Origin of the sequence: Micromonospora sp. NPDC005203 (assembly GCF_042872705.1) — a bacterium.
Lineage (GTDB): Bacteria > Actinomycetota > Actinomycetes > Mycobacteriales > Micromonosporaceae > Micromonospora.
Window position 1 is genome coordinate 776978 of record NZ_JBIAKV010000002.1, and the last position, 229822, is coordinate 1006799.

Genomic DNA, 229822 nt, shown 5'->3' on the forward strand with positions numbered 1-229822 from the left:
CCGGGGCTGGCCGCGCTCACCACGATCCGTACCGAGCCGGTGCAGTGAGCGAGCGTGGTGAGCGAACCCTGAGGCTCAGCAGCGAGCCGTCTCGCGCCGGCGCGGCGCGTAGCGGAGCGCGCGCGTGAGCGGGGAGGCCGCGCCGCCGTTGGCCCGGTCCACCCTGGATCGGGCGGCACACCGGCGGGGCGACTCGCAGTGGTTGACCGAGGCGTGGCTGCGCGCCCGGGTGTTGGTGCTCGACTCGTCCGCCGAGGGCCGCACGCTGGCCCGCGCCGACACGTCGCCGCCGGCGCTCGTGCTGCTCGCCGCGGCCGACATACCGGCCGGGTCGGAGTCGACGGCGATGTTCCTCGGTGTCGAGCCGGACGGGGTGCCGGTCTTCGCGGTCGACGCACCGCTGCCGGAGCTGCCGGGGACCCGGGCGGTCAACCTGCGCGACGTGGGTCACCTGCTCGCCGACCGGGAGGCCGGTATCTTCACGACCGCGCTGGCCCTGATCAACTGGCACAGCCGGCACGGCTACGCGTCGAGCACCGGGGCACCGACCGCCATGGACGAGGCGGGCTGGTCCCGGGTGGACCGCAACGGTGGGCGGATCTGGCCGCGGACCGACCCGGCGATGATCGTGCTGGTGCACGACGGCGTGGACGGCCCGGACGGGCGCTGCCTGCTCGGCAACAACGCCGGCTGGGCGGGCACCCCGGACGGGCGGCGCTACTCGTGTCTGGCCGGCTACGTCGAGCCGGGCGAGTCGGCGGAGGCCGCCGTGCTGCGCGAGGTCCGCGAGGAGGTGGGCATCGGGATCGAGCGCATCGGGTACGTGGGCAGTCAGGCCTGGCCGTTCCCCGGCTCGCTGATGTTGGGCTTCCTGGCCACCGCCGACCCGACCGATCCGGTGCGGGTCGATCCGTCCGAGATCGCGTATGCGAGGTGGTTCACGCGCCGGGAGATCGGGGCGGCGCTGGCCGGGCAGACCGTCGACGTGGGTGACGGGGCTCGGCTGATCCTGCCCCCACCGTCGTCGATCGCGCTGTTCCTCATCCACCGTTGGCTGGACGGTTGGGTGGACGCCGACCGGTGAGCACGGTCCCGGCCCGTGGCCGCCGTTGCCGCGGCGGTCACAGGCCGGGAACACGGGCCGTCGTGGTCGGCGGTGCGTAGAACGCGGCGGGGGAGCCGGTCCGACCACGACGGACGTCTGAGTCAGGTGCTGGTGCGGTGGGATCTGTTGCGGAAGGCGGGTCGGGGCTCGCTCAGCGGCAGGACCTTGACCCGTTGCCGGCCGGCGCGGACCGCGCCGACCGCGGCCAGGGCGCGAGCCAGCAGCAGCGCGGCGTCCCGGTCCTCGGCGTGCACAATCTGCCGTCGCGGCTCGGGCGCGGTCGTCTCGTCGCGGAGTCGGTGGCCGTCCGCCCAGGCGGCGGCGATGTCCCCGTCGGCGACGGTGCGGATGTCGGTGCGAACGATCAGGAACCGCATGAGGGTCTCCGGATGAACCGCGACGGATGAGCCAGTGTGGAAGTTCCACGAACTCGATGGCCATGTTACGCCGCGTGAACATCCCGGCAACGCAAACTCGCCTATTGATTCTGAGCCTCGTCCGATCATCCGATGCCTGCTCAGCGGGCTTGCGCCCGGAACGAGACGGGGCCGCCGGCAGTGTGCCGACGGCCCCGTCCCGGTCACCGGGTCAGTTCAGATCAAACTGGCCGCCCTTGGCTCCGGCGATGAAACCGAGCCATCCGGCCCGATTGAACTGCAGCACCGGGCCGCCTCGGTCCTTGCTGTCGCGCAGCGCGACAGCGGACGGGCCGGTGCCCAGGGGGGCGACCTCGACGCAGTTGGAGGTCTGGCTTCGTGTGCTGGTACGCCACGGGGCGTCCGCCAACGAGCGGGCGGAGGCGGACGGCGTGTTGCGGATGTCGTTCATGGTTCTGCTCCTGGTGTGAACCGATCCGATGGGACGAGTGGTGTCGCACGTCCGACGGATGGACCCCCGTGGATCACCGTTCCGTCAGCCGCCCCGAGTCCCTGCGGCGTTGGGTCGGCGCCGTTGCCGGCCCGAACGCCACTGTGGATGGGGGCACCGCCTCGGTCAGCCGTCCCGTCGACTCGATCAGCCAGGAGAGGGTTTCCGAGGCGGTTAGTGCCGCCGTGCATAGCCACTCGAACACCACTTTATAGCTATTTAGTGGGATTACCTCGGTCGACATGACGTCGGTGAACCCCCCTTCGATGGCCAATGTCTCCGGATCGAGCGGATCGGCGAACCGGTAGACGGAGAACGCGGTCGGCGGAAGGTACCAATTGCCGACCGGGGTGTCCCGCAACAGGACGTGCAGCGTCACGTTGGGCAGCAGGGCCAGCTCGCAGAGCTGGACCAGTTGCTCGTGCAGCACCTCGGGTGGTCCGGCCCGGTTACCGAGGGCCGCCTCCTCCAGGACCGCGGTGTAACGCGGCGCGTGCGGCTCCCGGGTCAGCAGCGACTGGCGGGCCATCCGCGCCTGCACCTCGGTGTCGAGGTCGTCGCCCGGCTTCGGTTCACCGGCGCCCGCGCTCACCTCGCGGGCCGAGACGATCCGCACCTTGGCGTACCCGGGGGTCTGCAACAGGCCCGGCACCAACACCGGGTTGTACTCGGAGATCTCCGCGCAGCCCGCCTCAAGCTCGGCCCAGCTACGCTGCTGCTGCGTCATCACCGGAAAGTTCTTCAACCAGCCCCGCATGTCGCCGGCCTCGCCGGCGATGCCGAGCAGTTCCGCGTGCGTTGCCTCGTCGGCCCCGTAGAGGGCCAGCAGTACGCCGACGTCCTGTGGGTCCGGTCGGCTGCGGCCGTTCTCCAGACGGGACAGTTTGGACGCCGACGCCCAACCGATCCTCTCGATGACCTGATCGCCGGTGAGCCCCGCGGTCTCGCGCAGGCGGCGCAGTTCCAGGCCCAACCGTCGGCGACGCATTATCGGGCTGGGTGCGGCAGGAGGCACAGTGTCCTCTTTCCCGTCGACCGCCGCAGACGCGACGGTAACTGTATGAAATTCGCCCCCCACGGCCAGTATGGACGGCGCGACCGGCGTCGGAGGTTCCGACGGGGGCGTGTCTGACAAAAATGGAACACAGGAATGCCGGATGACGACGGACCTGCGGTCGCAGCCCCGTCGACCACGCCCACCCGGGCACGCCATCCCGCCGGAGGGACCCATGCGCACCGTCCTGCGCCGCCCCGACTTCCGTCTGCTCTTCGGCGGTCTGCTGGCCAGCATGACCGCCGAGTCGATCCTGCTGCTCGCGCTCGCGATCTGGGTCAAGGACCTGACCGGCTCCAACGGGCTCGCCGGCGGCACCATCTTCGCCGTCGTCGCCCCGATGACGCTGGCACCGGTGATCGGCTGGTTCGTCGACCGCTACCCACGCCGGCCGTTCTTCGTCGCCGCCAACGTGGTCACCGCCGTAGTGCTCACCCCCCTGTTCACCGTCGCGGACGCTGGTGACGTCTGGGTCGTCTACCTGGTGGCGGCCCTGTACGGGTTGTCGTCGATCACGCTCGGCGCGGCGCTCAGCGGGCTCATCCGGGAGTTGGTGCCGGTCGAGTTGCTCGCGGAGGCGAACGGCGTGCTGCAGACCGTACGGCAGGGCATGCGGTTGATCGGTCCGCTGGCCGGCGCGGCGCTCTACGCGGCGCTCGGCGGGTGGGCGTTGGCCGGGATCGGCATGGTCGGATTTCTGACCGCGGCGGCGGTGGTGACCGCGCTACCCACCCCGCAACAGGCGCCCTCGCCCACGCGACTGCGCTGGCCGGCCGAGTTGGGCGCCGGTCTGCGGCATTTGGCCGGCGAGCCGGCCCTGCGTCGGGCGCTGCTCGGCTACGGGCTCGGGTCACTGGTGATGGGCTTCAGCGAGTCGCTCATCTTCGCCTACGTCGACCAGGGGCTCAACCGCGACGCCGCGTTCGTGGGTGTGCTGGTCACCGTGCAGGGCGTCGGCGGGCTGCTCGGTGGACTCTGCTCACCGGCGCTGGTCCGCCGGTTCGGAGAGGTCGGCACCCTGGCCGCCGGGGTGGCCTTCTTCTCGCCAGCCGCGTTCGTGCTCGCGTACCCCGATCTCCGGCTCGCCTTCGCGGCCGTGCTGCTGGCCGGCGTCTCCCTGCCCCTGACGATGGTGGGTCTGCACACGCTGATCCAGCGCCGGACCCCGCCGGCGCTTGTCGGCCGGGTCGCCGCGGCCACCCAGGCGGTGGTCAGCGGACCGCAGGCGTTCTCCATCGGGGCGGGCGCGTTGCTCGTCGGTTTCCTGGACTACCGGATGCTGTTCGCGCTGGTGGGGGTGGCCGCCCTGGCGGCCGGCAGTTACCTCTGGCGGGGTCGGCACCTGAGCGCCCCGCCCGGCACCCGCCCACCCACGCCGCCGACCCGTCCGACCGGCCCGACGGTCCCGGCGCCCCGGCGAGCGGTCGAGGAGGCCGAGCGGCCGGTGTCGACGGGCACGCCCCGGCGGCCCCCCGGGTGACGGATACCGGACACGAACGAGCGGTCGCCCCGACTGGGGCGACCGCTCGTTCGGAAAGCGACCCGGCCGATCAGGCGTCGAGGGTCTCCAGGTGTTGCTTGACCTGGGTGATCGAGGGGTTCGTCAGGGCGCTGCCGTCGGCGAAGCGCAGCGTCGGCACCGTCTGGTTGCCGCCGTTGACGCTCATCACGAACTCCGCGGCCTTCGGGTCCTGCTCGATGTCGACCACCTCGTACCCGATGCCCTCCCGGTCGAGCTGCGACTTCAGGCGGTGGCAGTAGCCGCACCAGGGGGTGGAATACATCGTCAGCATCCTCGGATCCTCCAACTCCTCCGGCCGCGGCTTGCGGGTCAAGCCGAGGCTGTTCGCTGCAACGCTGGGAGGAGCTGAGATGATTCCTGGTTGTGGTGGTTGACTCAGCGTCGGAACGGGTGCTCGCCGGGCTGGACCCGGAGCAACGCTCCGCCGTGACCGCACCCGCCGGCCCGGTCTGCATCCTGGCCGGCGCCGGCACCGGTAAGACCCGGGCGATCACCTCCCGGATCGCCCATCGGGTGCTCTCCGGCGAGATCTCCCCCCGGCACGTGCTCGCGGTCACCTTCACCGCCCGGGCCGCCGCCGAGATGCGGAGTCGGCTCACCGTGCTCGGGGTGGGCGGTGTGCAGGCGCGCACGTTCCACGCCGCCGCGCTGCGCCAGGTGCGGTACTTCGCGCCCCGGCTGCTGTCCGGCCGGGCGATGCCCGAACTGCTGGACAGCAAGGTGCGGCTGGTCACCCTCGCCGCCGCCCGGGTCGGCCTGCGCACCGACCGGGCCGCGGCGCGGGACCTGGCCGGTGAGATCGAGTGGGCGAAGTCGTCGTTGGTCGAGCCGACGGACTACGTGGTGTCCGCGGCCCGGGCGCTGCGCGACACACCGCACGAACCGGCGAAGGTCGCCGATGTGTTCACCGCGTACGAACAGCTCAAACGCTCGAACGGGGTGATCGACTTCGAGGACATGCTGCGGGCCGCGGTGTGGGGGATCGAGGAGCACTCGGACGTCGGCGAGCAGGTCCGCACCCAGTACCGGCACTTCGTGGTCGACGAGTACCAGGACGTCAACCCCCTCCAGCAGCGCCTGCTCGACGCCTGGCTGGCCGGCCGCAACGACCTCACCGTGGTCGGCGACGCCAGCCAGACGATCTACTCGTTCACCGGGGCGACCTCGGCGTACCTGGTCGACTTCCCCCGCCGGCACCGGGGCGCCACGGTGGTCCGGCTGGTCCGCGACTACCGGTCCACCCCGCAGGTGGTCGGGCTGGCCAACGCGGTGATCGCCCAGGCCCGGGGCACCGAGGCGCGGCTGCGGCTGGAGTTGAGCGGGCAACGCCCACCCGGCCCGGAACCGGACCTGCGGATCTTCACCGACGAGCCGGCCGAGGCCAACGCGGTGGCCGCGCGCTGCCGGTCCCTCATCGACTCGGGTACGCCGGCGAAGGAGATCGCCGTGCTGTTCCGGGTCAACGCGCAGTCCGAGGCGTACGAGAAGGCGCTCACCGAGGCCGAGGTGCCGTACGTCGTGCAGGGCGCGGAGCGGTTCTTCGAACGGACCGAGGTGCGCCAGGCGATGGTCGCGCTGCGTGCCGCCACCCGCTCCATCCCGGGGGAGACACCGCTGCCGGCCGCCGTCGTGGCGGCACTCAGCGCGGTCGGCTGGGCCCCGGACGCGCCCCCGGCCGGCGGTGCGGCCCGCGAGCGGTGGGAGGCGCTGTCCGCGCTGGTCCAGCTCTCCGAGGAGTACGCGGCCACCCCCGAGGTGGTGCCGATCGGCGAGGCCGCGTCGGTGGAACGCCCCGTCACCCTCACCGACTTCACCGAGGAGTTGGCCCGGCGGGCCACCCAGCAGCACGTACCGACGGTGGACGGGGTGACCCTCGCCTCGCTGCACTCGGCCAAGGGTCTGGAGTGGGACGCGGTCTTCCTGGTCGGCCTCGCCGAGGGCACCCTGCCGACCACGTACGCCAAGACCGTCGAGCAGGTCGAGGAGGAACGCCGGCTGCTCTACGTCGGCATCACCCGCGCTCGGCAGTGGCTCTGGCTGTCGTACGCCGCCGCGCGCTCGCCGGGCGGACGAGCCCGGCGGCCGTCGCGGTTCCTGCCCCAACTGGACCGCTCGGGCGGCACCGAACGGGCGAGCGCCGGCACCGGTCCGGTGGCCAAACGTCCCGAGCGGCGGCGCACCCAGATCGTCTCCTGCCGGATCTGCGGTGCCACCCTGCTCGCCGGCCCGGACCGCAAGCTCGGCCGCTGCCCCACCTGCCCGTCCGACATCGACGAGGAGCTGCACGAGCGGCTGCGCGAGTGGCGGCAGCGGGTGGCCGGGGCGCAGAAGGTCCCGGCCTACGTGGTCTTCACCGACGCGACGCTTGTCGCGTTGGCCGAGCGGCGACCCGGCCGGCCCGAGGAGTTGATCGCCATCGCCGGTATCGGCCCCCGCAAGCTGGGCCTCTATGGGGAGTCGGTGCTGGCCCTCGTGGACGGCGCGGGGGTGGATGACGTCTGCCCGGAGAAAACTTTCGAAATCCAGTCGTAAATTCGTTTGCCCTCGCCCCGGCGCGAGGAATAGCCTCAGGACACACCACGCGAGCGGCGCTATTCCGGCTGCTCACGGGGGTTGGTTCAGTCGATTCGAGGAACGTGAGGGAGGTGGCACCCGTGAAGATCTTCACCTATGAGCGTCTGGCGGCGATGCCGTCTGTCCACGCTCCGCTGTCGGCTGTCCGGGTGGCCCTTGCGGCTGCACGGCCGTCGGTTCCGCAGGTGCACCAGGTTAAGGCCGAGCTGATCCTGACCGTCGCACCAGTCGGAGTCGAGGGGACCAGTGGGTCCACTGGCAATGGCATCCAGGTCGCCAACAAGCGCACGGATGTCCGCGGCGTTCCGCCTCGAGGTAAACCGGTCTGACCATCAGACACCGGCTCACCTCGAGGCCGCGGAACCCGCTTACCGGGATCCGCGGCCTCAGTTTTTTGCCCGTCCTCAGTACGTCGGAATGCGATCCACGAGATCGAAGTGAGAGAGAGGTGAGCGGGAGATGAGTCTGGCGTTGGCCCCCCTCGACGTGAGCGTCGAGATGGAGGCGAACCTGCCCTGCCGGAAGTTCGACCCCGACCTGTGGTTCTCCGACTCGCCTGCCGAGCTCGAGCTGGCCAAGTCGCTCTGCGGGGACTGCCCGCTGCGCGTCGAGTGCCTGGCCGGGGCGGTGGAGCGTGCGGAACCGTGGGGCGTCTGGGGCGGCGAGATCTTCGAGCGTGGCGCGGTGGTTCCGCGTAAGCGGCCCCGTGGCCGTCCGCGCAAGGAGGACGTCGCGCGTGACGCCGAGCTTCGGGTCGAGGCCGAGGCGCGCCTGGCGGCCAGTGGGCTGTCCGAGGTGCGTGGCGCGGTCCGGCTGGCAGCCTGACATGTTCCCGACCCGTACCAACTACGCCGGTGGCACACCGGCAGTGAGCGAGATGACGATGTTCAACCTTTCGACCGGATCCTTCGAGATGCAACTACTCCACCAAGCGTTGTCCAGGGCTCGAACGCGTCGGCCTCAGGCCGGTCGTACCACCACGCGCACTGAGGCAACCCGATCCGCCCGTACCGTCGCTATGAACAGCCGCAACCAGACGGCTCGCGACCTGGGCGTTCTCTAGTACCACCCCGATGCGAGGAAGGGCGGGTGCCGACCGGCACCCGCCCTTTCCGACGCGCGTGGTCAGGCGGCCGGGGCGAAACCGGGCAGCCAGCGTTCCAGGATGCTGCGGTACGGAGCCTTCGCCTCCAACTGGCAGAGCACCCCGATCGAGCCGAGCGTCACCCGGTGGATCAGCAGGTACGACGGCGGCAGGTTGAGCTGCCTGCTCAGCTGGTAGGTGGGGGAGCGGGGGCTGGCGAGTCGGCCCGCCTCGCCCCGCAGCCAGGCCCGGGTGAACCGGAACCCGTCTGCCGCGATGGGCTCCAGCATCGGACGGACGAAGTCGAGCACCCCCTCGGCGTCGATCTCTTCGGTGGCGCCGATGAACCCCTCTGACCGCAGCCCGGCCACCACCTCGTCGGCGTCGCCGCGCAGGGCCAACGCGGCGATGCGACCGATCGGCTCCGGTGTGCCCTCCGGCATCCGGGCCACCGCGCCGAAGTCGATCACCCCGAGTCGGCCGTCGGGCAGCATCCGGAAGTTTCCCGGGTGCGGGTCGGCGTGCAGCAGCCCGGCCCGCTGCGGGGCGGAGAGGTGCAGGGTGGCCATCAACCGGCCCGCCTCGTCCCGCTCCTCCTCGGTGCCCTCCCGGATGATGTCGGCCAGCGGAGTGCCCGTCACCCACTCGGTGACCAGCACCCGGGGCGCCGCGTTGATCACCTGAGGGATGTAGATCTCCGGGTCGCCGGCGTACGCCTCCGCGAAGGCGCGCTGCGACTCAGCCTCCAACTCGTAGTCCAGTTCCTCGGTGATCCGCTCCCGCAACTCGACAAGGAGTGGCTTGACGTCCAGGCCGGGCTGGATGGCCCGGAACATCCCGCCCAGGCGGGAGAGCTGCTTCAGGTCGGAGAGCAGCGCCTCACCGGCCCCCGGATACTGGATCTTGACAGCCACGTCGCGGCTGTTCGGCGCGCCCGACTCGTCGAACCCCGGCTCACGCCACCGTGCCCGGTGCACCTGGCCGATGCTGGCCGCGGCCGCCGGGACGTCGTTGAACTCGACGAACCGGTCCCGCCAGTCCGGGCCGAGCTGCTCGGCCAGCACCTTGTGCACGCTCGCGACCGGCAGCGGGGGCGCCGCCTCCTGGAGCTTGGTCAGCGCCTGGCGGTAGGGCGCGGCGATCTCCTCCGGCAACGCGGCCTCGAAGACCGACAACGCCTGGCCGAACTTCATCGCCCCGCCCTTGAGCTGGCCCAACACGCTAAACAGCTGCTCGGCGGTGCGCTGCTGGATCTCCGCGGAGATCACGTCGGAGGCGAGCCCGGTGACGCGCTTTCCCATGCCGAGAACGGTCCGGCCGGCGAAGCCGAGCGGCAGGGCGGCGAGCTTGGCGGTGCGGGACACGGCGCGGCGCGGGATGTCGGTCACTCGGCCATTGTTACCGACCGGAGGGCTCCGCTGCTGCTCTGCGGCCGGGCTGGTGCGGACACTCGCCCCCGCGAGCACTCACACGCCGGGTGCGGCGGCCAACCTCGGCGTCGGAAACGACCCGCGCCAGCGATCTCCACGGCCGCGCCCAGCGTCTCCGGCTGCCCGCCGTCGAGCTGTATCAGTGCCTCGGCCAGCGCGTACCCGATGGCCGCGAGCAGCGTGCCGGTCGCGCCGGCGGCCACTGGCTCCGCTGCGGCGAGTTGGGCGGCGAGCCGCGGCCAGTCCGGGTCGCGGTCGGCCCGGTGTAGCTCAACGCAGTGCAGGCACGGGCCGGCGGGCGGGCAGACCAGCGGCCCGATTACCGGTACGCCCTCGCGCAGGGTGACCAGCAGGTGTGGCTGCCGACGCTGGGCGAGACCGGCGGCGAGCAGCGCGGGCGGCCGGTCCGTGCCGAGTTGGATCACCAGGTCCACCCGGCCGGCTCGGACCGGCTGGGTGTTGGTGCCGGGCGCGGAGCGGTCGACCGCGGCCCGTACCGCCGGCGACAGCGGATGACCCAGCTCGCTGGCGGGAATGCCGGTGCCGACCAGGTCCACGGGGCGCACCGGGCCGGTGAGGAGAGGGACCACCTGCCCGACGCCGGCCTGCGCCAACGCCACCGTCAGCGGCCCGCCGAGCGCCCCGGTGCCGGTGAGCACGACTCGGGCGACCCGTCGTCGACGCAGGACCTGGGCGGGGGTGCCGGGTAGTCGAGCGGCGGCGAGGGCCAGCGCGCCGGCCTCCGCGGTGAGCCGGGCGCGGGCGGGGCCGGCCAGGTCACGGGGGAGCAGGCTGTGGGCGGGCACCAGGAGGCCGGCCGCACGCAGGGCGTCGAGCAGGGTACGCGCGTCGTCGTTGGTGACCTGCGCGGCGGCCGCCCGGGCCAGCACGGCGCGCTCGCTGTGGGTGCCGTCGAGCAGGTCGAGCAGGTGGGCAGCACGCGGGTTGGCCAGCTCCAGCAGCACCGCCGGCCCGGGGCCGACGCCGAGCTAGAGGGTGTGGCGGTCTCGCCACAGCCGGTTGAGGCCGGGCAGCAAGGTGGGGCGGGGCAGAACGATGCGGCTCATGGTCACCAATCGTGAGCGCTTCTTCGCGCTCGGTCGATCGTTGTCCACAGGTTCTCAGGCCGCTGTCCAGCGTTGTCCACAGGCTTTGCCGGGTTATCCACAGCCCGCCGGCGAGGCTGTCGGCCACCCGACAGGGCACCGGCGACCCACCGACCGCGGAGACGGCAACGGGGCGGGGTGACCGGTGGCCACCCCGCCCCCGCCACTCGTACGGGTCAGACCTTGGCCTTGCCCAGGATGCGGTTCACTGTTGTGCCGCATACCGGACACTTGCCCTTTGCCATGTTCATTCCGGTCTTCGAGACCTCGACGTGCCCCTCGAAGTCCCGCTTCTCCTTGCACTTCACGCAGTAACCGTTGTAGGTCGTCTGGGCCTGGTCGGCCACGGTGCCCTCCTCGTCTCGTCCGCCGGTCGATGCCGTCCCGGCGGGGTGCCCGGCGGCGGGCCACACGGGGCGCCGGCGCTGGGTCTCACTCCACGGCCACCTACGTGACCGCTGGTCCGCGGACCCTACCCAGGTCTGGGCGGTTCCATGTCAGCTGTGCATCGACACTGTGAGCTAGTCGACGTCGAGAGTGTGCATGGCGAAATAGGTCGGATAAGTCAGTTTGGCGGGGACACGCCGACCAAACCCCCACAGATACCCGTGCGAGTGCCCCCGAGGGGGCAATCGGCACCGTGATCACTTACGGTGGGGAGGTGCCACGTAGGGGCACCATCGGTGTTCACCAAGGGTGACGAGGTGGTGCGGTGCCGTTGCGGTCAAGAAATTTTCGGGACGCCTGTCGACTAATTACCACTTTCCGGGCGCGTGCCGAGTGGTTGACTCTTGCGGACCCCTGGTCAGTGGGCATTAGCTTTCCTTCGTGACACGTAGCCGAGGCTGCGCGGGCCAGTGATGGCGGGGACGCGCAAGCCGGTCGTCGAGGTGCGGCGCAGCCAGCGTCGGCGACGTACGGTGTCCGCGTACCGTGACGGTGAGCGAGTCGTCGTTCTCATCCCGGATCAGTTCTCCCGGGCCGAGGAGAGCGAGTGGGTCGACCGGATGCTCGCCCGGCTCGCCGCCCGCGAGGGCCGCCTGGCCCGATCCGACACGGAGCTGCTGGCCCGTGCCACCCGGCTCATCGATCTCTACCTCGCCGGGTACGCCACGAAGGCGGTGCCCGCCAGCGTCCGATGGGTCACCAACCAGAACGGCCGATGGGGCTCGTGCACCCCTGCCGACCGCAGCATCCGGATCTCACACCGCGTTCGGGAAATGCCGGACTGGGTGATCGACTACGTGTTGCTGCACGAGCTGGCACACCTGATCGTGCCCAGCCACAACGCCCGGTTCTGGGCGTTGGTCGGCCGCTACCCCAAAGCCGAACGCGCCCGCGGCTACCTCGAAGGTGTTGCTGCCGCCTCCGGCGCTCCGCTGCCCGCCTGATCGGCCTAGATCCACTCGGCTTCCTGAAAGGGGCGCTGTCGACGCCCCTCGGACACCCCTTCTTCCCGGGCCTCAACCTGATTGGCCTAGATCGACTCGGTCTCCTGAAAACCGCGCTGTCGACGCCATACGGAGGCCGCGCTTTCAATGAAATCGAGTCGATCATGCCGGCGGGCGCGGCGCGGTGTCGGCCGTGCGGGGCGGCCGTGCGGGGCGGCCGTGCGGGGCGGCCGTGCGGGGCGGCCGTGCGGGGCGGCCGTGCGGGGCGGCCGTGCGGGGCGGCCGTACGGGGCGGCCGTACGGGGCGGCCGTGCGGGGCGGCCGTACGGGGCGGCCGTACGGGGCGGCCGTGCGGAGTGGCCGTGCGGGGCGGCCGTGCGGGGCGTGTCCTGCGGCAGGGCGGGCGGGTGGGTCGGGGCGGGTGGGGTGGGGCGCTAGGGTCGGGGGATGGCGCGACGGGTGGTAGTGGCGTTGCTCGGGTCGGTCTCCTGGTCGCCTCCGGGCGTCGACCTGGCCGAATGGCGAGCGGCTCTCGCGGAAGACGTCATCGACCTGTTCGCCACGCTCAACGAGGTGGAGGTCGCGGTCGCGGTGACCCCGGCCGACCGGGCGCTGGCCGATGCGCTGGTGTGGCCCGGCACGACGGTGTACGAGGTGGCCGAGGCCACGCCGAACGCCGTGTTCGCCGCGCTGGAGGGCTACGACCAGGCGGCGGTGCTGGTCGCGGATGTGCCTGACCTGCCCGCGTTGACCGTCGGTAAGCTGCTGCGTCCACTCACCACCCGACCGGTCGCGGTGGCTCCGGTCGAGGGTGGCGGGCCGGGCCTGCTCGGGGTGGCGGTACGACTGCCCGCGCCGGACTGGCTACCGACGCTGCACCTGGACACGGCGAGGCCGGCCGAGGCGCGCGCCAACGCACCGCGCCCCGCTGACGTGGCGGTCACCGCGGGCTGGCGTCGACTGCGCGGCCCGGCTGACCTGGCCACGCTGGACCCGGCCTTCGAGGGTTGGGAAGCGACCCGCGCCCTGCTCTCCGGCTCGGGCCGCCCCGCCTGACCGGAACGGTTACCGACCTGCCCAGCCACGGCCACCCGCACGTCGGGTGCCCGCCGTCGAGCAGCACGGGCACCCGGTTGCACGCGCCCCGGACCCAGGGGCCACGGGCTCCGGCGGCACGACCCAGGTTTCAGGGCTTGACGTCGCCCTCGTCGTCGGTCTCGTCGGGCTGACCGGGGGCCTTCTCCTCCACCCCGCCGGGCGCGGTGAAGTCGAAGCTGTCCAGCTCGCTCAGGTCCGTGTCGTTCATCGCGAAGGCGACCGGGTCGGCGAAGTCGTCGTCCGAGGGGAGCAGGTCCGGGTGACCCCAGACGGCGTCGCGACCCTCGATGCCGCGGTGCTCGGTGAGCGCGGCCCAGAGTGCCGCGGCCTCGCGGAGGCGGCGCGGGCGCAGTTCCAGGCCGACCAGTGCGGCGAAGGTCTGCTCGGCGGGGCCACCGGCGGCCCGGCGGCGGCGGAACGCCTCGCCCAGCCGGACGACGTTGGGCAGCCGGTCGCTGGCGGCGCTGTCCACGACGTGGCAGACCCAGCCCTCGACCAGGGCTAGTGCGGTCTCCAGTCGGGCCAGGGAGGCCTTCTGCGCCGGAGTGTCCTCCGGGGTGAAGATGCCCTCCAGGGCGATCGCCTGCATCGACTCCGGGTCGGTCGGGTCGACCCGACCCATCGCCTCCTCGATCGCCTCCCGGTTGACGCGGATGCCCGAGGCGTACATCTCGACCGCGCTGAGCACATGCCCGCGCAGCCACGGGACGTGCTGGAACAGCCGCTGGTGAGCCGCCTCGCGCAGCGCCACGTAGAGGCGGACCTCGTCCTCGGGAAGTTCCAGGCCCTCGCCGTACGCCCGGATGTTGGCCGGGATGAGGGCGGCCGTGCCGGCCGGGCCGAGTGGCAGCCCGATGTCGCCGGCGGAGAGCACCTCCGCGGCGAGCGAGCCGAGCGCCTGGCCGAGTTGGCCGCCGAAGAGCGCGCCGCCGAGGGAGGCCACCATCGACTGCATCGGGCCGAGCTGGGCGCGCGCCTCCGGTGGCACCAGGTCGCCCATCGCGCCGACCATCCGGCTGGCGACCGGGTCGCAGAGCTTGCGCCACACGTCGAGCGTCTTGAAGATCCACTCGTTGCGGTTCCAGGCCACCGGTGACTGGATGCCCGACGGCCAGGACGAGGCCGGCTCCAACCACAGGTCGGCCAGGCGCAGCGCTTCCTCGACCGCGTTGCGCTCAAACGGTGACACCGCCGGGTCGCCGGCGGCCGCGAGCTGGCTGGCCGCTACCTGCCGGGCCAGGTCCCAGTTGACCGGACCGCTGCCCGGCGCGGAGAGCAGGTGCTGCAACTGCGACATGAACTGCTGCATCTGCGCGGGATCGTTGGGGTCTGGTGGTTGCCCACCCGGGAGCGCGAAGCCGAACGGAATATCAGGCACGACGTCTACGGTACGCGGACCGCGCCCCAGGTCGCCGCCGCTGGTGTTGCGCTGAGGGCGAAGTCGCGTGGCGCATCCGACGGGAGGCGCCCGGCCGGTCGGTACGCTCTGCGGCATGAGACGTCGTGGCCTGACGGTCCTGCTCGGTGCCCTGTTCACCGCCCTGCTGAGCATCGGGGTGCTGCGGGTGCCGATCCCGTACGTGGTGCTCGGCCCCGGCCCGACGGTCAACACCCTCGGCACGGAGGATGGCAAGGAGGTCATCCAGGTCTCCGGGCGGGAGACCTCGACCTCCGCCGGCCAGTTGCGGCTGACCACGGTGGGTGTGCAGCCCACGGTGCGGTTGCGGGGGGCGATTGCGGGCTGGTTCTCCGACGACGAGGCCGTCGTGCCGCGTGAGTTGGTCTACCCGCCGGGGGAGTCGACCGAGCAGGTCGAGCAGCGCAACGCGGAGGACTTCAAGGCGTCGCAGACCAGCGCGGAGACGGCCGCGCTGCGCGAGTTGGGTTTTCCCGTGCAGGTGGTGATCAAGACGGTGGCCGGGGACGGGCCGGCGGCCGGGGCGTTGAAGGCCGGTGACGTGATCACCTCCGTCGACGGTCAGCCGGTGCCGGTGGCCGCGAAGGTCACCGAACTGATCCGGGCCAAGCCGGCGGGTACGGCGTTGTCCATCTCCTACACCCGCGACGGCGCGCCGGCCACGGCGACGATCACCAGTCGTGAGCAGGATGGCCGGCCGCGGATCGGTGTGGAGATCGATCAGCAGCAGCCGCACCCGTTCACCCTCGGCATCGACCTGGGGGACATCGGCGGGCCGAGCGCCGGTCTCATGTTCGCCCTGGGGATCGTCGACAAGTTGACCCCGGCCGACCTCACCGGCGGCCAGATCATCGCCGGTACCGGCACCATCGACGACGAGGGCGCCGTCGGCCCGATCGGCGGCATCGCCCAGAAGTTGGTCGGGGCGAAGCGCGCTGGCGCGAAGGTCTTTCTGGTGCCGGCGGACAACTGCGCCGAGGCGGTCCGCAATCCACAGCCCGGTCTGCCGCTGTTGCGGGTGGGTTCGTTGGACGAGGCGATGACCGCCCTGGAGACGTTGCGCGCAGGGGGTCAGCCGACTCGTTGCTGACCGGTGTGACCGTGCCCCGACACGCTCAGGAACACCCCGTACTCTGGGTGCCTGGTCGGAGCCGATCACATCGAGCGTGCGGAGCCAACAGTGGTCATGCGTAGCAGCAGCCCCCTTCCGAGGATGAGTCGGCGCGGGCGCGTCACCATCGCGGTCCTGGTCGGGGTGTTCGTGCTCTTCACCCTGCTCGGCTGGGGTGTCCAGGCGTGGACGGACTGGCTGTGGTTCGACGAGGTCCGCTACACCGAGGTCTTCACCGGCGTGCTGGTGACCCGACTGTTGCTCTTCCTCGCCGTCGGTCTCGGCATGGCGGTGGTCGTCGGTGGCAACCTGTGGCTGGCGCACCGGTTGCGTCCGCGGCTGCGTCCGCACTCGGTGGAGCAGGCGACGCTCGAGCGTTATCGGATGGCGCTCAGCCCGCGACTGGGCACCTGGATCGCGCTGACCGCCGTGGTGGTCGGGCTCTTCGCCGGTCTCTCCGCGCAGAACCGGTGGAGCCAGTGGCTGCTCTTCCGCAACGGCGGTGACTTCGGGGTGAAGGACCCGGAGTTCGGGGTGGACATCGGCTTCTACGTCTTCCAGTTGCCGTTCTGGCGTTACCTGCTCGGGGTCGCCTTCACCGCTGTGGTGCTAGCCGTGATCGGCGCGCTGGCGGTGCACTACCTCTTCGGTGGGGTCCGCCTGCAGGGCGTCGGGGACCGGATGAGCAACGCGGCCCGCGCGCACCTGAGCAGCCTGGTCGCGGTCTTCGTGCTGTTGAAGGCCGTCGCGTACGTGCTGGACCGGCGGGCGATGTTGCTGGAGTACAACGAGGGCGCCAAGTTGTACGGCGCCGGCTACGCCGACGTCAACGCGCTGCTGCCGGCGAAGGAGATCCTGGCGTACATCTCGATCGTGGTGGCGATCGCGATCGTCGTGTTCTCCAACGCCTGGATGCGGAACCTGGTCTGGCCGGGGATCTCGCTGGCGCTGCTCGGTGTGTCCGCGGTGGCCATCGGCGGCATCTACCCCTGGGCGGTGCAGACCTTCGAGGTCAAGCCGAGCGCCAAGGACAAGGAAGCGCCGTACATCCAGCGCAGCATCGACGCGACGCGAGCGGCGTTCGGGCTGGGGGCCACCGAGACGACCGCGTTCGCGGCGAACAACTCCACCCCACCGGCGAACCTGGCCACCGACACCTCGGTGGTGTCGAACGTGCGGCTGCTCGACCCGCAGTTGGTCAGCGAGACGTACACCCAGCTCCAGCAGGTGCGTGGCTTCTACGACTTCGGCCCCAAGCTGGACATCGATCGCTATGGGGTGAACGGGAAGGTCTCCGACTACGTGGTCGGCGTCCGGGAGATCAACTACGGCGAGTTGACCGACCAGCAGAACACCTGGATCAACCGGCACACCGTCTACACCCACGGGTACGGGCTGGTCGCCGCCCCGGCCAACCAGGTGGTCTGCGGCGGGCAGCCGTTCTTCGTGTCCGGCTTCCTCGGCGAGAAGACCCAGGAGGCGTGCTCCTCGCAGACCGAGCAGATCCCGGCCACGCAGCCGCGGATCTACTACGGCGAGCGGATGGCGGCCGACGACTACGCGATCGTCGGTCAGGCCGACCCGAACAAGAAGGCCGAGTTCGACAGGCCGGTCGGTGAGGGTGGCGGCGAGTCCTACACCTACACCGGCGAGGGCGGCGTCGAGATCGGCTCCTTCACGCGGCGGTTGCTGTACGCCATCAAGGAACAGGAGTCGAACTTCCTGCTCTCCGAGGCGGTCAACAAGGACTCCAAGCTCCTCTACGTGCGCAACCCGCGGGACCGGGTGGAGAAGGTCGCGCCGTTCCTGACCCTGGACGGCGACCCGTACCCGGCGGTGGTCGACGGTCGGGTGCAGTGGATCGTCGACGGCTACACCACGGCGGCCACCTACCCGTACGCCGAGCGGGTCAACCTGCAGACCGAGACCACCGACGAGCTGACCAACCGGGGCACCTTCCAGCTGGCCCGGGAGAACGTCAACTACATGCGCAACTCGGTGAAGGCCACCGTCGACGCGTACGACGGCACCGTGAAGCTCTACGAGTACGACGACACCGACCCCGTGCTCAAGGCCTGGAACAAGGCGTTCGGCGGTGACCTGATCCAGCCGAAGGCGGACATCCCGGCCGCGCTGACCGAGCACCTGCGCTACCCCGCGGACATGTTCAAGGTGCAGCGCAACCTGCTCACCAAGTTCCACGTGACGAACCCCGGCGACTTCTACTCCGCACAGGACTTCTGGCAGGTGCCCAACGTGCCGGACTCCCCGGACAGCGGCCAGAAGCAGCCTCCGTACTACCTGTTCACCCAGTTCCCGGGGCAGAACAGCCCGCGGTTCCAGCTCACCGCCGCGGTCACCCCGAACGGCCGGCAGAACCTGGCCGCGCTGATCTCCGGGTCCTACGTCAACGGGCAGCCCCGGCTGGAGGTGCTGGAGCTGCCGGATCAGACCCGGATCTCCGGCCCGGTGCAGGTGCACCAACAGATGACCAACAACGCCAACATTCGCCAGCAGCTCACCCTGCTCTCCAGCAACCAGGCGCAGGTGCAGTTCGGCAACCTGCTCTCGTTGCCCTTCGCCGACGGCATGCTCTACGTCGAGCCGGTCTACGTGAAGAGCAACCAGCAGGACGCGTACCCGCTGTTGCAGAAGGTGTTGGTCTCCTACGGTGACGGTGGCTCCTTCGTGGCGCTCGCCGACAACATCAACGACGGCATCAAGCAGCTGGTCGAGCAGGGTAAGAAGGCCGGGGGCGGCACGTCACCGCCCCCGACCACCGGGGGCAATCCGACGACGCCCACGCCCACGCCGACGCCGAGCGGGACCGCCACGCCGACGCCGACGCCGAGCGCCAGCATCACGCCGCCGACCGGTGACCTGGCCGTCGCCGCGGACCGGGTGCAGACCGCGATCACGGAGGTGCGGTCCGCACAGACCTCGGGTGACTTCGAGCGGTACGGTCGTGCGCTCAAGACGCTGGACGAGGCGCTTACCGCGTTCCAGCAGGCGCAGCGGGCCGCCGGAGCACCCAGCGGCAGCGCCACACCGTCGGCGGGTGGCAGCCCGAGCGCGGGCGGCTGACCGCACTCACCGGGTGTAACTCGCGGAGCCCTCGTCGTCGGACCACCCGGTCCTGGCGACGGGGGCTCCGCTGTCGTTGCGCATCCGGGCCTGGCTTGACTGATAGGTGCCGGACCGCGATCCGGCGGATTCGGATGTCGTTTTGCGGCGGCCGGGGGTGGTGCGCTACGGTTAGCGAGTCGACGCGGGGTGGAGCAGCTCGGTAGCTCGCTGGGCTCATAACCCAGAGGTCGCAGGTTCAAATCCTGTCCCCGCTACGAGAAACATCGAAAGCCCGTTTCCGGTTCGCCGGAGGCGGGCTTTCGACTTTCCCGACGTGTGCGGCTGCTCGGAAGCTCGAGCGTTCGCCCGCTCGCTGGCGTCAGCGGTGACCCCGCTGATCATCGCCGAACGGGATGGGTTAAGGTTAAGCAGTCGACGCGGGGTGGAGCAGCTCGGTAGCTCGCTGGGCTCATAACCCAGAGGTCGCAGGTTCAAATCCTGTCCCCGCTACCAACGGCAGTGCAACAGGTCCGGCCCCCATCCGTGGGGGCCGGACCTGTTTTTGTGGCCGCCGACCTGAGTAAGGTCGCCGGGTGCTGGAGGTTGCGGGGATGTTGCGTCCGGTCGGGATGCTCTCCGAACGGCTTCGGTACCAGGCTCGGCGCGGACCGACGTGCCGAGTTTGCGTCGGTCGGCGAGGATGGGCACATGTCTTCATTCGGTAAGTGGTGGGGCCGGCTCAGCGCGGTCCTCGGTGCGGCCGTACTGGCGGTCTTCGTGCCCGTCGCGGCCTGGGCGTCCACGGGCGCCGGCGAGGTGGTGGTCGAGGCCGCCCGGCGGCGGTCCCGCGGCGGCGGCGGCTTCGGAATTCTCGGCCTGCTCTGCTGCCTGGTGGTGGTCGGGATCATCGTGTTCCTGGTCCTGCGTCTGACCCGCAACCGTCGGAACGGCCCGCCGCGCTGACCGCTGGCGGCCCGTCCCGATCGGTTGGTCGACGGCGGCGGGCCGTGGGCCGGCCGCCGGTGGTCACGCCGCCAGTGCGGCGTTGGCCTGGGCGATGAAACGGGAGGCGGCCGCCCGGGTGCCGGCCCGCTTGACGCGGATGCTCTCCGCGGTGGTGACCAGCAGGGTCCGCACCCTGGCGTGCCCCTTCGGGGGTGGCGCCGGGGCCGGGCCGAGCTGGTCGGCGATGGCCGCGCCGAACGCGGCGGCCCGCTGCTGGGCCGGCTCGGTGATGCTGCCCTCGGCGTAGCGGCGGACGGCGAGACTGGCGTTCAGGCCACGTTCGTGGCCGAGGACGGTGCCGGCCTCGCCGTTCGTGGTCAGGAAGTTGATCACGTCGGTGACGGTGTCCGGGTGGCGGGTGCCCCGGAACGCTGCCCAGAACATCGACGCGCGCGCCCACTGCGCGCCGGTCGGCCCCGGCAAGCCGACAATGCCCAGCTCGGCCTCGGTGAGCCGCTGCAACTCGGGCAGTTGGTGGGACCACGCGAACGACGCGGCGGTCAACCCGGTCACCACCAGTTGCCGGGACGGCTCGCCGCTGTCGGCCTGCTCGACAAGCGCCGCACCCGGGGTGGCCCGCCCCTTGCGGGCCCGCTGCCACAGCTCGAACCAGGCGATCAGTTGTTCCACGCCGAAACCGAGCTGCTTGCCCCGGTAGAGTTCGCCGCCCTGCGACCGCAGCCAGAGCCAGAGCGCCCGGTAGTCACCGGACCCGTCCATGGCGCCGGCCACCTGGCCGTCGCTGGCTTCGGTGACCTGTTCCGCCCAGGAGATGTACTCGGCCCAGCTCATTGCGGCGCGCGGCTCCGGCACCCGCAGTTCCCGCAGCAGGTCCCGGTTGAAGACCACACCCGGGTGGGTCTGCCCGGCGGCCACCGCCATCGTCCGCCCCTCCACCGTGCCGTAGCGGATCAGGCCCTCCGGCAGGCCCCGCAGATCGAGGCGATGGTCGCTGACCCGGTCGGTGAGGTCGAGAATGATCTGGCGTTGCGCGTAATCGGTCAGCACCGTGTCGTCGACCTGGATCAGGTCCGGTACGTTGCCGCCGGCCGCCTGGGTGGCCAGTCGCTCGTAGTAGCCATCGGCGCCCTGCCAGGTCACCCGGAACGTCACCCGGGGGTTGCGCTCCGAGTAGAGCCGCAGCACCTTCTCGGTGAGTTCGGCACGCCTGGTGCCACCCCACCAGAAGACCGACAGCTCGACCGGCCCGTCGTCGGTCGAGGTGGCGGCGCCGTCGCTGCATCCGGCCAGCCCGCCGGACGCGAGCAGGGGAGCACCGAGCAGCGCGGCGAGCAGTCGGCGCCGGCCCGGGTCGGCGCCGAGGCGGTCGATCGGCTGTGGAACAACGGGCACGGGGGTCTCCTGGACCTGCGAGGGCGGCGGTCGGACCATTCACGCAGGGAGCGCACGAAGGTGTCAACGTCCGTCCGGTCACCCCCCGGCACGGGTGGTCGAATCAGGCCTCCCGATGCCGCGTGGTGTACTAGGGCGTGTGGAACTTCTGCACTCGGGCAAGGTTCGGGACGTGTACGCCGACGGCGACGACCTGATCCTGGTCGCCTCGGACCGCATCTCGATCTACGACGTGGCGCTGCCGACGCCGATCCCGGACAAGGGTCGCCTGCTCACCGCGCTCTCGCTGTGGTGGTTCGAGCAGCTCGCCGACCTGGTGCCGAACCACGTCATCTCGGCCACCGACGTGCCCGCCGAGTTCGCCGGGCGGGCGATCCGCTGCCAGCGGCTGGACATGCTCCCGGTCGAGTGCGTGGCGCGCGGCTATCTCACCGGCGGCGGCCTGCGGGAGTACGAGCAGACCGGCACCGTCTCCGGCGTGGCGCTGCCCCGAGGGCTGGGTGAGGCGTCGATCCTCCCCGAGCCGATCTTCACGCCGTCGAGCAAGGCCCCGATGGGCGAACACGACGAACCCATCACGTACGCCGACGTGGTGGACAAGGTAGGCCAGGCCACCGCCGAGCGACTGCGGCAGATCACCATCGACGTCTACCGGCGCGGCGCGGAGCTGGCCGCCGACCGGGGCATCCTGATCGCCGACACCAAGATCGAGTTGGGCTGGGCGCCGGACGGCACCCTGGTCCTGGGCGACGAGCTGCTCACCTCCGACTCGTCGCGGTTCTGGCCGGCTGAGTCGTACCAGCCGGGCCGCGTGCAGTTCTCCTACGACAAGCAGTACGTGCGGGACTGGGCCACCGGCGGCGGCTGGAACAAGCAGCCCCCGGCACCGGACGTGCCCGACGAGGTGGTCGAGGCGACGCGTGCCCGCTACGTCGAGGTGTACGAGAAGCTCACCGGCAACCGCTGGAGCTGAGCGCGTTACCGCCGTCCGCCGCCCCCTGCGTCACTGTTGGACGCCCTCTGCTCTGCTTCAACCAAGGCAACACTGACGGCATGTTTTCGGTGCGCCCGTTGAAGCAGAGCAAAGGGCGCACGCCTGGCCCGCCCCTGGCCCGGTCCTCACGACGGCCGGCGACAGTCAGGACGTCGACACGGGACCTACTCCACCCAGTCCAGGGTGCGCTGCACGGCCTTGCGCCACTGGCCCAGCTCCTGCTCGCGCAGCTCCGGGGCCATCGCCGGCTCCCACTGCGCGTCGGAGCGCCACTGCGCCCGCAGGGTGGCCAGATCCGGCCAGAAGCCGACCGCCAGACCGGCCGCGTACGCGGCGCCCAGGCAGTGGTCTCGGTGATCCGGGACCGGACCACCGGCACGTCGAGCACGTCCGCGAGGAACTGCATGAGCAGGCCGTTGGCGGTCATCCCACCGTCCACCCGGAGTCGGCGCAGCGCCACGTCGGAGTCGGCGTCCATCGCGTCGACCACCTCGCGGGTCTGCCACGCCGACGCCTCCAGCACCGCCCGCGCCAGGTGCCCCTTGGTGATGTAGCCGGTCAGGCCGGCGATGACGCCCCGCGCGTCGCTGCGCCAGTGCGGGGCGAACAGCCCGGAGAACGCCGGCACCACGTAGCAGCCACCGTTGTCGTCCACGGTACGGGCCAGGTCCTCCACCTCGGCAGCCGTGGAGATCAGCCCGAGGTTGTCCCGTAGCCACTGCACCAGCGAGCCGGTGACGGCGATCGCGCCCTCCAGGGCGTACGCCGGGGGTTGGTCCTTGATCCGGTAGGCGACGGTGGTGAGCAGGCCGTGTGTCGACGGGACCGGGGTGGCCCCGGTGTTGAGCAGCAGGAAGCTACCGGTGCCGTAGGTGCACTTCGCCTCGCCCGGCTGGAAGCAGGTCTGCCCGAACAGGGCGGCCTGCTGGTCGCCGAGCGCGCTGGCCACCGGCACCCCGGCGAGCACGCCGCGGGCGGTGCCGTACACCTCGGCGGAGCAGCGGATCTCCGGCAGCATCGCCGCCGGCACACCCATCGCGTCCAGCAGGTCCGGCGCCCAGTCCAGGGTGGTGAGATCCATCAGCATGGTCCGGCTGGCGTTTGTCACGTCGGTGACGTGCGCGCCGGTCAACTTCCAGATCAGCCAGCTGTCCATGGTGCCGAAGAGCACCTCGCCGCGCTCCGCGCGCTCGCGCAGGCCGTCGACCTCGTCGAGCAGCCAGCGCAGCTTCGGCCCGGCGAAGTAGGTGGCCAGCGGCAGGCCCGTACGAATCCGGAACCGCTCCTCGCCGTAGGTCGAAGCCAGCTCGCGCAGCAGCGGCCCGGTCCGGGTGTCCTGCCAGACGATGGCATTGGCCACCGGGCGGCCGGTGGCCCGGTCCCAGACGACAGTGGTCTCCCGCTGGTTGGTGATGCCGACGGCGGCCAGTCCGGCCGCGTCGGTGCCGGCGACCCGCAGTGCCTCTGCGACGACCTGCTGGACGTTGTCCCAGATCTCCTCGGCGTCGTGTTCCACCCAGCCGGGTCGGGGGAAGATCTGCCGGTGTTCCCGCTGGGCGACGCCGACGATGTCCCCGGCGGAGTCGAAGACGATGCACCGCGAGGAGGTGGTGCCCTGGTCGATGGCGGCGATGTACTGGGGGGTCACCGCAGCACCGTACCCAAAGCGGCGTGGTGCGGCAGGCGTCACGAGCGGTTACGGCCCACCGCCGGTCGCCGGCCGCCGCTTCGCCTACGATGTGCGAACGTGCGCGACATCGCCGTTTTCAGTGGAACCGCCCATCCCGACCTGGCCGCCGAGATCTGTGCCCACCTCGGGGTGCCGCTGCACCCGGTGCGGGTGTCCCGATTCGCGAACGACTGTCTCGAAGTGCAGTTGCAGGCCAACTGCCGGGAGCGGGACGTCTTCCTGATCCAGCCGCTGGTGCCGCCCGTGCAGGAGAACCTGGTCGAGCTGCTGTTGATGATCGACGCCGCCCGGGGCGCCTCGGCCGGCCGGATCACCGTGGTGCTGCCGCACTACGCGTACGCCCGTTCGGACAAGAAGGACGCGCCGCGCATCTCGATCGGCGCCCGGCTCGTCGCGGACCTGCTCGTGTCGGCCGGTGCGGACCGGGTGCTCGCGATGACGCTGCACTCGCCGCAGGTGCACGGCTTCTTCAGCGTTCCAGTGGATCACCTGCACGCGTTGCGGGAGCTGGCCAACCACTTCCGGCGCTACGACCTGAGCAACACCGTGGTGGTCTCACCCGACCTGGGCAACGCCAAGGAGGCGGCGGCCTTCGCCCGGCTGCTCGGCACGCCGGTCGCGGCCGGGGCGAAGCAGCGGTTCAGCGACGACCTGGTCACGATCAGCGCGGTGATCGGCGAGGTGACCGATCGGGACGTCATCGTGCTGGATGACGAGATCGCCAAGGGCAGCACGGTGATCGAGTTGATGGAGCATCTGCGCGGCCTGAGGGTCCGTTCGATCCGGCTCGCCTGCACGCACGGGCTCTTCTCCGGTGACGCGTTGCAGCGGCTCAGCGACCAGGAGGGCGTCCTGGAGATCGTCTGCACCAACACGGTGCCCATCCCGGCCGCGAAGCGGATCCCCGAGTTGCAGGTGCTGTCGGTGGCCCCGGCCCTGGCCGAAGCGATGCGCCGCATCCACAACGGGGAGTCCGTCTCCGCGCTGTTCGCCTGACCCGGCGGGGGCGGGATCAGCTCGGGGTGTGGTCGTGCTGGACGAGGCTCGTGGTGACGCGGACGGTGGTGCCGGCGGTGCTGGTGACGACCTCCATGGCGTCGGTCAGCTCGCGGGCCAGCCAGAGGCCCCAGCCGCCGGCGGTGTCCGTGGCTGGCCGGCTGCGGTCGCCCAGCCGCTGCTGGCTGATGCCGTGCCCGTGATCGGAGACCTCGCAGACCAGCAGCTCCGATTCGTGCCAGAGTCGGAGCCAGCCGCGTCCGCCGCCGTGCCGCACCGCGTTGGTGATCAACTCGTTGATCGCGAGCACGAAGTCGTCGAGCCGTTGGCCGGTGAGCCCGGAGGCGTGCGCGCAGGAGGTGGCCGAGTGTCGAATCTCGGTCACCTGGGCCTGGTCGAAGGCGTCGGCGATCAGGAGGGCAGGTTCGATGGGCACAACCGTACGGGGTGCGTGCGGATCTGCGTTCGTCATGGGCCCGTCCCGGCGGCGCATCTCGGAGTATTTCGCGGCTTTTCCACCGTACGTCAGGGTTTCCCGAACCGCACTCGCTGCTCGCCGTGCTACCTGTCGGATGTGGCATCGTGACGGCCATGCCGTCGCCGCCAGGTGGATTCGAGGTGCCGCTGTGGCGTGCGCTCGCGGTGTTCAGGCTGGCGTCCCTGGCGTACGTCTGCGCGCTCGCGGTACGCGACGCCGACCGCTACGCCCAGCCGTACGCCGTCGGTGCCCTGGTCCTCGTGATGATGACCTGGACCGGGGCGACCGCGCTCGCGTACGCCCGACCGGCCTGGCGGCGCTGGCCGCTGCTGCTGGCCGATCTCGGCGTGGTGCTGGCCGTCGTGCTGGCCACCCCGTGGGTGGTCGGGCGAACGGCGCTCACCCACGGCGTACCCACCATGGGGGTCGCCTGGATGGCCGGCCCGGTGCTGGCCTGGGCCGTCTCCGGCGGCCGACGGCGGGGCACGATCGCGGCACTGCTGGTTGCCGGCGCGGATTTGGCCACCCGGGAGCGGATCGGCCAATCCTCGTTCACCGGGGTGATCCTCATGCTGCTCGCCGGGGTGGTGGTCGGGCACGTGGCCCGTCTCGCGGCAGGCGCCGAGCAACGACTGCAACGGGCGGTGGAACTGGAGGCCGCCACCCGGGAGCGGGAACGACTGGCCCGGGGGATCCACGACTCGGTGCTCCAGGTGCTGGCGCTGGTCCAGCGCAGGGGCGCTGACCTGCCCGGCGAGGCCGGCGAGCTGGCCCGGCTGGCCGGCGAGCAGGAGGCCGCGTTGCGGGCGCTGATCGCCGGCGCCGGTCCGACCCCCGGGGTGGCCCTGGACGGACCCGACGCCGCCGCAGTGGACCTGCGGACCCTGCTCGGCCGGTACGCCTCGTCGGCGGTGGCGCTCTCCGCCCCGGCCACCCCGGTGCCGCTGCCACGCCGGGTGGCCGGAGAGTTGGCCGCCGCGACCGGCGCGGCGCTGGACAACGTGGGGCGGCACGCCGGCGGACGGGCCTGGGTGCTGATCGAGGACGAGGGGGAGACGGTGACGGTGTCGATCCGCGACGAAGGGCCGGGCATCCCGGACGGCCGACTGGCCGAGGCCGCCGCTCAGGGCCGGCTCGGCGTGACCCAGTCGATCCGGGGTCGGGTAATCGAGTTGGGCGGGACCGTGCGAATCGCATCCGGCCCCGAGGCGGGCACCGAGATCGAGCTGACCGTGCCGAGGGCGCAGCGGTGAACGCGACCCGGGTGATGGTGGTCGACGACCATCCGATGTGGCGGGAGGGTGTGGCCCGCGACCTGACCGAGGCCGGATTCCTGGTGGTGGCGACGAGCGGCGAGGGGCGACAGGCCATCCGGGTGGCCGCCGCCGCCCGGCCCGACGTCGTCGTCCTCGACCTGCAACTGCCGGACATCTCCGGCGTCGAGGTGATCCTGGGGCTGCGTGCGGCACTGCCCGACGTGCGGGTGCTGATGCTCAGCGCCAGTGGCGAACAGCAGAGCGTGCTGGACGCGGTCAAGGCGGGGGCCACCGGCTACCTGGTGAAGTCGACAGCCCCCGCGGAGTTCCTCGACGCGGTTCGCCGGACCGCGGCCGGCAACGCGGTCTTCACCCCCGGCCTCGCCGGGCTCGTCCTCGGCGAGTACCGCCGGCTGGCCGCCGGGCCGGGGCAGGGCACCGACGCGGCCGGCGGCGCGGAACCGGCAACGCCTCGGCTCACCGACCGGGAGACCGAGGTGCTGCGGCTGGTGGCGAAGGGGATGTCGTACAAGCAGATCGCGCAGCGACTCGGACTGTCGCACCGCACGGTGCAGAACCACGTGCAGAACACCCTGGGCAAGCTGCAACTGCACAACCGGGTCGAGCTGACCCGGTACGCCATCGAACGGGGCCTGGACGACTGACCACGATCAGACCGAGCGCGGCGGCTCCGTCTCGTGGATGGCCAACTCCTCGGCGGTCGCCCCGCCGCCGGCGGAACCGGCGTCGTACGCCACCGAGTCGGTCTCCTGGTCGGTGTGCGACCCCTCGTCCGGCTCGACCAGCCGACCCACCGTGGCGTCGGCCACCGTGCCGAGCTGACCGTGGTCGTAGAGAGAGACCGGCGAGTTCGGATCCGAGGTGGGTCCCGGGTTTATCACGTCGGCGTCCAACTGTGCCTCCGCGGCGGCTTCCAGGTTGTCCGCCTCGAAGGCGATCTTCGGGTCGATCGTTCCGGCCAGCGGGTCGTCCGCCGGGCGCTCGTAGACCTCGCGGTCGAGCTTGTAGTCCAACGACTCGCCGTCGAGCTGCTCCTCGGCGGTCGTCCCGAACCGGTCCACCGCCACCGGCGTCCGGTCGCCGGGGAGTTGGGCCGGGTCCGGGCCGTCCGCCTCGCGGCCGGTGAGGACGTCGTCGTTGGCGGTCGAGTCGTCATCGGCGGTGTCGGGCAGACCTTGCGCCTCGGTGTCGGACACGGGGGTCGGGTACTCGTTGTCGCGCATGTCTGATCACTACCCGCTGCCCTCCCGCCGTAACCGGAGCACCCGAGGCTGTGCCGTGGTCGAAAGCGGCACCGGAGGCGATAGGCCGCATCAGCTGAGGTGTGCGACCTCGTCCTCCGGGTGCAGCACGCACCACACGACCTTGCCATCCGGTAGGGCGCTGCTGCCCCAGCGTCGCGCCACCGTGTCGATCAGCAGCAGCCCCCGGCCGCCGACCCGGTTCGGCGGGGACAACCCGGCGAACATCGGCCGACGCGCCGAGTAGTCGCGCACCGCCAGGTGCAGGGTGTCGTCCTGGGGGGCCAGCCGGACCGTCATCGGGGTCCGTGCGTGCGCCACCACGTTGTTCACCATTTCGGTGATCGCGATGCTGGCCGGGTCGATCAGCATCTCCATGCCCCAGCGTCGGCAGCCGGTGGTGACCACTTCGCGGGCCTCCCGGGCGGCTCCCACCGCCGGGGCCAGTTCGGCGGTGAGCACCGCCGCCATCGGCGCCACCGCGACCGAGGCCAACGCCCCGTCCACCGTCGGCCAGGCCGGCACGCCGGCCACCATCGTCGGCCGGGTCGGTGCCCCGGCCTCCACCTGCTCGGGACGGTCGACCGCCGGGTCGCACAGCAGGAGATCCACGGCGGGCCAGTCGGCGACCTCGCGGCGAACCTCGGCGAAGACGGCCCGCCCGACCGGGTCCGCGACCCGTAGCCCGGTCACGTCCGCCACCACCGGGCCCGGTCGGTCCCAGAGACAGGCGAGCAGCGCGCCGCGTACCGCCTCGGCTCCGGCGGCGTCAAGCGTCCCGCTCAGCCGGACCACCGGTGACGAATCGTCGATCTCCACCAGACAGCTGGACATGATCGCCCCATTGTGCGCGTCGTTGACCGTTCGCGCATTCGGGCGCTCGATGCCGGTCATCAGGGCGCCAACCGGGATCGACGATTGATCGCCGCCATCGTGCCGACGGCGGTGCCAGCGGCGGCGAGACCGAACGCGGCGGTCATCCGCACCAACTGACGTCGGCGACCGTGCCAGCCGCCGTCGGCGTGGGCCTGCCCGTCGGTGTCGAAGACGTTGCCGCTGCTGTCCACCCGCGCGCCCGGGCCGAACTGCGCGCGGTGGGCGTACCAGCCGAGGGCGCGCTCCACGAGCGCGGGCGCCAGCCGCCACTGCAGGCCGAGCAGGCGGCCCGCGCCGCCGGCGTACGCCTCGCGCCGGGGCCGACGCAGCACCCGGACGATGGTCTCCGCGACCACCTCCGGTGGGTAGATCGGGGGCGGCGGCATCAGTTCCCGACCGCTGTGGTTGGCCGCGTGCCGGAAGAACGGGGTGTCGATGGTGGCCGGTAGCACCGTGCAGACGGAGATCTGACCGCGACCGGTGACCCGCAACTCCTGTCGGACCGTGTCGGCCAGCCCGCGGATGCCGTGCTTGGTGGCGTTGTACGCCGACTGGTACGGCATGGCCACCTCGGCCAGCACCGAGGCGTTGTTGACCAGGACGCCGCCGCCGGCCGCGCCGAGGTACGGAAGGGCGGCCTTGATGCCGTGCACGGCGCCGAGCAGGTTGACCTCCACCACCCGACGGAACTCGGCGATCGGAATCTCGTCGAACAGGCCCACCACGCCCACTCCGGCGTTGTTGACCCAGGCGTCGATGCGACCGAACTCGGCCGCCGCCCGATCGGCCAGCCGCTGCACCGAATCCAGATCGGTCACGTCGGTCGGCACGACAAGCGCCCGGCCGCCCAACTCCTGGCAGCGCCGCGCGACCTGGCGGAGAGCCGCCTCGCTGCGGGCGGCCAGCACGACTGCCGCACCCCGGCGGGCCAACGCGTACGCGGTCGCCGTGCCGATCCCGCTGGACGCGCCAGTGATCACCACGGTCGAATCGTCGAGGCTGCGGGTCAGCGGCATTCCTGGGCGGTACCCCCGCCCGGGTCTGGTCATGCCAGGCATCGATTGTCGATCTTCGGGGGGCGGCGTGCGGCGTGGTCAATGTGATTGTCGTGGCGCAAGTGTCGGTGGCACTCGCGGGCACTCTTCCCGATCTGCCAGGTTTCGACTCCCGCTCCTGAGGTTAATGGGACGCTCTGAACGGGAGGACCACTGCCGAGGAAAGATCGCAGGGAGGTGACCCATGCGCGTCGGCCTCGTCTGCGCGCACGCCAGCTCATACCGCCACGCCGACGGCCCACCGGTCGGCACCCGGCAACACATCGCACGGGTCGCCGCCGAGTTGGCGGAGCGGGGCCACGACGTACGACTGTACGAGCGCCGGGACGACCCCGGCCTCCCGGCGACCGTCGGTGTCGACGGCTACCAGGTGCTCCAGGTGCCGGCCGGCCCGCCCACCCCGCTACCCACCGCGAAACTCATCCCGCACGTGACGGAGTTCGGCCGCTGGTTGGCCGACTCGTGGTCCGGCGCCTGGCGGCCCGAGGTGGTGCACGGGCACTACTGGGTCGGTGGCCTGGCCGCCGCACACGCCGTTCGGGAGACCGACATCCCGGTGGTGCAGACGTTCCACTCGCTCGGCGTCGAGCAGGCACGCCACCTGGGCGGCCACTACGGCGGGCCGGGAGAGCGGATCACGCTGGAACGCGCCCTGACCCGGGCCGTCGACATCGCCGTCGCCCAGTCGAACGACGAGGTCGACGAGCTGACCCGGATGGGTCTGCAACGCAGCTCGGTCGCGTTGGTGCCGGCCGGGGTGGACATCGAGCAGTTCCAGCCCGACGGCGAGGCGGCGCCGCGCGAACAGCGGGCCCGCATCCTCTCGGTCGGCTCGCTGTCCCCCGGACACGGCCAGGAGGACCTGATCCGGGCGATGCGACTGGTCGGTGACGCCGAGCTGGTGATCGCCGGTGGGCCGCCGGCCGACCAACTGGCCAACCATGCCGAGGCGCGGCGACTGCGTGAGCTTGCCGAACAGATCGGGGTCGTCGACCAGGTACGGCTCGTCGGCGCGGTTCCGCACGACCAGATGGCCACCTGGTACCGCTCGGCGGACGTGGTCGCCTGCACGCCGCACTACTCCTCCGCCGGGCGGGTCTCGCTGGAGGCGATGGCCTGCGGGGTGCCGGTGATCGGCTACGCGATGGGCGGCCTGGCGGACGCCGTCGTCGACGAGGTCACCGGCCGCCTGGTGCCCCCCGGCGACGTGCGGGCGCTCGGCGTCTCGATGCGCCGGCTGCTCGCCGACAACGCCGGCCGATTCGCCTACGGGCACGCCGCGGTGGACCGGGTGCGCAGCAGCTACACCTGGGAGCGCACCGCGGGCGCGTTGGAGCGCCTCTACGAACGGGTGGTTAGTCGCCGCAAGCCGGTCGAGGCCTGAAGAGGGCAGGTCGGGCGGCCCGCTGAATCAGCCGGACCGCCCGACGACGACCATGGCCTGGTCGCGACGCCGTGCCACCGCGCGTTGCTGCTGCGGCTCGGCGTACCGGGTCAGCCCGATCACCGCGGCCAGGGTGACCAGGAAACCGGCCGCGGCCAGCCACTCCCGGCCCGGCCAGATCTTGTCGTTGAGCAGCAGCAGGCCGACGATCGCGGCCGGCACCGCACCGGCGGCATCCATCGCGGCGACCGCGGCGGTCGTCGAACCGCGCTGCATGGCCAACCCCAGCAGCAACTGGCCGACGATCGAGTGGGCGATCAGCAGATAGAACAGCGGGTGGGAGAGGAACGCCTCGGCGGACGACGCGGACGCCAGGGGCCGGGCGGCGACCGCCGCCGAGCTGAACGCCAACCCGGCCAGCGAGCCGAGGGCCACCGAGCCGGGTGCGCCGCGCAGCCGGACCGCGAAGACGCCGAGTACCGCGATGACGCCGAGCGCCACCAGCAGGGCAATCGAGCCGGCGGTGCCGAGCTGCTTCGACGGGGCCGGCCGGGCGGACAGCACCAGCGCGGTGATCCCGGCGAAGAGCAGGACCAGCAGCACCACCTCCGCCACCGGCAGCCGCCACTTCAACACCAGCACGCCGAGGATGGCGGTCACCCCGAGCCCGGCCGCGACGCTCGCCTGCACCAGGAACAGCGGCAGGTCCCGGCGGGCCAGGAAGGCGAGCACGAACCCGCCGATCTGACAGCCCAGGCCGATCAGGTACGTCCGGTGCCCGGCGAGACGCAGCAGCAGGCCCGGATCGAAGGTGTGGTGGACCGTGGTGCGGGCCGCGGCCACCGACTGGAGGAGGTTGGCGAAGCCGTACGCGACGATCATCGCCGCGAGAAAACACCAACCGGAGGAGACCACCTGGCGAGGATAGAGGTTGGCGGGGGTCAGCGCTCGGCTGGCCGATCGAGCCGGCTGAGGATGTCGGCGTGCAGCACCCCGTTGGTGGCCACCACGCTGCTGTCGGTGCCCGGCGCGCCGGCCGGAGCCGGTCGACCGAACAGATCCGTGACCGTGCCACCCGCCTCGGTGATGATCGGCACCAGCGCCGCCACGTCCCACAGCGACAGCTCCGGTTCGACCATCACGTCCAAAGCGCCCTCGGCCAGCAGCATGTAGCCGTAGAAGTCGCCGTACGCCCGACTGCGCCACGTCGCCCGCATCAGGTCCAACATCGCGTCGAGCCGCCCGGCGCGCTCCCACCCGTCGAGCGACGAGTAGCAGAAGCTGGCGTCCGCGATCCCGTGCACCGCGGACACCCCGATCCGCTCGCCGGCGGCGGCACCGGGACCGGCGTACGCGCCCGCGCCCGCGCTCGCCCACCAGCGCCGGCCCAGCGCCGGTGCGGACACCACGCCGACCGCCGGCCGGTCACCGTCATAGAGCGCGATCAGGGAGGCCCAGACCGGCACCCCCCGGACGAAGTTCTTGGTGCCGTCGATCGGGTCGATGATCCACCGGCGGCCGTTCGGGTCGGCGGACGGCTGCGCGCCGTACTCCTCGCCGAGCAGCCCGTCGGTCGGCCGGTGCTCGGCCAGCAGGGCGCGGATCTCCCGCTCCACGGCGGTGTCCGCGTCTGAGACCGGCGTCAGGTCGGGCTTCGCCTCCACCCGCAGGTCGAGCGCGCGGAACCGGGCCATGGCGATGGCGTCGGCCCGGTCGGCGAGCAGGTGGGCAAGGGCGAGGTCGTCGGCGTACCCGGTCATGCCGGCAACCTAGCCGACGCCCCCCGGCTCACTCGTCGGGCCCGCGCCGGTCACCCTCGCCGGGCCCGCGCTGGTCGCTCTCGCCGCGCGAGTCACCCTCGCCGGCCCGGGAGGCGAGCAACCGGCGGTACGAGGCCAACCGGCGCGGGTCGGCCTTGCCGGCGGTCACCCAGGCGTCCAGCCCGCAGGCGGCCTCGTCAGCCGTGTGCTGGCAGTTGGGCGGACAGTCGACGGTGCCCTCGACCAGGTCCGGGAAGCCGTGCAGCAGGCTGTCGGCCGAGACGTGCGCCAGCCCGAAACTGCGGATCCCGGGGGTGTCGATGATCCAGCCGGGGTCGGTGTCGACGCCGGGCACCGGTGGCAACCGCAGCGCCACCGCGCTGGTGGAGGTATGCCGGCCCCGGCCGATCGCGCTGACCACGCCGACCGCGCGCAGCGCGTCCGGGACGAGGCGGTTGACGAGTGTCGACTTACCCACCCCGGAGTGCCCGACCAGCACCGACACCTTGCCGCTGAGTAGCGCGCGGAGCGCGCCCAGGTCGGAGTCGGGACGGTTGAGCACGTACGGCAGCTCCAACTCGGTGTAGTAGCCGAGCACCTCCTCCGGCCCGGCCAGGTCGGCCTTGGTGAGGCAGAGCAGCGGCTCGACGTCCGCGTCGTACGCGGCCACCAGGCAGCGGTCGATGAACCCGGTGCGCGGCGGCGGGTCGGCAAGCGCGCTGACGATCACGAGCTGGTCGGCGTTGGCCACCACCACCCGTTCCAGCCGGCCCTCGGCGGTGGTCTCGTCGTCGTCGGCGGTGCGGCGCAGCACCGAGCGGCGCACGGCGATCCGGACGATCCGGGCGAGAGCGCCCTCCGCGCCGGAGGTGTCCCCGACCAGGCTGACCCGGTCGCCCACCACCACCGACTTGCGGCCCAGCTCACGGGCGCGCATCGCGGTCACCGTGGGCAGCTCGGCCCCCACCACGCCGCGCTCGGCCCCGGCCAGCACGCACTGGTAGCGCCCTCGGTCGACGGCGATGACGAAGCCGTCCACCGCATCGTTGTGCTGGGGGCGGGTGCGCGTACGCGGGCGCGACGACTTTCCGGGCCGGACCCGTACGTCGTCCTCGTCGTACTCCCGCCGTTTGGTCGCCAGGACCTGTCCTCTTCTCGCGTCAGCTCTTGCCGGTCACCATCGCTGACCATAGTGCCGGGAACTCGGGCATGGTCTTGGAGGTACACCCCACGTCGTCCACCTCGATGCCGGGAACGGCCAGCCCGGCCACCGCGGCGGCGTGCGCCATGCGGTGGTCGTGGTAGGTGCGGAAGGTCCCCCCGCGCAGTGGACGGGGTCGGATCTCCAGCCCGTCCGGCGCTTCGGTGATGTCCGCCCCGAGGGCGGTGAACTCGGCCGCGAGCGCGCTCAGGCGGTCGGTCTCGTGGCCCCGGATGTGCCCGACGCCGGTGAGTACCGACGGCGAGTCGGCGAGCATGGCCAGCGCGGTCAGCACCGGGGTCAGCTCGCTGACGTCGGAGAGGTCGGCGGTCAGCCCGTGCACCACGCCGGTGCCCCGCACGGTCAGCCCGGCGGTGGAGAGGGTGACCTCGGCGCCCATCCGGTGCAACAACGAGCGGAGTTGCTCGACCGGTTGGGCGCTGCTGTGCGGCCAGCCCTGCAGGGTCACCTCGCCGCCGGTGACCAGGGCGGCGGCGAAGAACGGCACCGCGCCGGAGAGGTCCGGTTCGATCTCCCAACCGCGCCCGGTGAGCGGGCCGGGCTCGACGGTCCACACGTCGGGGGTGCTGTCGTCGACGGCCGCGCCGGCGGCCCGCAGCATCCGCACCGTCATCCGCAGGTGTGGCGCGGAGGGCACCGGCGGGCCGACGTGGCGCACCACCACACCCCGGTCGAAGCGAGGGGCGGCCAGCAACAGTGCGGAGACGAACTGGCTGGAGACGGACGCGTCGATCACCACCTCGCCGCCGGTGACCCCACCGGTGCCGAAGACGGTCAGCGGCAGGCTGCCCGTGCCGGTGACGTCGATCCGGACACCCAGCGAGCGCAGTGCGCCGACCAGCGGGCCGAGCGGCCGGGTGCGAACGTAGGGGTCGCCGTCGAAGGTGACCGGCCCGTCGGCCAGCCCGGCCACCGGCGGCACGAACCGCATCACGGTGCCGGCCAGGCCCACGTCGACGTGGGCGGGGCCGCTCAGCGGGTGCGGCCGGACCAGCCAGCGCTCGTCGTCGCTGATCGACACGTGCGCGCCCATCGCGCGCAGGCCGGCGGCCATCAACTCGGTGTCGCGGGCTCGCAGCGGCTCGGCAAGCGTCGACGGTCCGGCGGCCAACGTGCTGAGCACCAGGGCGCGCGCGGTCATCGATTTGGACCCGGGCAGGCGCAGCGTCGCCGCCACCGGGTTGGACGCGGTCGGTGCGCTCCACGGCTGTGGCGGCCGGGTCGCGGTCAGATTCCCCACGGTGACATTCTGCCGCGTCGACCGCCCGGTGGCGGGAGGCGGTGGTCGCACTCCCGGTTGGCGGGACAGCCGTCGGGGCGCCGACGCGTTAGCGTGTGGTCCATGTGCGGCAGGTACGCGACGACCAGGAGTTCCGGGGAGCTGAGCGCGCTGTTCGAGTCGTCCGACGACACCGACGGCCTGCTCCGACCGGATCACAACGTCGCGCCGACCGACCCGGTGCCGCTGGTCCGGGTCAGCCCCGAGGGGCACCGCAGCCTCTGCGTCGGTCGCTGGGGTCTGCTGCCGCACTGGTCCCGCTCTCCCGCCGGGGCGGCCCGCATGATCAACGCGCGGGCCGAGACGGTGGCCACCAGTCGGGCGTACGCCGGGTCGTTCGCCCGTCGCCGCTGCCTGATCCCGGCGGACGGCTGGTACGAGTGGGTCCGTCGGCCCGACGGTGGGCGACAGGCCTACTACCTGACGCCCGCCGACGGCTCCGTGCTCGCCCTGGCCGGCATCTGGTCGGTCTGGCAGTCCGAGGCCGAGACCCGGCTCACCTTCAGCGTGCTGACCACCGCGGCGCTTGGCGAGCTGACCGAGGTGCACGACCGGATGCCGGTGCTGCTGTCGTCCGAGCACTGGTCGTCGTGGTTGGCGCCGACCGACGAGCCGGAGCGGTTGCTGACCCCGGCGTCGGCGGAGTGGCTCGCCGGGTTGGAAATCCGGCCGGTCGGGGCGGCGGTGGGCGACGTCCGCAACGACGGGCCGCAACTGACCGCCCGGGTGCCGGTGGAGCCATCGGTGCGACCGCAGGAGCTGACCCTGTTCTGAGACCGACCGCCGCACATCGTCGAGCGCCGATTTGCCAGGGTTGCGCGCGATTCGTCTCCCGGCCGTTCAGTCATGTTCCCGGCAGGCCCTTGTCTCGGTGTCGTCAAGTGCGATAGAACACAGCGCCGGTAGTGGCTGTCGATTCGCACGGGGCGGACGACGTCCACCGATCTTGCCGGTCCCACGGGGGAGGTGGGTGGATGACACGGGCGCGTATGCCTCGCCCGCACGAGGTGGCTGCGGCGCGGCGAGATCCGCGACTGCTGAAGGCCGTGCGGGAACGGCGACAGGACGACGCGTGGCGCACCAGAGGCACATGCCAGAGCGTCGATCCGGAGACATTCTTTCCGGCACCGAACGAACCGGCGGACGCCGCCGTCGCACTGTGCCGCAGTTGCGACGTGCAGGGGTCCTGCCTGGCCTGGGCTCTGGACGTCGGTGACTGCCACGGCGTGTGGGGTGCCACGACACCTCGCGAGCGGCGGGCGATGCTTGTCGCCTGGCGTGGCGAGGTCGAGCCGGACCCGGACGCCGTCGATGACGCCGGCCCGCCGGTACGGGATCGGCTACTCACTCTGGTCCCGTTGAGCTGATCGGCTCACCCGGCCCGCACCCGTCGCCGGTCCGGCGGCGCAGAATGGGTCGGTGCTGCCCAGCGACGAGATCGACACACCCCGCGGTTCGGCGCGGATCGACACCGACCTGCCGTCCCGTCCGGCCACCGCCCTGCTCGTGCTCGGGCACGGCGCGGGCGGCAGCGTCGATGCCCCCGACCTGCTCGCGGTCCGGGACGCGGCGGTCGCGGCCGGCCTGGTGGTGGCGCGGGTGACCCAGCCCTACCGGGTCGCCGGTCGACGTGCGCCGGCGCCGGCAGGTCATCTCGACGAGGCCTGGACGGCGGTGCTCGCCGTGCTGCGGGAGCGGCACGCCGACGTGCCGACGACTGTGGTCGGCGGCCGTTCCAGTGGCGCTCGGGTGGCCTGCCGCACGGCCCGTGCGGTGGGTGCGGCCGGTGTGGTCGCGTTGGCCTTTCCGCTGCACCCACCCGGGCGGCCGGAGCGCTCGCGGGCCGCTGAACTGGACACCGGCCTGCCGACGCTTGTCGTCAACGGTGACCGGGACCCGTTCGGGACACCGGAGCCGGGACCGACCGTGCAGGTGGTGAGTCGTCCCGGGGAGACGCACGACCTGCGGCGGGATCCGGCCGGCACCGCTGACCTCGTCCGGTTCTGGTTGCACGCCCAGGGCTGGGCGCCCACCTGATCCGGCTCGCCCGCGCGACCGTTTCCGGTGCCGGGCGCGGGTCGTTGCATCCGATGGTGCCGCCGGCCCGATCCGGACCGGTGACACCAGTCCTCCCAGGCCCTTCCTGGTCCCAGCGCCGGCCGCCGTCGGGGCCGGGACCAGGAACGGGAGGCCAGCCGGAATGCCCCAGTGGTCATCTCGCGTTACTAACCCCGGAAGACTTTTCTGCGAGGGGGGTGACCGGTGCCGACCGAGACACGAAGCCTGGAACGGGACGAGCGGGACGCCCGGCAGCTGAAGCGGCTGCTGGATGGCCCGGAGTGGCCCGCGACGGCGGGACCGGGCGGGGCGGGTGCGGTGAGCACGGGCACACCGGCGGGAAGTGGATCTGCGGGTAGGTCCGTGCGCGTATCCTCGGCGGGAAAGCATCCGACGCGAGGGGATGTGCGGTTGACCACCGAGAAGACGGACGAGCGCAGGGCCCGATTCGAGCGGGACGCGATGCCATTCGTCGATCAGCTCTACGCTGCTGGGCTGCGGATGACACGCAACCCGGCGGATGCCGAAGACCTGGTCCAGGAGACGTACCTGAAGGCGTACGCGGCCTTCCACCAGTTCGAGCAGGGCACGAACCTGAAGGCCTGGCTCTACCGGATCCTGACCAACACCTACATCAACTCCTACCGCAAGCGGCAGCGCCAGCCGATCCAGGCGCCCACCGAGGAGATCACCGACTGGCAGCTCGCCGAGGCCGAGTCGCACACCTCCAGTGGGTTGCGCTCCGCCGAGACCGAGGCACTGGACCGGCTGCCGGACAGCGACGTCAAGGAGGCCCTCCAGCAGTTGCCGGAGGAGTTCCGCCTGGCTGTCTACCTCACCGATGTCGAGGGCTTCTCCTACAAGGAGGTCGCCGACATCATGGGTACGCCGATCGGCACGGTGATGTCGCGTCTGCACCGGGGCCGTCGTAATCTGCGCAAGCTGCTTGAGCGCTACGCCGGGGAGCGGGGCTTCAGTGCGGCCCGCTCGTCCAAGGGCTCGACCGCTGCCGCCGGCCGGGAGGTGTGACGTGAGCTGTGGGGAGCCGCACGAGACGGATTGCCGCGAGGTGCTCGCGGAGGTCTACCTCTACCTGGATCTGGAGTGCGCCGACGAGCGGCGCTCGCTGATCCGGCACCACCTGGACGAGTGTGGGCCGTGCCTGCGTGAGTACGGGCTCGAGCAGGAGGTACGGGCGTTGGTGGCTCGGTGCTGCGGCAACGAGACCGCCCCGGACGAGCTGCGCGAGCGGCTGCGGGTCAAGCTCACCGAGCTGGTGGTCTTCGAGACCAGTGATTCCCGCGAGTTGGCCGACTGAGCGTCGGCAGAGCACAGCGTCAGACCGGTGGCCCGGGTCGTTGTCGACCCGGGCCACCGGTGTACCCGGCGTCGGCCGGGTCGAGCTGATCGGTGACGGGCCGCCGGCCCGTCGACCCGTTCAGGAGTTGGGACGCTTGCCGTGGTTCGCGGCGCTCTTCTTACGAGCCTTCTTCTTGCGGGACTTCTTCGCCATGCTGACCTCCTCGTGATGGGGGCGGATCCGTGCTGCCCACGACCTCGGCGTCGGTGCACCCACCGACGGCCCGGCATCGGGTCCGACCCGCTGATGGTAGTGCGGTCGACACCTGCCGCCTTTCCCCGGGGCGGGTGCGTCATCCCGGCCGTGCCGCTGCGCGCCCACCGGCGGACGTCGCATGATTGGATACGTCGGCAGGCACATCGCGAAAAGGGAGGGCCCGGACATGGCCGAGGAGATCCGCGCCGAGATGGTGGCGAACGTCTGGAAGGTCGTCGCCTCGGCAGGTGACACCGTGGCCGAGGGCGACACCCTGGTGATCCTCGAGTCGATGAAGATGGAGATCCCCGTCCTCGCCGAGTCCGACGGTGTGCTCGAGCAGCTCGCGGTGCACGAGGGTGACGTCGTGCAGGACGGTGACCTGATCGCGGTGATTGCTTGAGCGGGGTGCGGGTCCGTTCGGCCGAGCCGGCCGACTTTCCGGCGGTCGCGCGGTTGACCGTGGCCGCGTACGAGGCGGACGGCCAGCTCAAGGGCGAACACGGGTACGGCGAGGTGCTGGCCGACGTGTCGACCCGGGCCGTCAGCGGTGAGGTGCTGGTCGCGGTCGACGAGGTGACCGAGGCGGTGCTCGGGTCGGTGACCTTCGTGCTGCCGGGTACTCCGTTCGCCGAGCTGTCCGGGCCGGGCGAGGCGGAGTTCCGGATGCTCGCGGTCGACCCGGGCGCTCAGGGTCGGGGTGTCGGCGCGGCACTCGCGCAGGCGTGCGTGGCACGCGCCGTCGAGTTGGGTTGCACGGCGGTGGTGATCTGCGTCCGGGCCGGGATGGCCGATTCGGCGCACCGGCTCTACTCGCGGCTCGGGTTCGTCCGGGCACCGGAGAAGGACTGGGCTCCGGCGGTGGGCGTTGACCTGCTCGGTCTGCGGCTGGTCCTGACGCGCGGCTGAGTCGCCCGAGCGGTCAGGCCTGGCCGGCGGCGGGTCCGTCGTGGTCGCTCGCGTCGGGGTCGGTGCCGATGGCGGCGAGCAACTCGTCGGCCACCTCCAGGGCGAGCTTGCGGCGTTCGTCGTCGCTGATGTGCGGTGCGCGGACCGCGAACCAGCTCGTGTGCACCGCGAAGATCGACAGTGCGGCGCGCAGTTGGGCGGCGGGGGACTCGTCGCCCCGGCACAGCGCGTCGGCCAGGTCCAACATCCGACCGCGCATCTGTTGGCCGGCGGAGAGACTCTTCAGCGCCGTCTGGTTCTGCTCGAAGAAACGCATCACCGACGGCTGCGCGCCGTCGAACATCGTGTCCGCGTACCGGGAGATCAGCTCGCGGCGGGTGGCCAGCGTGGCGGGCTGCGTCGCGGCCCAGGCGTTCAGCTCGTCCATCCGGTCCAGCCGGTCCTCGACGAAGCTGGCGACGATGTCGTCCTTGCTCTTGAAGTGGTAGTAGAGCGCGGCCTTGGTGACGTTGAGGCGCTCGGCGATCTCCCGCAGCGAGGTCTTCTCGTACCCCTGCTCGGTGAAGAGTTCGAGCGCGACGGCCTTGATCCGCTCTCGCGTTCCGCCTGTGCTCTCCCTCACTCACGCACTCCTCATCGCTTGACCGTGGCTTCCTACCCAACTTACCGTGCGGCTAGTAAGGTGACTAGCCGGGCGGCAAGTAAGTACGGCATTCCTCGGGGGGAGCTTACCTATGACTCAAGCAACACAGACCGGCGTACGACCCAACAACATCCGGGTCGTGTTGTTCGGGCTGATGATCGCGATGATGCTCGCGATGCTCGACAACATGATCGTCAGCACCGCGTTACCGCGGATCGTCGGCGAGTTCGGCGGCCTCAACCACTTCACCTGGGTGGTTACCGCGTACGTCCTGGGCACCACCGTGTCCACCCCGATCTGGGGCAAGCTCGGTGACCTCTACGGCCGCAAGTCGGTCTTCCTGACCTCGGTCATCATCTTCCTCGTCGGCTCCGCCCTCTGCGGCATGGCCGGCTCCGGGATGCTCGGCGGCCCGCAGGACGGCATGGTCCAGCTCATCGCCTTCCGTGCCGTGCAGGGCCTCGGCGCCGGTGGGCTCATGGTCGGCGTGATGGCGATCATCGGTGACCTGGTCCCGCCCCGCGAGCGTGGGCGCTACCAGGGCATGATCGCCGGCATCATGGCCATCGCCATGGTCGCCGGTCCGCTGGCCGGTGGCTTCATCACCGACCACCTCTCCTGGCGGTGGGCGTTCTACGTGAACCTGCCGCTGGGCGGGATCGCGCTGCTCGTGTTGATCACCACGATGCACCTGCCGAAGTACCGCACCGAGCACCGGATCGACTGGCTCGGGGCCGGACTGCTCTCCGTCGGCATCACCGCGATCGTGCTCATCACCACGTGGGGCGGCAACGAGTACGACTGGACGTCGCCGCAGATCCTCGGCCTGGCCGTGCTGAGCGTGCTCGCGTTGGCGGCGTTCGGCCTGGTGGAGCGCCGGGTCCAGGAGCCCATCCTGCCGTTGGCGCTCTTCGCGAACCGCAACTTCGCGCTGATCTCGGTGATCGGCTTCCTGCTCGGCTTCGCGATGTTCGGCGCGATGAACTTCCTGCCGCTCTACCAGCAGACCGTGCAGGGGGCGTCGGCGACCAACAGCGGTCTGCTGCTGCTGCCCCTGATGTTCGGCATGCTGGTCGTCTCGCTTGTCATCGGCCGGGCGATCACCAAGAACGGCAGGTACCGGGCGTACCCGATCATCGGTGGCGTCGGAATGACCGCGGGGATGGCGCTGCTGTCGATGCTCGACACCAACACCAGCAAACTGATGTCCTCGCTGTACATGGTCGTCCTCGGCGTCGGCATGGGCTTCCTCATGCAGACGACCATGCTGATCGCGCAGAACAGCGTGGAGCAGAAGGACCTCGGCGCGGCCAGTGGCGCGGCGACCTTCTTCCGGTCGATCGGCGGCTCGTTCGGCATCTCGCTGTTCGGCGCGATCTTCGCCAACCGGCTGGCCAGCTCCGAGGGCGGTCGAGCCTTCGGTGGCGAGTCCGGTGGTGCCGGGATGGACCTGGAGAAGCTCAAGGACCTGCCCGCCCAGGCGCGTGAGCTGGTGCTCAGTGGCCTCTCCGACGCGATCTCGCACGTGTTCCTCTGGGCGGTGGTGTTCACCGTCGCGATCCCGGTGCTCGCCTGGTTCATCAAGGAGATCCCGCTGCGCACCGCCAACGAGGCGCCGCCGCAGGCCACTCCGGAGGAGGAGGCCGAGATCGCCCTCGGCAAGGCAGCCCCGGTCGCCTGACCCGCACCCTTCCCCCCGCGCCGCGCCGCGTCAGCCCATCCGGGCCGGCGCGGCGCGCTGGGGTCAGGACTGGCGGGTCAGGCGTCGCCAGAGGCGACGGAGGGGGTTGCGGGGGCGGGGGAGTGTGGCGGACCGGCTGTCGAGCATTTCGGTGGCGAGCGCCGCGGCGGCCTTGTCCAGCTCCGGGACGGCGAGCGCCAGGTGGGCCAGCGAGACGGCGATCGGGACCGGTCGGACCCGAGCGACGGCGGCTGCGTCGGCGAGCCGTTCCGCCACCACCCGCGCCACGTCCGACCGTACCGAGGGATCCACCCAGGCGGCTGTGACCAGGGCGAACAGCGCCGCCTCGGTGACCCAGTCCTCGACGTCCCAGATCAGGTCGAGCAGCACCCGGCGCCGGGTCGAGCCCTCCCACGGCTCGTCGGTGCGGTGGTGCAGCAGCCCCAGGCACGCCCATACCTGCACCCCACGGACCCAGATCGACGGGTCGTGGGCGGCCAACAGGCGACCCACCGCGTTGGCCGGTGCCGCCGGTGGGTGCACCAGCAGGCCGAGCAGATCCGCCAGGTCGAGGCCGGCGAGGCCCACCGCCGCGTCGTACGCCGCCGGTGGGTGCGGCCACGCCGGGTGGGCGAGCTGACCGATCCGTTCGACAGCCGTCGCCGAGGGCGCCGGCAGGGCGGGCATGGGGATGTTGTCCGCGTAGTGCCACAACCGTTGGGCCGACGCCCGCCGGGGCTCGCGCGGGTCCGGCTCCAGGGAGCCGACGACGTCGATCCGCAGCCCGGGGGCGGTGGACGTCGCCGTCCGGACGGCGCTCGGCGGGGCTGCGGCGGGCAGGCGTACGGCGCTGCCGGAACCGTTGTCGTCATCGGCCACCGCCTGGCGCAGCGCGTCGACAAGTGGGCCGCCGGCCGGGGTCAGCTGGCCGAGCCAGGGTCGGCCCCGGCAGCACTGGGCCAGGTCACCATGCTCGTGGCTGTCGTTGGGGTGGTCGCGGACGAAGTCGGCGAGCGCGACCAGGTGGGCCAGGTCGCCGTCGCGCAGGTGCCGCAGCCGGTGGGCGGTGTGCACCGCGCAGTCGAAGGACGGGTCGCGCGCCAGCGCCCGCTCGGTCCACTCCAGCGCCTCGTCCAGCCGGCCGATCTCGGCCAGGGTGCCGGCGATGTCCGCGTAGATCGCCAGGTCGTCGGGGTCCAGCTCGACGGCCCGACCGAGGGCTGCGAGGCCCTCGCGGGTCCGGCCCGCGCTGCGGTACGCGTACCCGAGCCAGACCTCGCCCATCTTCGAGGGCTGTGTGCGTACCCCTCGGGTGGCCCAGCGCACCGCGAGCGCGGCCTCGCCGAGACGCCGGGCCAGCGCGGACGCCGCGCCCAGCAGCAGACCGTGGTCGGGGTGGACGGTGGCGGCGTTGCGGGCCAGCGTGAGGTACGGCGCGAGGGCACCCCGGTCGACCCGCGGCACCGGGTCCGGCAGCGCGGCGCAGACCTGCATGAGGATCCGGGCGATGTGCTCCGGGTCCAGCCGTTCGGCCAGTTCGGGCGCGGTGACCCAGGGAACGCCGGCCCACTCGGTGCCGGGCGCGTACGCGGTCGCCGCGGCCAGCAGTTCCAGTCCCTCGGCGGGACGGCCGGCGGTGGCGAGCAGGTGGGCGCGGGCGACGACCGCGCCCACGAAGGTGTGGTGGTTGATCGGAAAGAGGCCGAGGCCACCGCCGCTGGCCGCGGCGAGCCGGGCCAGCGTCTCGTGCACCTCCGGGAGCGTGGGGGCCTGCGCCAGCGCGCCGGCGAGGTGGCCGGCGGCGTGGTGCAGGTCACCCTCGTCGAGTGCCAGCCGGGCCAGAGCCAGCTCCTCCGTCGGGGAGAGCGCGGGGTCGTCCGTTCCCTCGGGCACGTCGTCCTCTCGTCGCTGGGGCTGGGCCGGGTGCACCGCAAGCTTAGTTGATATTGAGATCAACTGGTGATCACCTGCGCAGTCCTGCTCGTTCGATTGCTGAGCTACGGTTAAAAGTGCAAGACTGAGCAAGAATTGCGCGGCAATCGCGCAGGGGAGGGGTTTCCGTGACACGTGCAGGCTCCGGCATGGCCGCCGACATCGACGAGCAGCCGGCTGGCTACGCCCGCCTGCTCTCGGCCGCCAACGCCGCCGAGATCGCGCGGGTGGCGGCGGTCGTCGCCGAACGTCGCCCACGGCACGTGGTCTTCACCGCCCGGGGCACCTCCGACCACGCGGCCCTCTACGGGGCGTACCTGACCGAGATCCGGCTCGGCCTGCCCGCCGGGCTCGCCTCGCCAAGCGTCGTCACCCTGTACGGGGCACGCCCCGACCTGTCCGACGCGCTTGTCGTCGGGGTCAGCCAGAGCGGCGGCTCGCCCGACCTGGCCGAGGTGCTGCGCGCCGCCCGAGCCTCCGGGGCGCTGACCCTCGCGGTGACCAACGCCCCCGACTCGCCGCTCGTCGACGTGGCCGAGCTGAGCGTCGACATCGCCGCCGGGCACGAGCGGGCGGTCGCCGCCACCAAGACGTATACCGCCGAGCTGCTCGCCCTGCTGATGCTCGTGGAGGGGATCCGGGCCGGCGACGGCGTGCTCCCGGCGGCCGAACGGGAGGCGCTGGACGCGCTGCCCGAGCTGGCCGCCCGCACCCTGGCCGACGGCACCCCGGCCCAGCTCGCCCCGCGCTACCGGTTCGCCCGCCAGTTGGTCACCACCGGCCGGGGGTACGCCTACCCGACCGCCCGGGAGGCCGCGCTGAAGCTGATGGAGACCTCGTACCTGCCGGCCCTCGCCTTCTCCGGCGCCGATTTGCTGCACGGCCCACTCGCGATGACCGACCCGGAGGTCCCGGTGCTCGCCGTGGTCGGCTCCGGCCCCGGTGGCCGCTCGATGGGCGAGGTGCTGCCCCGCCTCGGCGAACGCCGCGCCGACGTGGTGGTGGTCGGCTCCGCCGACGTGCCGGGCGCCACCCGGCTGGCCGTCCCCGAGGTCGACGAGCGGTACGCCCCGCTGTTGGACATCCTGCCGTTGCAGCGGTTGGCGCTGGCCCTGGCGCTCACCCGAGGCGAGGATCCGGACGCGCCGCGCGGGTTGAAGAAGGTCACCGCGACGATGTGAGGCGTGGCGTGGCACCCTGGTCACCGTGTCCACGCTGCGCGACCTCGCCGAGGAGCACACCCATCTCCGTCCGGCCGACATCGACCACCTGCACCGCATCGCCGGCGACTGGCAACTGCTCTCCGATCTCTCCTTCGCTGACCTGCTGCTCTGGGTGCCGGTTGACGCCGACGGCACGTTCCTGTGCGTCGCCCAGGTCCGCCCGACCACCGCACCCACCGCGTACCAGGATGACCAGGTGGGGCGGATCGTCGGCGGGCCGGAGGTGGCCCACCTGGGGGTGGCGTACTCCCAGGGCCGGATCTGGCGCGAGGGCGACCCGGTCTGGTATGGCGACGTGCCGGCCCGGCACGAGGCGATCCCGGTCCGGCTGCGCACCGCCGAGGGGGAGGCCGGCGAGGTGATCGCCGTGGTGGGACGGGACACCAACCTCTCCACCGCGCGCACCCCGAGCCAACTGGAGCTCAATTACCTGACCACGGCCGACGACCTGGCGCAGATGATCGCGGACGGCACCTTCCCGCCACCGCGGCACCCGGGCGAGACCACCTCCGCGCCCCGGGTCGGCGACGGCCTGGTCCGGCTCGACGCCGGCGGCAAGGTCACCTACGCCAGCCCGAACGCGCAGTCCGCGTACCGGCGGCTGGGCTACGCCTCGCACCTGGTGGGCGAGGACCTGGCCGCGCTGCACCGCCGGCTCGCCGGCGACCCGCTGGACGGCACCGAGGCCTCGAACGGCATCCTGGCCGCCCTGCGCGGCGAGGCGCCCCCGCGCCGGGAGATCGACGCCCGCGGCGCCACGATGCTCACCCGGGCGCTGCCGCTGATGCCCGCCGGGGTGCCGATCGGCGCGCTCGTGCTGGTGCGGGACATCACCGAGGTTCGCCGCCGGGATCGGGCACTGATCACCAAGGACGCCACGATTCGGGAGATCCACCACCGGGTCAAGAACAACCTCCAGACCGTCGCCGCGCTGCTGCGGTTGCAAGCCCGCCGGGTGTCCATGCCGGAGGCGCGCGTCGCGCTGGAGGAATCGGTCCGCCGGGTCGCCTCGATCGCCCTGGTGCACGAGACGCTCTCCATGTCCAGCGACGAGGCGGTCGAGTTCGACGGCATCGTCGACCGGGTGGCCAGCGCCGCGACCGAGGTCGCGGCGACCGAGGTGAGCGTCGGCATGCGTCGACGGGGCAGCTTCGGCGTGCTGCCGGCGGAGATTGCCACGTCGCTGGTGATGGTCCTCAACGAGTTGCTGCTCAACGCCGTCGAGCACGGCTTCCCGCCGGCCGACGAGGCGGACGAGCACCGCCCGCCTGCCGCCTCGGGCATGGTGCCGGTCGCCGCTCCCGAGGTCGACCCGTCGCTGCGACCCGAGGTGGTGGTCTCGGCGCACCGGTTCCGCAAGATGCTGCACGTCTCGGTGACCGACAACGGGCGCGGGCTGCCGCCGAACTTCGACGCGGAGCGAGCCAGCCGGCTCGGCCTCCAGATCGTCCGTGCCCTGGTCACCGGGGAGCTGCGCGGCACCATCGAGCTGCGAGCCGGTGCCACCGGCGGCACCGAGGCCGTGCTCGTCGTCCCGCTGGCCCGCAACGCCCCCGAGGGCCGCGCACAGGGCTGAGCCGCTCCTGCCGGGCGGGTCCGTCTTGTGCCGGGCGGGACCGTCTTGTGCCGGGCGGGACCGCTTGAGGGGAGCGGGCACCAGAACGAGCCTGATGCCGGTGAGTCATCAAGATGACTCACCGGCATCACACTGATCGAGGCGAGTGGGCCGGGAGTCGGTCGGCCGGGAGTCGGCCGGCCCGGAGTCGGCCGGCCCGGGGTCGGTCGGGTCAGCGGTCGGGGCGGTCGGTCAGCAGGGCTACGGTCAGGCCGGGGCGCGGCCAGACCTGGGCGACGGTGAAGTCCGCGCGTAGCGCGTCACCCTTGGCGCCGGTCACCGCGGCCAACGGCTCGGCGTGCCGACCGGAGAGCACCAGCCACACCCGTGTCGTACCGGCCAGGCACTGCGCCGGCTGGGGGCACTCGGCCGCCCACAGGTCGCCCCGGCGGACCTCGTCCTCGGTGACCAGGACGTCCCGGGGTGGGTCGTCGAGGTGGTACTCGATGCCGAGGTCGAGGAAGAGCCAGCTCTGCCGGGGCGAGTAGACGATCGCGTCGCCCGGCCGCTGACCGTCGGCGATCACGCGCGCCACGCCCGCGTAGTCCACCGGCGCGCTGCGCGGCCACTCGTGGGTGCGCCGCAACGCCGCCTGGTCGGGAAGGCCGAGCAACCCGGCCAGGACCACCACGGCGAGCGCGGCGGGCACCGCCACCGCGGCCACCGCCGCGCCGGCCAGCAGGCAGGCGAAGGGCACCACGAAGACCAGGTACCGGGGCACCCACAGCGGTACGACCTCGCCGGCGGCGAAGAGCAGCAGCACGGGCAGCAACACCGCGCTCACCGGCAGCAGGGCGCGTCGCCCGAGCCGGGCCGCGCCCAGCGCGGCGACCCCGACCAGCAGTCCACCCACCACGCTGCTCTGCGCCACCCCGCCGGGCAGAGCGGTCAGGTCGTCCAGGCGGACCAGGTGGACCCAGTTGAGCTGCCGGGACCGCTGGGAGCGGGCCTTGAGCAGCAGGGGGGTGACAAGCAGAGCGGCCGGCACCACGGAGACCACCCAGCGCCACACCCGCCGGTCCCGCGCGGCGTCGTGCTTGTCCCGCGCGGCGTCGTGCTTGTCCCGCGCGGCGTCGTGCTGGTCCCCGCTGCCTACGCCGGCCGTGGCTGGGCCGCGCCACCAGGCGAGCAGGACGACCAGGCCGTGCGCGGCGAGCAGGGTGAGCGCGATCAGGTGGATGAGCCCGAGAGCGGCGACGGCGGCGGCGTACCCGGCCCAGCGGGTCCAGCTCGGTCCGCGCAGTGCGGCCACCAGCAGCAGGGTGGCGAGCACCGCGAGCATGGTGGCCAACGCGTACGGGCGGGCCTCCTGCCCGTAGCGGGACGTGCCGGGGAGGACCGCGAACAGCAGCCCGGCGAACAGGCCGGTGCGCCGGTCGACCAGCCGCGCGCCGAGCACGGCGAGCAACCCGGCCGCCACTGTCATCGCCAGCACGGCCGGCACGCGCAGGGCGACCGTGGAGTCGCCGACGATCGCGGTCCAGCCGTGCATCAGCAGGTAGTACGGCCCGGTGGCGGCGTCGATGGTGCCGGCCAACCGGGCCAGGTCCGCGGGCGATCGGTTGGCCGCGCTCCAGGTCGCCAGTTCGTCGCGCCAGAGCTGGGCGGAACCCAGCCCGGTCAGGGTCACCACCAGGGTCAGCAGTGCCGGGGCCAGCCAGACCGGTACGCGGCGCAGGTGGTCCCACACCGCGCCGGTCGACTCGGACAATCTGCCCACGGTCCGAGCCTGCCACGGTCTCGCCGTTCGTGGTGTCAGCCGGCCGCAGGCGGTGGGCGCCAGGCGGGCATCACGTCGTTCGGCCGCACTCGCCCGTGATGTGGGATCCAGCACGTGGACATTGGCCGACCCCCTCGGGGTGTGGCAGCATGGGGCGCATGACCGCCGCAGTCGTCCGCCGCTTCGTGGCACGTCGCCACGTCGATTACGGCCGCGTGCGCAGCGCGATCTGTCCGGCCTACTGACGACGCCCGATCAATCTGTCTCGGGCGCGCTCCGCGCCGGCTGTCTGAAGACACCGTTGTCCCGCCCGCTTCGCCGGGCCGGCCGCCGCGCCCCGCGTACCCCGAGGCACAGCAGACAACGGAGGACGCCGCGATGGCGGTCAGCAGCATCCCGGCCCGTTCCGAGGACCCGCCGGCTCGCCCGACCCGAGCGCCGCGCCGGCCACGGGGTGAGGGTCAGTGGGCGCTCGGCCACCGTGAACCGCTCAACCCCAACGAGCGGATCAAGAAGGACGACGACCCGCTCAACGTCCGGGCCCGCATCGAGACCATCTACGCGCACCGCGGCTTCGCCTCCATCGATCCGCAGGATCTGCGGGGCCGGTTCCGCTGGTGGGGCCTCTACACCCAGCGCAAGGCGGGCATCGACGGCGGGCGCACCGCCGTGCTGGAGCCGCACGAGCTGGAGGACGAGTTCTTCATGCTGCGGGTCCGCATCGACGGTGGCCAGCTCAGCCTGGCCCAGTTGCGGGTGATCGCGGACATCTCCCGGGAGTTCGCCCGGGACACCGCCGACATCACCGACCGGCAGAACATCCAGTACCACTGGATCCGGGTCGAGGACATGCCGGAGATCTGGCGTCGGCTGGAGTCGGTCGGCCTGCAGACCACCGAGGCGTGCGGCGACTGCCCCCGGATCGTGCTGGGCAGCCCGGTCGCCGGCGTGGCCCGTGACGAGGTGCTCGACCCGACCCCGGCGATCGACGAGATCGTCGCCCGGTACGTCGGCGACAAGCAGTTCTCCAACCTGCCCCGCAAGTTCAAGACGTCGATCTCCTGGCTGGTCGACACCCCGTACGAGTCGAACGACATCGCCTTCCTCGGTGTCGACCACCCCGAGTACGGCCCCGGCTTCGACGTCTGGGTCGGCGGCGGTCTCTCCACCAACCCGATGCTCGCCCAGCGGCTCGGCGTCTGGGTGCCGATGGCCGAGATTCCGGACGTGTGGGCCGGGGTGGTCGGGATCTTCCGTGACTACGGCTACCGGCGGCTGCGCAACCGGGCCCGGCTGAAGTTCCTGGTGGCCGACTGGGGTGTGGAGCGTTTCCGCGAGGTCCTGGAGAAGGACTACCTCGGTCGTACGCTGCTCGACGGCCCGGCGCCGACCCTGCCGTCGAAGCCGGTCGACCACGTGGGCGTGCACGAGCAGGCCGACGGGCGGCACTACGTGGGCGCCGCGCCGGTGGTCGGGCGGGTCTCCGGCGGGCAGCTCGCCCAACTGGCCGACGTGGTCGAGGCGCACGGCAGCGACCGGGTGCGGCTCACCCCGTACCAGAAGCTGCTGGTGCTCGACGTGCCGTCGGAGCGGACGGAGTCGCTTGTCGACGCGCTGCGTGGCATTGGCCTGGAGGCCCGGCCGTCGGCCTGGCGGCGCGGCACGATGGCGTGCACCGGCATCGAGTACTGCAAGCTCGCCATCGTCGAGACGAAGGCCCGCGGCGAGGAGTTGGTGGCCCGGCTGGAGCAGCGGCTGCGCGACTTCGACGCGGACATCTCCATCCACATCAACGGCTGCCCGAACGCCTGCGCCCGCACCCAGGTGGCCGACATCGGGCTCAAGGGCCAGCTGGTGGTCGGCCCGGACGGCCGACAGGTCGAGGGCTTCCAGGTGCACCTGGGCGGCGGGCTGGGCATGGCCCAGGGGCAGACGGCCGGTTTCGGCCGCAAGCTGCGTGGCCTGAAGACCACCGCCGAGGAGCTTCCGGAGTACGTGGAACGGCTGGCCCGCCGCTACCTGGCCGGTCGGAGCGAGGGCGAGACGTTCGCCAACTGGGTGATCAGAGTCGACGAGGAGGCACTGCGGTGAGCAGCGAGAACCGAGCGGCACCTCTGTACTGCCCGTACTGCGGTGAGGAGGACCTGCGGCCGCACGAGGCGGGGCACGGTGCCTGGGAGTGCCACGCCTGCACCCGGGTCTTCTCGGTGAAGTTCACCGGCCTGCTCTCCCGGGCGGTGACCCGATGAGCCTCGTCTCCGCAGCGAACCTGCGCCTGGTCGGTCCGGGCGCCTCGACATCGGCCGACCCGGCCCGACGCGACCCCGCCGAGCTGCGCGCCCTCGCCGAGCAGGCGGCCCAGGACCTGGAGGGCGCCCCGGCGCTGGAGATCGCCCGCTGGGCCACGCAGACCTTCGGCGACCGGTTCTGCGTCACCAGCTCGATGGCCGACGCCGTGCTGGCGCACCTGGTGTCCCGGGTGGCCCCGGGCGTGGACGTGGTCTTCCTCGACACCGGCCTGCACTTCCCCGAGACGCTGCGGGTGCGCGACGAGGTGGCCCGCACGCTTCCGGTGAACGTCCGGTCGATCCGGCCCCGACTCACGGTCGGCCAGCAGGATGGCCAGTACGGCCCCCGGCTGTTCAACAAGTCACCGGACGACTGCTGCCAGCTGCGCAAGGTGGAGCCGCTGGAGCGGGCGCTGTCCGGGTACGACGCCTGGGCTGCGGGCCTGCGCCGGGACGAGTCGCCGACCCGGGCCAACACGCCTGTGGTGACGTTCGACGCGCGGCGCGGCAGGGTCAAGGTCAACCCGATCGCGGCCTGGTCGCAGAAGGATGTGGACGCCTACATCGCCCGCTTCAACGTGCCGGTGAACGAGCTGTTCAAGCAGGGTTACGGGTCGATTGGCTGCTGGCCGTGCACCCGCCGGACGAAGGTCGGCGAGGACGCGCGGGCCGGCCGGTGGGCCATGTTCGAGAAGACCGAGTGCGGGCTGCACGTCTGACCTCGCCGGCGACCACCCCGACCGGCCCGGATGTGGCCGGCGGGGTGGCCCCGGTGGTGCTCGTCGCCCACGGCAGCCGGGATCCACGAGCGGCCGATGCCACCCGGGCACTCGCCCGAGCCGTGTCGGCGGCCCGGCCCGGAACACAGGTCTGGGCGAGTTGGCTGGACCACACCGAGCCGGGGCCGACCGAGGTGCTGCGTGGCCTGGCGGCGGCCGGTCACCAACGGGCGGTGCTGGTGCCCCTGCTGCTGACCGCCGCGTACCACCATCGGGTGGACATCCCGGCGGCGGTCAGCGCGGCGGTGCGGGCCGAGCGGCCACTGGCGGTGCGGGTGACCGACGTGCTCGGCCCGGCGGACGGCACCGTCGACCCGGGGCTGCTGGCCGGGCTGCGTCGACGGCTCACCGAGGTGCGGCCGGGCCGCTTCGACGCGCTGGTGTTGGCCGCGGCGGGCACCCGGGACGCGCGCGCCCGCCGGTCCGTGGGTCAGGCCGCGGAGGCGCTCGGTGCCGAGTTCGGGGTGCCCTGTCGGGTGGCGTACGCCTCGGCGGCGCCACCGGCGGCCGGTGTGGCGGTGTCCCGGCTGCGGGAGGCCGGCGCACGGCGGGTCGCGGTGTCCGCGTACTTCCTGGCGCCGGGCCTGTTCCACGACGCGGTGACCGAGGCGGCTCGGGCGGCCGGCGCGGTGGCGGTGTCCGCCCCGTTGAGCGACGCGCCGGAGCTGGTCGAGGTGGTGCTGCGCCGGGTCGATGACCCGTCGTCTGGCCACGTCGTGGCTCCGGCCGGCTGAGGCTGGGGCGGACAGCGGAACGCCCCGGTGGGCGGACCCACCGGGGCGTACAGCGGTGTCGTTGGGATCAGGCGGAGTGAGCGCGCAGCACGCGGAGGCCGCCGCGCCGCTTGACGGCCCGCCGCTCCTCTTCACTCATTCCGCCCCAGACGCCGGCGTCCTGACCCGACTCGAGTGCCCACTGCAGGCACTGGTCGGTCACGGAGCAGCGCCTGCAGACGGCCTTGGCCTGCTCGACCTGTAGCAGAGCCGGTCCAGACGTCCCGATCGGGAAGAACAGCTCTGGGTCCTCGTCGCGGCAGACACTATGGTGACGCCAGTCCATGGCGGCAACACTCCTCATTCTGGATGGGTGGCGAACAATTGCTTTGTCGTGCTTTTCCTATATGCATCCGCAGTGCCGATGGTGACGGTTAGCGTCCGTCCATTCGGCAGTGCGTGAGCAGGCGTTCAGCGCCGGGGACCTGCTGGAACAGCTCAACCTGACGAGCATATCCAGGCAATGTCCCGGTAACTCAAGTTCGCTTGTGAATACTTTCACGAACAGTCGTGATGTCAAGGGTGACGCTCGGAAAAACTCCGGGCGGTGAGCAAGCCCACAGCCCCTTTGTCCGGTTTTCGGAGCTTTCCCGATTACCCGCCGTGCCACAGTCGAGGATCAATATAGTACAGTCCGCGTGACATTGCTGACATTTCCGGCACCTGCCCCTCGGTGTGGCGGCGACCAAGTCGATCGGTTGTGGCCACCGTGTCGACCAGGGGCAGTACCCGAGACCTAGCAGATTACTCTCAGTGCGGCCGGAACGGAGGTGAATCTGACTTTCTCCCGCTCGCCGAGATAGTCGCCGTCGAGCTGAAACGCCTGCGGACGGCTGGAGACCAGCGTGAACTCCGCCGTGTCATGGAGTCGTAACACCTGCCGACCGCGTGGATCCGATTGCCGGGACAGGAACTGAGTCACTGTCCGTGTTGTGCTAGCCACCCGGAGCTGACGTAGCGCCAGCACATCCAGCCCGAGATCGAACGACGCCGCCGGGTTCGGGTTGACCTCCCGGTCGCCCAGGTACGTCCACGGTGCCGTGTTCTGGATGATGACCGTGGCCAGCTCGGCCTCGGACGGCTCGCCCGGACGCTCCAGCACGATCGCCGGATGCCGCCGGTCCGAGGCGAAGAAGTACTGACTCATGATCGAGCGCAGATAGAGCGTCGGCGTGGACACCCGACCCTTGCGCCGGGCCTGCTCCACCCGGTGGATGACCGCGGCGTCCAGGCCGAACCCCGCGCAGAAGGTGAAGTAGCGGTCGTCGGCGAGGCCCAGCCCCACCGTCCGGCTCCGGCCCAGGCGCAACCCTTCGAGGATCATGCTGGTCGCCTCCGGCCACTCCCGGGGCAGGCCCAGCGCGCGGGCGAACACGTTTGTCGACCCACCCGGCACGGTCGCCAGCGCGGGCAACCGCTCGGCCATCGGCGCGTCGTCGGCGCGGGGCGGCGGGTCGGCCGTCATGAGGCCGTTCACCACCTCGTTCACGGTGCCGTCGCCACCCAGAGTGACGACCAGGTCGACACCCTCGGCCGCGGCCTCCCGGGCCAGCGCCATCGCGTGTCCGCGCCGCCGGGTGTAGCGCACACTGAGGTCGACTTCGCTGCGCAGCGCCCGGACGAGCACGTCCCGGCTGCGTTCGCTGGTGGTGGTGGCCTTTGGATTGACCACCAGGACGGCGTGCATGGGCGGCACTGTACCTCTCGGTAGCCCGGGTATCGTGGCGCGCGTGACCATCGACTCGGCTCCCGTCACGCTCCGCTGGGCGGTCCGGCTGCTCTGGGCGGAGGCGGCCGCCGTCGGGCTCATCGCGGCATGGCTGATCTGGGCCGACCTCACGGCCACCACCACCGATCTGGCGTCGGCGTTGCTGGTGACCGCGTTCGCCGTCGGGGCCGCGGTCGCGCTCTGGGCGCTGGGCCGGGCCCTGTCCCGCCGTAAGGCGGGCGCCCGCGCGCCGGCGATCGTGCTTCAGCTGATGCTGCTGCCGATCGGATGGTTCATGATCCAGGGCGGGTTGGGCTGGCTGGGGGTGCCGCTGATGGCGCTCGGCCTGGGCGTGACCTGGCTGCTGGTCAGCCCTCCGACGACCCGGGCACTGGGCGTGGCGTGACGGACCCGGCGCGCCGAGATCAGTAGCCCGCCGGAGCGGCGCCGGTCAGTAGCTGCCGGAGCGGCGCGTGAGCAGCGCGATCGTGGCCCGACCGTCGACGGCCGTGGCGGACGCCGACGTCGTCAACGCGGTGAGCACCTTCCAGGCGAAGGACGACTCGGCCGGCAGCGTGGCACCCCGCACGGTCGGCACGGTCACCTCGACGGTCAACGCGTCCTCGGTGACCGCGAAGCGGCACTCCAACTCGGCGTCGCGGGTGGCGATGGCGAGCAGCATGGCGCACGCCTCGTCGACCGCGATCCGCAGATCCTCGATCTCGTCCAGCGCGAACTGCAACCGGGCCGCGAGGCCGGCGGTGGCGGTGCGGAGCACGCCGAGGTAACCGCCGTCGGCGGGCACCGTGAGGTGCACCACGTCGTCGTCGGTCGCTGGCTGGCCAGTCAGTTGAGTCACGCCTCATCCCCCCGGTCGGGGACTCTACCCGGTCGGTCGCCCGTACGCCTGCCAGCGGTGGCGGGATGGTCGGCCAGCTCGCGCAGCGCGTCGCCACTGAGCCGATAGGGGACCCATTCGCTCATCTGCTCCGCGCCGATCGACGCGTAGAACCCGGCGGCCGGGTTCCAGTCGATCATCCACCACTCCAGTCGCCGGTATCCGCGTCGTACGCAGATCTCGGCCAGGGCGGCGAGCAGCAGTCGACCCGCACCGGACCCCCGGGCGGTCGGCCGAACGTAGAGATCCTCCAGGTAGATGCCGTGCACACCGGCCCAGGTGGAGAAGTTGAGGAACCACAGCGCGAAGCCGATCGGCTCGTCCTGCTCGTCCACCGCGACGTGCCCGAAGAGCGCGGGAGCCGGCGCGGGGCTGGACACGTGCGTGGCCGCGCCGCTGGCTGGAGTCGCCGGAAACAGGGCCGAGGTCAACTGCTCGGCGGTGAGGTGGCACTGCTCGGATGCCCGTTCGTACTCCGCCAGCTCGTGCACCATGGCGACGACGGCCGGCACGTCCTCGGGACGTGCCGGCCGGATCGTCAGGATGACCGGTGCGGTCACGCCTTCTTGGTCTCCCAGAAGATCTTCGAGATCTCGTCGATCTTCGAGAGGAGCTTGTCGGCGGTGGCCGGGTCGAGGCTGCCCTTGACGCCACCGGCGCCGGCGAGCTTGGTGGCCTCGTTGAACAGGCTGTGCAGGTTCGGGTACTTCTCAAAGTGCGGCGGCTTGAAGTAGTCGGTCCACAGCACCCAGAGGTGGTGCTTGACCAGCTCGGCGCGCTGCTCCTTGATGATGATGGCGCGGGTGCGGAACTCCGGGTCGGTGTTCGCCTGGTACTTCTCGCAGATCATTTTGACCGATTCGGCCTCGATCCGAGCCTGAGCCGGATCGTAGACACCACACGGCAGGTCGCAGTGTGCGCTCGCGGTGACGCGGGGCGCGAGGATGCGCGGAAATCGCATCAGGATCCTCCATGGGAAGTTTGCGATGATCAAAGGCGACATTACTCCTGGGGGATGCTTTCCGAACGGACGGAGGTGAAACCAGTGGGCACCGATCACCCGCCTGAGGTGGCCCGGTTGCGCGGGCCGTTGACCGCCGTCCTGGTGGTCGGCCCGTCCATGGCACCGACGCTGCGGCACGGCGACTCGGTGCTGGTCCGCCCCGGCGACCGTCGGATCCGACCCGGGGACGTGGTGGTCGCGGTCTTCCGCACTCGACCCGACCTGCTGGTGGTGAAGCGGGCGGTCCGGCAACAGGACGGCGGCTGGTGGCTGCGCGGCGACAACGAACTGGTCACCGACGACTCCCGGGCGTACGGGGTCGCCGACGTACGAGGGCGGGTGCTGGTCCGCTACTGGCCGCGCCCCGGTCGGGTACATCGCCGGCGGTTATGACCCCGCTCACATCCGGGTGTGGGCGTCGACACTATGCTCGGAAGTGCCCGGGTGACCCCCGTACGCGTGCCACCGCTCGCCGCCCACCTCGCGGCCAGGCCCGGCCGCCTCACATCTGCTCGACAGATCCTGGAGTCACCACCATGTCTTCGTCCACCGTGGACCCCGCTGATCCCGTCTTCCTGCTGCACCGGGGCGGCAAAATGGCCGTCACCTCGACCGTGCCGCTGACCAGCCGGGAGGACCTCTCCCTGGCGTACACCCCGGGGGTGGCCCGGGTGTGTGAGGCGATTGCCGCCGACCCGGCCCTGGTGGACGACTACACCTGGGTGTCGCACACCGTCGCGGTGGTCACCGACGGTTCGGCGGTGCTGGGGCTCGGCAACATCGGCCCACGTGCCGCGCTGCCGGTGATGGAGGGCAAGGCGGTGTTGTTCAAGCAGTTCGGTGGGGTGGACGCCGTCCCGGTCTGCCTGGACACGCAGGACGCCGACGAGATCGTCGCCGTGGTCCGGGCGCTGGCCCCCTCGTTCGGCGGGATCAACCTGGAGGACATCAGCGCCCCGCGCTGCTTCGAGATCGAGCGCCGGCTCGACGAGGCGCTGGACATTCCGGTCTTCCACGACGACCAGCACGGCACCGCGATCGTGGTGCTCGCCGCGCTGCGCAACGCCGCCACCCTGCTCGACCGCAAGCTCGGCGACCTGCGGGTCACGGTGAGCGGTGCGGGTGCGGCCGGGGTGGCCGTGACGAAGATGCTGATCGCCGGGGGCGTCAACCCCGACCAGGTGGTCGTCTGCGACTCCAAGGGCATCATCGGCCGGCACCGCACCGAGCTGACCGGCACCAAGGCCGAGTTGGCGGCGACCACGAACGCGGAGGGCCGACACGGCGACATCACCGAGGCGCTGCGCGACGCCGACGTGCTGATCGGGGTTTCCGGCGGGCAGATCCCCGAGGCCGCGGTGGCGCGGATGGCACCCGGCGGGATCGTGTTCGCGCTGGCCAACCCCACCCCGGAGGTGCATCCCGAGGTCGCCGCCCGGCACGTCGCGGTGGTCGCCACCGGACGCAGTGACTACCCCAACCAGATCAACAACGTGCTGGCCTTCCCCGGGGTGTTCCGCGGGGCGTTGGATGCCGGCGCGACCCGGATCACCGAGGCGATGAAGGTCGCCGCCGCGGACGCCATCGCCGGCGTGGTGGCCGAGTCGCTGACCGCCGACGCGATCGTCCCGTCGCCGCTGGACCCGCGCGTCGCGCCGGCTGTCGCCGAGGCTGTCGCCGAGGCGGCCCGCCGCGACGGCGTCGCCCGCCGCTAGGGTCTGCGCGCCCGCACAGGCGCTGGCGCGCTCCGGCGCAGCATGCGCCGTCGGCCGCGCTGGCCTGTGCGTCGGCCGCGCTGGCCTGCACCGTGACGCTCTGGCCTGTGCGTCGGCCGCGCTGGCTTGCGTCGGCCGCGCTGGCCTGCACCGTGACGCTCTCGGCACAGCATGCGCCGGGCGTCTTCTTGACGGGCGCTCGGCTTGTTACCGTGCCGATCATGCGTGCCGCCTTTGCCTCCCGCTTCAATGACGCCGACCCGCTCGCCGCGCTCACCGTCGGTGAGCGGCCCGAGCCGACCCACCCGGCCGACGACTGGGTGACCGTGCAGGTGCAAGCCACCTCGCTCAACCACCACGACCTCTGGTCGCTGCGCGGCGTGGGGCTCGCCGAGGCACAGCTGCCGATGATCCTCGGCTGCGACGCGGTGGGGCTCGACCCGGAGGGCCGCCCGGTGGTCGTGTACCCGGTGGTGGTCACTCCGGGCGACCCGCGCGGGGTCTCCATCCTCTCCGAGCACTTCGCCGGGACCCTCGCCGAGCGGGTGGCCGTACCCCGATCGAACCTGATCCCCCTGCCCGACGGCATGGCGGCGACCGACGCGGCGTGCCTGCCCACGGCCTGGCTGACCGCGTGGCGGATGCTGACCACCAAGGGCCGCGTCGCGGACGCCGACAGCGTGTTGGTCCAGGGCGCGGGCGGCGGCGTCGCCACCGCGGCCGTCGCGCTCGCCGTCGCGATGGGCAAGCGGGTGTACGCGACCAGCCGCGACGCCGGCAAGCGGGACCGGATCTCGGCTCTCGGCGCCACCGCCGTGGAACCCGGCGCCCGGCTGCCGGAACGCGTCGACGTGGTGATCGAGACAGTGGGCGCGGCCACCTTCGACCACTCGCTGAAGTCGGCCGCGCCGATGGCCCGGATCGTGGTCTCCGGCGCGACCGCCGGGCACGAACCGGCGGTCAACCTGCGCCGGCTCTTCGCGATGCAGTTGGAGATCCTGGGCACCTCCATGGGCACGCCGGGGGAGCTGTACGAGCTGCTGGCGTTCTGCTCGGACAACGAGGTGCGCCCGGTGGTGGACAGCGTGGTGCCGTTCGGCCGGGTCGAGGGCGCCTTCGCCCGCCTGCATTCCGGCGACGCCTTCGGCAAGGTCGTCATCGACCACACCGCCTGACGCGCTGCCCGCGCCCGCGCCCGCCGACCGCGAGATCGCGCAACATCATGGAAATAGTGGCCTCCGCCTGGTGGGAGGCCACTATTTCCTCGTTACTGCGCGATCTTGCGGGTCGGCGCGGGCGGGCGGGGCAGGGCGGGACGCGGCCGGGCGGGGCGGGGCGGGGCCGGGCCGGGTGGGGCGGGTTACAGGTGGTCGTCGAAGGTGGCGACGTCGCCGCGGGTCGCGTCGGTGGGGATGCGCTTCCTGGCGTCGGCGTCGCCGTAGAGCGACCAGCGCAGAAACTCGACGGACGTGTCCGAGACGACACGCAGCGTCGCGCCGTCGCTGAGCAGCGCCCGCCCGTGATCGCCCTTGGGCAGGCTCAACATCGCCTTGGGCCAGGGCACCTTGTCGTACGCGGCCTTGCCCGCCGCGTACTCGACCACCTCGTCCAGCTCACCGTGCACGAACAGCTGCGGCGCGGCCGCGCCGGCGAACGCGGTGCCCACGCCGAGCGCGGTGCCCGCGAACACCACGCCCGCGTCCAGCCGCTCGTCCCGGTTGGCGGTGAACAGCCCGATCGTGGTCACCCCGCCCGCCGAGTGCCCGGCCGCGGCCACCCGTTCACCGTCCAACCGGCCCCGCAACGCGTCGCCGGCCCTGCTGTCCAGCGCGAGCACCTGGTCCAACGCGTACGAGACGTCCGCCGGCTGGTTGAGCACGTCGAGGACGTTCTTGTCGCCGCCGGAGGAGGTGTGCGGGAACGTCGGCGCGGCCACCACGAAACCCGCCGCCGCCCACCGCGTCAGCAGCGTGGCGTAGTCGTCCGGACGCCCACCCAGCCCGTGACTGAACATCACCACCGGAAACCGGCCCTCGGCCGCCGTCGCCGACCGCTTGGCCGCGCCGCCGGACTGCCCGGCCGCCGGGTACCAGAGCGTCGTCGGCAGCGCGCGGCCGTCCCGGTTCAGCTTCAGTTGGCGTACGCCGACCGAGAAGGCGCGCTGCGGGGCCTTCCCGGCGGGGACCTGCGGTGTCGGCGTGGCGGCGGCCTTCGGTTCGACCGGCGGAACCGGACCGCTCTGACTCGGGCGGGTGTCCGTTGAGCAGCCGGCCAGACCGGCCATGAGCACGGCGCTGACCAGCAGCGCGGGAGTGACGCGACGCGACATGAATCCGATTGTGCCCCGACCGGCTGGGGTGCCCGGCGGGCATTGACGCGTTGTGCCCTTCCGGTCACCCGGTGCCGTGCCCCCGGAGGCCGGCCCAGGGGCGGTGCTTCGCGAGCGGCTTCGCTAGGGTCACCGGCATGCCTGAGAACTACACCGACCCCAGTGGCAACACCGAGGCGTTCCGCGCGTTCAGCCAGACACCGGAGGCCGCCGCGCCGGTGGAGTCGCCGTCCCGCCTGCCGCTGATCATCGGCGCGGCGGTCGTGGTGGTCCTGCTCGTCGTCCTCGTCGTCTGGCTCGCGAGCTGACCGGACCGGGCCGGGTCGACCCGCACAGCCCACCGGCGGGCCACCACCACTGATCGCATCGCCTCGAACGGGTCGTCAGTGGCGGGCGACCACGTCCCGGGTCTGCCGGGCGATCTCCCGTTCCTCGTCGGTGCGGATGACACAGACGCTCACCTCGGCGCCGTCGGGTGAGATGACGCGGTCGCCCGCGCCGTCGTTGCGCGCATCGTCGACGGCGATACCGAGCCGGTCCAGGCCGGTCAGCGCGGCTGCCCGGACGGGCGCGGCGTGCTCGCCGACCCCGGCGGTGAAGGCGATCGCATCGACGTGGCCGAGCAGCGCGTAGTACGCCCCGACGTACTCGGTGATCCGCCGGCAGTACACGTCGAACGCCAGCGCCGCCGCCCGGTCCCCGGCCGCCCGGCGCGCAAGCACCTCGCGCATGTCGTTGGCCCCGGTCAGCCCGAGCAGCCCGCTGCGGTGGTTGAGCAGGTCGTCGATCTCGTCGACCGACAGCCCGGCCTCCCGGCGCAGGTGGAAGATCACCGTGGGGTCGAGGTCGCCGCTGCGGGTGCCCATCACCAGCCCCTGCAACGGGGACATGCCCATCGAGGTGGCGACGCTGCGACCGTTGGCCACCGCGCAGGCGCTGGCCCCGTTGCCCAGGTGCAGGGTGATCGTGTTGACCTGGTCGTACGGGCGGCCGAGCAGTTCGGCGGTACGCCGGGACACGTACGCGTGCGAGGTGCCGTGGAAGCCGTACCGGCGGATGTCGTACCGCTCGGCGGTGTCCCGGTCGATCGCGTACGTCGCGGCGGCCTCCGGCAGGGTGTGGTGGAACGCGGTGTCGAAGACGGCGACCTGCGCGACGTCCGGGAGCGCCGCGCGGGCCACCTCGATGCCGGCCAGGTTGGCCGGATTGTGCAGCGGGGCCAGCGGCACCAGGTCCTTGATCGCGGCCAGCACCGCGTCGTCGACGAGCACCGGCGCGCTGAACGTCCGGCCACCGTGCACCACCCGGTGCCCGATCGCCGCCAGCCCGGTGAGGTCCTGCTCGGCCAGGATCTGCCGGACCGCGCTGGCGTGGTTCGCCGGGCCGCCACCGGGCTCACCGATCCGTTCGACGGTGCCGTGGTCGAGCACCCGGTCCCCGTCGTAGTGGCGCCACTTCACCGACGACGACCCGCAGTTGAGCACCAGCACCCGACTCATGAAACCTCCTCGGTGGCCGCCTGGATGGCGGTGATCGCCACCGTGTTGACGATGTCCGGCACGGTCGCGCCGCGGGACAGGTCGTTCACCGGCCGGCGCAGACCCTGCATGACCGGGCCGACGGCGACCGCCCCGGCCGAGCGCTGCACCGCCTTGTACGTGTTGTTGCCCGTGTTCAGGTCCGGAAAGATGAAGACGGTTGCCTGGCCGGCGACCGGGCTGCCCGGCAACTTCGTCGCCGCCACCGCCGGGTCGATCGCCGCGTCGTACTGGATGGGCCCCTCGACCAGCAGGTCGGGCCGGCGCTCGCGGACCAGGGCGGTGGCCGTGGCGACCTTCTCCACGTCCGCGCCCGCGCCGGAGCTGCCGGTGGAGTACGACAGCATGGCCACCCGGGGTTCGATGCCGAACCGGGCGGCGGTGTCGGCCGACGAGATCGCGATGTCGGCGAGCTGCGCGGCGTCCGGGTCGCGGTTGACCGCGCAGTCGCCGTAGACCAGCACCCGGTCGGCGAGCAGCATGAAGAAGACGCTGGAGGCCACCGAGACCTCCGGCACGGTACGGATGATCTCGAACGCGGGTCGGATCGTCGCGGCGGTGGTGTGCGTGGCGCCGGAGATCATGCCGTCGGCCCGTCCGGTCGACACCATCAGCGTGCCGAAGTAGTTCGGCTGGGCCACGATGTCGTGCGCCAGCTCGGCGGTGACGCCCCGGTGGGCGCGCAGCCGCGCGTACTCGGTGGCGAAGTCGTCGCGCCATTCACTGGTGGCCGGGTCGACGACGTTCGCGTCGCCGAGGTCGATGCCCAGTTCGCGGGTCCGCCGGGCGATGTCGTCCGGTCGGCCGAGCAGCGTCAGCTCGGCCACGCCCCGGCGCAGCAGGATCTCTGCCGCACGCAGGATCCGCTCGTCGGTGCCCTCCGGCAGCACGAGGTGCCGGGGCTTCGAACGGGCCCGGTCGATCAGCTCGTTCTCGAACATCAGCGGGGTGACCCGCGTCGACCGGCTGACCCGCAGTCGGCGAGCCAGGTCGTCGGTATCCACACAGCGCTCGAACGCGCCCAGCGCGGCCTCCACCTTGCGCGGGTTGGCCGTGCTGGGTCGACCCTCGATCCGGCTGGACGCGGCGACCGTGTCGTAGCTGTCGCTGCCCACCGACAGCACCGCCAACCCGGTGTTCAGCCCCTGCACCAACCGCATCACCCGGGGGTCCGGCTGCTCACCGAGCGTGAGCACGAGCCCGGCCACCGACGCCTGACCGGCCACGTGCGCGGCACTCGCCGCCACGAGCAGGTCGGCCCGGTCCCCGGGGGTGATCACCAGGGCGCCCTCGGTGAGGTGGTCCAGCAGGGTCGGTACGTGCGCCGCGCCGACCACGAAATCCAGCACGTCGCGGCTGAGCGCGGCGTCGTCCCCGGCCAGCAGGGTGGCGCCGAGCGCCGCCGCCACCTCGGCCACCGTCGGCGCCGACACGCTCGGCACCTCCGGGATGGCGTACGCGGGGACCGGCAGGTCGGGCAGCGTCATCGGCTCGGTCACCCGGTTGGCGATCACCGCGAGCACCGTCGCGCCCAGGTCGGTCAGATCGTGGTACGCCCCGCGCACCGCCGACGCGACCGCCGCCGGCTCCTGCCCGAGGCCGTCCACCACCGGCACCACCACGCTGCCGAACTCGGTGGCCAGCCGGGCGTTGAAGGCCAACTCGCGAGGATGGGCCGGATCGCCCGGGTCGTCGAAGTCGCTGCCCACCACGACCACTGCCGGGCACTGCCGCTCCACCGCCCGGTACCGCTCGACGACCGTGGCGATCAGTTGCTCACGTCGGCCGTCCGCGACCAGCGCCGCCGCCTGGGTGTAGGTCGCCCCGGCCAGCTCCGACAGCGGCAGCTCGACCCGGTAACGCTCACTGAGCAGGGCGAGGATCGGATCCGGAACGGTGTCGGCGACCAACGGCCGGAACACGCCGATCCGCCCCACCTGGCGGGACAGCAACTCCGCCAACCCGAGAGCGATCGTCGACTTGCCCCCGCCCGAGCCAACGCTGGTCAGATACACACTGCGAGCCACACGCCAACCCTAGAAGATCGTGAGTGTGACGAGCCTGGTGGGCTGAGAAGGCGACCCCGGGATTGGGCGTGTCGTCGGCCGGTCGGCGAGGTGTCCAGGTCCTCCTTTGCTCTGCTTCAACCCGCGCAACAGCCGATGTCCGACTATCGGACGCTCGCCGTTGCGTCCGTTGAAGCAGAGCAAGGGAGACGACGCAGAGGTGCCGACCCCGCGCCATCAGCGTCAAGCCCGTCCGGGCCGGAGGGTCACGACGTGCGGGCGGACTGTCAGGCGTCTTCGTCGTCGGGGTCGTCCAGGCGGGCCAGGTACGTTGCCAGGCGCTCGATGGGGGTTTCGAAGTCGGGGTTGAGGTCGACGAAGTCGCGCAGGCGCTCGCCCAGCCACTCCAGGGTCACCTGCTCGGCGCCTCGGCGCTCGACCAGCTCCTCGATGCCGCGGTCCGTGAAGTACATCGGGTACGTCCTCGTGCTCGGCCCGGCGCGGGCCGGGCGGATGGGCGGGTGGGTCGGTGGGTCGGTGGGTCCGTGGACCGACGCGAGCCGGGGCAGGACCGTGGGTAACGGCCCTGCCCCGGCTCGCGTGGTGCGCTCAGGTCACGGGCGGGGGAGAGCCGCCTCGATCAGCGCGTTCTGCTCGACCTCGTGGGTCTTGGCCGAGCCGACCGCCGGGGCTGCCGCGGCCGGGCGGGAGATCCGCCGCAGCCGGACGTCCGTGAGGTGCTCCAGCAGGTTGAGCGCGACGAACGACCAGGCACCCTGGTTGGCCGGCTCCTCCTGCACCCAGGCGAAGTCCCCCGCGTTCGGGAACTGCGCGAGGGCGGCGCGGATCTCCTCCACCGGCAGCGGGTACAGCTGCTCGATCCGGAGGATCGCGGTGTCGGTGACGCCGCGATCCTGCCGGGCCTGGAACAGGTCGTAGTAGACCTTGCCGGAGCAGAGCAGCACCCGCTTCACCGACTCCGGGGCTGGTGCCGCCGTGTCGCGCAGCACCGGCTGGAAGGTGCCGGTGGTGAAGTCCTCGACCGAGGAGACGCAGAGCTTGTGCCGCAGCAGCGACTTCGGCGTGAACACCACGAGTGGCTTGCGCTTGGGCGACAGGGCCTGGCGGCGCAGCAGGTGGAAGTAGTTCGCCGGGGTGGTCGGGATGGACACCCGCATGTTGTCCTCGGCGCACATCTGCAGGAACCGCTCCGGCCGACCGGAGGTGTGGTCCGGCCCCTGGCCCTCGTGCCCGTGGGGGAGCAGCAGGGTGACGGCGGAGCGCTGACCCCACTTCACCTCGCCGGACGAGATGAACTCGTCGATCACCGACTGGGCGCCGTTGACGAAGTCGCCGAACTGGGCCTCCCAGGCGACCAGGGCGTTGATGTTCTCCACCGAGTAGCCGTACTCGAAGCCCATCGCCGCGTACTCGCTGAGCAGCGAGTCGTGCACGAAGAACCGGGAGCGCTCGCCGTCGCCGGTGAGCGACTTCAGCGGCAGGTAGTCGTCGCCGGTGCGGGAGTCGACCACCGAGGCGTGCCGCTGGACGAACGTGCCGCGACGCGAATCCTGGCCGGCGAGCCGGACCGTGACCCCGTCGTGCAGCAGCGCCCCGAGCGCGATGATCTCGCCGAAGCCCCAGTCGATGTTGCCCTCGACGGACATCTTGGCCCGCCGGTCCAGCAGTTGCTGGATCCGCTTGTGCGGGGTGAAGCCCTCGGGGAGGTTGATGTGCGCCTCGCCGATCGCCTTCACGACCGACGCGTCGGTGGCGGTGTCGACCTGCGGCTCCGGTTCCTCCTCGCGGCGCGGCCGGTTGAGCTGGCGGGGCGCCGAGGCGGCGTCCCGGGTGGCCTTGAAGACCTTCTCCAACTGCGCCTGGTAGTCGCGCAGCAGCTCTTCCGCGTCCTCCACGGTGATGTCACCGCGACCGATCAGCTCCTCGGTGTAGAGCTTGCGCACCGAGCGCTTCGAGTCAATGATCTTGTACATCTGGGGGTTGGACATCGACGGGTCGTCGCCCTCGTTGTGCCCGCGCCGGCGGTAGCAGACCATGTCGATCACGACGTCCTTGTTGAACGTCTGCCGGTATTCGAAGGCCAGCCGAGCCACCCGGACCACGGCCTCCGGGTCGTCGCCGTTCACATGGAAGATCGGCGCCTGGATCATGCGGGCCACGTCGGTGCTGTAGAGGCTGGACCGGCTGTATTCCGGGGCGGTGGTGAAGCCGACCTGGTTGTTGACCACCACGTGCACGGTGCCGCCGGTGCGGTAGCCGCGCAGCTGCGACAGGTTGAGCGTCTCGGCGACCACACCCTGCCCGGCGAACGCCGCGTCACCGTGCACCGCCAGCGGCAGCACGGTGTAGCCCTCCAGCTTGAGGTCGATCCGGTCCTGCTTGGCGCGGACGATGCCTTCCAGCACCGGGTCGACGGCCTCCAGGTGCGACGGGTTGGCCACCACCGACACCTTCACCGAGTGCGCGCCGTCCGGGGTGGTGAACTTGCCGTTCTGGCCCAGGTGGTATTTCACGTCGCCGGAGCCCTGCGTCGAGCGCGGGTCCAGGTGACCCTCGAACTCCGAGAAGATCTTCTCGTACGGCTTGCCGACGATGTTGGCCAGCACGTTGAGCCGACCCCGGTGCGCCATGCCGATGACGACCTCGTCCAGCCCGTTCTCGGCGGAGGACTCCAGCACCTCACCGAGCAGCGGGATCAGCGACTCGCCGCCCTCCAGCGAGAAGCGCTTCTGGCCCACGTACTTGGTCTGTAGGAAGGTCTCGAAGGCCTCGGCGGCGTTGAGCCGGTTGAGCACGTGCTTCTGCTCGTCGGCGGCCGGCTTCTCGTACTTGCGCTCGATCCGTTCCTGCACCCAGCGACGCTCCTCCGGGTCCTGGATGTGCATGTACTCGATGCCGACGCGGCGGCAGTACGAGTCGCGCAGCACGCCGAGGATCGAGCGCAGCTTCATCCGCTGCCGACCGGCGAAGCCGTTGACCGGGAACTCGCGGTCCAGGTCCCAGAGGGTGAGCCCGTGCTGGAGGACGTCCAGGTCGGGGTGCTTGCGGATCGTGAATTCCAGCGGGTCGGTGTCGGCCATCAGGTGACCGCGCACCCGGTACGCGTGGATCAGCTCGTGCACCCGGGCGGTCTTGTTGATCTGCCCCTCGGAGTTGACCGCGACGTCGCGCATCCAGCGCACCGGCTCGTACGGGATGCGCAGCGCGGTGAAGATCTGGTCGTAGAAGCCGTGCTCGCCGAGGATCAGCTCGTGCATCACCTTGAGGAACTCGCCGGACTGCGCGCCCTGGATGATCCGGTGGTCGTACGTGCTGGTCAGCGTGATGATCTTGCTGACGGCCAGCTCGGCCAGGGTTGCCTCGGACATGCCCTGGTAGGGGGCCGGGTACTCCATCGCACCGACGCCGATGATCGCGCTCTGCCCCTGCATCAGGCGGGGCATCGAGTGCACGGTGCCGATGCCGCCCGGGTTGGTCAGCGAGATCGTGGTGCCGCTGTAGTCGTCCATGGTCAGCTCGTTGCGCCGCGCCCGCCGGACCACGTCCTCGTACGCCTGCCAGAACTGCCGGAAGTCCATCGTCTCGCAGCCCTTGATGGAGGGAACCACCAGGTTGCGGCTGCCGTCCGGCTTGGCCAGGTCGATCGCGATGCCGAGGTTGACGTGGGCGGGGCGGACCATCGCCGGTTTGCCGTTGGCCTCGGCGAAGGAGTTGTTCATCTCCGGGTGCTGGACCAGCGCCCGGACCAGCGCGTACCCGACCAGGTGGGTGAAACTGACCTTCCCACCGCGCCCCCGGGCGAGGTGGTTGTTGATCACGATGCGGTTGTCGACGAGCAGCTTCGCCGGGACCGCGCGCACGCTGGTCGCGGTGGGCACGCTCAGCGAGGCGTCCATGTTCTGGACGATCTTCGCGGCGACGCCCCGCAAAGGCGTCGTCTGTGGGCCGTCGGCGCTCGGCGCGGCGGCCGGTTTGGCCGGGGCCGCCTTCGCCGGGGTGGCCTTGGTCGTGGCCGGCGCGGCAGCGGGCTTGGCCGGCGCGGCAGCGGGCTTGGCCGGCGACGACTGTGCGGCGGACGGCTTGCTCGCGGTCGCCGGCTTCGCCGTGGCGCTCGGCTGGCTGACCGTGGCGGCTGCCTCCGGCTGGCCGTCCGGCTCCGGCGCGGCGGCCGGCTTCTCCGACGCCTCAGCCCCGCGTGGCGTGGCCGCGCCGGGTGCCGGCCGGTAGTCGGCGAAGAAGTCGTGCCAGGCCGAATCGACGCTCGATGGGTCGGCGAGGTACCGCTGGTACATCTCCTCGACGATCCACTCATTCGGGCCGAAACCCGCCAGTGGGTTCTCCTGCGAAGTCTGCTGGGTCGACACGGCCGGTAATCGCCTCTTTCACGCGGGTTTGTGTGGCACGCGGTGTGTCCCTCGTGCCCGATTAGGAGCACGGACTGGACGGCTCCCAGGCTACGCCGTACGGATCCCTTAGGCATTTCAGCCTCGGCCCCGTGGCCGGTTTCACAGAAGATGCCAGAAGTTCAGCAACCGCTGCGCGGCCAGCCGAGGGCTGGTAGAGCGCGGCAGATCGAGGTTGCTGACGCGCGGCAGATCGCCGGCGACGCGCGGCCAGCTCCCGGCGTGGTGCCGACCCCGGAGCGGCCACTCGCCGCCCCGGGGTCGGAAACGCCGTCAGGCGATGTCGCGACGTCGAGTGATCAGGATTCCGACGATGCCACTGACCAGCGCATAGCCCACCAGCACCAGGGCGCCGACCCACCAGTCGGGGGTCAGGTCGGTGCTGCTCCCGCTGATCATGACCTGGGATGCCACCGCGGGCCAGACCACCTGCCACTTCATCACCGCCTCGTTGTCCAGCCAGCTGGAGAGGAGGAAGAAGAGCAGCTGCGCCACCTGGGTGCCGATCAGGTACAGCACCGAGGCGGTGATCACCGCGCCGAGCTGGTTGGGGATCAGCGTGCCGATGCCCACCCCGAGGACCGTCCAGATCATGTACGCCAGCAGATTCAGCAGCAGTGCCCGGTGCACCGTCCACTCGCCGAGCTGCGCGCCGTGGTCGTTCAGGCTCAGGAAGACCGATCCAGCGGCCAGGTCGATCGCCGTGGTGGCCAGCCAGAAGCCGAAGCCCAGCAGCGAGGCGGCGCCGAGCTTGGCCAGGATCACCGAGGTGCGACGCGGCGTGGTCAGGTACGTCGTGGTCGCGGTCTGGTGGAAGACCTCGTTGGTGACCATCAGGATGCCGATCAGCATCACGAACATCAGCCCCAGGTACTGCCCCGAGGTGTACAGGTTGGCCGCCTGGCCGGCGGGGGTTGCCTGGTCCCCGCTGACGCCGAAGTCCTCCTGGTTGCCGCCGAGCACCTGGCTGGCGAGCCAGGCGTTGACGACGAAGGCCAGCACCAGGGCGAGGAACGCGCCGAGGGCCAGCCACCACCAGGTGCTGGTCGTACGGATCTTGAGCAGTTCGGCTCGGACCAGGTTCATCGGATGCCCGCCTTTCCGGCCGTCAGCTCCAGGAAGACCCGTTCCAGGTCGGGTCGTTCGGTGGTCAGTTCGTGCAGCTCGACGCCGGCGGCCAGGGCGGTCCGGCCGATCGTCGGGGCGTCCACCCCGGCGACCAGCAGCACGCCCTGCTCGTCGGTGTCGACGGTCGCCGACTGCGCCTTCAACGCCGCGACCAGCGCCTCGGCCTGCGGCGTGCGGACCCGTACCCGGGCGGTCTGCGCCATCGAGCCGAGGACCTGGTCGACAGGTCCCTGCCGGACCAGCTGCCCGGCCGCGATGATCACCACGTCGTCGGCGAGGAGCTGCATCTCCGACAGCAGGTGGCTGGAGACCAGCACGGTCCGGCCCTCGTGGGCCAGGTTCTTGAGGAACCCGCGCATCCACCGGATGCCCTCCGGGTCGAGCCCGTTGGCCGGCTCGTCCAGGATCAGCACCCGGGGGTCACCGAGCATCGCCGCGGCGATGCCGAGCCGCTGCTTCATGCCCAGCGAGTAACCCTTGAACTTGCGCTTCGCCGCCGGGCTCAGCCCGACCAGGGCCAACACCTCGTCGGCCCGCTGCTTCGGCAGCCCGGCCGCCGCGCAGATCACCCGCAGGTGGTTGATGCCGGTGCGGCCCTTGTGCGCGCTGGAGGCTTCCAGCACCGCGCCGACGTGCCGGAGCGGGTCGGTGAGATCGGCGTACCGGTGGCCGCTGATGGTGGTCGCGCCCGCGGTCGGCGTGACCAGGTTCAGCAGCATGCGCAGGGTGGTGGTCTTGCCAGCGCCGTTCGGGCCGAGGAAGCCGGTCACCCGCCCCGGTGCCACGGTGAAGGACAGGTTGTTCACCGCCCGCACGTTCTTGTACTGCTTCGTCAGACCGGACACCACGATCTGACCGTCGCTGGTGGGGCTTCGCTGCCCGTCAGTCATCGTTCTCCTCCCGTGTACGGCGTCGAGGTACGCCGTGGCACAGCGTGACGGCCCGGGGCACCAAGGTCAATCAGGCTCGGTTCCTATGTTCGTCTCCGTCGCGGGGCGGAGGCGACTCCGCCCTGCGGACGACAGACCGGGCTCAGCGGGCGATCCAGGTCGCCCGCGCCGCGCCGAGCAACGCGCCGTCCGGGCCGTACAGGCTGGTGTGCACGAGCGCCTTGCGGCCATCGACGTCGAGCAACGCCCCGGTCACCACGCAGTCGTCGCCCGGCCCCGGCAGCGCCCTGACCACTGCGGCGATCCGACCCAGCAGGTACGGGCGGCCCGGCGCGAGGACCGTCCAACCGCCGGAGCAGTCCAACGCTGCCCAGACCGTGGGCGCGCTGACCCGCTCGGGCGCCCGGAACGGCGCGGCGGTCCGCCCATCAGGTAACCGGCCGGGAAAGATCCGCAACCCGTCGGTCCGCTGCGGCCCGCAGCCGAAACAACCGGGGAACGGATGCTCGACCAGGCCGGGGTAGCGCGTCGCCGCGGCCACCGCGGTGTCCAGGTCCACCGGGGGTACGACGACGTCGACCACGCCGGCCGGGCGCACCTCGGCCACCAGTTCGCCGGCCGGGTCACGGACCTCGCCCTCGGTCAGGATCAGCTCGGTGTCCAGTGGTGGCGGTCGGCGCAGCGTCACCTCGACCGGGCCCGTGCCGCCGGTCTCGGCGGCGAACACTCCCGCGCTCCAGCCGCCGTTGCCCGAGCCGGGCGGCCCGTTGTAGCGGGACTCGATCCGCATCGTCGACCTCCGGTGGGGCGTGCCGGCGTCGTCGCCGGTTCGTCGCGCAGCGTCGCACGACCACCGGTGGGACGCAGCTGCCGGCCGGCGTTCATCCTGCCGACACCGGTGGTCTGGGTGAATGGCAACCCGAGCACCTACACAGATCCCATGGCCGTTCTGCATGCCGCTGGCGCACCCCTGACGACCAGCGGATACACCCTGCTGATCGCCGACGACCCCATCCAGGTCGCGGCCGCGCAACGCCTGCGCCACGAGGTGTTCGCCACCGAGCTCGGCGCCACCCTCCTCCCCGATGCCGCCGGGCTGGACGTGGATCCCTTCGACGCGCACTGCGACCACCTGATCGTCCGCGAGGACAGCACCGGCCAGGTGGTCGGCACGTACCGGCTGCTGCCGCCGGGCCGCAGCACCCGGCGGTACGCCGAGGACGAGTTCGACCTCGGCGCGCTCGATCCGCTCCGCGACGACCTGGTCGAGGCGGGCCGGTCGTGTGTGCACCCGGACCACCGCTCCGGTGCGGTGATCAATCTGATGTGGGCGGGCATCGTCCGATACCTGCACCTGAGGGGCTCCCGTTGGCTCGGCGGCTGCGCGTCGGTGCCGGTGGCCGACGGTGGTCGGACGGTCGCCGAGGTGTGGACCCAGGCCCAGACTCGGCACCTGTCGCCGCCGCCGCTGCGAGTCCGCCCGCTGCGGCCCTGGTTCGCCGAGTCGGCCGCCGCACCGGTGGCCGTCGATCCGGCGGGCCGCGTCGCGGTACCGCCGCTGCTGCGCGGCTACCTCCGGCTGGGCGCGTGGATCTGCGGCGAGCCGTCGTACGACCCCGACTTCGGCTGCGCGGACTTCTACGTGCTGTTCTGCCTGGACCGGATGAATCCGCGTTACCTGCGGCACTTCCTGGGCGAGGCGCAGCGATGACCGCCGGGTCGCACGACCTGTGGCGGCCGTCGTCGGGTTGCGACGACGACTGTCTGCCACCGAGCGGCGCGGTGCCCACCGTGTCGGTGGCCCGTCGGGTGCTGCGGTTGGTCGCCGTGTCCGGCATGCTGCTGGCCGGCGTCGGTCTGGTGGTGCTGCTGCCCGTACTGCCGGTCCGGGAGCGGCACGCGGCGGTGCGCGGTTGGGCCCGGTCCACCGCGCGGGCCTTCGGGGTCCGGCTGGTGATCCGGGGTCGACTGCCCCGGCGGCGGGCGCTGCTGGTCGCCAACCATGTCTCGTGGCTGGATATCCTCGCGGTGCTGGCCGTCGCGCCCACCCGGATGGTGGCGAAGCGGGAGATCCGCTCCTGGCCGGTGTTCGGCCTGCTGGCCGCGGTGGCGGGGACCGTCTTCGTGGACCGCGCCCGGCCGCGCGCGCTACCGGCCATGGTCGGCCGGATCGCCGACACGCTGCGCGCCGGCCGGTCGGTGGCGGTCTTTCCGGAGGGGACGACCTGGTGTGCCGGTGCCGGTGCGGCCGACTGCCGCCCCGGCGGCGGCTTCCGGCCCGCGACGTTCCAGGCGGCCATCGACACGGGCAGCCCGGTGGTGCCACTGCGGCTCGCCTACGCCCGCGCGGCCACCGGTACGACCACCACCGCCGCTGCCTTCCTCGGTGCGGACACGTTGCTGCGGTCGGTCGTCCGGGTTGTCACGGCGCGGGATCTGGTGGTGTCGGTGACGGTCGCCGCCGCGTTGCATCCGGCCCGTACCGCCGACCGGCGGTTGCTGGCTCGGGCTGCCGAGTCGGCCGTACACCTGGTGCCTGCGGCGGGTGCGGTGACGCGGGCCCGGCTGCACCCGGTGCCCACGACGACCCCGGCGGTCGCGGTGCCCACGGCGATCCCGGCGGTGCCCGTGCCGACGCCGGCCGTCGGCGGCGGGCTGGATCTGGCGGCCTGAGAACGGCCGCCCCGCCCCCCGCCCCCCGCCCGCGCCCCGCCCCGCCCCGCCCCCCGCCCCGCCCCGCCCCGCCCCGCCCCGCCCCGCCCCGCCCCGCCCCGCCCCGCCCCGCGATCTTGCACTTCCTGCCCCGACATTAAGGTGTATTCCGGCTTAAATCGGCGACAGAAAGTGCAAGATCGGCGCGGTTCTCCTGCTCGACGTGGCTTGATCTACAAGCCCCGACGGTCAGCAGCGCGGTTGAACCGTCGGCCACAGCCGTAAGGCAACGGCGTTGACATCCAGGATTGAGCGCGATCTTGGGTGATGGGGCGGGGTTCGCGGAGCGCGATCTTCGCAACTTCGGTGATGTTGCTGCCTGGGGTCCCGTCTGAGGCAGCAACATCCGGGAAAGTGCGCGGATCTTGGTGCGGATCTTGGCGCACGCGGGATGGCCGCCAACTCGCGACCTGTCTTGTGGTGTCGCGATGTATCGCGTTACTGTGTTCCCTGTCAGGCGCGTTTCCGCGCGCCGTCGAGAGGAGGACGCGCCATGGCCGGATGGACGGTCGAGAGCCCGCGGCGGCTCACCGTGGACGGACCGGTCACCCGGTTGGACGTCCGCCTGGTCAGTGGGCGGCTCAACGTGGTCGCCGCCGAAGGCCCGACCCGGATCGACGTGACCCAGGTCGGCCGTCGGCCGGTCCTGATCGACAATGCCGACGGTCGGCTCACCATCCGTCAGGAGCGCGGCCACGGCTGGTCGGACCTCCTGCGGTGGTTCCGGATGATCCACCGCTACCCCCGGGTGGACGTCTCCATCGCCGTGTCCGCCGACGTCCTCGCCGACCTCGGCCTGGTCGCGGGCTCGCTCGTCGTCTCCGGCCTGCGCCGGCAGACCAGGGTCCACGTCACCGCCGGCCAGATCACCCTGATGGGGCTGCGTGGCAACACCACGGCGCACATCACCTCCGGCCCGGTGGAGGCGCTCGGCGTCCGCGGCGACCTCACCCTGGAGACGGTCTCCGGTGAGGTGATCCTCGCCGACAGCGCCGCCGACCGGGTACGGGCGCAGACCGTCTCCGGGGCCATCACCTGTGACCTGGACAATCCTCGGGGCAGCGAGATCCGGCTGACCACGATCTCGGGCGGCATCACCGTCCGGGTCCGCGCGGACAGCGACCTCGCCGTCCAGCTGAACACCGCCTCCGGGCGCATCACCAGCGGCTTTCCGCAGCTGCGCAGCTCGACGTTCCCGGTGCGCAACAGCGAGGGAGTGATCGGCGCCGGCAACGGTAAGCTCTGGGCTTCCGCGACCTCGGGGAGCATCGCCCTGCTCGCCCGAGCCGTCGACCATGATGGGGAGGAGCTGCCGTGACCGCCGTGTTCAGCCACGGGCGGCTCCGGCTCTACCTGCTCAAGCTGCTCGACGACGGCCCGAAGCACGGTTACGAGCTGATCCGCCTGCTGGAGGACCGTTTCCTCGGGCTCTACGCGCCCAGTGCCGGCACCATCTACCCCCGCCTGCAACGGCTGGAGGTCGAGGGCCTGGTCAGCCACACCGCGGCCGGCGGCCGCAAGACGTACGACATCACCGACGCCGGCCGGGCGGAGCTGCGCCAACGGGCCGGCGAGTTGGAAGCCCTCGAGGCGGACATCGCGGCCTCGGTGGCCGACCTCTCCACCCTGGCCGGTGAGATCCGCAGCGAGGTACGAGGCTCGGTTCGCGACCTCAAGCGGGAGCTGAGCGAGGCCACCCGGCAGACCCGACGCACCCGCTGGGACGCGCCGGCGCCGCCGCCCCGGCCGGCGTCAACCGTCGGGCCGCAGACCGAGCTGCTCGACGAGCTCGACAAGCGGCTGCTCGCGTTCAGCGCCGAGGTGGGCCGGTTGACGCGCGCCCGGCAGTTCAGCGACACCCAGCTGCGCACCGCGATCCGGCTGCTCGACGGCGCCCTGGACGGGCTGCGCCGCCTGCTGCGTTGACCGGAGTCGCCGTACGGCGGTGACTCACAGGTTTTTTGCAGGAAGTGTCCAGCGCTGGCGCAGTGATGTCACCGATGATGGGCGCATGCCCGCTACCCAGACCGAGGCGCGACTTCTCGTCGTCGAGGACGACCCCAACATCCTCGAACTGCTCTCCGCGAGCCTTCGCTTCGCGGGGTTCGACGTGGCCACCGCGACCAGTGGGAGCGCGGCGCTCAACGCCGCCAAGGACCACCGGCCCGACCTGGTGGTGCTCGACGTCATGCTGCCGGACCTGGACGGCTTCGAGGTCATCCGGATGCTGCGCGAGGGCGGCACGCGTACCCCGGTGGTCTTCCTGACCGCTCGGGACGCCACCGACGACAAGATCCGTGGGCTGACCCTGGGTGGTGACGACTACGTCACCAAGCCGTTCAGCCTGGAGGAGTTGACCGCCCGGATCCGGGCCGTGCTGCGCCGCACCACGACCGGCGGGCAGGCGCCCTCCCGGCTCACCTTCGCCGACCTGGAGCTGGACGAGGAGACCCACGAGGTGCACCGGGCCGGCCAGCGCGTGCAGCTGTCGCCGACCGAGTTCAAGCTGTTGCGCTATCTGATGCTCAACGCCAACCGGGTGCTGTCCAAGGCGCAGATCCTCGACCACGTCTGGAACTACGACTTCCGTGGTGACGACAACATCGTCGAGTCCTACATCTCCTACCTGCGCCGCAAGGTCGACACCACCCAACCCCGGTTGATCCACACGCTGCGTGGGGTCGGGTACGTGCTGCGCAAGCCGGCGGCGTGAACGCGGTCCAGCAGGCGAAGGGACGGCTGCGGGGCGTACCGCTGCGGGTCAAGCTGGTGACCGCGGTGCTGCTGCTCGTCGCCGCCGCGCTGCTGGTGATCAGTTCGCTGACCACTGTCTTCCTGCGCAGTTACCTGGTCACCCAGGTCGACAGCGAGTTGAGTGGCTCGGCACGCAGCCTCGACGAGGTCGTCGCCGCCCGGCAGGGCAGTGTGGGTGTGGGCTTTCCGACCGACTACCTGGTGGTGGTCATCAACTCGAGCAACGGCCGGGACCTGGTCTACGACAACAAGCGTTTCGTGCTGGGCGACCTGCCACCGTTTCCGTCGGACGCCGCCGGCTTCGAGAAGCTGGAGGGTAAACCCTTCACCGTCCGGGCCCGGGACAGCAAGGTGCGCTGGCGGATGCTCTACACCCAGTTGCCCAACGGTCAGCCCCTGGCCATCGGTCAGCACCTCACCGACGTCGACCTGGCGGTGAAGCGGCTGGTCTGGATCGACCTGCTGGTCGGTGGTGCGGTGCTGATCATGCTGGCCTCGGTGGGTGCGGCGATCGTCCGGACCAGCCTCAAACCGCTCGTGGAGATCGAACGAACGGCTGCCGCCATCGCCGGCGGCGACCTGACCCGGCGTGTGCCCGACCCGGAGGAGGGGCAGGTCGAGCCCACCTCCGAACTGGGCCGCCTCTCCCGCGCGTTGAACGCGATGCTCACCCAGATCGAGGCGGCGTTCACCGCCAGGGCCGCCTCGGAGATGTCGGCGCGCTCGGCGGAGAGCTCCGCCCGGGACGCCGCCTACGCCGCTCAGGCATCCGAGGCGCGGGCCATCCGCTCCGAGGAGCGGATGCGCCGCTTCGTCGCGGATGCCTCGCACGAACTACGGACCCCGCTGACCACCATCCGCGGTTTCGCCGAGCTGTACCGGCAGGGCGCGGCCCGCGAGCCCGAGCAGACCGCCGGCCTGCTGCGCCGCATCGAGGACGAGGCGGCCCGGATGGGGCTGCTGGTGGAGGACCTGCTGCTACTCGCCCGGCTGGACCGGGAACGGCCACTCGCACTGAGTCCGGTGGAACTGCCGGTGCTCGCCTCCGACGCCGTACAGGCCGCCCGGGTGATCGCTCCGGACCGCCGAATCGAGTTGGAGATCGAGCCCGGATCGGGTCCGCTCGTCGTCTCCGCCGACGACCCGCGGCTGCGTCAGGTGATCGGCAACCTGGTCACCAACGCGCTCACCCACACCCCGCCGGACGCCGAGATCCGGGTGCGGTTGCGGGCCGAACCGGGAGGCCAGGCCGTCATCGAGGTGGCCGACAGCGGTCCGGGCCTGTCGCCGGAGCAGGCAGAACGGGTCTTCGAGCGGTTCTACCGGGCCGACGCGGCACGCACGCGGCGGGCCGACGGCAACACCGGCACCGGCCTCGGCCTGGCGATCGTGGCGGCGCTCGTCGCCGCGCACGGCGGCTCGGTCGAGGCGGTCGAGACACCCGGCGGCGGGGCCACCTTCCGGGTCCGGTTGCCGCTGCTGCCGCAGGTCGACGACGTCGGCGAGTGACTTTCAGCCAACTTCCAGGACGGTTCCAGGTTGATTGCAGTGCCAAGGGAGAAGGTAGTGCCATGACCGAGTACGAGTCCGACCCGCAGCGCCGGCCGGCCCCCACCGACGCCGAGCCGTCGCACCCCACCGCCGAGCTGCCACGCGACGAGCGCGCGCAGTCCGACTCCCCGACCACTCCCGTCCAGGTCGTTTCGACCACGGGTGACGCGCCGGCCGCCGGTGACGCGCCGACCACCGGCGACACCTCGACCACCGCCGTCACCGAGGCCGCACCCGCCGCCTACGGCGCACAGCCGGCCAGCACGCCGCCGGCCGCGCAGCCGACCGGATACGAGCCGCCGGCCACCGCTGGATCCGCGCCGCCGTACCCGGTCTCCGGCTACCCGGCGCCCGGCCAGTCCGGCTATCCCACGCCCGGCCAGTCCGGCTACCCGCAGCCGAACGCCGGCCGGTACCCCGGTGCCCCCTGGTACGCGGGCCAGCAGTCCGGCTGGGCCGGTGGGGGACAGCCGGGCATGGCGTACCCGCCGCACCAGCAGCAGCACGCCCCGCACCAGCAGCAGCACCCCGGGCAGCACGCCCAGCACCCGGGTCAGCCGGTCCCGCCGTGGGGTCCGCAGGTCGCACCGCCCGGTAGCGGTCCCCGGCCCGGCCGGATCGCCAAGTTCGCCGGCGCCGGCGTCGCGGTGTTCGCGCTGATGCTCGGCTCCGGCGTGGCCGGAGGGGCGCTCGCCCTCGCTCTCGACGGCGACGGCGGTGGCGTCACCCGCACCTACACCGCGGCACCGGTGCTCAACAGCGCCGACCTGCCGAAGATCGCCGCGTCCGTGCAGGACAGCGTCGTCTCGATCACCACCGGCAGCGGCGAGGGCTCCGGCGTGGTGCTCACCGCCGACGGTTACGTGCTGACCAACAACCACGTGGTCGCCTCGGCCAGCGGTGACACCGTCCAGGTGGTCTTCGCCGACGGCACGAAGGCACCGGCGAAGATCATTGGCACCGACCCGAAGACCGACCTGGCCGTGGTCAAGGCCGACGGGGTCACCGACCTCAAGCCGGCCAAGTTCGGCGACAGCGACGCCATGCAGGTCGGCGACCAGGTGCTCGCCCTGGGCAGCCCGCTCGGTCTGCAGGGTTCGGTGACCTCGGGCATCCTCAGCGCCCGGGACCGCACCATCCGGGCCGGCGAGGGCCAGCAGCAGGACCCGACCCAGCAGAGCCAGCCCGTCAGCTCGATCTCCGGTCTGCTCCAGACCGACGCGCCGATCAACCCGGGCAACTCGGGCGGTGCGCTTGTCAACACCCGGGGTGAGGTGATCGGCGTCAACACCGCCATCGCGACCTCCGGGCAGAGCACCGGCAACATCGGGGTCGGGTTCGCCATCCCCAGCAACAAGGCGAAGGACGTCGCCGGCAAGCTCCAGCGCGGCGAGAAGGTCAGTCACCCGTCGCTCGGAGTGGGCGTCAACCAGGCCGAGGGCGGCGGCGCGCTGGTCGCGTCGATCGCCCCGGGCAGCCCGGCCGAGAAGGCCGGCCTGCAACGCGGCGACGTCGTCACCCGGTTCGGCGACAAGCCGGTCAACGACTCGGACGACCTGGTCGGCGCGGTCCAGGCCGGCAAGGTCGGCGATCGGGTCGAGGTGCAGTTCAAGCGGAACGGCGCCGAGAAGTCGGTGTCCGTGACGCTCGCCGAGACGAACTGACAGATATCTGAACCTGCTTCCTCCCGCCGGCGGCGGGTGGCGGGGCCGAGGGGGTCGGCTCCGTCACCCGCCGCGCTTTTTCGGCCGGCCAGGACGGCGGTTCACCCGGATCGGGTGAGCCGCCGTCACCCGTGTGCCCGGCAGATTTCGGTGCGCGAGTCTCGGCGACCGAAACCGGGGGTGGGTGCCATGACCGAGGTGGTGGACGTCCGCGACGACCAGCGGATCCAACGCGACGTCCTGGCGGAGCTGGCCTGGGACGCCCAACTGCAACCGAACGAGATCGGTGTGACCGTCGACCAGGGCGTGGTCACCCTGACCGGGTACGTGGACGGTGCCGCCCGCGGTTGGGCCGCGACCCGATGCGCCCAGCGGGTCCGCGGCGTACGGGCGGTGGCCGACGAGATCGAGGTGCGGCTGCCCGGCACGCCGGGACGGACCGACGCCGAGGTCGCCATCGCCGCCTCCCGGGCTCTGGAGTGGGACAGCTTCGTGCCCGCCGAGCGGCTCGACGTGACGGTGGCCAACGGCTGGCTGATGCTGCGCGGCGAGGTCGAGTTCGGGTGGCAGCGGCGGGCCGCCGAGGGGGAGGTGCGCCGGCTCGACGGCGTACGGGGGATCACCAACCTGATCGAGGTACGGCCGCTGGCCCCGCCGGTCGCCGAGCGACTGCGTCGCGACGTCCAGCGGGCGCTGGCCCGCACGATCGGTGGCGATCGGGTGACCGTCGAGGTGGACGGCGACACGCTGGTCCTCGCCGGGGTGGTCCGTTCCTGGTGGGAACGCGACCAGGTCCAGCGGGTCGCCTGGAGCGCGCCGGGAGTGCGGCTGGTGCACGACCAACTCCTGGTCGGCGGGTGAGCGTCCGCCTTGTCCGGTTTACCCGGGACGCCACCGGGAACCCGCCGCCGACCACGCCGGTCGGTGGTCGCGCCGTACCGGGGATCAACGGGGAGGACTCGTGGCCGTGACCCACCCGCCCGCGGGCCGCCCCCCGGAGCGGTCGCTGCGCATCGCGATGGTGGTTCCGCCGTGGTTGTCCGTGCCGCCGCCCGGTTACGGCGGCCTCGAGCAGGTCGTCGCCGCACTGGTGGACGCGTTGAGCAGCCACGGCCACGCGGTCACCCTGTTCGGCGCCGGCAGCCATCACGGCACCGATGCCGACGGCTTCGTCTCGACCGTGCCCGATGTCCAGTACGAGCGGCTCGGCGAGTCACTGCCCGAACTGGCCCACCTGGCCCGGGTGAACCGACTGATCACGGCAGCCGACTTCGACGTGATCCACGACCACACCACGATCGGCCCGTTGATCGCCGGCCGCCGGGCCGTGCCGACGGTCGCGACCGTGCACGGCAACCCCGTGGGTGAGTACGGCGATGTGCTCGACGAGATCGACTCGGGGGTCGCCCTGGTGGCGATCTCGCACGCCCAGCGTCGGCTGAATCCGAGCCTGCCCTGGGCCGGCACGGTGCACAACGCGCTGGACGTCCGCGGCTTCCCGCGTAAGACCGTGCCCGGCCGGGGGCCGGTGCTGTGGTTGGCCCGGTTCAGCCCGGACAAGGGTCCCGACGTCGCCATCCGGGCCTGCCGGGAGGCGGGGTTGCCCCTGCTGCTCGCCGGCAAGTGCAACGAGCCGGCCGAGCGCCGCTACTACGAGCAGGTCGTCGCCCCGCTCGTCGACGAGGACGTGACAGTCGTCCTCAACGCCGATCGCGCGGCGACGCTGCGGATGCTCGTCGACGCCCGTTGCCTGATCATGCCGATCCAGTGGGACGAGCCGTTCGGTATGGTCATGTTGGAGGCGATGGCGACCGGGACACCCGTGGTCGCGCTCAACCGGGGTGCGGTGCCGGAGCTGGTCCGGCCCGGGGTGACCGGGCTGGCCTGCGCGCACGCCGACGAGCTGCCCGCGGCCCTGCGCGCGGCGGAGCAACTCGACCCGGAGGACTGCGTGGCGCACGTCGCGCGGAACTTCTCGGTCGAGCGGATGGCGTACGGGTACGCGGAGATCTACCGGCGCTTCGCCGCCGGCGGCCACGACGTGCGCGAGTCGGCCCACGTGTCGGCCCGCTGACCCGGCCCGCCTGGGCGTCGCCGTGCGGTCAGACCCGGGCCATGCCCAGCTCCGCGACGGCGACGTCGAGTTGCTCCGCGTACGCCGGACTGATGCCACCCTCACCGAGGCGGACCGCGACCTTGTTGCGCAGCCGGGCCACCGGTGGTGCCAGCTCGTCGCGGCCGGAGCCGACCGCGGCGGTCAGGTTGCGCAGCTCGTTGCGCAGGTCGAGGCCGACGTCGCTGCGGATCTCCCCGGCGCTCAGCCCCGCCGTGATCAGCTCGTCGACCCGGTTGGCGGCCTCCACGAGGGTGCCGGGATCGGAGCGGGGCGACGTGGCCCTCGGCCCGGCCGGCGGTGCCGTCGTCGGCCCGGTCGGCGCGGCGGTCGGCGCGGCGGTCGTCGGAGTCGTCACCGGGCCGGCCGAGGGTTGCGCCTGCCGGGTGGGCTGCTGGTCGGGCCGCAGGGCCACGCCGATCAGCACCGCCGCGACCACCAGGACCACGGGCACCAGCAGCAGCGCCAGTCGCCGTCGCGACCACCGCGACCCCGCGTCGGTCTCGCCCGCGTCGGTCCCAACGACGGCCGTTCCGCTGGCGGCGGCTGTTCCGACGGCGGCCGTCCCTCCGGGGGCCGTCTCGCCGTGCGCCGCCGCAACGGTCACCGGCTGCGGCGCAAGGGGCTGAGTGGGCACCGGGACGGTCGTGGGTGGCGGGTCGGCCGGCACGAGTTGGTCGCGAAGCGTGGTGGCGACCTGGCGGGCGGTCGGCCGGTCCGCCGGGTTGCGGGCGAGGCTGCGCAGGCAGATCCGGGCCACCGCCGGGGGCAGGTCCGGCAGCTCGGCGAGGGTCGGCGCCGGACCGTTGGCCAGCGCGGCGCTGAGCTGCTCCCAGGTCTCCGCCGGGTACGGAACCCGGCCGGTGAGTGCCTCGTGCAGCAGGACGCCGAGCGAGTACACGTCGGTGGACGGCTGGGCCGGTGCGCCGTCGAGCCGTTCCGGAGCGACGTACGCCGGAGTGCCGAAGGTGCCGCCGTCCTCGTCCTCGTCGGGCGCGCCGATCCGGGTGGCGATGCCGAAGTCGAGGACCTTGACCCCCGAACCGGTCATCATCACGTTGGCCGGAGTGATGTCCCGATGCACGATGCCGAGTCGGTGCGCGGCGGCCAGCGCGTCCGCGACCTGCGCGCCCACCTGGACCGCCTCGGCCCACGGCAACGGCCCCTCGGTGAGCCGCAGCTCCAACTCCTCGCCGTTGAGCAGCTCCATCACCACGAACGAGGTGATCGAGCCGTCCGGGGCGACCGTCTCCCCGTAGTCGTGCACCGAGGTCACGTGGGGGTGTACCAACTGGGCGGCAGCGCGGGCCTCCTCGCGCACCATGCCCCGGAATCGCGCGTCGGCGGCCAGCGAGGGAGCGAGCACCTTGAGCGCGACGACCCGGTCCAGCACCTCGTCGCGGGCACGCCAGATCACGGACATGCCACCGGCGCCGATCTGGTCCAGAAGTCGGTATCTGCGAGCCAGCAATCGGCCCGGATGCAGCGCTGCCTTCACGGATCGCACCTGCCTCAGGGGTGGGAGCGGTATCAGGTTGCGCGAATGTGTTCGGCCTGTCAACGCTGTCACCGGCTCCGGTCGCCGGGCGGTGTCTGGCGTGCGCCGACCGTCCGGCGACGACGGCTGGCCGGTCGGCTGCGGACCCGTGCCAGGATGAGGGGCATGGCGGCGGGACCTGTGGCGTTCGTGCTCGGCGGCGGGGGAGTGCTCGGCGCGGTCGAGGTGGGCATGCTGCGCGCGCTGTTCCGCGCCGGCATCCAGCCCGACATGGTGCTCGGCACCTCGATCGGCGCGGTGAACGGGGCGCTCGTCGCCGCCGACCCGACGGAGGCGGTGACCGACCGGCTGGTCCGGCTGTGGGCCTCGCCGGAGGCGAGCGAGGTGTACGGCGACTCGGTCGCCCGGCAGTTGCGTCGCTTCGCCGCCCGCACCCACCTGCACTCGCCCCGGCCGCTGCGCCGCCTGCTCGAAACCGAGCTGGGCGTGGACACCACCTTCGCCGACCTGCGGGTGCCGTTCCGCTGCTGCGCCGCGCACATCGAGCGGGCCGCCGAGCACTGGTTCGACACCGGTCCGGTCGTGCCGGCGGTGCTGGCCTCGGCCTCGGTGCCGGGCCTACTTCCGCCCATGGAGATCGACGGCGCGCACTACGTGGACGGCGGCATCGTCAACTCCATCCCGATCGGCGAGGCGGTGGCCGTCGGCGCGCGCCGGATCTACGTCCTCCAGGTGGGTCGGATCGAACGCGAGTTGACGCCGCCCCGACGGCCGTGGGAGATCGCGCAGGTCGCCTTCGAGATCTCCCGCCGGCACCGCTTCTTCCGAGAGATGGCCGCGCTGCCCGAGGGGGTGGAGGTGCACGTCCTGCCCACCGGAGGGCTGAACCCACGAGACGACACCCCGTGGGCGTACCGGGACATGGCGGCGGTGGGGCGGCGGATCAGCCGGGCGTACACCGCCTCCCGGCGTTACCTCGACACCCACCTGGAGCGGTGATGCCGTTGCCCCCCAGGTGGCTACGCCGGTTGCTGTTCGCTCCCGCCGTGGTGGTGCTCGCCTTCGTCGTGGTCACCACGTTGCCGGTCTGGGCGCTCCTCGCCGCAGCCGCGTCGCCGCTGGTCCCGGGTCGCCTGCGCCCGCTGCGGCTGCTCTGGATCGGCTGCGTCTACCTGGTCTGGAACGCCGCCGCGCTGCTCGCGCTCTTCGTGCTCTGGGTGGTCTCCGGCTTCGGCTGGCGGGTCCGGTCCCCGGCCTTCCAGCGTGCGCACTACGTGCTGGCCGGCTGGTTCCTGCGGGTGCTGTTCTGGCAGGCCCGCTGGACCCTGCGGTTGCGCATCGACGTGGTGGGCACCGACCCGGACACCGCGCTGCCCGGCCGGCCCGAGCTGGTGCTCTGCCGGCACGCCGGGCCGGGTGACTCGTTCATCCTGATCCACGGCCTGGTCAACTGGTTCAAGCGGGAGCCACGGATCGTCCTGAAGGACAGCCTCCAGTGGGACCCGGCGATCGATGTACTGCTCAACCGGCTGCCCAACCGCTTCATCGCGCCGACGCCGGAGCGCGGCGAGGAGACGGTACGCCAGGTCGGCAACCTGGCCGCGGGCCTGGACGACAACGACGCGTTCGTCATCTTCCCCGAGGGCGGTAACTTCACCCCCAAGCGGCGGCTGCGCGCCATCGCCCGGCTGCGCTCCCTCGGCCTGGAACGGATGGCCCTGCGCGCCGAGCGGATGCGCCACGTCCTCGCCCCGCAGCCTGGCGGGATGCTCGCCGCGCTGGACGCCGCCCCGGACGCCGGGGTCATCTTCGTCGCCCACACCGGACTGGACCGGATGCTCACCGTCGCCGACGTGTGGCGGGAACTGCCGATGGACAAGCAGATCGTGATGCGGTTCTGGTCGGTGCCGCCGGAGGACGTGCCGGTCGGACGGCAGCAACGCATCGACTGGCTGTTCGACTGGTGGGCACGGATCGACGCCTGGATCGCGGCCAATCGATGAGCGTGCGCCGCGCGGCCTCGCGGTCGGGAGCGAAAAGCCGGCTCGACGGGATGGCGCCGCGTAGGGTGCGGGCGTGGATCAGATCTGCGTGGTGACGACGGTGGTGGATGCGCGTTCGGTCGCCGACGTGCTGGCGGCCGCGGCCGTTGCCGGTCGGCTGGCCGCCTGTGCACAGGTGGGCGGTCAGGTGGACAGCACCTACTGGTGGCGGTCCGGAGTGGAGACCAGCTCCGAGTGGTCGGTGCAGTTCAAGACCGCACCGGACCGGCTGGCCGCGTTGGTGGATCAGATCCGGGTCAGTCATCCGTACGAGGTGCCGGAGATCCTGGTGTCCAGGGTGGACAGCGGCGATCCCGCGTACGCGACCTGGGTCTTCGAACACACCCGACCCTGAGTACGCGGACTCTGGGCCGCGACCCGGTCTGCTCCCGATGATGACCGGGTGGATGACACCCGCTATCCCTGCCCGGCCTGCGCTGCCCCGGCCGGCCTGAGCACCGGCTGCAGCGGCTGCCGGCGCGCACCCGATCCGATCGCCGCCGAGGTGTTCCGGCTGGGCCGGGAGGTCGCCCAGCTCGAGCCGGAGGTGGAGCGCGCCCGCCGTGCGTACACCGAGCTTGCTGGACGCCTCTCGGTCCTGTCGCGGCGGCGGGCCGAGCTGGCGGCGGTCGTCCGCGCGGGGTTGGCTGTTCCGGTGGTGACGAGCCCGACGCCTGCCGTCGGGCCGGTGCCGATCGGCGGCCCCGGCGCTGCGGGGGATGCGGCGCCGGGTGCTGCCGAGACGTCCAGCCGGACGATCCAGGGTCTGCTCTTCGTCCTCGGTGGACTGCTGCTGGGCACCGCGGCGGTGGTGTTCACCGCGGTGGCCTGGGCGTCGGTGGGCGTCGGTGGGCGGGCGTCGATCCTGACCGCGTTCACCGCGCTGCTGCTGGCCGTACCGCTGCTGGCGGTCCGTCGGAGGCTGCGCGGCACGGCGGAGACGTTCGCCGCGGTCGGGTTGCTGCTCGTGGTGCTCGACGGTTACGCGGCCTGGTCGGTAGACCTGGCCGGGGTGGCCGGCTGGCCGGGCAGCCGGTACGCCGCGCTGGTCGGGGGGGCCAGCGCGGCGGTAGCCGTGGCGTACGGCAGGTGGAGCGGGTTGACCGGGCCGTGGTTCGCCGCCCTGCTGGCCGCCCAGCCGGTGCTGCCGCTGCTCGCCGTCGCGGTCGAACCGGGTGCGGCCGGATGGGCGCTGGTCCTGCTCGCCGTGGCGTTGCTGGACCTGGGCGTGCTTGTCGCGCTGCGCGGCCGGAACGGTGTGGCGGTGCTGGTCGGTCGGGTGTCGGCGGCGGTCGGTCACGTGGCCGCGCTCGTCGGCGCCGCGAGTTGCGCCCTGGTGCCGCTGGTCCTCGGACGGGCGGCGGATTCGCCGCTGCTGGCCGGGTTGCCGCTGTTGCTTGTCGCGTTGACCGGGCTCGGTGCGGCCTGGTTGGTCGGCGGACCGGCGCTGCGGGCGGTGGCCGGCGCTGTGCTGGTGCCGGTGCTCGCCGCCGCGCTGCTGCGCCCGGTGGCCGAGCTGCGGCCGGCGCTGTTGCTGATCGCGGCGGGGACGGTGGCCCTCGTGCTGGCCGCTGCGGTGCGGTTGCTGCCGGGTGCGTGGGATTGGCGGACCGGCCCGCGCGCCGGTGCGCTGCTGGTCGCGGCCGGCACGGCCCAGGTGGCCGCGCTGATCACCGCCGTGCTCGCGGTGGCGGCGGTGGGCCGGTCGCTGCCGCCGTGGCGCGGGGCCGGCACGGGGCCGGACCTGGACTGGGGTTGGCAGCTCGCACCCGCCGTCGCGTTGGCGCTCGGCGCGACGGTCCTGCTGCTGCCCGGGAGGGCGCGGGCGGTGCTCGCCCCGGCCGGCGCGGTGGCGGTGCTGCTCGCCCTGCCCACCGGCTGGGCGGCCCCCTGGCCGGCGGTGGTGGCCGTCGACCTGGTCGGCGGGGTCGCGCTGCTGGTGGCCGTGCTGGCCCGCCCGGCGGCACGCGCCGCCTCGCTGCGCACCAGCGCGCTCGGTGCCGCCGTCCTGCTCGGGCACGGGTTGCTCGTCGCGCTGGCCACCCCGACCGGTGCTCTGGTGGCGCTCGGCAGCGTCGTCGTGGTCGGGCTGACACTTGCCGTACGACGGGGCGTCGGGCCGTACCGGCAGGTGGCCGGCGTGGGGCTGCTGGCCGCGCAGCTCGCGCTGCCCGGGGTCGCCGCGGTGGCGCTGTTCGCCGCGGGTGCGCCCCCCTGGTGGCAGGCGCGGCTGGCACTTGTCGCCGCCGGGCTGTCGCTGGTCGCGCTGCTCGCGGCGCGTCGCCACCGGGTGGAGCTGACCGGGTACGCGGTGATCGGCGCCGTGGTCGCGGTGACCGTGCCCGGACTCACGCCGCTGGTCGTGGCGGGCAACGAGCCACTGCCGCCGTACGCCGCGCTGGCGGCGTTCGGCGTCGCGCTAGTCGCCCGGTGGGAGCGGCCGGCGGCCGGCGAGAAGGAACCGGTCCGGCGGGCCGTGCTGCTGGCGGCGGGGGGTCTGCTGGTGGTGGTGACGGTCCTGGCGGCCCTGCCAACGGTGTTGACCGCGCTGGTGTCGCCGTACGGCAGTCGGGAGCGGGTGTGGTCGGGCGTGCCCACGATCGTCGCCGACCCGATGGCGCTCCCTCGCGGGTTGGCGCTGGCCGTGCTGGGGGCGGCCGTCGTGCTGGCCGGTCGGGGGATCCGCCCACGCGTGCTGCTCGCGCTGCCGTTCGTCGCGGCCGCCCTGCCGGTGCTGCTCCTCGCGATCGGCACGCCGTGGCCGGTGCTGCCGGCGGCTGTGCTGCTCGCCGGGTTGGCCGCGCTGCTGTTCGCGGCGCTTGCCGCGCGCCCGGCGCTCGCACCGGTCCTCGTACCGGTGGGGGTGGTGCTGACCGCGTCCGGTGTGGCGGGGCTGCTGGCCACCCGAGCCGGGACGCTCGCCGCGCAGGGAGCGCTGCTGGTGGCGGCGGTGGTCGTCGCCGTCGGGGCGCGTGTGGTCGAGGTACGTGTCACTGGGTGCCTGGCCGCGGTGGGGGCGGCGTCGGCGCTGGCGGTGACCGCCCCGCTCGCCGGAGGGCTGCCGCTGCGGGCGGCGGCGTACCCGCTGCTGGGGGTGGCCGCGCTGGTGCTGGCCGTCGCCGCGGTGGCCTCGCCGCGAGACCGGGTCGGGCGGGTGCTGGACGCTGCCGCGCAGGCGGTCGCGCTGGTGGCGGCGGTGCTCGCCGTCGAGGTGGCGCGGCACCTCGCCACCGTCTGTGTGCTCTGGGGCGTGGCCGTCGCGCTGCGGCTGCTGCGACGGGGTGAGCCGGCCGGTCGGCGGTGGGCGTTCGCCGGCATCGCCGCCGGCAGCGAGTTGCTCGGGGCGTGGGTGCTGCTGGCCGCCGGCGGCGTGACAGTGCTGGAGGCGTACACCCTGCCGGCCGCGGCGCTCGCCCTCGGCGCGGGTCTGCTGGCGCTGCGCACCCGGCCGGGGCTGACCAGCTGGCCGGCCCTCGGCCCGGGGCTGGTCGCGGCGCTGCTCCCGAGCCTCGTGTCGGTGCTGGCCGGGGCGGATCCGCAGCCGTGGCGGCGACTGTTCCTCGGCGCGGCGGCGCTGGGCGCGGTGCTGGCCGGCGCCAGCCGCCGATGGCAGGCACCGGTGCTGCTCGGTGGGGGAGCGCTGGCGCTGTTGGCCCTGCACGAGGTGGCCCGGGGCTGGGACCTGCTGCCCCGGTGGATCTACCTCGGTGTGGGCGGGCTGGCGCTGGTCGGACTGGCCGCCACCTACGAGCGGCGGCGGCGTGACCTGGCTCGGTTGCGGGCCACGGTGGCCCGGCTGGGTTGATTCACGCCATCGGGGGTAGTGCTCGCCCTACCCCCGATTCGGGGGTTGTCTGGGTTATTTAGCGCTACCACGGACGACAGACTTGACGATAAGCCCGAACCGCCCCGGTTCAGGCAGAAGCGGATCGGGAGCAGCAATGGCGCTCGGAGCGGTGGCGGAACCGCCGGTACGACGGCGAGGCAGTGACTACGCACAGTTGTCCCGGCGGATCACCCAGGCGGGATTGCTGGAGCGACGCCCCGGTTGGTACGTCACCCGCATCACGCTCACCCTCGGCGCCTTCGTGGCCGGCTGGATCGCCGTCTTCCTGCTCGGCGACTCGTGGTGGCAACTGCCGCTCGCGGCTCTGCTGGCGGTGGCCACCACCCAGGTCGCGTTCCTCGGGCACGACGCCGGTCACCGGCAGATGTTCCGTCGGCGTGGCCCCAGCGAGCTGATCGGGCTGCTTGCCGGCAACCTGGCGGTGGGGCTCAGCTACGGCTGGTGGGTCGACAAGCACAACCGGCACCACGCCAACCCGAACCACGAGGACGAGGACCCGGACGTCGGCGCGGGCGCCCTGGTGTGGACGCACGAGCAGGCGCTGGAGACCCGCGGGTTTGGCCGTTGGCTGGCGCAGCGGCAGGCGTACTTCTTCTTCCCGATGCTCCTGCTGGAGGGTCTGAGCCTGCACGTGGCGAGCATCCGGGCGATTGTCGGCCGGGAGGACGGCAGGTACACCGTCCCGATGCGCCATCGGGCGGTCGAGGCCGCGCTGCTCGTCGCGCACACCGTCGGCTACGTGGCGCTGCTGTTGGCGGTCATGTCGCCGGTCAAGGCGCTGCTCTTCGCGGTCGTGCACCAGGCGCTGTGGGGCCTCTACATGGGTTGCGCGTTCGCACCGAACCACAAGGGCATGCCGATGCCGACCGCCGAGGACGACCTGGACTTCCTGCGTAAGCAGGTGCTGACCTCCCGCAACGTGCGGGGCAGTCGACTGGTGGACACCACGCTGGGCGGGCTCAATTACCAGATCGAGCACCACCTCTTCCCGAACATGCCCCGCGCCAACCTGCGGCGGGCCCAGCCGATCGTGCGCGCCTACTGCGTCGAGCAGGGCATCCCGTACGCCGAGACCGGGCTGATCGAGTCGTACCGGCAGGCGCTCGGTCACCTGCACGAGGTGGGCCAGCCGCTGCGCGGCTGAACGGCACGGCCGCTGCGCGGCGGGTGCTGAGTACTGACCGATGGGGCGGCATCTGATGATGCCGCCCCATCGGTGTGTTTGTGGCCGGCATATCCGTTCTCGGGCGAACCCATCCGGTAGATCCGGATGTTCCCACTGGTCATATCCCGCCCGCCATTGCCACCACCCGACCAAAAATTGCTACAGGTCAATAGTTGCCATGGTCAATCAAAGCTTGCTAGGTTCACTGCGGCACCCACGGGGGGCGCTGATCTGACTCATTGTCTGAGCCTCGTCGCGGTGTCCGGCGCCATTTCTGTGCGTCCGAATCCTTCTTCGCGGCAGTTCGACCGGCACGTCACGTGCCGTGGGAATTTGTTTTCCGCCGTCGACATCGCGTGAAGGAAACGAATGAAAATTGTCGGTAATGGACGCCGCCTAATTGCGGTCCTGGTCGGCTTCGTGCTGGTGGTCTCGGGCAGCCCCGCGTACGCGCGGCCGGCGGGTGGCGCCGAGTCGGCACCCCGGCCGGGCACGGTGTTGCGCCCGCCGACGCCGCAGGGCCGGGACGTGCCGGAGACCCCGCCGGGTCCGGCGAAGGTCCTGCCCTCGGTGGCCCAGCCGACACCCGCCGAGGCGATACCGCCGGCACGCCGGGTCCGGGAGCTGGTCGACCGCCGCACGGCGAGCACCAAGGTCTACCTGCTGGCCGACGGACGGATGCAGGCGGAGGCCAGCCGCGAGCCGGTCCACTACCGCGACGGCAAGGGCCGCTGGCAGGACATCCAGTCGACCGTGTCCGCCGGGGACAGCTCGGGCTACCCCTTCGCCGCCACCCGCAACACGTTCGCCGGCAGGTTCGGCGACCGCAGTGACCGCGTGCTGTCGTACTCGATGGGGGGTTACGGGTTGACCCTCGGGCTCGCCGGCGGCCCGCAGGCCCTGCGCCCGACCGCCAAGGGTTCCCGGGTCACCTACCCGGGCGCGCTCGGCGGCGCCGACCTGGTCTACGAGGTGACCCCGTCGGCGATCAAGGAGCAGATCGTGCTGGCCGCCGCGCCGAGCGGGCCGGCCACGTACACGTTCACGCTGGACGTGGACTCGGTCCGCGCGGTGCCCGAGGCCGACGGCTCGCTGTCGTTCTTCGCCACCGACCGGCAGGGTCCGGCGCTGTTCACGATGCCTCGGCCGTACATGTACGACAGTGCCGACGACCAGGCGTCGGTGGTCGGCAAGGCGATGAGCTACCAGGTCAGCCAGCGGGTCAGCCAGCAGGACGGACGCACCGTGGTGACGGTCAGCGCGGACGACGCCTGGCTGCGCGACCCCGCCCGTAAGTACCCGGTGGTGATCGACCCGACCATCAAGGTCCAACCCACGTTGAGCCAGGCCCAGGACGTGATGCTCGCCTCCGGTGGCCCGACGGAGAACTTCGACAGCACCTGGAAGCTGTCCGCCGGCGCCTCCACCGGGGGCACGTTCCGCTCGCTCACCAAGTTCGACCTGTCCAAGGTGCCGGCCAACACCGTGCTGGACTCGGCGCAGCTACAGATGTATTTCGACCAGACCCACGGTGGCGCCGACGACACCGCGTTGGCGTTCGAGGCGCGTCGGGTGACCGCGGCGTGGAACGAGACCACCGCGACGTGGAGCACCATGAGCGCCAAGTTCGCCGAGGTCGGGGAGAACCGGGAGCAGGTCGACGAGGCGGAAACCGCCAAGGTGTCCGCGAGCGGTGAGTGGGTGGGTGCCACGGCCACCGACCGCAGCCTGGCGAACAACGGCGCGTACCGGTACAACGCCGACGCGTCCACCGGTCAGACGTTCACCTGGGTGCCGCGCCTGACCGAGGACGGTCAGTACGAGGTGTACGTGCACTACGTGCCGGGCTCGGACCGGGCCACGAACGCGCCCTACACCGTGTTCCACGACGGCGGTTCGGTGGTCAAGACGGTCAACCAGACCACCGGCTCCGGCAGTCAGAACTGGGTGTCGATCGGCACCTACGGCTTCAGGGCGGGCACCACGCACAAGGTGGTGCTCGGCGACGTGGCCAACAAGAAGGTCGTGGCCGACGGGGTGCGGCTGGTCAAGCGGGCCGAGGTGACCAAGCCACTGAACCAGACCAACGCCTGGCACAGCTACAGCGTCCGCTCGATCGTGCAGGGCTGGCTGGACAGTCCCGCGACGAACTACGGCTTCATGCTCAAGGGCAAGGACGAGACCAACAAGAACGGCGGCCCACGGTACGAGTCCGGCGACTTCTCCTACGGCGGCGAGGACGACCACGGCCCGAAGCTGGTGCTGACCTGGGGCAAGCCCGGGGTCGCGCTGAATCCGGTGACCACCGTCCGGGCCACCGGCGCAGACCTGTCCTGGTCGTCCTACACCGACCCCTCGTCGTCGCCGGATGACGACCTGGTCGAGTACCAGGTGCATTCCAGCACGACGCAGAACTTCATGCCGAACGCGTCCACCCTGGTAGCCCCGATCCGACCGGGCCGCACCACGTACTCGGACACCCACGCGACGCCCACCCCGGCGAACTCGTCGACCCAGTTCGGCGAGGCCTACTTCTACATGGTCGCCGTGCGGTTGCGCGACGGCACGGTCATCCCGGCGCAGACCCAGATGGTGCGGCTGCCCAAGGCCGGTCAGGTGATCAGGTTCTTCACCGGCGCGGACGACAACACGTTGACAAGCGACAAGCCAGACAACAACTGGGACAAGTTGGATGCCGGCGGCGAGCTTCAGGTCGGCAACAAGGGCTCGATCTACGGCACCAGTCGAGCGGTGCTGAAGTTCCCCAACGTCACCGGGCTGCCCGCACAGGCGAAGATCGTCAACGCGCAGGTCGGCCTGTGGGGCTGGTACACCGAGGGTGACGGCGCCGGCCAGCAGCAGTTCCAGCTCCGTGGGCTGACCCGCGACTTCAGCGAGACGACGTCGACGTGGAAGAACGCCCTTTCCGGGATCCCCTGGACCACGGCGGGTGGCGACGTCGAGTCGACCGTGCAGTCCACTGTCGGCTCGCTCAACGGCGACCCGGGCTGGGTCAACTGGGAGGCCGGCCCGCTGGTGCAGCGCTGGGTGGACAGCGCGAGCAACAACAAGGGTGTGCAGATCCGGCTTGCCAACGAGGCCGGCGCGGAGCAGCGGGTGCTGTTCCTCTCCGCCGAGGCGGCCGAGCCGTCGCTGCGGCCCCGGCTGCGGGTCATCTACACCGTGCCGAACAGCGCCAGCACCTACCACGCGCCGAACACGCCGAGCCGGATGATCCCCGGCGACCAGTACCTGGTGCCGGTCACCGTCACCAACACGACGTCGTCGTCGGTGTGGTCGCCGTCGGACTGGGTGCTGTCGTACCACTGGACGCGTCCCAACGGCGACCCTGCGCCCAACGCGGGCAACCCGATCGAGACGCCCCTGCCGTCGGCGCAGGCGCCCGGCGGTGTGGTCACCATCAACGCCACAGTGAAGGCCCCCGCCGGCGGTGGTGGTGACGGTGATCGCCGCGAGGATCTCGTCCTGAAGTGGGAACTGCGTAACAAGAACTCCGGGCAGTGGTTGTCGGCAGGCACCCAGATCCAACCCCTCGACCAGGCGGTGGCCGTCGAGGACCCCACCTCCGACCAGCTCGGGCTGGAGAAGTTCTACCAGTACGCCGGCGGCAGCGCGGGCTCCGGCTCGTCGCTGATGGTCAACCAGTTCTCGGGTAACGCCGTCTTCGGCTACAACCCGGTGGCCAACCCGAGCCGGGGCGTGTCGACATTCGTCCGGCTGACCTACAACAGTCAGGACACGTCCACCTCGTCGATGGGGTTGGGCTGGTCGTTGTCCACCTCCAGCGCGGTCCGGCTGGGTTCGCCGTTGCAGTTCCGGGGCGGGGACAGCACGTGGCCGCAGCAGGTCGCGATGACCGACGGTGACGGCACTACCCACCTGTTCAACCTGGACAAGCACAACAGCGCGAACACCGCGGACTGGCGCTACGTGCAGCCCGCCGGGGTGCACCTGTACCTGCAACGCACCGGCAGCGGCGACAGCAGCCAGGCGTGGACGATGACGCGACCGGACCGCAGCCAGTTCGTCTTCGACGAGCAGGGCTACCAGAGTGCCGTGCGGGACCGCAACGGCAACCAGCTTCTGTTCACCTACGAGCGGATGCAGGTCGACTACCGCAACACCGCGGTGCTGCGATACCTGACCGATCCGGACAACCGGCGCACGTTGTCCCTGGACTACTACGCCGCGGGGGACAGCTACACCGCGTTCGTCAACGGCACCAAGCAGAGCCTGACGAACCTGCAGGACCGGCGGATCATCAACCAGCTCAAGTCGATCACCGACGTGAGCGGGCGGGTGATGTCCTTCGTCTACAGCGACGGTGGACTGCTCCGGGAGGTCACCGACGGGTCCGGCACCGCCGACGCCAAGCCCTTCGGCTTCGTCTACGACGAGTCGCAGGGGCCGCAGAACGCCCGCCTGACCCGGGTGGTCGACCCGCGGACGGCCGTGTCGAAGATCGCCTACAACGAGGCAGGTGACCAGTTCCTCCAGGGCAAGGTGAACATGGTCACCGACCGGTTGCTCAAGAACACCCTGGTGGACTACCAGGATCCGGACGGCGACGCCAGCGACGGGGTGCTCACCACGGTGACCGACCCCAAGGGCCGGGCCACCGAGAGCTTGATCGACGGTTTCGGTCGGGCCACGCGCATCACCAACGCCATGAACCAGGCCACCCTCCTGGGCTGGGACGCGGACAACAACGTCAGCCGGTTGGAGGAGGCCGGCGGGGCGATCAGCACCTGGCGGTTCGACCAGGTGACCGGCTACCCGCTGGAGGTCAAGGATCCCGAGGCCAACCGGAACAACACCCCCGGCCTGCGGATGGACTACCGGTACGGGTTGGCCGGGCACACCGCCGAGTTGACCGACAAGTACTCGCCGGAGGGCCGGCACTGGAAGTTCGGGTACGACGCGGTCGGCAACCTCACCTCGGTGACCGACCCCAAGGGCACCGCCACGAGCCTCGAGGGTGACTACACCTCCAGCTACGCGTACGACCCGTTCGGGCGGATGACCAAGGCGACGGACGCCAACAAGCACAGCACCGACTACGCCGACTACGACCCGGTCGGTTACCCGCGCACGATCACCAACCCGTTGACCGAGGGTACGAACTACACGTACTCGTCGATCGGCAGCGTGCTCACCGTGATGGACCCGAAGCAGCGCACCACGACCTACACGTACGACGGCTTCGGTCGTCCCTTGACGCAGAAGGTCCCGAAGGACGTCGCGAACGGCGTGTACATCACCACCCCCGCTCCCGTGTACGACAAGAACGACAACGTCACCCAGCAGACCTCGCCGACCGGTGCGGTGACGACCGCGGTCTACGACGCGCTGGACCGGCCGAGCACGGTCACCACGCCGAAGGACACCTCCAACTCCGGGGCGTCGACCACCAAGTACGACTACGACCAGGTGGGCAACGTCATCAAGGTGACCGAGCCGAAGGGCATGCTGACCGCGGCCGACACGTTGGACTACGCCACCGTGTACGTCTACGACGAGCTGAACCGGCCCAAGGAGGTCACCGACGCGCTCAACGGCCGACTCAGCATCGACTACGACCTGGCCGGCAACGTCCGGCAGCAGATCGACCAGCGGAAGAACGCGACGTCGGACCCCAACGACTGGACGGCGCAGTTCACCTACGACCTGAACCGCCGGGTCAAGACGACGATCGACCCGAAGGGCAACAGCACCGGCGTCGAGTACGACCGGGACGGCAACCCGACCGTCGCGATCGACCAGGACGGCAACCGGTCGCTGATGACCTACGACGAGCGTTCGGCTCTGATCGAGCAGAAGGTGCCGTACCAGTCGTCCGGCGGCACGATCACCTACCGGACCACCAAGTACGAGTACGACGGGGTCGGCAACCTCAGCCGGCAGATCAGCCCGCGCGGGGTGGAGACCACGAACGATCCGGACGACTTCGCGACCGTGACGCTCTACGACGCGGTGAACCGGGTCCGTGAGGTCCAGCAACCGTACGACCGGGACGACTCGCAGTTCACCACGGCACCGGTCACGAAGTACCAGTACGACACGGTCGGCAACCTGGAGATGATCTCCGCGCCGCCGTCGAACAACCAGTCGGCCCGCAACGACACCGTGCAGACGTTCTTCGACAACGGCTGGATCCGCACCTCGAAGGACGTCGGCTGGAACATCACCACCACGTACGGCTACGACAACAACGGCGCGCAGACCTCCCGGACGGTCGCCGGCGCCAGCGGCACGCCACGTCAGATGGACTGGACCTACTACCCGGACGGCAAGAAGAAGAGCCAGTCCGACAACGGCGCCGGTTCGGGCACGCCGGGCAAGAACTTCGCCTACGAGTACGACGTGAACAGCAATCTCGCCAAGATGCTGGACACCAGCACCGGGGCGGCCATCGACACCTACGCCGTGTCGTACGACATGCTCAACCGCGTCGCCAGCGTGGAGGAGAAGAAGAGCACGGCGGTCAAGAACACCACCACGTTCACCTACGAGCCCAACGATCTGCTCAAGAAGCGCACCCACGACACGCAGATCTCCGAGTACACCTACGAGGCCGAGCGGGACCTGGCCAGCGATATCAAGAACTCGACGTCGCCGACGGACCCGAAGCCGAAGTACACGCGCTACACCTACAACAAGCGCGGGCAGACGGCGACCGAGACCAAGGGCAACAGCAACGTCGTCACCACCGACTACTTCCTCAACGGCTCGGTGCAGAGCCAGGTGGAGAAGAAGTCCGGCGGCGCGGTGGTCAACCAGCACACCTACGAGTACGAGGCCAACGGGCAGAAGTCGAAGGACGTCTCGCACAAGCAGAACGCGGACAATCGCAGCGCGTACGTCGACACGACGAGCACCTTCGCCTACGACCCGCAGGACCGGATCCGTACGGTCACCAAGACCGGCAGCGGTGCGGGCACCGAGAGCTACGTGCACGACGCCAACAGCAACGTCGTCAAGCAGACCGTCGGCGGTGTCACCACCGATTACGAGTACGACAAGAACCGCCTGAAGACGGCCAAGATCGACGGTGTCGAGGCGAGCTACGCGTACGACCCGTACGGCCGGCTCAAGACGGTGACCTCGCTCGGAACCACTCTGGAGAGCTACACCTACGACGGCTTCGACCACGTCGTCACCAACGTCAAGAACCCGGGCAACAAGACCACGACCTACACCTACGACCCGCTGGACCGGCAGGCGACCCGCGCCTACGGCGGCAAGACCACCACGTACGCCTATCTCGGGTTGACCGGCGACATCTCCGCCGAGCTGGAGGGCACCAAGGTCGTCAAGTCCTACCAGCGCGGTCCGGGTGGAGACCTGCTGTCGCAGGTGAAGACCAACACCGACGACACCCAGGAGGACGCGTACGTCGGTTACGACGGGTCCTCCGACATCGGGCAGATCACCGACGACAAGGGCGACGGCCGGGCCACCTACGGCTACTCCGCCTACGGCAAGAACGACGCCGGCCAGTTCACCGGTGTGGACAAGCCCGACGCCGGCAACCCCGAGAACCCGGACAAGGCGCCCTACAACGCGTACCGGTTCCAGTCCAAGCGGTTCGACCAGTCGACCGGCGACTACGACATGGGCTTCCGGGACTACGACCCGGGGATCAACCAGTTCCTCTCCCGGGACTCGTACAACGGAGCGCTGGACGACCTGGGCCTGGCCGTCGATCCGTACACCGGCAACCGGTACGCGTTCGCCGGCGGCAACCCGATCAGCAACGTGGAGCTGGACGGTCACAACTGGCTCTCCGACGCCGCCGGCGAGGTCGGTGACTTCGTGAAGGACGCGGCTTCGGCGATCGGCTCCGACGTGAAGGAGGCCGGGCAGGGCATCGCGCAGGCCGCGTACGACACCGCGGTCGCCGACAGCCCCGCGGTCGACAAGGAGACCAGCGACGCGGCCAAGGGCCGCAACAAGCAGCGCGGCGACTCGCTGAAGAAGACGTTGAGCAACCCGGGTCAGGCCGTGAAGGACTGGTCCGACGGGTTGACCAACGACGTCAAGTCCGGTCACCCGGGTAAGGCAGCCGGGCACCTGTTGTTCGACGCGTTCAGCATCGCCGCCGGCGGCGGTGGAGGTGGCGCGGCGAAGGGGGCCGCGGCCACGGGGGCCAAGGGTGGGGCCGGTGCCGGCTCGAAGCTCGGTTCCCGGGCGGGTGCGAACTGCCTGTCCAACAGCTTCGTGCCGGGCACCCTCGTGCTGATGGCCGACGGCAGCACCAAGCCCATCGAGGCGGTCGACCTCGGTGACCTGGTGCTGGCCAGCTCTCCGGAGACGGGTGAGACCGAGGCCAAACCGGTCACCAGGCTGATCCGTGGCGAGGGTGAACGGGACCTGGTGGAGGTCACCGTCGCCGTAGGTGGCGCGGCCGATGCCGAGACCGCCGACATCACCGCGACCGCCGGTCACCCGTTCTGGGTGGACGACGAGCAGCGGTGGATCGAGGCCGGGCAACTGATCGCCGGCGACCAGGTGGTCAGCTCGGACGGCCGCGAGTTGTCGGTGGTGAGCACCCGCCGGTGGACGCAGCACACGACCGTCTACAACCTCACCGTCGAGGACATCCACACATACTATGTTCTCGGTGGCACTACCCCCGTGCTGGTGCACAACTGTGGCCGCGCGACGATGGTGGCGGACGCAAGCGGAACCACAGTGCCCACTAGTGCTTCACGGCTGGAGTCAGGATTGCAGGCGGCGGTCGACGCTGGAGAGGCCGGATTCAGCACCTTCCCCACGCGTTCAGCAGGTAGGGGCTTCCAACTACCGGACGGCAGCAGGGTCCGCATCATGCAGCCGTCTGCCAACGGAAACGCGGGGCTTCGAGCCTCGTTTACCAACAGTGCCGATGCGCCGGTCAGTCCATTCACGGGTAAGCCGGTGCAGCCGCCGAAGGGCGTGAGTCCGAAGCCATACGTCCGATCCCGGACGCACATCGAGTTGGGCCCATAGTGCTCCCATGGATAGCGGAAATCACGTCGTTCCTCCCGCTTACGGTTACTGCCGTCGAGGCGGATGCTGACGGCGTATGTCTGAGCGGACGGCAGTGGCGCCTACGCGTCAACACAAACTGGCGCGTGCTGGCACGCGGAGTTGATGCAACATCTCCGCCGGTGTCAGGAGATGGCGCGCAGGCTCTTGGTCTGGATGACCTGATCGAAGATGAGATCGTTCAAGTAAGCGCGCAATCCCGTAATGTCGGGCTCGATCTAAGTTTGACGACCCGCGCCGGCCACATCTTCGAGATAACTAGTGACTATCCGTACGGAGAGTGGATCCTCTCGGTGTGGCGCCCCGACGATGAACGCCAGGTGCCCGTGTTTGATCTCGAAGGGCCTGTAGCGCCTGATTTGACGTGAGAGCGCCCGGGATCTAGGGGAGGCTAGGCCCCGGCCCTCCGCCGGTGGCGCGTCCGGCTCGTCGGACGCGCCACCGGTAGGGTCTGCTCATGGCAGACCTGCTCAGCGTGGACGCGGTGCGAGAAGAGTTGAGCGGGTTGACCGATTGGTCGAGTGATCCGACCGGGATCGGTCGTACGGTTCAGCTCGGCAGTTTCCCGGACGTCATCGCGGTGGTGGACCGGGTGGCGGCGGTGGCCGAGGAGGTCGGCCACCATCCCGACATCGACATCCGATGGCGGACCCTGACAGGGAGAGCTAGGTCATGGCCGTTCACCGATATGGCGGCGACGCCCTCATCGAGATCACTGTGCTCAGCGACAGGGAATCTGATGGGTGGGTGGCTGAGGTGTGGGACTTGACGCCCCAAACTGGGGGAGAAATGATGCACTATCACCAGCCTCCGGCCGGCGATTTATTGATCGATCTTTTGGGCAATCGGGTTCCGGTGGATTTCGTGACGTGGTCCATGTCGGTAGTGAGACACGAATTGGCTGACTACCGGTAGGGCTTGGTGGCCCATTGCTGAGGGCTTTGCCGACATCAGTCACCTGGTGCAAACCTCCGCATAGGGCGGAGCGGCCCGGCTTCGGCCGGGCCGCTTCACCTTGCACAGACTCCCGGTCTGTGGCTTCGTGCTCCCTGCCCCGCCCTGCCCTGCCGTCTGCCGGTGGCGCGCCCGGCTCGTCCGGCGCGCCACCGGTAGGGTCTGCTCATGGCAGACCTGCTCACCGCGGACGCGGTGCGAGAAGAGCTGGGCCAGTTGCCCGACTGGTCGGGTGACCCGACCGGCATCGGTCGTACGGCCCAGCTCGGCAGTTTCCCGGTGGCCATCGCGGTGGTGGACCGGGTGGCGGCGGTGGCCGAGGAGCTTGACCACCATCCCGACATCGACATCCGATGGCGGACCCTGACCTTCCGCTGTGTCACGCACTCGGCCGGTGGGGTCACCCACCGGGACGTCGAGCTGGCCCGGCGGATCGACGACATCGTCCGGAGTGCGGCATGAGATTCGAGATCAGCAAGGTTCTGGATGCCATCGAGGGCCGGGTCTGCACGGACCCGTCACTGGCCCGGGCAGTCATCGACCTGGCCGAGGTGATCCGCTACCAGGACATCGACGGTGGCCGACCGGCCAGCCTGCTGCGCCTGGGCATGGTCATCGACGCGCTCTCCCGGGAGTTGGAGGAGGACAGCGTCCAGGTCTACGCGGTCGTCCACCGGGCGTTGCTCTCCGACGCCGACCTGACGTCCAACGAGCGGATGGTCGTGCGGCGCTGGGCCGACGACGGGCTCGTCGAGGTGCTCGACAATCCGGGTGACCGGATGTTGGAGGTGGCCGACCTGCTCGGGTTGCCGGTGCTCAGCCGGGTCCGCTTCGACGGGCTTCGTGGCCGGTTCCCGTGGCTGGTCGAGCAGCCCGGTCGGGTGGTCGCCCCGGTGCCGGGCGCCGGCGGACCGGTGTTCATCGCGCACGTCGGCGGCGGGCACGCCCCGGTCGCCGGCAAGCCCTCGCCGACCGGGGTCAAGCTGCTGGCCCGCCAGTGGCGCTGCCCGGAGTCGGGTTGCGCGTTGTTCGGCGGCGCTGGTGGGGGTGGCGCGTTCGCCGACCTGGCCGGGGGTGCCGACCGCAGCCCCGCCGCGCAGCCGCCGCCCGCGCTGCGCAACGGTGTGCCGACCTGCCCCCGACACGGGGCACGCCTCGGTGACGGCGGTCCGCGTCCGCGTTCCGAGGTGCTCGCGGTGCGCGTTGGTGGTCTGGTGCGGCGGCGGTTCGTGCTCACTGAGGAGCAGCCCATCGTGGCCGGCCGGGCTCCCGAGCAGGACGGCGGGATCATGCTCGGTCAGTGGCTCAACGACGAGGCCCGGCGGTGGATCAGCCGTGGTCACGTCCAGTTCGAGCTGCGGGTCGGCGAGGTCATCGTGACCGACATCAGCACCAACGGGTCCGGCATCCGTCCGGCCGGCTCGATGACCGAGTCGGACCGTATTCCGCTGGCCCCGCAGCAGTCCCGGGTCCTCGGCGAGAACGACATGATCGAGCTGTACCCAGGCGTGCAGATCGGCCGCGCCGAGGAACTGCCCACGGGTGCACCGTTCACCCCCACCTCGGTGATGGCCGAGGCCCCCACAATGGCCATGCGCCTACCCCGCCCCTGACGCGGAAGGCGGGCGTCGGTACCCCCGACGCCCGCCTTCCAACACGTTCCCGGGTCAGCCGGCGAGCACCTCGGCCAGCTTGCTTACCGCCAGGTCGATCTCCTCCTCGGTGATGACCAGTGGCGGGGCGAGTCGGATCGTGGAGCCGTGGGTGTCCTTGGCGAGCACGCCACGCTCGGCGAGCCGCTCGCACGCCTCCCGCCCGCTCATCAACGCCGGATCGATGTCCAGGCCGGCCCACAGGCCGCGGACGCGTACCCCGACCAGACCCTTGCCGACCAACCCCTCCAGGCCGGTCCGCAGCCGCTCACCCAGCTCGGCCGAGCGGCGCTGGAACTCGCCGGTGGCCAGCAGCCGGACGACCTCGATGGCGACCGCGCAGGCGAGCGGGTTGCCGCCGAAGGTGGAGCCGTGCTGACCGGGCTTGAGCACGCCGAGCACGTCGGCGTTCGCGGCCACCGCGGAGACCGGGATGATGCCGCCGCCGAGCGCCTTACCGAGCAGGTACATGTCGGGCACGACGCCCTCGTGGTCACAGGCGAAAGTCTTGCCGGTACGCCCCAGACCGGACTGGATCTCGTCGGCGATGAACAGCACGTCGCGGTCGGTGCAGACCTGACGTACGCCCGGCAGGTAGCCCTCCGGCGGCACCACCACGCCCTGCTCGCCCTGGATCGGCTCCAACAGCACGGCCACGGTGTTCTCGTCGATTGCGGCGGTCAGCGCCTCCAGGTCGCCGTACGGCACGACCGTGAACCCCGGGGTGTACGGCCCGAAGTCGGCGCGGGCGTCCTCGTCGGTGGAGAAGCTCACGATGGTGGTGGTCCGGCCGTGGAAGTTGCCCTCGGCGACCACGATGTTGGCCTGACCGGCGGGCACGCCCTTGACCTGGTAGCCCCACTTGCGGGCCACCTTGATCCCGGTCTCCACGGCCTCCGCGCCGGTGTTCATCGGCAGCACCAGGTCCTTGCCGCACAGCTCGGCCAGCTCCCGACAGAAGTCGGCGAACTGGTCGTGGATGAACGCGCGGCTGGTCAGCGTCAGCCGGTCCAGTTGCGCGTGCGCGGCGGCGATGAGCTGCGGGTGCCGGTGGCCGAAGTTCAGCGCGGAGTAGCCGGCCAGGCAGTCCAGGTAGCGCTTGCCGTCCACGTCGGTGAGCCACGCGCCCTCGGCGGACGAGATCACCACCGGCAGCGGGTGGTAGTTGTGCGCCGTCCAACGCTCGGCGTCCCGGACCGCTCCCGGCGTCCGCAGGATGTCATCCACGATCACTTGATTGCCTTTCCCTGGCGGAGTCGCAGTGTGCAGCACTTCGGTCCGCCGCCGGCCTTACGCAGCTCGGACAGGTCGATACCGATGGTTTCGTAGCCCCGGTCGCGCAGCTTGGCGGCCAGGTCGGTGGCCTGCGCGGGCAGCACCACGTGCTGTCCGTCGCTGACCGCGTTCAACCCCAGCACCTCGGCGTCGGCCAGGGTGGCGTGCACCGCGTCGGGGAAGAGTCGGCGCAGCACCGCCTGGCTGCCGGGGGAGAACGCCTCCGGCAGGTACGCCACGGTCCGCTCGTCGAGCACGCTCAGCGCGGTGTCCAGGTGGTAGAAGCGGGGGTCGACCAGCTGCATGGTGATCACCGGGTAGCCGAAGACCTCCTGCAACTGGGCGTGCGAGGCGTGCGCCGTACGGAAGCCGGTGCCGGCCAGCAGGTGGTCGCCGGCCAGCAGGACGTCGCCCTCGCCCTCGTTGACGTGCTTCGGGTCGTACATCTCGAAGCCGGCGTCCTCGAACCAGGCCCGGTAGGCCGGCGCCTCGTCGGCGCGCTGTGGGTCGCGGAACTGCACGGCCATCGCCCTGCCGTCGATGACCGTGCCGCCGTTGGCGGCGAAGACCATGTCGGGCAGGCCGGGCACCGGAGTGATCTCCTCGACGGTGTGGCCCAGATCAAGGTACGTCTGGCGGAGCTGCTCCCACTGCCGGACGGCCAGCGCGGTGTCGACCGGCGCGCTCGGGTCCATCCATGGGTTGATCGCGTAATCGACGGCGAAGTACGTCGGCCGGCACATCAACAGGCGCTGGCTGGTGGCGTCCATCGTCATTGTCCTGCTCCAAGGGGTCGGGCGCGCCCGGCCACCGTGGCCCACGGGCTGGCGCCGTGGCTCAACGCTATGCCGCCCCAGCGGCAGGATCCACCACCGGGAGTTGCGCAGGCCGAACATTCGTTGCGTCTAGTCGGTCGCTAGGTGCGAATCGTTGCGTTACAGGTTGCGCGAGCCGGGAGTCGTGTTCTGGACCACCCCCGCAGCAGGGTGGGCCTTTGGCACCATGACCCGGACCGTTGCGGTGGTCTGCCGGGTATACGACCCGGCCCCGGCCGCCGATCGCGCCGCCGGGTGGCCCCGACCACCCGACACCCCCGACCGAGCCGGACAACCCGCCCACCCGACGATATGGACACGGCGGACGAGGCGGGGTGATCGACTCGGGTTCCTGAAGGTCGCGGTGTCCGGGTGCCGGAAACACCCCGACAACATGAAAGTCGAGTGGATCATGTCGGTCTGGGCCGTTCGCACGCCCCGGAGCGGTCCGACCCCGGGGCGCCGCGTCGTGTGCTCCGGCCTGGTCGGGGGCGGCGGCGCCGGGTGGAACCTCGCGTTCCGCTAGATCGTGCTCGATCCAGGAAACAGGCCCTTCCCCATGCCACGAGGCCACTACATCCAGGATCGAGCCCACCTTTGCTCTGCACCCGTGGGGGCACCAGCTACAGACCGCGAGTGTCGACTCGGCGGGTGCAGAGCGAGGGGCACGCAGGCGGCCGGTCCAGATGCCGGCAGGAGGAGGCGCGTATCGGGCCAGCGAGGGAAACTGCCGGGCCTGGCCCAGGAAACACTTCAGGGGCGGCGAACCGCCGCCCCTGAAAGGGTGTTGCCCGGCCGGTGAACCACCGGATGAGTTCGGGCTGCCGGCGAACCGCCGGCTGTTCGCCGGTGCATCACCGGCGAACGGAACAGTGCCCGCTAGAAACGATCCACAAACTGTGAGTCAAGCCACTCCCGGAAGCGCTGCACCACGTCGCCGTCGGTGGTCGGCCAGTCGAACTGCCCGGTCATCGCGAGCACCCCGATCACCACCGCAGCCAGACCGATCAGCACGCCGAACAGCGCGTCGGTCTTGCCGGCGACGTGCCGGCGGCGGGTGGCCATCAGGCCGAATACCGCGAGCACCGCGCCGAACGCGCCGACCCCGATGCCGTACCCGGCCAGGGTGCCGGTCAGCACGAACAGCGCACCGGCGACCGAGACGATCAGGCCGAGAGTGGCGAGCAGGCTGGCCCGCGGCTTCGGGCCACGGGTCACCGGCGGCTCCGGCGTTGTCTCGCCCGTGGTCGGGTCGACCGGGCGATCGGTGGTGACCCCGTCCGTCGCGTCGGGCCGGCGGGTGGTGGTGTCGAGGTCGGCGTCCCGCTCGGCGGTGCGCGCCAGGCTCGGGCCGGTGCCGGTGCGGGACTCGGTCTCCAGCGGGGCGGCCGTCCGGGACTCGGTCTCCAGCGGGGCGGCCGTCCGGGATTCGGTCTCCAGCGGACGGGCGGTGCCGGGCCGGGCCTCGGTCACCACTGGGCGCGCGGCACCGGTGCGGGGTTCGCCGTCGCTCGGGCGGGCGGTGGCGGCTCGGGCCACCGCGGCTCGCTCGGCGGCCCGCCGCTCGGCCTCGCCGAGCTGGCCGCTGGGCGCTGCCGCGCTGCGGTACGTCGTCTGGTCGGCGTCCCGGTCGGTGACCACCGGACGGCCGGCGACGTCGTCGGCCCGGCCCGCGTCGGTGGCCGCCGTGCTGTCCCGGTCGGCGACCTGGGTGTCGCGGCCGTCAACGCGGCCGTCGAGGTTCTCGTCCCGCGTCGGTGCCGGCTCGGACCGGCGGGACAGCGAAGGAATCCTGACCACTACACACCTCCTGATAAATGCGTGGTGGCCGATGGAAGGGGTGGCACCCACGCGGTTCCGTCCTGAATTACCCACCTGGGCGTTTCCTGACACCAATCCCGGGTACGGGGTCGCCACGCCGCACCCCGGCCTGCTGGACGAACACCTCCCGCCGGTCGACGGCCAGGCCCTTGCCATTCAGTACGTAGCCCGTCAGCCAGACCCAACCGTGGTACGTCGGGCGCGGGTCAACGCTCACCAGGCGGAGGCGCAGCGCCCGCTCGCCGGCGAACTGCACCGAGCACGCCTCGCCGATCAGCAGCAGGTCGCCGGGCTTCCACTCGGTCATGTCGGCCAGTGGCCACGGCTGATCGGGATGCGGTGGCGGGCCCGGCAGGGCAGTTCGCTGCCGCAGTGGCACACGGTGCGCCAGCGCACCCAACTCCACACGGGCCGGTGTCGACGGGCGAGGGTCAGCGCGGTGACCAAGAGGTATTCGTTGTACGACACGCGCATGGCGGTGTCCTTCCATGCAATAGCTGTCTTGTGTCGACGCTATTCCCCAGGCTCTTTTCTGGGAGGTGCCAACGCGTGACAGCATGTTCCATGCTGGCCACCTTGTGCAATCCGCCCAGCCGCTCTAGCGTCAGATCATATTGACGCGCGAGGAATGGAAAAGAATTGCGTGCGGGGCGAAACACTCGGTGTTGCAGGAGGGACGCGGTGATGTTGCATGACGGATGAAACAAGCGGGTCCACGGTCCCCCGGCGGCAGCTCGGACGGCTGCTCACACAGCTCCGCGAGGATGCCTCGGTCTCGCTGGACGCGGCAGCCGAAGCACTGGACTGCTCGCGGCAGAAGGTGTGGCGCATCGAGAAAGGGCTGGTCCCGGTGCGCGTGGTGGACGCCCGAGCAATGTGTGCTCTCTATCGGGTGCCGGACGCCATGGGCGAGATTGTCGCCGGGCTGGCGAAGGAGACTCGCGCCAGTGGTTGGTGGCATTCGTACGGCGATGTCGTCCCGTCGTGGTTCTCGCTGTACGTCGGCCTGGAATCCTCCGCGTCGGCGCTGCGTCAATATGACGCCGAGTTGATTCCCGGCCTCCTGCAAACCCGGGAGTACGCCGGCGAGCTGTTCCGCCGGAAGAGTCCGACCATGCGCGAGGAGGATCGGGAAAAGCTGGTCGAGGTCCGGCTACAACGGCAGAGCATTCTCGTGCGCCGGCTGCCCACCGCCCCCACTTTGCGGGTCGTCCTGAGCGAGGCCGTGCTGCGGCGCACGATCCCCGACCACCGGGCGATGGCACAGCAGTTGCGACACCTGCTCGAGGTGGCCGCACTGCCGACGGTGAGTCTGCGGGTCCTGCCGCTCGCGGCCGGGCCGCCGCTGGCCAGCGAGACGGGCACCTTCGTCCTGCTGGACTTCCCGCAGGCGTTCGGGAGGGCGTCCACCGAGCCGACCACCGTCTACCTGGAGAACATCACCGGGGCGCTCTATCTGGACAAGCCAGCCGAGGTGGCCGCCTACGAACATGTCTGGTCGGATCTGGAAGCCCTCGCCCCGGGTGAGGCAGAATCAGAGAAAATGATCACTTCGATCATCGAGGAGCATCATGACTGACCTTGCCGGTGCGACCTGGCGCAAGAGCACCCGCAGCGGCGGGAGCGGCGGCAACTGCGTCGAGGTGGCCGACAACCTGCCCGGCGTCGTGGGCGTCCGCGACAGCAAGGACCCGACCGGTCCGGCGCTGGCCTTCGCTCCCGCCGCCTGGGCCGCGTTCGTGGGCGACGTCAAGGGGCAGCGCCGGAGCTGACCACGCCGTCCAGGGCGCCCTCCCGCCCTGATCGACTCGCCTTCCTGAAGGTCGGGCTGTCCCGCTCACCAGAACACCCCGACTTCCTAGAAACCGAGTCGATCAGCGCGGGGGTGCCTGGCCCGGGGGTGCCTGGCCCGGGGGTGCCTGGCCCGGGGGTGCCTGGCCCGGGGGCGCCCGGCCCGGCGGTGACCTGGGCTGATCGGCGTCTCGGCGCGGCTGGCTATCCTTGGCACCTGTGCCAGAGGGACATACGATCCACCGCCTGGCGGCCCGGCACGCCGAGCTGTTCACCGGGGACAAGGTGCACGCCGCCAGCCCGCAGGGCCGCTTCGCCGACGGTGCGGCCCGGCTCTCCGGCACGGTGCTGGAGGGCACCGAGGCATACGGCAAGCACCTGCTGCACCACTATGCCGGCGAGCTGACTCTGCACGTACACCTCGGGCTTTATGGGAAGTTCACCGACGGCTCGGGGGAGCCGCCCGAGCCGGTCGGCCAGGTGCGGTTGCGGCTGGCCAGCGATCGACACTGGCTGGATCTGCGCGGGCCGACCGCCTGTGAGCTGATCACCCCATCCGAGGTGGCCGCGCTGCGGGACCGCCTCGGGCCGGATCCGCTGCGTGCCGACGCCGATCCGGAGCGGGCGTACCGCAGGATTTTGCGTAGCCCGACGCCCCTCGCGGCGCTGCTGCTGGACCAGTCGGTGGTGGCCGGCACCGGGCTGATCTTCGTGACCGAGGCGCTGTTTCGGGCCCGGTTGTCGCCGACGATGCCCGGCCGCCGACTGACCCGGAAAGGCTGGGATGCGCTCTGGGCCGACCTGGTCGGGCTGATGCGACTCGCGGTCGAGCACGGCCGGATCGACACCGTGCGCGACGCGCACCTGCCGGAGGCGATGGGCCGGGCGGCCCGGGTGGACCGGCACGGCGGTGAGGTGTACGTCTACCGCCGCCCCGGCGCGCCCTGCCACGTCTGCGGCACCGAGGTCAGCCGTGGCGAGTTGGCCGGGCGCAACCTCTACTGGTGCCGCACCTGCCAGGCCGGTTGATCCACGAAGGGGTCACCGCCCAGGCCTTGATCGTGCTCGAACAAGGTTCGAGTGGCCTCCTCCCTAGGCGGAGACCACTTGAACATGGATCGAGCACGATCAAGGACGGTGTTCACACTCCTGTCCACACTGGCTAGCGTAGGGGCCGTGCAGATCGGCGTGAACGTCCCGAACTTTGGCCCGGGCACCGACCCCGACGTGCTGCGACGGTGGGCGCAGACGGTCGAGGGCCTCGGGTTCGACCTGCTGATGGTGTCCGACCACATCGCGGTGACCCCGGACGTGGCCCAGCAGTACCCGACGCCGTTCTACGAGCCGTTCACCACGTTGTCCTGGCTGGCCGGGGTGACCCGCCGGGTCCGCCTGGGCACCACGGTGCTCATCGTCCCGTACCGGCACCCGCTGCTCACCGCCCGGATGGCGGCGAACCTCAACCGGCTCAGCGGCGGCCGGTTCGTCCTCGGCGTCGGGGTCGGCTGGGCCCGGCAGGAGTTCGAGGCGCTCGGCGTGCCGTTCCAGCGGCGCGGCGCGTTGACCGACGACCATCTGCGCGCGATGCGCGACGCCTGGCAGGACACCGACGACTACGACAGTCCGGCGATCCCGATCTGGGTCGGCGGCAACAGCGACGCCGGCATGCGTCGCGCCGTTCGACTCGGCGACGCGTGGCACCCGCTGCGTCTCACGCCCGGCGACCTCGCGGACGCGGCCGGGCGGCTCGGCACCGTCGCCGACAAACTGGGCCTCCCCGTGCCGGCGCTGGTGCCGCGCATCGCGCTCCAGGAGACCCGCGACCCGGTCACCGCCCCAAACCGGCTCGCCGGTGTCGGCACCATCGAGCAGATCATCGCCGACCTCGACCAGATCCGGCTGCTCGGCGCGGAGGCGGTGGTACTCGACCCGTTCAACGGTGACCTGGCCGAGATCCGCCAACCCGAACGCGCCTGGCGGACCCTCGCGGCCGTGGCCGCGTACGCCAAGACCCAGGAGGTTCGATGACGCCCGACGACGAGAGGTTTCTCCGCCGCGCCGTGGAGATCGCGAGCCAGGCGGGGGCTGCCGGCGAACGGCCGTTCGGGTCGTTGCTTGTCGGCGCGGACGGCACGGTGCTGATCGAGGACCACAACACGGTGGTCTCCGACTCGGACGTCAGCGCCCATCCGGAACTCAAGCTGGCCCGCTGGGCCGCCCGGGAACTCGCGCCCGACGTGGCCGCCGGCACCACCATGTTCACCAGTTGCCAGCCCTGCCCGATGTGCGCGACCGCGATCGACCGCTCCGGGCTCGGGCGGGTGGTGTACGCCCTGTCCAGCGAGCAGTTCGAGGAGGTCAAGCCGGCGACCCCGCCGCTGCCTCCGGTCCGCTACGAGGGGCCGGCGCTGTTCGACGAGGCGCGTCAGCCAATCGACAACTACTACTGACCGGACCGGTAAGGCACCTTAGACCTGCCGTCGTGGCTCAGTCGGGCTTCGGCTGAGGCGCGGTGTGACGCGAGCGGAATTGACAGTCGGCCGACTGCCGGAGCAGGGTTGAGTTGTGACAACGATGTCAACGGGCAAACAGGGTGAAAGCGCTCATGATCCTGCATTGCTTCTGCGGCGTGAGGCCGTACCGTTGACTGTTTTGCGGCGCGGACCCGGTCCGTACGCCGATCCTGGCCGTATGTCCCTTTCCTACCGACGGTGACCAGCTGAGATGAGCGACGTGCCCCGACCCGACGCCACCACGACCCCGGCTTCCGCAGGGTCACCCGACCTACCCGACCTGGACGACTTCCTCGCCGACCAGACCCGCACGCTGCTCGACACGGCCCGCCGCGCAGTCCGGGCCGAGGGTGGCTTCTGGTGGTTGACCGACGACCGCACCCCGGACCGTGGCGAACCGGTGTACACCTGGATCACCTGCCGGATGACCCACGTGGCAGCCCTCGCCCACCTGGGCGGCGACCCGGACGCCGCCGCCGTGGTCGACCACGGAATCGCCGCGCTCAGCACACTGCTGCGCGACGACCGGTACGGCGGTTGGTTCAGCGCCGTGGACCAGCAGGGCGCGCCCGTCGACGACCACAAGACCGGCTACGACCACGCGTTCGTGCTGCTCGCCGCATCCAGCGCCGCGCGCGCCGGACGGCCCGGCGCCCAGGAGTTGCTCGCCGACGTGCTGACCGTGGTGCGGGACCGGTTCTGGGACGACGAGGTGGGCGCGGTCCGCGAGTCGTGGAACCGGGACTGGACGGTGACCGAGGACTACCGCGGCGGGAACAGCAGCATGCACATGGTCGAGGCGTACCTCGCCGCTGCCGCCGCCACCGGCGACCCGAGCTGGGCCGACCGCGCCCTGCGGATCGCCTACCACCTGGTGCACACCGAGGCCGCCCGGCACGACTGGCGGCTGCCCGAGCACTTCACCGCCGACTGGACGCCGCTGCTCGACTACAACCGGGACCAGCCCGCCGACCAGTTCCGGCCGTACGGCTCGACGATGGGCCACTGGCTGGAGTGGGCCCGGCTGCTGCTGGAGCTGGAGGCGGTCCTGCCGAAGCCGCCCCGCTGGCTGCTCACCGACGCCCGTCACCTGTTCGCCGCCGCCGTACGCCGCGGCTGGGCCGTGGACGGCGCCGACGGCTTCGTCTACACGATCGACTGGGACGACCGGCCGGTGGTGCGCTCCCGGATGCACTGGGTGCTCGCCGAGGCCGTCGGAGCGGCGGTGACCCTGTACCGCCGCACCGGCGACGACGTCTACGCCGACTGGTACCGGGTCTTCTGGGCGTACGCGCGCCGCTACCTCATCGACGGCACCGGCTGGCGGCACGAGTTGGACCCGCGGAACCTGCCCGCCGACACGGTCTGGCACGGTCGGCCGGACGTCTACCACGCGTACCAGGCGGTGCTGCTGTCCCGCTCGGCCACCGGGCTCGGTGGCCCCGGCCCGCTCGCGCCGGGCGAGGTGACCGCATGATCGTGGTCGCGGGTGAGGCGCTGATCGACCTGGTGGTCACCGCCGAGGGGGAGCGCGCCGTGCCGGGTGGCTCCCCGGCGAACGTGGCGGTCACGCTGGCCCGGCTCGACCAGCCGGTACGGCTGCTGGCCCGGCTCGGCGCCGACGAGTACGGTCGGCAGCTCGCCGCACACCTCAGCGCCAACCGGGTGGGGCTGGACTGGGCGGTCCACGCCCCGGAACCCACCTCGGTGGCAAAGGCCACGCTGGACGCCAGCGGGCAGGCCAGCTACGAGTTCCGGCTGGCCGGCACGGCGGACTGGCAGTGGACGCCGGAGGAGTTGCCGGACCTGGCCGGGTCACCGGCGACCGCGCTGCACACCGGATCGCTCGCGCTCGCGCTGGCACCCGGTGCGCAGGTGCTGGAGGACCTGCTCGCCCGTGAACGCCGCCGCGACGGACTCACCGTCTCGATCGACCTCAACCTGCGGCCGAGCATCGTCACCGACCGGGCGGCCGAGCAGGCCAGGGTACGACGCCAGGTGCCCCTCGCGAACATGGTGAAGGCCAGCGACGAGGACCTGGCGTGGCTCTACCCGGACCGGTCGGTAGGCGACGTGCTGGCCGAGTGGCGCGACGCCGGGGTGTCCTGCGCGCTGGTGACCCGGGGTGCCCAGGGCGTCTGGCTGCTCGCCCCGAACGGATCGCTGCACGAGCAACCGGCGGTACGCACCACGGTCGTCGACACCGTCGGGGCCGGTGACTCGTTCACCGGCGGTCTGCTGGCCGCGCTGGCCGACCTCGACGCGCTCGGCGACCGGCCGGCCGACCGGCTCGCCGGCGTGACCGAGCAGCAGTGGGACGCGGTACTCCGGCAGGCCGCGACGGTGGCCGCGTTGACCTGCGCCCGCCAGGGCGCGGACCCACCCCACCGCGCCGACGTCGACGCCCTGCTCAACCCCGCAACCTGACCCCCACCCCACCCACCCCACCCACCCGCCCCACCCACCCCGCCCCGCCCGCCCGCCCCGCCCGCCCATCCCTCGCCGCCCGCCCGCCCGCCCCGCCCGCCCGTCCCTCGCCGATCTTGCACTTTGTGTCCCGACAAGATGGTGCAAAAAGGTAAAAACGGCGACCGAAAGTGCAAGATCGCCGGGCCTGGCCTGGCCTGGCCTGGCCTGGCCGGGCCGGGGCGAGCCGGGCCGGGGTGGGCCGGGCAGGGCCGGGGCGGGCCGGGCAGGGCCGGGGCGGGCCTGGCTGGGCTGGGCTGGGCTGGGCTGGGCTGGGCCGGGCCGGGCTGGGCCGGGCAGGGCTGGGCTGGGCCGGGCAGGGCTGGGCTGGGCTGGGCCGGGGCTGGTTGGGTTAGGGGAGGCCGCGGCGGAGGAGTTGGGTGGGGAGGACCGTGGTGGACGGCGCGGACTCGTCGTTTCCGGCGATCCGCTGGAACAGCCGCTCGGTGGCGACCCGTGCCAGCTCCCGGGTGTCGTAGGCGACGACGGTCAGGGGCCGGGGCATCAGGTGGGACAGCTCGAAGTCGTCGAAGCCGACAAGCGCGGCGTCGCTGCCCCGGCGGTGCAGCTCCTGAAGCGCGCCGACGGTGAGCCGGTTGTTGGCGCAGAAGAAGGCCGTCGGCGGGTCCGCCAGGTCCAGCAGCGCGGCGACCGCCCGCCCGGCCTCCTCGGGCGCGATGAGCCTCTCGGAGACCAGCGACTCGTCCGGTGCGACCCCGGCCGCGGCCAGCGCCGCCCGCGCCCCGGCCAACCGTTCGCGCATCGTGGGCACGCTCGGCGCACCGAGGAGCAGGCCCACCCGGCGGTGCCCCTGGTCGAGCAACGCGGCGACAGCGGCGTGGCTGCCGCCCCGGTTGTCCAACAGCACGGCATCGGCGTGCAGCCCCTGCGGCGGCCGGTCCAGGAACACCACAGGCATCCCCAACTCGACCTCGCGCCGCAGGAACGAGTGGTCGAGGCCCGCCGGCACCACCAGCAGCCCGTCGACCCGGCGCTGGGTGAAGTCCTGGAGCAGGGCGCGTTCCCGCTCCGGGTCCTCCTCCGACGAGGCGGTGATCAGCATCGTGCCGTGCGCGGCGGCGATCTCGGCGGCAACGCTGGCGATTGTCGCGTAGAACGGGTTGGCGATCTCCTCGATGAGCAGCCCGACCGTGGCGTTGAGCTGCCGGGACCGCAGGTTGCGGGCGATGTCGTTGCGCCGGAAGCCCAGCTCGGCGATGGCGGCCAGCACCCGGCTGACCAACTCCTGACCCACCGGCTCGTCGTTGACCACCCGGGAGACCGTCTTCAGGCTGACCCCGGCGTGCCGGGCCACGTCGACCATCGTCGGGCGCCGACGGGTCGTCGGCCGGGTCGGAGTCTGGGTCACGGGTCCTCCACGGCGGGCACCGGTCAGCGGTCGAGGGCAGCGAGCGCGTCGACCGCCTTCCGGGCGGCGACGAGCACCGGATCCCACACCGGCGCGTACGGCGGAGCGTAGCCCAGGTCCAGTGACGTCATATCGTCCACCGTCATGCCGTTCCAGAGTGCCACGGCAAGCGTGTCGATCCGTTTGGCCGCCTCGGACCACCCGACGATCTGCGCGCCGAGCAACCGGCCGCTGGGCCGCTCGGCGATCAACTTGACGGTCATCGGCCGCGCGCCGGGGTAGTAGCCGGCCCGGTTTGTCGACTCGGCGACCACCGAGACGAAGTCGAAACCGGCCAGGGTGGCCTCCCGCTCCCGCAGGCCGGTGCGTCCCACCTCCAGGTCGCAGACCTTCGTCACGGCCGTGCCGATCACGCCGGCGAAGGTGGCGTACCCGCCGCCGATGTTGATCCCGGCCGCGCGGCCCTGCTTGTTGGCGTGCGTGCCCAGCGGCACGTGCACCGGCATCCCGCTGACCCGGTGCAGCGTCTCCACGCAGTCGCCCGCCGCCCAGACGTCGGACAGCCCGGCCACCCGCATCCGGCGGTCCACCCGAATTCCGCCGGTCGGCCCGATCGGGAACCCGGAAGCCTCGGCGAGCGCGGTGTTCGGGCGTACTCCCAGGCCCAGGACCACGACGTCGGTCGGGATCGGCCCCTCGGCCGTGACCACCGCGGACACCCGGCCGTCCCGCTGCTCCAGGCCGGTCACCGGCAGGTCCGTGCGGATCGTGACGCCCAGGCCGCGCATTGCGTCGGCGACCAGCTCGGCCATGTCGCCGTCGACGGTCGCCATGGGTTGTGAGCCCGCCTCGACCAGGGTCACCGACAGGCCGCGCTGGATCAGCGCCTCGGCCATCTCGACGCCGATATAGCCGCCGCCGATCACCACAGCCTGGCGCGGCTGTGGCTCGCCTTCCAGCCAGTCGCGCAGCGCCGCCCCGTCGTCGAGGGTCTGCATGCCGAACACGCCGCCCGCGTCGGTGGCCGCCCAGGGCGGCTGCACCGGCACCGCGCCGGTGGCGTACATCAGGTCGTCGAAGCGCTCGCGGACCTCGCCGCCGCCCTCCAGGTCGCGGGCGACCACCTCGCGGCGGTCCAGGTCGATGGCTGTGACCTCGTGGCGCAGCCGGACGTCCATCGCGTACTTCGTGCGGAACGTCTCCGGGTCCCGGGCGATCAACGCGTCCGGGCCGGACACCAGGCCACTGATCCAGTACGGGATGCCGCACGCCGAGTAGGAGGTGAAGTGGCCCCGCTCGAAGACCACGATCTCCAGGTCGTCGCGGTCGCGGCGGCGTCGGGCCTGGGACGCCGCCGACATTCCGGCGGCGTCTCCGCCGATGACGATCAGCCGTTGCGCCACGGCCTTATCCTGTCACGTGCTGATCAGCCACGGGTCTGCCGCGCGACGTCCTGCACCACGTCGGTGAGTCGGCCGGTGCGCTCGTACACCGCGCGCTGCCGGGCCGCACCGCTGCCGTGCCGCCGCAAGCCGCCCAGCAGGTCGGTCACGTCGGCCCAGTCGCCGTGCTGCTCGAGCGCCGGCCGCAGCCGCTCCACGAGCCGGTCCAGCAGCTCCCAGGCCGGGCGTACGTCGCCGGTGGTGACGTCGACCGCGTCGCCCTCCAAGCCGTCGTGCGCGGCCCGCCAGTGCGCGCCGACCAGCAGGTGGTGGTCGGTCTGCAACGCCGGCCGCCCCGCCTCGACATCCGCCATGGCGGTCGCCACCAGGGCCCGGACCAGGGCGGCGACCAGCACCGCGTCGTCCACCGACGGGCAGACGTCGCCGATCCGCAGCTCCACCGTCGGGTACTTCGCCGACAGGCGGGCGTACCAGTAGAGCATCCCCTCGTCGAGCATCACCCCACTGGAGATCAACTGTCGGATCAGCCGCTGGTAGTGCTCGTGCGACTCCAGATAGGGAGTGGGGGCCACCGACGGCCAGCGCTCCCACTCCACCGAGCGCCAACTCGCGTAACCGGTGTCCTCGCCCCCGGAGTACGGGGAGTTGGTGGTCATCGCGTGCAGCATCGGCAGCCAGGGGCGTACGTGGTTGAGCACCTGCACACCGGTCTCCGGATCGGGGACGCCGACGTGCACGTGCATGCCGTTGTTGCCGGGGCCCGGGACGAGCAGCCGGAACCGCTCGATCATCTCATCGAAGCGGGGCTTGTCCACCACCGGCGGCACCGGACCGTCCACCGGACCCGTGCCGATGGCGAGCAGGCGTACGCCGGCCCGCTCGGCGGCGTCGGAGAGTGCCCGACGCAGCACCCCGAGGGAGTGCCGGATCGACGAGAGCTCCAGGCCGGGCGGGCTGCCGATCTCGATCTGACTGGTCTGGAACTCCCGCTCCACCTGCCCGCGAAGTTCGGCCGGCACCTGCTCCATCACCAGGTCGACGGCCGGGACCGCAGCCCCGGTGTGCGGGTCGACGAGCAGGAACTCCTCCTCGACGCCCACGGTGAGCAATCCGGTCGCCGCAGCCGTCTCGCTGGCCGCTTCCGCCACCTGACCGGTCATCGACACCACCGTCCGTTCCTACCGGTCGCGGTCCATCCGCGTCGGTCCGCTGTCTGGTTACCCAACGTGGCGACACCGGGAAACGTGGCGTGGCTTGTCGTGCTCGGGCGTGCCACCGGTTTCGGCGGGACGACGTGACAGTGGGTCCTATGCTGAGCCCGTGCCGGTGCCACTGGGTTTTGTCGGGGTCGCGTGGATGCTCGCGTTCGCCCAGCTCACCCTGCTCGCTGGCCGTCCGACCGACCTGCTCGCGGGTGCCGCGTTGACCGCCCTGGTGCTGCTCGCCGTGGTGCTCGCGGCGCGGGTGCTGGGCAGGTCGGGCACGCCCGGCACCGGGCCGCGGTGGGCCGGGCTGCGGGCCCGGTCCCGTGGCCGCCGAATGCCGCGGCAGATCGACCCGGACGCCGCCGGTCGCCCCCGCCCCCGCCCCCGCGCCCCGGGACACCCCTCGGCCGCGTAGCGCCACGCCGCCGCGCGGCCGATCCCGCCGTCACCGGTCCCCCTGTCGAGCGGCGCTCGGGGGAGGACCCCACCGGAATCGGACCGAGGGGTTTGTCCATGCTTGCCTTCGCACCACTGCACGACGTCGTCGGCGCTGCCGGCACGGCACTGTCCTGGCTCACCGACCTGCTCACACCACTGGCCGGCACGATGGCGACCGCCGCCGCCATCGTGCTGTTCACCATCGCCGTCCGGCTGTTGATCTCGCCGCTCACCGTCGCGCAGGTGCGCGGCGAGCGGCGCCGTGCGGCGCTCGCCCCGCAGGTGCGAGACCTCCAGCGGCGGTACGCAGACGACCCGGCGACGCTTCAGCGCGAGGTGTTCGCGTTGTACCGGTCCGCTGGCGCCAACCCGATCGCCGGCTGCCTGCCGTTGCTGCTCCAGGCGCCGTTCCTGCTGGTGCTCTACCGGCTGTTCGCCACGAACGACGGCGGCACCGGGCTGCTCGACGAGCGGCTGGCCGGGGTGCCGCTGGGCCACCATCTCAGCGACGGTGTGACCGGGGCGGCCGGCCCGCTCTTCGCCGTACTGCTGGCCGTGCTGCTCACGGTGGCCTGGTGGTCGTCGCGGCGGGCGCGGCGGGCCTCCGCGGCCGTCGGCACGATGGCCGGTACGCCCACCGACGGGCCGGGGGCGGCCGTGCTCGGGCGGCTGCTGCCCCTGCTGCCGTTCACGACGGTGCTGGTGGCGCTGGTGCTGCCGCTCGCTGCGGTCATCTACCTGGTGACCACGAGCGTGTGGTCGGCGATCGAGCAGGCGGTGCTCCGCCGGCCGCAGGCGGTTGCGGCGCCGGCCGACCGGTAGCGGATCAGCGACCGGCGGTCACCGACCGCCGGTCGTCGCGCTCCCGACGCTTGCGGACCTTACGGATCACCCACAGGACCACCATGACGACGAAGACCGCGACGATCGCGTAGTTGAACCAGTCGCTGTAGCGCTCCACGTCCTGCCACTGGCTTCCGAGCGCGTAGCCGGCCCCGACGACGAGACCATTCCACACCCCGCTGCCGATGGTGGTGAGCAGGATGAACTCGCCCAGCGGCATCCGGTTGGCTCCGGCCGGAACGGAGACCAGACTGCGGACCACCGGCACCACCCGGCCGATCAGCACCGCCCACCGGCCGTGCCGCTCGAACCAGCGGTCGGCCTTCTCCAGGTCGTCGCGGTCGACAAGCGGGATGCGGTCCAGCCAGCGCTTGAGTCGCTCCTCACCGAGCGCCGCGCCGAGCCAGTAGAGCACCAGCGCACCGACAAGCGAGCCGACCGTCGCGGCCAGCACCACGAGCAGCACGTTGAACTGGCCCTCGTGGGCCAGGAAGCCAGCCATCGCCAGCACGATCTCGCTGGGGATCGGAGGGACGATGCTCTCCAACGCCACCAGCAGCGCCACGCCCACCGGACCCATCGCCTCGATCACCGAGGCCACCCAACCGGTCAACCCGGTGAACTCGGCCGGGTCGCCACTCTGGGCGTACGCCATGGTCGTCCTTCCGGTCGGTTGCGGGTATTCGGAATGTCATACCCGATAGGGCGATTGCTACACCTCGGGGTGCAGCGCGGCGTCCGCCGGCCCCTGCCGCCAGCCGGTGAACACCACCGTCAGGCCGGCGCGCGACGGCGCACAGCAGAACGGCCCGGCCACCGCCTCGGCCGCCGGATCCAGCGGGGAGAGCCGGACCAGTCGCCACGGCTCGTCGTCGGCGCGGGCGCGGACGGTCAGCGCGTCGCCGGCCCGGCTGACTCGGACGGTCACCTCCCGGCCCGCCCACTGCGGCACCGGCGCCACCGACCAGTCGGAGAACTCCCGGGTCACCACCGCGCCGACCTGCGCCTCGCCGTCGCTGATCTCGACGCCGACCTTGGTCCAGGTCCGTTCGTCGACCCGGACGAGCGCGCCGGCCTGGTCGAACTGCGCCGCGAAGTCGAGCCGGAAACTCACCTCCATGGCGGTGTCGACAGGCAGCGGTGCCAGCAGCGCCGGACCGTCGTCGTGGACGAAGCCGTAGCTGGTCCGCCGCCAGAAGTCGCTCTCCGCCGCCGGTTCGACGACGAGCTGGCCGGCGGGACCCTCCTCGACGCGTACCGGCGGGTGCAGCCACCTGCCCGCGGACCAGTCCAACGGTGTGCTCGGCGGTACGAGGTCGTTTCCCATGACAGGCACGATAACCAAGGGTTTGCCGCGGTGATCGAACGGAGATGTTCCTCCGGCATGGGTGACCGTTGGTATTCCGAAGCCGTCGTCTACTGCCTCGACATCGACACGTACGCCGACTCCGACGGCGACGGGGTCGGTGACATCCGTGGGCTCATCGGGAGGCTGGACTACCTGGCCCGGCTCGGGGTGACCTGCCTGTGGCTGCACCCGATCCACCCGTCACCCAACCGCGACGACGGGTACGACGCCACCGACTTCTACAACGTGGACCCGCGCTTCGGCACCCTGGGTGACTTCGCCGAGCTGCTGCACCAGGCCCAGAACCGGGGCATCCGGGTGATCATCGACCTGGTGGTCAACCACACCTCCGACGAGCACCCGTGGTTCCAGTCCGCCCGGTCCTCGCCGGACTCCCCGTACCGCGACTGGTACGTCTGGTCCGACACCGAGCCGGACGACCGGCACCAGGGAATGGTCTTCCCAGGTGAGCAGGACGAGACCTGGAGCTACGACCGGACCGCCAAGGCGTGGTTCTACCACCGGTTCTACAAGTTCCAGCCGGACCTCAACTTCGCCAACCCGCAGGTCCGGGCCGAGGTCAAGAAGATCATGTCGTTCTGGCTCCAGCTCGGCGTCGCCGGCTTCCGGATGGACGCGGTGCCGTTCATCATCGAGCTGACCGAGCCGGGCAACCCGAACTCGCCGAAGGACTTCGAGTTCCTCACCGAGATGCGCCAGCACGTGCAGTGGCGGCGCGGCGACGCCGTCCTGCTGGCCGAGGCGAACGTCGAGCCGGACCAACTGCCGACGTTCTTCGGTGACACCAGCGGGTCCGGCAACCGGATCCACATGCTCTTCGACTTCATGCTCAACGGTCGACTCATGCTCGCCCTGGCCCGGCAGGACCCGGAGTCGCTGATCGAGGCGCTGCGGGACACCCCGAAGCTGCCCGTCGGTGGGCAGTGGGCCACCTTCCTGCGCAACCACGACGAGATCGACCTGTCCCGGCTGACCACCGAACAGCGCAACCAGGTGTACGCGGAGTTCGGCCCGGACGAGACCATGCGCATCTACGACCGGGGCATCCGTCGCCGGCTCGCCCCGATGCTCGGCAACGACCGGCGGCGCATCGAACTGGCGTACGCCCTCCAGTTCTCGATGCGCGGCACGCCGGTGCTGCGCTACGGCGAGGAGATCGGGATGGGCGAGGACCTGTCGCTGCGGGGTCGGGACGCCATCCGTACCCCTATGCAGTGGTCGTACAAGCCGAACGCCGGCTTCTCCACGGCGGAGGAGGAGAAGCTGGTGCGCCCGGTTATCGACAAGGGTGAGTTCGGCTACCAGAACGTCAACGTCACCGCCCAGCGCGGCGACCCGAAGTCGCTGCTCGCCTGGTTCGAGCGCATGATCCGCACCCTGCGGGAGGCCCCGGAGATCGGGTCCGGCTCGACGACGCACATCGACGTGGCGGTGCCCGCCGGTGTGCTCGCGCACCGGGCGGACGGGCCGACCGGGACCATGGTCTTCGTGCACAACCTGGGCACCGACGACGTCGAGGTGGACCTGAGCAGCCTCGAACCGGAGGCCGACATGCCGATCGACGTGCTCACCGACCGCGGTTACGGCGAGCTGGGCAAGCTCGGCGCGGTGAAGGTCTCCGGCTACGGATACCGGTGGATTCGCCTATGCCGGGGGCCGGCCTGTTGACGTTAAGCTCCTCCGATCGACCCCACGTTACCGGGAGGTAATCATGTCGGAGGAGCCCCGCGTCGCCATCGTCACCGGAGCCGCACGCGGCATCGGCGCGGCCACCGCCGGACGGCTGGCCGCCGACGGGATGGCCGTCGCCGTCGTCGACATCGAGGAGTCGGCCACCAAGGACACGGTGGACGCCATCGTCGCCGACGGTGGCCGGGCGCTCGGTGTGGGCGCCGACGTCTCCGACCGGGACCAGGTCGAGGCGGCGGTGGCCCGGATCGCCGCCGACCTGGGCGCGCCCACCGTCCTGGTCAACAACGCCGGCGTGCTGCGCGACAACCTGCTGTTCAAGATGACCAACGCCGACTGGGACACCGTGATGAGGGTGCACCTGCGGGGCGCGTTCCTGTTCAGCCAGGCCGCGCAGAAGCACATGGTGGACCGCAGGTGGGGGCGGATCGTCAACCTCTCCAGCACCTCCGCGCTGGGTAACCGGGGTCAGGCGAACTACGCCGCCGCCAAGGCCGGCCTCCAGGGCTTCACCAAGACGCTCGCCATCGAGCTGGGGCCGTTCGGGGTGACCGTGAACGCGGTCGCGCCCGGCTTCATCGTCACCGACATGACCGCCGCCACCGCCGCCCGGATGAAGGTCGACTTCGACGACTTCAAGAAGCACGCGGCGGCCGAGATCCCGGTGCGTCGCCCGGGGTTCCCGGAGGACGTCGCGCACACCATCTCGTTCCTGGCGAGCGAGGGCGCGGGCTTCGTCTCCGGTCAGGTCATCTACGTCGCGGGCGGCCCCCGGGACTGACCGGCCCGCCGGATGAGGGCGCTCCTTCGCGAAGGAGCGCCCTCATCCGGCGGGTCTGCGGCGGGTCAGGCGGGTGCGCGGCGGGTGCGCCAGAGCCAGATCAGGCCGAGCACCGGCAGCACCAGCGGGATGTAGCCGTACCCGCTGCCGAACTGCGACCAGACCGTCTCGTCCGGGAAGAGCTCCCTGTCGACCAGGCTCAGGATGCCGACCGCGACCACCCCGACCAACTCCACGGAGCAGCACGCCAGCGCGACCCGTCGGCCGGTGTGCCCGGCCCGGGCCAACCCGACCGCCGCCACGATGTAGATGAGCGCGGCCACCCCGGAGAGCAGGTACGCCACCGGCGCCTCGTCGAACTTGGTGGCGAGTTGCAGACCGGCCCGGCTGGTCGCCGCGATGGCGAAGAGCAGGTAGACCGCGATCAGCAGCCGACCCGGGCCGGCGTTCGTGGCGCGTCCGGCCGGTCGTGTCTCAACCACCGAGCACCTCCCAGGTCTGCTGCAACCGGACCACCACCACCGGGGCCACCAGGCAGACCGCGCAGACGATCGCCGAACCCCAACGGGTCGGCTCCATCCGGGCCAGCACCCAGGCCAACGGCGGCAGGCACACGAGCGTGACCAGGTAGCCGAAGAAGGCCCCGGGCTCACCGGGCCGGTCCCCGCCGCCGACCGCGACCAGGGCCAGCACGCTCAACACGAGCAATGCCACTTCGAGTACGCCCAGGCCGATGAACTGCACCCGGTCCGGCGGTCGTTGGCGCACCGCCGCCACCAGCGCCCACACCGCGACGAGCAGCGACAGCACGATCGACACGGTCGCGACGATTCCGTCCACCGGCGAGTCGACGCTCACGCTGGTCACCGGACCTGCCCGGTCGTTGCCTCGGTCACCGGCACAGCCTACTAACCGTCGTAGTAACCGGATGACCCTGCCTCGGTGGGTGGCCGTCGACGGGCGTTCGCGACACTTCGACTGACCGGGGCCGACGTCAGTCGCCGTCCGGCAACCAGTAGACCGAGACGGCGAGGACCGGGTTCGGTCCGTCGTTCCGGAGCTGGTGCGGCACCCCGCTGTCGAACGCCGCGACGTCCCCGGGCCGCAGAACGCGCGTCTGGTCGCCGAAGGTCAAGGTTCCGGCGCCGGACACGATGATCCACACCTCGCGCGACCGATGGACATCGAGGTCGTTCGACGTGTTCGGCGCCACCGACCAGCGAGCGACCTCGAACGGTGCGGGTGCTGTCGACGGAAACGGCAGCAGCGCGCTGTGCACGGGCCCGCCCTCGGCGAAGTCGTACCAGTGTGTGAAGGCGACGGGGCCGCTGGTCAGTGGTGAGTCAGTGCTCGGCATGCCGTCGAGACTGCCTCGCCGCGCGTGAGGTGTCTGGCGGCGATCGGACGTGGCGTTGCCCGGAGCGGGTCCCGTGGAAACGGGGAGGTGGCCGCTTCGATTGGTCGAACCCGCCGCCGTCATGAGCACCGCGGCGACTAGCGTGGGACACGTCCGTGGCGTTGCCGCGGGACGGGGAAAACAGCGGAGGTACACGTGCTGCGGTTCGGCTTGTTCGGCACCGGTCACTGGGCGATCGAGACGCACGGGAAGGCGTTGCACGCACACCCGGACGCGGAGTTGGTCGGGGTGTGGGGGCGTAACCCGGAGCGGGCCTCCGCGCTGGCCGAGCGGTACGGGGTGCCGGCCTACGCCGACGTCGACGCGCTGATCGAGCAGTGTGCGGCGGTCGCCGTCGCGCTGCCGCCGGACGTCCAGGCCGACATCGCGGTCCGGGCCGCGTCCGCCGGGCGGCACCTGCTGCTGGACAAGCCGCTGGCGCTCGGCGTGGCCGACGCCGACCGGGTCGTCGCCGCCGCCGAGGAGTCCGGGGTCGCCTCGGTCGTCTTCTTCACCCAGCGGTTCCAGCCGAACGTGGCAGCTTTCCTCGCCGCCACCGCCGCCGTCGGGGGGTGGCAGCACGGTCGGACCACCGCGTTCGCCTCGATCTTCCAGGACGGCAGCCCGTACGGCGGGTCGTTGTGGCGTCGCGAGCACGGCGCGCTCTGGGACATCGCTCCGCACGCGCTCTCCATCCTCCTGCCGGTGCTGGGCCGGGTGACCCAGGTGGCGGCGATGGACGGGCCGAGCGGGATGGTGCACCTGCTACTCACCCACGAGGGTGGTGCCACGAGCAGCGCCTCGCTCTCCCTGGACGCCCCGACCGAGTCGATGGCCCGGGAGTTCGTGTTCTACGGCGAGAACGGCATCGAGAACGTGCCGTTCGGCGAGAACGACGCCGCCACGGCGTTCGGTGTCGCGATCGACCAACTCGTCGAGCAGGTACGGGCCGGCACCCGGGACCACCGTTGCGACGTCCATTTCGGCCGCGAGGTCGTCGCCATCATCGCCGCCGCCGAAACCGCCCGAGCAGAAGCCCGCACCGTCCTGCTCCCGTAACCCCCGACCCACCCTGCTGGATCGCGGGCTGGATCCCGGTGATCAAGAGGTTTGCGTCACGAAACGACGTGCCAATGACGCAAACCTCTTGATCACCGGGGAAAGCCCGGGGTGGGCCGGGGGAGCCCTGGGAAAGCCAGGGGTGGTTGGGAGCGGTTTTAGGTGAGCGTGGTTAGGGCTGCGGCCAGCTCGTCCGGGGAGGCGAACTGCTCCGGTGGCAACGCCTGCAACATTTGCAGCATCGCCGTGCTGGCCCCGTTCTCCTGGCCCCAGCGGACCAGGTCCTCCCGGGAGACCGAGTAGTCGAGCCCGGCCAGGTACTCCTGCAACTGAACGCCGGTGACGGTCATGCCGGCCGGCTACCCGGTCGCGGTGGGCGTACACCGTGCTGGCCGGCACCGGGGGACGGCCCGGCGGTCGGCGTGTCGGCCCGCGACGCGCCCGCGGTTTGCCCCAGCGGCGGCCGGGTAGCCGCTGGCATGCTGGTTCAGCGGCTCGGCGCGCCGAGCGATTTCGACCCGTTGCTGGAACGCGTACGAGACGCCCGGGTGGTGATGATCGGCGAGTCCACCCACGGCAGCTACGACTACTACCGGTTGCGTGAGCAGCTCACCCGACGGTTGATCGCGGAGTGCGGGTTCTCCTTCGTCGCGGTGGAGGGTGACTGGCCGGACTGTGATCGGGTGCACCGGTCGGTGACCGCCGCGCCCGGCGGCGCGCCCCAGCCGCAGCTCGCGCTCGACCAGTTCGAGCGGTGGCCGACCTGGATGTGGGCCAACGCCGAGGTGGCCCGGTTCGCCACCTGGTTGCGGGCCTGGAACGTGGAGCGGCCGGAGGCCCAACGCGCGGGGTTCCACGGGCTCGACGTGTACAGCCTCTGGGAGTCGATGCAGGCGATCTTCGACTATCTGGGGGAGGAGGACCCGACGTCGCTGGAGGCGGCGCAGGACGCGTACCGGTGTTTCGAGCCGTACGGCAAGAGGGTTGAGGAGTACGGCGCGGCCAGCCGGTTCGTCTCCGCCCGTTGTGAGGAGGAGGTGGTCCGCCTGCTCGCCCGGACCCGTGAACACGCACTCTCCGACGGGCCGGACCGCTTCTCGGCCTGGCAGAACGCGGAGGTGGTGGCGGGCGCGGAGCGGTACTACCGGGCGATGGTGGCCGGCGGGCCGGACTCGTGGAACATCCGCGACACCCACATGCAGGACACCCTGGACCGGTTGCTGGACCGGTACGGCCCGGATGCCCGGGGCGTCGTCTGGGCGCACAACACGCACGTCGGGGACGCGCGGGCCACCGACATGGCCGCGGACGGGATGGTCAACATTGGTCAGTTGGCCCGGGAACGGCACGGCGACGACGCCGTGGCACTGATCGGCTTCGGCAGCTACCGGGGCACGGTGATCGCCGCACCCCGCTGGGGCTCACCTCCCGAGCCGATGGTGGTGCCACCGGCTCGGGAGGGGTCGGTCGAGCGGCGGCTGCACGAGTTGATGCCGGACCGGGCGGTGCTGATCTTCGGGGGTGACGACCAGCCGGGCTGGGTGACCGACACCGTGGACCATCGGGCGATCGGGGTCGTCTACGACCCGTCCTTCGAGTCCTGGGGCAACTACGTGCCGACGCGGCTCGGCGACCGGTACGACGCCTTCATCTGGTGCGACGAGACCACGGCTCTGCACCCGCTGCCGGTGCCGGCCGCCCCCGGCGAGATGGAGACGTACCCGGCCGGGGTGTGACCGGGTACGCCTGCGCAGGTAGGACAGGGTCAGACGTGGGTCGGGGTGCGTTCCTCCAGGTGGGTGCGCAGGCCCTCGCCTTCGATGTCGACGTTCGGGAGAGCGCGGTTGAGCCAGCTCGGCAGCCACCAGGCGCGGTCGCCGAGCAGTGACATCACCGCCGGGACGATAGTCATCCGGACCACGAACGCGTCGATGGCGACGCCGACCGCGAGGGCGAAGCCCATCGACTTGATCACCGGGTCCTCCAGGAAGACGAAGCCCCCGAAGACCGAGATCATGATCAGCGCGGCGGCGGTGACCACCCGGGCGCCGTGCCCCATGCCGCTGATGGTGGCCTGCCGGGCGGTTTTGCCGTGGACGAAGTCCTCCCGCATCCGGGACACCAGGAACACCTCGTAGTCCATGGCGAGCCCGAACAGGATGCCGATGAGCAGGATCGGCAGGAAGCTGATCAGCGGACCGGGCGTGTCCAGGCCGACCAGGTCGGCGAGGTGCCCCTGCTGGAAGACGGCCACCGTGATGCCGAACGTGGCGGCGACGGTGAGCAGGAAGCCCAACGCGGCCTTGACCGGCACCAGCAGCGAGCGGAACACCAGCATCAGCAGCAGCACCGACAGCCCGACCACCAGCAGCAGGTAGGTCGGCAGCGCGTCGGAGAGCTTCTCGGAGACGTCGATGCCGATCGCGGTGGCACCGGTGAGCAGCACGTCCGCGTCGCGGATCCCGCCCACCGCGCCCCGGATGTCGTGCACCAGGGTTTCGGTGGCCTCGTCGGTCGGGCCGGTCTTCGGCACCACGGCGAGCAGCGCGGTCCGGCCGTCCGGGCTGAGCTGGGGTGGCGCCACCGCGAGGACGTTCTCGGTGCGCTGGAGCAGCGCGGTCACCTGCGGCACGGCGGCCGAGGTGGCCTGCGGGTTGTCACCGGCGACCACCACCGCGAGCCGGCCGGTGAAGCCCGCCCCGAAACCCTCGACGGTCAGGTCGTTGGCCACCCGGGCGGGTGAGCCGACGGCGGCCGTCGCGGCGCCCGGCAGAGCCAGCCGCATGTCCGGCGTGGGCAGCGCGAGCAGCCCCAGGCCGAGCAGGCCGACCAGGATGACAGGTACGCGGAACCGCGTGATCAGCCGCGCCCAGCGGAACCCGAACCGGGACTCGTCCTCGGCCGGGGCGGCGGCCGGCCGGTCGAGGTGGTCCGAGTGGTCGGCGGTCGTGCCGTCGGTGACCGCTGCTCGCAGCCGGCGGGGGAGTACCCGGCGACCGGCGAAGCCGAGCAGGGCCGGCTGGAGGGTGATCGCGACGAGCACCGCGACGCTGACCGTGCCGGCGGCGGCGAGACCCATCACGGTGAGGAAGGGGATGTTCACCACGGCCAGTCCGGCCAGCGCGATGACCACAGTCGCGCCCGCGAAGACCACCGCGGAGCCGGCGGTGCCGACCGCTCGGCCGACCGCCTCCTCCGGGGACAGGCCTTCGAGCAGGTTCTGCCGGTGCCGGGAGGTGATGAACAACGAGTAGTCGATGCCGACGGCGAGGCCGAGCATCAGCGCCAGGATCGGCGCGGTGCCGGTCAACTCGATGACGCCGCTGAGCGCGAACAGGCCGGCCATGCCGACGCCCACGCCGATCAGCGCGTTGAGCATTGTCATTCCGGCGGCGACCAGGGAGCCGAACGTGATGATCAGGACGATCGCGGCGACCAGTACGCCGAGCGCCTCGGTGGAGCCGATCTCCGGCTCACCACCCAGCACCTCGCCACCCGGGGCGACCTGCCAGCCCTTCGCCTCGGCGGCGGCGCCGACCTCCTCGTACGCGGTGCGCTGCTCGTCGGTCACCTCGTCGCCGCCGCCGGAGAACTGGACCTGGACCAGGGCGTAGCGGCCGTTGGGCGAGACCGCGCCGACCTGGAGCGGGTTGACCGCGCCGACCACGCCGGGCAGGGTCGAGGCCTCCTGGACCAGTTCCTGCACCACGGCCTGGCCCTCGGGCGTGGCCAGTTGGCCGTCGGCCGGCGCCTTGACCGCGATGGTGCCGGTGGCGCCGCTGGCCGCGGGGAACTGCTGGCCGAGCAGGTCGAGCGCGCGCTGGCTCTCGGTGCCGGGCATCGTGAAGTTGCTCGCCGTCGGGCCGCGCAGGGTCGCCGCGGCCAGGCCGGCGACGACGAGTACGACGAGCCAGAGCGCGACGACGAGCCGTCGCCGGCGCAACGCGCCCCGGCCGAGCCGGTAGAGCAGGGTGGCCATCAGGAGTCCTTGTCCTCGGTCGTGGGTGGTTGGGGCAGGGGTGCGTCGACGGGTTCGACGGCCCGTCGGACGAGAGTGAGCAGGGCGGAGCGCAGTTCGTCGTCGGGGATGTCGGTGAACTCGCCGCACGCCTCGGAGATCCCGGCGAGCAGCACCAGCGCGGCGATCCGGGCGCCCGGCCGGTCGGAGTGGCCGGCCAGCGCGTCGCGCAGCCGGTCGGAGATCTGTTGGATGTGCGCGAAGGCCGGCTGGCACAGCAGTTCCGGGAACTCGCCGCGCAGCACCGCGATCTCCCGCCGGAAACGGACCGCGAGGTCGACGAAGCCCTGCGCGGCGATCTCCTGCGCGGCCGAACCGGTCTGGCCCGTGAGCCGGTCGTCGAGGTCGCGCAGCACGCCGATCGCCGGGGCCATCAGTTCGGCGAGCAGGGCTTCCTTGTTGGCGAAGTGGTAGAGGACGGTGGCCTTGGAGCAGCCGACCTGACGGGCGATGTCCTGTAGGGAGGTGCCCCGGTAGCCGCTCACCGTGAACTGCCGGGCCGCCGCGGCGAGAATCTCACCGTGTGTGTCGGACACCGCTCTGACCATGGTCGGTCCACCTCCCGCGAACCAGCATGCCTGACCGATCGGTCAGACCCTGACCGATCGGTCAGAGGAAAGCGGTGGCGTTCACCACACCTCGGCCTGGTTTATCCGGCGTGCTCGGCGTCGTACCTGGTCCGCGCCTCGGCGATGGCGCGGCGGTGCCGCTCGGCCCAGGCGGTCAGCGCCACCAGCGACTCGTACAGCTCCAGCGCCATCGGGGTGGCGGTGTACTCGACCTTGGGCGGAACGGTCGGGTAGACCCTGCGGTGCAGCAGGCCGTCCCGTTCCAGGTTGCGCAGCGTCAGGGTGAGCATCCGGCGGCTGATCCCCTCGATGTGCCGCTCCAACTCGGTGAAGCGCACCGGCCCGTGTGAGGCGGCCACCAGGACCCCGATGCTCCACTTGCCACCGACCCGGTCGAGCACCTGGCGGACGGTGCACGCCCGAGCCTGACCCGGGGCGAACGGCACGTTCTCGGCCGTGCAGGTCACCTCGGCTTCGACCAGGGCGGACACATCGCTGTTCCTCTGGGACATCACAGTGCCTCCTTCCGCTCTGGTTGATGGTCACAGACGATGACCTCGGTAACAAAGTGTGCACCAAAGGAGGGGGTTTCATGGACCGCGTCGTCCCGTCCCGCTGGCCAGCGCTGCTCGTACTCTGCGCCGGCAGCCTGATGATCATCCTGGATGGCACAGTGGTGGCGGTGGCGCTGCCCGCCGTACAACGTGATCTGGGCTTCACCGCCGTCGGCCTGGCGTGGGTGGTCAACGCGTACCTGGTCGCGTTCGGCGGGCTGCTCCTGCTCGCCGGCCGACTCGGCGACCTGCTCGGCCGGCGGGGGGTCTTCCTGGCCGGCGTCGCGCTGTTCACCCTGGCCTCGTTGGCCTGCGCGGCCGCCACCGGGCCGGCCATGCTGGTGGCCGCCCGCTTCGGCCAGGGCGTCGGTGGGGCGCTGGCCATGGCGGTCAGCCTCGGCATGATCGTCCGGCTCTATCCCGAACCGGCCGAGCGCGCCCGCGCGATCGCCGTCTTCAGCTTCACCGGAGCGGCCGGCGCGTCGGTCGGCACCGTCGCCGGCGGAGTGCTCACCGACGCGGCCGGGTGGCGGGCGATCTTCCTGGTCAACCTGCCGATCGGGGCGGCCATCCTGCTCACGGCCGTCCGCCGGCTGCCCGCCGAACGGGGAATCGGCCTGCGGGCTGGCCTGGACCTGCCTGGCGCACTGCTCGTCACCGCCGGTCTGATGGCCGCCGTGCTGGGCATCGTGGGGACCGGCGAGCACGGCTGGACCAGCCCGCGCACCCTCGGCGCGGTGGCCCTCGCGGCGCTGCTGCTCGGCGGGTTCGTGCTCCGCCAACGGGTGGCGGCGACCCCGCTGCTGCCGGGTCGGGTGCTACGCGTCCCCGGCCTGGTGGCGGCGAACGCCGTGCAGTTGCTCATGGTATCCGCGTACTTCGGCTTCCAGTTCCTGCTCGCCGTGGAGCTGCAACTGGTGCTCGGGCTGGACGCGGCCACGACCGGCTGGGCCTTCCTGCCCACCCCGGTGGTGATCGCGGTAGTGTCACTCGGCCTGGCCGGTCGGCTGATCGCCCGCTGGGGCGCCCGGACCGTGCTGCTGGTCGGGCTGGGCCTGGCCACCGTCGGCTTCCTGCTGATCTCCCGGTTGCCCACCGACGGCGCCTACCTCGCCGACGTACTCCCGGCGATGCTGGTCTTCGGGATGGCCGGCGGTCTGACCCTGCCGGCGGTCACCACCCTGGCCATGGCCGGCGCGACCGACACGGACGCCGGGCTCGCCTCCGGCCTGGTCAACACCACCCAGCAGGTCGGCGGGGCGGTCGGCCTGGCCGCGCTGGCCACCCTGGCCGCCGCCCGCAGCGACAGCCTGCGGGCCGCCGGTTGGGCCGAGACGGCCGCGTTGGCCGGTGGCTACCGGATGGCGTTCACCGTGGCCGCCGCCCTGGTGGCCGCCGCACTGCTGGTGGCTTTGACCGCGCTGCCCGGCACCCGACCGCGGGCCGACCGGCAGGGCAGGTTGACCGACGGCTCCGGGGCCGCGAAGGTGGTCGGGTGAGTAAGGCCGACGAGACCCGGGACGGCGTGGCCCTGACCAACCTGGACCAGCCGCTGTCCGACCGTGATGACGCGACGAAGCGCGACCTGGTCGACTACCTCGACGCCGTCAGTGGGCGGATCCTGCCGCAGTTGCGGGACCGCCCGCTGTCGGTGATCCGGGTCCGCCCCGGTCAGCCGCCCTTCATGCAGAAGAACCTGCCCCGCTACACCCCGGACTGGGTCCGCCGGGTGCCGGTCTGGGCGGAGGCGTCGCACCGGGAGATCTCGTACGCCCTCTGCGACGACAGGCGCACCCTGCTCTGGTTCGCCAACCAGCGGGCGGTGGAGTACCACCCGACGCTGGCCACCACCGCCGATCCGCACCGACCGACCCACCTGGTGCTCGACCTGGACCCGCCGGAGGGTGACGGCTTCCGGGCGGCCGTCGCCGCGGCCCTGCTGGTCCGGCAGGCACTTGCCGACGCCGGCCTGGCCGGTGCGGTCAAGACCAGCGGTGCCAAGGGTGTGCACGTGTTCGTCCCGGTGGACGGCGATCCCACGGCGGAGGAGTTGGCCGCCGCCACCCGGGCGCTCGCCGTCCGTGCCGAGCGGCTCGACCCGGCGCTGGCCACCACCGCGTACCTCAAGGAGGACCGGGGTGGCCGGGTCTTCGTGGATGCCACCCGGGCGGGCGGGGCGACGGTGGTGGCGACGTACAGCCCTCGGCTGCGCCCCGGCCTGCCGGTCTCCTTCCCGGTCGACTGGGCCGACCTGACCGAGGTGGCCCCGGCCGATTTCACCATCCGGACCGCGCCGGCGCTGCTCGGCGACGGCGACCCGTGGGCCGCGCTGATGCCGGCCCCGCAGCCGCTCCCGGACGACCTGGTCGCCGAGGGTCGTACCATCCCGGTGGCCCGGGTGCAGGCCATGCACGAGGGAAAGCGGCGGGCCCGCGCCCGTCGCGCGGCCGGCTGACCGGATCGCCGGTCGCCGCGCACGCCTGGCGAGCGGCCGATTGTCGGTGGGTTGTGGCACGATTTCCCAGGTGAGCAGCAAACCCGACGCGACCCAGCGACTGGGCGACCTCGCGCGGCTGCGCCGGGTCCGCGACCGGATCGACCGGGAGTACGCGTCTCCGCTCGACGTCGAGGCGCTCGCCCGCGGCGCACACCTGTCGGCCGGGCACCTCAGCCGCGAGTTCCGGCTCGCCTACGGCGAATCTCCGTACAGCTATCTCATGACACGGCGCATCGAGCGCGCGATGGCATTGCTGCGCCGGGGTGACCTCAGCGTCACCGACGTCTGTTTCGCGGTCGGTTGTTCGTCCCTGGGCACCTTCAGCACCCGTTTCACCGAGCTGGTCGGCGTGCCGCCGAGCGTCTACCGGCGGCAGGCGGCGCAGGCGGCGGCGGGACTGCCGTCGTGCGTGGCGAAGCAGGTGACCAGACCGATCAGGAATCGAGAAGCGCAGGTCGCGGAGCCACAACTAGCGTGACGGGCATGGACATCACCATTCACTCGAGCTTCCTTCCGCACACCGACCCGGACGCCTCGCTGGCCTTCTACCGCGACGTCCTCGGTTTCGAGGTCCGCCTCGACGTCGGGTACGAGGGGATGCGCTGGATCACCGTCGGGCCGCCCGGCCAGCCCAGCACGGCCATCGTCCTGCACCCGCCGGCCGCCAACCCGGGCATCACCGACGACGAGCGGCAGACCATCCTCGAGTTGGTGGCCAAGGGAAGCTACTTCGGCGTCAACCTGGCCACCACCGACCTCGACGCCACCTTCGCCAAGCTGGAGGCCACCGACGCCGAGGTCGTCCAGGAGCCGACCGAGCAGCCGTACGGCGTCCGGGACTGCGCCTTCCGCGATCCTGCCGGCAATCTGATCCGCATCCAGGAAGTGCGCTGACCGTCCGACCCCGGACAGATGGAGACCTGATGAGCACGGCCACCCCGCCGTCCACCCCGCACGTCGCGGACAGCCACGACCTGATCCGCGTGCAGGGCGCGCGCGTCAACAACCTCCGGGACGTCAGCGTCGAGATCCCGAAGCGCAGGCTGACGGTGTTCACAGGTGTCTCCGGCTCCGGCAAGAGTTCGTTGGTGTTCGGCACCATCGCCGCCGAGTCGCAGCGGATGATCAACGAGACGTACAGCGCGTTCCTGCAGGGCTTCATGCCGACGTTGGCGCGGCCCGAGGTCGACCTGCTGGACGGCCTGACGACGGCGATCATCGTGGACCAGGAGCGGATGGGCGCCAACTCCCGATCCACCGTCGGCACCGCCACCGACGCCAACGCGATGCTGCGCATCCTGTTCAGCCGCCTCGGGCAGCCGCACATCGGCTCGCCCAACGCGTACTCCTTCAACGTCCCCTCGGTGAAGGCCACCGGCGCGATCACCGTCGACCGGGGCGTGGGCAGGACGAAGACCGAGAAGGCGACCTTCACCCGGCTCGGCGGGATGTGCCCGCGCTGCGAGGGCATGGGTTCGATCAACGACATCGACCTGTCGGCGCTGTACGACGACAGCCTCTCGCTCAACGAGGGCGCGATCACGATCCCGGGCTACAGCATGGAGGGCTGGTACGGCCGGATCTTCCGTGGCTGCGGCTACTTCGACCCGGACAAGCCGATCGGCAAGTACACCAAGCGCGAGCAGCACGACCTGCTCCACCGGGAGCCCACGAAGATCAAGATCGACGGGATCAACCTGACGTACGCGGGCCTGATCCCGTCGATCCAGAAGTCCTTCCTGGCCAAGGACATCGACGCGTTGCAACCGCACATCCGCGCCTTCGTGGAGCGGGCGGTGACCTTCACGACCTGTCCCGAGTGCGCCGGCACCCGGCTCAGCAAGGAGGCCCGGTCGTCGAAGATCAAGGGAAAGAACATCGCCGACGCCTGCGCGATGCAGATCAGTGATCTCGCCGCCTGGGTCCGGGGGGTCAAGGAGCCGTCGGTGACCCCGTTGCTGGCGGGGCTGCAACACCTCCTCGACTCGTTCGAGGAGATCGGCCTGGGTTACCTCTCGCTCGACCGGCCGTCGGGCACCCTGTCCGGCGGCGAGGCCCAGCGCACCAAGATGATCCGTCACCTCGGCTCCTCGCTCACGGACGTCACGTACGTCTTCGACGAGCCGACGATCGGGCTGCACCCGCACGACATCCAGCGGATGAACAAGCTGCTGCTCCAACTGCGCGACAAGGGCAACACGGTCCTGGTCGTGGAGCACAAGCCGGAGGCCATCGCCATCGCCGACCACGTCGTCGACCTCGGCCCCGGCGCCGGCACGGACGGCGGCACCATCTGCTACGCGGGCAGCCTGAACGGCCTGCGCGCCAGCGGCACCAGCACCGGCCGCCACCTCGACGACCGGGCCGCCCTCAAGGAGACGGTACGCACGCCCACCGGCAAGCTGGAGATCCGTGGCGCGACGGCCAACAACCTCCAGGACGTGGACGTCGACGTACCGCTCGGGGTGCTCGTCGTCGTCACCGGCGTCGCCGGCTCGGGTAAGAGTTCGCTCGTGCGCTCCTCGATTCCCGCAGGTGCCGGTGTGGTCTCGATCGACCAGGGTGCGATTCGTGGCTCACGGCGGAGCAACCCGGCCACCTACACCGGGTTGCTCGACCCGATCCGCAAGGCGTTCGCGAAGGCCAACGGTGTGAAGCCGGCACTGTTCAGCGCCAACTCCGAGGGCGCCTGCCCGAGCTGCAACGGCGCCGGCGTGATCTACACCGACCTGGGGATGATGGCCGGCGTCGCCGCCGGATGCGAGGACTGCGAGGGCAAGCGGTTCCAGGCCTCGGTGTTGGAATACCGCTTCGGCGGTCGCGACATCAGCGAGGTGCTCGCGATGTCGGTGACCGAGGCCGAGAAGTTCTTCGGCACCGGCGAGGCCCGTACGCCTGCCGCGCACGCCATCCTCGACCGGCTCGCCGACGTCGGGCTCGGCTACCTCAGCCTGGGTCAACCGCTCACCACCCTGTCCGGCGGGGAGCGGCAGCGCCTCAAGCTGGCCACCCACATGGCCGAGAAGGGTGGCGTCTACGTCCTCGACGAGCCGACGACCGGCCTGCACCTGGCCGACGTCGAGCAACTGCTCGGCCTGCTCGACCGCCTCGTCGACGCCGGCAAGTCGGTGATCGTCATCGAGCACCACCAGGCGGTCATGGCGCACGCGGACTGGATCATCGACCTCGGTCCCGGGGCCGGCCACGACGGGGGGCGGATCGTCTTCGAGGGCACCCCGGCCGACCTCGTCGCCGGTCGCGCCACCCTCACCGGGGAGCATCTCGCCGCGTATGTCGCCGGCTGACCGTGGCCCGCCCGCCCGCCGGTCGCTCATCCAGGCGACCGACGGGCGGACCCGCTGGGCCGTGCTCGCCGCCAGGCCTCTGCGCGGCACGGCCAGCAGCGCGGCTCGGCCTCGACTGTGACACCGGCTGCTACGAGCCGAGCATCTGGTTCAGGGCCGGCACGGCGGCGCCTCCTGCCCCGAGAGCCGCGAGCAACGTGGACGGCCAACTGCCCGTCTGCATGAAGGTCAGAATCCCGACCAGCATGGCAAACATCATGGCGATCATGAGGATCACCGCCCAGCGGGTGGGCAGCGGTGCGCCGGATGACGGAGAGGACATGATCCGAGGTCCCTTCGGTAACGACAACGTGCTGCCGGGGCCGGCTCTGGCGTGTGGCTGGTCAGCGCGCTGGCGGCAGTGGCGCCGCCGTGGATCCATGGTTTCCAGTGGCCAGGGCAACGCCAAGGTCCCGGACGCGACGACGGCGGGACAGTCCGGACTGGATCGGCAGCGGTTTGTCCACTCGGCCGATTCCCGCTCCTAAATGCGCGTGTCCCGCCGTCCGATCGGCGGGACAGGGAAGGGACATGCGTCCAACCCGTGTCGCAGAGACGTCCCGCTTTGCTGTCCATCACTGTCTGTTGCGTGGGTGTCACCGTCACTACGCTCGACGGCACCGACGGACGGAGGGCACCCCCGTGAGCACCGAAGTAGCGGAACGGTACATCGACGTGCTTCTGGTGGGCGACGGATCGGCTACCCGGCCGCGGTACCGCCGCATGCCGGCGCCCGTGCAGGTGCTGATTCCGGACCTGCTGTACCGCTGCCGCCTGCTCGACACCGTCGAGGGCAGTACGGTGGCGCTCACCCTCTTCCTGCGGCTGGGTGGCTTGGGCGGGGCGCTCTGGGAGCAGGAGATGCGGATCATGGAGCGTCTGGCCGGGTTGGAGCATCCGTCCCTTCCGGACCTCTGTGATGGCGGCTACCTCGAAAGCCCAGACGGAGGCGGGGGCGCCGCATACATCCGGACCCGGACGAAAGGCGTGCCCGGTGAGATCGATGACCTGCGGCGGATGTTCCGGAACCACCGTGGCGATGCCCTGGCGAAGCTCTGGTTGCTTGCCGACGCGCTGGCGCTGCTGACCGACGCGCGGATCGCGCACCGGATGCTGTGGCCGGCCAACCTGGACGTGACACTGCGCGACGGCGTCGTCGTGGAGGTCCGGCTGTCCCGCTTCGAGATGGGCGCGCTGGTGTCGAACCTCTTCGACTCCGGCCACGCGCTCAGCCTCGACCAGGTTCGCGGCCTCTACCTGTCGCAATCACCCGAAAGCTTGCTGTACAGCCCGCCGGAACGCCTCCGATTCCTGTTCGGGCATCCGGAGGGGCAGCTCGGCGGTCCGCAGGGTGACGTCTTCTCGCTGGGCATGATGGCCACCGAGTGGTTGCTGGGGTCGGCCGGCGACGGGCCACTGCCGGCCGAGTACGACGCCATTCTGCGCCAGCAGGAGGCCATCCGGCGGATGCTCGTACGCCGCGGCCACGAGCTGCCCTCGTCGCTCGCGCAGATCCTCACCGACATGCTCGATCCCCGGGCGGCCGGCAGGCCGACTCCGTACCAGGTGAGCCAGAATGTGAACGCCGCCTACGGCGACGCGCGTTGGATGATGGAGAACGATCTGCCCGACATGCCGTACCTGCTGGCCTACATGCCGGTCGAGTGCGACAAGACCCTGCTGCAGTGGAAGGTCATCGAGGACTCCGCGACCACACCGGAGGGCCGTGACCAGCTGGTCGAGCTGATCGAGCGGGACACCCGCGGCGCTGAAATCCTCTACTCCGCCAAGGGTGCTGAGGGGTTCGCGAGTGGCGACGTGGAGAAGCTGCGCCGCGCGAAGACGGTCATCGTCGGAAACGAGATCACCTGGTTCGGCGAGACGCTCTGGGTGCAGGAGGACGGCCTCTTCGAGTACGACGAGATTTTGGTGATCAAATTTGTCCGGTTCACCGACGACATCAGCACCAAGCTCGACGCGCTGCGGGTGAACGCGCTCGCTCTGCGCGTACCAGCCGCCGAGGCCATCCCCATGCCGACCGAGACCATGGTCGCCGAGGCGTGGCGCACCGGCCGGCCGGTGTGGTCATCGCTGGTGGTCAAGGCCGACGTCGGGCGGGTGTTGACCGAGGACGAATCGAGCTACCTCGAGGCCATGGACTGGTATCTGCGCTACCAGCGGGCGCTGCTGGCCGCACGGACGTACGCGTATGTGCTGGCGCCCAGCAAGAGCCCCGGGCGATCGATGGTGCGCTGGGACGAGTCCGCCGACCGGGGGCGGCGGCTCGACGACCCATTGCAGCGCAAACTGGTCCAGGACACCCGGCGTCTCGACATGGCCGACTTCATCGCCAGCGGCGGGGAGCACTCCGGCATCGAGTCCAACTCCCTGGTCCGGGTCACCCTGGCCAAGTCGCGGAATGACTTCGGCAACGCGCTCGGGCCGTTCACGGTCCTGGAGACGATCGGCTCCGGCGCGGCGGAACTCGACACCGGACGTACGCCGGTGCCCGAGCGTGGCTGGCTGCGGCTCGACTCCGACGCCGGCACGATGCCGCAGATCATCCGGCAGAGCGAGGCGCGGGCCGAGCTGGAGACCCAGCGCACGCTGCTGCGGCAGCTCATCAGACCGCGTAGCCGTCCGATCCTGGACAGCCGCTGGGACAGCGTCGGCGGCGATCTGGAGGGCGAGGGCCGTCACGCCGTCCAGGCGATGCTCAAGCACGGTGCGATGTTCGCGTTGCAGGGACCGCCCGGCACCGGCAAGACCGAGGTGACCGCGCAGGCGGTAGCAGAGTACGTGCACGCCACGCCACGCGCCCGCGTCCTGCTGTCGGCGCAGTCGCACGACGCGCTGGACAACCTCGCCGGCCGGATCCTCGACAAGCTCGGGATGACCAACTCGGGCGGCAAACCGGCCCGACTCGACCGGCTGGCGCTGCGGATCGAGCCCAGCCGCGAACGGCAGAACGTCGACGCTCGGGTCGCCGCGTTCCAGCCCGGGCAGGTCGCCGACGGGTTGATCTCGTACAGTTCGTCCCGGTCGAAGCAGTGGCTGGCCTCGCGCCGGGGGGAGCGGCCGTGGCTCACACCGATGGTGCAGGACTGGCTCACGGTGCTGCCGTCCAGCCGCCTTGAGTTGAGTCGTCGCGTGCGCACCGCCGCCAATCTCGTCTTCGCGACAACCGGGGCGGCCACCCCGCAGAATCTCGCGCAGGGCGTCACCGACGAGCCGTTCCACTGGGTGCTCGTGGAGGAGGCCGCGCGAGCTTGGCCGACCGAGCTGGCCCTGCCGCTGATCCGCGGGAGCCGATGGACGTTGATCGGCGACCACGTGCAGATCGGGGCGTTCTCCAAGGACGACATCGAGCGGTTCCTGCTGGAGTGCAAGGACCACGGCGACCCCGAGATCCGGGCCATGTACGAGGCCCGGCACAGCTACGCCAAACGGTTCAGCACCTTCGCCGAACTGTTCGACCCGGCGGTGTCCGACGCGCCCCGGATGACGCTCGTCGAGGAGCGCCGGATGGACGACGAGCTGACCAGCCTGGTCGGTAGAACGTTCTACGGCAGCACCGGAGGGCTCACCGTCTGCCGGGACCGTTCCCCGCACCCGCTCACCGGCCCCGACCACCTGCTCGGCCGCCGGCTGATCTGGATCGACACCGGCAAGGCCGAACGTGCGGTCGGGTTCTGGTCGAACGACAACGAGGCGGATCTGGTCGCCCGCGTCGTGCGCAGCATGCAGCCGCGACCAGGGTCGCCGGGCGGGCCGGCGCTGGCGGTGTTGACGCCGTACCGCAAGCAGGTGGCGGTGCTGACCCAGCGGCTCAGCGAGCACGCGTCCCGGGTGTTCACGATCGACGGGTTCCAGGGCAGGGAAGCGGACATCGTGGTGGCGTCGCTCGTTCGCGACGGCATCGGGCGTGATGGCACGCCGATGACCAGCGTGGGACACGTCGCGTCGGCGTCGCGGACCAACGTGCTGCTGAGCCGGGCACGGGAACTGCTGGTGCTGGTCGGACGTTGGGACGTCTACGCCCACCATGCGGGCCCCAAGTGGCGGGAGGTCGCTGGGCACTTCCGGACGCACGGATCGGTTGTCCGCGCCGAGCAGGTGCGGCCCGCATGACCGGCGAGATGACCGTCTGGGCGCAGGCCGACGTGCTGTCCGTCCGTACGACGCTGGTGCCCGCGGGACAGTCCGGCAGCCTGGAGACAGTGTTGCTGCGCGCGATCCGGGCTGCGGCCGACGAGCCCGACCAGCCCGGTGACTTCCACGCCGACGACATCTGCGACGTGTTCGGACTTGCGCCGCGTCTGGTCGAGGACATGCTCGGCGACCTCTGGAGGTCCGGGCGAATCAGCATCGACCTGGGCACCGACCGCGAGGTGATCAGGTTGACCTCGGCCGGTCGCGAGTACCTGGACAGCGTGGCCAATGGCGCGGAGGAGGGCAGCACCGCAGCGCGCGCGAGTGCTGAGCAGGTGGCCCACGACCGGTTGACCGGCCGGGTGCTGCCGCTGCACACCACATACCCCTACCCGCAGGACCGGGCGTTGGTGGTGCCCACCATGGTGGACGACCCGCGCTCCGCCACGCTGCGCGAGGCCGAGCTCGCCGAGGCAGTGACCCGTACGCTGGCGCGACGGACCCGCGCCGGCGGGACCGCCGCGGGCGAGATCGTGGACAACATGCGCATAGACGCGGCGTATCTGGCCCCGGCGCTGCTGGAACCAAGCCGGGTGCGGCGCTACGTCCCGCTGCGGGTGCTGGCGGTGGAGGACGTCACCGGTGAGCTGACCGTGCGGGTGGTCGACGACAGTCTCCCGCTGCGCCTCCGCGAAGTGGTCACCCGTCGGCTGGAGGGCCTGATCGCCGAGCGTCCGTCCGCGCGCTTCGTGCACCAGTTACGCCTGCATGCCCAGCGCGCCCCGTTGCAGGACCGCGACCTGGGTCAGCTCCTCACCCAGTTCCGGAAGGCGGTGGACGGTCTGCCCGACTGCCCGCCGGCGAACCGGCAGCGCACGCACGACCGCACCGCCCGCCTGGCGCACGACATCCTCGCCTACGTGCGCGCGGTCGCGCTGACCGAGATGGACGTCGAGGTGATCACTACGGCCACCCAGCACCGCGAGGCGATCGCGGGGATGCTGCGGCGGGCGGAGAAGCAGGTGGTCATCGCCGTGCCGTGGGTGCGTCAGGCCGGCGTGGAATCGGTCCGCGACGACCTGATCCGGGCGGTCGGGCGGGGCATCCAGGTCACCGTGCTGTGGGGAATCGGCGTGGCGGCGGATCCGCTGGACCCGACGGTACTGGCCATGTTCGACGAGATCCAGGAGCACGGACGCCGCTCCGGCCGGGGCGGAACCCTGCGGTTCAACCGGGAACGCGGCGCGCGTACCCATGCCAAAGTGCTGGTCAGGGACGACCGGGAGCTGCTGCTCACCAGTAAGAACTTCCTCAGCGGGAGCGACCGGATCGAGGCCGGCACCGTCCTGCGGGTACCCACGGACCACGGCGAGGACCTGCCGATGGCCGGCCCAGTGATCGAGGATGTGCTCCAGTTCCTCTACAACCACACCCCCGACCCGGCGACGGCCTTCCAACTCATGCGGACCCGTGGCGCGTTCGGACCCCGGCGCGACGAAGCGCTGCTCCCGGAGATTCCGCTGCCCCGACTCACCGCGGCCGTACTCGATCCGGAGGCCGCGCCGGAGCACGCGGCGGCCTGGGCAGCCGCGTGGCAGGACGCGGCGCTGGCGTTGGCCGCACAGGCGACAGTGCGCAGACCGGCGGTCGAGGTCATCACCGACGGGCAGCACGCGTCGCTGGTCCGGGAAGCCCTCGAAGGCGCGGACCGGCGGGTGCTGGTCACCTCGGACCGGGCCACCGCCCAAGCCCTCACCGAGGAGGTCGGAGCGTTGGTGCAGGCCCGCGCGACGGCCGGCCTGGACATCGCCCTGCGCTACGCCGAGCTCAAGGACGAGGCGTCCGGCGAGCGGGCGAAGGCACTGTCGGACCGGGGCGGCGCCGTCCCGCCGGACGTCGGGCTGATGCCACGGATGCACGCGAAGGTGGTGGTCCGCGATGACAGCACGGTGATCGGTTCCTTCAACCACCTCTCGGTCAACGCCGGGGCACGCGGCCGGCGGGCCACCGGAGAGTTGAGCGTACGAATCAAGTCGGCGGACGTGGCCGACGCGGTCTGGCAGCTCCTGCTGAGCCGGCCGACCCGCGCCACGCAACGGCCGGTGATACCCGGCCAGCGCGGCGCTGCCGCCACGACCACGTCGCCGCAGGTGCTGCTCGGCTTGATGCGCTCGACCGGCGAACCGGACGTCGAGGCGCTGGTCGCGCTGGTCGCCGTACACGGACCGGAGGACGTCCTCGGTGTGGCGCGTCGCCTCGACCTCGGTGCCGGTGCCGAGCGGCGTATCCGCGCTGCGGCGATGCTCCAGGACCCGTCCGGTGACCGTCCGGCGGCCCTGCTCACAGCAGTCTGGCAGGCTGGTGCGTGGGCGGCTGCCAACGTCCTGCGTCGGGCCGTCGCGGACCCGGCAGTCCGGCCCAGTGCGGCCCTCACCGCGGCCGTGGCAGACCCTGGCGACCGCCTGACGATTGTTCTCGACGCGGTGACCGGCGATCGGACGAGCACGCCCGAGGAGGCCGAGGCGCTGGCCGTGTCGACTGCCGTCGGTCTGCTACTGGACGAACTGGAGGCGCCCGATTTCGTCAGCCTGCTCAGCGACTGGGACCGTGCGGCGGCGGACACCGACGACTTCGTTGCCGCCGCCGTCGGCTACTGGACGCGCTACGGTCCGTTGCCCGTCGAACTGCCGAGTGAGGCGATGGCGGCGAGCGCCGCGGCGGACCTCGACCGGCTCCGGGCGGCGCTGGCGACGGCCGTGGAGTCGCTGCGCCGCTACGACACCCACTCCGACAGCGGCGACGCCGTCCGCGACCACCTGTTCGAGGCTGGTGCGGAGATGGCCGAACTGCTCGCCGCGCTGACCTCCGGCAACGCGGCGGACCTGCGGGCGTGGGAGGACGCGTACCGGGAAACCAACGATTCCCGGTGGTTGATCAAGGCCACCAAGGCGGCCAAGCAGCCGCCGATCACCGACCACCGGAAGGGCACCTTCATCAACAAGCACCGGACGATCCGGCTCGCGGTGCGCGAGCTGAACGTGGCGGCAGCGGAGGAGGAGCGCGCCCGCGACGGCCACGTGGTGCTCACCGCCGAGCAGGCCACCCGGATCCGGGCTCTCGACGCGCTCGTTGCCGCCGCGCCGGCGGAGAACGGGGTGCCGGAACGGGTCGTGGTTCGCCGGGAGATGGCCCGCGTACGGAGCCGGATCGCCAGGCACATCGGCGGCGATCGGCCGGCGCCAGGGGCGTCGCTGGCGTCCTGGGCGCTGCCCCTGACCAGGGTCGCGGCCCTGACCAGCGATCCGGCGGCCGATCGGGTGACCGTGTTGTGCCGGGACCTCGCCGCGGGGTGGACCGAGGCGCAGGCGGTGCGCCACCTGCTCGACGCCGGGGAGTTCGGGCTGGCGGCGGAGAGCATTGGCCAGATCATCGCCGAGGGACGCCTCTCCGGCGCCGCGGCGGACACGCTCGGCCGGGAACTGACGGTCGCCCGGGCCGCGGCTGCCGACCTGCTCGCCGCCCGGGCGCAGGCGCTCTCGTCCCGCTGCGAGAGGGTGGGCCTGGACGACGCCGACGACCGGTCCGCCCACGCGGTGACGGTCGGTGAGCGTCTGGCCGAGTCGCTGGCCCGGTGGGATCGGATCGACGGTGACCTCGTGGCCGAGATCGAGCAGCTCAGACAATTGCTGCACCAGCAGCTCGACCAGGCCCGCGACCGAATCGGACCGGACTGGGCGCAGCACATCGAGGGCCTGATCCGCGACGAGGAACTGGCCGTGGCGAGGCTGGCGCTGAGCCAGCGCAACAGCAGTCTGCTGCTGCCCCAGCCCGTGCGGCTGACCCCGTGGTCATGGCGGGTGCAGAGCCTCACCACGGTGGCCGGCTGGTTCGGCCCCACCGATGCGGGCGCACCGCCGCAGATGGCCCGCGAGTTCCTCCCGGCCGAAGGCGACGCCGAGGCGGCTGAGGTGATCACGGCGCTGCGGGCGCTGGCCGCCGACCTGCCTGGCGCGGCGGGGACCTGGGTGACGGCGGTCCAGGCGCTGGTGGCAGAGATCGACGACGTGCCCGTGGTCGATGAGTACGGCGCCGGGGCCAGCGCGACCTTCCGGCTGCCGTACGACGTCCGGCTACCTCGGCTGCGCTGGATGGGACGCCCGCCGGCGGTGGCCACTGTCGGCGCCGTGCCGGAGCGCGGGAAGCTGCACTTCTCGGCCGGGCTGGCCGACTACAGCACGGATACCGCGGTGATCAGCGTCGCCGACGTGCTGTCGTTGCTGGGCCGTGACCCGGCCGGCCGGCCGGCGACCAGGACCACCCGGGCGCTGCTCTTCCTTGGTACGGTGTGCGGCCAGCTCCCGCTGTCCGAGGTGATCGCGCCGCGCGACATCCCCGCCGAGCACACGCTGGACAGCCGGAAGATGCTGGCCTGGCTGTTGCACATCCTCGGATTCACCTACACCGCTACCGACCTGGACTCGCTGCGCGTGCTTGGCGGCGGGCACCAGGTGCCGCTGTGGCACCTGATCGACGCGGCCCGCACCGACCCCATCGCCGGAGTCGGCCGTCTGCGGGACCGCCCGGACCGCGACGCCATCCTGCGTGCCGGGCTGGCCACCGATCTGGACGACGAGGTCGACCTGCTGGTGCTGTCCACGATGCTGTCGATGAACGTGACCGACCGGGCCGGGCTGCGATCCGCCCTCGAACTGGTCTGGGAAGCCGGCACCGGGTTGCCCGACGTCCCGTCCGGGGTGGCCGCCGACGCCGCGGTCGACCGGCTGATCGGGAAGGGCTACGTGATCGAGTCGAGCGGCATGCTCTCCAGTTGTGCCTGCGCGGTGGTCCGGGCGCAGCACCGGCAGGCCGACCTGGACGGCGAGCTCAGCCGCCTGGTCCGGCACGTGCACGCCCGGGTGGAGGTCGACGACCTGATGTACCACGAGTTGCTGGCCTTCTACGCGGCGCACGCCGACCAGGCCGAGGCGGCGCTGCGGTCCCCGGAGGAGCAGCGCGAGTCGGCCCGGCGCACGCTGAACGAGCGGATGTCCGACCGGGCGCCGTTCGACCTGCGCCCGGTGTGCGCCGCGGAGGCTCGGCGCGCCGAGATGATTCGCGGGACCGTCGACGTTTACTGGGAAAGCCCGACCGGTGCGCCGGTCTGGGTGGCCGGACCGGAGATGCCGTACGGCTATCTGGTCCGGGAACTGCTCACCAACGCGATCAGCGCGGTCGCCAAGGACGCGGCCGAGGGCAGCGTCTGGCTGTCGCTGGAGCGCGAGGGCGAGGGCGACGCGGCAACAGCGACGCTGATCGTGAGCGACAGCGGGCCCGGTTTCCCGGACGACTTCGTGGCTGCGTTCAGACAGAACCGGCCGCTGGGCCGACCGGACGAGCCGGCCCGCGGCAACGGTTTCCACAAGCTGCGCCGGTACGCCGAGGCGAACGGCGCGAGCTACGAGATCGCCAGCGGCACCGAGGGCGGCGCGGTCGTCAAGGTACGCCTGCCTGTGCTGACCGGTCCCGACCCGAAGAACGCGACATGATCGAGATCGAGGTCCTGGACGGTCGGGTCAGGGCGAGTGACGACGGCCGGCCGATCACGCTCACCCTCGACGACGCGTGGCTCGTCGTCGCGTTGACCCTCGCCGGTGAGCCGGGTCTGCACGCCCGCACGGTGATGTCCGCTCTCGGGGTCAGCTCGGCGACGCTGCGCAAGCGGATGGAGCGGTTCCGCGCCCGGACCGGCTTGGAGTTCACCTCCGAGGGTGTGAAGGCGGACAAGGTCTACCGCCTCGACCGCGCCGGCGTGGACGTCGATGCGCTGCGCTTCCTTGAGATGACCGACGAGATCCGCCGCTCCGGCGACCAGGGCGTCGACGACGCGGTGGAGGCGGCCCGGTCGCTGTGGAAGTCCGGGTTGCCGCAGTTCCCGGGCAGGCCAGGCCCTGCGCCGGACGCGTACGACCGGCTTGGGAAGGCGTACGGGTACCTGGCGGACCGGTGCCGCCGCATTCTGATCGTCGACGACCAGGTCGGCGACAACCTGGCGCAGCGGCTGGGCCGCAGCCGTTGCACGGTCGCCCACACCTTTGACGAATTCGAGAAGCTCCGGGCGGACCTCGGCAACTTCGACCTGGCCGTTGTCGACCTCCACCTGACCAACACCTATGCCGACGCCACGGGCGACACCATCGTCCGCGAGATCAACGCGATGGGCGTCGCCCTGCCCGTCGCAATGATCACCCGGCGCCCCCCGGAGAACCGCTCAGTCCCTGAGTGGATCAAATCGCTCGCCCTGGTTGACGTCATCTTCAAGGCGGGCGATGGTCCCGGGGCGGACATGGCCTACGTCGCGCAGCGGGTCAACGAGTTGCTCCGGGAGGGTACGACTGCGCTGGCCTGCGACCAGTTGATGCAACGGGTGCAGCGGTTGCGGCGCAAGGCCCGGCAACGCCTTCGAGCCGACCGCTCCGAGGCTGACTACCGGGAGGCAGTCGACCAGATGGAACGCGACGCCGATCGCATCGGCCGTTTGGCCTCGGAAACTCGCTTAGGTCCTGCCCGCGCAGAGACGGAACGTTTCGTCACGACCTACGGCGAATAGCGGACGCCGTCGCCGGTCGCGCCACCCTCACCGGGAAGCACCCCGCCGCCCGCAGCTGTTCGTTACTCCTGAACACCGCGTGGAGCCCACGAACGGTGAGGACCGTCGCGGTGGCGGCCCCGCCCAACGCGGGCAGCAGGCCGACAAACAGCACGACGCCACCCTTGATCACCCACGCCCGCAGGGGCGTTGCCGGGTGCGGGTGGCGGCGGCGGTTCTCCGGCGGTGCGTCCGGAAGCTGGCATCCGCAGGCTAATGGTGATAGCTTTTGGCTAACGCGGTTAGCCGACGCGCCAACGGGCCACCTGGAGGAAGTCATGACTGAGTTCTTGAACGTCGACGGCGGGACCATCGCCTACGAGGTGACCGGTGCCACCGGACCGCTGGTGGTGCTCGCCCACGGCATGGGTGACAGCCGCGAGGCCTACCGGTTCCTGGCTCCCGCCCTGGTGCAGGCCGGCTACCGGGTCGCCGCGATGGACCTGCGCGGCCACGGGGAGTCCAGCGTCGGGTGGGACTCCTACACCCGTACCGCTATCGCCGGTGACCTGATCGCCCTGGTCGAGCACCTCGGCGGGCCGGCCGTGCTGGTCGGGCACTCCATCGCCGGCGGCGCGGCCACGATCGCCGCGGCGAAGGCCCCGGAGCTGATCACCGCACTCGTCGAACTCGCGCCCTTCACCCGCAAGCAGCAGGTCAAGCTCGGTGACATGCGTGTGGCCGCCTACCGGCGCGGCGCGACCGCCCTGATGGGCACGACCATCCTCGGCAGCACCAAGCAGTGGGCCAAGTACCTCGACCTCGCCTACCCCGGCACCAAGCCCGCCGACTGGGACGCCCGCCTGCGGCAGATCACCGCGATGCTGCGGGAGCCGGGCCGGATGAAGGTCCTGCAGAAGATGGGCACCATCTCTCCCGTCGACGCCGGTGAGCAGCTCGGCAACGTCACCTGCCCGACGCTGGTCGTGCAGGGCGCCCTCGACCCCGACTGGGCCTCACCGCGGGCCGAGGGTGAGGCGATCGTCGCCGACCTGCCGACCGGACTGGGTCGGCTGGCGATGATCGACGGCGCCGGGCACTACCCGCACGTCCAGTACCCCCAGCAGACCCTCGCCGTGGTCCTGCCTTTCCTGGCTGGTGTCCGTGCCTAGGGCGGGCCTGGACCCGGCTGCGGTCGTCGCGGCCGGCGCCGCCCTGGCCGACGAGGTCGGCTTCGCTGAGCTGACCATGGCCCGGCTGGCCGAGCGGGTCGGGGTGCGCACCCCGTCGCTGTACAAGCACATCGCCAGCCAGGACGACCTCAACCGACGCATCGCCGCCCTCGCCATCGCCGAGGCCGCCGACGCGCTCGGCGCGGCCACCCAGGGCCGCTCCGGGCGGGACGCGCTGGCCGCCGCAGCCCGCGCGCTGCGTGACTTCGTGGTTGCTCACCCCGGCCGGTACGCGGCCAGCATCGGCATCACCCCGACCGGTCCGGACGACCCCATCGTGATCGCGGAGCGGCGGGGACTCGGACCCTTCGAGGCGGTCCTGCGGGGATACGACATCGCCCCGCAGGACCTGACCCACGCCCTGCGCGCGCTGCGCAGCATGTTCCACGGCTTCGCCACCCTCCAGGCCACCAACGGATTCCAGTGGTCCACCGACATCGACGAGAGCTTCGAATGGCTCATCAACTTCGTCGACCGCGCACTGCGCTTGACCTCAGCCGCCAGCCCCACGCCAGTCCCCGGCTCCACCGACCACCGCTGAGGCGTTGTCGGGGCCGTTCGCTGGTCACGCCGCCGTGGTACACAGTCGGCTCACCGTCTGCGTGATCGCCGCCTCCAACTGCTCGGCCGGACCGGGGAACGTGAGCTGGTGGAAGATGAGGCCGTCCAGGTAGTCGAGGATCGCCGCGCAGTCGCTCTCCGGGTCGGTGGAGCCGATCGCGCGCAGCCACTGTGTGCCCCACGTCCGGATCGAGAGGGCCGCCTCCGCAAGTCGCCCCTGCAGTTCCGGGCGCAGTGCGGCCTCGACGAACAGACCGTACCGGGCGATGGTCAGGGCGCGCTCCGGGCCGAGCGCACGGTGCACGTAGGCGGCGAGCGCAGCCGCCAGCTCGACCGCGGTGGTGGGGCGGACGAAGCCCGCGATCGCCTGCCAGGTGGCGCGGTCGCGGTCGGCGAACCGGTCGGCTACGGCGTTGATCAGCATGTCCCGGGTCTTGAAGTAGTTCGCCGTGGAGCCGGTTGGCACGGCGGCGGCCGCGTCGACCGCGCGATGCGTCAACGCCCGTACGCCGTGACTTCCGAGGATGCCGATGGCGGCATCGAGCAGGGTTTCTTCGCGGGAGGGCACGCCTCCACCCTATGCGGTCCACCACATCCGTAGTTTCAAAACAACAGGTGTTGTAGCGTGATGAGAATGGAGAGACGTGCGTTGGTCATTGGCGGGGGCATCGGTGGGCTGACGGCGGCGATCGCGCTGCGACGCGCAGGCTGGAGGGTCACCGTCCGGGAGCGGGACGAGGGGCTGCCGAGCACGGGCACGGCGCTCGGCATGTGGCCCGTTGCGCTGCGGGCGCTGGACGCGATCGGCGTCGGTGACCTGGTTCGCGGGGCCGGGCGCCGACAGCAGGCCGGGGTCTTCCTTCGTCCGGACGGTTCCCGCATCGCGACGATCGACGTCGAACGGCTGCACCGGCGCACCGGCGACCACGTCTACCTGTTGTCCCGGCCGGGACTGCTCGCCATCCTGCACGAGGCGGCGGTGGAGGCCGGGGTGAAGCTGCGGGCCGGCGATCCGGTGGACGACGTGACCGAGGTGGGCGACGTCGATCTGGTCGTGGTGGCCGACGGCGTGTTCAGCAAGGCTCGCGAGAAGGTGTTCGGCCCGGCGTACCGAGCACGATTCTCCGGCAGCACGGCGTGGCGCGGCGTGGTGGAGGACATGCCCACCGACACGTTCGTGGAGATGTGGGGCCGGGGCCTCAAGTTCGGCGTCACACCGCAGGAGGGTGGTCGCACCAACTGGTACGCGTCCGCGGCGGCACCGGAGGGCCGGTTCCGCCCAGGCGAGGAACTCGCCGAGCTGCGGAAGATGTTCGGCTGGTGGAAGCCGCCGGTCCAGACCGTCCTGGACGCGATCAACGAGTCCGCGGTGCTCCGCCACGACGTGTACGTGACGCCGCCGCTGCCGTCCTTCACGTACGGCACGGTGGCCTTCCTTGGCGATGCCGCCCACGCCATGACACCCGACCTGGGGCGCGGCGCATGCGAGGCGATCATCGATGCGGTGGCGCTGGCCTCCCACCTGGGCTCGACCCGCACGGTCGAGCAGGCCCTGCACGAATACGATCGCCGGCGTCGGCCAGCCACCCAGAGGCTGGCCCGCATGGCTGGCCTGGCTGCCCGGATGACCCACCTGCGGCACGCGATACCAGTCCGCGACCAACTCCTGCGCGCGAGCATGGTGGCCGGCCCACCCGGCGCGTGAGCGCCAACAACAACCGGTGCTCGGTGGCCAAGATCCGGGCTCGTTCGGCGCCCGTACATCGACCCAACGCATGAATGCCCCGGCGGAACGGCCGGGGCATTCATGGTCCAAGGTGCCCCCGGCAGGATTCGAACCTGCGCCCCCGCCTCCGGAGGGCGGTGCGAGCCTCGGTCGTGCCCCACGCCTGACCTGGGCGAGCAGGGGCAGTGGAGCGGCAGCGTGGGCAATTTTGGCACGCATGTGGCGTGGAGTGCCGGCCAGCGACTGGGCCACGCTGCACCCGCCCGCACCCACGATCCGACAGATAGTCATGGCTCTTGTGGCCGCAGGTGGCGCGATAGCGGACGGGTCCGTCACTAGCCTTACCGGTTGTCAAGAACATCTCTAGCGAGCCTGTGAGCAGGCAAAATGAACCGTCGCCCGGAAGGCATACCGCCGATTTCTGGACGCTGACAAAAGATCATGGGATATCCCGGGCGTTCGCCGACGCGAATCGGGACAACAACGGCTCCGACGGCCCGTGCGAGACGGCTACACCGTCGCACCCTTGCTCTAGCCTCTAGCAGGTGACCGACACGTTGCTTCGCTCGCTGCGCGAGCACCTGTTAGACGAGTCGGAGCCTCTTGCTGGGTTACTGCGTAAGTGCCTGCTGCTTGGTGCGGAAACCGGCTCGGAGGCCCTCCGAGAGTGGGCGCGTAGGGAGCTGAACGGGTACGGCGACGAGGATGAGGTTCCAAAGTACCGCAAGTTCCAGGATGTGCCGATCTCGATGGATTCCATGAGCGGCCGATTCTGGAGGCGGGGCGACATCATCAGCCGAGTCAACCTGCCGCCTGAAGCTCGGGGGTACGTGCTGGAGGAGCTCACGTTCAGGCAGCCGATCGAGGAGCTACAGCAGCTCGCCGGGCAGAAGCAAGTGTCTTTCACGGCACCCGGTCTGGCCGTCGCCCAGGCTATCTGGAACAGGGAGCTTGGTCCGTTTCAGAACATCGATGGCCTGTCCTACGTCGTACCCGGGTCTGCGGTCATGGGCATCCTCGGGCAAATCCGCACCAAGCTCGTGGACGTAGTCGCGGATCTCACCGCCGACACGCCGATGTCTGAGCTACCTAGGAGGGGCCAGGTCGACGCCGCAGTGAACCATCGCCTCGGGGACATCTACAACACGACGATCCAGACAACTAACGGTCCTCTAGCCATCGGTGCCAAGGCAAAAGCCAGCACCGAAGGCTTGACCGTCGAGGACGCACTTCGGCTGCTCGACAAGGTGCAACACGCGGCAGCCGATGTTCCGAACACTCAGCGTGGCGAGCTGCTCGATGCCCTAATCGAACTTCGTGCCGCTGTCGAGAGTGACGAGCCGGACACCGGCGAGGTGGTCAAGAGGGTTGGCAAACTGCGCGCCATCGCCGACAAGCTCGGCGTCGCCTCGGTAGCCGCCGCCACTGGAGGGGCCGCCCAGGCCCTCACCGAACTGGCCGTCAGCGGCGCGTTCGGCTGATTTCGTATCGCCGTTGCGACTGAAAGCACCACCTGCCCGGTAGGGGGAAGAAGTGTCCGGCTTCAGCAATCAGTTCCAAGCGCATCTAGTTCCGAGCCACCATGAGATCGCGGAGGCGATGAGGGAGGGCCTTGTCGTACTGGATACGAATGTTCTTCTCAACGCCTACCGGTTCGCCCCCAAAGCGCGTGACGAACTCCTGTCCGTGCTTGAAAAAGTCTCGAAGAGGGTATGGATTCCACATCAAGTCGGACTCGAATTTCATAGGAACCGTTTCGCGGTCATCGCAGAACACGATACTGCGTACAAAGAACTGCTGGACACCCTCGACGAGCATCGAAAGAATGTTCAAGCGGACCTTGATGCAAAGGTTCGCAAGCTATCAAACCGCTCGGCCCTGACAGACGACGTGAGAGATCAGCTACTAGATCTTTCTCGTCAAACGCTAGAACCGCTCCGACGCGAAGTCGCGCGACTTCATCAGGCGCACGGGCTTGGTAGTCCGGCCGACTCCGACGAAGTCATTAACCGGCTTCAGTCGATATTTCCGGACAGCGTAGGGCCAGCTTTTTCAGAGGACGAGCGTCGGAACGCCGAAGAGGAGGCGTCCCGTCGGATTGAAGACAAGGTGCCACCTGGGTTCAAGGATTCCCGCAAACTGAACCCGAATGGAGACTATTTTCTCTGGGCTCAGACCCTTGCTGAAGCTGAACGTCGGCGTCCGAAGTTCCTGGTCCTCGTCACGGGCGATGTTAAAGAAGACTGGTACTTGCGTGTCAAGGGACAAACCATAATCGGCCGGCCCGAGCTTGCGGATGAGATAGAGGCTCGAACGGGAGCTCGTCTGATCCTTATGCCGACAGATACATTTCTTCATCATGCCCAGGAATATCTAAATGCTTCTGTTAGTACTGACACTCTGGCGCAAGCAGGCCGAGTAGCCGAAGCCCACCTCCTGCGAGCAGCGGTTGAGGATGCGAGAAGGCTGCAGGATGAACGTGAGAGGTTAGCGGCGGCTCTGGAAGCGGCGGGCGCAGAACATTTACTTTCTCGCAAGGAGGCTTTCCGACTCTCGACGGAGTTGGGGCAGATTTCCGATCGGAGCAGTCCAGATTATCTGCGACTCGAAGCAGATCTAGCGAAGGTGGAAGAGGGCCGAGGTAAACTCCAGCGTGTTCACGAAAGAGCGCAAGCTCGGTGGCAAGAACTGAATAAGCGATTGCACGAACTTGAAACGCTCATATTCAAGGCAGTCGAGTCTACGGATTATGAGTCTCCGATTGAAGAAACTTTTGCGGAATGGCTGGGACGATACGGCGCCTGATCGATCTGACCGCTGCTAAAGTCCGTCGGCGAACCTGATCAATGCATCGGCTCCATGCCCACCCGAACTAACCGCAATCATCAATGTATCGAACTGTTCGGCTACGGACCGGACGGCCGGTTGTTCGTGGGGGAGCGCAACAAGGAGGAATTGCCCAAGGGGACGATCAACCGGGTGTGGCGGTGGGCGCGTGCCGCCGTGTTTACGCCCGAGGTCTATGCCTCCCCGCTGGCGCGCACCCCGTACGACCTGCGGCACGCTGCCGTGTCGACACAGCTCAACGGGGGAGTGCCGCCGACTCAGGTAGCCGACTGGGCCGGGCAGTCGGTGGAGGTGCTGCTCAGGATCTACGCCAAGTGCCTAGACGGCGGTGAGGCTGCTCTCCGGCAGCGCGTCGAACGAGCGTTCGGCCACGACTGATCGAGCGCCCGAACTTTGGCACGGATATGGCACAGACGCCCGCCACGGGCCGCTGACGGCCGGACACAGCCGGACACACGAGTAAGGCCCCTGACCGGGTTTCCCCTGGTCAGGGGCCTTACTGTGCTGGTCAAAGGTTTCTTAGCAAGTGTGCCCCCGGCAGGATTCGAACCTGCGCCCCCGCCTCCGGAGGGCGGTGCTCTATCCCCTGAGCTACGGGGGCTCAGCGACTGGAGAAGACTAGCAAACCTCCTCCGCGTACGCCGAATCGGTATCGGGTGAGCCGATCGTGTCGGCGACCGGCTCACCCGGCGTTCAAGCGGCCGCGACGGCCCGCCCACAACTGGGCAGCGGGTGCAGGACGATTCGCCGGGGGAGCCGGCGTGGCCACTCGTTGCGCGGCCAGGAGCCGTCCACGATCAGGTGCACGGTGCGCTGCTCCTCGCCGCTGAGCCGCAGCACGAAGTCGCGGGGGAGCGGCGGGTCCACCGTCGGCGTGGTGATCATGAAGCGCACCCGGCCGCGGGAGGACACCGCGGAGATCACGTCGGCCGCCGGCATCGTGCCGCGCAACCGGATCCGACCGATCCAGTAGACCTCGGCGAGGTGCTCCTGGGCGGCCCTGGTGATCGCCGGGTACTCGCCGCGGACCCAGCGCTCGACCGCGCTGACGCAGAGCCCACAGGCCCGCTCGCGCGGCTCGCGCGGACCCAACCCCCAGGCCCGCAGGTACGCCCCGACCGCCCCGGTGTCCAACGGCAGGTCGAATCGGCGCTGGATGAGCGTGGTGAGGCTCTGCCTCGTCCACAACTCCTCGTCCAGGCCGAACTCGTCGGGGTGGACGCCCCGCAGTGTGTCGATCAGTTCAAGTTCCTGTTCGCGGCTGAGCATTCCCGGCTCGCTCTGCCGCTGTCCGCGACGGACGGCTGCCACCGCCCCGTCACCGCCGATGGTGTGGCGTCGGCACCAACTGGTGACCGAACGCCGTGCGTCTCTGAGTGCAACCCCCACGTCTTGGGCAACGAGCACGAATCGCAACTGGTCACGATATGTGGGTAGAAAAGTCTCGAAGCTACGTAATCGCCTGTCCCGGTCAAATCACCCACAAGGACCGAAGGTGGGCGTTCAGGGTCGTAGGTGCTGGGTTGCCCGCCGTGATCGACTCGGGTTCCTGCAAGTTGGGGCGTCCCGGTGGCGCGGACAGCCCGACTTGCTGAAGAGCGAGTCGATCAAGGCGGTGCGGAGCGAGTGGCGGGTATGTGGCCTCGGCATGGCGCGGCCCGACGGCCCGTCGATCAACGCGCGCGTCGTGAGGCGGGGCCCGCGTCCGCGCCGGTGTGCGGCGGGGCGCGGGCCCGATGTGCCCGGCGGGTCGGTCAGCCCTTGGCTGCCTGCGCCTGGAGCTGCCGGAGGTTGTTCAGTTCGGTCTGCTGGGTGTTCTTCATGATCTGTGCCACCCGCACGACCTCGTCGTTGTCGGTCTCGTCGAGCGCCGCGTCGATCATGTGGATGCCGCCCAGGTGGTGGGCGTACATCAAGGTCAGGAACTGCCGGTCGACCTCGATGCCCCGGGCGTCCCGCAGGGCGGTCATCTGCTGCGGGGTGGCCATCCCCGGCATCAGGCCGTTCTTGACGGCGGCCCCGTCGGACATCCACGACATCGGCGGTTTCGAGCCGGTCGGGCTGAGGCCCCACTCGCGCAGCCAGGTCTGCATGGCGCCGATCTCGCCCTGCTGCCCGCTGGCGATGTCGACGGCGATCTGCCGCACCTCGGGGATGGTCGCCGACCGGTACGCGATGAGGCTCATCTCCACCGCCTGCGCGTGGTGGGTCGTCATGTCCCGCGCGAAGCCGGCCTCGACCGACGCGTCACCGGGCCGGGTGAACCGCGGGGTGAGCAGGCCACCCGCGTACCCGAGGAGCAGCCCCACCACCACCATGACGGCGAGCGCCAGCACGCCGTAACGCGACGCCGGGGCCCGGCCGTCCTCGTCCGCGACGGCCGGGGTGTCGTCGTACTCGCTGTCGGTGGTGGCGGGGGCGGTCATCGGCGTCCTTACTGCTGGGGTTGCTGCTGCTGCGGAAGCTCACGCGGCGTGGTGCCGGTGGCGGTGATGCCCGTGTTGCAGAGCGCCGTCGGGCCCTCCGCGGAGGCGTTCACCCGCAGGTCCTTGATGAACTCGTCGATCCGCGAGTCGTCGGCGTTGTCGAGCTTGAGCTGGTAGCCCCAGGCCTGCAGCGAGATCGGCTTGTCCAGGCCCTCGTACGGGCTCATCAGCATCTTCTCGACGCCGCGCACCTTGCCGGCGAGCTTGTCGACCTGGTCCTGGGGCAGGTCGGGGCGGTAGGTGACCCACACCGCGCCGTGCTCCAGGCTGTGCACCGCGTGCTCGTTGGCGATCGGGGCGTCGTAGACGTCGCCCATGCAGTTCTGCCAGGCGGCGTTGTGCACGCCACCCACCGGCGGCGAGTACTTCCAGGTCAGGGGACCAGACTTGTGTGACTCGTACTTCAGGCTCTCGCCGTCGGTCTTGCGGATGTTGACGATGCCGTCGATGGCGTTGGCCCGTTTGTCCCACGGCTTGGAGCCCTGGAACGACGCCCAGGCGCCGTACCCGATGATGCCGGCCGCGAGCACGCCGACCGCGACGAAGAGCGCGATCGGCCCCCACGCGCGGCCCTGGCTCACCTTGACCGGGGTGACCGGTTTGCGCGGGCCCTTGCCGCCGGCCCGGGGGGAGCCGGCCGGCTTGCCGGAACCGGCCTTGGCGCCGGGCGCCGGCCGGCCCGCGGCCGGCTTCTTGCCGGTGCTGACCACGGTCGGGCGGCGCTCAGGGCCACCCGGGGTGCTGATGCTCATCGTGCCTCGTCAAGTCGGTCGGTCAGGGGAGTGGCGGGCCGGTAGACGCGCAGGGGAGCCGCCGAGTGCCCGAGTCTACCCCCGATAACATGGCTGGGTGACTCCTGCAGAACTAGCCTCGGTCGTCCTTGCCGCCGCCCACGCCGTCTTCGCGCAGCGTGGGCTCGACCACGCCGCGCTGCCGGCGAGCACGGTGGTGGAGCGACCGCGCAACCCCGAGCACGGCGACTACGCGTCGACGCTCGCGCTGCAGTTGAGCAAGAAGGTGGGCGTCCCGCCCCGGGAACTGGCGACGGCGCTGGCCGACGAACTGGGCCGGACGGCCGGTGTCAAATCGGTGGAAATCGCCGGGCCGGGCTTCCTGAACATCCGGCTCGACGCGGCCGCCGCCGGTCAGCTCGCCCGGGTGATCGTCGAGGCCGGCGCGGAGTACGGCCGCAGCGAGCGACTCGCCGGGGAGAAGATCAACCTGGAGTTCGTCTCGGCCAACCCAACCGGGCCGGTGCACATCGGCGGGGTCCGCTGGGCGGCCGTCGGCGACGCGTTGAGCCGGCTGCTGCGGGCCACCGGCGCCGAGGTCGGCACGGAGTACTACTTCAACGACGCGGGCTCGCAGATCGACAGGTTCGCCCGTTCGCTGCTGGCCGCCGCCAAGGGTGAGCCGGCCCCGGAGGACGGCTACGGCGGGGCGTACATCGCCGAGATCGCCGCCGAGGTGCAGGCCCGTCGGCCGGAGGTGGGGTCGCTGGACGACGACGCCGCCCAGGAGATCTTCCGGGTCGAGGGCGTCGCGCTGATGTTCGACGAGATCCGCACCTCGCTGCGCGACTTCGGGGTGGAGTTCGACACCTACTTCAACGAGAAGGACCTGCACGACCGGGGCGAGTTGGACCTGGCGTTGAACCGGCTGCGCGCGCAGGGACACCTCTACGAGTCCGAGGGCGCCACCTGGCTGCGTACCACCGACTTCGGTGACGACAAGGACCGGGTGTTGCGCAAGTCCAACGGCGAGTGGACGTACTTCGCCGCAGACTGCGCCTACTACCTGGACAAGCGCGAGCGCGGCTTCGAGCGGGTCGTGATCATGCTGGGCGCCGACCACCACGGCTACATCGGCCGGATGAAGGCGATGTCCGCCTGCTTCGGTGACGACCCGGAGCGCAACCTGGAGATCCTCATCGGGCAGCTCGTCAACCTGCTGCGTGACGGCGCGCCGATGCGGATGAGCAAGCGCGCCGGCACGGTGATCACCCTGGAGGACCTGGTCGAGGCCATCGGCGTGGACGCCTCCCGGTACGCGCTGGCCCGCTACTCCAGCGACTCCCCGATCGACATCGACATCGAGCTGTGGACCCGGGCGACCCGCGACAACCCGGTCTACTACGTGCAGTACGTCGCAGCCCGTACCGCCAGCGTGGGCCGTAACGCCGCCGACGCGGGGCTCACCCGGGGCGACGCGGACGCGTTCCGACCCGAGCTGCTCGCCAACGAGAAGGAGAACGAGCTGCTCAAGGCGCTCGCCGGGTTCCCCGCGACGGTCGCCACGGCGGCCGAGCTGCGGGGTCCGCACCGGGTGGCCCGCTACCTGGAGGACGTGGCCGGGGCCTATCACCGCTTCTACGACGAGTGCCGGATCCTGCCGCGCGGTGACGAGGAGGTCACCGACCTGCACCGCGCCCGGCTCTGGCTCAACGACGCCACCCGCACGGTGATCGCCAACGGCCTCTACCTGCTCGGCGTCTCCGCGCCCGAGAGGATGTGACATGAGGGCTCATGAGGCTGGTGCGCTGCACGCGGACATCAGCGACCGGGGGCCGGCCTGGCTGCGTACCCCGGCGGATGTCAACGCCCTCGTGCCGGCGCTGTGGCCGCGGTCGGTGACGCGTGGCGCGGACGGCGCGGTCGCCGTCGCGGGCCTCAGCGTCCGCGACATCGCGGCCGAGTTCGGCACCCCGGTGTACGTCCTCGACGAGGCCGACCTGCGCTCGCGCTGCCGCGACTTCCGAGCGGCCTTCCCCACCGAGGACGTCTACTACGCGGGCAAGGCGTTCCTCTGCCGGGCGGTGGTCCGGATGATCGCCGAGGAGGGCCTGCACCTGGACGTCTGCACCGGGGGTGAGCTGGCCACCGCGCTCTCGGCCGGGATGCCTCCGGAGCGGATCGGCTTCCACGGCAACAACAAGTCGGTAGCCGAGCTGTCCCGGGCGTTGGACGCCGGGGTGGGACGGATCATCGTCGACTCGTTCACCGAGATCGACCGGCTCACCGCGCTGGCCCGCGAGCGCGGGGTCCGGCCCCGGGTGCTGGTCCGGGTCACGGTCGGCGTGGAGGCGCACACCCACGAGTTCATCGCCACCGCCCACGAGGACCAGAAGTTCGGCTTCTCGCTGGCCGGCGGCGCCGCCGCGACCGCCGCTCTCAAGATCCTCGACGAGGGCGTCCTGGAGTTGCGGGGCCTGCACTCGCACATCGGCTCGCAGATCTTCGACGCCAGCGGCTTCGAGGTCTCGGCCCGCCGGGTGCTCGCCCTGCAGGCGCAGATCCGCGACGCACGCGCAGTGGAGTTGCCCGAGCTGGACCTGGGCGGCGGCTTCGGCATCGCGTACACCACGCAGGACGACCCGGCCACTCCGCAGGACCTGGCCAAGCGCCTGCGCAAGATCGTCGACCTGGAGTGCGCGGCGGAGAATCTGGCCGTGCCGCACCTGTCGATCGAGCCGGGGCGGGCCATCGTCGGCCCGGCCGTGTTCACCCTCTACGAGGTCGGCACGGTCAAGGAGCTCGACGGCATCCGCACGTTCGTCAGCGTCGACGGCGGGATGAGCGACAACATCCGCACGGCCCTCTACGACGCGTCCTACTCGGCGACGTTGGCCTCCCGGGCCTCTATCGCGCAGCCGTTGCTCGCCCGCGTGGTGGGAAAGCACTGTGAGTCAGGGGACATCGTGGTGAAGGATGAATTCCTGCCCGCCGACGTGCAGCCCGGAGATCTTGTCGCGGTGCCCGGCACCGGTGCGTACTGCCGGAGCATGGCCAGCAACTACAACCACGTGCCCAGGCCACCTGTGGTCGCGGTACGCGACGGCCAGGCGCGCCTGATCGTCCGGCGGGAAACCGAAGAGGACCTGCTCGCTTTGGATGTGGGATGACGTCACCTGTGCGCTTGGCGCTGCTCGGCTGTGGCACTGTCGGCCAGGAGGTGGTCCGGCTGCTGCACGAGCAGTCGGCCGACCTGGCCGCCCGGATCGGCGCTCCACTGGAGATCGCCGGCATCGCCGTCCGCCGGCTCGGCCGCGACCGCGGTGACCTGCCCGTCGACGCGGCCCTGTTCACCACCGACGCGCTCGGCCTGATCAAGCGCGACGACGTGGACGTGGTGATCGAGGTGGTCGGCGGCATCGAGCCGGCCCGGGGCTGGCTGGTCGAGGCGCTGCGGGCCGGCAAGAGCGTGGTCACCGCCAACAAGGCGCTGCTCGCCGAGGACGGGGTGGCCCTGCACGAGGCCGCGGCGGAGGGCGGCGGCGACCTCTACTACGAGGCGTCCGTTGCCGGTGCGATCCCGCTGCTGCGCCCGCTGCGCGAGTCGCTGCACGGGGACCGGATCAACCGGGTCACCGGCATCGTCAACGGCACCACCAACTTCATCCTCTCCGCGATGGACGCGACCGGCGCCGGCTTCGCCGAGGCCCTCGAAGAGGCCACCGCCCTGGGGTACGCGGAGGCCGACCCGACCGCCGACGTGGAGGGCTTCGACGCGGCGGCGAAGGCGGCCATCCTCGCCTCGCTGGCGTTCCACACCCGGGTCGGCGCGGCCGACGTGCACCGCGAGGGCATCACCGAGGTGACCGCCGCGGACATGGCCAGCGCCCAGGCGATGGGCTGCACGATCAAGCTGCTCTGCATCGCGGCCCGGGGCGTCGACGCAAGCGGCCGGGAGACCGTGAGCGTCCGGGTGCACCCGGCGATGATCCCGCGCAGCCACCCGCTGGCCAGCGTCGGTGACGCGTTCAACGCGGTCTTCGTGGAGGCGGACGCGGCCGGGCAGTTGATGTTCTACGGTCGGGGCGCCGGGGGTGCGCCGACCGCCAGTGCGGTGCTCGGTGACGTGGTCGCGGTGTGCCGCAACCGGCTGGCCGGGGTGCGCGCGGCCAGCGAGAGCGCGTACGCGGCCCTGGCGGTCCGGCCGATGGGTGAGGCGTTGACCCGCTACCACGTCAGCCTGGACGTGGCCGACCGCCCGGGTGTGCTGGCCGCCGTGGCGGGCGTGTTCGCCCGGCACGACGTCTCGATCGCGACGGTGCGGCAGGGCTCGGCGGGTGGGCCGGCGGGCCGCGACGGCGACGCCGAGCTGGTCATCGTCACCCACGTTGCGCCGGACGCCGCGCTCGCCGCGACCGTCGGCGAGTTGCGCGGTATGGACATTGTCCGGTCCGTGACCAGTGTGCTGCGGGTCGAGGGTGGCGCCTGACTCGTTGACACCATCGATGGGTGGGCTCGTGCGTCCCGACAGGTGGGTATGCCCGGGTGTGCCATCGACCACTCCGGCAGGCTGGTCCAAGGTGGCCCTGATGCTCGGGTCAGTGCGGCGGTAGAGGCGAGGAGATCGACATGTGGCGGGGTTTGATCGAGGCGTACCGGGATCGGCTGCCGGTCACCGCGGCCACGCCGGTCGTCACGCTGCACGAGGGGAACACGCCGCTGTTGCCGGCGCCGGTGCTGTCCGCCCGGATCGGTTGCGACGTGCACCTCAAGGTGGAGGGCGCCAACCCGACCGGCTCGTTCAAGGACCGGGGGATGACCCTCGCGGTGTCGAAGGCGGTCGAGGCCGGCAACAAGGCCATCATCTGCGCCTCCACCGGCAACACCAGCGCCTCCGCGGCGGCGTACGCGGCGCGGGCCGGGCTCACCTGCGCGGTCCTGGTGCCGCAGGGCAAGATCGCGTTGGGCAAGCTGGCCCAGGCGCTGGTGCACGGTGCGAAGCTGCTCCAGGTCAGTGGCAACTTCGACGACTGCCTGTCGCTCGCCGCGAAGCTGGCCCAGGACCACCCGGTCGCGCTCGTCAACTCGGTGAACATCGACCGGTTGCACGGCCAGAAGACCGCCGCCTTCGAGGTCGTCGAGGCGCTCGGTGACGCGCCCGACATCCACTGCCTGCCGGTCGGCAACGCCGGCAACATCTCCGCCTACTGGATGGGCTACGCGGAGGATCGGGCCGCCGGCGCCACCACCCGAACGCCGAAGATGTACGGCTTCCAGGCATCCGGTGCCGCCCCGATCGTGACCGGCCAGGTGGTGCCGGAGCCGTCGACGATCGCCACGGCGATCCGGATCGGCAACCCGGCGAGCTGGACCAAGGCACTGGACGCCCGGGACACCTCCGGTGGCCTGATCGCCGCGGTGACCGACCGGGAGATCCTTTCCGCGTACCGGCTGCTCGCCCGCGAGGTGGGGGTCTTCGTCGAGTTGGGCAGCGCGGCCAGCGTGGCCGGCCTGCTCCAACAGGCCGAGGCGGGCGCGGTGCCGCCCGGGTCGACGGTGGTCTGCACGGTGACCGGCCACGGCCTCAAGGACCCGGAGTGGGCGATCTCCACGGCGCCGGCGCCGCTGACCATCGCGAACGACCCGATGGCCGCCGCTCGCGCCCTCGACCTGGCCTGAGCGCGCCGCCGGCCGCCCGCTGCGGGCAGGCCGGCGGTCGGGTGGTGAGACTGCGTCGGGGGCGGCGGGGGTTCCGGTGATCGAATCCGGCACACTTTCACGTATCCCCGCCCGCAGACTCGATCAGGAGTGAACCAGGCCGATGTCGCTGCTTGCCAGATTCAGCCTCGCCAACCGAGGGCTGATCGCCCTCATCGCGGTGGTGACCACGGTGTTCGGAGTGTTCGCCGTGCCGTCGCTGAAGCAGCAACTGCTGCCGTCGCTCGAATTCCCGGCCGCGTTCATCGTGGCCCCCTACCCCGGTGCCGGCCCCGAGATCGTCGAGTCGCAGGTGACCGAGCCGATCGAGAACGCCCTCCAGGGCATTCCCGGGTTGGACAAGATCACCTCCACGTCCCGCGAGGGGTCGGCCACCGTCCAGGTGACGTACGAGTTCGGCACCGACCTGGACGACGTGGTCAACAAGATGCAGACCGCGCTGAGCCGGATCGACGCCCAGTTGCCGGAGAGCGTCGACCCCCAGGTCATCGCCGGTAGCACCGACGACCTGCCGGCGGTGGTGCTGGCCGCGGCCGGCGCGGCGGACGAGCGGGCGCTCGCCGAAAAGCTCCGGGCGACTGTGGTGCCGGAGCTGGAGGGCATCGAGGGGGTACGCACCGTCGAGGTGACCGGCACCCGCGACGACATCGTGGTGGTCACCCCGGACCCGGCGAAGCTGGCCGCGGCGCAGGTGCAGCCGACGGCGATCGGCGCGGCGCTGAAGACCAACGGCGTGGCCGTACCGGCCGGCGCGGTGACCGACGGTGGGCTGGCCCTTCCGGTGCAGGTCGGCGCGCCGATCGCCAACCTGGAGGACCTCCGCGGCATCGTCGTCACCCCGGGCGCGACGCCGGTCCGTCTCGGTGATGTGGCGACGGTCGAGCAGCAGCTCGCGCCGGCCACGGCGATCACCCGGACCAACGGCAAGGACAGCCTCGGCATCGCGGTCACCGCCGCGCCGGACGGCAACGCCGTGCAGATCTCGCACGAGATCCGGGACCGGCTCGCCGACCTGAAGGACGCCTCCGGTGCGGAGCTGACGGTCGTCTTCGACCAGGCGCCGTTCGTCGAGAAGTCGATCGAGTCGTTGACCACCGAGGGTCTGCTCGGCCTGGTGATGGCGGTCATCGTCATCCTGGTCTTCCTGCTGTCGGTGCGCTCGACGGTGGTCACCGCGGTCTCCATCCCGCTCTCCGTGCTGGTGGCGTTGATCGCACTGTGGATCGGTGACTACTCGCTCAACCTGCTCACCCTCGGCGCGTTGACAATCGCGGTCGGCCGGGTGGTGGACGACTCGATCGTGGTGTTGGAGAACATCAAACGACACCTGGAGTACGGCGAGGAGAAGCGCCACGCCATCGTCACGGGCGTCCGTGAGGTCGCGGGTGCGGTGACCGCGTCCACCCTCACCACGGTGGCGGTGTTCGCGCCGATCGCGTTGGTCGGCGGATTCGTGGGGCAGCTCTTCGCGCCGTTCGCGATCACCGTGACGGTGGCGCTGCTCGCCTCGCTGCTGGTGTCGCTGACCGTGATCCCGGTGCTGGCGTACTGGTTCCTGAAGCCGCGTGGCGGCACCGCGGACGACGAGGCGGTGCGGCGTGGCGCGGAGGAGAAGGAGCTGCGCAGCCCGTTGCAGCGGGCGTACCTGCCGGTGGTCGGGTTCGCCACCCGCAAGCGGTCGACCCGGTGGATCACCGTCGGGCTCGGCCTGCTGGTGCTCTTCGGCACCTTCGGTCTGGCCCAGAAGCTGGAGACCAACTTCCTGGACGACTCCGGCCAGGACACCCTCAACATGAGCCAGGAGCTGCCGGCCGGAAGTGGCCTGGCGGCCACCGACGCGGCGGCCAGGCAGGTCGAGTCGGTGCTGTCGGCCACCAAGGGCGTCGAGACGTACCAGGTGACCGCCGGCGGTGGCGACAACCCGTGGGCGGGTGGCGGCGGCAACAACGTCGCCAGCTGGTCGTTGGCGCTCGACGGTGACACCGACGCGAAGCAGATGCGGGAGGTGTTGCGCAAGGAGTTCGACAAGCTCGGCGCCGGTGTGGGCGAGATCAGCTTCGGTGGCGGGCAGGAGGCGTCGACCAGCCAGCTGGAGGTGGTCGTCCAGGCCAGCGACCCGGAGGTGCTGACCCGGGCCGCCGAGGAGGCCCGGTCGGCGATGGCCGGTGTCCCGGACGTCGAGGATGTCTCCACCAGCCTGGCCGACCGGGTGCCGCGGGTCGATGTGACCGTCGACCGGGTCGCCGCCGGCCGGGCCGGACTCACCGAGGCCGCCGTGGGGCAGCTCGTGTCGCAGGCGTTCCGGGGAGCGCCGCTGGGTCAGGTCTCGCTCGACGGCCAGCAGCAGAACGTGGTGCTGCGGCTGGGTACGCGTCCGCCGATGTCGGTGGAGGAGCTGCGGGCGCTGCCGGTGGGGTCGGTCAAGTTGGACGACATCGCGGACGTCACCCAGGGCGAGGGGCCGCAGCAGGTCACCCGGATCGACGGTGAGCGCAGCGTGTCGGTGACCGGTGCGGCGACCGGCTCGAACCTGGGCGCGACGAGCAAGGAGCTGCAGAAGCGGCTGGACGCCATCGACGTGCCGGGCGCGAGCTTCACGATCGGTGGCGTCAGCGCGGATCAGGCGGATGCCTTCGGTGACCTGGGCCTGGCGGTGCTGGTGGCGATCGCGATCGTCTTCCTGATCATGGTGGCGACGTTCCGCAGCCTCACCCAGGCGCTGATCCTGCTGATCTCCATCCCGTTCGCGTCGACCGGCGCGATCGGTCTGCTGCTGGTCACCGGGACGCCACTCGGCGTGCCGGCGCTGATCGGCGTGCTGATGCTCGTCGGCATCGTGGTGACCAACGCGATCGTGTTGCTCGATCTGATCAACCAGTACCGGGCGCAGGGAATGGGCGTTCGGGAGGCGGTGGTCGAGGGCGGCCGGCGTCGACTGCGTCCGATTCTGATGACCGCGGTGGCGACCATCTTCGCGCTGCTGCCGATGGCGTTCGGGCTGACCGGTGAGGGCGGGTTCATCTCGCAGCCGCTGGCGGTGGTGGTGATCGGCGGTCTGCTCAGCTCCACACTGCTCACCCTGATCCTGGTGCCGACGCTCTACACGATGGTGGAGCACACCAAGGAGTCGCTGCGGGACCGACGCGACCGGCGGCGCGCCGGCAGGTCGGAGATGACCGCGGCGGAGACCGAGGAGGTGTCGTCCCCGAACCAGGTGGCGGTGCCGAGCGGCGCACCTGCCTCGGCCGCGGCCGAGGGTGCGCAGCCGGCCGGGCGAGCCGCGCCGTCGGCCGCGCTGGTCGAGGGTACGGACCAGTTCGAGGTGCTGCGCCTGCCCCGTAGCCGTACCTCGCCGCTGCCTCCGTCGGAGTCGACCGAGTAGGTCGGACCGCGACTCGGAACGCCCCCGGCAGGGTTCTGCCGGGGGCGTTCCAGCGTCGGTCGACCGAAACACTCCGATCCGATCGGAGCCGCACCTTGTGTAACTTCTTGCGTACTCTTCGTAGATGGATGGGTGCGGGTGACGCAAGGGTGGGCGGATGGCCGACGGTACGCGAGGGTGGGGGCGGCGCGATCTGTTGCGTCGTGGCCTGCTGGTGGTCGGCGGGGTGGTCATCGGCGCCGGGGCGTCCGAGGCGTGGCAGAGCACCCATCGCCGGCTGCCGATCGCCGGCGGCCCCGCCAGCGCCACACTCGGAAACGGCCAGCAGGATGTTGGCGGCGGCGCGCTTGAGGTCTTCTGGTCAGGAAGGACCAGTCAGCGTCTGGTGGCCCTCACCTTCGACGACGGCCCGGCTCCACAGTGGACGCCGATGGTGCTCGACACCCTGGCCCGGCACCAGGTTCCGGCCACGTTCTTCATGGTCGGCGCGCAGGTCCGCCGGCACGCCGACGTCGTCCGCGACCGGCTCGCGGGGCACGAGGTGGGCAACCACAGCTGGGACCACCGGGACCTGGCCGAGCTGGACGCCGCCGAGGCGTACGACGACCTGCGCCGGAGCCACGACGCTATCGCCGACGTGACCGGGACGCAGCCCCGGCTGCTCCGCCCACCGTACGGTCACCTGGGCGGGGCGGTGCTGCACGCGGCGGCGCGGCTGGACTACCGGCTGGTGCTCTGGTCGCTGCAGATGGTGGAGCGCGAGTTTCCCGACGACCCGGCGGGCCACGCCCGGCGGATCGTGGCTGAGGTCCGACCGGGAACGATCGTGCTCGGCCACGATGTGGGTGCCCATCGGCGACTGGTCGCGCTCCGCGGCCTGACCGACATGATCAATGGACTGCGGTCGCTTGGTTACACCTTCGTCACGGTTTCGGCGCTGCTGACAGCGAGCGTGACCCCGACCCCGACCAGGTAAGGTGCCGCTGCGTGGCGTCCACCCTCTCGGTCCTGACCGGCAACCGGAGCTTTCGCAATCTCTTCCTGGCCGAACTGGTGGTCTTCGGCGCCGACTGGTTCGTCATGGTGCCGCTGCTGGTGCTGTTACCGCAGCTGACCGGCAGCGGGGTCTGGGGCGCGCTGGTGTTGGCGGTGGACACCGGCATCGTGGCCCTGCTGCTGCCGTACACCGGCACGATCGCCGACCGCTTCGACCGCCGGAAGATCATGATTGCGGCCAACGTGGCCGCGCTGGCCGGCGTGTTGCTGCTGCTCGGCGTGCGCGGCGCCGCCACGGCGTGGCTGGCTCTCGTCGCGATCGGGGTGGTCGCGGTGGCCAAGGCGTTCTATTCGCCGGCCGCGCAGGCCGCGCTGCCCAACGTGCTGGAGCCGCACGAGCTGGCCGCCGGCAACGCGGTCGCCGGCTCGGCCTGGGGCACCATGACCGTCGTCGGTGCCTCGCTCGGTGGCGTCCTCAGCACCGCTGCCGGCCCGTACGTCTGCTTCTGGGTGGCAGCGGTGGGCCTGGCGCTTGCCGCGGCCCTCGCCACCCGGATCCGCCGGCCGTTGCAGGCGCCACGAGACGCCGACCTGCCGGCCCAGCGGACCTGGGCCGCCGTTCGCGAGGCGCTCGGCTACATCGGTAAACGCCCCCGGGTGCTCGCGCTGGTCACGGTGAAGTCGGCGGTGGGCCTGGGCAACGGCGTGCTGACCGTGTTCCCGTTGCTGGCCGGCGTGTACGGCGTCGGCCCGCTCGGCGCCGGCCTGCTCTTCGCGGTGCGTGGGGCCGGTGCGTTGGTGGGGCCGATCCTGATGCGTCGGGTGCTCACCAACCGGGCGTGGTTGCTGCCCGGGCTCGCGCTGTCGATGTCGCTCTACGGGCTGTCCTATCTGGGTACGTCGGTGGTGCGTTGGTTCCCGTTGGTGCTGCTGCTGGTCTTCGTGGCGCACTTCGCCGGCGGCAGCAACTGGGTAATGTCGAACTTCGCCCTGCAGGGCGAGGTTCCGGACCGGTTGCGTGGGCGTGTCTTCGCCACCGACATGATGCTCGCGACGCTGGCGATCTCGGTGAGTCAGCTGGCGGTGGCCCTGGTCGTGGACGTGGTGGACGAACGGGTCGTGCTCGCCGGCTGCGGGCTGATCACCCTCGTGTACGCGGTCGGGTGGCGGATCGCCACCCGCCGACTCACGCTCAGCGATCCGGTCGCGGAGCCGGTCCCTGACCCGGCCGGCTGAATCTGCCCGATCCCAGGCTGCGGGCAGCGGACCGGTTCGTCGGTGCCGAGCCCTAGCATGAGCGCGTGCCGACGAACCTTACCGCCGGGCCGGTCCGTGTCCGGGTCCCCGCGACCAGCGCCAACCTGGGTCCGGGCTTCGACGCGTTGGGTCTCGCCCTCGGGCTCTACGACGACGTGTCCGCCGAGGTCGCGCCGGGCGGGGTCCGGGTGACGGTGACCGGGCAGGGTGCCGGTGAGCTGCCGGACGACGACCGGCACCTGGTGGTGCGGGCCATGCGAGCCGTGTTCGACGTGCTCGACGCCCACCCCGAGGGCCTGAGCGTGGAGTGCGTCAACCGGATCCCGCAGGCGCGCGGGCTGGGCTCCTCGTCCGCCGCGATCGTCGCCGGGGTGCTGCTGGCCCGTGCCCTGGTCACCGACGGGGAGCACCGGCTGGACGACGGGGCCGCGCTCCGGCTGGCCGCCGAGATCGAGGGCCATCCCGACAACGTCGCACCGTGCCTGCTCGGCGGCTTCACGGTGGCCTGGTCCGAGCCGACGGGCGCGCGGGCGGTGTCCCTGCCGGTCGCGGACGGGGTGCTGCCCACCGTCTTCGTCCCGGCGGAGCGCGGGTTGACCGCTGCCGCGCGGGCCGCGTTGCCGGCCACCGTGCCGCACGGCGACGCCGCGTTGACCGCGGGGCGGGCGGCTCTGCTGGTGCACGCGCTCACCGCCGACCCGGGGCTGCTGCTGCCGGCGACCGTCGACCGACTCCACCAGGACTACCGCGCATCCGCGATGCCAGGCACATCGGCGCTGGTCAGAGCGTTGCGAGCGGCTGGTGTGGCAGCCGTGGTCAGTGGGGCCGGCCCCACCGTGCTGACGTTCAGCGAGCCTCCGGAGGGCTTCCCGGCGGGAACAGACTGGGAAATCTGGCAGTTACCGATAGACGTCAGCGGTGCGCGGGTTGCTCGGGGTAGACTGGGACACGCCGAGCGGGACCCTGTTGCCGCAGGTCGGAAGAGTTGATTACGCTCTAGACCTAGCACAGCCGCGAAGCACGCGATCTCCTGCGAGGCGGCGCACCCCGAAGCTCTCGGCGGTCAGCCCGTCACACCCCTGCCAAAGGCCCACGCCGCACCGCAGATTCCACAGGTCGCCGCAGACGGCGAGACCTGCTCACCGACGTTGGTGAGTCGGGATACCGACCGGCTGCTGTGTCACAGACTCCCGCGACGCGTCCTTGCGAGGCGGGTGCACCGAGGCCGCCCGGCCACCTTAGTTCCGACTCCGGGCAGTCCCGGCCTTTATCGAGGGAAGGAATCCATTGAGCGACACCACCGACGTGACGTCGGATGTTTCCAACGTCGCTGGCGATGCCACCGCCGCCGCTCCCGCCCGTCGTCGGCGTAGCGGCACCGGTCTGTCGGCGATGCTGCTGCCAGAGCTGCAGAGCCTGGCTGCGTCGCTCGGCATCTCCGGCACGGCTCGCATGCGCAAGGGCGAGCTGATCGCCGCGATTTCCGAGCGGCAGGGCGGCAACGCCGCCGGGACCCCTCGACCGCGGGCCGAGGTCGCGGCCGCAGCAGCCCCGACCCGTGAGGGGGTGCGCGCCGAGGTGCGGGAGACCGCCGACCGGCCGGCCGCCGAAGGACGTGGCGCCGAGCCGGCAGCGGCTGAGCCAGCCCCCGAAACCGAGGGCCGTGGTCGCACCCGGCGGAGCCGGGCCGCAGCGGCGGAGACCCGTCCGGCTGAGGCGCGTTCGACCGAGACGGCACGTCCGACCGAGACGCGCACCGACGAGGCGGAAGCCGGCGACCGGGCCGACCGTGGCGAGAACCGCCGCGAGCGGGCCGAGCGTCCGGAACGCACCGAGCGGGCCGAGCGGGCCGAGCGCACTGACCGTCCGGAACGCACCGAGCGGGCCGAGCGCACCGAGCGGGCCGAGCGGGCCGAGCGGGCCGAGCGCACCGAGCGGGCCGAGCGCACCGACCGTCCGGAACGCACCGAGCGGGCCGAGCGTCCGGAACGGGCCGAGCGCACCGAGCGCGTGGACCGCACCGAGCGCGTGGACCGCACCGAGCGCAACGACCGGGGCGAGCGGGCCGAGCGCGGCGAGCGGAACGAGCGCACGGAGCGCTCCGACCGGGGCGAGCGCAACGAGCGCAACGACCGGGGCGACCGCAACGATCGTGGTCAGCGTGCCGAGCGTGTCGAACGGGACAACGACGACGATGACGGCGAGGGCGGTGGCCGGCGTGGCCGGCGCAGCCGTTTCCGGGACCGTCGCCGCGGGCGCGGTGAGCGCACCGAGACCGGCGCCGACACCGGTGGGCGTGAGCCGCAGGTCAGCGAGGACGACGTGCTTGTCCCGGTGGCCGGCATCATCGACGTGCTCGACAACTACGCCTTCGTGCGGACCACCGGCTACCTGGCCGGCCCGAACGACGTGTACGTCTCGATGTCCCAGATCAAGAAGTACGGCCTGCGCCGCGGTGACGCGATCACCGGTGCGGTGCGGGCGGCCCGCGAGGGCGGTAACAGCGGCGACCAGCGGCGCGACAAGTACAACCCGCTGATGCGGCTGGACACGATCAACGGGATGGAGCCGGAGGAGGCCCGGCGTCGTCCGGAGTTCTACAAGCTCACTCCGCTCTACCCGCAGGAGCGCCTGCGCCTGGAGACCGAGCCGCACATCCTGACCACCCGGGTCATCGACCTGGTCATGCCGATCGGCAAGGGCCAGCGGGCACTCATCCAGTCGCCGCCGAAGGCGGGTAAGACGATGGTGCTGCAGGCGATCGCGAACGCGATCACCCGCAACAACCCGGAGTGCCACCTGATGGTGGTGCTGGTGGACGAGCGGCCTGAAGAGGTCACCGACATGCAGCGGTCGATCAAGGGCGAGGTCATCGCGGCCACGTTCGACCGTCCGCCGCAGGACCACACCACGGTGGCCGAGCTGGCCATCGAGCGGGCCAAGCGCCTGGTCGAGCTTGGACACGACGTGGTCGTGCTGCTCGACTCGGTGACCCGGCTCGGTCGGTCGTACAACCTGGCAGCTCCGGCCAGCGGCCGGATCATGTCGGGTGGTATCGACTCCACGGCGCTCTACCCGCCGAAGCGCTTCCTCGGCGCGGCCCGCAACATCGAGAACGGCGGGTCGTTGACCATCATCGCCACGGCGCTGGTGGAGACCGGTTCCATGGCGGACACGGTCATCTTCGAGGAGTTCAAGGGCACCGGCAACGCGGAGCTGAAGCTGGACCGGAAGATCGCCGACAAGCGGACCTTCCCGGCCATCGACATCAACCCGTCCGGCACCCGGAAGGAAGAGGTCCTGCTCGCACCCGAGGAGCTGGCCATCATCCACAAGCTCCGGAAGGTGCTGCACTCGCTGGACTCGCAGGCGGCGATGGATCTCCTGCTGGACCGGCTCAAGCAGTCCCGTACCAACATCGAGTTCCTGATGCAGATCGCGAAGTCGACGCCGGGGGAGTAACCAGTCCCGGGTGATCGACGACGAGGGGCACGGCCGTCACGGCCGTGCCCCTTCGTCATGTCTCGCCAGGCGCCCGGCAGCACGCCCGGCCTGGCCCGATGGTGCACACGTTGCCCTTTGCTCTGCTTCAACCCACGCAACATCAAACGGCCAGCACTGTTGCGCCGGTTGAAGCAGAGCAAAGGTGGTGCAGAAGGGCTGGTCGGTCGGCATCGCGACGGCGAGTGCCAGCTCGCGGCTCAGAAGCCGCCGTCTGCCACCTGGAAGACGGTGAGGCCGAGGGCTCGCCACATCTGCACCACCTGGGCACGGTCGTCGAAGACGCCGGCCACCCGGTAACGGTCCCGGATCTCCCGGTCGTAGATCTCCCGCTTCACGACCGAGTCCTTCCGCGAGTCGCCGACGGTGCGCAGGTGCAGGCCGAGGTACGGCACCCGGACGTGCCGGTCCAGCCAGGCCTCGGTGTCCGCTCGGGCGGAGGCGTCCCGCCCGGAGCAGAAGACCACCCCGTACCCGGCGGCGTGCATCGCCCGGACCGCCGCGATCACCGCCGTGTTCGGCTCGTCCGCACTGACCCGCGTCATGTCGTACGGGCTGCGGGACACGGCCAGCGCGACGGTGCCGTCGATGTCCACCAGGACGATCTCCGGTGGCTCGGTCGACGGCGGGTGCACCACGGCGGGGCGTCCGGTGCGGGCCTGCGGCACCGGCAACGGCAGGGTCCGCCCCTCCAGGTACCGCTCGTGCAGCTGACGGATCGCGTCCGCGCCGACCTGGTCGGCAGGTGGGCGCGTGGCGTCGCGGCGCAGGCACTCGTCAAGTGGCACGTCGGTGAAGTCGTGCACCTCGAAATCAGCGCCGTGCCGGGCGGCCAGGTCGGCCCAGCCCCGCAGGGCCCGCGAGCGCAGGTTGGTGTCGTCCACGCAGACGTCCACCCGGGCCCGCAGCAACGCCTCGACCTGGGACCGCTGTGCGACGGTCACCTGGGCCTCGGCCCACTGGGTGAAGAGCCGTCCGCCGTGCAGCATCCGGCGCAGGTCGTCCCGGTTCACCCGGGCCACGGACGGCTGGAGGGTGCGGGCGAAGGTCGTCTTACCCGAGGCGGGCAGTCCGCGGGTGGCGATCAGGCGGGTCACCGGCATCCCTCCGGCTCGTGGGACGTACCCCCGGCGGGGTACGCGGCGGCGGACCGCCGGGTGGGCGAATGCCCGGCCGGGCGGCGGGAATGCGGGTGGGGGAGCACGTGTTGACGATGCCGGACGAGGTGTGCGGCCCGACTACCGGGTCGGCTCAGGCCCATGGCACACTTGTCAGTCGGCCACCGGTTCCGGTTCACGCCCGAGCCCGTCGTGTACGGCGCGACGAGTGATGACGGCGACCCGGCGACCACCAACGAGAGGACCGAGGCGATGAAGGCAAACATCCACCCGGAGTACGTGACCACCGAGGTCAGCTGCTCCTGTGGCAACACGTTCACGACCCGCAGCACCGCCAAGGGCGGCACGATCCACGCCGAGACCTGCAGCGCCTGCCACCCGTTCTACACCGGTAAGCAGCGCGTTCTCGACACCGCCGGCCGGGTCGCGAAGTTCCAGCAGAAGTACGCCAAGGTTCAGGCCAAGAAGGCCAAGTAACTCCTCGTTCGGCGCCCGCGTCCGGTTTTTCACCGGGCGCGGGCGCCGTCCGCGTTGTGCCCTGTTACGCAGCCGGCGGCCTTCGGCCCGGCCGGCTTCGCACCGTCGAAGGAGCATCCGCAGCATGAGCAGCGAGCGTCTGGCCGCCCTCCTCGACGAGTACGCGACGCTGGAGAAGCGGTTGGCCGATCCGGCCATCCACGCCGACCAGGCCACCGCGCGCAGGGTGGGTCGCCGCTACGCGGAGCTGGTGCCCCTGCACAAGGCCGCCGCCGAGCTGGAGCAGACCCGAGCCGACCTGTCCGCGGCTCGTGAGTTGGCTGCCGAGGACCCGTCCTTCGCGGGCGAGGCGGAGTCCATCGCCGGATCCGTGCCGATGCTGGAGGAGCGCCTCGCCGAGCTGCTCATTCCGCGTGACCCGCACGACGCCAAGGACGTGATCGTCGAGATCAAGGCCGGTGAGGGTGGCGAGGAGTCGGCTCTCTTCGCCGCTGACCTGCTGCGGATGTACACCCGCTACGCCGAGCGGCACGGCTGGCTCACCGAGGTGATCGACGCCCAGGATTCCGACCTCGGCGGGGTCAAGGACGTCTCGCTGGCGATCAAGACGAAGGGTGTGCCGGAGGGCGGCAACGGCGTCTGGTCGCGACTCAAGTGGGAGGGCGGTGTGCACCGGGTGCAGCGGGTCCCGGTCACCGAGTCGCAGGGCCGGATCCACACCAGCGCCGCCGGGGTGCTGGTGCTGCCCGAGGCCGAGGATGTCGACGTCACCCTCGACCAGAACGAGCTGCGCATCGACGTGTTCCGTTCGTCCGGCCCGGGTGGTCAGTCGGTGAACACCACCGACTCCGCGGTGCGGATCACCCACCTGCCGACCGGCATCGTCGTCTCCTGCCAGAACGAGAAGTCCCAGTTGCAGAACCGGGAGCAGGCCATGCGGATCCTGCGCGCCCGGCTGCTCGCCGCCGCGCAGGAGCAGGCCGACGCCGCCGCCTCGGACGCCCGCAAGGCGCAGGTGCGCACGGTCGACCGCTCGGAGCGGATCCGCACCTACAACTACCCGCAGAACCGGATCAGCGACCACCGGATCGGCTACACGGCGTACAACCTGGACCTGGCGCTCGCCGGCGACCTGGACGGGGTGCTGGACGCGCTCGCCGAGGCCGACCGCGCCGCCCGGCTCGCCGGCGACACCGAGTTGACCCGCCGCTGACCGCCGCCGCGCCCCGCCGCTGACCCGCCGGGCGATCAGCTCGCGCGGGGACGCGACTTGGCGCGGAGCATGGCCCGGTCGGCCTGCTCGAAGGCGACGCCGAGCGCGTCCCGCAGCCCTCCGCCGCCGGAGACCTCCGCGAAGCCGATGCTCACCCCGACCGGGGTCCCCGGCACCAGCGACTCCCAGTCTTCGAGTCGGACGGCGGCCTCGATCCGGCGGGCCACCTCGGCGGCCTCGCGCATGCCGGTGTCCGGCAGCACCACCACGAACTCGTCGCCGCCGTAGCGGGCCACGAAGTCGCCCCGGCGCATCACCCGGTTGATCACCCCGGCGATGCGTTGCAGCACCAGGTCGCCGGAGTGGTGCCCGTGGCGGGTGTTGACCGCCTTGAAGCCGTCCAGGTCGCAGACAGCGATCACCACCCGGTCGCCCCGGGTGACCACCGCGGTGATGTAGCGCTCCAATCGGCGGCGGTTGGGCAGCCCGGTGAGCGGGTCGGTCAACGCCTCGCCCTCGAACCGTGCCGCCTCGCGGCGCATCTCCTCGTGGTCGATCCGGGCGGCGATGCCGTCGATGTAGACGTCGCGCAGCCGATCATTGCGTTGGGCGGCGAGCCGGAACGCCAGCCGGTCGGCCCGGTGCGCCGCCGCGTGGTCGCCGGCACGGGCCAGCGCGATGCTGCGCAGTCGGGCCGGCTCGGCCGCCCCGAGCGTCTCGTTGGAGACCTGGACGGTGTCCAGTCGGGCGACCGCCTCGATCGGCCGGCCGTCGGCGACGGCGAGGCACACCTGCCCGAGCTGACGCAGGTCGCGAGCGCGGGAGCTGTCCCCTCCGTGGCTGATCAGGCGGGCCGGTTCGGCTTTCCCGTCGGTCTCCACCCGGTCGCCGAGCGCGGCCTGCCGGGCCGCCGCGTAGCCGTATGCGGCGAGGCTGCTCGGGCGCAGCCGCCCGGCCCGCCCGGAGCCGATGAAGCGGGCCAGGTCGGCGGCCACGTCCCGGAGCACCCGCAGGCAGCCGTCGCTGTCGCCGTTGTGGTCCAGTGCCACGGCGTTGCGCAGTCGGATGCCCGGCGCGGCGAACGTCTCCTCTCCGATCCCGGCGGTGAGACCGAGTTGCCGGGCTCGTTCGATGGCCCCCAGGGCGTATCCGTGGAAGCTGAGGTAGCTGTACGCCATGGCCAGGTCGTGCCAGCCCCAGGCGGTGTCCCGGTCCGGGTCCTCGACGGCGCCCAGCGCGCGGGCGGCTCGGACGAGGTGCGTGACAGAGCGGTCCAGTGCGCCCTGGTGGTGTGCGGCGAGGGCGGCGAGCGCGTTGAGGTGCCCGTGCAGGTAGGGCTCGGCGAGATCGCGGACGGCCGCCGACGCCTCCTCGATGGCCCGGGTGAACTCCGCCGTCCGACCGAGATTGATCAGGGCGGAGAGGCGCTGCACCATCGCGTCCGCCCGCGCCGCCGGATCGGTGGTGGTGCGGATCACACGTTCGAGCAGGACGTACGACTCTGCGGAGCGACTGGCCTCCTGCAGCGCCCGGGCGCGCGTGAGGAAGTCAACCTGGTCATCGACCCGGTCGAGCCACCCCACCCGCCGACCCCCTGTCGTGTGCGCCGCGCGCGCACTCGTTGGTCGCGCTGCCCGCGACGCATCATGATTGTCGCGTGACCACTCTGCCGCAACACCCCCCCGAAGGGACAGGCCCCACCCGCCCGTCCGCCGCGGTGGCTCGGGTGGCCCGCGCGCTCGCCGCCGCCGGGGTCGGCTCGGCCCGGGCGGAGGCGGAGGTGCTGGCTGCGTACGTGCTGGGGGTCTCCCGAGGCCGGCTGGCTCTCGCCGACGACCTGAACGAGGAGCAGTTGGCGCGGCTCGACGAGCTGACGCGCCGTCGGGCCGCGCGGGTGCCGTTGCAGCATCTGACCGGCCGGGCCGGGTTCCGGCACCTCGACCTGTCGGTCGGGCCGGGTGTGTTCGTGCCTCGGCCGGAGACCGAGCTGCTGGCCGGCTGGGGTGTCGAGCAGGCCCGGGGCCGCACCGACCCGGTGGTGGTCGACCTCTGCAGCGGCTCGGGGGCGATCGCGCTGGCGGTTGCTCAGGAGTTGCCCGGCGCGCGGGTGATCGCGGTGGAGCGGTCCCCGCGGGCGCTGGCCTGGTTGCGGCGCAACGCGGCGGAGCGGGCCGCGTCGGGAGACCGGCCGATCGAGGTGGTCGAGGCGGACGTGACCGCGCCGGACCTGCTGGCGTCCCTGGTGGGCTCGGTGGACGTGCTGCTCTGCAACCCGCCGTACGTGCCGGACGACGTGGTGGTCGCGCCGGAGGTGGCCGGGCACGACCCCGCGGAGGCGGTCTTCGGCGGCGCGGACGGCCTGACGGTGATCCGGCCGGTCGTCAGCCGCGCGGCGGTGCTGCTGCGCGCGGGCGGCGTTCTCGGGGTGGAGCACGACGACACCCACGGCGCGGCGGTCCCCGCGCTGCTTGCCGCCGACGGCGGCTTCACCGCTGTCACGGCGCATCTGGACCTCACCGGACGTCCCCGTTACGCCACCGCGTCCCGACGGGCGGACGGCCAGCACGCCCCGATCGGGGCGGCGTGGCAGACTGACTCCTCGTGATGCTCTACGACTGCCGATCGCCCGCCGATCGGGACCGCGGCATCGCTGCGGCCATCGAGGCGGTCAAGAACGGCGAGCTTGTCGTCCTCCCGACGGACACCGTCTACGGGATCGGCGCGGACGCGTTCACCCCGTACGCGGTCAAGGCCCTGCTGGATGCCAAGGGCCGGGGTCGGCAGATGCCGCCGCCGGTGCTGATCGGCTCGCGGCACACCCTGGACGGGTTGGTCTTCTCGCTGCCCACCGCAGCCCGGGACCTGGTGGAGGCGTTCTGGCCGGGTGCGCTGACGATCGTGGTCGAGCACTCGCCGAGCCTCCAGTGGGACCTGGGCGACAAGACCGGCACGGTGGCGGTGCGGATGCCGCTGCACCCGGTGGCGCTCGAGGTGCTGCGGGAGACCGGCCCGATGGCGGTCTCGTCGGCCAACAAGACCGGCCAGCCCGCCGCGGTGACCGCCGAGGAGGCACGGGACCAGCTCAGCTACTCGGTGCGGGCCTACCTGGAGGCCGGGCCGTGCCCAGATCCGGTGCCCAGCACGATCGTGGATCTGACCGGTGAGGTGCCGCAACTGCTGCGGGCCGGGGCGATCCCGTTGGAGAAGCTGCGCGACGTCGTTCCGGACCTCGTCGACGGTCGGGGGGTCTGAGTGCCCCCGTTCACGGTCCTGCATGTCTGCATGGGCAACATCTGCCGCTCTCCGATGGCGGAGCGGCTGCTCGCTCTGGCGGTGCGGGAGCGGTTGACGCGGCGTGCGCAGGACCCGGCCGAGGCCGACGGTTTGCTGCACAGCCACAGCGCCGGCACGGGTGGTTGGCACGCGGGCGAGGAGATGAATCCGCCGGCGGCCCGGCAGGTCACCAGCCGTGGTGGGGACGTCGAGGGGTTCGCCGCGCGCAAGCTGCGCTCGGACCACATCGACGCCGCCGACCTGGTGCTGACCGCCACCGCCGACCAGCAGGAGTACGTGGTGGCGTTGCGGCCGGACGCGGCGGCCCGCACGTTCGTGCTGGGTGAGTTCGGTCGGCTGCTGGCCGCGGTGGACGCCGCCGCGTTGCCGCCGGGTGACGCGACCCCGGAGGCCGTGTACGCCCGGGGGGTGGCCCTGGTGGCAGCGGCTCACGACGCCCGGTTGGGCGCCTCGGCGTTGACGACGGACGATCTGGACGACCCGTGGGGCCGTGGTGACCAGTGCTTCAGTCGGGTCGCCGACGAGATCGAGGAGACGGTTCACCCGCTGGCCGGCGCGCTGCTGCCCTGATTGAGCGCGGTGCGAGTTTCCTCCGGGTTTGGGGAAAACCCGGGGCGAAGGCGGCGTTCCGGGTCATTCTGAACGGGTCCTAGCGTGACCGGCTCCTGCGGGGAGAGCTGATGATCCGGGCCCATCTCGACAAACTGCTGACCGTGGTGATCGCCGGAGTGCTGGCCGGGTTGGTGCTGGCCGCAGCCGCCCTGCCGGTGGCCCTGGTGTTCGGGATCGGCTTCAGCGCCCTGTCCACGCCGTACTCGGAACTGCCGAACACACTTCGTACGCCGCCCACCGCCCAGCGCTCCAACCTCTACGCCAACGACGGCACCACCCTGATCACCTCCTTCTACCAGGAGGACCGGGTGGACGTGCCGCTGCGTGAGGTGGCCCCGGTGATGCGCCAGGCGATCGTGGCCGCCGAGGACGTCCGGTTCTACCAGCACAGCGGAGTGGACCTGCGGGGCGTGGTGCGCGCCTTCACCGTCAACAAACGGGACGGGCAGACCCGGCAGGGCGCCTCCACGCTGACCATGCAGTACGTCCGCAACGTGCTCAGCAGCGACCCCCGGCTGACCGAGGCGCAGCGGGTGGCCGCGACCGAGGTCAGCACCGCCCGCAAGCTCCAGGAGATGCGCTACGCGCTCGCGCTGGAACGCGAGCTCGACAAGGAGGAGATCCTCACCCGTTACCTCAACATCGCCTACTTCGGTGCCGGGGCGTACGGCATTGCGGCGGCCAGCAAGCGCTACTTCTCCCGGTCCCCGGCCGAGTTGACCCTGGCCCAGGCGGCGCTGTTGGCCGGTCTGGTCCGGTCGCCGGACAGCGACGATCCGATCAACGGCGACGCCGACAGCGCGATGGCGCGGCGGTCGTACGTGTTGGAGCGGCTGGTGGAGTCGGGGCAGGTGCCGGCGGACACGGCGGCGGCGGCGCGGGCCGAGCCCTTGCAGCTACGGCCGAGCGAGACGCCCAACGACTGCACCGGGGTGCCCGAGGCGCACAACGACTGGGGATTCTTCTGCGACTGGTTCACCCGCTGGTGGAGCAGCCAGTCCGCGTTCGGGGCGTCCGCCGACGAGCGGCAACGCGCGCTGCGCCGGGGCGGGTTCTCGATCGTGTCGTCGCTGGACCCGGGGGTGCAGCGGGCCACCACCGAGCAGGTGCTGAAGATCTATCAGCCGTCGGCGGCCGAGGCGGTGCCGACCGCGGTGGTGCAACCGGGCACGGGACGGGTGCTGGCGATGTCGGTGAACCGCGCCTACAGCGTGCGGGACAACCCGGTCGGGCAGAAGAACCGCCCGAACACGGTCAACCAGTTGATCGGCGGCGGCGGTGCGATCGAGGGGTACCAGGGCGGGTCGACGTTCAAACTCTTCACGATGCTTGCCGCGCTGGAGGCGGGCCTGCCGCTGTCGACCGACTTCGTGGCACCCACCCAGTTGCTCACCCGCTTCCCGGCGACCGGGGAGGCGAGTTGTGACGGCCGCTGGTGCCCTTCGAACGCCAGCCCGTCCGCGATGGATGGCCCCCGCACCATGTGGACCGGGTTCGGTCGGTCGGTGAACACGTACTTCGCCTGGCTGACCGAGAAGGTCGGCGCGGACCGGGTGGTGGAGATGGCCGAGCGACTCGGGATCGTGCTGCGGGCCGACGCCGACGCCCGACTGGCCCGCTACGACGCGAAGGACTGGGGTGCGTTCACCCTGGGCGTCGCCGCGACCACGCCGCTGGACCTGGCAGGCGCGTACGCCACGGTGGCGGCCGAGGGGACCTGGTGCGCGCCGCTGCCGGTGGTGTCGATCACCGACGCGGGTGGCCGCCCGGTCGACGCCGCCAAACCGGACTGCCGACAGGTGCTCGACGTCGACGTTGCGCGGGCGGCCACCGACGCGGCGCGCTGCCCGGTCGGCGACCAGTCGATGTACGGGCGCTGCGACGGTGCCACCGCAGCCGGCCTGCGGGCGCGGCTCGGCCGGCCGGTCGCGGGCAAGACCGGCAGTTCGGAACGGTACGAGACGGAGACGGTCGTCGCGTTCACCCCGCAGATCGCGGTCGCCTCGATGGCGGCGAACCCGGACGATCCCCGGGACGCGGTCGGTCAGGCCGTGCAGGCCCGAATGGTCGACGCGGTCGGCGAGGTGCTCTCCACCGCCCTGCGCGGTCAACCGGTACGCGACTTCGTCCCGCCGAGCGAACGAACCGCCTTCCAGTTCACCGGAGCCCGCACCGGCAACTAACCCCACCCCCCACCCCCACCCCAGCCCCCGCCCACCCCACCCACCCCCCACCCCGCCCACCCCGCCCCGCCCACCCCGCCCACCCCCGCCCACCCCCCACCCCGCCCGTGCCGATCTTGCACTTTGTGTCGCTGACTTGTTCACATATGCGGCTTTTGTCGCGACAGAAAGTGCAAGATCGCGGGTGCGGGTGCGGGTGCGGGTGCGGGTGCGGGTGGGGTGGGGTTGGGGTGGGGGTGGGGGTGGGGTTGGGGTTGGGGGGTGGGTTAGGGGGCTTGTTCGGCGTTGCGGGCGATGTTGCGGGCCATGCCGCCGAAGACCACCGCGTGGAACGGGGCCACCGACTTCCAGTAGGCGTGCCCCGGCAGGCCGCGGGGCAGGAAGACGGCACGTTGCTGGTAGCGGCTGCGGCCGCCCTCGGTGGGGAGCACCCGCATCTCCAGCCAGGCCCGGCCGGGCAGCCGCATCTCCGCGCGCAGTCGCAGCAACTCGCCGGGGACGATCTCCTCGACCCGCCAGAAGTCCAACGCCTCACCGACCTGGAGGCGGTGTGGGTCGCGTCGGCCCCGACGGAGACCGACCCCGCCGACCAGGCGGTCCAACCAGCCGCGCACCGACCAGGCGAGCGGGAACGAGTACCAGCCGTGTTCGCCGCCGACTCCCTCGATGACCCGCCAGAGCGCCGCCGGTGGGGCGTCCACCGCCCGCTCGCGGACGTCGGTGTAGACGCTGCCACCGGACCACTCCGGGTCGCTGGGCAGCGGCTCGGCGGGCGAATCCGGGCCGCTCGCGGTCGACCAGCGAGTCTCCACCTGGGCGTCCCGGACCTTGGCGAGCGCGAGCGCCACCGCGTCGTCGAAGCCGGTCAGCCCGCCGGACGGGTCGGGTAGGTACCTGGCGATGTCGTGTTCGCGCGCGACCGCCTCGTGGATCAGGCTCTCCACCAGGGGGCGGGCGATCGCGTTCGGCACCGGGGTGATCAGACCGACCCAGTGCGAGGAGAGCGACGGGGTGAGCGGGCGGACCGGCACGATGATCCGCCGGCGCAGGCCGGCCACCCGGGCGTAGCGCTGCATCATCTCGCGGAAGGTGAGCACGTCCGGTCCGCCGATGTCGAAGCCCCGGTTGACCTCCGGCGGCAGCGCTACGCAGCCGGCCAGGTAGCGCAGCACGTCGCGGACCGCGATGGGCTGGATCCGGTTGCGGACCCAGCGCGGAGTGATCATGGCGGGCAGCCGCTCGGTCAGGTACCGCAGCATCTCGAACGACGCCGAGCCGGACCCGATGATCACCGCGGCCCGCAGCACCGCCGTGGGCACCCCGCTGGCCAGCAGGATCCGGCCCACCTCGGCCCGGGACCGCAGGTGCGGGGAGGGGACCTCCGCGTCGGACGCCGGCTCCGGGCCACCCAGGTAGACGATCCGGCGTACGCCGGCCGCGCGGGCCGCCGCCGCGAAGTTCGTCGCCGCTGTCCGGTCGGCGGCCTCGAAGTCTCCCCGGCCGAGGGAGTGCACCAGGAAGTAGGCGACGTCCACATCGGCGAAGGCGGCGGGCAACGTGTCCGGCCGGCTCAGGTCCCCTTCGACGATCTCGGCCGCCGAGGCCCAGGGCACATCGCGCAGTCGGACCGCCTTGCGGGCCAGGCACCGCACGGTGTGTCCCTCGGCGAGCAGTAGCGGCGTCAGCCGCCCGCCGATGTATCCGGTCGCTCCGGTGACGAGGCATCTCACGAGGTCCAGTCTGCGGCCCCCTAGACTCGTTCGCTGTGGAGACCGAGACGAGCACCTTCTGGGGACCGGATTTCGCCCAGCTCAGGGCCACCGACCCGGAGATCGCCGGGGTGGTCCTCGGCGAGCTGGACCGGTTGCGGGGCGGCCTGCAGCTCATCGCCAGCGAAAACCTGACCTCGCCGGCGGTGTTGGCCGCGCTCGGCTCGACGCTCACCAACAAGTACGCCGAGGGCTACCCGGGCCGGCGCTACTACGGGGGCTGCGCCGAGGTGGACCGGGCCGAGGAGATCGGCATCGCCCGGGCCAAGGAGCTCTTCGGGGCCGAGCACGCCAACCTTCAGCCACATTCCGGGGCGAGCGCCAACCTGGCCGCGTACGCCGCGCTGGTCCAGCCGGGAGACACGGTGCTGGCGATGGACCTGCCGCACGGTGGGCACCTCACCCACGGCAGCCGGGTGAACTTCTCCGGCAAGTGGTTCCACCCGGTCGGTTATCCGGTCCGGCCGGACACCGAGCGGATCGACTACGACGAGGTACGGGACCTGGCCCGGGCGCACCGACCCAAGCTGATCATCTGTGGTGCCACCGCGTACCCCCGGCTGATCGACTTCGCCCGGTTCCGGGAGATCGCCGACGAGGTCGGCGCGTACCTGATGGTGGACGCCGCGCACTTCATCGGCCTGGTCGCCGGCCGGGCGATCCCGTCCCCGGTGCCGTACGCGGACGTCGTCTGCGCCACCACCCACAAGGTGCTGCGCGGCCCGCGCGGCGGCCTGATCCTCTGCCGTGAGTCGCTGGCGCAGCGGATCGACAAGGCGGTCTTCCCGTTCACCCAGGGCGGTCCGCTGATGCACGCGGTCGCGGCCAAGGCGGTCGCGCTGCGCGCGGCCGCCCAGCCGGAGTTCCAGACGTACGCCCGGCAGGTGGTCAGCAACGCCCAGGCGCTCGCGGCCGGGCTGGCCGACGAGGGGATGCGCCCGGTGTCCGGCGGCACCGACACCCACCTCGCCCTGATCGACCTGCGCGAGGTGGGAGTGACCGGCGCCGAGGCCGAGCGACGCTGCGACGCCGCGTCGATCACCCTGAACAAGAACGCCATCCCGTACGACCCGCAGCCGCCGATGGTGGCCTCCGGTCTGCGGGTGGGCACCCCGAGCGTCACCACCCAGGGCATGCGGGAGGGTGACCTGCGGCAGGTGGCCACCCTGATCGCCCGAGCGGTGCGCACCGACCCCGGCGCCCCGGGCGGGGTCGACGAGTTGACCCTGATCGGTGCCGAGGTGGCCGAGTTGGTCGCGGCGTTTCCGGCGTACCCCCGTGGCTGAGCCCGGGGTGGACGCGCCCGACACCGACCGGCGGTGGCGGCTGCGGCACCTGCCGGTCCTGTTGGCCGCGTCGGCGGCGCTGGCCGTGCTCGCCGCAGTGGTGGGCGGGGTGACCGGCGGTGGGACGGCCGCGCTCGGCGCGGCGGCCGGCGTGGGTGTCACGGTGCTCAGCTACACCCTCACCACAGTGGTGTTGGCGCGGGCCGACCAGGTCAACCCGCAGTTGCTGTTGCCGCTCGGCCTGGGCCTGTACGTGGTGAAGTTCAGCCTATTGGGTGCGGTGCTGGTGGCGGTGGCGTCGACCGGTTGGGCCGGTTTGATCCCTCTCTGCCTTGGCATCGTCGCCGGGGTGGCAGTGTGGACGGCGGTGCACCTCTGGTGGCTGACCACGGTGCACGCTCGTCGGCCGCACGGCTGACCTGGCGGTCGTCCCAACCAGCGGACGCGCCGCAATGTGTCGGCCTCCGGTCATTTTCCGACGGGCAGAAGGGGAGTAGCGTGCCCACAGACGACGGCGCCCACGAGAAGCCCACACAACGATGGTTGTGCGGGGGGTGAGGCACAGCCTCGTCTTCCCGGCTGATATCCTTCGCCCCGTCATGGCTGATGACCAAACCCCCCGTCCCCCCGGGCAACCGGACGACTATCCGTCCGGTGCCGGTCAGGGTTGGACCGCGCTGAGTTACCTCATCGGAGGCATGCTCGTGTGGGGTTTCATCGGCTGGCTGGTCGACCAGTGGCTGGACACCGGTGGCGTCGCCACCGGGATCGGCTTCGTGCTCGGCATGGCTGGGGGAGTCATCCTGGTCATCCGCCGACTCGGCACGCCTACTTAGGAAGGGACGCGGTGTTCGGACAGGCGAACGTCCTGGCAGCGGGCCAGGCAGAATTCCCACCTAGCAAGGAGGACTTCTACCTGCCCAGCATCCTGCCCTGGGGTGCGCACGACTCCTACTGGTTCACCAAGTTCACGTTGATGGTCTGGATCGCGGTCGGCGTTCTGATCATCTTCTTCCTGGCGACCTACCGGAACCCGAAGCTGGTGCCGACCAAGAAGCAGTGGTTCGCCGAGTCGATCTACGGCTTCGTGCGCAACAACATCTCGGTCGACATGATCGGTCACCAGGGCGTGCGGTTCGCCCCGTACTTCACGACGCTGTTCTGCTTCGTGCTGGTGACCAACGCGTTCGCGATCATTCCGTTCTTCCAGATCTCGCCGAACTCGCACATCGCCTTCCCGGCGATCCTCGCGGTGATCAGCTACGTGCTGTTCAACTACATCGGCATCCGGCACCACGGCTTCGGCAAATACTTCAAGCACGCCCTGATCCCGCCGGCACCGTGGTACATCCTGCCGCTGCTGATCCCGATCGAGGCGTTCTCGACCTTCATCATCCGGCCTTTCTCGCTGGCCGTTCGTCTCTTCGCGAACATGTTCGCCGGTCACATGCTCCTGCTGGTCTTCACGCTCGGCGGCTTCGCGATGATCAACGCCAACGCCTGGCTGGCACCGATCTCGGTGGTGTCCTGGGTGATGACCGTGGCGCTGACCCTTCTCGAAGCGCTGGTCATCGTCCTACAGGCCTACGTCTTCACGGTGCTGAGCGCCAGCTACATCCAGGGCGCGCTCGCCGAAGAGCACTGATCCACGCACCACCCGTTGTCGTCCCGCGTGAGAGACACGCGTGATAACCAGGAGGAACCACTAATGGATTACGTCGCCGCCGCAGAAGGTGTCGTTGGCAGCACCGCAGCCATCGGCTACGGCCTCGCGGCCATCGGCCCGGGCATCGGCGTTGGTCTGGTCTTCGCCGCCTACATCCAGTCGACCGCCCGCCAGCCCGAGTCGTCGCGGATGACCCTGCCGTACGTCTGGATCGGCTTCGCCGTCATCGAGGCGCTCGCGCTGTTCGGCATCGCCTTCGGCTTCATCTGGCAGGGAGAGCTCTAATCCGCTCGTCGACCGGGAGGTCACCCATGTACTTCCTCGCCGCTGAGGGTGGTGAGTCAGACCACAACCCGATCATCCCCATTCCCGAGGAGATCGTGGTCGGCGTTGTCGCCTTCGCCGTGCTCTGCTTCGTACTGATCAAGTTCGTCTTCCCCCGTATGGAGCAGACGTTCCAGGCCCGGGTCGACGCGATCGAGGGCGGCATCAAGCGCGCCGAGGCCGCTCAGGCCGAGGCGAACCAGCTGCTCGAGCAGTACCGTGCCCAGCTCGCTGAGGCCCGCACCGACGCCGCCAAGATCCGTGACGACGCGCGGGCCGACGCCGAGGGGATCCGACAGGACATCCTCGCCAAGGCGCGCGAAGAGTCCGACCGGGTCATCCAGGCGGGCAAGGACGCACTCGCCGCCGAGCGGGCCACCATCGTACGCGAGCTGCGCGCGGAGGTCGGCACGATCGCGGTGGACCTGGCCAGCAAGATCGTTGGCGAGTCGCTGGCCGACGAGGCGCGACGCAAGGGCACCGTCGACCGGTTCCTGAGCGGCCTCGAGAGCGCAGGGGCCCGCTGATGCAGGCCGCCAGCCGGGAGTCGTACAAGGCTGGGGCCGAGCGCCTCGACGAGTACGTCCGCGGCGCGGAGCCGTCGGCGGTGGCCTCCACCGCCGACGCCATCCTCTCCGTGGCGACCCTGCTGCGGCGTGAGCCGCGGCTGCGCCGGGCACTGTCCGAGCCGGCTCGTTCCGGCGAGGACCGCGGTGCCCTGCTCGGCGACATGCTGGGCGGGCGGATCGGCGCCGACGCGCTCGACCTGCTCGTGGCGTTGGTCTCCGGCCGCTGGTCGGCACCGTCGGAGTTGCTCGACGGCGCCGAGCGCCTCGGCGTGGAGGCGCTGCTCGCCAGCGCCGACAAGGCCGGCGAGCTGGGCGAGGTCGAGGACGAGCTGTTCCGCTTCGGCCAGCTCGTGGCCGGTCAGTCGGCGTTGAGCAACACGCTGGCCGACCCGGTCGCCCCGGTCGAGCAGCGGGCCACCCTGGCCCGGGAGCTACTCGCCGACAAGGCCCGCCCGGTCACCGTCCGCCTCGTCGAGGTGGCGCTCGGCGGGTTCGGGGGGCGCTCCTTCAACGGCGCGCTGACCCGGCTGGTGGAACTCGCCGCCGAGCGACGCGACCGGCAGGTGGCGTACGTGACCGTCGCGGCCCCGTTGAGTGACGACGACGAACGCCGACTGGGTGCGAGCCTCGCCGGGATATACGGTCGAGAGGTCTCCGTCAAGCAGACGGTCGACCCCCACGTCCTGGGTGGCGTGAGCGTGCGGGTCGGTTCCGACCTGTACGACGGCACCATCCTGCGCCGCCTCAACGAGACTCGCAACGCGCTCGCGAAGCGCTGAACGGCTTGCCGTCCAACGCTGAGCGGCTCCGCCGCCCAGCGTTGGAATGGGTTCACCGAGCAGCGCCCGGATTGACAGACGCCATTCGGACCGGTTGGTACTAGGTATCCCGGGCCCCTGAATTTTAAGGAAGCAGAGGATGGCCGAGCTGACCATCTCGACGGAGGAGATCCGCGGCGCCCTGGAGCGCTACGTCTCTTCCTACTCGTCCGACGTCTCCCGCGAGGAGGTCGGCACCGTCGCCGACACCGGCGACGGCATCGCCCACGTCGAGGGCCTGCCCTCGACCATGACCAACGAACTCCTGGAGTTCGAGGACGGCACGCTCGGCGTGGCGTTGAACCTCGACGTCCGGGAGATCGGTGTCGTCGTTCTCGGTGACTCCGCCAAGCTGGAGGAGGGGCAGCGCGTCAAGCGCACCGAGCGGGTTCTCTCCGTTCCGGTTGGCGACGCCTTCCTCGGCCGCGTGGTCGACGCCCTCGGCAAGCCGATCGACGGGCTCGGTGACATCGCCAACGAGGGCTTCCGCGAGCTGGAGCTGCAGGCTCCGAACGTGATGTCCCGCCAGTCGGTGTCCGAGCCGCTGCAGACCGGCATCAAGGCCATCGACGCGATGACCCCGATCGGTCGGGGCCAGCGGCAGCTGATCATCGGTGACCGCAAGACCGGTAAGACCACCGTCGCCCTGGACGCGATCCTCAACCAGCGGGACAACTGGCGCACCGGCGACCCGAAGAAGCAGGTCCGCTGCATCTACGTCGCGATCGGCCAGAAGGCCTCCACGATCGCCTCGATCAAGGGCCAGCTGGAAGAGGCCGGCGCGATGGAGTACACGACCATCGTGGCCTCCCCGGCGTCCGACCCGGCCGGCTTCAAGTACCTGGCCCCGTACACCGGCTCGTCCATCGGGCAGCACTGGATGTACGGCGGCAAGCACGTCCTGATCGTCTTCGACGACCTGAGCAAGCAGGCCGAGGCGTACCGGGCCGTGTCGCTGCTGCTGCGTCGCCCGCCGGGCCGCGAGGCGTACCCGGGTGACGTCTTCTACCTGCACTCCCGCCTGCTGGAGCGCTGCGCGAAGCTCTCCGACGAGCTGGGTGGCGGCTCGATGACCGGTCTGCCGATCATCGAGACGAAGGCCAACGACATCTCGGCCTTCATCCCGACCAACGTCATCTCGATCACCGACGGCCAGATTTTCCTGGAGACGGACCTGTTCAACCAGGGCGTCCGCCCGGCGATCAACGTCGGCACCTCGGTCTCCCGGGTCGGCGGCGCCGCCCAGGTGAAGCCGATGCGGAAGGTCGCCGGTTCGCTGCGGCTCAACCTCGCCCAGTACCGCGAGCTGGAGGCGTTCGCCGCCTTCGCCTCCGACCTGGACCGGGCCTCGCGCGCCCAGCTCGACCGCGGTGTACGCCTCGTCGAGCTGCTCAAGCAGCCGAACTACTCGCCGTTCCCGGTCGAGCAGGAGGTCGTCTCGGTCTGGGCCGGTGTCGAGGGCAAGCTGGACGACATCCCGGTGAGCGACGTCCGGCGTTTCGAGGCGGAGTTCCTCCAGTACCTGCGGCACAAGCACGAGGGTGTGCTGGCCAGCATCGCCGACAACCAGTGGGGCGACGACATCGTCGGTTCGCTGGACGCGGCGATCGCCGAGTTCAAGCAGGTCTTCCTCAACAAGGACGACGAGCGCAAGGTCAACGACGCGCCGGCCGCTCCGCTCGAGGGTGACGAGAACCGCGAGACGGTGACCCGCTTCCGCGACAGCGCGACCGACCGCCCGGCCGAGAGCTGATCTGATGGCGGCCCAGGTACGCGTTCTTCGTCAACGGATCCGCTCGGCGAAGTCGATGAAGAAGATCACCAAGGCGATGGAGCTCGTGGCGACGAGCCGGATCGCCAAGGCTCAGGCCAGGGTGCAGGCGTCCCTGCCGTACGCCCAGGCCATCACCGGTGTGCTCACGGCGCTGGCGTCCAACGCGCGGATCGACCACCCGCTGCTCACCCCGCGCGAGCGGGTGCGGCGGGCGGGCGTCCTGTTGGTCACCAGCGACCGTGGCCTGGCCGGCGGTTACAGCTCCAACGCGATCAGGATGGCGGAGTCGCTGATTGCGCGGCTCAAGGCGGACGGCAAGGAGCCGGTGCTCTACGTCATCGGGCGTAAGGGCGTCGGGTTCTACCGGTTCCGCAACCGGCCGATCGAGGCGAACTGGACCGGCTTCAGTGAGCAGCCGTCGTTCGAGGACGCCCGTACCGTCGGTGAGACGCTGATCAAGGCGTTCACCGCCGGTGCGGACGACTCCGACGGCGGTGCCGGAGCGGACGGCGTGCTCGGCGTCGACGAGTTGCACATCGTCTACACCGAGTTCCACTCGCTGATGACGCAGAACCCGGTCACCAAGGTGATCGGTCCGATGCAGGTGGAGGACCGGCCGCGCTCCGAGGGGCTGCTGCCGGCGTACGAGTTCGAGCCGGAGGCGGAGGCGCTGCTCGACGCGCTCCTGCCGAGGTACATCAACACGCGGATCTACGCGGCGTTGATCGAGTCGGCGGCGAGTGAGTCGGCGGCACGGCGGCGGGCGATGAAGAGCGCCACCGACAACGCCGAAGAGATGATCGAGAAGTACACGCGCGAGATGAACTCGGCTCGCCAGGCCGGGATCACCCAGGAGATCAGCGAGATCGTCGGCGGCGCCAACGCGCTGGCCGCGTCGGGAAGTGAAGTGTGATGACTGCACCAGTAGAGACCAAGACGGCCACGGGTCGCGTGGTCCGGGTCATCGGCCCGGTCGTCGACGCCGAGTTCCCGCGCGACGCCATGCCGGCCCTGTTCAACGCCCTCAACGTCACCGTGAACCTGTCCGGCGGTGAGAAGACGCTGACCCTGGAGGTCGCCCAGCACCTGGGTGACAACCTGGTCCGTGCCATCTCGATGCAGCCGACCGATGGCCTGGTTCGCGGCGCCGAGGTGCGCGACCGCGGCGAGCCGATCACCGTACCGGTGGGCGACGCGGTCAAGGGCAAGGTGTTCAACGCGATCGGCGAGGTGCTCAACCTCAAAGAGGGCGAGACGTTCGAGGCCGACGACCGGTGGGGCATCCACCGCAAGGCCCCGGCCTTCGCGGACCTGGAGCCGAAGACCGAGATGCTGGAGACCGGCATCAAGGTCATCGACTTGCTCGCCCCGTACGTCAAGGGCGGCAAGATCGGCCTGTTCGGCGGCGCGGGCGTGGGCAAGACGGTGCTCATCCAGGAGATGATCACCCGGGTGGCCCGTAACTTCGGTGGTACCTCGGTGTTCGCCGGCGTGGGTGAGCGCACCCGTGAGGGCAACGACCTCATCGCCGAGATGACCGAGTCCGGCGTCATCGACAAGACCGCGCTGGTCTACGGCCAGATGGACGAGCCGCCGGGCACCCGGCTGCGGGTTGCCCTCTCCGCGCTGACCATGGCGGAGTACTTCCGGGACGTGAAGAAGCAGGAGGTGCTGCTCTTCATCGACAACATCTTCCGCTTCACGCAGGCCGGTTCGGAGGTGTCCACCCTGCTCGGCCGTATGCCGAGCGCCGTGGGTTACCAGCCGACCCTGGCCGACGAGATGGGCGAGCTCCAGGAGCGGATCACCTCCGTCCGGGGCCAGGCCATCACCTCCATGCAGGCGATCTACGTGCCGGCGGACGACTACACCGACCCCGCCCCGGCCACCACGTTCGCCCACCTGGACGCGACCACCAACCTGGAGCGGTCGATCTCCGACAAGGGCATCTACCCGGCGGTGGACCCGCTGGCGTCCTCGTCCCGGATCCTCGCCCCGGAGTTCGTCGGCGCCGAGCACTTCCAGGTGGCCACCGAGGTGAAGCGAATCCTGCAGCGTTACCGCGACCTGCAGGACATCATCGCCATCCTCGGCATCGAGGAGCTCTCCGAGGAAGACAAGATCACCGTGGCTCGGGCCCGGCGGATCGAGCGCTTCCTCTCGCAGAACACCTACGCGGCGGAGCAGTTCACCGGCGTAGCGGGCTCGACGGTCCCGATCAAGGAGACCATCGAGGCGTTCCGCAAGATCAGCGAGGGTGAGTACGATCACTTCCCTGAGCAGGCGTTCTTCATGTGCGGCGGTCTTGAGGACCTGGAGCGCAAGGCTGAGGAGCTGATGAAGGGCTGACAGGCCCGATTCGTCCCGCAACCAAAAGACTGCCCCGGCCATGCCGGGGCAGTCTTTTGTTCATCTTCGCGTCCTACCATCGTCGCGGTCCGTTACTCGGGGTCGTCCGTTCCCAGGAACCCGAGATACGTTCTAATTCGCGCGCTCACCCCTGACGAGCGTTGATCTTCGCAACCTTTCGACGACGTGCGCCCGTCTTCCCTCGTGTGGGCGTAACGAACGGAGCTGCTCGTGGGTAAGGCCGGTAAGCGGGGCCGCAAGTCATCCGTCTGGCGCGGCGTGCCAGGCTGGGCCAGGATCTGCACGGTGTTCGGCACCGTGCTTGTCGTGCTCAGCGGCGCGGTGCTGGTCGGCACGGAGGTCCTGATGGCCCGCTACGAGGGTGCGGTCGGCAAGGCGGACCTGTTCGGTGACCAGGCGGCGGGCGCCCAGGCGAAGAAGAGCGACATCAAGGGTCCACTCAACATCCTGCTCGTCGGCATCGACCCGCGTACGCCGACGGCCGCGCCGCTGGCCGACTCGATCATGGTGTTGCACGTGCCGGCGTCGATGGACCGGGCCTACCTCTTCTCCCTGCCGCGCGACCTCTACGTGCCGATCCCGGCGTTCAAGAAGGCCGACTTCCCCGGCGAGACCACGAAGATCAACGCTGCGATGTCGTTCGGCAGCAAGGTGCCGGGGGCCAACCCCGACGCGGCGCGTGGCTTCGAGCTGCTGGCCACCACCGTGCAGACCGTGACGGGCATCAAGCGGTTCGACGCTGGCGCCATCATCAACTTCACCGGCTTCCAGAAGATCGTCGACGCGATGGGCGGCGTCGACATGTACATCGAGCGCGACGTCAAGTCCGAGCACAAGCAGCCGGACGGCAAGCCGCGGCCGGGCAAGACGTACGGCGAGGGTTACGTCGGCCCGCAGGCGGTCTACAAGAAGGGCAACCAACACCTCAGCGGGTGGCAGGCGCTGGACTACGTACGGCAGCGCTACCCGAAGAACGGTGTTCCGGACTCCGACTACGGCCGGCAGCGCCACCAGCAGCAGTTCGTCAAGGCCATGGTGGGCCAGGCGTTCAGCGCCGACGTGGTGGCCAACCCCATCAAGTTGGACAAGGTGCTCCGCGCCGCCGGCCAGTCGCTGATCTTCAACGGTCGGGGCGGCAGCGTTGTCGACTTCGGGCTCGCCCTCAAGGACATCCGCCCGAACACCATCCAGATGATCAAGCTCTCCGGTGGCGAACTCAAGAACAGTAGGGGCGTCTATCTCGGTGAGCAGTTCCAGGCGGATGTCCCGGACTTCTTCACCGCCCTGCACAACGAGCAGCTCGACGCCTTCCTGCTGGAGCATCCGGACTTCGTGAACAAGACCAAGTAGTCGCGGCGCGGGTTCTACCACCCGCGTTGGGAGCGCGTGCGCGTCAGGCTAGACTTTCGGCAATCCGTCGCCGCAGCAAGGAGACAGCGTGGCAAAGCAGCTTCACGTCGAGCTCGTCGCCGTCGAGGAGAAGGTCTGGTCCGGTGACGCCGAAATGGTGGTCGCCCGGACGACCGAAGGCGAGCTCGGTGTCCTGCCGGGACACGCACCGCTGCTCGGCCAACTCGCCGAGCCCGGTCAGGTCCGCATCAAGCTCGCCGGCGGTGAGCAGGTCTCCTACGAGGTCGCCGGCGGCTTCCTCTCGGTGAGCGCCGACGGCGTCATCGTGCTGGCCGAGAGCGCAACCCCGGTCTCCGCGCAGAGCCGCTGAGCCACACCGGGGATGGACATCGTCGAAGGAATCGGGATCGGCGTTGTCGTCATCCTCGGCGCGCTTCTCACCCACTTCGTCCGGCGAGCACTGGTCACCCGTAGCGGTGGCATCATCCGGCTCAGCGTCCGAGTCACCACCATGCTCGACGGCCGTGGCTGGTCGCCTGGCTTCGGCCGGTTCGCCGGTGACGAGCTGCGGTGGTACCGGATGTTCAGCTTCGCGATCCGACCCAAGCGGGTGCTTTCCCGCAAAGGGCTGGCGGTGGAGCGCCGCCGGCTGCCGGAGGGCCAGGAACGGCTCTCCATGCCGGCCGACTGGGTGATCCTGCGCTGTACGAGTGACCACGCACCGGTGGAGATCGCCATGGCGCGGTCCACCGTTACCGGTTTCCTCTCCTGGCTCGAGGCCGCCCCTCCGGGGGCGGTCTCGCCGCGTATGGCCTCCCAGGACTGGCCGGCTGCCTGATCGGCTCTTCTGTGGTTGCTCTTCTGGGTTTCCGGGGGAGCCCGCCCGGCTCCGGGCGGTCAGGCTTGATCCCTGCACCGGGCGGGCTCCCCCGGAAACCCGTCGTTGCCACTGTGCGTCGGTCCGGCGCGGTTTCCATCACCTGCCGTTACCGGTAGGGCCGGGTCCCGCCTCTCCGGCGCGCGCACCGAGCCGGCCAGCGCGGCGGGCTTGTTGATCGACTCGGTTTTCTTGATGTCGGGGTGTCCTGGTGGTGGGGATGCCCCGACATCAAGAAACCGGAGTTGATCAAGGCGCTGGTCGGCCTGGCTTGCCGAGGAGTCAGCCTTGGCTACGCGTAGCAGCGACCAGATCGGGAACCCACACCTGCACGTGGTGCGGAGCGCCGACCTTCAGCGCTTGCCGCCCGGCACCCATAGCACATCTCCCGCCGGATTTGCCGTTCTTGACAGGATAAAGAGCAGATCGGAGAGCCGGTTGAGATACTTTGCCGGGAGAGTGCTGGTCCGTTCCGAATCGTGGCTGACCAGCGCCCATGCCGCGCGTTCGGCACGCCGAGCGGTCGTCCGCGCCACGTGGAGCAGCGCCGCGCCGGGGGTGCCGCCGGGGAGGATGAAGGAGTCGAGCGTGCTCAGGCGTGCGTTGTACTCGTCGCACCAGCCCTCAAGGCGCTCGACGTACGCCTCGGTGACCCGCAGCGGCGGGTACTTCGGCTCCGGCTCGACGGGGGTGGACAGGTCGGCGCCGACGTCGAACAGGTCGTTCTGCACCGATCCCAGCACGCCCCGCAGTTCCTCGTCGAGCCCACCCAGGGCGAGCGCGACGCCGATCGCGGCGTTGCATTCGTCGACATCCGCGTATGCGGCGATCCGTGGATCGGTCTTCGGCACCTGCTCGTTGTTGCTCAGCCTGGTCATGCCGGCATCGCCGGCCTTGGTGTAGATGCGCGTGAGGTGGACGGCCATGACGCACAGCCTACGGATTCCCGACCTGACGATCCCGGCGCGGCCGGACAGCGCGACCAGTTGGCCGGTGGTGGCGGGCCCCGGCGACGCGGGCGACCCGGCGGTCAACGACGTCGACGTCATCCGGGTGTACGGGGACGCCCGGCTGACCGGCACCGTGCACGTGGTGGGGGCCAAGAACTCGGCGTTGAAGCTGATGGCCGCCGCGCTGCTCGCCCCGGGCCGCAGCGTGATCACGAACGTCCCGCGGATCACCGACATCGCGATCATGGGCGAGGTGCTGCGTCGGCTGGGCTGCGGCGTCCGGTTCGACGCGGACGACCCGGTCGACCCGATGGTGGCCCGCGGCGGGGTGGCCCGATCCCGTTCGGTGACCATCGACGTGCCCGAGCAACCGGGCGCCGAGGCTGACTACGACCTGGTCCGGCGGTTGCGCGCGTCGATCTGTGTGCTCGGCCCGCTGCTGGCCCGCCGGGGGTACGTGCGGGTGGCCCATCCTGGTGGCGACGCCATCGGGTCACGGGGGCTGGACATGCATGTCTCCGGGCTGACCCGGATGGGCGCGGAGATCTCCGGTGAGCACGGCTTCGTCATCGCGTCCGCCCCGCACGGGCTGCGCGGCGCGGACATCGTGTTGGACTTCCCCAGCGTGGGAGCGACCGAGAACCTGGTGATGGCAGCGGTGCTGGCCCAGGGCGTCACGATGATCGACAACGCCGCCCGGGAGCCGGAGATCGTCGACATCTGCACGATGCTCAACCAGATGGGGGCGCGGATCTCCGGTGCGGGCACCTCCACGTTGCGGATCACCGGGGTGCCGGGTCTGCACCCGGTGCGGCACGCCACGGTGGGGGACCGGATCGTCGCCGGCACGTGGGCGTTCGGAGCGGCGATGACCCGGGGCGACGTGACGGTGACCGGGCTGGACCCGGCGTACCTGGAGGTCGCGCTGGACAAGGTCGTGGCCGCCGGTGGCCTGGTGGAGACCCGGGGAGACGGCTTCCGTGTACGGATGGACGACCGGCCCCGGGCGGTGGACGTCGTGACGTTGCCGTACCCCGGCTTCGCCACCGACCTGCTGCCGATGGCGATCGGTCTGGCCGCCGTCAGTCACGGCGCCTCCCTGATCACCGAGAACATCTTCGACGGCCGGTTCATGTTCGCCAACGAGATGATGCGGCTCGGCGCGGACATCAAGACCGACGGGCACCACGCGGTGGTCCGTGGACGGGGTCGGCTCTCCGGTGCCCCGGTCCAGGCGACCGACATCCGCGCCGGCGCGGGGCTGATCATCGCCGGGTTGTGCGCGCAGGGGGTCACCGAGGTCTCCCACGTGCACCACGTCGACCGCGGTTACCCGGACTTCGTGGCCGATCTCCGCGCTCTCGGGGTGGCGGTCGAGCGGGGCTCCACCCCGGACGAACCGTCACTGGAGATCTGAGGCCAGCTCCGTGCGTGGGGCCGCACCGCGTCAGGCGGCCCGCAGCGACGCCCGTACGTGTCGTCGCGCGTCGTGGATGCGTGACTTCACTGTGCCGACCGGAATGGCGAGGTGGTCGGCGATCTCCTCGTAGGTCAACTGGCACAGATCACGCATCACCAGAGGGGCGACGAGTTCGGGTCGGTGAGCCTCGAGCCGTTCCAGCGCGTCGAGCAGGTCGAGCCGGGAGCCCGCGATCACGCTCGTCGTGCGCGGGTCGGCGGCGTCGAGCGGGAGCAGTGGCGTGGACTGCTCGCCGGCCCGGCGCTTGAGGCTCCGGTACGTCTGCCGGGCGCAGTTGGCCGTGACGACGTACAGCCAGGTGGAGAACCTCGACCGCCCCGCGAAGCCGTCGATCTTGCGGGCGACCTGGAGAAGGGCGTCCTGGCACGCCTCTTCGGCGTCCTGCCGGCACGGGAGGAGGCGCAGACACTGCCGCAGGACCTGCGGGCCGATCCTGCTCAGCAGCGCGTCGAGAGCGGCGGCGTCGCCCGTGGCGGCGCGGCCGGCGAGTTCTTCGATTTCAAGATCGTCTGGCATGCTCAGGCCCCGTTCCCCCGCGTTCTGCGGGCCATAATACGGGCGTGTCAGTACCCGACAGGATCGGCCGATATCGCATTCTGCGACGTATCGGCTCCGGAGCCTTCGCCACCGTGTGGCTCGGTGCGGACGATGCCCTGGACGCGTCGGTGGCGATCAAGGTGCTGGCGGACAACTGGTCGTACCACGCCGATCTGCGGGAGCGCTTCGAGCAGGAAGCGCGGATCATGCGGCGGACGGATTCCAGCCTGCTCGTGCGAGTCCTCGACGTCGGTGAGCTGCCGGACGGCCGGCCGTACCTGGTGATGCCGTACGTGGCCGGTGGCACCCTCGCGGATCGGCTCGGCTCGGGGCCGATGCCGGTACGGGAGGCCCTGCTCGTCGCGGCCGACATCGCCGGTGCCGTCACCGTGCTGCACGAGGCCGGTGTGCTGCACCGCGACCTCAAGCCGTCCAATGTGTTGTTCGAGCCGGCCGCGGATCGGGATCGGGTGCTCGTCGCCGACCTCGGCCTGGCCAAGGCGCTCGCGAACGCGTCCGGCTTCACCATCGCCGCCGGCACACCCGGCTACATGCCTCCCGAGCAGGCCACCCCGGGCGGGGGCCTGGACGTCCGCGCCGACGTCTACGCGATCGGCGCGACCCTGTACCACATGCTGACCGGGAACCCTCCCGAGCAGGCCAGTCGCGCGGGTAGGGGTGGGCGGTCGTTGCCCAGGCCGTCCCAGGTGCGGCCCGGTGTCCCGTCCACGGTGGACGATCTGGTGCGCCGCGCGTTGCATCACGACCCTCGGCAACGGTGGGCGTCCGCCGCGGTCATGCTCGACGAGCTGCGCCGGGTGATCGCCGCCATGGAGCGGGACACGGGCCGCGGCCGGTTCGTGCGGCTGTCGGCACGGGTCGTCGGCGTCGGGGTCGCACTGACCGCGCTGCTGGCGACGGCGGGTTCCAGCGCCACCCTGCCGGCACGGTCGGGCTGGGTACGCGTCTTCGATGTCTCCGGTGCCCTGTCGGTCGCGGTGCCGTCGAGCTGGGCCGGCCAGGTGAAGGACGGCGGTTGGGATCCTTCGGTGCTGCGACTTCCCGCGGGTCAGGCGCCGGGCCTCGCGGTCGCTCCGGATCTCGACGTCTGGTCCGATCCGGCGAGCGGTATAACGGGCGTGTTCGTCGGCGCGAGCAGGGCACTGCTCGCCGGCGGCGCGGCACCCGCCCTGCCCAGCCACACCTCCTGCGTCCCGCAGCCCGACCGGACCGTGGACGTGGGCGGTAACCAGGCGCGGATACGGCGGTGGACCTCGTGTGGCGCCTCGGTCTCGTTCAGCGAGGTGGTACTCACCGTGCCGCAGCGCGGCTACGGCGTCTACGTGCAGATCAAGCAGGTCGGTGACGCCGACCTGACCGACGAGATCCTGGCCGGCCTGCGGATGTCCAGCTCGCTGGCGCCGCAGGCCGGCCGGGCCGGGCCGGGTCAGTCGAAGCAGTCCTGGTCCACGTGCTGCAGGGCCAGCGCGGTGATCTTGCCGTCCCTCGTCAGGATGAAGTAGACGGCCTTGGCGTTGCCGGCGACCTTGACGTAGCCGCGAGCGTTTGTCGCCTCCGCGTTCTCGGCGGCTCGGTAACCCGGGTACATCCGAAGCATCTCGGCGCTGGACATGCCGATGCGTAGACCCTCCGGCGTCCTGATGCCGGGCCACCCGCTGATGGAGACGATTCCCACGGTCGGCGAGAGGTCGACGGTCCCCTCCTCGGTGGGGGCGGCGCGCAGGAATGACGTACCGCAGCCGCTGGTGCCGCGGAAGGGGTTCCGCAGCATCCCGGTCGCGGTGGCCTGCTGACGGGTCATTCCGAGCTTCAGGGAGCCGAATCCGTTCGGTCCCAGGACGAGCTGTTCGGTGGTGCTCGACGGCCGCGCCGACGGCGTGGGCGACGCGGAGGGCGTAAGCGACGCGGAGGGCGTGGACGACGGGGGCGTCCCGGTGGTGGCCGCGCTGGTCGCGGGGTCCGGTGAGCCGGCCGGCGCGGCGTTGCCGCTCTGGTGTGCCGGTGACGTGCACGCGGCGACGAGCAGAAGGCAGGTGAGGGTTCCGACCAAGGGCGTGGCACGCATGATGAACTCCTGGCTCATTCCACTGGTTTGCTGTCGTAGGGTTCGATGCACCCGCGGGGGGAGTTTGTTCGCCGAGCGGAGTCGTGGATCCGTCACCTGCCGCAAGCTCACCGAGATCGCCAGACATCCTGTCGGGTCGAGCGCTTAATCATCGTTCAGGCTCGCCGACTAGGGTGTTCGCAGGCACTCATTCGCAGCGAGGGAGAAGCAGATGGCGGGTCGACTCGCGGTCGTCGGGGCTGGGTTGATGGGTTCCGGCATCGCCCAGGTGGCGGCGCAGGCGGGCTGGCAGGTGACACTGCGCGACCTGGACGACGCGGCCACCACCCGAGGGCTTGCCGGCATCCGGAAGTCGTTGGAGAAGTTCGCCGAGAAGGGCAAGATCGAGGCGTCCGAGGTCGAGGCGACGCTGGCCCGGATCACCCCGACCACCGAGCTGGAGGCGGCGGCCGACGCGGACATCGTGGTCGAGGCGGTCTTCGAGCGGCTGGAGATCAAGCACGAGGTGTTCCGCGCTCTGGACAAGATCTGCAAGTCGGACGCGGTGCTCGCCACCAACACCTCGGCCATCCCGGTCACCCAGATCGCCGCGGCGACCGAGCGGCCCGAGGCGGTCGTCGGCACCCACTTCTTCTCCCCGGTGCCGATGATGCAGCTCTGCGAGCTGGTACGCGGCTACCAGACCAGCGATGCGACGCTGGACACCGCGCGGGCCTTCGCCGAGGAGATCGGCAAGACGGTGGTGGTGGTCAACCGGGACATCGCCGGCTTCGTCACCACCCGGCTGATCTCCGCCCTGGTCATGGAGGCGGTCAAGCTTGTCGAGTCCGGCGTGGTGTCCGCCGAGGACCTGGACACGGCCTGCCGGCTGGGCTTCGGGCACGCGATGGGACCCTTGGCCACCACCGACCTGACCGGCGTGGACGTGCTGCTGCACGCCTCGAAGAACATCTACACCGACACGGCCGACGAGAAGTTCTTTCCGCCGGAGCTGCTCCAGCGGATGGTCACCGCCGGCGACCTCGGCCGCAAGACCGGCAAGGGCTTCTACACCTACTGAGACGTCCAGCCCCGGGGTCCGTTCGCGGTCCCCGGGGTCATTTCGGGCCGGACGGCCCGGGCGGCGCGGCCAGCGCTGCCGCGACGAAGTCGAGGGCGCTGGGTATGACCCTTCCCCAGTAGCGGAAGTCGTGCCGGCCGTCGGCGTACTCCGCGTGAGCCGCCGGTTCCGGCAGGGCTCGCTCCAGCGCCTGCACGTCGTCGAGGAAGTCGTCCTGCCGGCCGCACCACAGACCCAGCGGGGTGCCGCGTAGCCGGTCGACACCGGCGAAGACGTCATCACCGGGCGCGACGGCGGGGGAGAAGGCCGCCACCGTCCGGAGCAGCCCCGGCCAGGTCTCGGCGAGCAACAGCGAGCCGAAGCCCCCCATCGACCAGCCCCAGGCCGCCAGCCGGGTGGCGTCGAAGCCCCGCTCGGCACACCAGGCCGGCAACTCCTCGCGCACCATCCGTTGCGGGTCGTCCCGACCGGCGGGGCGCCAGGAGAGGCGGTCGCCTGTCGCTCCGGCGAGCACGAACGGCGGCGCGCCCCGGCGTACCGCGTCGGTCAGGAAGCGCCCCAGGCCGAGCCCGGGGAAGTCGCGCGCGGTGGTGGACGCGCCGTGCAGCACCAGGCAGACCGGCAACCCCCGGCCGTCGCCGTGCCCGTCCGGGACGGCCGTGTAGAAGTCGACCGAGCGGCCACGTGCGGCGGACGGCCGGCTGGTCAGCCGCTCGTCACCGGCGGGCGCGTCCGGGGGCGTCGGCCGTGCCGGCGAGGGACGGATCAGGCCGCGGGCGGCCCAGCCGACCCCGACCGCCAGCGCCGTCACTCCCGCACCCGCACCCGCGAGCAGGAAACTACGCCGGGTCGGTCGAGCGGTCATCGACAAAGTCTGGCAGGCCCCGGGGCGGTTCGGGACCCCGGAACGGGTCAGCCGTCGCGCTTGGTGGTCCAGCGGAAGGTGGTCAGGCAGAGCACCACACCGATCACGCACCACACGGCCAGCACCAGCGCGACCCGGCCCAGCTCGAACGAGCCGCCCGGCTCCTGGGCGCCGAAGCTCTCCGGCAGGAAGACCGACCGCAGCCCCTGGCACATCCACTTGAGTGGGAACAGCGCCGCCACCTGCTGCATCCAGGTGGGCAGGTCGGTGAAGACGAAGAACACCCCGGAGATGAACTGGAGCACCAGGGCGACCGGGGTGACCACCGCCGAGCCGCTGCGGGCGGTGCGGGCCAGCGACGAGATGGCGATGCCGCACAGGGTGCACGCGGTCACCCCGAGCACGGCGACCCAGCCGAAGGTGAACCATTTCCCGGCGGTGCCCGGCAGGTCGAGGTCGAACAGCGCCACCGCGACGGTCAGCAGCAGCACGGTCTCGGCGATACCGATCGCCACCACCATGATCACCTTGCCGGCGAACCAGACCCACTTCGGCATGGGTGTGCCCCGGTAGCGCTTGAGCACCCCGCGGTCCCGCTCGATCGGGATCCAGATGCCCAGGTTCTGGAAGCTCACCGTCATCAGGCCGGTCGCGATCATGCCGGTGATGAAATATTGCGTGAACTTGACCCCGCCACCGATCTCCCCGCTGAAGATCGAGGCGAAGATCAGGATCATGATGATCGGGAAGCCCATGGTGAAGACCACGGACTCCCGGCTGCGCAGGAACTGGGTGATCTCCAGCCGGCCCTGGCGCAGGGCGAGCGCGCCGGCACCCGGCCGACGGCCGCGGGTCGCGGTGACCGGCGTCGCCGGCTTCGTCGTGGTCGTCATCGCGCGTGTCCGATCATGGTGAGGTAGACGTCCTCCAGGGTCGGCCGGGTCACCGTGAGACCGGGGACCTCGCCGCCGTAGCGCGTGGCCAGGTCGGCCACCAGGGCCGTCGGCGTCGCGCTCTGCGCGCTTTCCGGCGTCCCGTCCGGGGTACGCCAGGAGACCGTCGCGAGCGCCTCCTGCCGGTTGCCCAGTTGGTTCGGGGCGGCCACCTCGACCAGTCGGCCGCCGGCGATCACCCCGACCCGGTCGGCGAGCGCCTCCGCCTCGTCCAGGTAGTGCGTGGTCAGCACGATCGTGGTGCCGGCCGCGGCGAGGTCGCGGATCAGCTCCCAGAACTCGCGGCGGGCCTCCGGGTCGAAGCCGGTGGTCGGCTCGTCGAGGAAGAGCAGCTCGGGACGACCGACGATGCCCAGCGCCACGTCCAGGCGGCGCTTCTGCCCGCCGGAGAGGGTGTGTGTCCGGGCCTTCGCCTTGTCGGCCAGCCCGACCCGCTCGATCACCTTGTCCGGGTCGTCGGCGTCGGGATAGAAGCCGGAGAAGTGCCGGATCACCTCGGCCACGGTCAGCTCGTCGAACTCGCCGGTGCCCTGGAGCACGATGCCGACGCGGGCGCGCCAGTCGGCGTGCTGCTGCGCCGGGTCCGTGCCGAGCACGAAGACCTCGCCGGCATCCCGGCGTCGGTAACCCTCCAGGATCTCCACGGTGGTGGTCTTGCCGGCGCCGTTCGGGCCGAGCAACGCGAACACCTCGCCCCGGCGCACGTCGAGGTCCACGCCCGCCACCGCGACGTTGTCGCCGTACGCCTTGCGCAACCCGCGGACGGAGATGGCCAGCTCGTCATCCATGCCGTCCAGTGTGCGTCCTGACCCGGCCGGGGTGGTGTCCGGGGTATAGCGGTGCGCACCACTGCGCGCGCTTCGCGCCCAGACGTCCCCGACATGGACCTGTGTGGTTTTCCACAGTCCGTTTTACTGAACGGTAACTTAAGCTCCAGCCATGGATGAGACGGCATCTACGGGACGGCTGCCCGATCGGGACCGCCCGTGGGTGATGCGTACCTACGCCGGCCACTCGTCGGCCACCGCGACCAACGCCCTCTTCCGGCGCAACCTGGCGAAGGGGCAGACCGGTCTCTCGGTCGCCTTCGACCTACCCACCCAGACCGGGTACGACCCGGACCACGAGTTGGCCACCGGTGAGGTCGGTCGGGTCGGCGTGCCGGTGGCCCACCTCGGCGACATGCGGGCGCTCTTCGACGGCATACCGCTCGCCGAGACGAACACCTCGATGACCATCAACGCCACGGCGATGTGGCTGCTCGCCCTGTACGCGACCGTGGGGCTGGAACAGGGCGCCGACCTGGCCCGCTGCGCCGGCACCACCCAGAACGACATCATCAAGGAGTACCTGTCCCGGGGGACCTACATCTTTCCGCCGGCCGCCTCACTGCGACTGACCGCCGACGTCATCGCCCACACGCTGACGGCGATGCCCCGGTGGAACCCGGTGAACATCTGCTCGTACCACCTCCAGGAGGCCGGTGCCACGCCCGTGCAGGAGGTCGGTTTCGCGCTGGCCACCGCGGTCGCCGTGCTCGACGCGGTCCGAGACTCCGGTCAGGTGCCGCCCGAGCGGATGGGCGACGTGGTGCAGCGGATCTCGTTCTTCGTCAACGCCGGGGTGCGTTTCGTCGAGGAGATCGCCAAGATGCGCGCGTTCGGGGTGCTGTGGGACGAGATCACCCGGGAGCGGTACGGCGTCACCGACGCCCGGCAACGGCGGTTCCGCTACGGCGTGCAGGTCAACTCGCTCGGCCTCACCGAGGCACAGCCGGAGAACAACATCCAACGCATCGTGCTGGAGATGCTCGGCGTGACGATGTCCCGCGACGCCCGGGCCCGCGCGGTGCAGCTACCCGCCTGGAACGAGGCGCTCGGCCTGCCCCGCCCCTGGGACCAGCAGTGGTCACTGCGGATGCAGCAGGTCCTGGCGTACGAGTCGGATCTGCTCGAATATCCCGATCTCTTCGCCGGCTCGCACGTGATGACGGCGCTCGTCGACGAGGTCGTCAGCGGGGCGCGGATCGAGCTGGACAGGGTGCTGGAGCGCGGTGGTGTCGTCGCCGCCGTGGAGACCGGCTACCTCAAGAGCGCGCTTGTCGCCTCGCTGGCCGAGCGCCGGCGACGGATGGAGTCCGGTGCCGACGTGGTTGTCGGGGTCAACCGGTATGCCGAGACCGAATCCTCCCCGCTCACCGCCGCCGGTGCCGAAGCCGTCGAGCAGGTCGATCCGGCGGTCGAGGCGGCCGCCACGGAGGGCGTACACCGGTGGCGGGCCGATCGGGACGCGGACGCCGTCGACGCGGCCCTCTCCCGGCTCCGTTCGGACGCCGCGACCACCACCAACCTGATGCCGGCCAGCGTGGAGTGCGTGCGGGTCGGGGTGACCACCGGCGAGTGGGCCGGAGCGCTGCGGCAGGTCTTCGGCGAGTACCGGGCGCCGACCGGTCTGGCCGGCGGCACCGGCGGCGGCGGGGACCCGGGCCTCGCCGCCGTCCGCGAGCGGGTGGTCGCCACCGCCCGGGAGTTGGGCAGCGGCCGGCTGCGGCTGCTGGTGGGCAAACCCGGCCTGGACGGGCACTCCAACGGCGCGGAGCAGATCGCGGTACGTGCCCGCGACGCCGGTTTCGAGGTCGTCTACCAGGGCATCCGGCTGACCGCGGGGCAGCTCGTCGCCGCCGCCGTCGAGGAGGACGTCGACCTGGTCGGGCTGTCCGTGCTCTCCGGATCGCATCTGGCCGCCGTGCCCGCGGTGCTGGACGGGCTGCGCGCCGCCGGGCGGGCCGACCTGCCGGTGGTCGTGGGCGGCATCATCCCCGCCGGTGACGCCGACACGCTGCGGGCAGCCGGGGTGGCCCGGGTCTTCACCCCGAAGGACTTCGCCCTGACCGACATCATCGACGACCTGGTGACGGTCATCCGACGCGCCAACGACCTGCCCTGACGCGCTGAGAGCGGGTCAGCGGCCGGCGTACGTCATGCAGTCGGCCAGGTCGTTGTCCGGGCCGACCTTGATCGACGACGCGTGGCACTCCAACTGCTCGTTGTGCCGACAGTCGTCTCGCTGGCAGGCGCCGACCTGGGCGGTCATTCCGTCCACGCCACCCCGGATGGGCGACTCGACGAAGGTGTGGCAGTGCGCGTGATCCATGCTGCCGATCGTGATTGCGAAGGCGTGGCAGTCACCCGCCTGGTTGTACGCGCACGCGGCGACCACGCATTCCTGGACTCGGGGCATCTCCAAAGCTGCAGTCATGCCAACCTCCTCTAGGTCTTGCCCCGATCCTAGGCTTTTGTCGGCCCGCGCAACCCGGGTATGGCGAGCCGCCGATCCGCCGCCGACCAGGTCAGACGCGGAAGCCGGCGGCGCGGGCCGCGTCGCGTTCCCGGCGGCGAACCGAGCGCCGCCGGAGGAACCAGAAGACGAAGACCACCAGACCCAGCAGGAAAGCCAGCACCAGCACGGGCAGGATGATCGCCACCAGGGAGACCACCACGCTCGTGGCGTCCTCGGCGGTGCTGGCCACCGGGGCGCCGAACCCGGCAGTGGTCGCGTTGATGACCGGCCGTGCCGCGGACTTGAGCAGGTGCACGCCCAACGCCAGCAGCACGCCGGTGACGACAGGCACCCACTGGTGCGAGGAGAAGAAACTGCCCGGATCGCTGACCGTCACCGTCTCCGACGAGGATCCGGCGCCGAAGGCCAGGCCACCGGCTGTGGGTCGGACCACGGTCTGCACCACGTCGTTGATGTGGTCGACCACGGGCACCTTGTCCGCCACCATCTCCACGGCGAGCAGCACGGCCAGGATGACGATGACCCAGCCGTTGCCGAGCCAGGTCCAGCCGCTCGGCAGGTCGATCAGGTCGGTGTAGCGGCCGAGGAGGCCGAGGGCGAGCAGGGGTATGTAGGCGTTCAGCCCCGCTGAGGCGGCGAGGCCGGTGCCGGTGAGGACTTCGAACACGGTCTCAGCATGGCATCGACGCGCCAGTGCCGCTCGGCGGCGACCGGTGGGTCCTCGGCTACCCTCGTCGGGTGCGGTTGGTCATTGCGAAGTGCTCGGTGGACTATGTCGGACGGCTCTCGGCTCACCTGCCGCCGGCCACCCGGTTGCTGATGGTGAAGGCGGACGGGTCGGTGTCGATCCATGCCGACGACCGGGCGTACAAGCCGTTGAACTGGATGAGCCCGCCCTGTCGGCTGGAGGAGGCCCCCGGCGTGTGGCGGGTGGTCAACAAGGCCGGCGAGGAGCTGCGGATCACCCTGGAGGAGATCTTCCAGGACACCTCGTACGAGCTGGGGGTGGACCCGGGCCTGCGCAAGGACGGGGTGGAGGCGCACCTCCAGGAGTTGTTGGCCGCCAACCCCGGCGCGTTGGGCGAGGGATTCACGCTGGTCCGCCGCGAGTACATGACGGCGATCGGCCCGGTCGACCTGCTGTGCCGGGACGCCAACTCCGGCGCGGTCGCCGTCGAGGTCAAGCGGCGCGGTGACATCGACGGTGTGGAGCAGCTGACTCGATACCTCGAGTTGATGAACCGTGACCCGCTGCTCAGCCCGGTGGCCGGGGTCTTCGCGGCTCAGGAGATCAAGCCGCAGGCCCGGGTGCTCGCCGCGGACCGGGGCATCCGGTGCGTGGTCGTGAACTACGACCGGCTGCGGGGCATCGAGAAGGACGAACTGACGCTCTTCTGACCGGCTCACCCGCCGCTACGCACCGCGATCAGCGACTTGGGCAGGCCGAACGCCCGCTCGACGAGCATCTGCGAGTCGGGGAAGTAGTGGCGCATCTGCGAGCGGTCCAGCAACTCGGTCCAGAGCACCTGGTGGATGGCGGCGTCGTGGCTGCGGGTCGGCTTGTGGCCCAGCGGCCAACGGCGGGCGAGCGCGGTGCGCAGTCGTACCGGCAGGAACTGCATCCCGGGCGCGATCCAGTGTGGCTCGATGGGGAAGTAGCGGTAGGGCGTCTGCACCCAGTGCCGGTCGGCCATCGCGCGGGCGGCGGCGGCGAAGCGTAGCCGGCGTTCGTGCCCGCCCACATGCTCCAGGACGGAATTGGAGAAGACCAGGTCGTACTCGGTCCTGGCGAGGCGTGCGGGCAGGTCGCAGGCGTCGGCCTGTTCGACGTGGGCCCAGTCCGGCACGACGGCGGGCGGCTGCTCCAGGTTGATGACCGTCACCCGGGCCGGCCGGACAGTCGCGCGGTGCCAGGTGCCGAGCCGACCACCGAGATCGACCACGTGCATCTCGCCGATCTCGGGGAAGGTGCGTGCCAACCAGTCCGAGCGGTGCTGGCGCCGCCGCGCACTCCACGACTGGTCGCTGTCGACAAGGCGGTAGCGCAATCGATTGGGGCCCATTTAACGCAATGTACCGCCGCCGACACCGCGTATAAACATGTGGATACGCCGATCTTCGCCGAGATCGGTTATCCGACACTCATCTGCCGTACATCACCTTGATGGCCTTGACGAGTCGTGCCACGTCGGTCGGGGTGCGCTCGAAGGTCATCGAGGGCAACAGCGACCGGGCCCGACGGCGGGTGATCGCCTTGGCCCGGCCGAACTCGCGCAGCCCGTCCTCCCCGTGGATCCGCCCGAAGCCGGAGTCGCCGACCCCGCCGAACGGCAGGGTGGACATGCCGGCGAAGGTCAGGCTGGAGTTGATCGAGGCCATGCCGGAGCGCAGCCGCCGCGCGATGGACACCGCCCGCCGCCGGCCGAAGACCGAACCCCCGAGGCCGTACGGCAGGGCGTTGGCGCGGGTGACGGCCTCGTCGGCGTCGCGGACCCGGCTGATGGTCAGCGTGGGGCCGAACGTCTCCTCCTGGACGGCGGCCGACTCCTCCGGGACGTCCACGAGCACGGTCGGGTGCACGTACGGCGGCTGCACGGCGCTCGGACCACCGAGCACGGCGCGCCCACCGGAGTCGATCGCGGCGTCGATGTGCCGGCGGATCACGTCGATCTGCCGGGGCATGGTGATCGGCCCGATGTCGGTGCCCTCCGGCCCCACTGTCAACCGACCGGCGCGGGCGACCACCTTGTCGACGAAGGCGTCGAAGACCGAGTCGACGGCGTACACCCGCTCGATGCCGATGCAGGTTTGGCCCGCGTTGGTCATGCCGCCCCAGACGCACGCCTCGGCCGCGGCGTCCAGGTCGGCGTCGCTGTCGACGATCATGGCGTCCTTGCCGCCGCCCTCGATCAGCACCGGGGTCAGCGTCTCGGCGCAGGCGGCCATCACCTTGCGGGCGGTGGCGGTCGAGCCGGTGAAGGCCAGCTTGTCGACCCCGGAGCGGCACAGCGCGGCGCCCACGTCGCCCAGCCCGTGCACGGCGCTGAACACCCGGTGCTCGGGCACCACCTCGGCGAAGCTGTCCACCAGCCACTGGCCGGCGGCCGGGGTGTATTCGCTCGGCTTGAGCACCACGGCGTTACCCGCGGCCAACGCGTACGCGGCGGAACCGATCGGCGTGAAGACCGGATAATTCCACGGCCCGATCACGCCCACCACGCCGTGCGGCTGGTATTCGAGGTGACCGGAGAACTCGGCGAGGATGAGCCGGGACCGCACCCGGCGCGGGCCGAGCACCCGGCTGGCGTTGCGGGCGGCCCAGTCGATGTGCTCGATTGCGGTGACGATCTCGACGATGGCGTCGGCGGTCGGCTTGCCACCCTCGACGTGCACCAGCTCGGCCAGCTCCTCGATGCGCTTGGCGAGCAGGGCGCGCCAGCGCAGCATCCGTTCGCGGCGGTCGGTGAAGCCGAGCCCGGCCCACCACCCGCTGGCGGCGCGGGCGTCCTCGACGGCCCGCCGCACGTCGGCGTCGGTCGCGACCGCGAAGCGGCCGGCCTCGGCGCCGGTGGCCGGGCTGGTGGAGACCAGCCGACCCGCCTCGATGACCGGAAGACCGGGGACCTGCACAGCCGTCATGGCGGAAGTCTAGACCCGAGGATTACTCACCGGTAGGTCCAGATCGTGGCCGACCGGCCCGGCGTCGTACGGCTGCGCCTGATCGTTGATCAGTGCAGGCCAGGGTGTTGGTGACTGACGCGACCCGCCCGAATCGTCGAACGGCGGGTAGCCGGGAGGTGGCGAGGAGCTGACCGGCTGGGCGGTATCGATGACTACCGTCTGATGGCAGGCTGACGCGCGGAGTAACGGTGTGGGGTGGAGGGCTGACTGTCCATGGAGGAACATCCGGAACTTATGCCGCTGCTGACGGTGGCGGGTGGGCCGATGCGCGGAGCGAGTTTCCGACTTCGGGTCGAACCACAGGTGGTCGGCCGAGCACCGACCGGTCATGTCGTCATCAGCGACCCGCACCTGAGCCGCCGCCACGCCGAGGTGTGGCTGGCCCCGGAGGGTCCGGCGCTACGGGACCTCGGCTCGACAAACGGCACCTGGCTCAACGACCGCCGGATCACCGAGGTCGAGCTTCTCTCCGACGGTGACGTGATCCGACTCGGCCGTACCGAACTGCGCCTGTTCGACCCGGGGGTGGCACACACCGATCCGGTGGGGCTCAGCTTCGGCCCGTCCCGGCGGGACGTCCGACCGACACTGCCGTTGCCGTTGGCCGCGCCGCCCAGCGCCCGCCGCTGACCAGCGCCCGCCGACCCGGGTGTGGCCCACACCTGGGCCGCGCCCGGGGTGGCTGTCCGGCACCTGGACCCGCGCCAGCGGGCGTGGCACCATCCCGCGGATGGAAACCGAGCAGCGGAGCGTCACGGCGAACGGCATCACCCAGGCGGTCCGCGTGGCCGGCCCGCCGGATGGCGTCCCGGTGCTGCTGATCCACGGCAACTGCTCCTCCGCGCTGTTCTGGGAGCCGCTGGTCCGGCGGCTGCCGCCCACGCTGCGGGTGGTCGCCCCCGACCTGCGCGGGTACGGCGACTCCGCGACCGCCCCGGTGGACGCCACCCGGGGCCTGCGGGACTTCGCCGACGACGTGGCCGCCCTCCTGGACGACCCGACGCTCTTCGGCGCCAACGACACCCGCCCGGTGGTCGTCGGGCACTCCCTCGGGGGCGGGGTGGCGATGCGTCTCCTCGTCGACCATCCAGACCGGGTGGGCGCGCTGCTGCTCGCGGCACCGGTCTCCCCGTACGGCTTCGGCGGCACCCGCGACCTGACCGGCACACCCACCACCCCCGACTTCGCCGGCACCGGCGCGGGTACGGCCAATCCGGACTTCGTCGCCCGGCTCGCCGCCGGCGATCGGAGCGCGGACGCCCCGGCCAGCCCGCGCGCGGTCCTGCGCGCCACCTATGTGGCCGACCCGGCGGCACTGGGCGCGGACGAGAACCTGCTCCTGGACACGGTGCTCTCCACCGCCACCGGGGACGACAACTACCCGGGCACGGCGGCACCCTCGGCGAACTGGCCGGGCACCGCGCCGGGGAGACGGGGTGTGCTCAACGCGCTCGCGCCGACCTGGTTCCGGCTCGCCGACGAGCTGGTGGCCGTCGCCGACAAGCCCCCGGTCACCTGGGTACGCGGCGACGCCGACGTCATCGTCTCGGACACCTCACTGTTCGACCTGGCGTACCTGGGCTCGCTGGGTCTCGTACCCGGCTGGCCCGGCGAGGAGGCCTGCCCGCCGCAGCCGATGGTGGGCCAGACCCGATCGGTGCTGGAGCGGTACGTGGCGGCCGGCGGCGCGTACCAGGAGGTGGTGCTGCCCGGCTGCGGACACAGCCCGCACCTGGAGCGGCCGGCGGAGTTCGTCGCGGAACTGCTGGCTCTGACCAGCGCGCCGGCCGGCTAGCGGCCCCACGTCGTCGGCGGTGAAATATGCCACGGCGTCTCGACAACCAAGCGTCACGTGGCAGACTCGCGCGCATAACCTTAGCGGCCGTTCAGGGGTCGTGCGGAGTGTCTGGGGAGGCCGGTCGTGGCGCGCGAGTTCAGCACCGTGGGTGTGGTGGGGCTGGGCACCATGGGTGCCGGCATCGTGGAGGTCTTCGCCCGCAACGGCATCGACGTGGTCGCGGTCGAGATCTCCGAGCCGGCGCTGGAACGCGGCCGGGCCACCCTCACCGCCTCCACCGACCGCGCGGTCGCGAAGGGCAAGCTCGCCGCGGCGGACCGCGACGCCCTGCACGAGCGGGTGCACTTCGCGGTCGGGCTGCCCGCGCTGCACTCCGTCGACCTGGTCATCGAGGCGGTGCCCGAGCACCTCGACCTCAAGCAGCGGATCTTCGCCGAACTGGACCGGGTCTGCCGGCCGGAGGCCATCCTCGCCACCAACACCTCGTCGCTGAGCGTCACCGAGATCTCGGTGGCCACCACCCGGCCCAACCAGGTGATCGGCATCCACTTCTTCAACCCGGCGCCGGTGATGAAGCTGGTCGAGGTGGTCCGCACCGTCGTCACCTCGCCCGAGGTGGTCGCCGACGTCGAGGCGCTCTGCGCCCGGCTCGGCAAGGTCGACGTCACCATCAACGACCGGGCCGGCTTCATCGCCAACGCGCTGCTCTTCGGCTACCTCAACCACGCGGTCGCCATGGCCGAGTCGCACTACGCCGCCCGGGAGGACATCGACGCCGCGATGAAGCTCGGCTGCGGTCTGCCGATGGGCCCGCTGGCGCTGATGGACCTGATCGGCCTGGACACCGCGTACGAGATTCTGGACACCATGTACCGGCGCGGCGGGCGGGACCGCCGACACGCCCCGGTGCCGCTGCTCAAGCAGATGGTGACGGCGGGACTGCTCGGCCGGAAGTCCGGCCGGGGCTTCTACACCTACGAGCGGCCCGGCTCGCCGGTGGTCGTACCGGATGCGGCGACGCCGCTGGCCACGGAGTCGGCAGTGGCCGGCGGCGCGCGCGCCATCTACGCGGAGGTCGGCACCGGGAGCGCGAGGAGTGAGCTTGCGAGCCCCGCAGTCGTGACCAAGGTTGGCGTTGTGGGCTCCGGGATGATGGCCACCGGCATCATCGAGGTGTTCGCGACGGCCGGCTACGAGGTCGTGTCGGTGACCCGCGGCGCGGAGAAGTCCGCGGCGGTCTGCGAGGCGGTGAAGACCTCGCTGAACAAGGGCGTGGTGCGCGCCAGGCTCACCGAGGCCGACCGGGAGGCCGCGCTCGGCCGGATCAGCTGGTCGGCCACGCTCGACCACCTCGCCGACGTCGACCTGGTGGTGGAGGCGGTGGTCGAGGAGTTGAGCGTCAAGAAGGCCCTCTTCGCGAGCCTCGACGAGATCTGCAAGCCGGACGTCGTGCTGGCGACCACCACCTCGTCCCTGCCGGTGATCGACGTGGCGATGGCCACCAACCGACCGGCCGACGTGGTGGGACTGCACTTCTTCAACCCGGCGCCGGTCATGCCGCTGGTGGAGATCGTGCGGACCATCCGCACCTCCCCGGAGGCCACCGCCACCGCCCGTGCCGTCTGCGCCGCGCTCGGCAAGACCGGTGTGGTCTGCGGCGACCGGTCCGGGTTCATCGTCAACGCGCTGCTCTTCCCGTACCTGAACGACGCGGTGAAGATGCTGGAGGCCAGCTACTCGACGGCCGACGACATCGACCACGCCATGAAGCTGGGCTGCGGCTACCCGATGGGTCCCTTCGAGCTGCTCGACGTGGTCGGGCTGGACGTCGCGCTGGCGATCCAGCGCGAGCTGTACCTGGAGCTGCGCGAGCCGGGCTTCGCGCCCGCGCCGCTGCTGGAGCACCTGGTCACCGCCGGCTACCTGGGCCGCAAGACCCGCCGCGGCTTCCGCGACCACTCGCACCGCTGACCGGTGTCAACAGTGGGCGCCGGTGACGGCGTCTCAGTGGTGTGACCTTCGAGGAATACGTCAGCAGTCGCGGGCCGGCGCTCGTCCGGCTGGCCCGGCTGTTGACCGGTGACGAGCACCGGGCCGAGGACCTCACCCAGGACGTGTTGGCGCGCGCGTACGTGCACTGGCGGAAGATCGCCCGTGCCGACCGTCCGGACGTCTACGTGCGCCGGATGATGGTCAACGCCAACACCTCCTGGTGGCGCCGCCGATCCAGCCGGGAGTTGGCCACTGCCGAGTTCGCCGACCGGCCGGGGCGCGGGGACCTGGGCGGCGACGCGGCCGACCGGGACGAGATGTGGCGGCTGATCCTCGGCCTGCCCGACCGGCAGCGCGCGGTGCTCGTGCTGCGCTACTACGAGGACCTCGACGACGCGACAATCGCCCAGGTTCTCGGCTGTTCCCCGGTCACCGTCCGCACCCATGCGATGCGGGCGCTCAGCCAGCTGCGGGAGCGCCACGGCGTTCCCACGACGAACGGGAGCCGGCCGTGACCAACCTCGACGAGCGGATCGCACGGGTACTCCGGGAGCAGGCCGACGGACCCGTGGACACCGACAGCCTGCTGACGGCAGCGGTGCACGGGGGACGAACCCGGCGGCGGCGACGGCGCGCCGTCATCGGGACAGCGCTCGGCGTCGCGGTGCTGCTCGGGGCCGGTGTGGCCCTGCGTACGCCGTCGGCCGCGCCGCCACAGCCGGCCGTCACGCCCAGCCCGGTCGCGGTCACGCCGCCCCGGGCACCGGGGATTCCGGGGGCAGCGGCGAGCCCCGCCCTGATCGGCTCCGACCCGCAACTGCTGCACTTCGGGGTCGATCCGTCGGCCGCGACGCCGGTCGCCTGGCGCTCCGCGGGTCAGGTCGAGAGCATGCGACTGGACCTGGGTGGCGGTGTGCAGGCTCTGGTGATCGTTGCTGCCGAACCACGGACGGCCGAGACCGGTGACCCGAGCCAGCTTCGGGACATCGGCCCCGACAGAGCGGACGCCGCCGACAGCGAGAAGGATCTTGCCTCGCCCGGCCCGGACATCGACGCCGCATCGAGGTACAACGGGGTGATCCGGCAGCTCGACCGGGTCGCGAAGGGGTGGGTGCTGCGCTGGCAGCCCGTCCCGGGCCTGTACGTCCGGGTCGCGACGCTCGGCGAGACCAGTGCCGAGGTCCAACGAGCGGCCGCGGCGCTTCGGTTCGACGAAGCCCGCCACTGTGTCGCCCCGGTCCGATTGACCGCTCTGCCGCCAGGTGCCCGGATCAGCGCGTGCGAGGTGGCGGTGCGTCAGCTGGCCTGGCCCAGCATCGTGAACGTGGCGGGAACCACCACGCCGACCCAGCGGCCCGCCGCGGCCTCGGATCACACCGAAGCGGCGCTCACGGTCGCCCTCCAGGGCGCGGGCACCCTGCCGGTGCGGCTCTACTACTCACCCCGTCCATCCTCGCCCGACCGGTCCACGGCCAACCGCGAGATCGCCGGCAGGCCGGTGTTCGACATGGGCGACTTCTGGCACGTGCTCGGCATCCCGCACACCCTGCTGTCCATGGGGCACGAGAACCGCTGGGAGCGCCCGCCCACGGACGCCGAGGTCAGTACGGTTATCGGTGGGCTCCGGGTCGCCGACGACCTTGGCGAGCCGGCCAGCTGGAAGTGACCGTAACCTTGGTGACTGTGAGCCCCCGTCGCAATCGCCCTCGCCGGGACGACAACGCCAACCTGGACGCCGATCGCGTCCGGCAGGGCGTCGCCTCGGTGCAGCAGTGGACCGACGGCGCCTGGCAGGTACGCGGGATCGGCGCGGGGGCGTCCGTCAAGACGTACCGATGCCCCGGCTGTGACCAGGAGATCCGACCCGGGGTGGCGCACCTGGTGGCCTGGCCGGCCGGCGGCCTGGGTGACCTGACCGACCGGCGGCACTGGCACAGCGGCTGCTGGCGAGCCCGGGACCGGCGCGGCCCGGCGGTGCAACGAGGCCGCGGCACGCCGCGCTACTGACCAACCCGGCCGGGGGCCGCGGGCGCCGTGTCCACGCCACGGCTCAGCGACCTGGATCACGCTGTTCGTGCCTGGGCGGGCGGCGGCGGTGACTTCACGACACACTTGGGCGGTGAGCACAGCGATCCGCGCGTCGTCGATCCTGCCCGGCCGCCGGGAGGACATCGAGCTGCACACTGCCGACGGTCTGCGGCTGGTCGGCGAGCTGGCCCTGCCGGCCGACCGGCCGCCGGTGGCCACCCTGGTCTGCCTGCACCCGCTGCCCACCCACGGCGGGATGATGGACAGCCACGTCTTCCGTAAGGCGGCCTGGCGGTTGCCCGCCCTGGCCGACCTGGCCGTGCTGCGGTTCAACACCCGGGGCACCAGCAGCCTGCGCGGCACCAGCGAGGGCACCTTCGACGGCGCGGTGGGGGAGCGGTACGACGTGGCCGCCGCCATCGAGTACGCGGAGTTCGCCGAGCTGCCCAACATCTGGCTCGTCGGCTGGTCGTTCGGCACCGACCTGGCCCTGAAGTACGGCTGCGACCCGGCTGTCGCCGGGGCGATCCTGCTCTCCCCGCCGCTACGCTTCTCGACACCCGAGGACCTGACCACCTGGGCCGCCTCGGGTCGGCCGCTGACGGCGCTGGTGCCCGAGTTCGACGACTACCTGCGCCCGGCCGAGGCGCGGGAGCGGTTCGCCGCCGTGCCGCAGGCCGAGGTCGTCGGCGTGCCGGGCGCCAAGCACCTCTGGGTGGGCGACGCGGAGACGGTGCTCGACGAGATCGTCCGGCGGGTCAACCCGGCCGTCGAGGTGCCGCTCCCGACGACCTGGGACGGCCCGATGGAGGCCGGTGACGTCAGCGCGTACGCCGACCGGACGGTCGCCTCGTTCGCCGACACGCCCGTCCCCGGGCCGGCCGCCGGTCAGGCCGGCTGACCCCCTCGCCGTGGGTCAGCGGGTCTCCTGGCGGGGCAGCACCACCTCGCGCAGGATCAGTTGCAGCGCGGCCACCGTGGGGATGGCGATCAGCGCGCCCACCACGCCCAGCAGCGCCACGCCCAGCAGAGCGCCCAGCAGGGCGGCCACCTCGTTGACCTCCACCGAGCGCCGCATCACCTTCGGGTAGATCAGGTAGTTCTCCACCTGCTGGTAGACGAGGAAGAAGACCGCGCAGGCGATGCCCGTGGGCAGGTCGGCGGCGAAGCCGACCAGGCTCACGATCACCGCGCCCAGGGTGGCGCCGATCTGCGGGATCAGGTCGGTCACCGCCACCACCACGGCCAGCGCGAACGGGTACGGCAGCCCGACGATCAGCGCGAAGACGAAGGTGGTCGCGCCGGCCAGCACCGCGATGCTCAGCGCGCCGACCATGTAGGCCCCGACCTTGGCCAGGATCTCGTCGCCGATCAGCTGCACCCGCTCGCGCCGCGACCGGGGCACCAACGAGTAGCCCAGGGCGCGAAGCTTGTTGAAGTAGGCCAGGAAGTAGATCGTCAGCACCAGCACCGTCAGCGTCCGGAACACCGTGCCGAAGATCAGTTGTGCGCCGCCCAGCACCCCGCCGAGCGCCCGGCCGACGGTCTGCGCGTTGGCCGCGCCCTGCACGCGCTCCACCACGTCGTACCGCTCCACCAGGTCATTGACCGTCGGATTGCGGCGCAACTCGTCGAGCAGGTTCGGGATCTGGTCGACGAACTGTCCCGACTGCGTCACGATCGGCGGGACCAGCGCGACCACGCCGCCGCAGAGCAGCAGCACCACGGTCAACGCGACCGCCGCCACCGCCAGGCCGTGCGGCACGCCCCAGCGGCGAAGCCGGACCACCGCCGGGTTGAGGCCGACCGCCAGGAAAAGCGCGATCACCACCAGCACCAGGATGCCGCCGGCATTGCGAATCCCCAGATAGAGGGTGTACGCCAGCAGCACACCCAACGCCCCGGTGAACCCGATCAGGAAGCTGCTGCGCCGCAGCGGACGCCCTGGTGTGCCGAACTTTCCGGACGGCACCGCCGGTGGCTCGTCCGGGTCGACTCCCGGAGCGGGAACCGGCACCGGTGGCGGCGTCTCCGCAGGTGGCGGCGTCTCCGCAGGTGGCGGCGTCTCCGCAGACGGTGGCGTCTTCGCCGGTGGGTTTTCCGCTGGCGGTGGCCCCGGGGTCACGCCCGGGTCGTCGCCGGACGGGTCGTGCTGCGGCACCAGAGACCTCCCGACTCAGGCGGTGGGATGACGGGTGGTGGTCAGGAGCGGCCGCCACGCGGAACGTCCCTCACCAGTTCCATCGACTGGCGGCGGACGTTTGGGATCATCTCCCAGCGCGCCAGCAGCGTAGCCACCTCATGGTCACCATCGACCACGAGACCGTCAATCTGGCGCTCCATGTGCCCCACCCAACCACCGTCGGCACCCTCCAGGCCCAGCCCACGCGCAAATCTTGGACAGTTCCCGTTACGCGTTGACGGAAACTGTCCAAGATCTGGTGGTGTGGCGGGCTCGCGGCGGTGAACGCTGTTCGGATGCTGCCTGCCGATGACGCCGACGCACTTGACTGGCTCGCCTTTGAGCAGGCGGGCGTGCTGACGACCGCGCAGGTCTCCAGCCTGCTCAGCGAGGGGGCAGTCCGTGGGCGAATCCGCTCCGGCCGCTGGCGGTCGATCTGCCGTGGGATCCTGTTGACCGGCAACGGTCGCCTGAGCCGCGACCAGCAGCTTTGGGTCGCGGTGCTGGCCGCCGGACCAGGCGCGGTGCTGGCCGGGGTAACCGCCGCCACCGAAGCCGGGGTACGCGGGCTGCGCCGTGAGCCACTGCACGTGCAGGTGCCGGCCGCCCGCCGTGCCGCACGGACCTCGCTGCGTCGCCTCCCCATCGACATGCCCGCGGTACTGGTGCATCGCACGTCGGTGCTGCCGGACTCGCACCGGCAGCTCGCCCCGTCCACCGCGCACCACGACGGCCAGAGCACTCGTCGACGCGGCGGGCTGGGCAGTCGGAGTGGAGGAGGCGCAGGGGGTGCTGGCAGCCGGTTGTCAGCAGCGGCGGGTGCTTCCCGAGGAGTTGCAGACCGTGCTCGACGTCCTCCCGCGAGCGCCCCGCCGGCACCTGATCCAACAAACCGTCGGTGACATCGCCGGCGGCGCCCAGGCGCTCTCGGAGATCGACTTCGTGCGCCTCTGTCGCCGGCACCGGCTGCCCGTACCTGATCTTCAGGAGCATCGGGTGGACGCGGCTGGCCGCAACCGCTGGCTGGACGCGTACTGGCGGCAGTGGCGGGTGCATGTCGACATCGACGGCGCGCACCACCTGGACGCCCGGCAGTGGGCAGACGACATGCGTCGGCAGAACGACGTCTGGACCAGCGGCGACCGGATCCTGCGCTTTCCGGCCTGGCTGGTCCTGCCCGTCCCGACGAGGTCGCCGGCACCGTCCGGCGTGCCCTCGTCGCGGCCGGCTGGACCCCCACCCCATCCAACGCCATCCGACGCACATCTGAATCTTGGACAGTTTCCGTCCGGCGTTGACGGAAACTGTCCAAGATCTCGGTGCGCACCCGAGTCAGCGCTGGGGGCGTACCCGTCAGTCCTTCTCGATGGTGACCTTGCTGGGCTTGGCGCTGCGTTCGTCGGTGGTCGGCTTGCTGGGTCGCTTGCCGTTCTCACCGGTGCTGGTGATCTTGGTCGGCTTGGCGCCCCGGCCACCCTCGCCCGGAACGGCGGCCACGGTCGGCTCCCCGTCCACCCCGGCGCTGGCCGCGCCTCCGTCGACGGTGGTCACCGGCTCGGCCACCGGCCGGGACGTGGACTGCCCGGCACTCTCGGTCCCGGCGGTCACCGGCTGCCGGGTGTCGGCGGGCTCGGTCTGGAGACCGTTGGCCGCTCCCGACCCCGACGACGTACCCGCGCCGGTGGTCGCCGTGCCAGAGGCGGTCGCGCCCGCGCCGGTGGTCGCCGTGGCGGAGGCGGTCGCGGCCTTCTCGTCGGCCGCGTTGCGGCTCGCACCATTACCGGCGGCCGGCGTGGTCGGGCCATCGATCGGACCAGCGACGCTCTGCAACCGCGCCTCGGTCATCTGCCGCTGCAGCTCGTCCGACTCCTGCCGAGCCTTCCAGGTCTCCTGGCGCAGGTCGGCGAGCTGCTGCTGAGCCTGGGCGATCTCCAGCATCACCTGGGCGAGCTGCTGTCGGCCCGCCGCGGACTCCTGCTGCGTGGCCGCCAGGTGCTGCTGAGTGGTGGCCAGGTGCTGTTGGGTGGTGGCCGCGTACTCCTCGAACTGCCGACGGGAGGCCGCGACGTGCTCGTCGGCCTCGCGGCGCTTGCCGCCGGCCTCGGTCTCGGCCCGGCTCAGCAGCTCGGCGGCCTCCGCCTCGGACCGCTGGCGAAGAGCCGCCGCGTCCTGCTCGGCCGCCTGCCGAATCCCGGCCGCGCCCTGCTCGATCTCGTTCTTGCGCGTGGAGTATTCGGTCTCCAGCTGATCCCGGCGGCTCGTGTACTCGGTCTCCAGCTCGTTCTTGCGTCCCGTGTACTCGGTTTCCAACTCGTCGCGGCGGCTGGTGAAACCCGCCTCCAACTCCTGCTGACTGCTGGCGAACCCGGTCTCCAGCTCCTGCTGGCGGGACGTGTGCTGCTTGTCCAGCTCGTCGCGGCGCTTGGCGAACTCCTGCTCGGCAGTGGACCGACGCTGCGCCAACTCCCGGTCGGCCGCCTCGCGACGCGAGTTCACCTCCTGCTCCACTCCGGCCCGCCAGGCGCCCAGCTCCTGCTGGGTCTGCGCCCGGGTGTGCTGCACGTACGCCTCGGTCTCGGTGCGCATCCGCTGCACGTACGCCTCGGTCTCGGCACGGCTGCGCTTGCCCGCCTCGGTGGCCTGCGTGGTCAGCCGCTCCGCCTCCTGTAGCGCCTTGGCGCGGGTGGAGCGTCCCGCCATCGACGCGTCGTCGATGATCTGCTTGGCCTCCTGCTGAGCCTTGGCGTGGCTGGCCCGACCCGCCTCGGTCGCGGTGTCGGTGAGCCGCTTGGCCTCCTGGAGGGCCTTGGCGTGCACCTCCTTGGCGGCCCCGCGCAGGTCGCTGGCCTCCTGCTGGGCGTTGGCCAGTGTCTCCCGGGCCGTCTCGCGCAGCTTGGTCGACTCTTGTTGGGCCCGGGCGTGGATCTCCTTGGCGGTGTCCCGCAGCTGGGTGGCCTCCTGCTGGGCCTTCGCCAGCGCGTCCTGCGCCGCCTTGCGCAACTGCGCCGACTCGTCCTTGGCGGACCGCAGAGTGGCCTCGGCCTCGGCCCGTCGGGCGGCGCTGTGCCGCTCCTCCTCCGAGCGGCGCGCGGCGAGGGCGATCTCGAAGTCCTTCAGAGCCCGCGCGGCCTGCTGGCGGGCCTCCTCGATGATGTGCTCGGCTGCGGCGCGACGGGCCTCGATCTCCACGTTCGCGTCGGACACGATCTGCTCGGCCTGCTCCTCCGCGAGCGTGAGGATCGACTCGACCCGTGGGCCGAGGTGGCGGAACGAGGCCCGGTCGACCACGTTCATCTGCTTGCGGACCTGCGTCAGGTCACGCTGGAGCACCTCGACCTGGCCGGCGAGCTTGTGGATCTGTGTATACGCCTGTTCCCGTTCGGAGGCGAGGGTCGCGATCTCGTGCTCGGCACGCGCGACATACCGATCAACCTGTTTTTTCTCGTACCCCCGCAGAGCGGACTCGAAGCTGGGCTCCGTCGTCACGTCCCCGCCGAGAGCGAACAGTTCCTCGCCGTGCGACATGCCCCCATCCTCACACGCAACAGGGCCTGCTGGGGCGATACGGACGCGCCTTGTGCGAGCTACTTCACTCCGTTGCGGGCAAAGGGATACCACCGGCTGGGAAACGCATACGGCGCGAGGTTGCACCGGTTACCCGGTGTCACCTCGCGCCGTCGATGCCCCGATCTGACGCCTCGCGTCAGCCGGCGGTCTCCGCCGGCACCCGCTCCTGACCGCCATCGGTCTTCTTGGCCTCCGGCTTGGCCGCCGGAGCGGCCGCCGGCATCCCTGGAACGATGCCGGCGAGCCCGGAGAGCATCTGGCCCAGCTGCGAGGTGACCGCGTCCTTCTGCCGGGTGAGGTCCTCGACCTCGCGGCGGGCGGCCTGAGTGGTCAGCTCCGCCTCGGTGCGGGCCTCGGAGAGCAGACGCTGCGACTCGGCCTTGGCCTCGTTGAGGGTCTTCTCGGAGTGCGCCTTGGCCTTGTCCACCGTCTCGGAGGCGTTGCGCTCCGACTCGACCCGGCGAGCCTCGGCGCGCTGCTCGATCTCCTTCGCGCGCTCCTGCGCGGCCCGAGCACGCTGCTCGGCCTCGCTGACCATCTTCTGGGTCTGCGAGACCTGGGCGGCGTGCCGCTCGGACTCCTCGCGCTCGGACTTTTCCCGCCGCTCGGCCAGCTGGAGCTCCAGAGCCTGAAGGTCCTTGTCGCGCTTGTCCCGCGCGTCGGTCAGCAGCTTGGTCGCCTCGGCGCGCTTCTCCTCAGCCTCGCGGGCGGCCTTGGCCCGCTGCTGGGTGATCTCCCGCTCGGCGGTGGCCCGAAGGGTGGCCACCTCCCGCTCGACTGTCGACTTCAGCTCGGCGACCTCGTGCGCCGTCACGGTACGCAGCTGCTTGGTCTCGCGGTCGGCGTCCGCGCGCAGCGTGTCAGCCTCACGGCGGGCCTGCACCCGGACCTCGGCGGCCTCGCGCTCGGCGGCCGTGCGCAGGTTGCCCGCCTCGCGCTCGGCGCTGGCCTTCATGGCCGCGGCCTCGGCACGCGCCTTGTCGGTGATCTCACGGGCCTCGAGGCGGGCGGCGGAGAGGATGCCCTCCGACTCGCGCTTCGCCTCGTTGCGGTGGTCGTTCGCCTGCTCCTCGGCAAGCCGGAGGATCTGCTCGACGCGGGTGCCGAGGCCGGAGAGGGTGGGCCGGCTGTTCTCTTCGAGCTGCTTGTTCGTGTCGGTGAGCTTCTGCTCCAGCGCACTCATGCGCTGTTCGGCTTGGCGGAGCCGACGCTGGGCGTCGTTCATCCGCTGCTCGGCCTCGGCACGGGCCTGCTCGGACTGGGTCAGCGCGGCGGTCATCCGGCCGAGGAAGTCATCGACCTGGTGAGTGTTGTAACCGCGCAGGCCGACGGTGAAGTCTGGCTGCGAGTTCGCGTTATCGAAGAACGCGAGAGGGGAGGACTGCTGCTGGGGCATTGGGACATACTGGCAGACGCCCCAGGGTGCTTCGCAAGAGCGGTGCGCAGCTTTCGTGGCCTCTTTACATGGTCAACTCCCGCCATCGGCGGAGCTGGACCAATCGCCGATCTTGGCAGGTCCCGGGCGGGTCGGACGCCACGGAGCGTGACGCGGAAAAGGGCCCCGGGGTTACCCCGAGGCCCTTTGTTCGATCCGGGCGGGTTTTCCGCTAATGGGAGCGGAAGAACAATGTCCGATCAGCGCATTGGCCATCGAGCGTCCATCTGCCCCGGGCCGGCGGTGCCGGTCAGTGCCCCCGGGCCGGCGGTGCCGGTCAGTGCCCCCGGGCCGGCGGTGCCGGTCAGTGCCTCCGGGCCGGCGGTGCCGGTCAGTGCCCCCGGAAGCGGTTGATCGCCTCCTCGTGCCGGGCCCGCAGCTCCCCGTCGCGTACGCCCAGGCCGTCCGTCGGTGCGAGGCAACGCACCCCGACCTTGCCCTGGTGGGCGTTGCGGTGCACCTCGTACGCGGCCTGACCGGTCTGCTCCAGGGAGTAGGTGCGGGACACCGTCGGGTGCACCTTGCCGAGCGCGACCAGACGGTTGGCCTGCCACGCCTCGTGGTAGTTGGCGAAGTGGCTGCCGACGATCCGCTTGAGGTGCATCCAGAGGTAACGGTTGTCGTACTGGTGTTGGAAGCCGCTCGTGGAGGCGCAGGTGACGATCGTCCCACCGCGCCGGGCCACGTAGACGCTGGCGCCGAAGGTCTCCCGACCCGGGTGCTCGAAGACGATGTCCGGGTCCTCGCCGGCGGTCAGCTCGCGGATCCGCTCGCCGAAGCGCTTCCACTCGTCCGGGTCCTGGGTCTCCTCGTCCTTCCAGAAGCGGAAGCCCTCCGCCGCCCGGTCGATGACCAGGTCCGCACCCATCCGGCGGCACAGCTCCGCCTTCTCCGGCGAGGAGACGACGCAGACCGGGATCGCGCCACCGTTGAGTGCCATCTGGGTGGCGTACCCGCCGAGGCCGCCGGAGGCGCCCCAGATCAACACCACGTCGCCCTGCTTCATGTTGGCCCCGTGGTGCGAGACGAGCTGCCGGTACGCGGTGGAGTTGACCAGCCCGGGGCTGGCCGCCTCCTCCCAGCTCAGGTGCCGTGGCTTGGGCATCAGTTGGTTGGCCTTGACCACCGCCAGCTCGGCCAGCCCACCGAAGTTGGTCTCGAAGCCCCAGATCCGCTGCTGCGGGTCCAGCATGGTGTCGTCGTGCCCGGCGGCGTCCTCCAGCTCGACGGAGAGGCAGTGCGCGACCACCTCGTCGCCGGGTGCCCATCGGGTCACCCCGGGACCGGTGCGCAGCACCACGCCCGCCGCGTCCGAGCCGACGACGTGGTACGGCAGGTCGTGCCGGCGGGTCAGCTCGGAGACCCGGCCGTAGCGCTGGAGGAACCTGAAGGTGGGCAGCGGCTCGAAGATGCTGGTCCACACCGTGTTGTAGTTGATCGCGCTGGCCATCACCGCGACCAACGCCTCGCCCGGCGCCAGCGCCGGCGTCGGCACCTCCTGGACGTGCAACGCCCTGCGCGGGTCCTTGTCCCGGGTGGGCATGCCGTCGAACATCCGGGCCTCCTCGGCGCGGACCACGACGCCTCGGTAACTCTCCGGTACGGGCAGCCCGGCGACGCCGGCGAGTTCGCGGTCCGGATCGCTCGATTCCTCCGCCGCCATGATCGCTTCGAGGATGTCCTGCACGGTGACCTCCGGTTCGTCCGCACCCGCACGGGCCCGGGTGCTGCCATCGTCGGCGCCGGTGGGTCACGACCGCCATGTCGGCATTCGACACATCCGACCCCGGTCGCGCTCCGGTGGGGCCGGACGTTACTGAACGGTAGCTAGACCGGGAAGTCCTCTGTGAAAAACTGCATCCGCCGATGCGTGAAGGTGTCCGGCCGCCCCGCCAACCGCGCACTGACGTGCGCGCACGTGGCGCAGGAGGCTGCGGGCGACAACGTCGGGGATGTTGCTGCCTCACGTGCGGTGGAGGCAGCAACATCCCCGACGTTGTGCGGATCGTGCCGGCGCGGGGCGCGGGGCGGCGGCGCCGCCACGTGCGGGGGTCAGTGGGCGGTGAGGGCTGGTTGGACCAGTTCGACGAGGACGCCACCGGCGTCCTTCGGGTGGACGAAGTTGATCCGGCTGTCCGCGGTGCCGCGCCGCGGTGTGTCGTAGAGCAGCCGCATCCCCCGGGCGCGCAGCGCCGCGCACGCCGCGTCGATGTCCACCACCGTGTACGCGACCTGCTGCACACCCGGACCGTTGCGGTCCAGGAACTTGGCGATCGTCGACTCCGGGGTGAGCGGGGCGAGCAGTTGCACGCAGCCACCCTCGGTGGTCGGCCCGACGGCCAGCATCGCCTCCCGCACGCCCTGCTCGGCGTTGGTCTCGACGTGCACACAGCGCATCCCGAACGTCCGCTGGTAGAAGTCGATGGCGGCGTCCAGGTCGGCTACGGCGATCCCGACGTGGTCGATCTTGCGGAGCCCGATGTCTGTGACGGAGTCGGCACCGGGCTCGGCGGAGGGGCTCTCAGTCATGGCGCTAGTCTGACCGAACAATCGTTAAGGCGTACAGCTCGGCACCCCCCTCGGAGGCAGGCATGGCTTCGGTGATCGTCAGCGGCGCGCGGACCCCGATGGGCCGGCTGCTGGGCAACCTCAAGGACCTTCCGGCCACGAAGCTGGGCGGGATCGCCATCAAGGCCGCGCTGGAGCGGGCCGGGGTCAGCCCGGACCAGGTCCAGTACGTGATCATGGGGCAGGTGCTGCAGGCCGGTGCCGGTCAGATTCCGGCGCGGCAGGCCGCGGTCGAGGCCGGCGTGCCGATGTCGGTGCCGGCGCTGACCATCAACAAGGTCTGCCTCTCCGGGCTGGACGCGATCGCCCTGGCCGACCAGCTGATCCGTGCCGGCGAGTTCGACATCGTGGTGGCCGGCGGCATGGAGTCGATGACCAACGCCCCGCACCTGCTGATGGGTCAGCGCACCGGCCACAAGTACGGCGACGTGGTGGTCAAGGACCACATGGCGCACGACGGGCTCAGCGACGCCTGGGACTGCTGCTCGATGGGCGAGTCGACCGAGCGCCTCGGTGCCCGGCACGGCATCACCCGCGAGGAGCAGGACGCGTTCGCCGCCGCCAGCCACCAGCGGGCCGCCGCCGCGCAGAAGAACGGCCTCTTCGCCGACGAGATCGCCCCGGTGGTCATCCCGCAGCGCAAGGGTGACCCGCTGGTGATCAGCGAGGACGAGGGCATCCGCCCGGACACCACCGTCGAGTCGCTGGCCAAGCTGCGCCCCGCCTTCGCGAAGGACGGCACCATCACCGCCGGCAGCTCGTCGTCGATCTCCGACGGCGCTGCCGCCGTGCTCGTGATGAGCAAGGCCAAGGCCATCGAGCTGGGGCTGACCTGGCTGGCCGAGATCGGTCCGCACGGCAACGTGGCCGGCCCGGACAACTCCCTGCACTCGCAGCCGTCCAACGCGATCAACCACGCGTTGAAGAAGGGCGGCCTGAGCGTCGCCGACCTGGACCTGATCGAGATCAACGAGGCGTTCGCGCAGGTCGGTGTGCAGTCCACCCGGGACCTCGGCATCAGCCCGGACAGGGTCAACGTCAACGGCGGCGCCATCGCGCTGGGGCACCCGATCGGCATGTCCGGCGCTCGTCTCGTCCTCACCCTCGCGCTGGAGCTGAAGCGGCGCGGCGGCGGTACCGGCGCGGCGGCGCTCTGCGGTGGCGGTGGTCAGGGCGACGCGCTGATCATCCACGTGCCGGGCAAGGCTGCGGTGGACCAGTGACCGCGGGAAGTGAGCCGGTTCTGCGAGCGCCGCGGTCGCGAACAAGGGTGGTGCGGTGAGCGACGTGGCGGAGCACGTCCCGTCCGCGGGTGCCACGTCGGTGCGCCGCACTCGGGACGTACCGATGCTTGTCGAACGGGCCCGCGCGGGTGACCCCCGCGCGGTGGCCCGGCTGATCACACTCGTGGAGAACGGCGACGAGCTGCTGCCGGCGATCGCCGCCGCGTTGGCGCCGTACGCCGGGCAGGCCCAGGTCGTCGGGCTGACCGGTTCGCCCGGGGTGGGTAAGTCGACCACCACGAACGAGCTGGTCCGCGCGCTGCGGGCGAAGGGGCACCGGGTCGGCGTGCTGGCGGTCGACCCGTCCAGCCCGTTCACCGGTGGAGCGATCCTCGGCGACCGGGTGAGGATGCAGGACCACGCCACCGATCCGGGCGTCTACATCCGGTCCATGTCCAGCCGGGGTCATCTCGGCGGGTTGGCCGCGGCGACGCCGCAGGCGGTCCGGGTGCTGGAGGGCGCCGGCTGTGACGTGGTGCTGGTGGAGACCGTCGGGGTCGGACAGGCCGAGGTGGAGGTGGCCTCGCTGGCCGACACCACGCTGGTGCTGCTCGCGCCCGGCATGGGTGACGCGATCCAGGCGGTCAAGGCCGGCATCCTGGAGATCGCCGACGTGTTCGTGGTCAACAAGGCCGACCGGGACGGCGTCGACGCCACCGTCCGCGACATCCAGGGCATGATCGCCCTCGGTGAGCGTGGCCCGGGGCAGTGGAGACCGCAGGTGGTCCGCTCGGTCGCCGCGCGCGGCGAGGGCATCGACGAGATCACGGCGGCGATCGACAAGCACCGGGGTTGGCTCGTCGAGCACGGCGAGCTGCGTCGGCGCCAGGAGGCGCGGGCCGCCGCCGAGGTCGAGGCGATCGCGCTCGGCACCCTTCGCGCCCGGATCGGCTCACTGCGCGACGGTACGGAGTTGGCCACGCTCGCCGCCAAGGTGGCCGAGGGTGCGATCGACCCCTACCGGGCGGCGGACGAACTGCTCGCCCAACTCGCCCGCTGACCGTCCACCGGGGACACCCTGGCGGCATCCCCTCCTTGTAGGCTCGCAGCGCCCCACGGCGGTGGGGGCCGGGCGGTGTGCCGGCGCGGTGGCGCGAGGAGCAGGGGAGTGACGATGGACCACGAGGTGACGCGGGAGCTGACCACGGCGTCGGCGGGGGCCGGCGGAACGACGCAGGTCTCCGACGAGGTGATCGAGAAGATCGCCGTCGCGGCGGCCCGCGCAGTTCCCGGCGTGGCCGAGTTGGGCGGGGACGTGGCCCGATTCTTCAACTCGGTGCTGGACCGGGTCGGGCTGGATCAGGTGGGCGATGCCCGACGGGGTTGCTCGGCCCACGTGACCGGCGATGCCGCGGTGGTCAACCTGGTGCTGGTGATTCACGCCGGCCAGCCGGTCCCGGAGATCACCGGGCAGGTGCGGGCTCGGGTGACCGAGGCGGTCGAGGCGTACGGGCTGCGGGTCGACGAGGTCAACATCCGGGTCGACGACGTGGCGATGGGCGGGCCGGCCGTCTAGCGCCCAGCTCGCACGTTACCGGTCGGTACGACAGGACTTAGCGATCGTTCAGGTGTGGGCCCTACACTCGACCTGCAGTCGAGGACCCGAGGAGGAGCCCTGCTCATGGACGCCGACGAGATCGACGCCGGACGGGCGCGTTGGCAGGCCCGGTACGACGCCGCACGCAAGCGCGACGCTGACTTCACCACGCTCTCCGGGATGCCGGTCGAACCGGTCTACGGGCCGCCCGAGGGCAGCGCGTACCCGGGCTTCGAGCGGATCGGCTGGCCGGGCGAGTACCCGTACACCCGGGGTCTCTATCCGACCGGCTACCGCGGGCGGACCTGGACGATCCGGCAGTTCGCCGGCTTCGGTAACGCCCAGCAGACCAACGAGCGCTACAAGATGATCCTCGGCGCCGGCGGTGGCGGCCTCTCGGTCGCGTTCGACATGCCGACGCTGATGGGCCGCGACTCGGATGACCCGCAGGCGCTCGGCGAGGTCGGCCACTGTGGCGTCGCCATCGACACCGCCACCGACATGCAGGCGCTCTTCGACGGCATCGACCTGGCCGACGTCACCACCTCGATGACGATCTCCGGTCCGGCCGTGCCGGTGTTCTGCATGTACCTGGTCGCCGCCGAGCGGCAGGGCGCCGACCTGTCCAAGCTGGACGGCACGCTGCAGACCGACATCTTCAAGGAGTACATCGCGCAGAAGGAGTGGCTCTTCGACCCGGAGCCGCACCTGCGCCTGATCGGCGACCTGATGGAATACTGCGCCGCCGAGATCCCGCGCTACAAGCCGCTGTCGGTCTCCGGCTACCACATCCGCGAGGCCGGCTCGACCGCCGCGCAAGAGTTGGCGTACACCCTGGCCGACGGTTTCGGGTACGTCGAACTGGGCCTCTCGCGCGGCCTGGACGTGAACGTGTTCGCGCCGGGGCTGAGCTTCTTCTTCGACTCGCACCTCGACTTCTTCGAGGAGATCGCCAAGTTCCGCGCCGCCCGCCGGATCTGGGCCCGCTGGCTGCGCGACGTCTACGGCGCGACAAGTGCGAAGGCCCTGTGGCTGCGTTTCCACACGCAGACCGCCGGGGTGTCGCTGACCGCGCAGCAGCCGGTCAACAACGTCGTACGGACCGCCGTGGAGGCGCTCGCGGCGGTGCTGGGCGGCACGAACTCGCTGCACACCAACGCGCTCGACGAGACCCTGGCGCTGCCCACCGACGAGTCCGCCGAGATCGCCCTGCGTACCCAGCAGGTGCTGATGGAGGAGATCGGCGTGGTCAACGTGGCCGACCCGCTCGGCGGCTCCTGGTACGTCGAGGCGCTGACCGACAAGATCGAGGCCGAGGCGGAGGAGATCTTCGCCCGGATCCGGCAGCTCGGCGGGGACGGGCCGCACCAGATCGGCCCGATGACCTCGGGCATCCTGCGCGGCATCGAGGACGGGTGGTTCACCGGGCACATCGCCGAGTCGGCCTTCGTCTACCAGCAGGCCCTGGAGAAGGGCGACAAGAAGATCGTCGGGGTCAACTGCCACACCGGTACGGTCGCCAAGGAGTTGGAGATCCTCCGCATCTCGCACGAGGTGGAGCTGGAGCAGCGCCGGGTGCTGGCCGAGCGCAAGGGTGCGCGGGACGAGTCGGCGGTCCGCGCTGCGGTGGCCCGGATGGTCGACGTCAGCCGCACCGACGAGAACATGATCCCCGCGATGCTCGACGCCGTCCGCGCCGAAGCGACCCTCGGTGAGGTCTGCGACGCGCTCCGCGCCGAGTGGGGCACCCACCGCGAACCAGCCCGCTTCTAACCCCCTGCTTCCGTCCCCGCGCCGACGACTCCCGCGATCTTGCACTTTCTGCCCCCGTAAAAGGGGCGAATGTCGCGTACTGGCGACAGGAAGTGCAAGATCGCGAGGGTGGGGGGCGGGGTGGGGGGCGGGGTGCGGGGCGGGGTGTCGGGGCAGGGTGAGAGTTGCAACGTCGGGGTTGTGGGTGACCTGAGATCGGGGGCTCACGTGCGAGACTAGGTAACCATGAGCGACCCACGGATCACCTCGTCGATCTTCACCCGCGGCGCGGTCGACCTCAGCACGCTGCGTGGCCCCGCACCAGCAAGTACCCGCCCCGGCACGCCCCCACAGGGCGGCCCGTCCAACGGCACCCCCGGCGCGCCCACCGCCGGCGGGAGCACCGCCATCGTCGACGTCACCGAGGCGACAATCCAGTCCGAGGTGCTCGAACGGTCGATGGCGGTGCCCGTCGTCGTGTTCTTCGGCGCGGCCGGTTTCCCGGAGAGCGACGAGTTCGCCCCGGTCCTGGAGCAGTTGAACGCCGAGGGCGGCGGCACCTGGGTGCTGGCACGGGTCGACGTGCAGGAAAATCCGCGAATCGCACAGATGTTCCGAGTCCAGGGCATCCCCATGGTCTACGCGGTCGTCGGCGGCCAGCCGGTCGACGCCTTCTCCGGCGTGGTGCCCGAGGCCCAGTTGCGGCAGTGGATCCAGGCCGTACTCAAGGCCGGCGGCGTGACAGTCGCCGAGCCGGAGGACCCCCGCCTCGACGAGGCCGACGACGCGCTGATGAGCGGCGACCTGGACGCCGCCGAGCAGGCGTACCGGAAGATTCTGGCCGACGCCCCGGCGGACGCCGCGGCCACCGCCGGGCTGGCCCAGGTCGGGGTGGCCCGCCGGGTCGCCGGCGCGGACCCGGCCGCCGCGCTGGCCGCCGCCGAGAGCGCCCCCGACGACGTGGCCGCGCAGCTGCTGGCCGCCGACATCGAGGTGCTCAGCGGTCTGGCCGAGCAGGCGTACGCCCGGCTCGTCGGTCTGGTCCGGCGCACCGCCGGAGAAGACCGGGAGACCGCCCGCCAGCACCTGGTCTCGCTCTTCTCCATCGCCGGCCCGGACGATCCGGCCGTCGCCTCGGCGCGCCGGGCGTTGGCCAGCGCCCTGTTCTGAGTTCACAGCACGCCAGCGCGGGCCGGCGTTCCGGCCGGCCCGCCCGACCAACGAGGACGGGAGCTCATGATGCGCCGGATCGCCGTCCTCGACGCGCCGACAAATCTCGGTCTGCGGCCGCCGACGTCCACGTCGGTCCCCGGGTGCGCCAAGGCGCCCGGCGCACTGCGCGACCACGAACTGCTGGCCCGGCTCCGCGCCCGCGACGCCGGCTGCGTCACCCCGGCACGGTACGACCCGGGCGACTGGCGGCCCGGCGACGGGGTGTGCCACGCCCGGGAGATCGCCGACTACTCGCTGGCCCTCGCCGAGCGGATCGGCTCGATCATCGACCGGGGCGAGTTCCCGGTGGTGCTGGGCGGCGACTGCTCCGTGCTGCTCGGCTCGGCGCTGGCCATGCACCGCCTCGGTGAAGCCGTCGGCGGGCGGATCGGGCTGGTCTTCGTCGACGGGCACTCCGACTTCCGGCACCCCGGCAACGCCTCCTACGTCGGGGCGGCCGCCGGGGAGGACCTGGCCCTCGTCACCGGGCGCGGCCAGGCCGACCTTGCCGCGATCGAGGGTCGCCGGCCCTACTTCCGCGACATCGACGTGGTGGTGCTCGGCATCCGGGCCCAGGACGAGTACCGGCTCGACCTGCAGGCCGCCGGGATCACCACCCGGCCGGTGCCGGCGCTTCGCGCCGAGGGCGCCGCCCGGACCGCGCAGTGGGCGCACGAGCAACTCGCCGACTGCGCGGGCTACTGGGTGCACATCGACGTGGACGTGCTCGACCCCGCGGTGATGCCCGCCGTCGATGCCCCCGACCCCGGTGGGATCGCCTTCGCCGAGCTGGAGATCCTGCTCGCCGGCCTGGTCGACACCCCGCACTGCCTCGGCGTGGAGCTGACCGTGTTCGACCCCGACTACGACCCCGACGGCTCGTACGCGGCCGAGATCGTCAACACCGTCGTCGCCGGCCTGGCCCCGGTCACCGCCCCGGAGGCGGTGCCGCCCCGGCTGCTGTCGTCCCGGCCGACCCCCGGCCCCCGGCGCGGTAACGGCCGGACCCCGGCCCCCACCGAGCGACCCGGCCACGCCGAAGGTGCAGGTGGGTTGGACCGCGCGGAGCGGGTTGGTGGGTTGGACCGCGCCGAGCGGGTTGGTGGGTTGGACCGCGCGGAGCGGGTTGGTGGGTTGGACCGCGCCGAGCGGGTTGGTGGGGTGGCTGGTGCGATCGGCGGTGCGGCGTCCTTCACTGACGCCCCCTCGTGGTCTCCGGCCGTCGATGCCGGGCCGCTCCCGGAGGCGGGGTCCGCCGACCCGGACGCCGTCGCCGATGATCGGGCCGGCATCGACCGCCCCGATGGTGCGGTGGCTGCTTCCGGCCGATTCGGTGGTGACTCCGCGGAGGGCGCGGCCCACCTCCCGGCCACGACCGAGCGGGAGCCGGTCGGCCCACCCGCGTCGGCCGGCCCGGGTCTGCTCCGCCGACCCTCTCCACCGGACGAGAATGCCCCGGACCACCGCAAAGCCGACACCGCCTGACCCGACCGCCGCCCCACCGCGTCATGATCGACTCGGCTTTCATGATGTCGCGGCGTCCGAGTGGCTCGAATAGCGCGGTTTCAGCAATACCGAGTGGATCAGCGCCGGAGCGGTGCGCGGGGGTTGCCGGCTGGGCGTGCGGTCGGGGCCGGGCGGGGGTTGCCGGCTGGGCGTGCGGTCGGGCTGGGTGGGGGTCGGGGCTGGGCGCGCCTGAGCGGCGTCGGTGTCAGGACGGGGGAAGGGCGCGGAGGAAGCGCTCGGCGATCGGGACGGCCGACGCCGTGCTGGCGCCACCCTTCTCCACGAAGACGGCGAACGCCACGTCGCCCCGCCAACCGACGAACCAGGCGTGGGTGTGGGCCGGGTTGTCGTCGTACTCAGCGGTGCCGGTCTTGCCGTAGACCTCGCCCGGCACGTCCTTCAGCGCGCTGCCGGTGCCCGTGGTGACCACCTCGCGCATCATCGCGCGCAGTGCCGCGACCGATTCCGGCTTGAGTTGCTCGCCCGGCGGGGCCGGCTTGGCCGGCGCCGGGTCGATGAGCAGTTTCGGCTGCTCGAAGCGGCCTCGGGCGACCGCCGCGGTGGCACCGGCCATGGCCAGCGGGCTGACCAGCGTGGTGCCCTGCCCGAACGATGCCGCGGCCTGCTCGGCCGGGCTGCCACCCGTGGACACCTTGCCGGTGAAGGCGTCCGTGCCGAGGTCCCACTGACCTTCCAGGCCCAACGAG

The 229822-nt window shown here is 71.2% G+C and carries 202 protein-coding genes, 4 tRNA genes and 4 pseudogenes (2 of these 210 cut by a window edge); 130 read left to right on the forward strand and 80 right to left on the reverse strand.

Annotated elements, in window-relative coordinates:
* A protein-coding gene (locus tag ACFYPM_RS08930) for a M16 family metallopeptidase (RefSeq protein ID WP_387192840.1) crosses the window boundary here: on the forward strand, window positions 1-48 show its 3' portion. It extends 1296 nt beyond the left edge of the window; the window shows 48 of its 1344 coding nt (coding positions 1297-1344); its start codon lies beyond the left edge, outside the window; it ends in the stop codon at window positions 46-48.
* 76 nt (window positions 49-124) lie between these two features.
* A complete protein-coding gene (gene nudC / locus ACFYPM_RS08935; protein WP_387192843.1) occupies window positions 125-1084 on the forward strand; it encodes an NAD(+) diphosphatase in 960 nt (319 codons plus the stop codon).
* Window positions 1085-1206: 122 nt separating this feature from the next.
* Here nudC and ACFYPM_RS08940 read toward each other — a convergent pair whose 3' ends face one another.
* From ACFYPM_RS08940 to ACFYPM_RS08950, 3 genes are all read right to left on the reverse strand, one after another.
* Complete coding sequence (locus ACFYPM_RS08940; protein WP_387192846.1) at window positions 1207-1482, reverse strand: hypothetical protein; 276 nt, start codon at window positions 1480-1482, stop codon at window positions 1207-1209.
* A 211-nt stretch (window positions 1483-1693) separates the two neighbouring features.
* Window positions 1694-1933, reverse strand: a complete 240-nt coding sequence (locus tag ACFYPM_RS08945; RefSeq protein ID WP_387192849.1) for a DUF397 domain-containing protein — start codon at window positions 1931-1933, stop codon at window positions 1694-1696.
* 73 nt (window positions 1934-2006) lie between these two features.
* Window positions 2007-2987: a helix-turn-helix domain-containing protein gene (locus tag ACFYPM_RS08950; protein WP_387192852.1), complete on the reverse strand. Its 981-nt coding sequence runs from the start codon at window positions 2985-2987 to the stop codon at window positions 2007-2009.
* 214 nt (window positions 2988-3201) lie between these two features.
* Here ACFYPM_RS08950 and ACFYPM_RS08955 point away from each other — a divergent pair, with 214 nt between their 5' ends.
* Window positions 3202-4506 carry an MFS transporter gene (locus ACFYPM_RS08955; RefSeq protein ID WP_387193420.1) on the forward strand — a complete coding sequence of 435 codons (1305 nt, stop codon included), beginning with the start codon at window positions 3202-3204 and terminating at the stop codon, window positions 4504-4506.
* Window positions 4507-4576: 70 nt separating this feature from the next.
* Here the strand turns inward: ACFYPM_RS08955 and ACFYPM_RS08960 are convergent, their stop codons facing one another.
* Window positions 4577-4819, reverse strand: a complete 243-nt coding sequence (locus ACFYPM_RS08960) for a mycoredoxin (RefSeq protein WP_357066605.1) — start codon at window positions 4817-4819, stop codon at window positions 4577-4579.
* A 92-nt stretch (window positions 4820-4911) separates the two neighbouring features.
* Here ACFYPM_RS08960 and ACFYPM_RS08965 point away from each other — a divergent pair, with 92 nt between their 5' ends.
* From ACFYPM_RS08965 to ACFYPM_RS08975, 3 genes are all read left to right on the forward strand, one after another.
* The gene (locus ACFYPM_RS08965) at window positions 4912-7080 is read left to right on the forward strand and encodes an ATP-dependent DNA helicase UvrD2 (protein ID WP_387192855.1); all 2169 of its coding nucleotides are present in this window, start codon (window positions 4912-4914) and stop codon (window positions 7078-7080) included.
* Between the two features lie 122 nt (window positions 7081-7202).
* Window positions 7203-7451 (forward strand): hypothetical protein, encoded by a 249-nt coding sequence (locus tag ACFYPM_RS08970; RefSeq protein ID WP_387192858.1) that lies wholly within the window; start codon window positions 7203-7205, stop codon window positions 7449-7451.
* A 130-nt stretch (window positions 7452-7581) separates the two neighbouring features.
* Window positions 7582-7947, forward strand: a complete 366-nt coding sequence (locus tag ACFYPM_RS08975; protein WP_328420094.1) for a WhiB family transcriptional regulator — start codon at window positions 7582-7584, stop codon at window positions 7945-7947.
* Between the two features lie 300 nt (window positions 7948-8247).
* Here ACFYPM_RS08975 and ACFYPM_RS08980 read toward each other — a convergent pair whose 3' ends face one another.
* From ACFYPM_RS08980 to ACFYPM_RS08990, 3 genes and pseudogenes are all read right to left on the reverse strand, one after another.
* The gene (locus ACFYPM_RS08980) at window positions 8248-9594 is read right to left on the reverse strand and encodes an ABC1 kinase family protein (protein WP_387192861.1); all 1347 of its coding nucleotides are present in this window, start codon (window positions 9592-9594) and stop codon (window positions 8248-8250) included.
* Window positions 9591-10703: pseudogene (locus ACFYPM_RS08985) on the reverse strand (hypothetical protein). The gene ACFYPM_RS08980 and the pseudogene ACFYPM_RS08985 overlap by 4 nt, the downstream one beginning before the upstream one ends.
* Before the next feature lie 215 nt (window positions 10704-10918).
* Entirely contained in the window at window positions 10919-11089 is a 171-nt protein-coding gene (locus ACFYPM_RS08990; protein ID WP_167457767.1) for a DUF5679 domain-containing protein, read from the reverse strand.
* Window positions 11090-11602: 513 nt separating this feature from the next.
* Between ACFYPM_RS08990 and ACFYPM_RS08995 the strand changes: the two genes are divergently transcribed.
* Entirely contained in the window at window positions 11603-12133 is a 531-nt protein-coding gene (locus ACFYPM_RS08995) for a M48 family metallopeptidase (RefSeq protein WP_387192864.1), read from the forward strand.
* A gap of 447 nt (window positions 12134-12580) precedes the next feature.
* On the forward strand, window positions 12581-13189 hold the full coding sequence (locus ACFYPM_RS09000) for a hypothetical protein (RefSeq protein WP_387192867.1): 609 nt from the start codon (window positions 12581-12583) through the stop codon (window positions 13187-13189).
* A gap of 130 nt (window positions 13190-13319) precedes the next feature.
* On the opposite strand, the gene ACFYPM_RS09005 is transcribed toward ACFYPM_RS09000, so the two are convergent.
* A complete protein-coding gene (locus tag ACFYPM_RS09005) occupies window positions 13320-14609 on the reverse strand; it encodes a zinc-dependent metalloprotease (protein WP_387192870.1) in 1290 nt (429 codons plus the stop codon).
* Window positions 14610-14724: 115 nt separating this feature from the next.
* Here ACFYPM_RS09005 and ACFYPM_RS09010 point away from each other — a divergent pair, with 115 nt between their 5' ends.
* The 5 genes from ACFYPM_RS09010 to ACFYPM_RS09030 all read left to right on the forward strand — a co-directional run bounded on the left by ACFYPM_RS09010 (window position 14725) and on the right by ACFYPM_RS09030 (window position 19788).
* Entirely contained in the window at window positions 14725-15738 is a 1014-nt protein-coding gene (locus ACFYPM_RS09010) for a PDZ domain-containing protein (protein ID WP_387192873.1), read from the forward strand.
* A gap of 96 nt (window positions 15739-15834) precedes the next feature.
* Complete coding sequence (locus tag ACFYPM_RS09015; RefSeq protein ID WP_387192874.1) at window positions 15835-18843, forward strand: UPF0182 family protein; 3009 nt, start codon at window positions 15835-15837, stop codon at window positions 18841-18843.
* A 183-nt stretch (window positions 18844-19026) separates the two neighbouring features.
* A tRNA-Met gene (locus tag ACFYPM_RS09020) sits at window positions 19027-19100 on the forward strand.
* A gap of 161 nt (window positions 19101-19261) precedes the next feature.
* Window positions 19262-19338: transfer RNA gene (locus ACFYPM_RS09025), tRNA-Met, on the forward strand.
* A gap of 195 nt (window positions 19339-19533) precedes the next feature.
* Window positions 19534-19788 carry a hypothetical protein gene (locus ACFYPM_RS09030; protein ID WP_357246715.1) on the forward strand — a complete coding sequence of 85 codons (255 nt, stop codon included), beginning with the start codon at window positions 19534-19536 and terminating at the stop codon, window positions 19786-19788.
* A 63-nt stretch (window positions 19789-19851) separates the two neighbouring features.
* Here the strand turns inward: ACFYPM_RS09030 and ACFYPM_RS09035 are convergent, their stop codons facing one another.
* The gene (locus ACFYPM_RS09035) at window positions 19852-21183 is read right to left on the reverse strand and encodes an ABC transporter substrate-binding protein (RefSeq protein WP_387192877.1); all 1332 of its coding nucleotides are present in this window, start codon (window positions 21181-21183) and stop codon (window positions 19852-19854) included.
* Window positions 21184-21322: 139 nt separating this feature from the next.
* Here ACFYPM_RS09035 and ACFYPM_RS09040 point away from each other — a divergent pair, with 139 nt between their 5' ends.
* Window positions 21323-22156, forward strand: a complete 834-nt coding sequence (locus tag ACFYPM_RS09040) for a phosphoribosylaminoimidazolesuccinocarboxamide synthase (protein WP_387192879.1) — start codon at window positions 21323-21325, stop codon at window positions 22154-22156.
* Between the two features lie 185 nt (window positions 22157-22341).
* On the opposite strand, the pseudogene glpK reads toward ACFYPM_RS09040, so the two are convergent.
* Window positions 22342-23825 (reverse strand): annotated as a pseudogene (gene glpK / locus ACFYPM_RS09045) (glycerol kinase GlpK).
* 99 nt (window positions 23826-23924) lie between these two features.
* Between glpK and ACFYPM_RS09050 the strand changes: the two are divergent.
* A complete protein-coding gene (locus ACFYPM_RS09050) occupies window positions 23925-24863 on the forward strand; it encodes a ribose-phosphate diphosphokinase (RefSeq protein ID WP_387192882.1) in 939 nt (312 codons plus the stop codon).
* 16 nt (window positions 24864-24879) lie between these two features.
* Here the strand turns inward: ACFYPM_RS09050 and ACFYPM_RS09055 are convergent, their stop codons facing one another.
* A complete protein-coding gene (locus ACFYPM_RS09055) occupies window positions 24880-25335 on the reverse strand; it encodes an ATP-binding protein (RefSeq protein WP_387192885.1) in 456 nt (151 codons plus the stop codon).
* Window positions 25336-25454: 119 nt separating this feature from the next.
* Here ACFYPM_RS09055 and macS point away from each other — a divergent pair, with 119 nt between their 5' ends.
* Together macS and ACFYPM_RS09065 are read left to right on the forward strand one after the other, a co-directional pair.
* Window positions 25455-26594 carry a MacS family sensor histidine kinase gene (gene macS / locus ACFYPM_RS09060; protein ID WP_387192888.1) on the forward strand — a complete coding sequence of 380 codons (1140 nt, stop codon included), beginning with the start codon at window positions 25455-25457 and terminating at the stop codon, window positions 26592-26594.
* Window positions 26595-26608: 14 nt separating this feature from the next.
* Window positions 26609-27262, forward strand: coding sequence for a response regulator (locus ACFYPM_RS09065; RefSeq protein ID WP_387193423.1), 654 nt, complete (start codon window positions 26609-26611; stop codon window positions 27260-27262).
* Between the two features lie 6 nt (window positions 27263-27268).
* On the opposite strand, the gene ACFYPM_RS09070 is transcribed toward ACFYPM_RS09065, so the two are convergent.
* From ACFYPM_RS09070 to ACFYPM_RS09080, 3 genes are all read right to left on the reverse strand, one after another.
* A complete protein-coding gene (locus ACFYPM_RS09070) occupies window positions 27269-27841 on the reverse strand; it encodes a DUF5709 domain-containing protein (protein WP_387192891.1) in 573 nt (190 codons plus the stop codon).
* Window positions 27842-27931: 90 nt separating this feature from the next.
* Window positions 27932-28693, reverse strand: coding sequence for an ATP-binding protein (locus ACFYPM_RS09075; protein ID WP_387192894.1), 762 nt, complete (start codon window positions 28691-28693; stop codon window positions 27932-27934).
* A 59-nt stretch (window positions 28694-28752) separates the two neighbouring features.
* Complete coding sequence (locus ACFYPM_RS09080; RefSeq protein WP_387192897.1) at window positions 28753-29751, reverse strand: SDR family oxidoreductase; 999 nt, start codon at window positions 29749-29751, stop codon at window positions 28753-28755.
* 223 nt (window positions 29752-29974) lie between these two features.
* Here ACFYPM_RS09080 and ACFYPM_RS09085 point away from each other — a divergent pair, with 223 nt between their 5' ends.
* Window positions 29975-31174, forward strand: coding sequence for a glycosyltransferase (locus ACFYPM_RS09085; RefSeq protein WP_387192900.1), 1200 nt, complete (start codon window positions 29975-29977; stop codon window positions 31172-31174).
* Here ACFYPM_RS09085 and ACFYPM_RS09090 read toward each other — a convergent pair.
* The 4 genes and pseudogenes from ACFYPM_RS09090 to aroA form a co-directional block, all read right to left on the reverse strand.
* A pseudogene (locus ACFYPM_RS09090) lies at window positions 31132-32056 on the reverse strand (hypothetical protein). The gene ACFYPM_RS09085 and the pseudogene ACFYPM_RS09090 sit on opposite strands and share 43 nt — an antisense overlap.
* Before the next feature lie 59 nt (window positions 32057-32115).
* Complete coding sequence (gene hisN, locus ACFYPM_RS09095) at window positions 32116-32934, reverse strand: histidinol-phosphatase (protein WP_365062356.1); 819 nt, start codon at window positions 32932-32934, stop codon at window positions 32116-32118.
* 28 nt (window positions 32935-32962) lie between these two features.
* Window positions 32963-33973 (reverse strand): ribosome small subunit-dependent GTPase A, encoded by a 1011-nt coding sequence (rsgA, locus tag ACFYPM_RS09100; RefSeq protein ID WP_387192903.1) that lies wholly within the window; start codon window positions 33971-33973, stop codon window positions 32963-32965.
* A 121-nt stretch (window positions 33974-34094) separates the two neighbouring features.
* Window positions 34095-35396, reverse strand: coding sequence for a 3-phosphoshikimate 1-carboxyvinyltransferase (aroA, locus tag ACFYPM_RS09105; protein ID WP_357246678.1), 1302 nt, complete (start codon window positions 35394-35396; stop codon window positions 34095-34097).
* A 102-nt stretch (window positions 35397-35498) separates the two neighbouring features.
* Between aroA and ACFYPM_RS09110 the strand changes: the two genes are divergently transcribed.
* The 5 genes from ACFYPM_RS09110 (at window position 35499) to rsrA (ending at window position 38811) form a co-directional block, all read left to right on the forward strand.
* Window positions 35499-36209 carry an SOS response-associated peptidase gene (locus tag ACFYPM_RS09110; protein WP_387192907.1) on the forward strand — a complete coding sequence of 237 codons (711 nt, stop codon included), beginning with the start codon at window positions 35499-35501 and terminating at the stop codon, window positions 36207-36209.
* A gap of 200 nt (window positions 36210-36409) precedes the next feature.
* The gene (locus ACFYPM_RS09115; RefSeq protein ID WP_357377506.1) at window positions 36410-36802 is read left to right on the forward strand and encodes a WhiB family transcriptional regulator; all 393 of its coding nucleotides are present in this window, start codon (window positions 36410-36412) and stop codon (window positions 36800-36802) included.
* Window positions 36803-36854: 52 nt separating this feature from the next.
* Window positions 36855-37472: an alpha/beta family hydrolase gene (locus ACFYPM_RS09120; RefSeq protein WP_387192910.1), complete on the forward strand. Its 618-nt coding sequence runs from the start codon at window positions 36855-36857 to the stop codon at window positions 37470-37472.
* Between the two features lie 225 nt (window positions 37473-37697).
* Window positions 37698-38522: a sigma-70 family RNA polymerase sigma factor gene (locus tag ACFYPM_RS09125; RefSeq protein ID WP_387192913.1), complete on the forward strand. Its 825-nt coding sequence runs from the start codon at window positions 37698-37700 to the stop codon at window positions 38520-38522.
* A gap of 1 nt (window position 38523) precedes the next feature.
* Window positions 38524-38811 (forward strand): mycothiol system anti-sigma-R factor, encoded by a 288-nt coding sequence (gene rsrA / locus ACFYPM_RS09130; RefSeq protein WP_030336658.1) that lies wholly within the window; start codon window positions 38524-38526, stop codon window positions 38809-38811.
* 120 nt (window positions 38812-38931) lie between these two features.
* Here the strand turns inward: rsrA and ACFYPM_RS09135 are convergent, their stop codons facing one another.
* A complete protein-coding gene (locus ACFYPM_RS09135) occupies window positions 38932-39006 on the reverse strand; it encodes a 50S ribosomal protein bL37 (protein ID WP_369814844.1) in 75 nt (24 codons plus the stop codon).
* Window positions 39007-39235: 229 nt separating this feature from the next.
* On the opposite strand from ACFYPM_RS09135, the gene ACFYPM_RS09140 reads away from it, so the two are divergent.
* On the forward strand, window positions 39236-39451 hold the full coding sequence (locus tag ACFYPM_RS09140) for a biotin/lipoyl-binding carrier protein (protein WP_357246664.1): 216 nt from the start codon (window positions 39236-39238) through the stop codon (window positions 39449-39451).
* On the forward strand, window positions 39448-39957 hold the full coding sequence (locus ACFYPM_RS09145) for a GNAT family N-acetyltransferase (RefSeq protein ID WP_387192917.1): 510 nt from the start codon (window positions 39448-39450) through the stop codon (window positions 39955-39957). The genes ACFYPM_RS09140 and ACFYPM_RS09145 overlap by 4 nt, the downstream gene beginning before the upstream one ends.
* Window positions 39958-39970: 13 nt before the next feature.
* Here the strand turns inward: ACFYPM_RS09145 and ACFYPM_RS09150 are convergent, their stop codons facing one another.
* A complete protein-coding gene (locus ACFYPM_RS09150) occupies window positions 39971-40579 on the reverse strand; it encodes a TetR/AcrR family transcriptional regulator (protein ID WP_387192920.1) in 609 nt (202 codons plus the stop codon).
* Window positions 40580-40691: 112 nt separating this feature from the next.
* On the opposite strand from ACFYPM_RS09150, the gene ACFYPM_RS09155 reads away from it, so the two are divergent.
* Window positions 40692-42281 (forward strand): MDR family MFS transporter, encoded by a 1590-nt coding sequence (locus ACFYPM_RS09155; RefSeq protein WP_387192923.1) that lies wholly within the window; start codon window positions 40692-40694, stop codon window positions 42279-42281.
* A gap of 63 nt (window positions 42282-42344) precedes the next feature.
* Here ACFYPM_RS09155 and ACFYPM_RS09160 read toward each other — a convergent pair whose 3' ends face one another.
* Window positions 42345-44174 (reverse strand): tetratricopeptide repeat protein, encoded by a 1830-nt coding sequence (locus tag ACFYPM_RS09160; protein ID WP_387192927.1) that lies wholly within the window; start codon window positions 44172-44174, stop codon window positions 42345-42347.
* Between the two features lie 188 nt (window positions 44175-44362).
* Here ACFYPM_RS09160 and ACFYPM_RS09165 point away from each other — a divergent pair, with 188 nt between their 5' ends.
* Both ACFYPM_RS09165 and ACFYPM_RS09170 read left to right on the forward strand, forming a co-directional pair.
* On the forward strand, window positions 44363-45394 hold the full coding sequence (locus ACFYPM_RS09165) for an SIS domain-containing protein (RefSeq protein ID WP_357247166.1): 1032 nt from the start codon (window positions 44363-44365) through the stop codon (window positions 45392-45394).
* A gap of 25 nt (window positions 45395-45419) precedes the next feature.
* Complete coding sequence (locus ACFYPM_RS09170) at window positions 45420-47012, forward strand: histidine kinase N-terminal domain-containing protein (RefSeq protein WP_387192930.1); 1593 nt, start codon at window positions 45420-45422, stop codon at window positions 47010-47012.
* 211 nt (window positions 47013-47223) lie between these two features.
* Here the strand turns inward: ACFYPM_RS09170 and ACFYPM_RS09175 are convergent, their stop codons facing one another.
* Window positions 47224-48771: a glycosyltransferase family 39 protein gene (locus ACFYPM_RS09175; protein ID WP_387192933.1), complete on the reverse strand. Its 1548-nt coding sequence runs from the start codon at window positions 48769-48771 to the stop codon at window positions 47224-47226.
* Window positions 48772-49149: 378 nt separating this feature from the next.
* Here ACFYPM_RS09175 and ACFYPM_RS09180 point away from each other — a divergent pair, with 378 nt between their 5' ends.
* The 4 genes from ACFYPM_RS09180 to ACFYPM_RS09195 are packed head-to-tail and all read left to right on the forward strand — an operon-like array spanning window position 49150 to window position 52572.
* The gene (locus ACFYPM_RS09180) at window positions 49150-50862 is read left to right on the forward strand and encodes a nitrite/sulfite reductase (protein ID WP_387192935.1); all 1713 of its coding nucleotides are present in this window, start codon (window positions 49150-49152) and stop codon (window positions 50860-50862) included.
* Window positions 50859-51020 (forward strand): hypothetical protein, encoded by a 162-nt coding sequence (locus tag ACFYPM_RS09185; RefSeq protein ID WP_167393614.1) that lies wholly within the window; start codon window positions 50859-50861, stop codon window positions 51018-51020. The genes ACFYPM_RS09180 and ACFYPM_RS09185 overlap by 4 nt, the downstream gene beginning before the upstream one ends.
* Complete coding sequence (locus tag ACFYPM_RS09190; RefSeq protein ID WP_387192939.1) at window positions 51017-51778, forward strand: phosphoadenylyl-sulfate reductase; 762 nt, start codon at window positions 51017-51019, stop codon at window positions 51776-51778. Before ACFYPM_RS09185 ends, ACFYPM_RS09190 begins: the two co-directional genes overlap by 4 nt.
* Window positions 51760-52572 carry a sirohydrochlorin chelatase gene (locus ACFYPM_RS09195; RefSeq protein WP_387192942.1) on the forward strand — a complete coding sequence of 271 codons (813 nt, stop codon included), beginning with the start codon at window positions 51760-51762 and terminating at the stop codon, window positions 52570-52572. The genes ACFYPM_RS09190 and ACFYPM_RS09195 overlap by 19 nt, the downstream gene beginning before the upstream one ends.
* A gap of 67 nt (window positions 52573-52639) precedes the next feature.
* Here the strand turns inward: ACFYPM_RS09195 and ACFYPM_RS09200 are convergent, their stop codons facing one another.
* Window positions 52640-52897: a WhiB family transcriptional regulator gene (locus ACFYPM_RS09200; RefSeq protein WP_088950012.1), complete on the reverse strand. Its 258-nt coding sequence runs from the start codon at window positions 52895-52897 to the stop codon at window positions 52640-52642.
* Window positions 52898-53347: 450 nt separating this feature from the next.
* Window positions 53348-54298 (reverse strand): diacylglycerol/lipid kinase family protein, encoded by a 951-nt coding sequence (locus ACFYPM_RS09205; protein WP_387192945.1) that lies wholly within the window; start codon window positions 54296-54298, stop codon window positions 53348-53350.
* Here ACFYPM_RS09205 and ACFYPM_RS09210 point away from each other — a divergent pair.
* Window positions 54297-54725: a hypothetical protein gene (locus tag ACFYPM_RS09210; RefSeq protein WP_357377476.1), complete on the forward strand. Its 429-nt coding sequence runs from the start codon at window positions 54297-54299 to the stop codon at window positions 54723-54725. The two genes, ACFYPM_RS09205 and ACFYPM_RS09210, sit on opposite strands and share 2 nt — an antisense overlap.
* Window positions 54726-54770: 45 nt before the next feature.
* Here ACFYPM_RS09210 and ACFYPM_RS09215 read toward each other — a convergent pair whose 3' ends face one another.
* From ACFYPM_RS09215 to sodN, 3 genes are all read right to left on the reverse strand, one after another.
* Window positions 54771-55178, reverse strand: a complete 408-nt coding sequence (locus tag ACFYPM_RS09215; RefSeq protein ID WP_387192949.1) for an ATP-binding protein — start codon at window positions 55176-55178, stop codon at window positions 54771-54773.
* Window positions 55175-55711, reverse strand: a complete 537-nt coding sequence (locus tag ACFYPM_RS09220; protein WP_387193426.1) for a GNAT family N-acetyltransferase — start codon at window positions 55709-55711, stop codon at window positions 55175-55177. Before ACFYPM_RS09220 ends, ACFYPM_RS09215 begins: the two co-directional genes overlap by 4 nt.
* Before the next feature lie 62 nt (window positions 55712-55773).
* Window positions 55774-56178 (reverse strand): superoxide dismutase, Ni, encoded by a 405-nt coding sequence (gene sodN / locus ACFYPM_RS09225; protein WP_357377472.1) that lies wholly within the window; start codon window positions 56176-56178, stop codon window positions 55774-55776.
* Window positions 56179-56232: 54 nt separating this feature from the next.
* Here sodN and ACFYPM_RS09230 point away from each other — a divergent pair, with 54 nt between their 5' ends.
* The 3 genes from ACFYPM_RS09230 to ACFYPM_RS09240 all read left to right on the forward strand — a co-directional run bounded on the left by ACFYPM_RS09230 (window position 56233) and on the right by ACFYPM_RS09240 (window position 59110).
* Complete coding sequence (locus ACFYPM_RS09230; protein ID WP_387192952.1) at window positions 56233-56613, forward strand: S24 family peptidase; 381 nt, start codon at window positions 56233-56235, stop codon at window positions 56611-56613.
* A gap of 143 nt (window positions 56614-56756) precedes the next feature.
* Entirely contained in the window at window positions 56757-57935 is a 1179-nt protein-coding gene (locus ACFYPM_RS09235; protein ID WP_387192955.1) for an NADP-dependent malic enzyme, read from the forward strand.
* 212 nt (window positions 57936-58147) lie between these two features.
* Window positions 58148-59110 (forward strand): zinc-binding dehydrogenase, encoded by a 963-nt coding sequence (locus tag ACFYPM_RS09240; RefSeq protein WP_387192958.1) that lies wholly within the window; start codon window positions 58148-58150, stop codon window positions 59108-59110.
* Between the two features lie 185 nt (window positions 59111-59295).
* On the opposite strand, the gene ACFYPM_RS09245 is transcribed toward ACFYPM_RS09240, so the two are convergent.
* Window positions 59296-60264: a chlorophyllase gene (locus ACFYPM_RS09245; RefSeq protein WP_387192961.1), complete on the reverse strand. Its 969-nt coding sequence runs from the start codon at window positions 60262-60264 to the stop codon at window positions 59296-59298.
* Window positions 60265-60401: 137 nt separating this feature from the next.
* Here ACFYPM_RS09245 and ACFYPM_RS09250 point away from each other — a divergent pair, with 137 nt between their 5' ends.
* Window positions 60402-60572 carry a hypothetical protein gene (locus ACFYPM_RS09250; protein ID WP_357246611.1) on the forward strand — a complete coding sequence of 57 codons (171 nt, stop codon included), beginning with the start codon at window positions 60402-60404 and terminating at the stop codon, window positions 60570-60572.
* A gap of 75 nt (window positions 60573-60647) precedes the next feature.
* Here the strand turns inward: ACFYPM_RS09250 and ACFYPM_RS09255 are convergent, their stop codons facing one another.
* From ACFYPM_RS09255 to ACFYPM_RS09285, 7 genes are all read right to left on the reverse strand, one after another.
* Window positions 60648-61763, reverse strand: coding sequence for an acetate/propionate family kinase (locus ACFYPM_RS09255; RefSeq protein ID WP_387192964.1), 1116 nt, complete (start codon window positions 61761-61763; stop codon window positions 60648-60650).
* Complete coding sequence (gene pta / locus ACFYPM_RS09260) at window positions 61760-63829, reverse strand: phosphate acetyltransferase (protein WP_387192968.1); 2070 nt, start codon at window positions 63827-63829, stop codon at window positions 61760-61762. The genes ACFYPM_RS09255 and pta overlap by 4 nt, the downstream gene beginning before the upstream one ends.
* Before the next feature lie 266 nt (window positions 63830-64095).
* Window positions 64096-64281: a DUF6104 family protein gene (locus ACFYPM_RS09265; protein WP_357377453.1), complete on the reverse strand. Its 186-nt coding sequence runs from the start codon at window positions 64279-64281 to the stop codon at window positions 64096-64098.
* Between the two features lie 141 nt (window positions 64282-64422).
* Window positions 64423-68193 (reverse strand): multifunctional oxoglutarate decarboxylase/oxoglutarate dehydrogenase thiamine pyrophosphate-binding subunit/dihydrolipoyllysine-residue succinyltransferase subunit, encoded by a 3771-nt coding sequence (locus tag ACFYPM_RS09270; RefSeq protein ID WP_387192971.1) that lies wholly within the window; start codon window positions 68191-68193, stop codon window positions 64423-64425.
* A 312-nt stretch (window positions 68194-68505) separates the two neighbouring features.
* The gene (locus tag ACFYPM_RS09275; RefSeq protein WP_387192973.1) at window positions 68506-69318 is read right to left on the reverse strand and encodes an ABC transporter permease; all 813 of its coding nucleotides are present in this window, start codon (window positions 69316-69318) and stop codon (window positions 68506-68508) included.
* Entirely contained in the window at window positions 69315-70250 is a 936-nt protein-coding gene (locus ACFYPM_RS09280) for an ABC transporter ATP-binding protein (RefSeq protein ID WP_387192976.1), read from the reverse strand. The genes ACFYPM_RS09275 and ACFYPM_RS09280 overlap by 4 nt, the downstream gene beginning before the upstream one ends.
* Window positions 70251-70392: 142 nt before the next feature.
* Complete coding sequence (locus tag ACFYPM_RS09285) at window positions 70393-71040, reverse strand: hypothetical protein (protein ID WP_387192979.1); 648 nt, start codon at window positions 71038-71040, stop codon at window positions 70393-70395.
* A gap of 150 nt (window positions 71041-71190) precedes the next feature.
* Between ACFYPM_RS09285 and ACFYPM_RS09290 the strand changes: the two genes are divergently transcribed.
* From ACFYPM_RS09290 to ACFYPM_RS09330, 9 genes are all read left to right on the forward strand, one after another.
* On the forward strand, window positions 71191-71961 hold the full coding sequence (locus tag ACFYPM_RS09290; RefSeq protein ID WP_387192982.1) for a GNAT family N-acetyltransferase: 771 nt from the start codon (window positions 71191-71193) through the stop codon (window positions 71959-71961).
* Window positions 71958-72923 carry a lysophospholipid acyltransferase family protein gene (locus tag ACFYPM_RS09295; protein WP_387192985.1) on the forward strand — a complete coding sequence of 322 codons (966 nt, stop codon included), beginning with the start codon at window positions 71958-71960 and terminating at the stop codon, window positions 72921-72923. The genes ACFYPM_RS09290 and ACFYPM_RS09295 overlap by 4 nt, the downstream gene beginning before the upstream one ends.
* A gap of 532 nt (window positions 72924-73455) precedes the next feature.
* Window positions 73456-74280 carry a DUF4097 domain-containing protein gene (locus tag ACFYPM_RS09300; protein ID WP_387192988.1) on the forward strand — a complete coding sequence of 275 codons (825 nt, stop codon included), beginning with the start codon at window positions 73456-73458 and terminating at the stop codon, window positions 74278-74280.
* Window positions 74277-74888 (forward strand): PadR family transcriptional regulator, encoded by a 612-nt coding sequence (locus ACFYPM_RS09305; RefSeq protein WP_387192991.1) that lies wholly within the window; start codon window positions 74277-74279, stop codon window positions 74886-74888. The genes ACFYPM_RS09300 and ACFYPM_RS09305 overlap by 4 nt, the downstream gene beginning before the upstream one ends.
* 85 nt (window positions 74889-74973) lie before the next feature.
* Window positions 74974-75675, forward strand: coding sequence for a response regulator transcription factor (locus ACFYPM_RS09310; protein WP_355033347.1), 702 nt, complete (start codon window positions 74974-74976; stop codon window positions 75673-75675).
* The gene (locus ACFYPM_RS09315) at window positions 75672-77225 is read left to right on the forward strand and encodes a sensor histidine kinase (protein WP_387192995.1); all 1554 of its coding nucleotides are present in this window, start codon (window positions 75672-75674) and stop codon (window positions 77223-77225) included. The genes ACFYPM_RS09310 and ACFYPM_RS09315 overlap by 4 nt, the downstream gene beginning before the upstream one ends.
* Window positions 77226-77287: 62 nt before the next feature.
* Window positions 77288-78931, forward strand: a complete 1644-nt coding sequence (locus ACFYPM_RS09320; RefSeq protein ID WP_387192998.1) for a trypsin-like peptidase domain-containing protein — start codon at window positions 77288-77290, stop codon at window positions 78929-78931.
* Window positions 78932-79120: 189 nt separating this feature from the next.
* A complete protein-coding gene (locus ACFYPM_RS09325; protein WP_387193001.1) occupies window positions 79121-79792 on the forward strand; it encodes a BON domain-containing protein in 672 nt (223 codons plus the stop codon).
* Window positions 79793-79949: 157 nt separating this feature from the next.
* Window positions 79950-81005, forward strand: a complete 1056-nt coding sequence (locus tag ACFYPM_RS09330) for a glycosyltransferase family 4 protein (protein ID WP_387193429.1) — start codon at window positions 79950-79952, stop codon at window positions 81003-81005.
* Window positions 81006-81033: 28 nt separating this feature from the next.
* Here the strand turns inward: ACFYPM_RS09330 and ACFYPM_RS09335 are convergent, their stop codons facing one another.
* Window positions 81034-82542: a serine/threonine-protein kinase gene (locus ACFYPM_RS09335; protein ID WP_387193004.1), complete on the reverse strand. Its 1509-nt coding sequence runs from the start codon at window positions 82540-82542 to the stop codon at window positions 81034-81036.
* 165 nt (window positions 82543-82707) lie between these two features.
* On the opposite strand from ACFYPM_RS09335, the gene ACFYPM_RS09340 reads away from it, so the two are divergent.
* From ACFYPM_RS09340 to ACFYPM_RS09385, 10 genes are all read left to right on the forward strand, one after another.
* On the forward strand, window positions 82708-83541 hold the full coding sequence (locus ACFYPM_RS09340; RefSeq protein WP_387193007.1) for a patatin-like phospholipase family protein: 834 nt from the start codon (window positions 82708-82710) through the stop codon (window positions 83539-83541).
* Window positions 83541-84545 (forward strand): 1-acyl-sn-glycerol-3-phosphate acyltransferase, encoded by a 1005-nt coding sequence (locus ACFYPM_RS09345; protein ID WP_387193010.1) that lies wholly within the window; start codon window positions 83541-83543, stop codon window positions 84543-84545. Before ACFYPM_RS09340 ends, ACFYPM_RS09345 begins: the two co-directional genes overlap by 1 nt.
* A gap of 73 nt (window positions 84546-84618) precedes the next feature.
* On the forward strand, window positions 84619-84939 hold the full coding sequence (gene cutA / locus ACFYPM_RS09350; protein WP_357066756.1) for a divalent-cation tolerance protein CutA: 321 nt from the start codon (window positions 84619-84621) through the stop codon (window positions 84937-84939).
* 48 nt (window positions 84940-84987) lie between these two features.
* Complete coding sequence (locus tag ACFYPM_RS09355) at window positions 84988-88389, forward strand: SCO7613 C-terminal domain-containing membrane protein (RefSeq protein WP_387193014.1); 3402 nt, start codon at window positions 84988-84990, stop codon at window positions 88387-88389.
* A 136-nt stretch (window positions 88390-88525) separates the two neighbouring features.
* The gene (locus ACFYPM_RS09360) at window positions 88526-89575 is read left to right on the forward strand and encodes a fatty acid desaturase family protein (protein ID WP_387193017.1); all 1050 of its coding nucleotides are present in this window, start codon (window positions 88526-88528) and stop codon (window positions 89573-89575) included.
* Between the two features lie 390 nt (window positions 89576-89965).
* Window positions 89966-98608 (forward strand): DNRLRE domain-containing protein, encoded by an 8643-nt coding sequence (locus tag ACFYPM_RS09365; RefSeq protein WP_387193020.1) that lies wholly within the window; start codon window positions 89966-89968, stop codon window positions 98606-98608.
* 125 nt (window positions 98609-98733) lie between these two features.
* The gene (locus ACFYPM_RS09370; RefSeq protein WP_387193023.1) at window positions 98734-99015 is read left to right on the forward strand and encodes a hypothetical protein; all 282 of its coding nucleotides are present in this window, start codon (window positions 98734-98736) and stop codon (window positions 99013-99015) included.
* Window positions 99016-99104: 89 nt separating this feature from the next.
* Window positions 99105-99416 (forward strand): 4a-hydroxytetrahydrobiopterin dehydratase, encoded by a 312-nt coding sequence (locus tag ACFYPM_RS09375; RefSeq protein WP_387193026.1) that lies wholly within the window; start codon window positions 99105-99107, stop codon window positions 99414-99416.
* 353 nt (window positions 99417-99769) lie between these two features.
* A complete protein-coding gene (locus ACFYPM_RS09380) occupies window positions 99770-100063 on the forward strand; it encodes a 4a-hydroxytetrahydrobiopterin dehydratase (protein ID WP_387193029.1) in 294 nt (97 codons plus the stop codon).
* Window positions 100060-101214: an FHA domain-containing protein gene (locus ACFYPM_RS09385; RefSeq protein ID WP_387193032.1), complete on the forward strand. Its 1155-nt coding sequence runs from the start codon at window positions 100060-100062 to the stop codon at window positions 101212-101214. Before ACFYPM_RS09380 ends, ACFYPM_RS09385 begins: the two co-directional genes overlap by 4 nt.
* A gap of 54 nt (window positions 101215-101268) precedes the next feature.
* Here ACFYPM_RS09385 and rocD read toward each other — a convergent pair whose 3' ends face one another.
* The 5 genes from rocD to ACFYPM_RS09410 all read right to left on the reverse strand — a co-directional run bounded on the left by rocD (window position 101269) and on the right by ACFYPM_RS09410 (window position 105638).
* On the reverse strand, window positions 101269-102483 hold the full coding sequence (rocD, locus tag ACFYPM_RS09390; RefSeq protein WP_387193431.1) for an ornithine--oxo-acid transaminase: 1215 nt from the start codon (window positions 102481-102483) through the stop codon (window positions 101269-101271).
* A complete protein-coding gene (ddaH, locus tag ACFYPM_RS09395) occupies window positions 102483-103298 on the reverse strand; it encodes a dimethylargininase (protein ID WP_387193434.1) in 816 nt (271 codons plus the stop codon). Before ddaH ends, rocD begins: the two co-directional genes overlap by 1 nt.
* A gap of 924 nt (window positions 103299-104222) precedes the next feature.
* Complete coding sequence (locus ACFYPM_RS09400) at window positions 104223-105143, reverse strand: thrombospondin (RefSeq protein ID WP_387193035.1); 921 nt, start codon at window positions 105141-105143, stop codon at window positions 104223-104225.
* A 67-nt stretch (window positions 105144-105210) separates the two neighbouring features.
* Entirely contained in the window at window positions 105211-105471 is a 261-nt protein-coding gene (locus ACFYPM_RS09405; protein WP_387193039.1) for a hypothetical protein, read from the reverse strand.
* On the reverse strand, window positions 105468-105638 hold the full coding sequence (locus tag ACFYPM_RS09410; RefSeq protein WP_387193042.1) for a hypothetical protein: 171 nt from the start codon (window positions 105636-105638) through the stop codon (window positions 105468-105470). Before ACFYPM_RS09410 ends, ACFYPM_RS09405 begins: the two co-directional genes overlap by 4 nt.
* A 217-nt stretch (window positions 105639-105855) precedes the next feature.
* Here ACFYPM_RS09410 and ACFYPM_RS09415 point away from each other — a divergent pair, with 217 nt between their 5' ends.
* From ACFYPM_RS09415 to ACFYPM_RS09445, 7 genes are all read left to right on the forward strand, one after another.
* A complete protein-coding gene (locus ACFYPM_RS09415; protein ID WP_387193045.1) occupies window positions 105856-106743 on the forward strand; it encodes a helix-turn-helix domain-containing protein in 888 nt (295 codons plus the stop codon).
* Complete coding sequence (locus ACFYPM_RS09420; protein WP_357377409.1) at window positions 106736-106936, forward strand: DUF397 domain-containing protein; 201 nt, start codon at window positions 106736-106738, stop codon at window positions 106934-106936. The genes ACFYPM_RS09415 and ACFYPM_RS09420 overlap by 8 nt, the downstream gene beginning before the upstream one ends.
* A 238-nt stretch (window positions 106937-107174) precedes the next feature.
* Window positions 107175-107984 carry an Fpg/Nei family DNA glycosylase gene (locus ACFYPM_RS09425; RefSeq protein WP_387193049.1) on the forward strand — a complete coding sequence of 270 codons (810 nt, stop codon included), beginning with the start codon at window positions 107175-107177 and terminating at the stop codon, window positions 107982-107984.
* Window positions 107985-108131: 147 nt separating this feature from the next.
* Window positions 108132-108983 carry an LLM class flavin-dependent oxidoreductase gene (locus ACFYPM_RS09430; protein WP_387193052.1) on the forward strand — a complete coding sequence of 284 codons (852 nt, stop codon included), beginning with the start codon at window positions 108132-108134 and terminating at the stop codon, window positions 108981-108983.
* Window positions 108980-109405, forward strand: coding sequence for a nucleoside deaminase (locus ACFYPM_RS09435; RefSeq protein ID WP_387193055.1), 426 nt, complete (start codon window positions 108980-108982; stop codon window positions 109403-109405). The genes ACFYPM_RS09430 and ACFYPM_RS09435 overlap by 4 nt, the downstream gene beginning before the upstream one ends.
* Window positions 109406-109679: 274 nt before the next feature.
* The gene (locus ACFYPM_RS09440; protein WP_387193058.1) at window positions 109680-110945 is read left to right on the forward strand and encodes an AGE family epimerase/isomerase; all 1266 of its coding nucleotides are present in this window, start codon (window positions 109680-109682) and stop codon (window positions 110943-110945) included.
* The gene (locus tag ACFYPM_RS09445) at window positions 110942-111895 is read left to right on the forward strand and encodes a carbohydrate kinase (RefSeq protein ID WP_387193061.1); all 954 of its coding nucleotides are present in this window, start codon (window positions 110942-110944) and stop codon (window positions 111893-111895) included. Before ACFYPM_RS09440 ends, ACFYPM_RS09445 begins: the two co-directional genes overlap by 4 nt.
* A gap of 391 nt (window positions 111896-112286) precedes the next feature.
* On the opposite strand, the gene ACFYPM_RS09450 is transcribed toward ACFYPM_RS09445, so the two are convergent.
* The 3 genes from ACFYPM_RS09450 to ACFYPM_RS09460 form a co-directional block, all read right to left on the reverse strand.
* Window positions 112287-113258: a LacI family DNA-binding transcriptional regulator gene (locus ACFYPM_RS09450; protein WP_387193437.1), complete on the reverse strand. Its 972-nt coding sequence runs from the start codon at window positions 113256-113258 to the stop codon at window positions 112287-112289.
* A gap of 68 nt (window positions 113259-113326) precedes the next feature.
* Window positions 113327-114706 carry an FAD-dependent oxidoreductase gene (locus tag ACFYPM_RS09455; RefSeq protein WP_387193064.1) on the reverse strand — a complete coding sequence of 460 codons (1380 nt, stop codon included), beginning with the start codon at window positions 114704-114706 and terminating at the stop codon, window positions 113327-113329.
* 23 nt (window positions 114707-114729) lie between these two features.
* The gene (locus tag ACFYPM_RS09460; RefSeq protein ID WP_387193066.1) at window positions 114730-115866 is read right to left on the reverse strand and encodes a glutamate--cysteine ligase; all 1137 of its coding nucleotides are present in this window, start codon (window positions 115864-115866) and stop codon (window positions 114730-114732) included.
* Between the two features lie 160 nt (window positions 115867-116026).
* Between ACFYPM_RS09460 and ACFYPM_RS09465 the strand changes: the two genes are divergently transcribed.
* Together ACFYPM_RS09465 and ACFYPM_RS09470 are read left to right on the forward strand one after the other, a co-directional pair.
* Window positions 116027-116326, forward strand: a complete 300-nt coding sequence (locus ACFYPM_RS09465) for a hypothetical protein (RefSeq protein WP_387193069.1) — start codon at window positions 116027-116029, stop codon at window positions 116324-116326.
* Window positions 116327-116424: 98 nt separating this feature from the next.
* On the forward strand, window positions 116425-117171 hold the full coding sequence (locus ACFYPM_RS09470; protein ID WP_387193072.1) for a YidC/Oxa1 family membrane protein insertase: 747 nt from the start codon (window positions 116425-116427) through the stop codon (window positions 117169-117171).
* Window positions 117172-117175: 4 nt separating this feature from the next.
* Here the strand turns inward: ACFYPM_RS09470 and ACFYPM_RS09475 are convergent, their stop codons facing one another.
* Both ACFYPM_RS09475 and ACFYPM_RS09480 read right to left on the reverse strand, forming a co-directional pair.
* Window positions 117176-117847 (reverse strand): DedA family protein, encoded by a 672-nt coding sequence (locus tag ACFYPM_RS09475; protein ID WP_387193075.1) that lies wholly within the window; start codon window positions 117845-117847, stop codon window positions 117176-117178.
* A gap of 57 nt (window positions 117848-117904) precedes the next feature.
* Complete coding sequence (locus tag ACFYPM_RS09480) at window positions 117905-118519, reverse strand: DUF1349 domain-containing protein (protein WP_387193078.1); 615 nt, start codon at window positions 118517-118519, stop codon at window positions 117905-117907.
* Between the two features lie 57 nt (window positions 118520-118576).
* Between ACFYPM_RS09480 and ACFYPM_RS09485 the strand changes: the two genes are divergently transcribed.
* Window positions 118577-120229, forward strand: a complete 1653-nt coding sequence (locus ACFYPM_RS09485; protein WP_387193440.1) for an alpha-amylase family protein — start codon at window positions 118577-118579, stop codon at window positions 120227-120229.
* 43 nt (window positions 120230-120272) lie between these two features.
* Window positions 120273-121031, forward strand: a complete 759-nt coding sequence (gene fabG / locus ACFYPM_RS09490; protein WP_387193081.1) for a 3-oxoacyl-ACP reductase FabG — start codon at window positions 120273-120275, stop codon at window positions 121029-121031.
* A gap of 65 nt (window positions 121032-121096) precedes the next feature.
* Here the strand turns inward: fabG and ACFYPM_RS09495 are convergent, their stop codons facing one another.
* The 3 genes from ACFYPM_RS09495 to ACFYPM_RS09505 all read right to left on the reverse strand — a co-directional run bounded on the left by ACFYPM_RS09495 (window position 121097) and on the right by ACFYPM_RS09505 (window position 122388).
* A complete protein-coding gene (locus ACFYPM_RS09495) occupies window positions 121097-121513 on the reverse strand; it encodes a hypothetical protein (protein ID WP_387193084.1) in 417 nt (138 codons plus the stop codon).
* On the reverse strand, window positions 121506-121898 hold the full coding sequence (locus ACFYPM_RS09500) for a hypothetical protein (protein ID WP_387193086.1): 393 nt from the start codon (window positions 121896-121898) through the stop codon (window positions 121506-121508). The genes ACFYPM_RS09495 and ACFYPM_RS09500 overlap by 8 nt, the downstream gene beginning before the upstream one ends.
* Before the next feature lie 127 nt (window positions 121899-122025).
* Window positions 122026-122388: a cupin domain-containing protein gene (locus ACFYPM_RS09505; RefSeq protein WP_387193089.1), complete on the reverse strand. Its 363-nt coding sequence runs from the start codon at window positions 122386-122388 to the stop codon at window positions 122026-122028.
* A 195-nt stretch (window positions 122389-122583) separates the two neighbouring features.
* Between ACFYPM_RS09505 and ACFYPM_RS09510 the strand changes: the two genes are divergently transcribed.
* Window positions 122584-123486, forward strand: a complete 903-nt coding sequence (locus ACFYPM_RS09510; protein WP_387193091.1) for a Gfo/Idh/MocA family protein — start codon at window positions 122584-122586, stop codon at window positions 123484-123486.
* A 158-nt stretch (window positions 123487-123644) separates the two neighbouring features.
* Here ACFYPM_RS09510 and ACFYPM_RS09515 read toward each other — a convergent pair whose 3' ends face one another.
* The gene (locus ACFYPM_RS09515; RefSeq protein ID WP_387193094.1) at window positions 123645-123836 is read right to left on the reverse strand and encodes a DUF2795 domain-containing protein; all 192 of its coding nucleotides are present in this window, start codon (window positions 123834-123836) and stop codon (window positions 123645-123647) included.
* Window positions 123837-123965: 129 nt separating this feature from the next.
* Here ACFYPM_RS09515 and ACFYPM_RS09520 point away from each other — a divergent pair, with 129 nt between their 5' ends.
* Window positions 123966-125222 (forward strand): erythromycin esterase family protein, encoded by a 1257-nt coding sequence (locus tag ACFYPM_RS09520; protein WP_387193097.1) that lies wholly within the window; start codon window positions 123966-123968, stop codon window positions 125220-125222.
* Window positions 125223-125251: 29 nt separating this feature from the next.
* Here the strand turns inward: ACFYPM_RS09520 and ACFYPM_RS09525 are convergent, their stop codons facing one another.
* The 3 genes from ACFYPM_RS09525 to ACFYPM_RS09535 form a co-directional block, all read right to left on the reverse strand.
* A complete protein-coding gene (locus tag ACFYPM_RS09525) occupies window positions 125252-127465 on the reverse strand; it encodes an MMPL family transporter (protein ID WP_387193100.1) in 2214 nt (737 codons plus the stop codon).
* Window positions 127465-128052 (reverse strand): TetR/AcrR family transcriptional regulator, encoded by a 588-nt coding sequence (locus tag ACFYPM_RS09530; protein WP_387193103.1) that lies wholly within the window; start codon window positions 128050-128052, stop codon window positions 127465-127467. Before ACFYPM_RS09530 ends, ACFYPM_RS09525 begins: the two co-directional genes overlap by 1 nt.
* A 101-nt stretch (window positions 128053-128153) precedes the next feature.
* On the reverse strand, window positions 128154-128588 hold the full coding sequence (locus tag ACFYPM_RS09535; RefSeq protein ID WP_387193106.1) for a winged helix-turn-helix transcriptional regulator: 435 nt from the start codon (window positions 128586-128588) through the stop codon (window positions 128154-128156).
* 77 nt (window positions 128589-128665) lie between these two features.
* Here ACFYPM_RS09535 and ACFYPM_RS09540 point away from each other — a divergent pair, with 77 nt between their 5' ends.
* From ACFYPM_RS09540 to ACFYPM_RS09560, 5 genes are all read left to right on the forward strand, one after another.
* On the forward strand, window positions 128666-130126 hold the full coding sequence (locus tag ACFYPM_RS09540) for an MFS transporter (RefSeq protein WP_387193108.1): 1461 nt from the start codon (window positions 128666-128668) through the stop codon (window positions 130124-130126).
* The gene (locus ACFYPM_RS09545; RefSeq protein ID WP_387193111.1) at window positions 130123-131082 is read left to right on the forward strand and encodes a DNA polymerase domain-containing protein; all 960 of its coding nucleotides are present in this window, start codon (window positions 130123-130125) and stop codon (window positions 131080-131082) included. The genes ACFYPM_RS09540 and ACFYPM_RS09545 overlap by 4 nt, the downstream gene beginning before the upstream one ends.
* A 70-nt stretch (window positions 131083-131152) precedes the next feature.
* Window positions 131153-131602: a helix-turn-helix transcriptional regulator gene (locus ACFYPM_RS09550; protein WP_387193115.1), complete on the forward strand. Its 450-nt coding sequence runs from the start codon at window positions 131153-131155 to the stop codon at window positions 131600-131602.
* A 5-nt stretch (window positions 131603-131607) separates the two neighbouring features.
* Window positions 131608-132018 carry a VOC family protein gene (locus tag ACFYPM_RS09555; protein WP_387193118.1) on the forward strand — a complete coding sequence of 137 codons (411 nt, stop codon included), beginning with the start codon at window positions 131608-131610 and terminating at the stop codon, window positions 132016-132018.
* A gap of 29 nt (window positions 132019-132047) precedes the next feature.
* Window positions 132048-134429, forward strand: a complete 2382-nt coding sequence (locus ACFYPM_RS09560) for an ATP-binding cassette domain-containing protein (RefSeq protein ID WP_387193121.1) — start codon at window positions 132048-132050, stop codon at window positions 134427-134429.
* 130 nt (window positions 134430-134559) lie between these two features.
* Here ACFYPM_RS09560 and ACFYPM_RS09565 read toward each other — a convergent pair whose 3' ends face one another.
* Window positions 134560-134751, reverse strand: a complete 192-nt coding sequence (locus tag ACFYPM_RS09565; RefSeq protein ID WP_387193124.1) for a hypothetical protein — start codon at window positions 134749-134751, stop codon at window positions 134560-134562.
* A 359-nt stretch (window positions 134752-135110) separates the two neighbouring features.
* On the opposite strand from ACFYPM_RS09565, the gene ACFYPM_RS09570 reads away from it, so the two are divergent.
* From ACFYPM_RS09570 to ACFYPM_RS09590, 5 genes are all read left to right on the forward strand, one after another.
* Entirely contained in the window at window positions 135111-138599 is a 3489-nt protein-coding gene (locus tag ACFYPM_RS09570; RefSeq protein ID WP_387193127.1) for an AAA domain-containing protein, read from the forward strand.
* Window positions 138596-144166 (forward strand): ATP-binding protein, encoded by a 5571-nt coding sequence (locus ACFYPM_RS09575; RefSeq protein ID WP_387193130.1) that lies wholly within the window; start codon window positions 138596-138598, stop codon window positions 144164-144166. The genes ACFYPM_RS09570 and ACFYPM_RS09575 overlap by 4 nt, the downstream gene beginning before the upstream one ends.
* The gene (locus ACFYPM_RS09580; protein WP_387193133.1) at window positions 144163-145227 is read left to right on the forward strand and encodes a hypothetical protein; all 1065 of its coding nucleotides are present in this window, start codon (window positions 144163-144165) and stop codon (window positions 145225-145227) included. The genes ACFYPM_RS09575 and ACFYPM_RS09580 overlap by 4 nt, the downstream gene beginning before the upstream one ends.
* A gap of 317 nt (window positions 145228-145544) precedes the next feature.
* On the forward strand, window positions 145545-146378 hold the full coding sequence (locus ACFYPM_RS09585; protein ID WP_387193137.1) for an alpha/beta fold hydrolase: 834 nt from the start codon (window positions 145545-145547) through the stop codon (window positions 146376-146378).
* On the forward strand, window positions 146365-146979 hold the full coding sequence (locus ACFYPM_RS09590) for a TetR/AcrR family transcriptional regulator (RefSeq protein WP_387193140.1): 615 nt from the start codon (window positions 146365-146367) through the stop codon (window positions 146977-146979). Before ACFYPM_RS09585 ends, ACFYPM_RS09590 begins: the two co-directional genes overlap by 14 nt.
* 24 nt (window positions 146980-147003) lie before the next feature.
* Here ACFYPM_RS09590 and ACFYPM_RS09595 read toward each other — a convergent pair whose 3' ends face one another.
* Entirely contained in the window at window positions 147004-147567 is a 564-nt protein-coding gene (locus ACFYPM_RS09595) for a TetR/AcrR family transcriptional regulator (protein WP_387193143.1), read from the reverse strand.
* A gap of 66 nt (window positions 147568-147633) precedes the next feature.
* Here ACFYPM_RS09595 and ACFYPM_RS09600 point away from each other — a divergent pair, with 66 nt between their 5' ends.
* Window positions 147634-148704: an FAD-dependent oxidoreductase gene (locus ACFYPM_RS09600; protein WP_387193146.1), complete on the forward strand. Its 1071-nt coding sequence runs from the start codon at window positions 147634-147636 to the stop codon at window positions 148702-148704.
* A 113-nt stretch (window positions 148705-148817) separates the two neighbouring features.
* Here the strand turns inward: ACFYPM_RS09600 and ACFYPM_RS09605 are convergent.
* Window positions 148818-148909 (reverse strand) — tRNA-Arg (locus tag ACFYPM_RS09605).
* Window positions 148910-149270: 361 nt separating this feature from the next.
* Between ACFYPM_RS09605 and ACFYPM_RS09610 the strand changes: the two genes are divergently transcribed.
* The 3 genes from ACFYPM_RS09610 to ACFYPM_RS09620 are packed head-to-tail and all read left to right on the forward strand — an operon-like array spanning window position 149271 to window position 151950.
* A complete protein-coding gene (locus tag ACFYPM_RS09610) occupies window positions 149271-150206 on the forward strand; it encodes a hypothetical protein (protein WP_387193149.1) in 936 nt (311 codons plus the stop codon).
* A 52-nt stretch (window positions 150207-150258) separates the two neighbouring features.
* The gene (locus ACFYPM_RS09615; RefSeq protein WP_387193151.1) at window positions 150259-151530 is read left to right on the forward strand and encodes a PIN-like domain-containing protein; all 1272 of its coding nucleotides are present in this window, start codon (window positions 150259-150261) and stop codon (window positions 151528-151530) included.
* A gap of 54 nt (window positions 151531-151584) precedes the next feature.
* A complete protein-coding gene (locus tag ACFYPM_RS09620) occupies window positions 151585-151950 on the forward strand; it encodes a hypothetical protein (RefSeq protein WP_387193153.1) in 366 nt (121 codons plus the stop codon).
* 151 nt (window positions 151951-152101) lie between these two features.
* On the opposite strand, the gene ACFYPM_RS09625 is transcribed toward ACFYPM_RS09620, so the two are convergent.
* The 4 genes from ACFYPM_RS09625 to ACFYPM_RS09640 all read right to left on the reverse strand — a co-directional run bounded on the left by ACFYPM_RS09625 (window position 152102) and on the right by ACFYPM_RS09640 (window position 154810).
* Window positions 152102-152173 (reverse strand) — tRNA-Arg (locus tag ACFYPM_RS09625).
* Window positions 152174-152265: 92 nt separating this feature from the next.
* Window positions 152266-152961 (reverse strand): winged helix-turn-helix domain-containing protein, encoded by a 696-nt coding sequence (locus ACFYPM_RS09630; RefSeq protein WP_387193443.1) that lies wholly within the window; start codon window positions 152959-152961, stop codon window positions 152266-152268.
* 365 nt (window positions 152962-153326) lie between these two features.
* Window positions 153327-153998 carry a DUF305 domain-containing protein gene (locus ACFYPM_RS09635; protein ID WP_387193156.1) on the reverse strand — a complete coding sequence of 224 codons (672 nt, stop codon included), beginning with the start codon at window positions 153996-153998 and terminating at the stop codon, window positions 153327-153329.
* A gap of 8 nt (window positions 153999-154006) precedes the next feature.
* Complete coding sequence (locus ACFYPM_RS09640; RefSeq protein ID WP_387193159.1) at window positions 154007-154810, reverse strand: DUF3105 domain-containing protein; 804 nt, start codon at window positions 154808-154810, stop codon at window positions 154007-154009.
* 97 nt (window positions 154811-154907) lie between these two features.
* Here ACFYPM_RS09640 and argS point away from each other — a divergent pair, with 97 nt between their 5' ends.
* From argS to rho, 9 genes are all read left to right on the forward strand, one after another.
* Window positions 154908-156572 carry an arginine--tRNA ligase gene (argS, locus tag ACFYPM_RS09645; protein ID WP_387193162.1) on the forward strand — a complete coding sequence of 555 codons (1665 nt, stop codon included), beginning with the start codon at window positions 154908-154910 and terminating at the stop codon, window positions 156570-156572.
* 1 nt (window position 156573) lies between these two features.
* Window positions 156574-157959 (forward strand): diaminopimelate decarboxylase, encoded by a 1386-nt coding sequence (lysA, locus tag ACFYPM_RS09650; RefSeq protein WP_387193164.1) that lies wholly within the window; start codon window positions 156574-156576, stop codon window positions 157957-157959.
* Window positions 157960-157967: 8 nt separating this feature from the next.
* Window positions 157968-159278 carry a homoserine dehydrogenase gene (locus ACFYPM_RS09655; protein ID WP_387193446.1) on the forward strand — a complete coding sequence of 437 codons (1311 nt, stop codon included), beginning with the start codon at window positions 157968-157970 and terminating at the stop codon, window positions 159276-159278.
* Window positions 159279-159418: 140 nt separating this feature from the next.
* Window positions 159419-160468 (forward strand): threonine synthase, encoded by a 1050-nt coding sequence (gene thrC, locus ACFYPM_RS09660; protein ID WP_357246418.1) that lies wholly within the window; start codon window positions 159419-159421, stop codon window positions 160466-160468.
* Between the two features lie 142 nt (window positions 160469-160610).
* On the forward strand, window positions 160611-163889 hold the full coding sequence (locus ACFYPM_RS09665; protein ID WP_387193167.1) for an efflux RND transporter permease subunit: 3279 nt from the start codon (window positions 160611-160613) through the stop codon (window positions 163887-163889).
* Between the two features lie 157 nt (window positions 163890-164046).
* On the forward strand, window positions 164047-164865 hold the full coding sequence (locus ACFYPM_RS09670; protein ID WP_387193170.1) for a polysaccharide deacetylase family protein: 819 nt from the start codon (window positions 164047-164049) through the stop codon (window positions 164863-164865).
* 11 nt (window positions 164866-164876) lie between these two features.
* Window positions 164877-166121 (forward strand): MFS transporter, encoded by a 1245-nt coding sequence (locus ACFYPM_RS09675; protein WP_387193173.1) that lies wholly within the window; start codon window positions 164877-164879, stop codon window positions 166119-166121.
* A 65-nt stretch (window positions 166122-166186) separates the two neighbouring features.
* Window positions 166187-167131, forward strand: a complete 945-nt coding sequence (gene thrB, locus ACFYPM_RS09680; RefSeq protein ID WP_387193176.1) for a homoserine kinase — start codon at window positions 166187-166189, stop codon at window positions 167129-167131.
* 298 nt (window positions 167132-167429) lie between these two features.
* Window positions 167430-169604, forward strand: coding sequence for a transcription termination factor Rho (gene rho / locus ACFYPM_RS09685; protein ID WP_387193179.1), 2175 nt, complete (start codon window positions 167430-167432; stop codon window positions 169602-169604).
* 239 nt (window positions 169605-169843) lie between these two features.
* Here rho and ACFYPM_RS09690 read toward each other — a convergent pair whose 3' ends face one another.
* The gene (locus tag ACFYPM_RS09690) at window positions 169844-170740 is read right to left on the reverse strand and encodes an AAA family ATPase (protein WP_387193182.1); all 897 of its coding nucleotides are present in this window, start codon (window positions 170738-170740) and stop codon (window positions 169844-169846) included.
* 273 nt (window positions 170741-171013) lie between these two features.
* Between ACFYPM_RS09690 and rpmE the strand changes: the two genes are divergently transcribed.
* Both rpmE and prfA read left to right on the forward strand, forming a co-directional pair.
* Window positions 171014-171238, forward strand: a complete 225-nt coding sequence (rpmE, locus tag ACFYPM_RS09695; RefSeq protein ID WP_355008073.1) for a 50S ribosomal protein L31 — start codon at window positions 171014-171016, stop codon at window positions 171236-171238.
* A gap of 124 nt (window positions 171239-171362) precedes the next feature.
* Window positions 171363-172451, forward strand: coding sequence for a peptide chain release factor 1 (prfA, locus tag ACFYPM_RS09700; RefSeq protein ID WP_387193185.1), 1089 nt, complete (start codon window positions 171363-171365; stop codon window positions 172449-172451).
* Between the two features lie 35 nt (window positions 172452-172486).
* On the opposite strand, the gene ACFYPM_RS09705 is transcribed toward prfA, so the two are convergent.
* Window positions 172487-174034, reverse strand: coding sequence for a diguanylate cyclase domain-containing protein (locus ACFYPM_RS09705; RefSeq protein WP_387193188.1), 1548 nt, complete (start codon window positions 174032-174034; stop codon window positions 172487-172489).
* A gap of 74 nt (window positions 174035-174108) precedes the next feature.
* Between ACFYPM_RS09705 and prmC the strand changes: the two genes are divergently transcribed.
* The 4 genes from prmC to ACFYPM_RS09725 all read left to right on the forward strand — a co-directional run bounded on the left by prmC (window position 174109) and on the right by ACFYPM_RS09725 (window position 178540).
* Window positions 174109-175056: a peptide chain release factor N(5)-glutamine methyltransferase gene (gene prmC, locus ACFYPM_RS09710; RefSeq protein ID WP_387193191.1), complete on the forward strand. Its 948-nt coding sequence runs from the start codon at window positions 174109-174111 to the stop codon at window positions 175054-175056.
* Window positions 175056-175703 carry an L-threonylcarbamoyladenylate synthase gene (locus ACFYPM_RS09715; RefSeq protein WP_204945979.1) on the forward strand — a complete coding sequence of 216 codons (648 nt, stop codon included), beginning with the start codon at window positions 175056-175058 and terminating at the stop codon, window positions 175701-175703. Before prmC ends, ACFYPM_RS09715 begins: the two co-directional genes overlap by 1 nt.
* Window positions 175704-176315 (forward strand): phosphotyrosine protein phosphatase, encoded by a 612-nt coding sequence (locus ACFYPM_RS09720; RefSeq protein ID WP_387193194.1) that lies wholly within the window; start codon window positions 175704-175706, stop codon window positions 176313-176315.
* Between the two features lie 110 nt (window positions 176316-176425).
* Window positions 176426-178540, forward strand: coding sequence for a transglycosylase domain-containing protein (locus tag ACFYPM_RS09725; protein ID WP_387193196.1), 2115 nt, complete (start codon window positions 176426-176428; stop codon window positions 178538-178540).
* Window positions 178541-178806: 266 nt separating this feature from the next.
* Here ACFYPM_RS09725 and ACFYPM_RS09730 read toward each other — a convergent pair whose 3' ends face one another.
* Entirely contained in the window at window positions 178807-180270 is a 1464-nt protein-coding gene (locus tag ACFYPM_RS09730; protein ID WP_387193198.1) for an SDR family oxidoreductase, read from the reverse strand.
* Window positions 180271-180305: 35 nt separating this feature from the next.
* On the opposite strand from ACFYPM_RS09730, the gene glyA reads away from it, so the two are divergent.
* From glyA to ACFYPM_RS09795, 13 genes are all read left to right on the forward strand, one after another.
* Window positions 180306-181595, forward strand: a complete 1290-nt coding sequence (glyA, locus tag ACFYPM_RS09735; protein ID WP_387193201.1) for a serine hydroxymethyltransferase — start codon at window positions 180306-180308, stop codon at window positions 181593-181595.
* Window positions 181588-182013, forward strand: coding sequence for a hypothetical protein (locus ACFYPM_RS09740; RefSeq protein ID WP_387193204.1), 426 nt, complete (start codon window positions 181588-181590; stop codon window positions 182011-182013). The genes glyA and ACFYPM_RS09740 overlap by 8 nt, the downstream gene beginning before the upstream one ends.
* Window positions 182014-182194: 181 nt before the next feature.
* Window positions 182195-182431, forward strand: coding sequence for a hypothetical protein (locus ACFYPM_RS09745; protein ID WP_357246376.1), 237 nt, complete (start codon window positions 182195-182197; stop codon window positions 182429-182431).
* 11 nt (window positions 182432-182442) lie between these two features.
* Window positions 182443-183240, forward strand: a complete 798-nt coding sequence (gene atpB, locus ACFYPM_RS09750; protein ID WP_387193208.1) for a F0F1 ATP synthase subunit A — start codon at window positions 182443-182445, stop codon at window positions 183238-183240.
* A 63-nt stretch (window positions 183241-183303) separates the two neighbouring features.
* The gene (locus ACFYPM_RS09755; protein WP_357246371.1) at window positions 183304-183546 is read left to right on the forward strand and encodes an ATP synthase F0 subunit C; all 243 of its coding nucleotides are present in this window, start codon (window positions 183304-183306) and stop codon (window positions 183544-183546) included.
* 26 nt (window positions 183547-183572) lie between these two features.
* Window positions 183573-184112, forward strand: a complete 540-nt coding sequence (locus ACFYPM_RS09760; protein ID WP_387193211.1) for a F0F1 ATP synthase subunit B — start codon at window positions 183573-183575, stop codon at window positions 184110-184112.
* Entirely contained in the window at window positions 184112-184933 is an 822-nt protein-coding gene (locus ACFYPM_RS09765; protein ID WP_387193214.1) for a F0F1 ATP synthase subunit delta, read from the forward strand. The genes ACFYPM_RS09760 and ACFYPM_RS09765 overlap by 1 nt, the downstream gene beginning before the upstream one ends.
* Before the next feature lie 139 nt (window positions 184934-185072).
* Window positions 185073-186725, forward strand: a complete 1653-nt coding sequence (gene atpA, locus ACFYPM_RS09770; RefSeq protein ID WP_387193217.1) for a F0F1 ATP synthase subunit alpha — start codon at window positions 185073-185075, stop codon at window positions 186723-186725.
* A gap of 4 nt (window positions 186726-186729) precedes the next feature.
* Window positions 186730-187659, forward strand: coding sequence for a F0F1 ATP synthase subunit gamma (locus ACFYPM_RS09775; RefSeq protein WP_387193220.1), 930 nt, complete (start codon window positions 186730-186732; stop codon window positions 187657-187659).
* Window positions 187659-189095, forward strand: a complete 1437-nt coding sequence (gene atpD, locus ACFYPM_RS09780; RefSeq protein ID WP_387193223.1) for a F0F1 ATP synthase subunit beta — start codon at window positions 187659-187661, stop codon at window positions 189093-189095. The genes ACFYPM_RS09775 and atpD overlap by 1 nt, the downstream gene beginning before the upstream one ends.
* Before the next feature lie 225 nt (window positions 189096-189320).
* The gene (locus tag ACFYPM_RS09785) at window positions 189321-190466 is read left to right on the forward strand and encodes an LCP family protein (protein WP_387193451.1); all 1146 of its coding nucleotides are present in this window, start codon (window positions 189321-189323) and stop codon (window positions 190464-190466) included.
* 88 nt (window positions 190467-190554) lie between these two features.
* Window positions 190555-190836: a F0F1 ATP synthase subunit epsilon gene (locus ACFYPM_RS09790; RefSeq protein ID WP_357246353.1), complete on the forward strand. Its 282-nt coding sequence runs from the start codon at window positions 190555-190557 to the stop codon at window positions 190834-190836.
* Between the two features lie 12 nt (window positions 190837-190848).
* The gene (locus ACFYPM_RS09795) at window positions 190849-191304 is read left to right on the forward strand and encodes a DUF2550 domain-containing protein (RefSeq protein ID WP_387193226.1); all 456 of its coding nucleotides are present in this window, start codon (window positions 190849-190851) and stop codon (window positions 191302-191304) included.
* Window positions 191305-191696: 392 nt separating this feature from the next.
* On the opposite strand, the gene ACFYPM_RS09800 is transcribed toward ACFYPM_RS09795, so the two are convergent.
* Window positions 191697-192269: a cob(I)yrinic acid a,c-diamide adenosyltransferase gene (locus ACFYPM_RS09800; protein WP_387193229.1), complete on the reverse strand. Its 573-nt coding sequence runs from the start codon at window positions 192267-192269 to the stop codon at window positions 191697-191699.
* On the opposite strand from ACFYPM_RS09800, the gene murA reads away from it, so the two are divergent.
* A complete protein-coding gene (gene murA, locus ACFYPM_RS09805) occupies window positions 192268-193710 on the forward strand; it encodes a UDP-N-acetylglucosamine 1-carboxyvinyltransferase (protein WP_387193232.1) in 1443 nt (480 codons plus the stop codon). The genes ACFYPM_RS09800 and murA overlap by 2 nt on opposite strands.
* 30 nt (window positions 193711-193740) lie before the next feature.
* On the opposite strand, the gene ACFYPM_RS09810 is transcribed toward murA, so the two are convergent.
* Window positions 193741-194289, reverse strand: a complete 549-nt coding sequence (locus ACFYPM_RS09810; RefSeq protein WP_387193235.1) for an RNA polymerase sigma factor — start codon at window positions 194287-194289, stop codon at window positions 193741-193743.
* Between the two features lie 44 nt (window positions 194290-194333).
* On the opposite strand from ACFYPM_RS09810, the gene ACFYPM_RS09815 reads away from it, so the two are divergent.
* Complete coding sequence (locus ACFYPM_RS09815) at window positions 194334-195833, forward strand: serine/threonine-protein kinase (RefSeq protein WP_387193237.1); 1500 nt, start codon at window positions 194334-194336, stop codon at window positions 195831-195833.
* Here the strand turns inward: ACFYPM_RS09815 and ACFYPM_RS09820 are convergent.
* A complete protein-coding gene (locus ACFYPM_RS09820) occupies window positions 195758-196396 on the reverse strand; it encodes a hypothetical protein (protein WP_387193240.1) in 639 nt (212 codons plus the stop codon). The two genes, ACFYPM_RS09815 and ACFYPM_RS09820, sit on opposite strands and share 76 nt — an antisense overlap.
* Before the next feature lie 211 nt (window positions 196397-196607).
* Here ACFYPM_RS09820 and ACFYPM_RS09825 point away from each other — a divergent pair, with 211 nt between their 5' ends.
* Window positions 196608-197456: a 3-hydroxyacyl-CoA dehydrogenase family protein gene (locus ACFYPM_RS09825; RefSeq protein ID WP_387193243.1), complete on the forward strand. Its 849-nt coding sequence runs from the start codon at window positions 196608-196610 to the stop codon at window positions 197454-197456.
* A gap of 37 nt (window positions 197457-197493) precedes the next feature.
* Here the strand turns inward: ACFYPM_RS09825 and ACFYPM_RS09830 are convergent, their stop codons facing one another.
* Genes ACFYPM_RS09830 through ACFYPM_RS09840 form a run of 3 tightly spaced genes read right to left on the reverse strand, consistent with a single transcriptional unit; the run spans window position 197494 to window position 200062 of the window.
* Window positions 197494-198321 carry an alpha/beta hydrolase gene (locus ACFYPM_RS09830; RefSeq protein WP_387193246.1) on the reverse strand — a complete coding sequence of 276 codons (828 nt, stop codon included), beginning with the start codon at window positions 198319-198321 and terminating at the stop codon, window positions 197494-197496.
* A gap of 47 nt (window positions 198322-198368) precedes the next feature.
* Window positions 198369-199214 (reverse strand): ABC transporter permease, encoded by an 846-nt coding sequence (locus ACFYPM_RS09835; RefSeq protein WP_387193249.1) that lies wholly within the window; start codon window positions 199212-199214, stop codon window positions 198369-198371.
* A complete protein-coding gene (locus ACFYPM_RS09840) occupies window positions 199211-200062 on the reverse strand; it encodes an ABC transporter ATP-binding protein (protein WP_387193252.1) in 852 nt (283 codons plus the stop codon). Before ACFYPM_RS09840 ends, ACFYPM_RS09835 begins: the two co-directional genes overlap by 4 nt.
* Before the next feature lie 151 nt (window positions 200063-200213).
* Between ACFYPM_RS09840 and ACFYPM_RS09845 the strand changes: the two genes are divergently transcribed.
* On the forward strand, window positions 200214-202220 hold the full coding sequence (locus ACFYPM_RS09845) for a protein meaA (RefSeq protein ID WP_387193255.1): 2007 nt from the start codon (window positions 200214-200216) through the stop codon (window positions 202218-202220).
* A gap of 15 nt (window positions 202221-202235) precedes the next feature.
* Here the strand turns inward: ACFYPM_RS09845 and ACFYPM_RS09850 are convergent, their stop codons facing one another.
* The gene (locus tag ACFYPM_RS09850; protein WP_387193258.1) at window positions 202236-202532 is read right to left on the reverse strand and encodes a DUF1540 domain-containing protein; all 297 of its coding nucleotides are present in this window, start codon (window positions 202530-202532) and stop codon (window positions 202236-202238) included.
* 91 nt (window positions 202533-202623) lie between these two features.
* The gene (locus ACFYPM_RS09855) at window positions 202624-203241 is read right to left on the reverse strand and encodes a DUF4126 domain-containing protein (RefSeq protein ID WP_387193261.1); all 618 of its coding nucleotides are present in this window, start codon (window positions 203239-203241) and stop codon (window positions 202624-202626) included.
* A gap of 71 nt (window positions 203242-203312) precedes the next feature.
* Here ACFYPM_RS09855 and nucS point away from each other — a divergent pair, with 71 nt between their 5' ends.
* Window positions 203313-203972, forward strand: a complete 660-nt coding sequence (nucS, locus tag ACFYPM_RS09860; RefSeq protein ID WP_357246312.1) for an endonuclease NucS — start codon at window positions 203313-203315, stop codon at window positions 203970-203972.
* Window positions 203973-203977: 5 nt separating this feature from the next.
* On the opposite strand, the gene ACFYPM_RS09865 is transcribed toward nucS, so the two are convergent.
* Window positions 203978-204637, reverse strand: a complete 660-nt coding sequence (locus tag ACFYPM_RS09865) for a class I SAM-dependent methyltransferase (protein WP_387193265.1) — start codon at window positions 204635-204637, stop codon at window positions 203978-203980.
* A 79-nt stretch (window positions 204638-204716) separates the two neighbouring features.
* Window positions 204717-206213, reverse strand: a complete 1497-nt coding sequence (locus ACFYPM_RS09870) for an aldehyde dehydrogenase family protein (protein WP_387193268.1) — start codon at window positions 206211-206213, stop codon at window positions 204717-204719.
* A 306-nt stretch (window positions 206214-206519) separates the two neighbouring features.
* On the opposite strand from ACFYPM_RS09870, the gene ACFYPM_RS09875 reads away from it, so the two are divergent.
* The 7 genes from ACFYPM_RS09875 (at window position 206520) to ACFYPM_RS09905 (ending at window position 212974) form a co-directional block, all read left to right on the forward strand.
* A complete protein-coding gene (locus ACFYPM_RS09875; protein WP_387193271.1) occupies window positions 206520-206885 on the forward strand; it encodes an FHA domain-containing protein in 366 nt (121 codons plus the stop codon).
* A gap of 100 nt (window positions 206886-206985) precedes the next feature.
* Window positions 206986-208050 (forward strand): alpha/beta fold hydrolase, encoded by a 1065-nt coding sequence (locus ACFYPM_RS09880; RefSeq protein ID WP_387193274.1) that lies wholly within the window; start codon window positions 206986-206988, stop codon window positions 208048-208050.
* A gap of 126 nt (window positions 208051-208176) precedes the next feature.
* The gene (locus tag ACFYPM_RS09885; protein ID WP_387193277.1) at window positions 208177-210024 is read left to right on the forward strand and encodes a 3-hydroxyacyl-CoA dehydrogenase family protein; all 1848 of its coding nucleotides are present in this window, start codon (window positions 208177-208179) and stop codon (window positions 210022-210024) included.
* A gap of 41 nt (window positions 210025-210065) precedes the next feature.
* Window positions 210066-210560 (forward strand): SigE family RNA polymerase sigma factor, encoded by a 495-nt coding sequence (locus ACFYPM_RS09890; RefSeq protein ID WP_387193280.1) that lies wholly within the window; start codon window positions 210066-210068, stop codon window positions 210558-210560.
* On the forward strand, window positions 210557-211711 hold the full coding sequence (locus ACFYPM_RS09895) for a hypothetical protein (protein WP_387193283.1): 1155 nt from the start codon (window positions 210557-210559) through the stop codon (window positions 211709-211711). The genes ACFYPM_RS09890 and ACFYPM_RS09895 overlap by 4 nt, the downstream gene beginning before the upstream one ends.
* Window positions 211712-211722: 11 nt before the next feature.
* Window positions 211723-212052 carry a hypothetical protein gene (locus ACFYPM_RS09900; protein WP_387193285.1) on the forward strand — a complete coding sequence of 110 codons (330 nt, stop codon included), beginning with the start codon at window positions 211723-211725 and terminating at the stop codon, window positions 212050-212052.
* A gap of 112 nt (window positions 212053-212164) precedes the next feature.
* Complete coding sequence (locus ACFYPM_RS09905; protein ID WP_387193288.1) at window positions 212165-212974, forward strand: alpha/beta hydrolase; 810 nt, start codon at window positions 212165-212167, stop codon at window positions 212972-212974.
* Between the two features lie 15 nt (window positions 212975-212989).
* Here ACFYPM_RS09905 and ACFYPM_RS09910 read toward each other — a convergent pair whose 3' ends face one another.
* Window positions 212990-214234, reverse strand: a complete 1245-nt coding sequence (locus ACFYPM_RS09910; RefSeq protein ID WP_387193291.1) for an AI-2E family transporter — start codon at window positions 214232-214234, stop codon at window positions 212990-212992.
* Between the two features lie 41 nt (window positions 214235-214275).
* Window positions 214276-214416, reverse strand: coding sequence for a hypothetical protein (locus tag ACFYPM_RS09915; RefSeq protein WP_387193294.1), 141 nt, complete (start codon window positions 214414-214416; stop codon window positions 214276-214278).
* 135 nt (window positions 214417-214551) lie between these two features.
* On the opposite strand from ACFYPM_RS09915, the gene ACFYPM_RS09920 reads away from it, so the two are divergent.
* Entirely contained in the window at window positions 214552-215157 is a 606-nt protein-coding gene (locus ACFYPM_RS09920) for a hypothetical protein (protein WP_387193297.1), read from the forward strand.
* A 451-nt stretch (window positions 215158-215608) separates the two neighbouring features.
* On the opposite strand, the gene ACFYPM_RS09925 is transcribed toward ACFYPM_RS09920, so the two are convergent.
* The 4 genes from ACFYPM_RS09925 to mce form a co-directional block, all read right to left on the reverse strand.
* A complete protein-coding gene (locus ACFYPM_RS09925) occupies window positions 215609-217780 on the reverse strand; it encodes a hypothetical protein (RefSeq protein ID WP_387193300.1) in 2172 nt (723 codons plus the stop codon).
* Between the two features lie 178 nt (window positions 217781-217958).
* The gene (locus ACFYPM_RS09930) at window positions 217959-219218 is read right to left on the reverse strand and encodes a DivIVA domain-containing protein (RefSeq protein ID WP_387193303.1); all 1260 of its coding nucleotides are present in this window, start codon (window positions 219216-219218) and stop codon (window positions 217959-217961) included.
* 370 nt (window positions 219219-219588) lie between these two features.
* A complete protein-coding gene (gene ccrA / locus ACFYPM_RS09935; protein ID WP_387193306.1) occupies window positions 219589-220944 on the reverse strand; it encodes a crotonyl-CoA carboxylase/reductase in 1356 nt (451 codons plus the stop codon).
* A gap of 365 nt (window positions 220945-221309) precedes the next feature.
* Window positions 221310-221786, reverse strand: coding sequence for a methylmalonyl-CoA epimerase (mce, locus tag ACFYPM_RS09940; protein ID WP_387193309.1), 477 nt, complete (start codon window positions 221784-221786; stop codon window positions 221310-221312).
* 62 nt (window positions 221787-221848) lie between these two features.
* Here mce and ACFYPM_RS09945 point away from each other — a divergent pair, with 62 nt between their 5' ends.
* From ACFYPM_RS09945 to ACFYPM_RS09970, 6 genes and pseudogenes are all read left to right on the forward strand, one after another.
* Window positions 221849-223048, forward strand: coding sequence for an acetyl-CoA C-acetyltransferase (locus ACFYPM_RS09945; protein ID WP_387193312.1), 1200 nt, complete (start codon window positions 221849-221851; stop codon window positions 223046-223048).
* Window positions 223049-223172: 124 nt separating this feature from the next.
* Window positions 223173-224108 (forward strand): methylmalonyl Co-A mutase-associated GTPase MeaB, encoded by a 936-nt coding sequence (gene meaB / locus ACFYPM_RS09950; protein WP_387193454.1) that lies wholly within the window; start codon window positions 223173-223175, stop codon window positions 224106-224108.
* Window positions 224109-224222: 114 nt separating this feature from the next.
* Complete coding sequence (locus ACFYPM_RS09955; RefSeq protein ID WP_357246261.1) at window positions 224223-224624, forward strand: Asp23/Gls24 family envelope stress response protein; 402 nt, start codon at window positions 224223-224225, stop codon at window positions 224622-224624.
* Between the two features lie 105 nt (window positions 224625-224729).
* On the forward strand, window positions 224730-226418 hold the full coding sequence (locus tag ACFYPM_RS09960; RefSeq protein WP_387193315.1) for a methylmalonyl-CoA mutase: 1689 nt from the start codon (window positions 224730-224732) through the stop codon (window positions 226416-226418).
* Window positions 226419-226643: 225 nt separating this feature from the next.
* Window positions 226644-227567 (forward strand): tetratricopeptide repeat protein, encoded by a 924-nt coding sequence (locus ACFYPM_RS09965; protein ID WP_357246255.1) that lies wholly within the window; start codon window positions 226644-226646, stop codon window positions 227565-227567.
* A gap of 66 nt (window positions 227568-227633) precedes the next feature.
* Window positions 227634-228656 (forward strand): annotated as a pseudogene (locus ACFYPM_RS09970) (arginase family protein); the annotation flags it as partial.
* A gap of 664 nt (window positions 228657-229320) precedes the next feature.
* Here the strand turns inward: ACFYPM_RS09970 and ACFYPM_RS09975 are convergent.
* Window positions 229321-229822, reverse strand: the 3' portion of a protein-coding gene (locus ACFYPM_RS09975; RefSeq protein WP_387193319.1) for a penicillin-binding transpeptidase domain-containing protein. Its footprint extends 1463 nt past the window's final position; the window shows 502 of its 1965 coding nt (coding positions 1464-1965); its start codon lies beyond the right edge, outside the window — the gene reads right to left on this strand; it ends in the stop codon at window positions 229321-229323.

Bases quoted from the DNA above. Each gene is read 5' to 3' on its own strand.
- ACFYPM_RS09445 (WP_387193061.1), top strand. From the start codon at position 110,942: ATGATCGTGGTCGCGGGTGAGGCGCTGATCGACCTGGTGGTCACCGCC.
- ACFYPM_RS09925 (WP_387193300.1), bottom strand. From the start codon at position 217,780: ATGTCGCACGGCGAGGAACTGTTCGCTCTCGGCGGGGACGTGACGACG.
- ACFYPM_RS09180 (WP_387192935.1), top strand. From the start codon at position 49,150: ATGGCGGTCAGCAGCATCCCGGCCCGTTCCGAGGACCCGCCGGCTCGC.
- ACFYPM_RS09840 (WP_387193252.1), bottom strand. From the start codon at position 200,062: ATGGATGACGAGCTGGCCATCTCCGTCCGCGGGTTGCGCAAGGCGTAC.
- ACFYPM_RS09410 (WP_387193042.1), bottom strand. From the start codon at position 105,638: ATGCGCGTGTCGTACAACGAATACCTCTTGGTCACCGCGCTGACCCTC.
- ACFYPM_RS09635 (WP_387193156.1), bottom strand. From the start codon at position 153,998: ATGACCGCCCCCGCCACCACCGACAGCGAGTACGACGACACCCCGGCC.
- lysA (WP_387193164.1), top strand. From the start codon at position 156,574: ATGAGGGCTCATGAGGCTGGTGCGCTGCACGCGGACATCAGCGACCGG.
- ACFYPM_RS09080 (WP_387192897.1), bottom strand. From the start codon at position 29,751: ATGCCGCTGACCCGCAGCCTCGACGATTCGACCGTGGTGATCACTGGC.
- ACFYPM_RS09070 (WP_387192891.1), bottom strand. From the start codon at position 27,841: ATGCGCGACAACGAGTACCCGACCCCCGTGTCCGACACCGAGGCGCAA.
- thrC (WP_357246418.1), top strand. From the start codon at position 159,419: ATGTGGCGGGGTTTGATCGAGGCGTACCGGGATCGGCTGCCGGTCACC.
- ACFYPM_RS09110 (WP_387192907.1), top strand. From the start codon at position 35,499: ATGTGCGGCAGGTACGCGACGACCAGGAGTTCCGGGGAGCTGAGCGCG.
- ACFYPM_RS09725 (WP_387193196.1), top strand. From the start codon at position 176,426: ATGATCCGGGCCCATCTCGACAAACTGCTGACCGTGGTGATCGCCGGA.
- ACFYPM_RS09065 (WP_387193423.1), top strand. From the start codon at position 26,609: ATGGTGGTCGACGACCATCCGATGTGGCGGGAGGGTGTGGCCCGCGAC.
- ACFYPM_RS09775 (WP_387193220.1), top strand. From the start codon at position 186,730: ATGGCGGCCCAGGTACGCGTTCTTCGTCAACGGATCCGCTCGGCGAAG.
- ACFYPM_RS09475 (WP_387193075.1), bottom strand. From the start codon at position 117,847: ATGGCGTACGCCCAGAGTGGCGACCCGGCCGAGTTCACCGGGTTGACC.
- ACFYPM_RS09505 (WP_387193089.1), bottom strand. From the start codon at position 122,388: ATGCCGAGCACTGACTCACCACTGACCAGCGGCCCCGTCGCCTTCACA.
- ACFYPM_RS09820 (WP_387193240.1), bottom strand. From the start codon at position 196,396: ATGCGTGCCACGCCCTTGGTCGGAACCCTCACCTGCCTTCTGCTCGTC.
- ACFYPM_RS09765 (WP_387193214.1), top strand. From the start codon at position 184,112: ATGCAGGCCGCCAGCCGGGAGTCGTACAAGGCTGGGGCCGAGCGCCTC.
- ACFYPM_RS09220 (WP_387193426.1), bottom strand. From the start codon at position 55,711: ATGGTGCACGAGCTGGCGGAGTACGAACGGGCATCCGAGCAGTGCCAC.
- ACFYPM_RS09245 (WP_387192961.1), bottom strand. From the start codon at position 60,264: ATGTCGCGTCGCGTCACTCCCGCGCTGCTGGTCAGCGCCGTGCTCATG.
- ACFYPM_RS09800 (WP_387193229.1), bottom strand. From the start codon at position 192,269: ATGGCCGTCCACCTCACGCGCATCTACACCAAGGCCGGCGATGCCGGC.
- ACFYPM_RS09880 (WP_387193274.1), top strand. From the start codon at position 206,986: ATGGAAACCGAGCAGCGGAGCGTCACGGCGAACGGCATCACCCAGGCG.
- ACFYPM_RS09155 (WP_387192923.1), top strand. From the start codon at position 40,692: ATGACTCAAGCAACACAGACCGGCGTACGACCCAACAACATCCGGGTC.
- ACFYPM_RS09300 (WP_387192988.1), top strand. From the start codon at position 73,456: ATGGCCGGATGGACGGTCGAGAGCCCGCGGCGGCTCACCGTGGACGGA.
- ACFYPM_RS09520 (WP_387193097.1), top strand. From the start codon at position 123,966: ATGCTGGTTCAGCGGCTCGGCGCGCCGAGCGATTTCGACCCGTTGCTG.
- ACFYPM_RS09745 (WP_357246376.1), top strand. From the start codon at position 182,195: ATGGCTGATGACCAAACCCCCCGTCCCCCCGGGCAACCGGACGACTAT.
- ACFYPM_RS09405 (WP_387193039.1), bottom strand. From the start codon at position 105,471: ATGACCGAGTGGAAGCCCGGCGACCTGCTGCTGATCGGCGAGGCGTGC.
- ACFYPM_RS09250 (WP_357246611.1), top strand. From the start codon at position 60,402: ATGCCTGAGAACTACACCGACCCCAGTGGCAACACCGAGGCGTTCCGC.
- ACFYPM_RS09575 (WP_387193130.1), top strand. From the start codon at position 138,596: ATGACCGGCGAGATGACCGTCTGGGCGCAGGCCGACGTGCTGTCCGTC.
- ACFYPM_RS09825 (WP_387193243.1), top strand. From the start codon at position 196,608: ATGGCGGGTCGACTCGCGGTCGTCGGGGCTGGGTTGATGGGTTCCGGC.
- ACFYPM_RS09915 (WP_387193294.1), bottom strand. From the start codon at position 214,416: ATGGAGCGCCAGATTGACGGTCTCGTGGTCGATGGTGACCATGAGGTG.
- ACFYPM_RS09930 (WP_387193303.1), bottom strand. From the start codon at position 219,218: ATGCCCCAGCAGCAGTCCTCCCCTCTCGCGTTCTTCGATAACGCGAAC.
- ACFYPM_RS09530 (WP_387193103.1), bottom strand. From the start codon at position 128,052: ATGGTCAGAGCGGTGTCCGACACACACGGTGAGATTCTCGCCGCGGCG.
- ACFYPM_RS09345 (WP_387193010.1), top strand. From the start codon at position 83,541: ATGCCGTTGCCCCCCAGGTGGCTACGCCGGTTGCTGTTCGCTCCCGCC.
- ACFYPM_RS08955 (WP_387193420.1), top strand. From the start codon at position 3,202: ATGCGCACCGTCCTGCGCCGCCCCGACTTCCGTCTGCTCTTCGGCGGT.
- ACFYPM_RS09015 (WP_387192874.1), top strand. From the start codon at position 15,835: ATGCGTAGCAGCAGCCCCCTTCCGAGGATGAGTCGGCGCGGGCGCGTC.
- ACFYPM_RS09830 (WP_387193246.1), bottom strand. From the start codon at position 198,321: ATGACCGCTCGACCGACCCGGCGTAGTTTCCTGCTCGCGGGTGCGGGT.
- ACFYPM_RS09330 (WP_387193429.1), top strand. From the start codon at position 79,950: ATGGTGGTTCCGCCGTGGTTGTCCGTGCCGCCGCCCGGTTACGGCGGC.
- ACFYPM_RS09845 (WP_387193255.1), top strand. From the start codon at position 200,214: ATGGATGAGACGGCATCTACGGGACGGCTGCCCGATCGGGACCGCCCG.
- ACFYPM_RS09810 (WP_387193235.1), bottom strand. From the start codon at position 194,289: ATGCCAGACGATCTTGAAATCGAAGAACTCGCCGGCCGCGCCGCCACG.
- ACFYPM_RS09460 (WP_387193066.1), bottom strand. From the start codon at position 115,866: ATGACCGGTCAGGTGGCGGAAGCGGCCAGCGAGACGGCTGCGGCGACC.
- ACFYPM_RS09290 (WP_387192982.1), top strand. From the start codon at position 71,191: ATGGCCGTTCTGCATGCCGCTGGCGCACCCCTGACGACCAGCGGATAC.
- ACFYPM_RS09385 (WP_387193032.1), top strand. From the start codon at position 100,060: ATGAGATTCGAGATCAGCAAGGTTCTGGATGCCATCGAGGGCCGGGTC.
- ACFYPM_RS09440 (WP_387193058.1), top strand. From the start codon at position 109,680: ATGAGCGACGTGCCCCGACCCGACGCCACCACGACCCCGGCTTCCGCA.
- ACFYPM_RS09340 (WP_387193007.1), top strand. From the start codon at position 82,708: ATGGCGGCGGGACCTGTGGCGTTCGTGCTCGGCGGCGGGGGAGTGCTC.
- ACFYPM_RS09480 (WP_387193078.1), bottom strand. From the start codon at position 118,519: ATGGGAAACGACCTCGTACCGCCGAGCACACCGTTGGACTGGTCCGCG.
- ACFYPM_RS09010 (WP_387192873.1), top strand. From the start codon at position 14,725: ATGAGACGTCGTGGCCTGACGGTCCTGCTCGGTGCCCTGTTCACCGCC.
- ACFYPM_RS09665 (WP_387193167.1), top strand. From the start codon at position 160,611: ATGTCGCTGCTTGCCAGATTCAGCCTCGCCAACCGAGGGCTGATCGCC.
- ACFYPM_RS09760 (WP_387193211.1), top strand. From the start codon at position 183,573: ATGTACTTCCTCGCCGCTGAGGGTGGTGAGTCAGACCACAACCCGATC.
- ACFYPM_RS09955 (WP_357246261.1), top strand. From the start codon at position 224,223: ATGGACCACGAGGTGACGCGGGAGCTGACCACGGCGTCGGCGGGGGCC.
- ACFYPM_RS08960 (WP_357066605.1), bottom strand. From the start codon at position 4,819: ATGCTGACGATGTATTCCACCCCCTGGTGCGGCTACTGCCACCGCCTG.
- ACFYPM_RS09165 (WP_357247166.1), top strand. From the start codon at position 44,363: ATGGCCGCCGACATCGACGAGCAGCCGGCTGGCTACGCCCGCCTGCTC.
- ACFYPM_RS09755 (WP_357246371.1), top strand. From the start codon at position 183,304: ATGGATTACGTCGCCGCCGCAGAAGGTGTCGTTGGCAGCACCGCAGCC.
- ACFYPM_RS09470 (WP_387193072.1), top strand. From the start codon at position 116,425: ATGCTTGCCTTCGCACCACTGCACGACGTCGTCGGCGCTGCCGGCACG.
- ACFYPM_RS09670 (WP_387193170.1), top strand. From the start codon at position 164,047: ATGGCCGACGGTACGCGAGGGTGGGGGCGGCGCGATCTGTTGCGTCGT.
- ACFYPM_RS09325 (WP_387193001.1), top strand. From the start codon at position 79,121: ATGACCGAGGTGGTGGACGTCCGCGACGACCAGCGGATCCAACGCGAC.
- rpmE (WP_355008073.1), top strand. From the start codon at position 171,014: ATGAAGGCAAACATCCACCCGGAGTACGTGACCACCGAGGTCAGCTGC.
- ACFYPM_RS09515 (WP_387193094.1), bottom strand. From the start codon at position 123,836: ATGACCGTCACCGGCGTTCAGTTGCAGGAGTACCTGGCCGGGCTCGAC.
- ACFYPM_RS09835 (WP_387193249.1), bottom strand. From the start codon at position 199,214: ATGACGACCACGACGAAGCCGGCGACGCCGGTCACCGCGACCCGCGGC.
- ACFYPM_RS09000 (WP_387192867.1), top strand. From the start codon at position 12,581: ATGGCGCGACGGGTGGTAGTGGCGTTGCTCGGGTCGGTCTCCTGGTCG.
- ACFYPM_RS09565 (WP_387193124.1), bottom strand. From the start codon at position 134,751: ATGTCCTCTCCGTCATCCGGCGCACCGCTGCCCACCCGCTGGGCGGTG.
- ACFYPM_RS09450 (WP_387193437.1), bottom strand. From the start codon at position 113,258: ATGGTCGACGTGGCCCGGCACGCCGGGGTCAGCCTGAAGACGGTCTCC.
- ACFYPM_RS09310 (WP_355033347.1), top strand. From the start codon at position 74,974: ATGCCCGCTACCCAGACCGAGGCGCGACTTCTCGTCGTCGAGGACGAC.
- ACFYPM_RS08975 (WP_328420094.1), top strand. From the start codon at position 7,582: ATGAGTCTGGCGTTGGCCCCCCTCGACGTGAGCGTCGAGATGGAGGCG.
- ACFYPM_RS09640 (WP_387193159.1), bottom strand. From the start codon at position 154,810: ATGAGCATCAGCACCCCGGGTGGCCCTGAGCGCCGCCCGACCGTGGTC.
- ACFYPM_RS09380 (WP_387193029.1), top strand. From the start codon at position 99,770: ATGGCAGACCTGCTCACCGCGGACGCGGTGCGAGAAGAGCTGGGCCAG.
- ACFYPM_RS09265 (WP_357377453.1), bottom strand. From the start codon at position 64,281: ATGTACTTCACGGACCGCGGCATCGAGGAGCTGGTCGAGCGCCGAGGC.
- ddaH (WP_387193434.1), bottom strand. From the start codon at position 103,298: ATGGACGCCACCAGCCAGCGCCTGTTGATGTGCCGGCCGACGTACTTC.
- murA (WP_387193232.1), top strand. From the start codon at position 192,268: ATGACGCACAGCCTACGGATTCCCGACCTGACGATCCCGGCGCGGCCG.
- ACFYPM_RS09190 (WP_387192939.1), top strand. From the start codon at position 51,017: ATGAGCCTCGTCTCCGCAGCGAACCTGCGCCTGGTCGGTCCGGGCGCC.
- atpA (WP_387193217.1), top strand. From the start codon at position 185,073: ATGGCCGAGCTGACCATCTCGACGGAGGAGATCCGCGGCGCCCTGGAG.
- ACFYPM_RS09285 (WP_387192979.1), bottom strand. From the start codon at position 71,040: ATGCGGATCGAGTCCCGCTACAACGGGCCGCCCGGCTCGGGCAACGGC.
- ACFYPM_RS09585 (WP_387193137.1), top strand. From the start codon at position 145,545: ATGACTGAGTTCTTGAACGTCGACGGCGGGACCATCGCCTACGAGGTG.
- ACFYPM_RS09075 (WP_387192894.1), bottom strand. From the start codon at position 28,693: ATGTCCAGCTGTCTGGTGGAGATCGACGATTCGTCACCGGTGGTCCGG.
- ACFYPM_RS09795 (WP_387193226.1), top strand. From the start codon at position 190,849: ATGGACATCGTCGAAGGAATCGGGATCGGCGTTGTCGTCATCCTCGGC.
- ACFYPM_RS09030 (WP_357246715.1), top strand. From the start codon at position 19,534: ATGTCTTCATTCGGTAAGTGGTGGGGCCGGCTCAGCGCGGTCCTCGGT.
- ACFYPM_RS09965 (WP_357246255.1), top strand. From the start codon at position 226,644: ATGAGCGACCCACGGATCACCTCGTCGATCTTCACCCGCGGCGCGGTC.
- ACFYPM_RS09525 (WP_387193100.1), bottom strand. From the start codon at position 127,465: ATGGCCACCCTGCTCTACCGGCTCGGCCGGGGCGCGTTGCGCCGGCGA.
- ACFYPM_RS09435 (WP_387193055.1), top strand. From the start codon at position 108,980: ATGACGCCCGACGACGAGAGGTTTCTCCGCCGCGCCGTGGAGATCGCG.
- ACFYPM_RS09320 (WP_387192998.1), top strand. From the start codon at position 77,288: ATGACCGAGTACGAGTCCGACCCGCAGCGCCGGCCGGCCCCCACCGAC.
- ACFYPM_RS09115 (WP_357377506.1), top strand. From the start codon at position 36,410: ATGACACGGGCGCGTATGCCTCGCCCGCACGAGGTGGCTGCGGCGCGG.
- mce (WP_387193309.1), bottom strand. From the start codon at position 221,786: ATGACTGAGAGCCCCTCCGCCGAGCCCGGTGCCGACTCCGTCACAGAC.
- ACFYPM_RS09555 (WP_387193118.1), top strand. From the start codon at position 131,608: ATGGACATCACCATTCACTCGAGCTTCCTTCCGCACACCGACCCGGAC.
- ACFYPM_RS09295 (WP_387192985.1), top strand. From the start codon at position 71,958: ATGACCGCCGGGTCGCACGACCTGTGGCGGCCGTCGTCGGGTTGCGAC.
- ACFYPM_RS09560 (WP_387193121.1), top strand. From the start codon at position 132,048: ATGAGCACGGCCACCCCGCCGTCCACCCCGCACGTCGCGGACAGCCAC.
- ACFYPM_RS09865 (WP_387193265.1), bottom strand. From the start codon at position 204,637: ATGGGCCCCAATCGATTGCGCTACCGCCTTGTCGACAGCGACCAGTCG.
- fabG (WP_387193081.1), top strand. From the start codon at position 120,273: ATGTCGGAGGAGCCCCGCGTCGCCATCGTCACCGGAGCCGCACGCGGC.
- meaB (WP_387193454.1), top strand. From the start codon at position 223,173: ATGCTTGTCGAACGGGCCCGCGCGGGTGACCCCCGCGCGGTGGCCCGG.
- ACFYPM_RS09085 (WP_387192900.1), top strand. From the start codon at position 29,975: ATGCGCGTCGGCCTCGTCTGCGCGCACGCCAGCTCATACCGCCACGCC.
- ACFYPM_RS08945 (WP_387192849.1), bottom strand. From the start codon at position 1,933: ATGAACGACATCCGCAACACGCCGTCCGCCTCCGCCCGCTCGTTGGCG.
- ACFYPM_RS09540 (WP_387193108.1), top strand. From the start codon at position 128,666: ATGGACCGCGTCGTCCCGTCCCGCTGGCCAGCGCTGCTCGTACTCTGC.
- ACFYPM_RS09920 (WP_387193297.1), top strand. From the start codon at position 214,552: ATGCTGCCTGCCGATGACGCCGACGCACTTGACTGGCTCGCCTTTGAG.
- macS (WP_387192888.1), top strand. From the start codon at position 25,455: ATGCCGTCGCCGCCAGGTGGATTCGAGGTGCCGCTGTGGCGTGCGCTC.
- ACFYPM_RS09420 (WP_357377409.1), top strand. From the start codon at position 106,736: ATGACTGACCTTGCCGGTGCGACCTGGCGCAAGAGCACCCGCAGCGGC.
- ACFYPM_RS09870 (WP_387193268.1), bottom strand. From the start codon at position 206,213: ATGACGGCTGTGCAGGTCCCCGGTCTTCCGGTCATCGAGGCGGGTCGG.
- ACFYPM_RS09415 (WP_387193045.1), top strand. From the start codon at position 105,856: ATGACGGATGAAACAAGCGGGTCCACGGTCCCCCGGCGGCAGCTCGGA.
- hisN (WP_365062356.1), bottom strand. From the start codon at position 32,934: ATGACCGGGTACGCCGACGACCTCGCCCTTGCCCACCTGCTCGCCGAC.
- ACFYPM_RS09275 (WP_387192973.1), bottom strand. From the start codon at position 69,318: ATGAACCTGGTCCGAGCCGAACTGCTCAAGATCCGTACGACCAGCACC.
- ACFYPM_RS09715 (WP_204945979.1), top strand. From the start codon at position 175,056: ATGCTCTACGACTGCCGATCGCCCGCCGATCGGGACCGCGGCATCGCT.
- ACFYPM_RS09485 (WP_387193440.1), top strand. From the start codon at position 118,577: ATGGGTGACCGTTGGTATTCCGAAGCCGTCGTCTACTGCCTCGACATC.
- ACFYPM_RS09620 (WP_387193153.1), top strand. From the start codon at position 151,585: ATGCCCACCCGAACTAACCGCAATCATCAATGTATCGAACTGTTCGGC.
- ACFYPM_RS09140 (WP_357246664.1), top strand. From the start codon at position 39,236: ATGGCCGAGGAGATCCGCGCCGAGATGGTGGCGAACGTCTGGAAGGTC.
- ACFYPM_RS09205 (WP_387192945.1), bottom strand. From the start codon at position 54,298: ATGCACGCCGTCCTGGTGGTCAATCCAAAGGCCACCACCACCAGCGAA.
- ACFYPM_RS09365 (WP_387193020.1), top strand. From the start codon at position 89,966: ATGAAAATTGTCGGTAATGGACGCCGCCTAATTGCGGTCCTGGTCGGC.
- ACFYPM_RS09230 (WP_387192952.1), top strand. From the start codon at position 56,233: ATGCTTTCCGAACGGACGGAGGTGAAACCAGTGGGCACCGATCACCCG.
- ACFYPM_RS09600 (WP_387193146.1), top strand. From the start codon at position 147,634: ATGGAGAGACGTGCGTTGGTCATTGGCGGGGGCATCGGTGGGCTGACG.
- ACFYPM_RS08995 (WP_387192864.1), top strand. From the start codon at position 11,603: ATGGCGGGGACGCGCAAGCCGGTCGTCGAGGTGCGGCGCAGCCAGCGT.
- ACFYPM_RS09850 (WP_387193258.1), bottom strand. From the start codon at position 202,532: ATGACTGCAGCTTTGGAGATGCCCCGAGTCCAGGAATGCGTGGTCGCC.
- ACFYPM_RS09580 (WP_387193133.1), top strand. From the start codon at position 144,163: ATGATCGAGATCGAGGTCCTGGACGGTCGGGTCAGGGCGAGTGACGAC.
- ACFYPM_RS09945 (WP_387193312.1), top strand. From the start codon at position 221,849: ATGGCTTCGGTGATCGTCAGCGGCGCGCGGACCCCGATGGGCCGGCTG.
- ACFYPM_RS09055 (WP_387192885.1), bottom strand. From the start codon at position 25,335: ATGACGAACGCAGATCCGCACGCACCCCGTACGGTTGTGCCCATCGAA.
- sodN (WP_357377472.1), bottom strand. From the start codon at position 56,178: ATGCGATTTCCGCGCATCCTCGCGCCCCGCGTCACCGCGAGCGCACAC.
- ACFYPM_RS09375 (WP_387193026.1), top strand. From the start codon at position 99,105: ATGGCAGACCTGCTCAGCGTGGACGCGGTGCGAGAAGAGTTGAGCGGG.
- ACFYPM_RS09280 (WP_387192976.1), bottom strand. From the start codon at position 70,250: ATGACTGACGGGCAGCGAAGCCCCACCAGCGACGGTCAGATCGTGGTG.
- ACFYPM_RS09200 (WP_088950012.1), bottom strand. From the start codon at position 52,897: ATGGACTGGCGTCACCATAGTGTCTGCCGCGACGAGGACCCAGAGCTG.
- ACFYPM_RS08940 (WP_387192846.1), bottom strand. From the start codon at position 1,482: ATGCGGTTCCTGATCGTTCGCACCGACATCCGCACCGTCGCCGACGGG.
- ACFYPM_RS09875 (WP_387193271.1), top strand. From the start codon at position 206,520: ATGCGCGGAGCGAGTTTCCGACTTCGGGTCGAACCACAGGTGGTCGGC.
- ACFYPM_RS09360 (WP_387193017.1), top strand. From the start codon at position 88,526: ATGGCGCTCGGAGCGGTGGCGGAACCGCCGGTACGACGGCGAGGCAGT.
- ACFYPM_RS09255 (WP_387192964.1), bottom strand. From the start codon at position 61,763: ATGAGTCGGGTGCTGGTGCTCAACTGCGGGTCGTCGTCGGTGAAGTGG.
- atpD (WP_387193223.1), top strand. From the start codon at position 187,659: ATGACTGCACCAGTAGAGACCAAGACGGCCACGGGTCGCGTGGTCCGG.
- prfA (WP_387193185.1), top strand. From the start codon at position 171,363: ATGAGCAGCGAGCGTCTGGCCGCCCTCCTCGACGAGTACGCGACGCTG.
- ACFYPM_RS09960 (WP_387193315.1), top strand. From the start codon at position 224,730: ATGGACGCCGACGAGATCGACGCCGGACGGGCGCGTTGGCAGGCCCGG.
- ACFYPM_RS09235 (WP_387192955.1), top strand. From the start codon at position 56,757: ATGTCTTCGTCCACCGTGGACCCCGCTGATCCCGTCTTCCTGCTGCAC.
- ACFYPM_RS09210 (WP_357377476.1), top strand. From the start codon at position 54,297: ATGGGCGGCACTGTACCTCTCGGTAGCCCGGGTATCGTGGCGCGCGTG.